A 230686-nucleotide genomic window follows, 5' to 3' on the forward strand; every position below is an offset into this window, starting at 1 on the left:
ACGCCTGGTGGGATCTGCGATAGCCTGAAATACATCTCTGCGTTTTTCCATTAGGTAGTCATTTGGCTACGAAAATACGAAATGTCGGGATATGGCTACGCATTTTGAGATTATTTTTTTTCCTGTTCCCTTTTACGGGGCAATTGCCTGACTTTCCGCTTTCACTTGATTTGATTTGTGACCTGGCCCGCACCCCTGTTGATATGAAACGATCCCTGCCTTTGCTCATCCTTATTACATGCGCCTGCAAGCACTTGCACGCCCTGCTGGACTCCCGTGAAGATGCACTTCAATACGCCATACTGCCGCCTGTTTCCGAAATGCTTTCAATAAAAGATTTTTCAACGATGCTACAGGAATCTATGCAGATAACAGCCAGACATCGCAAATTTTGCCATTGTATTTGGGCATTGCGCCGGAAAACAAAAGAGAGCTTGTATTACAATAACTGATCGATAATATCAAAAAGCCGAAAGGACACCTGAGTACAGGGTTTGTCGGTTATTTGTATATGTTATATGGATTGACGGAACCCGGCCATGCCGGGCTGGTATGGGAATCCTGAACAGGCATCTCTCACAATTTTTCCTCGCTCTGTGGCATCGGCAACTGGTTCTTCCAGACACTGGCAGGGATCAATCCCGGTCAGGAGTTGTCAGGTTTCTGGAATATCCTGGAAAAACAAAAATGGAAAACTCAACCGAAAGATAATTTTACAGCTGGAATCCGGGCAGTACATATTTTCATCGCAACGGTGACCAACATACGAATATAAGGTGAGCCCTGGCTCAATGGAGTTCTGACAGTTTTCGGATCTTTTCCTTGATCCCCTGCTGTTCGGGAATAGTTTTGGCCAGCGCCAGGGCTTTTTTGAAATACAGCTGCGCCTGCTCATTATCGATGCCTGACTGTAATTCACCCAGCAATAACCAGTAGAAATGATGCTGCGTCAAATCCAGTTCCTGTGCAGCTTTGATCGCTTCTTCCCTGCCCTTCGCCTTGTACAATGCATATATCCTGTTAAGTGCCACCCCGGGAGAAAAATTGATCTCCAGTAATTGATCGTACAACTGCAGGATCTGTTGCCATTTTTGAGGACTGTCTTCTTTTATACAATGCCAGGAAGCGATCCGCGCTTCGATATGCCAGGTACTGATCCTGTCCCCGCGGGCAGACAATTCCAGGAAATGAATGCCCTGCCGGATAAGCCCCTGGTCCCACTTCGATTCATCCTGTTGTTCATAGAGGATCAGTTCATCATCCGGTGTGATACGCGCTTCGAACCGTGAAGCATGAAAGCACATCAATGCAAGCAGTGCATTGGTTTCCGCACGGTTGGTCTTTTCATATTCCGTCAGCATCAGGCAGAGCCTGATGGCTTCCACGCAAAGTTCCTGCTGAAGTACACGGTTTTGTGTTTTTGAATAATAGCCTTCATTGAACAACAGGTAAATGATGCGCAGCACATTTTCCAGTCTTGCCGGCAGATCCGCATCGGGAGGGAATTCCAGGCTTATTTTTTCCTCGCGCAATTTTTCTTTGGCGCGGAACAGTCGCTTATTGATAGTTTCCTTGTTTGAAAAAAAAGCCTCTGCAATTTCATCGATACCAAAACCACAAAGTATGCGCAGGGCCAGACCAATCTGCGCTTCGGCAGCAATAGCCGGGTTGCAGATGGCAAATAGCATCTGCAACTGGCTATCACGGATATGTTGTGGGGAAAAATCAGGTTCTGTTGTATCCATTTCCGGTTGTGCATTACGGATAACAGGCATCACTTTCTGATCGTACAGTTTTTTCCTTCTGAAATGGTAAAGTGTTTTCTGTTTGGCCACGGCGTATAACCAGGCAGTGGGATTGGCAGGCATTCCCTTCATTCCCCAGCTTTCAGATGCGGTGAGAAAAGTGTCGCTTACAATATCCTCCGCTGTTTCGATATGTTCCAGGCCGTACAGTTTGCTGATCACAGCCACCATCTTCGCAAATTCCTGCTGGAACAACTGTTTCAATGAATCTCCGCTTTGCTGCATCACTTAATATTCAAATAATGGACGGATCTCTACACTACCTCCTGCATCCAGGGCAGGACAACCATGTGCCAGCGTAGTGGCTTCTTCCAGGTCCGCAGCCCGCACAATGATAAAGCTGCCGAGTCTTTCCCTGATCTCTACGAAAGGACCATCTGTGATCACACCACCAGCACGCAGCACCTTACCTTCATTGGCCAGGCGGGTTCCATTATTCACCATCTTTTCACCGGATTGAAGCTGACCGATCCAATCCTGCCACTTGCGCGTGATGACTTCAAAATCTTTGGGTGATACATTACTGTAGTCATAATCCGGTTGTCTGAATAATAGCGCGAACTCTTTCATTTTTTACAGGAATTGAAAAGTGAAATTATTTGTTTTTGACGGATTAATGCGCATTGGCAAACTGGCCGGGTTGATAATCTCCTGCCGGTGTCTGGAACGCCACATTGAGCCGGTTGTAGCTGTTGATAGCGATCACACAGATAGTGAGCTCGGCCATTTCCTGTTCCGTGAAATGAGCTGCTGTTTCAGCATATATTGCGTCGGATACAGGGCCTTTGGCGACAAGTGTTACCGCTTCAGCCCAGGCCAGTGCTGCGCGTTCCTTTGGTGTATAAAGCCTGTAAGCATCGTGCCAGGCGCCCAGCATCAGCATCCGTTGTTCAGTTTCGCCCATTACGCGGAGATCCTTTGTGTGCATGTCCAGGCAGAAAGCACATCCGTTGATCTGCGAAACACGGATATAGATCAGGTGCTGCAGTTTGGAATCGATGGTTGATTTGGAGAGATAGGAATGAAAACCATTCAGCGCTCTCAATACATTACCGCTCTTTGCGAATAAATTCATTCTTTCCATAATACTGTGTTTTTATTGTTTTATACTTCAGTAATGCGCGGGAAAGAAAAAACTGGACAAGTGGACGAAAATATTTTCTATTTTTTCTGGATCGGGCTGTCCATACCCGGACAAAAACTGTACGGAAATGAACAGGCGGGATTTGACCTTGGTTAGTAAAATCCTTATTTTCAATCTTTTGCCAACTGGCACGCTGCTTGGTCTCTAACCAGCACAAAACCCGCTTATGTTCCGCAACTATTTCAAGACCGCCTGGAGAAACCTGCTCAAGAACAAGGCTTACAGCGCCATCAATGTGTTCGGCCTGGCCGCTGGCATGACCGTTACACTGTTGATTGGCCTTTGGGTTTTCTACCAGTATTCCTATAATGAATTCCTTCCGGACCATGGAAGATTGTACCGTGTTCAAAGGAATTTCAACAGCAATGGAGACACACTCACTTTCCGCACCAGTTCACTCCGGCTGGCAGATGCCCTTCGTGACGGCTATGATGAAATAGAAGCAGTAGCTGAAACTGATTGGATGGGTCCGCATGGCCTCATGGTAGGTGATAAAAAGATCTACCAGCGCGGCGGTATGGTGGGAACCGAATTCCTGAAAATGTTCGGTTTTCCATTATTGAAGGGAAATGCCGGATCGGTTTTGAATGATCCCTACTCAATCGTGCTAACGGAATCCACTGCAAAAGCATTATTCGGCAATGAGGATCCCCTGAACAAAATGGTGCGCATCGATAATAAGAATGACCTGAAAGTAACCGGCATCTTAAAGGATATCCCTGGCAACTCTACTCTTCAGTTCAAATACCTGGTGCCCTTCAGTTATAAAGAATTGTCAAGCCCCAGGGGAAAGCTCGATCATTCGAGATTCGACAATAATGGCTTCCAGGTTTTTGTAAAACTGAAAAAAAATATTCCCTATTCCCAGCTGGCGCCGAAGATCAGGATGATCACCCATACACAGGAATCAATGAATGCAAAGAACTCCTATGTTACCTTGCAGCAGATGGATCGCTGGCATCTTTACTCGAATTATGTAAATGGAAAAGATACGGAGGGTTTTCTTGAATATGTGAGGATCTTTACCCTGGTAGGATTGCTGGTGCTCCTGATCGCCTGTATCAATTTCGTGAATCTGACTACTGCCCGTTCTGAAAAACGCGCCAGGGAAGTGGGTGTCAGAAAGGCGATCGGCTCTGCAAAAAAACAACTGGTGTTTCAATTCCTGCTGGAATCATTCCTGCTCATCCTGATTGCATTTAGTTTCGCGCTGCTGCTGGTACAGTTGCTGTTGCCGGCGTTCAATATATTGACAGAGGCCAGTCTGCAAATTCCTTACAGCAGTCTTACATTTTGGAGCCTCATGGCAGCATTGGTTTTGATTACAACGCTGGTAGCAGGCAGCAGACCTGCATTCTATCTTTCTTCTTTTCAACCGGTGAAAGTATTGAAAGGCAGTCTGAGTCAGGGACGCAGCCACTCCCTTTTTCGTAAGACCCTGGTAGTGGTCCAGTTCAGTTGCTCCGTGGCCCTGATCATCGGCACTATCGTGATCTACCGGCAGATCAATTATGCAAAGGACAGACCGAACGGCTATGAGCTGGCACGCCTTATGGAACTGGACATGAACCCAGACCTGCTCAGAAATTACAACGCATTTAAAAATGAAGCCATACAGTCTGGTATCGTTTCCTCTATGACAACTGCTTCAAGTCCTGCCACCGATATTTACTGGCATTCCGATATTGAGCACTGGCCTGGAAAAAAAGACAATGAGACCATCGAGATGGGCGTGATCATCACTACGCCTGATTATTTCAAAACGATGGGAATGGAATTAATAGCCGGTCGTGATTTCAGAAATGAATTCGATTCTGTCAGCGTGATCTTCAATGAGGCTGCCATCAATAAAATGCGCATAAAGGACCCCGTTAATCAGGTGGTCCGTTGGCAGGATGGCACTTATGTAATAGCAGGAGTAGCTAAAGATGCACTGATGCTCTCCCCTTTCGGATCAGCTGATCCCACGATGTTCCTGATAGATACCAAAACTGCAAGCTCACTGCTGTTCAGGATCGCACCAGGCGTAAGTACACAGGGAGCCATCAGTAAACTCAACACTATTTTCAATAAATACAGTCCGGCTTTCTCCTTCGAATATTCTTTCGCAGATGAAACCCATGCTGCCAAATTCAAAATGGAAATGCTGATCGGCAAGCTGGCGGCTATTTTCGCAATGCTGGCCATTTTCATCAGTTGCCTGGGATTGTTCGGACTGGCAGCGTACATCGCCGAGCAACGCACCAGGGAGATCGGGATCCGGAAAGTGCTGGGCGCCTCAATGACACAATTGTTACTGTTGCTGACAAAGGACTTTCTTCTACTGGTATTGATCAGCTGCGTTATCGCCTCTCCCCTGGCGCTCTGGTTCCTGGAAGGCTGGTTGAAACAATACAGTTACCGCATCAATATCGGCGCCATGGTATTTATCTGGGCAGCACTGATCGCACTGGTGATTGCCGTGGTGGTGATCAGTTTCCAGACACTGAAAGCTGCCATGATGAGCCCGGTTAAATCTTTAAAAAGCGAATAACTATTCCTGTTCGGAAAGATGTTTCAATGCCCTGTTGAGGCTTCGCAGGGTGATGCCCAGGTAAGCGGCCATATCTTCTTTGGAAAAATCGAGCTGCTGCCTGGTTTGCAGTTCCAGCAAACGTTTTACAGCATGATCAACAGTATACAATTGTTGCAGGGAGGAACGCTGGCTGGTATTGATCACCCGTCCTGCCAGTGCATGCAGCAACAGCTGATTCAGCATAAGGTCTTTCTGTAAAAGTGTACGGAAATAATCGATATTGATCGAGTATACCTGTACGTCTGTAAGCGCTTCCACATTGCAGAGGCAAACATTGTTGCGGATGGCTTCCAGGTCGCCAAGGATCTCGCCTTCGCTCAGGAATTCAATAATGAAATCCTTGCCATTCTCCTCACTGAAATAACATTTGGTGATCCCTTCCCTGATCACGGATACCCGCACTGCGGCTGTTCCCTGTTTTAACAACAAGCTGCCTTTGGGCCAGGTCCGGAGGGCAAAAGCTTCATGATGCTGATTGGAGACAAACAGGTTTTGAATAAATTGCAGAAATGTAGGATTGGTCCTGAGCATATTTTCGGATTAGGACAAATGTCCTTCAAAAACCTGAAACCTTCACTCAAATTTGCGACACAAAAATTAAACTAATGTACGATCAGATAAAAGTGATTGCCTTCGATGCGGACGATACCATGTGGGTGAACGAACCTTACTTCCAGGAGCTGGAAAAGAAATTCTGCGGACTGCTGGAAGACTATCTCCCGCATCATTCTGTATCAAAGGAATTGTATAAAACAGAACTGCAGCGTCTTCCGCTTTATGGTTTCGGCATCAAGACCGTACTGTTATGCATGATCGAAACCATTTCGCGGGTCACTGAAGGAAGGGCTTCCATCAAAATGGTAGACGAAGTGATCAGGCTCGGTGATGAGCTCCTGCAAAAAGATATTGAAATGCTCGATGGCGTTCAGGAAGTATTGCAACACCTGAAAGGGAAATACAGGCTGGTAGTGGCCACCAAGGGCGATCTGCTGGACCAGGAAAGGAAATTGAAGAAATCAGGACTAATGGACTATTTCCATCATATCGAGATCATGAGCGACAAGAAAGTACCTGACTATCAAAAACTGCTGAAGCACCTTGACTGCGCTCCTGAACATTTCCTGATGCTCGGTAATTCCATCAAGTCGGATGTATTGCCTGTGCTGGAACTGAATGGTCATGCAGTGCATATTCCCTATCATACCACCTGGGTGCATGAAGTATATGACCAGGATGTGGTGCATCCGAATTTCAGGCAGGTGGAGAAGATCAGTGATATCCTGGAGTTCCTGCCTTAGTGGAAAGTGATTTCACTCCCCCATCAACAACTTCACCACATGACGATAATTCTTTCCGAGGGGCAATTCTTTTCCGTTCCTCAACCTGATCAGGTTTCCATCGATATAATTCACAAACCGCTTATTCAGGATAAATGATTTGTGAATGCGTACAAAATGCTCTGAAGGCAATTGTTCTTCAAAACCGGACAGGGTCCTCGGCGTCAGGATGTATTTCTGTTCGTTCCAGACCTTCACATAATTACCAAGGCTTTCCAGGTACCAGATCTCGTTGAGGTTGAGCTGAACCAGTTTTTTGTCTGACTTGATATAGATACTGCCAGACTCCTGCTGAGCAGCCGGCATGACCGGGATTGCGGCTATGGATTGCTGTTGCTTTAATGTAAAAATGGACAAAGCGCGGTTGGCCGCTTTCAGGAAACGGTCGAAGCGGAAAGGTTTGAGCAGGTAATCGCATACTTCGAGGTCGAAACTTTCGAGTGCGTGCTCTTCGTAAGCGGAAGTGATGATCACCAGCGGGCGGTGATCCAGCGTACGGAGGAAGTCGAGCCCGCTGAGCTTCGGCATCCGGATATCGAGGAAGATGAGGTCTACCTGGTGTGATCGGAGAAAAGACAATGCCTCTGTGGCAAGGTAACACTGTCCCTCCGTTTGCAGGAAGGGAACATCCTCTATATATTTCAGGATCACATCATGAGCCAAAGGCTCATCGTCCACAATTAAACAACGCATATTCATGAGAGGTCCAGTTCCAGTTCAGCTTTAAAAATATGATTTTCCTTTCCTGTTTTCAAGAGATGTTTGCCGGGATAAAGGAGCACCAGCCTTCTCCGGAGATTTTCCAGGCCGATACCGCTCCCTTCCAACGATTCTTCAAACGAGTTGATGCAGGTGAAATGCAGACTGTTCTGAGTGGTTACCAGTTGCAGTTCCAAAAATGAGTTTGACTCTGCCGGTTCGATACCGTGCTTAAAGGCATTTTCCACCAGTACTATCAGAAGCAGCGGGGCTACAGGAGGCGTATCGGGTACCACCTCTTTGCTGAATTGAATGTTGGGATGGCGTTTCAGCCTGATCTGTTGCAACCGGATATAGTCTTCGATGTACTTCACTTCGTCCCGGATATTTACATTATTATCCTTTGCCTTGTAGATCACATACCGCATCAGTTCAGATAACTGCAAAATGCTTTCCGGAGTTTGTTTGGATTGCGCCAGGCTGAGCGCATAGAGATTATTGAGTGTATTGAAAAAGAAATGAGGGTTCAGTTGCTGTTTGAGCAGGTCCAGTTCTGTTTCCGCTTTTTCTTTTTCCAGCGCCATGATGCGGTTGTTCTGTCTGGACCATTGCAGTGCCAATATAACTGGCAGGCTCAGCAGCAGGATCAGGATGGCGCCGAATGCATTCTCCAGTTGAAAAGGATTGGCAGGGAATATGGAGCCCAGTTTATCATTGAAGGGAAGCCTGTTCAACAGGAAACCGATCAAAGGATAACTGAGACTAACCGTTGCCAATGCAGTGAGCGTATAGATCAAAGCGCCATGTAGCCTGAGCACCATCGGCACAAGCAGTTTGCTGTTGAGAATGAAATAACCATAGCCGCAACAATACATGAAGAGGAATTGCAGGAGGAATGCGAGAAAACTGCCGAACTCACCAATGATCCTGCCAGGTTTGAATTCGAAGCCGATCAATAGCTGTCCGTTTGAATCATACGCCGGATTGCCTATGCTGGAAGTTGCCATTAAAGACAGCAAAAGAGCAATGATACCGATGCTGATAAGTACTGCTTTCTCAAGGCTGATGGCGCGGAACCATTGCCATTGACCTGCGCGCTGCCGGTACCAGCTGTTCAGGACCAGTAGTAATTCCAGCAACCAGGTGAATATCGATGCCATGAAAACCAGCTGCCGCCAGGAATTCGGTAATTCTTCGTTAGCTCCGGTTACCAGCAGCAACAAGGGAATATAACCTGCAAAACAGCACCACCAGGCGATATTGTACTTTTTCCGCGACCATCCATTTTTCCATTTTTCTCTTTGCCAGGTGAAAAACAATACAGGCAGCATACTCACCAGCAGTACAGCCATCGTTTCAAAAAAGAGCTGCCAGTGCCTGCCGCCGGATGAGGGAGCCAGAATATGAAATACCGCCATCCAGGAATACAATCCTGCAAACAGGAAGCTGTCCGGTTTTCTAAATATGATATTCACTGATTGGTTCCGGATCATACTTGTAAAATGATGCGTAAAAGAACATGCTTCAAAGCTTCCCTGCAAATAATAATGATGAACGTACCGCATTTGATGATGTAGGTAAAAGAATACGGTCATCAGCGTAATCCTTCCGCTCGCCATCAAACTACAATCCTTGCCCATCATTAGTTTCAGAGCCCGAAAGGCGCTGCTACATTGCAGTGAACCTAAACAGAATCATATGCATCGATTGATCATCAAAGGTCTTTCCAAAACATATCCCAATGGCGTGCAGGCATTGAATGATATTTCACTTTCCATCGGCAATGGGATGTTCGGACTGCTCGGCCCGAACGGCGCAGGCAAATCATCCCTGATGCGCACCCTGGCTACATTACAGCCTCCCGATAATGGCCAGGTATTTTTCGATACACAGGATATTTACCAGTCTCCTTCCCTGCTCCGCAGTCAGCTTGGCTACCTGCCGCAGGACTTTGGCGTATATCCTAAATTCTCTGCCATGGAACTGCTTCATCATATGGCATTGTTGAAAGGCATCGTCAGTAAAGCAGACCGGAAAGAACAGGTGCTGGCGCTGCTTAACCAAACCAATCTTTATGCTGTTCGCAAACAATCCGTCAGCACGTTCTCCGGCGGCATGCGGCAGCGTTTCGGTATTGCACAGGCATTGCTGGGCAATCCGCAGCTACTGATTGTGGACGAGCCAACTGCAGGACTGGACCCGATGGAACGCAACCGTTTTTACGAACTGCTGGCAGGAATCGGAGAGAATATAGTGGTGCTGCTGAGCACGCATATCGTGGAAGATGTGCATGATCTCTGTCCGGATATGGCTGTGATGGCCAATGGCAGGATCATCCTCAGGGGAAAGCCGTCCGGGCTTACCAGGGAGCTGGATGGCCGTATCTGGCGAAAGACGATTTCACGCAGTGCGTTGAGCGTTTATCAGCAGACCATGGAAGTGATCGCCACACGCATGAATGGTGGAAGACTACAGGTGCATGTACTTTCAGAATCCTCTCCCGGAGAAGGTTTCGAGCCATTCACCCCTACACTGGAAGATGTTTATTTCACGTCACTGACAGGAGCCAAAAGCTCCGGAAAGGAGTTGGTATGCTGATCAATCTCCTGCGCTTCGAACTGAAATATCATTTCAGACAGCTGACATTCATCACGGCCGCCATCATTTTTATGGCATTGGGATTCCTCATGTCGAAAGGAAATTTCGGAGGACCGGAACTGCAAAGGAATGCGCCATATGTGATCAATTATATCGTGAACCTGCTTTCCTTGATGTCCATTTTTACAGCAACCGTTTTCTGCGCCAATGTTGTGCTGCGCGATGAACAATCCGGTATGGATTCCCTGGTGCATAGCAGTGGTATCAAAAAGTGGCAATGGTATCTTGTTCGGTTATCCGGGCTGGTGATAGCCGTTTCCCTTGTGCTGATCATGGCGATGCCGGGCTGCTGGCTGGGCTGGATGATGGTACACCCGGTGCAGTTGGGGCCTTCTTCCCTTTTGCACTATGCATGGCCGTTACTGGTATTTGGTCTGCCTGATATTTTATTCTGCTGCAGCCTGGTATTCTGTGCTGCTGTGCTGGGAAAGAACGCACGCAGCGTATATACGGCCGGATTGTTGTTGTTTGTACTTTATTTCACCGGATCAGTTCTGGGTAACTCACCGTTGATGGCGGGATCAGTGCTGAAAACAGAAGAAGTTTCGATAGTACCTTACCTGCTGGACCCATTCGGTATCATGTCTTACTTTGGTGAAACCCGTAACTGGACAGTGATCCGCCGGAATGAAGACCTGTTCCCGCTGTCAGGCATCTTCCTGCTGAACCGTCTTATCTGGATATTGTTGTCGTTGGGATTACTACTGATCAGTTTCCGTTTTTCCAGTTTTCGCGTAAAGACAATTTCGAAAGAAAGAAAACAGGAAATCGAAAAAAAGCAACCTGATCTGCCAGCGCTCAGACCGTTGGTAGTGAATCCGGCCGGCAGACACTACAAGAAAAAAGTATTTGCAGCACAACTACGGCTGGAAACGGGCGCTATATTCCGTCACCTTCCCTTTCTTTTCCTGTTGCTCTTATGGATCTTTCTCTTTGCCATTGACCTGAAGGAAGAAGCCCTGGAAGGCCCCTATGGCATCCGTTATTATGCAACTACAGGTTTCCTTGTTGAAAAACTACGCTCCATCCATCCTGCACTTTTCCTGCTGGTCTTCTATGCAGGAGAAATACTGCACCGCGAAAGAACTGTCCGTATTCATGGACTTATTTTCAGCACACCAGCGCCAGGCTGGATCCTGTGGCTGGCCAAAGCCGCTACCCTGCTTGTGTTGGTGCTAATGCTCGTAACAGCCAATATTGCAACAGGTATCGGGATACAACTGTACGCCGGCGCCGTTCCTGAAATCCCAGGGTACCTGGAACTATATTACCTGAGCGCCTGGCCTGTATTCCTGTTCGCCATACTCATCCTCTTTGTGCAGGCGCTTATCAGGAATAAATTCCTGGGCATGATGATCAGCCTCCTGGTTTGTAGCGTTTTCGTTTTTTCAAATCTATTGGGCATCCGTTCCATGTTGCTGCGATATGCAACACTTCCCAATCTCCGGTATTCGGAGCTCAATGGGTTCGGTCATTACACAACAGCCGTGAACTGGTATATGCTTTACTGGACGTTGCTGGCTGTGTTGCTGGCCTGGATCGCCGCCGGGCGATGGCAACGGCATATTGCAGCCTGGGTGCCCGGCAAAAACGGCCGGAACAGAAGCATACCATTCACATTGAGCATTTGTGTCATCGCATTTTTGGGAACGGGAGCCTTTATCTACAGTCAATCGGATAATGCCAGTTCCTCCCGGAACAGTAAAGCATCCGATCAATGGAAACACGATTATGAGATAACTTACGGAAAAGAAAAAGATACAGAACAACCAGTGATCATTGCCGTTAGCACAAGGGTGGATCTCTATCCAAATGAGCAACGCTATGAAGTAAGAGGTTCCTACCGGCTGAAGAATATAACGGACCATCAGATATCGAAAATATGGTTAGGTGTAAACCCTGATGTGGACAGTATTTCATGGAACCTGCCTGCATCGCAGCTGGTTCGTTCCGATGCCCGCTTCAAACAGTATTGGTTTGCATTGCCAGGTCCACTGCAACCAGGCGCAGAAACCAGTGTCCATTTTTCCATGTTTGTAAATCGTGGAAGTTTCAAACTGTTCAACAGCGAACATTCGGTAGTGGAAAACGGTACTTATGTAGAACTGGAAAAATATGTGCCCTGGCTAGGGTATAATCCCGGGCTGGAGATCGACGACCCTGCACAGCGGGCAGAAAAAAAACTGCCGCCTCAACAACCACCCACCGGAACCGACAGCAATTATTATTTCATCGATTATGAAACTATCATATCCACCAATGCTGACCAGCATGCAGTTACCGTAGGCAAATTGATCAGGAACTGGAAAGAAGGTGATCGCAGCTATTTCCACTATCTGTCTGAAAATAAGATCCCTTTCATGTTTGCGCTGAGCTCTGCCCGTTACGCCATCAAAATGGAAAAATGGAATGGAACGGATTATTCCATCTTTTATCAACCAGGTCAGGAACAAAATCTTCCTGTAATGATGCAGGCAATGAAAGATGCCATTACGTATGGCAGTCAGCATTTTTGTAATTATCCTTCATCCTCCATTTCCCTGGCCGTAGTGCCGCATTATCCCGGGGCCGCCACGGCTTATCCCGGCGTAATGTTCTGTGCTGAAAAGATCAATTTCAAAAGCGATTTCAGTGATACTACAAAATTCAATGCTGTTTATACTGTAACAGCCCACGAAACTGCGCATCAATGGTGGGCCGATATTTTGTCGCCAAGCCCAGTTCCAGGCAGCGCCATGCTCACGGAATCACTTGCAAAATACACGGAGTATATGGTGACGGAAAAAAAATATGGGCCCGGCAAACTCTGGGAATATCTGCAAAAGGACCACCAGCTTTATTTCAACCTGCGCAATATGAACAGTGAAAAGGAATTGCCCCTGCTTCAAAGCGATCAGTCTTTCGTTTATTATCAGAAAGGAGGGCTGGCATTGTATGCCATCAAAAATGAAATCGGCGAAGCGCAGATGAATGCGGCCTTGAAGCGCATGCTGCTACAATACGGACCGGACAAACACAGGCCCATGCCGGCGGATCTGCTCACGGAACTATTAAAAAACACAACCGCTTCCCAGCAGCAATACATCAAAGACCGTCTGCAATCGGTGATCCATTATGATGCCGGTATACGCCTCCGCTCCTGCCATCAGCTGCCGGACGGCGCCTGGGAACTGGAGCTCCAACTCAAAGTGAAAAAATGGGATCATACTAACGGGAAACCGGTACAAATCACCCCGGATGAAGCTATTGAAATAGCAATATCCAACCAGGGATCTGCACCCGGCATAAAACCCATTGCAATCAAACGTATACCGGTTTCCAGTGAAGCTCCTGTGATCAAACTTATCCTGCAACACAAGCCAGTCAAGGTTTTGCTGGATCCCAACTTCAGCTTGCCGGATGAAAACAGGGATGACAATGAACTCAGGATCCTCTGATGATCGTATATTTGAGCATGAGTCATTTTATCCTTACTCTGCTGCTCTGGCTGAATTGTTCTGAGTCCGCAGCATTGAAAACGAATGGAAATGAAGACAGCTACTGCAATGCGCGTTTCGGGTATTGCATCGGATATCCTGCAGGTGTATTAACACCACAGGAAGAATCTGCCAATGGTGACGGGAAAAAATTCACCAATCAAAAAGGTGAAGTGATATTGACAGTTTTCGGAAGACTGAACCTCGACAGTGAGGGTGAAGTGATCTCTCTTTCCAAACAATATAGTAATGATCTGGCAAGACTGCAGAAGCATGCCACCATCTCCTACAAAGCTTCAGGCAAGGATTTCTACGTGATCTCAGGACAATATAAAAATGGAAAAACATTCTATCACAAGATGATCCTGAAACACGATGCTTTCTGCTTTGCATTGCTGGAATACGGGACTGATCAGAAAACTGTTTTCGATAAATATGCAACTGTGGTTTTCAGAACATTCAAATAATCCTTCCAAATATTTTAGAATTGCCGCAACAATGGTTGCGGCATTTTTTTTTGCATCAGCTGTCACAAACAAAAAAGCTACCTTGTCTCATGTTAAAAAGCAGTCATGAGCGGTAAAACAGACATATTCCTGGAATACAGATCGCTCCTCTTTTCCATCGCCTACAATATGCTGGGAAGTGTGGATGCAGCGGAGGACCTGGTGCAGGACAGTTACCTGAAATGGATGGCTTCCGAAGAAACGGATATCCGTTTCGTGAAGTCGTACCTGGTGAAAACAGTTACCAATCTTTGCATCAATTATCTCAACAGCGCACGGATACGCCGCGAATCCTATGTGGGCATCTGGCTGCCCGAACCCCTGCATCAATCCGATAAACGCTCCGCCAGTGCAGGCATTGAATCCTGGCATGCACTTTCCATTGGCATTCTCGTTCTACTGGAAAAGCTTACGCCTCAGGAAAGGGCTATCTTCCTGTTGAAGGAGATCTTTGCTTACGATTATTTTGAACTGGCGCAGATATTCGATAAAACAGAACAGAACTGCCGGCAGATCTTCAAACGGGCCAAAGATCATTTAGGTAACGATACCCGTCGATTTGACGTGGACCTGAAAGTGCATGAGAAAGTACTGAATAATTTCCTGCAAGCACTCACAGATGGACAAATGGATGAACTGATCCATCTCCTCAAAGAAGATATCATACTCTATGCCGATGGTGGGGGATCCGTACTAAATGCCAATGGAAGACGGTTCACAGCCGCACTCAAACCGGTGTATGGTAAAGAGCATGTAAGCAGACTGCTGGTATCAGTAGTGCTTAAAATGCGGCAATACGTTCCTGCATTTTCGCAGCAACTGATCATGGCGAATGGCCTTCCTTCGATCCTCACCAATTCAGGAGATGAACCGCTGAGCCTGATCAGCATCGAGCCGGAAGGCGATCGTATCCGCAATATCTATCTGCAGACCAATCCAGAGAAACTGCATTCCTTCAGAAAAATCTAAACTGAAACATATGTCAATCAACAGCAACAAAGAAGTGGTAGCCCGCTTCAACAGGGAAGTTATTGCCGGTAAGAACCTGCAATCATTCGATGCACTGATGGCGCCGGATTTTGTTAACCATTCTGCGCCTCCCGGCGTTTCTCCGGCCGCAGACGGCATGATCGCATTCCTTCAGAACGTACTCTGGAAAGCATTTTCAGACATCCGCATCGATATCCTGGACCAGGTAGGCGAAGGCGAAAAAATAAGCACACGCAAAAACGTAAGCGGTGTTCATGTGGGGGAATTCTTCGGTATACCGGCCACCAACAAACGAATAAATATCGAGATGCTGGAAATTGTTACCGTACAGAACGGACAATACCTTGAACATTGGAGTATCTGGAATTATCTGAAAGTGATGGCACAGGTGAGGTCCTGATCATAACGATCATGAACTTACAGCGGCGATGAATTGTTTCATCTCCGCTGCTGTCCCCACTGTGATCCTTGTCCACTCCCCCGCTTTTTCATACACATAGGTGCCTTGTATCCGGGATCTCTTCAGCTGTTCGAAATAAGTTTTATGCTTTTCTGTGGAGAAATAAATGAAATTGGAGAATGATGGGATGCAGGCGAAATTCAATTGTTGCAACTGTCTCATGGTGTCTGTTCGCACCTGTTCATTAAGCTCCCTGCATTTCTTTGTGAAGGCTGTATCCTGTAAAGCTGCCATCGCTGCTGCTCGTGAAGCCACACTGATATCCCCATTGGCCCAGGTTTTGGTGGAGCTGATTTTTTCTGTGAGCTCTTCATGCATCAGTGCATAACCAATCCTTGCACCCGCCAGCCCGTATATTTTTGAAAAAGTTTTGACAATGATGAGGTTCTTGTTGTTGGGCACCAGCCTGGCGGCAGAAGATTGTTCTGTATAATCGAGATAGGCCTCATCGATCACGACCGTCACTTTTTTGGTGGCTTCCGTGATGAAGCTGACAAGCTCCCGGTCAGGAATAAGCGTACCGGTGGGGTTGTTCGGATTGCAGAGATACAGCATATTGGTATCGGTCCGGATGGCAGACAGCATGGAGGCCAGGTCCTGCTTCTTTTCCGCATTCAGCGGAACAGTGATCTTTTTGTATCCTGCATTTTCCGCAATACTCGACCAGTTGCTGTAAGTGGTTTCGCTGATCACGAAACTTCCTTTGGCTTCACCGAAATAACGCGCCTGCAAATCTAAAATTTCAGTACTGCCTGCACTGATCATTATATTTCCCGGATCCAGTTGATGCTTTTTTGCAATAGTGGCCATCAGATCGGAACTATACTGCCAGTTGTACCGGTTACTGAGGCTCAGGGCAGCCGTCATAGCGGCGATGACCGCAGGAGAAGGGCCATAAGGATTTTCGTTGGAGCTCAGACGAATGCTATCGTCCTGCGGAAACAACGCCTCATGCGGACCGCTTTCCGTTACGGCAAAGGATTGCAATGGCGCTATGCCAAGGCCCGCCATGCCCCAACCTATTTGTTTCAACCATGTTCTTCTGTTTGCCGGCATCTGAGTTTATTATTTTGTTCCTGAAAATATCCAATAGCGAGAAGATATTGCCGGTCAGTTACATGAACGGTCGATTGTCGGTTTTGTTCTATGGGAGGGCCTGCCCTGCTGCTAATTTTGGTTAAAAATAAGCAGCAATGAATACGAATCACTCCAATACCACAGCCATCGCAGCTCCCATCCTCGTGATCGGAGGAAACGGAAGGACCGGAAAAAGGATCGTGCAAAGACTGAAAGAATTGCGCATACCTGTACGCGTTGGATCGAGAAGCGGTGATCCTTCGTTCGACTGGACCAACCGCAGTACCTGGGCGCCTGCATTGGAAGGGATGAAAGCAGTGTATATCTCTTACCAGCCCGATCTGGCCGTTGAAGGCGCTACGGACGATATTCAATTCCTGGCAGAGCTGGCAGCCAAAGCCGGCGTTCAGAAACTAGTCTTGTTATCCGGCCGCGGCGAGCCTGAAGCACTGGCCTGTGAAGAGATCATTCAGCGATCGGGCATCGATCATACCATCCTCCGTTGCAGCTGGTTCTTCCAGAATTTCAGTGAAAGCGTTTTCCAGGAACCATTACAGGCAGGTCTGCTGGCACTTCCCGCAGGTGATATGAAGGAGCCTTTCGTGGATGCGGATGATATTGCGGAAGTGGCTGTAGCCGCCTTTACAGACGCGAAGCATGCCAACCGCCTGTATGAGCTCACCGGTCCCCGCCTGATGACCTTTAAAGAGATCACAGCTGAGATCGCCAAAGCAACAGGAAGGGACATACGCTTTCAGGATGTTTCCATCGAAGAATACAGCAAAACACTGGAAGGATTTGGACTGCCACCAGACTATGTACAGTTCATCAGTTATCTTTTCGCAGAAGTGTTTGACGGCCGTAATGCATCCCTCACCAATGGTGTGCAGCAGGCGTTGAACAGGGAAGCTTCCGATTTTTCTTCCTTCGTTCAAAAAAACATTCCTTCAGGCATCTGGAGCTGATCCTACAGTCTTTTCAATTTCAATAAACGCACCTCCGCAGGTGCGTTCTTTTTTTCCCAGGGCCTGCGCAGTGTGAATGTGAGCGTCTCTTCCCGGAAACCCGCAGGGGCTTTGAAGGTGAACACTTCCACGATGGTGCCGCCCGGCATGTTCTCTTCTGTAGATGGGATATTGGCCGTTGAACGGCTGACCAGTTTGCTCTGCACACTCAATGCATCAAACTCCCATGAATTGCCGGTACCGCTTTGCAGCGGTATCTCCACGGCAAAGTTGGCGTTGGATTTGACGAGGAGACTGTCTTCCTTTTCTTTCAATGTTACATGCGTGATCCCTTTCTTTGAGGCACCACAATACACGAACATACATGCAGTAAGAACCAGTAGAGTGTTCTTCATGTTAAGCAGTTTAATGAAATTTTAAGCGGAGCCGGAATCCTTTTATGGCAGGGAAATGAGGAGTAATGAGGATAAGTGTTGACAGGGAAGACAGTAATAAAGGTAATTTTTTTTGTTTATTATTGCACAAAGTGGCTTATTCAAGTCCTGCAAGCCGTTACTGTCCTACATTTCCTGTCACCTTAAATTCCGTATTTATGCCTCAGAAAGGATTATTATACCGCACGATGAAACTGGCTTTACCCTTATGGTCCGTTATTTGTCCATTGATAGGGCTGGTATTTATTTTGACGGTGAGTGCAGAACATTCCGGCTGGATGGATATCGTTTTGGGAGCAGTGTTGATCAGTGTGGTATTGTCTGCTGTGCATCATGCGGAAGTAGTGGCGCACAAGGTTGGCGAGCCCTTCGGTACACTGATCCTGGCCCTGGCCATCACCGTTATTGAAGTGTCCCTGATCGTTACCATCATGCTTTCCAAAGGTGGCGAAGAAAGCTCCACGCTGGCGCGCGATACGGTGTTTGCAGCCATCATGCTAATTCTTACCGGTATTATCGGGCTATGCCTGCTGATAGGTGGTTACCGTTACAAGGAACAGGTTTTTGTGAAGCAGGGCGTGAGTGCTGCATTGGTGACCCTTACGGCCATCACGGTCCTCACGCTTGTATTGCCTAATTATACCACCAGTGCATCCGGTCCTGTTTATTCCACCAGCCAGTTGATCTTTGTGGCCATCGTGAGCCTCGTGCTTTACCTGGGGTTTGTGATGGTACAGGCTGTGCGTCACCGTGACTATTTCCTTCCCGAAGACGCCTCCCCGGAGGACGAGAACGCGCATGCCGCACCGCCCTCCAATTTCACCGCCATTACCAGTTTATTATTGCTGGTACTTGCCCTGGCCGTAGTTGTGATCCTCAGTAAGAAATTATCTCCCGCCATTGAAGGAATTGTTGCGGACCTTGGCGCTCCCAAAAGCCTGGTAGGTATCATCATTGCCGCTGTGATCCTGCTTCCTGAAGGACTGGCCGCACTCAGGGCCGCGAGAAAGAACAGGTTACAGACCAGTCTCAACCTGGCCCTGGGTTCTGCACTCGCTTCTATCGGTCTTACCATCCCGGCAGTTGCCATCGTAGGTTACTTCACCGGTTTTACCATCACACTGGGCATCGATACCAAATCCACCCTGCTGCTGATATTATCACTTTTCACCATCAGTATATCTTTCGGTGCCGGTAGAACGAATATCCTGCAAGGCATCGTACTATTGGTGATACTGGCCACCTATCTTTTCACTACAATCGTTCCCTGAAGGGCATTTCAGCCCTGGCATGATTTTTATAGCAGAAAAACCTCCCCGCGCTGGGTATAACAATCTACACCGATGATATTGTTGCCTGCAATATTTTTGGCGTAATCTATCAGTTGTTATGTTATTATGATACTCATTGTTGACGACAGGCCGGAAAATATTTTCTCTCTGAAGAAACTCCTGGAACTAAACCAATTTACCGTAGACTCAGCCTCTTCCGGTGAAGATGCTCTGCGCAAGATCCTGAAGAATACTTATTTCCTGATCATCCTCGATGTGCAGATGCCGGGCATGGATGGTTTCGAAGTAGCGGAAGCAGTTACAGGTTATAGCAAATCCCGCGATATTCCCATCATCTTCCTCTCTGCAGTGAATACAGAAAAACGATTCATCGCAAGGGGCTATTCTTCCGGCGCCATCGATTATGTGACCAAGCCTTTCGACCCTGATATCCTCCTGCTGAAAGTGAAGAATTTTTACAGGCTGCATCAACAGACCAGAGAGCTCAACGAAATTCAGAAAACGCTGCGCGATGAGATTGAAGTGAGAAAGCAGGCGCAGGCCCAATTACATGAGAGCGTGGAAGAAATGCGTTCCACCCTTGAATCAATTCCGCAGATCGCTTTCACTTCAGATGCAAATGGGAATATCGAATTCGTGAACCGATACTGGTACCAGTTCTCTTTTGGAATGGATATGTTCCCGCAAACGCCTCCCGGTACTCCCACCATCGCCGATTACATTCAACGCGCTGTCAGCTCCGGCATTCAAAGCATCACCGAGATCCAGATCAGGCCATTGAAATCCGAAGAATACCGCGTCCATTTGTTTACTATGACACCTGTGAAAAAAGACGACAGGATCACGAAATGGGTAGGCATCTGCACCGATATCCATGAACAGAAAATGGTGAACCAGGTATTGGAACAACGCGTGCAGGAGAGAACACAGGAACTGATGCTCTCCAACCAGGAACTGGAAGCCAGCAATCATGAATTGCAACAGTTTGCTTATGTAGCATCCCACGACCTCAAGGAACCGCTCCGGAAGATCCAGGTGTTCAGTCACCTCGTGAAACAAAAATTCCTCGCCGATAATCCGGACGCCATCAATTATATGGATCGCCTGATCAATTCATCAGACAGGATGATCATGCTGATCACCGATGTGCTGAAGTATTCCAAGCTCAGCATCTCCGCTGACTTTGTGCCCACCGATATCAATGAAATATTACTCGAGATCATTGAAGACAGTGAACTGCTGATCCAGGAAAAACAGGCGGACATTGAAGTGGATCCCATTCCTGCATTGGAAGTGATCCCCGCGCAGATCAGGCAGGTGTTCCAGAACATCATCAGCAATGCCCTGAAATTTTCGAGCAAAACTGCACAACCAACCATTCGCATCTCTGCAGAACCGGTGAAAGGAAGAGATGCCGGCAGCCCCGCCGATCCTGCCGGAAACTATTGCCGGATCACAGTTACAGACAATGGCATTGGCTTCAATGAGATCTTTGCAGACAAGATCTTTGCCATCTTCCAGCGACTTCATTCGCGCGAAGAATATGAAGGCACCGGCATCGGTCTCGCCATCGTGAAAAAGATCATCGAAACACATAACGGCATCGTCACTGCCAAAAGTGAAGAAGGGAAAGGCAGTTCCTTCATAGTGGTATTACCTGTTAAACAAACCTTCTCCGACAATAAAGTACAAAACAACGGTCAATGAATTCCTCTTTCAAACGTAACCTCATCATAGGATTCGGATTTTCCCTCCTGCTGCTCGTGATCAGCTCCGTGGCCAGTTATATGAGCATACGCAACCTGCTGAAAAGTGCAGAACAGGTGGAACATACCAACCAGGTGATCCGCGGGCTGGATAAAGTGGTTACACAACTGATCAATGCGGAAACCGGTCAGCGTGGTTACCTGCTCACAGGTGAAGATAATTTCCTGCAACCTTACCAGGGCGCTATCGATGATGCCAAAACAGCCATTGCGGATGTAAGGAAACTGACGATGGACCATAATGCACAACAACTCAGCCTGAACCAGCTGCAGGAAATTGTAGTGCTTCGACTGAGCATGCTGCAGAAGCTCATCATGAAAAAACAGCGGGGCCAACAGGCAACCGCAGAAGAACTGCAGGAAGGTAAACAGTATATGGACCAGGCCAGGGCTATCATTGCTGCAATGGTTGACAGGGAAAACCAGTTATTGCTGGAGCGCACAACCCAGATGAACAGGTTTGCAGGCTACACACCTACCCTGATCGTGATCGCTGCATTGCTCAGCATCATCCTCACCGTGATATCCTTTGCCCGTGTGAGCAGTGACTTTGAAAGAACAACACAATTGCAACTGGCTTTGCAGGAAAAAGACCAGCAGATCAGCCGCCGCATCAACCTGATCCAGGAAGTGGCAGGAAAAGTTTCCACAGGCGATTACTCTGTGCGTGTGCAGGAAACAGACCAGCAGGATACGCTTGGCAACCTTGCCGTGTCTCTCAACCAGATGGCGCATTCGCTGGAGACTTCTTTCAATTCCCTGGCAGATAAAGAATGGTTGCAGGCTGGCATCGCCAGTCTTAATGAACAAATGCTTGGCGAATACGAATTGCCTGTATTGACCCGCAATATCATTGAATACGTTGCAGATTACACCGGCAGCCAGGTAGGTGCTTTCTATGTTTCCGATGCAGATGCTACCTTGAAATTCACCAAAGGATTTGCATACGATGAAAGCCAGGGTAAAACCAGTTTCAATATCGGCGAAGGTCTGGTGGGCCAGGCCGCTTCCGGAAGAAAACTGATGCGGATCAGCAATGTTCAACCTGACCAGATGCTGGTGTCTCACGCTACTGGTCAAATACTTCCAAAGAATATCGTAGCCATTCCACTTTTACATGAAAGAAAAGTGATGGGTGTGATGGAGCTCGCTTCCATCAGGGAATACAATACCAACGAAATGGCTTTCCTCGAAAATATTTCACATATCATCGGCACAGTACTCAACAGTGTGGAAAACAGGAAAAGGCTACAGGAGCTCCTGGAGGAAACACAAAGCCAGTCCGAAGAATTACAGGCGCAACATAACGAGCTGGAAAATATCAACAGCGAACTGGAAGCACAAACTGAAAAGCTCCAGGCTTCCGAAGAAGAACTGAAAGTGCAGCAGGAAGAATTACTGGAAGCAAATGAGGAACTTGAAGAGCGTGCACGATTGCTGGAAGAAAAGAACCAGCTGGTATTCGAGCGCAATATCGAGATACAGCGCAAGGCCGAAGAGCTGGAACAAAGCACCCGCTACAAATCTGAATTCCTCGCCAATATGAGCCATGAGCTGCGTACGCCGCTCAACTCAATCCTGCTGCTGAGCAGGCTGATGTCAGAGAACAACGAGAATAATCTGAACAGCGAACAGATCGAATATGCGCGCGTGATCCAGGGATCGGGACAGGGACTTCTGGCATTGATAGACGAGATCCTGGACCTGAGCAAGATCGAAGCTGGAAAAATGGAATTGCTTTATTCTGATGTTCCCGTGAAAGATGTTCTGGAAGATATGTCGGCACTCTTCACTCCCATCGCAAAAGAGAAAGGCATCGAATTCAGGACCAGCATCGGTGAGCACGCGCAGCGCATTATCGAAACAGACAGGCTGCGGCTGGAACAGATCATCAAGAACCTCATCGCCAATGCCCTCAAGTTCACCTCACAGGGATTTGTTGAATTACAGGTGAGCATGACCGCCAGAAACAGCAATCATATCTCCATCTCTGTGCATGATACCGGAATCGGCATTGCGCCGGAGAAACAACAACTCATTTTTGACGCCTTCCGCCAGGCGGATGGTTCCACCCGCCGAAAATATGGTGGCACCGGGCTTGGCCTCAGCATCAGCCGCGAACTGGCGCGATTGCTGGGCGGCGAGATCATGCTGCAGAGCGAGCCTGGCAAAGGCAGCATCTTCACCATCGACATACCCGTATCAAAGGCTGCAGCTGCTATCCACAGTGCCACCGAAGAAGAACTGCATGCCGGGGAACAACTGACAACACCTACCCTGAAGCCGCTGATACCAGAGAAAGAGATCCGCCAGCGCTATATCAGCGATGTGATTCCTGATCCCGTTCCGGACGACAGGAACGATATCCTCACCGATGATCGTGTGATCCTCATCGTGGAAGATGATACCAATTTCGCAGAGAGTCTGCTCAAATTCACCCGCCGCAAAGGATACAAGGGCGTAGTGGCCGTCCGCGGCGATGAAGCCCTGGACCTCGCTGTGAAATTCAGACCTGCAGGTATCCTGCTGGATATCCAGCTGCCCGTCAAAGATGGCTGGGAAGTGATGGAAGAACTGAAGAACAATACCGATACCCGTCATATCCCCGTGCACATGATGAGCGCTTACGATGGCAAATACAAGAGCCTGTCCAAAGGAGCTGTGGACTTCATCAACAAGCCTGTGGCCTACGAACAGATGCAGGATATTTTCGAGCGGATCGAATTCATGCTCAACAACAACCCGCGCAAGGTGCTGATTGTGGAAGAGAACCTGAAACACGCGAAAGCATTAGCTTTCTACCTGGAGAATTATGCCGTGAACACCGAGATCCGCAATACCGTGAACAGCTCTGTGGAAGCATTGCAGAAACAGGAAGTGAATTGCGTGATCCTGGACATGGGCGTTCCCAACCAGCGCAGCTATGATACACTGGAACAGGTGAAGAAACAACCAGGGCTTGAAAATATTCCTATCATCATTTTCACCGGACGCAATCTCAGCAAAGCCGAAGAAGTGAAGATCAAGCAGTATGCAGACAGTATCGTTATCAAAACCGCACATTCCTATCAGCGCATACTCGATGAGGTGAGCCTCTTCCTGCACCTGGTGGAAGAAAAGAACAATACAACCAAACCCTCCAATAACCTGGGGGTCTTGCAGGAAGTATTGAAGAACAAAACAGTACTGATTGCGGACGATGATATCCGTAATATCTATTCGCTGACCAAGGCGCTGGAGACCTACCAGATGAAAGTGGTGTCGGCCACTGATGGCAAGGAAGCGTTGCAGCAGTTGCAGGAACATCCTGAAACCGATATCGTGCTGATGGATATGATGATGCCGGAAATGGACGGATACGAATCCACCCGAAGGATCAAGAGCAACCCGAAATTCAAAAGGGTGCCCGTGATTGCCGTAACAGCCAAGGCGATGATCGGCGACAGGGAAAAATGTATCGAAGCAGGCGCTTCTGACTATATCAGCAAACCCGTGGATATCGATCAGTTATTATCTTTACTGCGTGTATGGTTATACGATTCGGCAAAATAAACGGCGAACCATTTGGAATATAAATTACATGACGCGGAAATAGACCTGCTGATGCAGGATGTGCTGGAGAAGTACGGGTACGATTTTACCAGCTACTCCAAAGCATCGCTGAAGCGCAGGGTGAACCGGCTGTATGCGTTGGACAAGTTCAACCACTTTGCCGATTTCCGCCAGCATGTATTGATCGATGCCACTTATTTCCGCCGGTTCGTGGAAGAGATCACCGTGAACGTTACCGAAATGTTCCGCGATCCATCTTTCTACAAATCCATTCGCGAAGAAGTATTACCCGTGCTGGCCACACATCCTTTCATCCGTATCTGGCACGCGGGCTGCTCTACCGGTGAGGAAGTGTATTCCATGGCCATCATGCTGGAAGAGGCCAATCTCCTGCACAAGAGCCTGCTCTACGCAACCGATCTCAATCCCGGCGTGCTGGAGAAACTGCGCAAAGGCATCTTCCCGCTCCGCTACATGAAACAATATTCCGAAAACTATATCCAGAGCGGCGGCAAACAGGATTTCAGTCAGTACTACACAGCGCGGTACGACTGGGCCCGGTTCGATGAAAAGCTGGCTGCAAGAATGGTTGTGGCGCCGCATAACCTGGTATCCGATCATTCCTTCAATGAATTTCAACTGATCTTCTGCCGTAATGTGCTGATCTATTTCGACCGGTCATTGCAAAACAGGGCGCTCAATCTGTTTGATGAAAGTCTTGATATGCTTGGCTTCCTGGCGCTCGGCGGAAAAGAGAACCTGAAATATTCCGGGATCTACCGTAAATACCGTCAACTGGAAAACAGGGAAAGAATATGGAGAAAGATCTCTTAAACAGAACATTCAACCTGATCATCATCGGCGGATCTGCCGGCAGCCTGCAGGTGATACTGAAGCTATTGCCCGAACTTCGTTTGCAGTTGCCTGTTACCATCGTGATTGTTTTACATCGTAAACCATCACACGATGAAACATTGGTTGAATTACTGTCTGCCAAAAGCCGCTGGCCCGTCCGGGAAGTGGAAGAGAAAGAACCTATCCTCCCCAATCATATTTACATCGCTCCTGCCGATTACCATCTGCTGGTGGAGTCCGATTTCACTTTTTCACTTGATGTTTCAGAAAAAGTGAACTACAGCAGGCCCAGTATCGATATCGCTTTCGAGTCTGCAGCAGAAGTGTATGGTCCTTCAGTGCTGGCTATCCTTCTATCCGGCGCCAATGCAGATGGACAGGAAGGAATGCAGAACATCAAATCTGCCGGAGGCGCCTGTATTGTGCAGGATCCCGATACTGCTGAAGTAGCGTATATGCCATTGCAGGCCATCACCCATGTAGAGATCGATAACGTTTTGCACGCCGAAGAAATGGCGCCCTTCCTCAATGTATTGTTTGAACAACGTTGATGATTATCAACTCAAATCAGAACCCCGGGGTCTATTCCAGCGCATCCCCTCTTTATTATTTTTGCAATATGATCCAAGCCGGTTAAGGCTGATCAATGATTTGTGAACAGGTCCGGAGAGCGGTGCTGGAATCGTTGGAGTGGCAGCTTCAATGTGATGTTTCAGGAACATTTTCAAGTACGGTTGACAGTGGTCCGGGAGCTTATCTAATTCTGGTTGGCACTGAAGCTCCGGATTTGTTCTTTTTTCACTTTTCTACTTCAGTAAATGCTGGTTCTGCATCACCCATTTCAATAATGCATTATTCCCTTCTTCCAGGTCGAGTTTTCTGCAGATATTATGGCGATGGTTCTTGATGGTGTAAGGACTCAGATGCAATGCTTTCGCAATTTCCTTGGTGGTCTTCTGATTGCGGATCTCGCGGAGGATCATGAACTCTGTATTGTTGAGCTGCTCGATGGCCTGGCTGGCTTTTTCTTTTGTAGCGGGTTGTTGCAGCCCGATCTTCGTCATCACCAGTTGGATGCCTGCAAAGAGCTGGGCTTCATCCACAGGCTTGATGATATAATTGGCAGGATTGGTGGCGGATGCCTGTTCGATGATATTCTTATTCTGATACGAAGTGATGAAAATGGTTTCAAAGCTGTAGCTGTTCTTCAGTTCAGCCACCAGTGCAATGCCGGTGATCTCATCACAGAGATTGATATCGCAGAGCAGCAGGTGCGGCTGCATATCAGGCATTGCTTCCCTGGCTTCTTTCGGGGAAATGGCCACACGGGTTTCGCAATCGAAATTATTCAGCAATTGCAGTTCGATGAACCTGGCAATAATGATCTCATCTTCTACTATCAGTACACGTATCATATAAGTTTTACACGGGGATTATGAATTCATACCTGAGCCCATTCTGATTGCTTACCTGCAATTTACCGTTCATCTGCCGGGCAAGATCATGAACCAGTGAAACGCCCATGGATATGCGCTCAAGCGGCTTGTTCAATTCCATTCCTGCTCCGTTATCTGCATACAAAAAACGGATCTCATTGTTCATCGTTTCCACCCGGATGCTGATCTGCGGATTATCGTGATCGGCAAATGCATATTTGAACGAGTTGGTCAGCAGCTCGGAAAGTATCAGGCCGAAAGATAGTGTGATCTTGCCATGCAGCATCACTCCTTTTTCCACTTCCTGGATAATACGGATCCTGCTCTTGCTATCGTAGATCTTTTTCAGGTGCGCCGTCAGCTCCTGAGTGAAATCCTCCACGTTCACGGAAGAACCCTCATCAAAACGGAACAGTTTCTGGTTCACCAGCATCATGGCTTTGATCTTGCCAAGATTGCCTTTGAGGATCTCGCGACTGGCATTATCCGGAATACTCGGCACCTGGAGGCTGATAAGACTGTACAGCAATTGCAGGTTGTTCTTTACACGGTGATTGATCTCGTTGATCAGCGTTTCGATCTTCGTATTACGGTCTGCCAGCAGCGCAGTTTGCTCTGTGAGGCGACTGTTGGAGATCTTGAGTTGAGAGGTACGGTCTTCTACTTCCTGCTCCAGCATTGCTTTCTGGTGCTGCTGCAATTCATTGAGCGCACCGAGCGCCGCGTTCTTATCGATCTCATGCTGGCGCAGTTCCTCTTTCAGTCCAGTTGCGAAAAGCAAAAACACGGCCAGGGTAGTGAAATTGGAAATATAAGGCGCCATAATAATGCTCTTCTCATGCAGAATAGCGGAAGTGGCCACAGTATAAGCAGCGGCGAGGAAGAAAAGCAACAATCCATAGCCGAGATATTTCTGAGGACGCGTAAGTCTTTTCCAGCAAATCCATAACGACGCACACATGAAGGCCAGCGGCAACGGGAAACTGCAAAGGTTGATGGTATTCACCAGGTTGAAATTGCCGGAGACCGCATTTACTGTAAAACCGAAACAGGTGAGCAGGGTCACTTCAATGATCAGCATAATGCCCAGCCTGTAAAGGATGGGATTGTATTTTTTCATTTGCCAGAAATCCAGCAGCAGCATGTAGATGCCGAAACTGCCGAGATGCGCCGATGGCGTATTGAACAGCCAGCCGGAAGGTGCATCATTGGGAAAGAACCATTCGATAAAATATCCCGCAGAGCAGGCGCCGTATAAGCCGATGCCCACAATGAAGCACATGAGCCAGAGATAGGGCCTGAAGCGGCTGACGATAAAAGATAATAATGCATAAATGAAAAACAGGATTACAGCACCGAGTGAAAAAGAGTCGATGATCTCTTTACGGTGGGCCTGCTCCGTGTATGCATCTTTCGGTTGGAGATAGAAGTTGAAAACGGGTTTATACCGTTTGGAGTGATGCACTTTGAGAATGAGCCGGTAGGTCTGCAACGGCTCTAATTTGAGCTGCACGCTCAGCCTGGTATCTCCTTGACTGATCAGCCTATGTTCCCGGAAATGGCCGGTGATGCCATGCTGGATACATTGTCCGTTACGGTAAAGGTATACGTCTACGTAAGTGAGGCTGGAGAAGGCAAGGGCCAGGTCCTGCCGGGCAGTAGTTGCATTCTTCAGGTCCATACTCAGCCAGTAGAAGCTGGTCCGGCTCTGGGGCTGCAGCTCATCGAGCGGCCGGAAAGAATTGGAACGCTGTAAGAGATTGGTAGTGTCCGGCCGGTTCTGAGGATCTTCCCAGGCTTTGAAATAAGGGAGGAGCAGGATATGACTTCCGTTGAGCTGCGGTGTGCTGATCATGAGCGTATCTGCCTTTGCCGCCATAGAAAACAGCAGCAATATGCAGCAGCATAGCAGGTTCAGAGGACGGAGCGGGGTCATGCGCACAAAGGTGCATTATTTTGGGGCATCCACAGATAAAAAATGAGAGTAAAATCAGAACCCCAGGGTCTATATTTTAGCTCATTCCAGCGATTATTTTTGCATCAGACTATTGTTTCAAGATTTACATAGGAACCACACGATCAGGTATGGTTAGTAGTCCTCGTTCCCGGGGACTTTTCCCTTTTTACAATAGCTGATACCTTCCCCGCCCCAATACAGAATACCCAAACACCGCAGCCATTAAACTATTTCCGGCATGTACAACATGGCCGTACACAAACAGTTCTTACATTTTTTCGATTGCAGGATCGAATGGTTCACACAGCTTTTGCATCCTTCCCAGAATGCAGCATCCTTTGTGATCTCATTGAAAGTGACCGGCTCAAAACCCAGCCTGGCATTCATTTTCATGATCGCCAGTCCGGTAGTGATGCTGAATATTTTCGCCTGAGGATACAGTGCGCGACTCAATTGGAAAATCCTTTCTTTGATTGCCGCCGCCACACCGGTTCTGCGGAATGCCGGAGCAACTATCAATCCGGAATTGGAAACGAATTCACCATTACTCCATACTTCGATATAGGAAAATCCAGCCCACTCTCCTGCTTCAGTAACCGCTATTACGGCTTTGCCCTCACGCATTTTCTGAATGATGCAGGAAGCAGGTCTTTTTGAAATACCTGATCCTCTTTCTATGGCTGATCTTTCTGTTTCGGCTGAAATGGCTGCTGCATATTGCTCGTCCATCTGGCCGGCTATTCTGATTATGAAACCTTCAGGGTCCATCTTTTTGTTTTTTTATTTTACAGATCAACAACCTGAAGCAGATACCTGCTTAACGTACAGATTGTATAAAGAAGCGGGGATCATGGATTCCACGATCAGCATTTCATGTCTGTCTTTCGGCATGAATAAACTGAATGAATACACGAAACAATTTTCGATAAGGAGTTTCACCAGGCTATCACCTTCCCTGTACAGTTTTTCTGCGAGGGTAAAACATCGCTTTGCGAGATTCATATTATGGTCTTCCACAGCATGGCGGGTAAGATCAGTAAAGGAATTCATGGCCACATAAATTTCCAGGGAAGCTTTTGCAGGCATACAGGTTTGTTGCAAGTCGGGTATTGTTGCTTTCAGCAATACCGGCACTTCATAACGGGTGATCATAGTTGTAAGTTATGCGGGGTATATGCCAAAAAGCGGGCCTGCGGGAGATGGATCGGATGGAACAAAGGAGGGACGGGCATTTTCATGACTGTATTGAAAACGCCCGCCCTCTGTAAGTATGTCGATTCGATAAAAAGTTTTTCATTTTGGAAGGGTCATTCTGAGCGAAGGCCTTCAACCGGGTCACTACCGGCTGCCGCCCATGTTTGTGGAATGATGGTGAACAAGCCCGCTCCCAACAGGAAAAGGAAACAGAACACGACGTTCAGAAATCCAAAATTGACCCTTTCTGCAAAATTGAAGAGGAACATATAACCCAGCATATATCCCAGCGGCATGGCTATCAATCCTGCAATGAACAATAATCTTACAAAGCCCGATGATAAGATGCTGATCAGTTGTTTCCGGTCTGCCCCGATGATCTTCCTGATCGTGATTTCCTTTTTTCTCGTTTCGATGGTATGGATCACAATGCCCAGCAATCCCAAAGTGGCAATCACAACAGCAATGAAACAGAGATAGGCCAGTAAGGAAATGGTTGCTCCCTGCGAATAGTTGCGTGTATATTCTTCATCCAGCCAATTGATCCGGAATGGTTGCGATGCAACGCCTGTCTTTTTCCAAACTGCCTCCACCGCGGCTTTCAACTGTTGCCTGTTGGTTTTGGGCGAAGCAACGGCGAACAATGTATTGGCAGATCCGGGATTGAATCGCAATGCCAGTGGTGTAACGGCTCTGCCGGTACCTTCGAAATAAAAGTCTTTGATCACGCCGCAAACATTCAGCCGGAGACTATCGTTGACATGTAATGGTTGGCCGATGGCGGCATCGGGATCCTGAAATCCCATGGCTTTTGCTGCCTGCTCATTAATGACGACAACAGTTTCAATATCGTTTCCGGCAGATGGTGTAAAATTCTTTCCTGCCAGTATTTTCAATTGCATCAGTGGAATAAAATCCGCATCTGCATAAATATATTTCAGGGTGAAAGAAGATTGTTTTTCATGATGCCAGGCATTGCCTGCTGCTCCCCGGAATTGCGCACCCGGATTGGCTGTACTCAGGGATACTGCTGTGATGCCACTCAGTGAGCTGATCTCTTTCTGAAGCACAAGGTTATTATTGCCCGAAGTGGAAATGGATACAACATCCTTTAGTCTGAAACCGGGATCCAGTTTGGCCATATGATCGAACTGTCTGTAGAAAGTAACCAGGAAAATGATCATCACCAGTGAAAGGCTGTACTGGAATACGATCAGCGTTTTCTGCAGCCCTGCCTTTCCTATGATTTTCAGCGATGCAAAGTTACGCAACACTTTCAGCGGCGTAAAAGAGCTAAGCAGCCATGCGGGTGAAGCTCCTGCCAGCAGACCGGTAAAGATGGCAAACGCCAATGAGCACACGATGATCACTGAATTATAGCTGAACGAGGATGGGATGAATTCATAGCCATCGTTAAATGGCGCATACCTTACCAAAAAGCTTACGATCAACCAGGCAAACAATAAAGCCAATAAAGAGAGCAACATCGCTTCCGCAATACATTGGAGAAACACCTGAGCGCGGCTGGCGCCGATGATCTTCCTTATGCCGATCTCTTTCGCTTTTTTCAAAGCTCTTGCAATTGTAAGGTTGGTATAGTTGAAACAGGCCGCCAGCAAGATCAGCAGAGCAACGCCGCATTCGGTCAGCATCTTGGACCAGGAACTGGCTCCTCCCATTTCATTCAATAACCGGTCCTGCGATGGAGTGATATCATTGAATGATTGCAGATGAAATGCAACATGCATGCCCGGTTGCTGACGGTTCAGCATAGCCGCAGTACTATTCAGGTGTTGGCGGAATGAGGCGGCAGCAGATGCATCTTTCAATAAAACATAATTATAGCTGGATTGAAATGCGAACCAGTTCGATAGCTCAATGGGATTGGTAGCGCTGAGACTGCTCATGGACGCATAGGCTTCGAAGGGAAAATGCGTTTTGCCAGGCGGTTCCTTCAATACTGCGGTAACCGTAAAGGTTTGTCCCGATACCGTACTGATCAGCTTGCCCAGCGGCTCTGCATTGCCAAAGAGCTTTTCCGCAGTGGACCGCGTGAGCACGATGGAATTTGGTTGCTGAAGTGCCGTAGTGATATTCCCTTTTTCCGGTTCAAATCCAAAAACAGTAAAAAAGGACGGATCGGTATAGGCGCCGTTGATATTGAATTCCCTGCCATCTGATTGGATCAGTCCATTGAGTACCGGATAGATATTAACGGCGGCTTTAATTTGTGATGAGTGTTGCGTAATATCCGCATGAAGCGGTATGGGTGAGCTGGCCATCTGATAGACCGTACCATCTGCTTTTTTTACTTCGGTGGTGATACGATAGATCAGTTGTGAGTTGGGATGGAATTGATCCCAGGACAGATCATCCTGCAACCTGATCATGATCATCAGGCCCACCGTCATGGCCAGTCCAAGTCCAAATACATGGATAAAGGAACTTAATTTGTTCCTGGTGATGGTCCTTAAGGCCGATCTGAAGTAGCTTTTGATCATAATGCTGTTGTTGTAACAATGGATAAAAGTATAAAGAGCTAACCTGGTGCCAGAATTCTAAACAATTCAGACGCAATAAACTAAACTTTACAGTAAAATAATTACTGTTCGATCCTGATACAATCCCTATCCGTTTTTAATGCACCGATATTTGCAGATATTGGCTGAAAGCCCCGTTGTTGCTCATGAAAAAAATAATGAAGATTTATGAGCGTAATTATTTTATCCTATATTTAGACCCGTATTAAGCCAGCCCAGCTTAACCCTAAACCTTAGTAAATGAAAAAAACTTCACTCGCCTAACGCTCAGCAATACCCTACGCTGAGATGATTCCCACCTGTTATACATCCCTTGTGCAAAGTAGATCCGGATCATGTTCGGGATTTACCAGGTGCATATAGATCAAATCATTCAATTAACGGACAACGCCGAAATCCATAAAAGTCAGGCGGAGTGTGCTGAAAATCCTGAAGAGTAAGCATAAGCATTAACCCCAAACCAAGATTTGCATGAAACGAGTAAAGAATGCATCGTTACTGATGTTATCTGCTTTGTGCATTGTTTTGCTGACAGCCGCCATTCCTGTTGGTAAATCAGAACCCGTTAAGCCCGAAAACCTGCAGAAGGCCATGGCTTCACTGAAAGTGGCTTCCGCTGATGGTAACATTTCCTACAAGGAACTGAAAACGATCGCTACTGAAGCAAAAGGCGCGAAACTGACCCTGAAAGAAAGGATCGGCCTGAAACTTTTTGGTAAGAAGATCACTTCCAAAACCGATGCTCCATTCACTGGCGCCAATGCTGCCGGAAAATCGCAACTGATTGCGCTGATCCTTTGCTTCTTCCTCGGCGGTCTGGGTATCCACAGGTTCTACCTGGGTTACACCTGGCAAGGCGTTGTACAGCTGCTTACACTGGGTGGCTGCGGTATCTGGGCGCTGATCGACTTCATCCGCATCATTACCGGAGACCTGCAACCGAAATACGAAGATTACGAAACTACTTTGTAATCCGGTTGCGCCCTAAGGGCTATCGAATTTAATCGGGGAGCAGTCGCTCGCAACTGGCGAGTGCCTTTATTTCGTCGCCTCCGGCGACACAGTGCTCGCCTCAGGCGAGCAAATATCCGTCACTCGCGGGGACGCGAGCGACTGCTCCCCGATTTTCAAAGAATCCCCTCAACATGAAATTCCGTTATTATTATACTATCGTCAAGCTGGCCATCATTGTACTGGTGCCCATTACACTGATCCTCCTTCCTGCAGATTTCTTTGATCATGGAGAAAGCATCTGCGCCAGCCAGCTCTTCTTTGGCATCGAATGCCCTGCCTGCGGCCTCACCCGCGGATGTATGCACCTCCTGCATTTTGAAGCAGAGGAAGCATTTGCATACAATATGTGGTCATTCGTGGCCCTGCCTGCTATTTCCATTTTCTGGCTTGTATGGGGGATCAAAGAGCTGAAACGCTTCCAGAAAATGCGCCGCCAGATGCAGGCGAGCCCCGGATTGTAGATTATTGCGGTTTCTCCTTATTTTTAAGCAATGAGCGGAGCCGCTATCCTGCGATTTTTTTCCCTTTTTCTACTTTTTTGTGCGAACCAGCTGTTCGCGCAGCCACTCAGTTTCCGTCATCTTACCACTGCACAGGGATTGCTGAGCGATCAACGGATCCACCTGGCAGAAGACAGGATCGGCCGCATCTGGATCGCTTCCGATGAAGGCGTGAATGTTTTTGATGGACAGGAACTCATCAGCTACAGTTATCCGGATAATTCAGGATTACTGCACAATAACGTCACCAGTATTTTCTGCGATAGCAAGGGCACCATCTGGATCAGCCATAATATGGGGGTTCAGTATCTGCTGGAAGGTGAACAATCTTTTCATTCGGTGACCATGCCCGGACCGGTAAATAACGAAGGACTGATCTTTGCAGAGATCCCGGGAGGGATACTGATTGTGTCGAGGTCCGGCAGTTTCCTCATCAACAATAACTACCGGTGCAGTGTAGCTGAAGGTCTCACCGCTTTGATACAACAATTCAAAGTGCCTACCTGCATGGAACAGATCAGTGGTGATGAGTGGCTCTGGGGTTGCGTTGACAGTCTTCGTGTAGTAAACGTACGCACGCAAAAAGCAATTCGCTCCTATCCTTTCCCCAATTCCTGGGCGCTATGCCGCGTGACCGGTGATCAATGGATGGTGGGCAGTTTCTCACGCGACGATCTCGCTTTGCTCTCGCTCAGCACCGGGGAGCTTTCGTATATCAATCACTGGAAAACAAACGACAATAAACCCATCGGCGCATATGCTGGCGCCATCCAGCGAATAGACGATCATCGTTTCGCCCTTGCCAGCAGGTATTTCGGCGTATATATCATCGATATAAAAAATCAATCCGCCGAGCATCTGATGCATGATGGTGGCGATGCCAGTTCTATTCTTACAGATTATTGCCGCAGTTTGTTTATCTCCCGCGACGGCACATTGTTTGTGCATAGCCGCGGGCTCAGCTACTCTCCCATCAAGGCTTCCAGGCTGCGCGCTGTTTCACAGCTCAGGGATAAAAATGGATTTCGATACAGCGCTGTGGTGAATTGTTTCTTTCAGGATCATCAGCAGCGATTATGGATCGGCACCAATGCAGGATTGTATCAGCAGGATAAAAATGGAAATCCTGGTAATACTATCCGTTTCCTGGTGGAGGAAGATGGGGAGCAGCGCGCCAAGACCATCCGCCATATTGCGATGGATGCAAAGCAAAGGATCTGGGCCGGCACATTCGGCGCAGGTTTGGGAAAACTGGAAACCTCTACATTCATTCCGGCATTCAACAGGGCTGCTCCCGATGCTCCTAAACCTTATCCATCGGATATCTATGCTATCATTCCCTATGAAAATAAATTCCTGCTCTGCGCTAATTATGGATTCACATCTTTCGATCCCCTAACCGGAAAAACAGAATCATATGTTGATCACCCTGCATTAAGGGCAATTGCCAGGCATCGTACTTTCTATGCATTGATAGATTCACGCGGCAACTGGTGGCTGGCCCAGCGGGAAGGATTATTTCACTACAATACCTATACACGCCAGCTTACCACTGTGCCGGTACCCGGACAACAGGGCGATCAAAGCATCCAGACCGTAGCGGAAGATAGTCTGGGTAACGTGTACGCCGGCGGCTTTACCGGCTTGTATATTTACCGCAGCGGTTATTTCAAAGACCCGCTGATCATCCGCAAGAATGATGGACTGAGCAGCAGCAATATCACCGGCCTGATCTGTGATAAGAAAGGCGATATGTGGATCATTGGCAATCGTGGACTGGCGAGGTATCGTCCGGTTACCCGCGAACTGCAAAGCTTTGATGAGAAAGATGGATTACTAGCCGGTAATCATAAATTCTCATCTTATTATTTATCGCCAGACGGAACGGTGTATCTGGGGTCTGAAGATGGTTATAATTATTTTCATCCCGATTCACTGGGCGCAACTGCACCGCCATTGAAAGTCTATATCACTGAGCTTGTATTGCAGGATACATTGATCAATACGATGGCGATGCAGGAGCTGCATCTCCCCTGGCATCAGAATAATTTACAGTTCGGGTATTTATCGGTTGATCACAAAACAGGTCCGTATTTGCAATACCGTTATAAGCTAACCGGGCTCGATAGCAGTTTTGTATACGCAGGCCGACAAAGAACTGTCCGATATACCAATCTGAAACCCGGCGATTACACTTTCAATGTGGAAGTGTCTGCCAATGGAAAAGACTGGTTTGCGGCAAAGCCGCTGGAATTGCATATCGCGATCGCCTTCTGGAATACGATCTGGTTTCGGGTACTGGTCCTCGTTGGATTGTTGTTGCTTGCGTATACCTGGTATAGTTTCAGGATCCGGCAGGTGCGAAATCAGGCGCAAATGAAGGCCGATTACGAGATCAGGTTGAATGATCTTGAGAACAGCGCACTAAGGGCGCAGATGAACCCGCATTTTATTTTCAATTGTCTGAATACGATCAATGCGTTTGTGAGCAGGAACGAGAAAACACTGGCGAATCAGTATATCAGCAGGTTCAGTAAGCTGATCAGGATGATCCTGGATCACTCGCGGCAAAGAAAAATCTCATTGGAGGAAGAGTTGGAGGCATTGGAATTGTATTTGCAGATCGAGCAGGTGAGATTTGAGGGAAGATTCAATTATTCTATTATTGTTGATGATTCGATTGATACGGGGAATACCGCTATTCCGGGTTTGCTGATCCAGCCTTTTGCCGAGAACGCGATATTGCATGGGTTGTTACCGGCTAAGCAACCGGGCTTGTTGAAAATCTCTATTTCTAAAACAGACAATCTCATTTTGATTGCAGTTGAGGATAATGGTGTGGGAAGGGCTGCTGCAGCAGCATCTCGCGCGGATCATCAGGCTTTACAGAAATCACATGGAACGGATATTACGTGGAAACGCGTTGCGTTATTCAATAAGGAGCATGGCGTGGAGATTGAGCCTGTGGTGGTTGATTTGTTTGATGAAGATGGGATAGCATTAGGTACGCGGGTAGAGATCATGCTTTTTGAAGAGTCAGAATTATAAAATCTGGATTTCTTCGTGATTAGAGGGAAGACATTTAATAATACGAGGCTTCCTTTTTCTAGCAGTATGTAATTCATAAGATACGGATGGTCACAGACAGTAACATTGAATTTTCAATCATAGTTCAAATCCGCACAAACATTCTGTTTCTGCCTTTCATTTACACATTTCCTTATAATAAATAGTTAAGATGAATAGATGCAGTTAGAACTCTGATTTTCCTTGTAGATTTTCATTCTTCGCTTTCAAGGCCTAATTTAATCATACCTTTTTTTCGCAGTGAAATAAAACATCACAATTAATAGAATGAACATTATTATTCCAATGCATGTTACCCAATATAGTTCATTCCTAATTATTGAAACCTTCTCCGGATTTTTTATACTTATTAACAAAGCAACAGTATCACCTATTTTGTATTCTTTCTTTTCATTCACTCCAAGAACTTGAATAGTCTTTTTAGCAATACCTTTATACTCATATTGAATAATGCACTCATAGCTATCACCTTCAAATGTGGCATTCAATTTAGAATCGATTATGCTGCCTTTTATGTGATCCACAGGTAATAATTCAAAATATATAAAATCAGATATAGAATCTGATGAAGTTAATAGAAGCAAAATTATAAAGCCAAAAATCCCAATAAAAATTGATCTAGACCTATTTCTTTTCATATTCTGATTCTAAAGAGGATGATTTAGACCACTTTTGCTGGTAGTTATTGTCTTCTTTCTAGCAGTAGTCTTAAATTCGATTCCAGGTTTAGTTGATGCTCCAATTTTCAAATCAAATTTACCGTTGTCAGGGTTCACAGAGTATTGCAATTTAAAAGCACCCAATCTGAAATTCGTTACTGATTCATTAGCAGTTGTCCCAGCAACAGGAGCAGCCCCTGAACTCATAAATGACACATACCCAAACAATTCACCGTCAGGCCCAACACTTAAACCGGGGATATTTTTTCCTTTTTTGAATCCCCCGCTTAATTCGGATGATCCACTGATGGAAGCATTAACATAATTATTATTATTTTCATCACCAATGTATCTTAGTGAGAATGTAGCTTTTGCTTCAGCAGATAATTCGTTAGTATTTCCTCCTACAGGAACTGTGGTGCTCATTTTACCGATAGTGGCAGATGCATCTATACCAAAAGCAGCGGCCTTAACTCCAAAGTCTGCTAATTTAATGTTTTGGGGACTCCATTTTGAAGTCATTATAGTTCTCATAATTCCATTTGTATAGTGGTCATAGGATATCTTTTTCGCTCCTTTAACATCCTCCTCCTTATAAGTATAATTATTAAAATTAGGATTAAGCCAAGCGGAAAAGGTATGCTGTGTAATATAAAGTGTACCCACTCCAGATTTCATTCCTGTAAACTCTGGGGGAACGCTTTTTAAATAAGTATTGAATTCCGCGTCCTTACTAGTATACACTTTAACCTCTCCGTTTTGTTCGTTATTCTTTAAAGGACTAACTACTATCTTTTCTTCTTCCCCATCTAAATCAACAGCAATAATAGGCTTGTTCCCAGCAAACTGATATGGAGTATACCAGGGAAAATCCTTTATTAATGGATCAACACTTAAAAATTTCCCCAACCTCGCGTCATACACCCTCATTCCATAATCTTGCTGCAGTCCATCTCCCTCCTTCACCTCATTATCATTCTCCTTTCCATTAAACCCAAATCTATAATTACCCAGCGACCATTTCCTACCCGGCATTTGCATACCAAAAGCATAATAATCCGTTACTGAAAGTAACTCTGCTCTAAAATAGTCATTTATCCCATTATTGTCTTGATCTACTGCAATCTTCCTATCATTAATTGTAGCTAGGACATTTCCCAAGTGATTGGTCAATTCATATACGCGTTTCCCTTCAATAAATGAATTAGGTCCGTTCTGCTGGTATTGCCAGTCCTGAGTTACTGTGATTTCGGGTGTCAATAAACCCAACCGGTTACTTCCATACAAATGTTGTTCTGCCCAGCTCAATATTCCTCCTTGACCACCATTTCCGGATAGAGCATCATAATTATAAACTGCAAGTACATTCCCCTGAGGGTCACGAACGTAGTAGGTTCTTTTTTCAGAATTGTTTGAGCTTTTCCAGACTCTGTTTCCCGTTGCATCATATTCATATTGAATTACATTATTAGCCTTCTGAATACTATTAATCTTACCATACGGAGTCCATTTAATTTTTTCAAGTCCTTCAGCAACATCACTGATCAGGTTTCCAATTTTATCATACTCATGATTATCAACTGACTGATCATCGATATCAACATCAAAGGCCGAAGCTGAAATTTCATCGTCTACATGCCTGAGTTTATTATTCAATAAATTCCCCTTCGCATCTATGTTATATTGATAGGCCAGATCATCCATTTGAGTTGCAGCAGAAGCATTACGAAGGAAAGTGAGGATATTCCCATTGGCATCGTAGGTGATTGACTCCTTGTAATCATCCGTTTCACTTGTCTTATTCCATATTGAGCCATGTCCTGTCGGCAATCCCGTATGCTGACGCATTGTCAATAACCTGTTCAATTGATCATATCGATAAGTATATCCTTTGGCAGCACCTAAAATTTCTGGCGCCATATGCACAGTTGAATTACTGATATTACCATTGTATAATGGCGCTCCGGTTCCTGCATAAGGTGTTTGAGCAGGGAAAACTTCAGGCTCAAACTTTCTGGAAATTGCATTCGCATTGGATCCCCCTATTGGAGCATAATCTCCATTGAAATATCCCAGCGTAAACGCCAGCTCATCACGACTGAAGTTTTTTGCTGCGGAGAAAGTAGTACCATCACCTCCCATATCTTCTCCCGGAATCAGATCCTTTCCATTAATGGCTTTCAACCACCCACTCAATGTATAGGCATAATCGATACCCTGCACTTCATTTTTACCCAACTCTACTCTGGCAAGTGGTCCGTGCAAATAATATGAATACCTGGCTTCGAGATTCCAGGTGCCGCCATCCCTGCTCGTCAATGCCGATTTAATCCTATTATCTGCATCATATTCATATTTATAAAAGAACTGATCTCCCTTATCTTTCTGATAAGTAAGCATATTCACCTTGCCGCTTACCAGATCGAAATCATATTCAAGTTTTTTGATTCCAGTTGTATTATCGAGGGCTTTCAACTCACCAATTTCCTGGTAGACAGTTTTAGCGTTGCCGGAAATATCATAAGAAATATAGGTTGCATTGATTTTCTGCGCAGATCTGGTTTCCCTGAAAATGCTGGCAGACACTCTATGCCGGAGGTTTTCTAATATGGCACCTGCAGGAGCCTCAACAGGGTTAGCATCATATACTGTTTGAGTAAGAGACTTGTCTGTACCCTGAGCATACCAGTTATAAAGTTCTGTTTGATTGGAAAGATTGATAGTTGTAATGTCAATTCCGGCAGTCTTCTCTCCTACCTCCCTGATCCTGCCCAAAGCATCATACTTTGTGAAAGAATATCTGTTAGTTGGATCTGCAGGATCAGTCGGCACCTTTTGCTCACTATTTTGAGAAGCAACCAACCTGCTCAATTTATCATACCAAAACTCAGTAGTACCACCATCAGGAGAAACCTGTTTGATCACCTTATTAAAACTATTGAATACATAGTTGCTCGGTAGACCGTGTTGCGGCACAATAAACCTGTTCACAAATTCATTCGTACTGCCAGCTCCTGTTGTTGTTTCCGATCCCGGTGCCGGAATATTAAACCTTGCCCACAGATCCATGGGAGTACCTGCTGGTAATCCCACAGGAGATAAACAGGAATTCCGATAATTTGCAGCAACCTCACCATCGCTAAGTGACCTATTGTACAACCTTACATGCTTCAATACAGCCAGATCATCATCCGGAACCGTAGGCCCGGGAGCTATTTCCCAGGAGAAAGGATAGGTAGGAGCATTTGCAGGATTGCTCAACGTAAGTTTCTTACCATCGAGATACAAAGTCCATTCAGCAGTTGTAAAATCAGTTGATTGAGCCACCAGATGACTCCAGGTCTGAAGTGGAATATGACTCACATCAGCCACCGCCTGATTGGTCAACGTAATATTCAGAGCTGCTCCGTCAACTTCCAAAGTATACAGCTCAACCCATAATTTCTGATCATGGATCGCAGCCTGGAACATGTATTGACCATTGGCTGTTACCCACCGTACTTGCCTGTCTGTACTATTTTCTCCGGAATACAACCACATTTCAAGCGACTTACTCGTCTGTGCGTTCCAGAGATTTCCGATACTGGTAAGAGTAGCCAATTTATCAGTTGTTGTTGGTATACCAGTTCCATCGCAGTTTGCAACAGGAAAATTACGGAACTCATCTACCTGCTCACATTCTGCATCGGTCAGGAATCTTACACCTTCCGGTGGTATTGTTTTAACCAGGTTTCCGCTCTGATCATAATAATAAAGCGTATAATGATATTCTCTCAAAGTTCCATTTATACTTGCAGAAGCCTCATTGGACAAACAAGTAGAAATATATTTATTCCTGAATTTCTTTCTTTCCTGGGTGATATAATAGTCATACTCCTGCCCTGCTCTTTCATAGGCACGTCTGAGAATGTCTTTAACGCAGACCATGTCATATTCCATGAGCAATGGAGATGCCGGCTTATTATACAATACAGCGGTACCCGGACATTTACCATCAAAGGAAACATATTCGCTAAAAGACAATGCATATCCCAATCCCTGGTTAAGGAAACTGGTATAAAGCAACGTATACAAAGGATGGCTAAGTGTCATTTCAGAATTGAAGAAGGTTCCAAAAGACGTTTTCAAGCCACTTACTCTGGAACAATCAACAAACAGATCATCCTGATTTGTAACCACCCTGGTAAATACCGCTGGTAATATAAGCGGCGCATTCATGTAGCGACAAATCGGAGTAACACTACACCTGCTTTCAATGTCCAGCAATTCCAGCTCCGTAAGATGATAATCATCCTCAAGTTCCTGCTGCAGATATTGGTGGAAAGTTCCGCTAAATCCTGATCCCTGATATCTTGTTTTTAGCGTTGCAATATTCGAGCATATAGTAGTACTTAAATCACCTGAATTCTGGTTTTGCCAAACAGGGTATTTATCGTACGGATAAACGCCTTCCAGCAAATAATGTGAGAATCCTTTCTTCACTAGTGTACTACCAATGATCTCATTGAACGCCTGTTCAAAGCTACTATGATTGAAAGATGACAATACCGATGGAGGCAATGTATTCACAATCCGCAGCGCCTCCGGATCATTAGTTATTGAATTGAGATAAGCAACAGCTACAGCTTTAAGTGCATTCACCAGGTTATTTATGAGTACATCATCAATTCCACTGAATGCAGGTACTTCATTCCGGATGTCGATAAGTTTGATCCTCCACGCAGGCACCCAATCGGAATCAATTTCTTCCAAAAGCTTCAGTCTCAGGGTGGCAACAACTTCAGAAGGTGTAGGGCTTGTAGCAGGAGCAACCTGTGTTACGCATGATAGAAAACTTTCCATATTTACGTACTCGTAGAAAACTCTTTGTACACTAGCATAGTCAGCCCGCCTCGGATCTGATGCACATAGAGAAGGAGGAGTACACACCAATGGCTCTGCAATTATCGAGTAAACACCACCCGGTCTCGCCGTGCATACGGGGCCACCAGAAACACATGACCTGCCAGCGAGCCTTGCTACTTCCGTACCTATTTCTTTTTCCGTTTCTCCTGGCTCAAAAACAAAAGTTATTATTTCGTCGGCGACTCCACTTTGCGTTCGCTTTACCCTGACCGCAACACGTTTCGTCACGGCCCGGGTATGTATCTTATTTTATAATGATGACGTTGATACATACAATCTCCTTCGCATTTGGCCTGATCGGAAGTACCGGTGATTTGGAAATCACTAGAAGAAGGACATGGTCCTGCCGGAGCACAACCACCAAATTGCGACAATTCAAGCCCATCGGTACCAATAAAACAATTTGTACAATTGGGCTTTGCCAGCGCCTTTACAAAAGCTACATGCTGTGATTTCAATTGCAGATAGAAGTTCCGGTACATTTCCCATTCCATCTGTGTAGAACGACAGGTGTTTGCCGGGAGATTACATGTCCAGGAGGCAATAAAGTCGGAATGTGTTGCAGTTGTAGCTCCAGGCTTGCAATAAAGCACCCAATCTACCATTCCGATAATACTCTTATCGGTCATGTAAACATTGGAAGCATTTTTCATCCGCATGTTCATGGCCTTGCTGTATGCAGCCAGGTCATTCGACATCAGCTGAAACCTTGATGCACCAGCACCACCATTTGCAAAGAAAGGGTCCATTGACAATAGCTTATTAGGTGTACGGTTGTAATACCCTTTATCTATTGCTTCCTGTCCGCTTGTTATGTATTCTTTGATCGTTCTGTCAAAATTGTAACTGCTCTCATTGCTCATACACCATTCGTAGCTGCAATACTCCACATGATGCTTAACCAGATCATCAGCCCATTCAGGGTGAACAATGTACTCCCTGATCAAATCCGAGATAGATAAACTTTTCCGTGAAACCTGAGTACCTGCAGCAGAAATAAACTGTAAATCCGGAGTATTGGTCTCGTAAAACTTAGGAATAAGATTGATGTTCGGCATTACAAGGCTATACACACCCTCATTGGTGACATCATATTGCGCATACTGTCCTCCTGCTTTTACATGCTCCTTCATCTGCAACAAGTATACCTCGCAGGAATTGGTAGCTTCACAGGAAATCGCATCGCAATTGGCTTTCAGTTCAACATACATTGCGTTGATCCGTGCTTCAAGCGCAGCACCGGCCGTACCAGTTAAGTCAATCCCCTCAAATGGGTCCTTTCCTAAAATCTCTTTCACTTTTGATCTGAACACTTCCTGAGTACCCAATGTTTTACAGGATTCACAACTGGAATAGCAGCCTTTCAGATCCAGCTTGTTTAGTTCCTGTTGAAAAAAATACTGCAGTTTCAGCAAATCAGAGTTATTCTGAATATAGTAATCAGTATGGTACTTGATTTGTTGCTCGCTTAGTTGTAATGTGTATGTAACAGTGTATTCACCGATTTTTTTCACATTCAAGTTGAACGAACCTGCAATCCTGGGTGGCTCCGTTTTGCAGGTAACATCATTCAGGGTAAAGGGAGGAGCAGTATGCGTCTCAACCACTTCTCCGCAGTCATTTTTCACCTCAACTAGGATCTCATAATAACAATTGCTGCAGAACTGCTGCTCTGGCGTACCATGTTTGGTAACAACAGACAGCGGATCCACATTATAATAGACAGTGAAATCACCATTGGTAGTTGCGAGATAAACAGATGAAGCCTGCATCTTCAATTCAGAAGCGTTACGCTGAAAATCACTATTAGCAATGATCCTTTGCGTTAAAGTCGATTGCGCATCGGGTTTGGTGCTGGATGGCAATGCCTCCAAATTTAGTGGCGCAGCACCAGCCAATGCAGTAGCAATAGTCTTACCCTGCGCGTTGACGTAGGTGACACTGATCTGCCCATTGGGATCCACCACCATGTTTTTCAAATAATGGGATGCAATTCCAACCTCAGAGCCAAAAAGCCTGTCAAGCTCTTTTTGAGATGGCTTTCCATAATAATAATCGGTACTATGACCTTTTGAAGTTTCCGAAGGCTGAAACTGATCTCCTACACCCCAGCTGCGCTTCACTCTTCCGGAATTATCTGCTGTGTACTGTGTTAATGAATATGGTTTCTTACCTGCATCAGGAACATATTTGGTGAAAGGATAGTCCGCATCATTGAGGAATTCATTATTGCTGGAATAATATCTTGAAGCTCCGCTTCCTACGCCCATCATAGCTGCTCCCGGGCCGCAGATCTCACTTGTTGAAGACGTCAGTATGATATCCTTATGACTATATGCGGAGCCATTATTATTCTGATTAAAATCAGTGTAGAATCCAAGGCTGCTATTCTTTGTTGGCGCAGGTAAGACCTGCATTGTTGGCCTTCCCAATACATCGTATATGGTTTCTGCAACAGTTGCTGTAGGAGTTAACGGTCCATTTTCAGTTTTTTTAGTACCATCGCTGTTCATCAGCGTCACAGCCTGCCGCTCTTTTTGTGTACCATCAAAATAAGTAATGATTTCTTTCTTCTTTCCTTCTTCGGCAAATGCGGCAGTATATTGATAATTAAGATCGGCTTCATGAGGAGTTTGTATCTTATAGCAGACTGTCTTATTACTTCCATTCCTGTAGACCCAGTTGGTAGTTACACGCATGGCCGGATCAATCTGCTGGTGAGCACCGCGAATCCTTACAAGCAGATAGCCTTCAGCATACGGAAGACTAATAGTGTATTCACTCGCCAACTCTGTTGTAATTGTTACCCTTGTACTGTTATTGCGCATCAATTTTTCAACTACAGCATCCGGAATATCAAAGTCTCCCTGAGGTGAAGTGTAATCCACTCTGATTTTTTCCGCGTCGAAAGTTTCTTTATCGATATAAGTCCATTCGAGATCCAATTCTGTGGATCCGGGAAAATCTGCCTGGGCCCATGTGATACTTAATTTTCTGTCAGCTATTGGTGTGCTGCCGATTGAGAAAGTGGAGATATTCCCGGATGGGTTATCGGTCACTTCATTTATTTCCAAAGCGCCTGTAACCACCGGGGAAAACGGATATTTTCTGTCTACCGTTATCTGATTCTTCACCCTGAAGATGGCGGGGATGTTTTCACCCCATTCAGGAGACGTAATGGAGTTGATCACTACTACCACCTTGAATGCATCTTTGAACTTGTATTGAGCAATGGTTGGATAGGAAGATCCTTTTGCTGTATCATATTTCACAACAAGGTCCACATTACTGATTTCTTCGGGAGTATTCTGGTCCCTGCTCGTATAGTACTTGATGGTCACGTTCAATGAGCAGGTAAAGGAACGGTTGTAATAGTAAATAGATGTATCGTGCCTCAGCTCAAAGCTTACCAGATTATTTACCGAAAGATGAGTCAATTGATTCCACTCATTCAATGGTAGATTCCTGAATTTATCATCGATTACAACACAGGAGTCATTTTGCTTCAGCTTTCCGCTCAGGGTCTGCAAATAGGATTCATTTGCATTCGCTGTAGCAATAAAAAGCAACTGGCAAAGAAGGATAAGTATAAAGGATAATCTGGTTGCACGTAACATAGGTAATGCTTACTTCTTGATTGAAATAAATTTTCGTCTGCGATCTCTAATTGTTGATCACTTCCAATGAATAATCCTGCTCCCGGCCTATAAGCGAGATCTGTCCATTCTCCACAGCAATGATCTTTTTGATCTCTTCTTCCATTTTGAGCTCCACGGCTGGCAAATGAGCGTATTCAATTTTAGTGACCCAGAAATTATCTGGTTTCCTATCATTGAACTGGCTTTTCCACCATTCTATTTCTACACCTTTCATATTGTAGGTAGCGGGGTCGTAAACAATCGTGTATTTTTTTATTTCCGGGTTCAATTCACTTTGCATAGTGAGCCTTCTTTCGCGATCATCACCTTCCACCTGTCCGGCAATTCCCAACTTCTTTTTATCAGGCGAAAACGATTCATCGATATGCGGAAATACCTGCGGACCATAGTTTCCCTTGACGGCTTTGGAAAGAATGGCCATCTTATTGATATGATCAACCTGCAGCATCATTGTTCCGTCGCAATAATATCGCACATCAGAAACGGAATAATAGAACTGATTCCCTTTGTTTTGAATAACAGTTGTACTCTGCTCTTTTATCTTGTCAGGATTTTCTCCTTCATAAAGTTTTATTGTGCCCTGAAGGTTCAGGCCGGTTGTTTGTTGCAAATGCTGGTAGCGCTGAACAAGCTTTTCCCATTCGGAATTGGCGTCAGGCAATTCTATTTTTGCCATTTTTTCTTTACCCAACCATCCTTTCCCGATCACCACGGAGCCTGTTCCTATAAGCAGAACAGCCAATACTGCTATCGATATTTTATGTTTCAGTTTCATTTGGCCAATGTTTAAAGATTATTGATCAGTTCTTTTTTTGAGGAACTGACGGTTTTCTTTGATGGTCATGATCCCTCTGTCTGTTTCCTTTTTGATCCTGATGGGAGTACCCTCGCTATCGTATTCGAAGAATGTGGCGAAATTGTTTTCATCCAGTTGCGCCATCAGCCTGTAGGTTTGTTCGTCGTAGGCGTAGGAGTTCATTTTTGCGTCGGCAGGATGAATTCGGATATCGTCGATGAAAATATTGGCAGCCTTGGCTTCGAAACTCAATACGAATTGTTGTCCGGCAGTAAATTCCACTTCAAACCTTTTCCAGCCTTCCACCACTGGAACCTTGATAGTATTAGGGAAATACAGACCTCCGTTAATACTGAGATTAAAGTTTTGAATGATATTGGTATTAGGTTGGTTGTCGTTTACCCAGCAACTGAAGACATATTTTTTCCCAGGTATTGGCGCAAACCCTGCCCCCAGCTCATTGTCTGTGATCTTCACTCCCTCCAGCTGCTTAGACAGGAAAGAGGTTGCTGGCATGGATTTGCCGGCTTTTTTGCCGATTGTAACAGGACTAAAAGGAGTTATCAATCTTAGAGAATACTTTCCAGTATGGGATTTGTCCGACGACACACAAATATTACCGGAGCACGCAACATTATTGGCACTAGTAATTCCGAAATCCAGGTGTCTGAAAACCGGACATTTCACACCCTGTGGCCTTGCTATGGCATAATCTTCAAAACCGTCGAAGGCGATTTCATTTCTTCTTGCATTTACTGCTCTTGATTGCATGATCTCTTCGTTAAAGCCATATAAAGCAGATGAATAAACCCTGTCGGGATCGCTTGCAACAACAGGTTCGCCGTTTGTTATGCGATGGGCTGCAGCTTCTATCCCATTTGATCTCTTGTCAAAATAAATAGCCTGATCTCCCCAAATCCATTTTTGAGCAGGGGCATTGATATTTCCAGGAATACTTGTAGTCAGCTTCTGATTGTTAAAAAGCCAGAAAGGATCATAAGTTTTGTAGTACCCACTATTCCGGATATCTGTACTTCCCTGGAGATATGGCAGACCTTTAGTCTGAACACGTTCAGTGGAATATGCGTAGTTATGAAGAGGGCGCCAATTACCAGATATTCCTTCATAGTAAGGATTTATGTAAAAGTCGCTGGCTGGAGAACATACTTCGACGTCCATCAATAGATCATTTTCCGCTTCTAAGTGAAACGTGAGTAATTTATCTGTGTAGCAACCTATAGGCTTATAAAAATCATCCCAGTCGTCAGGATTTTCCCTTATACAATCAATCTTTCGTGATAACAACACATAAGGACCAGGTGCCCATGGAAGATTCAGTTTTACATTACTTACTGCTTCCTCCCGGACAACTATATATTCATAGCCATCACCAGCCCCATTATAATTGTAAAGCTTGTATTGCATCTGATCCTGGGTAATGGTTTGATTTATCATTGCCACAAACCCGGCTGAAATCTCATCGAATACAATTTTAAATTGTCCAATCGTAGCTTTATCACCTGGTAAAATTGTCTTTAGTCCATTTTCATCAGTCCTTGATTGGTGAAGATGATAAAATGTAGTGTTAAGATCAGTTGGAATGTTATTTGTGTAATTTTTGTTGTCAGCACACAAGGGTTTAAAATCTTCAGGATCGTTACCCGCGATAAGTATATCCCTGGCAATAACATTACTTGTATTGAGAATTGCTCTCGGCCCGGTACCTACTTTCTGACTAATTAAACCAAAAATAAGAGGCTCAATACATAAAATTTGGTTAATGGGTTTTACTACTTTTTTGATTTCAAAACTGTCAGATAGTGGCATCGGCCACTCATCTTTATACACGGTTGCCTTCGCATCCAGTATCCGTTTATCTTCTGTGATCACAATTCTGGTATCTACTCCATTGAATACTCTAGGATCTTTCATCATTGTAACTGTGCCAGCGCTTGCTCCTGTAAGATTTCTTTTCCCAGATCTGAAAACCTGGAACAACCCGTTAGGTTTCAAGAAAGCCCCTGCCTTATCCATAAGCATCAGATAGGAGCCATATTTGTATATCCAGCCGTGGAGATCACCGTTTACGCTCACTAATTCGTCACCAGGATTTAATGCATTAAGATAGCTTTGATTGGCAGGAATGGGAGTAGACAATATACCCGAAGTTGCATCGCTGGTCAATTCTATGCATGCTCCCAGGTTCTTATAGGCCCCTTGCATTCCCTCATTTCCTTCTGCCCAATATGCCGGATAATTAAAAGAGTAAATCTTATCATTAAACTCATTCTGTGAACTCGACAACAATACATTCCCCGTTTCCGCATCCCAAACCAGATTCTCAGCCTCCAACACAGATCCATCTTTCATCGTCCTGACTTTCTTCACCAACCCATACCGGTTGACTACTTTAACTGCAGAAACAGCATTGTAATTCTCGATTGAAATACTTGGAGCAGAATTCAATGCCCCATAAGGAATTGGTATCGGACCAAATGGTGTTGGTATTGTGAAGAAACCCAGATATGTACCAATCCCTGTTCCAATAGCCTGACTATAACTCTGACGGACATCCGTAGTAAAATCGATATCAGTGGCCAGCAGGGATTCTTCAATTTTCCCATCGGGTCCAACCACCTGCACATTATTGTTTAATTCTTTTACCGCAGCCTTTTCATCCACGGTATTATAATAATACTCAGTATAACCAATCTTATCACCGCCTTTGTTGAAGATGTTCACTGCTTTTTGTTTACCATGCATATCGTTCAATTCCACTTTAAAGCCCTGGGAATTGGCTACCCTTGTTATGGCTGTACAGGTGAACAGGCGTGCGATCATATTATTTTCATACTTCTGATAGTCCAGCGGGAGATTATCAACGATTGTCGGAAACTCCTTTGCGGTATAGAATTCATTCTCGATGTATCCTGTATGCAAGGAAGCATTGCTCCTGTTCCTGAGCCAATCGTCTCCAACAGCAGTAACTCTCACCTTACTGTATCCAACTACAGGCGCAGGGAAGAAAGTTTCCCCGAATGGTTTCTCGATATAATGATAACGACTGGTTCCCCAATGCACTTTCTCAGTAAAATTAACAGGCTCCCGGAAGGGATTTTCTTCGTTACCTATTTGTGGTTCATACGCTGCAACTCCTGATGAAACGGTTTTCCCCCCACTGGTAGTTGTATAACTGTAAAGAGTACCTGTAACAGTTTTTTCTGCAGTACCGCGCCCCATAAGGTTCCATTCATCGCTGATGGTCACCTGTTTTACCCTGGTTCCTCCACCGGTCTTCGGTTGTTCAGGATGGCAATACAAACGAACGAAACTCTTGTGCAGATTGATCTTATTTGCACATTCCCTGTTTTTGGCTGTTGTTTCAAATGATTGAAACAATTCCCTCATGGTTGTAGCTGATTTTACAATGGCTCTGATAGCTGCCTTAAAGTCCTGTTCGAAATTTTTTGAATCAGAATTATCATACCCGCTGAATGCATATTGAGGCAGGTCTGATTTTAAGGTCTGCCAGGCACCATATGACATTGGGCTTGCGCCTCCTACAGGCAATAAGGGAATCACTACTTTGGAGGCTGAGAGCCACAGGTAATTATTGGGGTTGGGATCGATGGCCGCATGTCCCTGAACATATTCGAAATGTCCAACATTGTCTATGTCTGTAAGTACTCTGTAAAAAACTTTATCAATAAATTCTCCATCCGCGCCTTTCAGGTAATTGTCCCTGAACTCCGCAACAGAGCTTACATTTTTAGGCAGCTCTACAACCAGACCGGTAGCACCGATCATGCCAGCGGCCACTTCCACGTTTTCAATAATCCCCTGGGGTGTTTTTATACCTACCACATTGAACATGCGCATGGCGCGCCTGTCCTGTACATGCGCATAATCATCGGCTTCATATTCCACATTGATGATCGCTCCTGACGGCGTTTCAATCTTATTCAATTGCCAGTGTGAAGCAAACCAGTCGGTCAGTTTCCGCACATCGTATCCTGCCTGGTCATCAGCCTGCAACGTGTATGGATATTCGGAGTTGTTCAGCTTCCTGCTTGTTCCGCCTTGTTTCTGTCTGTTGAAAAAACTCTTTTTGTATGTTCCCCAGCGATCAACCTGTCTGAGATTATAATTATCTGTATATTCTTCATCATTGGATGGAATTGCAGGCAACCCTGGAATTCCCATTTCCGACAATGGGCGGTTATCATAATGGAAAACATATGGATGAGATTTTCCCCTTCTGTTCTCCCCGAAAGTAAAATACACTTTCTTCAGGGTTAGTTTTCCTTTATGAAAATTTATATTCCTGGTAGCTGAAGTGATGTCATTACAATCAGGGGCAGCGGTATTATTTAATTGTACACAGGCGCCGGTATTGTTGGGCATGTTCGGGTTAAGTGAATAATCATATTCAAAATGTGCTACTTTGATGGGTATCCTGTCTGCTTCGTCTTTCTTCATTTCAACATCAGTGTACAACCTGATACTGTCCAGTTTGAGTAATTTGAGCACTTCGTCCTTGCCACCATTGTGTCCCGCCACTCCCAGGCCATCCTGTCTCGGAGAAGTATAGAAAACAGCGGTCATTTTATTTCCCACTACCCTGGTGAGATACCACACTTCTTTTTCTCCGAATGTATAGCTGGCCTTATCGTCCTTAACATCCGACAGGAAACCTTCATTGTAATTGGCAGTATTGGCTGCATAAGGAGCGCGCCATTTATAATCAGTAGCATGTTGTTTGTACTGGAATTTTATGGCAGTGCCATAATCATCATCAGTGATACCATCATTCGTACGATCTATATAGTCGGGAGACAGGATCCCTGTAAGCAACCAGGAGGTAGCATAGGATGGTACTCTTTCTCTTGAAAAAAGCTTTTCCCTTCCTTTATCATTTGCGAGTGTATTATCCAATCCCTGGTATGCGATCTGGCCGGTCCGGCGTGCTTTCTCCATAGCTGATGCATTGGAGGGGCCTGCTACAGAAAAAGAAACCTCTTGCTGAAAATTGTTATATACCGGGATGCCATAAACGATTCTTTTCCCTTCATTATCTGTAACCGTCATTTCAGAAATATGATGCTGTTCTCTGAGGTTCAGAGCCACCCTTTCTATGTCTACATTCTGCCCCGTATGACTGGTATTCTTTATTTTTTTATCAAGCCCATACTTGCTGGCGTCAATTGCGTTAAGAAAAGACATCGTAGTAGTTCTTACTTCTCTATCCACTTTCCTGATATCGCTCACAGCACTTTCGATTCCCCCTCTGGCAACCAGTTTCTGGGTTGTACCAATTGTTCTGCCATTATTCACTCTCGCCAGCCCAACCCGCTGCGTGGTGGTGTTATGAAACTTCCCAAAAAACTTTTTATCCGATACCGAAAGCTCACCGCTTTGCTTGAAATACATTTTTTCCTCGTTGGGATTGTCAGTGAATGGCGTTTCTGCAGCTCCCAGATATCCGTTATGATTGCTCCATTTTCCGGTCTCTGCTGAAGAAGCAGTAATATCCCAACGTCCTCCGGCTTTCTTGATCCAGCCGGCTCCGAAAGTGATACCTACCCTGTTGTCGAGCGTAGTCTGACCATGCGGCTTATCATACACAACATAATTTCCACCATAATGCGGGCGGAACTGCCTCGAACCCGCCTGACTGGAAGCCATGAAGAAATCCTGTGTAGCAACAGGTATTGCTATTGATGGAGCGCCTGGCAGAAAGGTTCCGTCTTTTTCCCTGTTGAAGTCGAGTAGTCCATGTGGATTCTTTTTGCCATCCAGATAATTGAGATATCCATATGCCGGTGTGAAGGATACTTTCTCTTTTATTTTTTCGGTGTTCATATACCCTTCACCACCCAATCCTCCATATACTCCCCAGCCGGTGATACCTCCGTCGAAGCTCAGGGCTTCATTGTGAGAAAAAGTATTGTGTTTGATCTCCGGCGTATAGCTCTGCCCAAAATAATGTGTGGCCGATAGTTCAGTTTTAGGGACCTTGCCCTGGATCTTGAATGGAGAAAAAGAAGTACCGAGAGAAACCTGTTTCAAACCACCACGCGTATTGTAGGCAAAAGATCCGGAGATACTCCCCAGCTCAGCCTCTTCACGGTCTGCACGCTGTACGCTGAGTGATAAGGATGGTCGCAGGTTCACTCCGGTTCTGCTATCGGAAGTAAAATCTAATCCTGCCGTCATAGCGCTCCTTCCACCGATAGCCTGGCTGAAACCCAGACTGGCGCCTATGTCTGCACCAATTCCGTAATAATTATCTTTATAAACACCTATTTTGAAAGATGCCACTTTTCCTATCTCCCATCCGAAAATGGTAGGCTTCACCACTATCTTACCACCGATCTTCTTGAACTCTTTCCTTGTATATTCCTTCACAATCTGGTCACCTTTGAAATCATCAGGCAACCCACGCATATTCCGCGTAACAGCTCCCGGGTTCAATGTCCATCCTGCTCCTACCCAGCTGGCTTCATCATCGATGCCTGTGCCGGATGAATAGGAAAGATTGAGCGGATAACCACCAACATCCATCAGTGGAATATTATACTTCATATCACCTGTGAAAAGGTCTACCAGTTCCGATGCTCCAACGGGTTCAAACTTCGACATTTCAGGTTGTGAGGGTCCTTCAGTGATCGCCCAGGCCATAGATGGCCACAGGGTTTGAATAGAAAGAGTGATCAGAAAGAACCAGGCGGTAATTTTACGGCTTCTTTTAGTCTTCATCCTGCGAGCTTATTGAATTAGTTTGTGTTGTTTCAGTGAAATGATCATGTTCTCCCAACCATCACCAGCATTCCTGTACACCAATGTATCCGGTCTTGTTCCCTCCGGTAGCTGGAATACGATAACGCCTGCGTTTACTTTATTGTCCGCATTGGGAACAGGCTGATAGAAAACAGGCAACAGGGAATCTCCATTCACAATTGCTCTCCAATTATTCGACATATTGAACTGGTAGTAGACCTGCCTTTCTTCGGCTTTCTTTGGCTGCTGAGGATCCGGAGCCCAGGCACTATCATGAAATCCAACCAGGTAAGAAGCATACAGTTTATCTTCCTCTGCATCCTTTATCTGCATCACTTGTTTGTTCTTCACCTGGTCCAGGTAAAAGAATGATCCTGGCCAGAATATTTCCAGTTCATGTTTTTTACGGGCAGGGGTTGTTTCCTTACAAGCTGCTGCCAGTATCAACAGCAACAGGGCGCCCACGCAATTATTCTTCATCTTTATCTTCATACACAAATCTTACAGAAACAGGGTTCTCGTTATAGGGATATACCTTTAAGTAATAATGTTTGCCTGGTTCCAGTTCCAGATCCGTCAGATCCAGGTCTATTTTATTCAGACCGATCACTAATTTTACAACAGGGATATGCTTCACAGGCTTCATGCCATTGCTTACATCGAGGATAGTGTAGTTGAGCTTTTCGATATTGTAAGCGTTCTGCATAGAGAATTTCAGCACACGGTTTGCGATATAGTAATTTGCTTTCTCCAGCGATCTCAGCTCCCTGTAACTATCGTTCGGTAAGGATTTGGCCGGTTCATTACACTGCACGGTAAACTCCCAGATCTCAGACCTGGAAACCAAAACTCCCTGCTGAAAAGCGATCACCTGCCAGCAATAGGTTTTACCTTCTTTCAATTCCGGCCTGGAGGCAGGATAATTGATAGTGGTCCCTGAAATATTGTCGAGCAGCAGTAAAGGGGTATTCATCATCAAACTCTCTACAGGACTACCGTTCACTTTTTCGGTCAGCAATAACCGAAATCTCATAGACGGATGAAATGGTAATGGTGGCTGCCAGGTGAGCACCGGACGCTTCTGACAGATCTGGTCCTTATCGGACGGACTGATTAGCGTGATAGGTACCAGCGGCAATATTTCAGCATCGTAACAGTTTTCATACTCTTCATTCTTATCTGCACTGATGAACTGGAAGCAGTAATAATAATTACCCGGAGGAAAACTGCGCGTCTGATTGACAATGGCAGCATAATTGTTAGTAGCGAAATTGAACCTGCTGCCTTTGTAGACAGTTACAGGTAGACTATTATTTCCTGCACTCAGATTGATCTCCGGCGTTTCAATGCTCAGGATCTTTTGCCGGGTAGTTGTTTCCGATACAGTGATCACCACAAAACCCCGTTTAGCCGTACCTGTAAGGTTTTGCAGTTTGAGGTTACCAAGACCATCGATCGATCTGCCGGCCACTTCAGGAATGAAAAGAAAGTTCACCTGGCTGAAAGCGCTGCACAAACAACCCAGCAAAACGAAATGTATTATCAGAATTTTTTTCATAAAGCCCACTTTTTTAGAAATTCATGCGCATACCTGCTGTGATAAAAAGTTGATCAGCCATTTCTTCCCGGATCACTTTCACTGCTTTTTTGTAAGACAGCTCCAGATCGATGTCCAGCCTGTTCATCAGCGTTCCCGATATCTGCTGGCGGCATCCGAGCTGCCTGTTCCATCCTGTATTTGAATAATATCCTATCCCGCTCCCCAACCGGACCAGGGAAGAAACATTGTATGAATAGTTCGACTCCACTGAGAACATGGAAGTATTGAACAGATAGTCTTTGTTATCAGATTTATTGAGCAGTAAAGTCAAACTGAGAGGCGACTGCTTCAACAAGGTGGTAGCCGTATAAGAGACCAGTGTATTATTGCTTTTATAGCTGCTGTCTTCGAGCATTGGCATATCGAAATGTTGTCTGCTCACCAGCAGGTTGTTCATCAGTTTTCTTGATCCAAGTCTGAGGGTATAGGCACCGTCTGCCTGCCATCTGCTATTCGCACCAGTGGCTGAGCCGTCTCCAAAAAGTTTGGAATTGAAATCGCTTCTCTGGTATAACAAGCCAACCCTGTTGTTGCCTTTTATTTTGTATCCCACCTGCAATTTGTTGGAGAATGCCTGGTGCACATATCTTTTTGCCGGATCGAAAACCTGCTGCTTGAAATCGGTAGCATATTTCAGGTTTATCCTGTTACGAAGGACCTTTTTACCGAACCCAATCCCTACCTGGGTTTCGCCTCTTCTGAGCAGATAGTTGCCCGGGTTGTTGTATCCTAAGCCAACTTTCTTCACAAAAACCCTCAAATCACTGTTTAGCACTTCGCCATCAAAACTTATTAATCCGGCGTAATTGGAGTTGCCCTGGTTGCTGAATACTTTGGAGTATGCGTCGGATTTTTGGGATTCATTGATACCATTGCCCTGCCCTGTAGCGCCGAAGGATTTGGAAAGATCCAGATTCCATTGATTGGACCCGGTTTTCAGTCCGGTATGCAATGTGATCACAGCATCCCTTCTTGCAAAAGACGGGTTCCAAGCAGGCCTCATGGCAACATCCTCCAAATCCTGTCCATATGAGTTTTTGTAGTCATAAAAATTTACAGAAACCGATTGATCTATCGGGCTGCCAGATCCGGTACCCAGCTTAAAACCAGTAACCGTGGAATATTCATTGGAAACTCCATTCATGAGTCCGCCCTGCAGGAAATTATTGGGCGTGTTATTTTTCCCGTATATGAATCCGAAGGATGCTTTTTTGTTTTTGAATTCAGTGTTGATGCCTGAGTTCACGAATTGTTGCATTCCGAAATCTCCGGACTCCACTGCATTCTGTCCGATATCAAGTTTAGTGATGCTCATGAAAATTCTTTGGAGTGAACTCAATTCAGCATGCTCGCCTACAACTTTATCGAGATTCGCAGGATCTTTCAGGTAATCCTTAAATTTATCAGGAGTAAAAGGAAGATGGCTTTGAAGTTGTTTAACTATCTTATTATTGGTAAACTTCTCTTTGTACTGTATTACCTTTTCGTACATTTTTTTCAAAGTCTCCATCTTATTCACTTCAGCTTCATCCCCGATCGTAGAAGAGTCAGAGCCCGCTTCACCTTTCAATGCATGCTGCTGTAGCCTGAGTACACTTTGCTCGTAAGCAGTTTTGTCTGCCTGCGCAAACATGGTGCTCTTCAGTTTTTGCAGATCCGATGTATTGAGATCAGTTACGCCATTGGGTATTTCCAGGGCTAATTTGTATTGCTTTTGATAAGACTGCTGCATTTCCTGCAGTTCTTGTTTGAGCTGTTGCTCATATCTTTCCCTGATAGCTTTGATCCTTTCCGTAGTGGCTGCCAGTACTGCATCTGGATTTACTTTATCTGCCACCTGCTTCCTGATCTTCTCCAGGTAAGCCTTGTGATCGAAATTGAATTTGATCAGTTGTTCCGGTGAAGGATTATTAAAGGAATAGACATCATTATAACCACTGAATGCGAAATTGAAAGGCAATTGCATGAAGGAAACCCCGGCCTGGACATCGTAATTGAACACATGGTTAAGTCCTGCATATACACCAGTATCCGATCCTGATGCATCTTTCAGGTATGCATAACCGGTTTTTAGGGAAGGAAGCTGAGATTTGAAAGACATTCCTTTCTGGAATAACTGGGTCTTGGGCAGCAGTTGTGCGCTGACCCCGTATTTAATATCATTCCAGCCTGACTTCAGGGTACTGCCCGGAATGCCCGATAAGGACACAACTTCCTTTTTAGCATCGGAAATTGCGGAATTGCCTTTTGACTTCATGGCGCTGCCAAGCGAATCAAGCTTTCGCCTGATCTGAGAACTGTCAGATTGCTGGGCAGACGCATACATAATGGAAAGCAGGGCCGGCACAATGGCGGCTGCTCGTTTTATTAGTAGCATCCGGTAGAATTAATAATCTGGAATCAATAAGTACAATACGATGATAACGCAGGGCTGGCGGTCATTACATCAATACGAAGACGGGAAGTTTTAATGCTTTCGCTGGCTGAAGACGAAAAGTTTTCTGCTTGTAATTTGTCCGTCAGTATAAGGTTTATTGATATTCATTTCGATTAGGGATTGGTTTATAAGAAGCCAAATTTGCACTTCTTATTCCACCTGACAAAAAAAAATGGCTTGTGTTTTTAACAATTTTCAAACAGCAATAGAATCTTTTGAGTGTCTCTAAGTATTTCTGCTTAGCAATGTGAAGACCTTAAAAAGATGGGGCCATGCCACACAAATGCTTTCATGCCTCCTGGCTACCTGGATAACCATTGATATTATCATCTAAGGAAATCTGCTCAGAATTCTGACAAGAACATCTCAGCAAAACACTGTAAAAGAAACCACAAAAACCTTGCTACTACTGCATTTTAATAGAATCCACCAATTCATTCATTCCAAATTATTCGTAGCTTACATTTCATTTTCATAACATTCAAACCATTGTTCTATGGCAATCCAATCTGGTAAGATCCGCTTCACCGGCAGACTCCATATGCCAGAACCTGGCAACAAAAAAGGATTGCATCCGCGACCCTTTTTCCATTTTTATACTATCCTATAAACTCATGCTCCCATCAGCTCCTTCAGCTTCGCATCAAGTTCTTCTTTTGACGGATTGTGCAGTATGATCTTTCCTTCTTTATCCAATAAAATATAACAAGGCAGGTAGGGTGTCATATACATTGTCCCTACCCTTGATGGCATGAATTTCTCTGGAAACTCATCAGCCACCTGCAGCCAGGGCATTTTCTCCTCATCGAGGGCTTTGAACCAATCAGACCAGCGGCTGTCATTAGTGATGCCTACAATCTCGAAACCTTTCGGCTGATATTTCGCATATGCTTCCTTCCAATGTGGAATGGCTTTGCGGCAGGGCACACACCAGCTTGCCCAGAAATCGAGCATTACATATTTACCACGTAATGATGATAAAGTGAATTGAGAACTGTCTCTTTTCAGCAAAGTAAAATCAGGCGCGGGTTTACCGGGCAATAAGCCTTTCTTCTTTTCCAGATTCTTCAACAGGCTTTTGAAATAAACAGTGGACTGTGCAGGGCCGCTATATTTTGAGATCGCTGATTCCAGATCGGCAGCAGTCATTGCTTCGTTGAACCTGTAATAATCGTACAACAGGTAAACACTTGCTGCAGTCGCCGGACTGGCAACTGCAAAGCTATCGATGATCCTCTTTCTGGCAGCCATGGACAGATCGCCAATGGAATCCAGTTGCTCTTTGATCTTGTAGCCTTCTTCTTTATTAGGTGCATTCTGATATGCTTTTCCCAACTCAGCCTGGATGGTCTCATATTGTTTCAGACCGGGATTGTTTTGGAAAGCCATCAATTGATCCTGATTGGCGGAGCCGGTTATAGTGAAATCTTTCAGCACGGCACCTTTAGCACCGCCATATGCAACGTAATCATAGTGTTCAGCGCCGGTGGTATCTGCTTTGATTGTAATGTTACTGTTTTCGAGAAAAAAGGAAAGTCCCCAATTACCTTCCCCTATTGTTATGGAAGCCATCTCTGGGCCCGGGATCGTTCCTTTTATGTGGAATACGCCGTTGGTTAGAGGCACACTGTCCAGCACCTTACTGGTTCGTGTTTCGTCATCATAGGAAGTCAGTTTGACCAAACCGGTATCAACGCCTTTTATGTTCCCTTCGATGCTGTATCCCTGGGATTGTTTTGTTTCGCCGCAACTGGCAGCCAGCGTTGCCAGACAGAAAAGATAAAGCTGAGTTTTCATACTGCTGATTGTTTCGTTTTTTGTAGCAATTACTTTTATTTGTTTCCCTCCGGTAAGGATGTACAACGCGCTTATCCAACCGGATTCAATATTAGTAACCGCTCGCCGGGAAAAGGACTATCCGGCTTTCAAGAAGTGATGAATTTTCATTTATATTAACAACTCCTGAGAAGAAATCATCCTGACAATTTTGAAAGGCCAACCCTGTTTACTAATATTTTTAGTAAATTGAACTTGAATTATGGGCGTAGAATTAGAAGAAATCGCGCTGTTTGGCTTCTTCAAGCTGAATAACCGGACAATACTGATCCAGGAAAATGATCTTGTGAATATTCAAACACTCACCAATGACCTCAGCCCTATTCCCATTGACTCGCAAAAACTACAACGGCTGGGTTTTCTCAGGCACCCGAATGGCATCTATTTCCGGCAACAGGGTTCAGTAGAATTCCTGCTTCGCCCTTTGAAAAATGGACAATGGGAGTTTTGTATCGATGAGAGCAAAAGGATCAGGATACTCAGTTATATCCACCAGTTACAAAGATTGTGGTTTGCATTGTTTGATGATCATCTTTTTATTCCACCGCAAGAGAAAGCGGCAAAGGAAAAGAAAAAAAGTGGACAGTCCGGAAGCCGGCAAAAAAAGGCGGGGATCAGACGATGAATCCGCGCCGGGGAAGGATTTGGATCATTTTCGTGATATCACGAAAATGATCCCCTATACTCTATCAATCCGTATCCACTTCATTCCAGCTGCTTCCGCAGCTTTTATTCCTGCATCCCCATCTTCAAAAACCAAACATTTATCAGGTTGAACATTCAACAACTTTGCCGCCTCCAAAAATGGATCAGCAAAAGGTTTCCCATGTGGCGTTTCGCCAGCGCAGACCATCACTTCCACTAAGCTTTCAATGCCTAATATCTGCATTGTTTTCACAACAGCGTTTCGCTCGCTGCCAGACACCACGCCTATGCGAAATTTGCCGGCATGCGCCTTCAAATGTTCAACTACAAATTCAACCGGACGAGTCTCGTTGATAAACGATTCCTCAAACTGTGCATTCTTTTGCTGAGTAAAAACAGCTGGATCAAAATCGGTTTTGTATCGTTTTCTTATTTCTTCAGACACTGCAGGAATTGGCCAGCCTGCCAGTTCATCTATGATCGAAACATCCAAATCGATACCATAGTTTGCTGCTACAGCCTTATATGAGGCTTTGTGAGCGCCCATATTATCTGCCAGCGTACCATCGCAGTCGTATAAAAATGCTTCAAAGTCTCCTTCACTCAGCTTTGTAAGAATAGCCAGCTTGTCTTCGATCAATGTTGAAATACTCATCAGGAACTTTTAGAGTAAATAAAATGATGCATGCAAAATCCCAAAAAACAAGGGCTGCCTTCTCAGGCAGCCCCGTTCCTATAAAAACAAATTCATCTTAGTTGATAAACTCTTTCAGTTTCTTACCTAACTCTTCACCTCTCAGGTCTCTCGCTACGATCTTTCCATTAGGATCGATCAGCAGATTCGTGGGCACTGCACGAACACCATACTGAACAGCAACAGCATTTTGCCAGAACTTCAGATCAGAAACATGGCTCCAGGTCAGTTGATCGTCATCGATCGCTTTCAGCCAGTTTTCTTTTTTGCTATCCAGGCTAACACCGAGGACAGTGAAATTTTTGTCTTTGAACTCATTGTAAGTTTTCACTACGTTGGGGTTCTCAGCGCGGCAGGGGCCGCACCAGCTAGCCCAGAAATCAACCAGTACATATTTACCACGGAAATCAGACAGCTTCACGGGTTTGTCGTTCTGATCATTCTGAGTGAAATCAGGAGCAACAACGCCTACTGCAGTTTTCTTGGCGATATCGATACGCTCAGCGAATTCCTTACCAGCTTTGGAAGCTTTCAGGTCAGCAGAGAGCGCATTGAATTGAGGTTCGATCTCAGCAGGATCGAAATTAGCGCCAGCCAGTTCATTTATTGCAGCAAGACTGAAGAAAGAACCAGGGTTCTTTTTGATATACTCAGCCTGCAGTTTTTTCTTTTCTTCCTGCGCAGGTGTTTGTTTCGCGATCAGGCCATTTACAAAAGCAGTGTCTTGTTGTTTTTCGCGGGGAGCGCCATAATATTCTTTGTTCACAGCTTCCAGAACGGCGTCAGGACCAGAAAGGAATTTCTTGTATCCCAGGAAAGCCTCGTGAACGGGAGAACCTTTCACGGTTGCATTCTTAACAGAATCTTTTGCATCCACTGTTACATTTCCTTTCTCAACATATACAGTGATCATGTCCATCACTCTTTTCATACCCTCACCGGTATGATCAACAATGAGCCTTGCGCCTGTAGGGCCGCCAAGTGTTCCTTTGAATTCGAAAGCGCCTCCTTTGAATACAACGGAGTCGAGAACGTTATTGCCATTTTCCCTGTAGTTCAGATAGATCTTGGCCGGAGCTTCCAGTTTGCCCACTTTACCCTTGATGGTAAAGGCGGGGTCCTGTTGAGCGAAAACTGCGGCGGGTGCAGCCAGCAGTAATGCGGAAATGATTGTTTTCATTCTGTAGTTTTTTTAAAAATTCAGGACTGCCAATTTAAGGCCAAAGACGGTTTATTTGCGGCAGAATAGTACGAACGGTCAATAGTTAACCACCGGAAGCCTTTCCGGCTACACAAAAGCATTGTTAAAGCCATACCGTTCTCATAATTATGGGATATACATCTTTTTTTATCCTTAATTTCGGCGTTGACCCAATCCGTACAAGAAAAGTTTGCAGGAAAACAATACAAATAGAGACTTTGAGCTGTTTGCCCTCATTGCCGAAGGCGACGAGTCTGCTTTCGAACAACTCTACAACCTCTACCTGCCTGAGCTTTACCCCGTTATTTTCAATATCGTGAAGTCCGAACTGCTGGTGAAAGACATCATCCAGGAACTTTTCCTCTACCTCTGGATGGACCGCGAAAAACTCAATGGCGTTGATCAGCCCCGCAACTGGATCTTCAAGATCGCTTATAACCGCTCCTATTCCTGGCTTAAAAAACAGATCATTCGCGAACGCGCCGCGCAGCAAATGAGCACACAGGAAGCAGAAAATGCCACTGAAGAAGCTGTTCATTTTTCAGAAGCTTCCCGGCTGGTGCTCGCTGCCATCAATGAGCTTCCTCCAAAATCTCAGCAGATCTATCGTCTTAGTCGTGAAGCCGGCCTGAAACCGGCTGTCATCGCAGATCAGCTGGGCATGGATGTGCAGGCCGTCAAGAATTCATTATACCGCTCCGGAAAAGCGCTCAAGGCTGCCCTTGCCAGCAAGGGTATCATAGTGCCCATCGCCCTCCTGCTTACCCGTCTATAATTTTTTTTCACACTGATGATTACTTTTTGAAAGCACAGCGTACGTACGTAGGTGCAGGCTCCATTCTTTATCCTACCGGAGCACATTAAACCATCCTCATTATTAAATACCATTTTGTGGAAACGTCAAACAGGCTTGAATACTTATTAACCCGAATGGAGCAGCATACTGCTTCGGAAGAAGAATGCCAGGAACTCATAAACCTTATCAACAGCGATGAAACAGGAACAGTGATCGAAAGCATCAATGCTTTCCATTCAGCCAGGCCCGTACTGGAACCCAGGCCAGACCTGCAAAGCAGCCCCTGGAAAGAAGGCATCCAAGAGGTGCTGCAAGCATACAAAACCCGTGAAAACACAATACCGGATGCGGCGCCCAGAGGCCGGCTCCGTTCGCTGAAAAGGATCAGTTGGGCCGCAGCGGCCGTGATTGTACTTACAGCAGGTGCTTATTTTTTCCTTACCATTAACAAGGAAACACCAATTACCGTTGAGCCGGAAGCGATGGCTGCAAAGCCCATCCTTCCCGGCACTAACGGTGCCACACTAACGCTGGCAGACGGAACAGAGGTATCGCTGGACAGTGCCCGCGATGGCGTGATTGCTTCCCAGCAGGGAGCCAATGCCGTACTTGCAAACGGACAACTGAGCTATGCCGGCGGCAAGGCCCCGGCAGAACTGGTGTACAACACACTCAGCACCCCCAAGGGCCGTCAGTTCCATATGACGATGGCCGATGGCTCTAAGATCTGGCTCAATGCAGGCAGCTCCGTTCGATTCCCTGCCGTGTTCGGCAGCAACGAAAGAAAAGTGTACATCACAGGAGAAGTATATTTTGAAGTGGCGCGCAACCAGGCAAGCCCGTTCATTGTGATCGTGAATAACCGCGCTGGCATTGAAGTACTGGGCACCAGTTTCAACGTGAATTCCTACGAGAACGAAGAACAGATGAATACAACACTGGTGGATGGCAGCGTGAAAATCTCTGCCGGTGCAACCAATCAGGCAAATGGCTCAACTGTAGTATTGAAACCAGGTCAGCAGGCCCGTATCAGCAACAGCGGAAACGCAGCATCAGCCGGCATTTCAGTGATCAATGATGTGGATCTGGATAAAGCCGTGGCCTGGAAGAATGGTTATTTCAATTTCGGAAAAGCCAGCCTGAGAGAAGTGATGCGTCAGCTGGAAAGATGGTACGATATAGAAGTGGTGTATGAAAAAGATGTGCCCAATCCGCAATTCATCGGAAAGATGACAAGGAATATCAGCTTACAGGATCTTTTCCAGATCCTCGAAAGCTCGGAAGTGAATTTCAGGATTGAAGGAAAAAAAGTAATTGTAACTAAATAAACTTTTAGATCTGTAAGGTCACTAAAAAGCCGCCTTAGTCTGGTCCACTAAAGCGGCGGAGTCTGGTGATCTGTATTTCGGCTTTCACGAATTAAATAACCAAACAATGCAATGTAAGGAAAAAGCACTAAACCCCTGCCCGGTGCTGGCAGGCGGGTCTGGTCCCCGCTGCCGGGCATTTCAGGTAAACCCTGGAAAAAAAATCTGGTTAATGATGAAATTGACGATGTTTTTCATGCTGGCAGCTGCACTCACTGTGTCTGCCACTACAAAATCACAGACAGTTTCCTTGTCGGGGAAGAACCTTCCCCTGCTCTCGGTTTTCAATACCGTGGAAAAGCAAACAGGCTATGTACTGTTCGCCAACCAGAGCGTATTTGAGAACTCGCGCACTGTAACACTGGATGTGAAGAACATGCCCCTGGATGCATTCCTGAAGCAGGTGCTGAAAGATCAGCCCATCGATTTCTTCATCAAAGACAAAACCATTGTTCTGAAGAAGAAACAGGTCACTGCTGCTCCGGAAACTATCAACTTCCCGGCTCCCGCCCGCGACCCTATTACCGGTAAATTAACCGATTCAACCGGCGCCCCCCTTGCCGGTGCCACAGTAAGCATTCGCGGAAAGGAAACCAAAGTGATGACGGACAACAACGGTCAGTTCACCATCAATGCAGAAGATGGCGATGTACTGCAGATCACGTATGTGGGTTATGAAAATCTCACGTACCGTCTGAAAGCAGGCACCCGTTCCGTATCATTGATGATGGCGCCCAAAGTGACCGATGAAACAGAAGTGGTGGTTACCGCATTCTCTACCGGTTATCAGAACGTGCCCAAAGAAAGAGCTACCGGCTCATTCGAACAGATCGATAATCGCCTCCTGAACAGGACCACCGGTGCGAATATCCTTTCCCGTTTGGAAGGTATTGCAAACGGTGTGCAGTTCCTCACTCCCGGCTCAAATGATCCGGCCAATGTGCGTGTACGCGGCCTCTCTACCATTGAAGCCAACTCCCGCCCACTCATCGTTATCGATAACTTCCCGTACGAAGGTAATTATACAGACTATTCCCGCCTTTCCTCCAGCAACCAGGTTGACCTGAGCTTCATCAACCCGAATGATATTGAAAGCATCACGATCCTGAAAGACGCTGCTGCCGCATCAATCTGGGGTGCGCGCGCTGCTAACGGTGTGATCGTTATCAATACCAAGAAAGGAAAATTCAATCAGAAAGCAAAGGTCAGCTTCAGCCAAACCACTACCATCGGCGATATCCCTGACCTGATGTACGACAGAAACAGGCTGCCTGCCGAAACAATGATGGAGATCGAAAAATTCAGGTACAAGAACTCTTCAGCATATGATACGGCCAGCTCAGACAGAAGAGTGATCCCGGAATATGCTTACCTGATGAGACTCCTCGAAACCGGCCAGATCGATCCGGCCACTTTCGAAAAAGAAGAACAAAGACTGAAGAATACAGAAGTAAGGAATGATATCGAAAAATACCTCATGCAACGTTCCGTACTGCAACAGTATGCACTGAACGTCAGAGGTGGCGGACAAAACTACAACTACTTCCTCTCTGCAGGCTATGATCGCAATCGTAATACGAATATTGGTGACCGTGATGATCGATTCAACATCAGCATGAACAACAGCTTCATGCCGGTGAAGAACCTCACCATGCAGGCAGGTATCGCCTATACAAATACAAAGCGTTACAATAACGGCATTACCACGGGTGATCTCAGCGGAGCAAACAATATCGGCCTCTCGCCTTACATGCGACTGGTGGACGAAAACGGCAATCCCGCTTCCATAGTGAAAGATCTCAGCCAGCATTATAAAGACTGGCAGATGGCAGGTGGCATGATGGACTGGAACTACCGTCCGCTTGAAGAAAGAAACCAACGCAAGATCACTGCAAACGGACAGGAACTCAGAATCAATGCATCAGTGAACTATCGTTTCCTGAACCGCTTCGACCTGAGCGTTCAATACCAGAAAACAACCGGCTCCAACAACAGCAGCTCCCACTATTACAAAGAGAGCTACTATGTAAGGAACTTAGTGAACAAATTCACTACACTCGGTGGCGTACAGCAAATTCCTTATGGAGATATCTTCATCGAAGGCACTCCCTACAAAACCAATTCCAACACTTTCAGAGGCCAGCTCAATTACAATGAGAAATTCGGAAGCGATCACGCTATTTCCGCACTGGTAGGTACTGAAGTAAGAGAGATGGTTCGCGAGAGCTCTCCCGGTTACTATCTCTACGGATATGATCCCATGACCCTGAGCGGAAAATTGTCTGAACTGGACGTAACTGTGCAGAAGCCTGTAAGGCCCGGCGGCAACCAGTTCATCCCAAGCCAGTTCCCGCTCTCCAATACACTTACAAAATATACTGACCGCTTCCTCAGCTACTATACCAACGCCAGCTACACTTATAAAGGCAGGTATACCATCAGCGGCTCCGCTCGTTACGACGGTTCCAACCTCTTTGGTGTTAAGACCAACCAGAAATGGCAACCTCTCTGGTCTGTTGGTGGTAAATGGGATATCGACAGGGAGAATTTCTATCATAGCGACTGGGTTCCCGGACTTACGCTACGCGCCACTTATGGTATCGCGGGTAACGTAACCAACCTGCTGAGCAGGTACCCTGCCGGTACGCTTCAAACCGATGCCAACAGCCGTCTGCCTTTCATCAAGCTGGGCACCGTGGGTAATCCATCCCTCCGCTGGGAGCAGATCAACACACTCAACCTGGCAGTTGATTTCACGTTGAAGAATAACCGAATCAGCGGTAGTATTGAATACTACGCCAAGAAATCGAGCGACCTGATCGGTGATGATTATCTTCCCCCTTCTTCCGGCGTGATCAGCCAAACATGGGGCACTGCGCAGAACAGTAAGAAAGTGAACTATGCAAATATGAAAACGCATGGTTTTGATTTCAGGATCAATACCAAGAACCTTACCGGACCTCTGAGCTGGAACAGCACCATCCTGTTGAGTACAGTGAAGAATGAAGTCACCAACGTTTTCGTGAATCCCGGAAGAAGAACACAGGAATACTTTGGCGGTTCCGCCGCCGTACCTCCTGTAACAGGTGTAAGCAGGGATATGATCTATGCCGTTCCCTGGCTCGGCCTGGACCATGAAACGGGTCTGCCCATCATGTACCTCAATGGTGAGAAGTCCACCAACTACACAGCTTACATCAACAACATGAAGAAGGAAGACCTGGTGAATGCAGGTGTGGCTGTTCCTACCATGTTCGGTTCACTTAGAAATGACCTGAGCTATAAAAATTTCAGCCTCTCTTTCCTCATTACCTGGAAAACAGGTCATGTGTTCCGCAGGAATTCAATTTCTTCCGGAGCTGAGTATTCCGGTGTTTACCATATGGACTATTTCAAGAGATGGCAAAAACCCGGCGATGAGCTCCACACTTATGTGCCTGCTTATTCCGCAACAGCTATTGCAGCTCTTCCCACTTTCTACAATTTCAGTGAAGTGCTGATCACAAAAGGTGATGTGGTGCGTCTGCAGGATATCAGCCTCTCCTATGCACTTACTAAATTCAATATTCCACGCCTGCCGGTGGAACGCGTGAACATCATTGCCAACGTGAGAAATGTGGGCATGCTCTGGAAAGCCAATGACTTTGGCATCGATCCGGACTTCGCCAATGCGGCTTATGTAACACCCCGCACTTTTGCGCTGGGCATTCAATTAGACTTTTAAAACTGTTACAATGAGATTCAAATCATATAGCATACTCATAGCAGCGTCCCTGGCAATCAGCAGTTGCGGAAAGAATTTCCTGGACGAAAAAAGGGATTCGAAAGAAGTGATCGTACGCACCATCGCGGATTACCAGGCGGTGATGGACAATGCCGCCGTAGTGAACAACAACGCATCACTTATCTTCAACATGGTATCAGCAGCCGAATACTACCTTGCCGATAAGGATGTGAACACCTGGAAAATAAATATGCCTCCGGAGATCAACGCCTATCTCTGGGAAAAAGAAATATACGAAACACGCGAGTCTTTCGACTGGAACAATTCCTACCATCGTATCATGGTTGCCAACCTGGCCCTGGACGTAGAGAAGCTGAGTCCTGTCAACGCTGCAGAAAAAACCGTTGCCGATAACACCAAAGGACATGCGCGTTTCGTTCGCGCCTACGCTTTCTACCAACTGGCGCAACTTTTCTGCAAACCCTACGATGCAGCAACAGCAGGTTCAGACCTGGGCGTTCCCATCAAACTGGACTACGATGTTACCGTGAGGATGCCTAACCGCTCCAATGTGGCAGCCGTGTACGCACAGATCATCAAAGACCTGGAAGAAGCCCTGCCACTGCTCCCCGAGAAACCACAGGTGGTTTTCCGCCCGGGCAAAACAGCAGTTTATACCCTGCTGGCAAAAGTGTACATGCAGATGGGCAACTGGGATAAAGTGCTGGAATACTCCAATGAAGCATTGAAGATCAAAAGCGATCTCAAAGACTTCAAGGATTTCAAAGCGCTGCCTTCCATGCCTACGGATTATGGCAAAACACTGAACGAAATGTTCTATTATGCCCAATCCGCCAAACCAAGCTCCACTTTCACCGGTATGATGGTAACACCTGAAGTGTTCGATCTCTATGAAGCGGATGATTACAGAAAGGACGCCTATTTCAATGCCACCACAAAAGCATTCAAAGGTTCCTTCGCAGGCCTGTATGCCAACTTCAGCGGCTACACTACTTCAGAAGTTTACCTGATGAGAGCAGAAGCCTGCGCGAGATTGAACCAGACAGACAAAGCGCTGGCAGATCTCAATGAACTGCGCAAATACAGGTTCCCCGATACAAAGCCTGCACTGGCTATCACTGATCAGACAGAACTGATCAAATTTGTGATCGATGAGCGCAGAAGGGAATTGTACCAGCGCGGAACAAGATGGGAAGACCTTCGCAGGTTGAATAAGGAACCGCAATTTGCCGTTACACTTACGCATACGTTCGAAGGAAGATCATACAGCCTTCCACCTAATGATATCCGTTATACCATGCCGTTACCGGACAACGAGATCCAGTTAAACAATTATCCCCAAAACCCAAGATAAGGTAATCGTGTGCCGCCGGCGCCTCAGACCGGCGGTACACGATAATAAAAGAGATTATGAGCGATAATATTGTAAGGATTGAGAACCTCAGTCACCGCTACTCGCGTGCCTGGGCCATCCAGGATATCAATTTGCAGATCGACAGGAAAGGTATTCTCGGACTGCTTGGTTCCAACGGAGCCGGTAAATCCACCACCATGAATATCCTTTGCGGCGTGCTCAACCAAACCCAGGGTAATGTGATCATTTGCGGCATCGATATGCGCAAGCATCCGAAGGAAGCAAAGAAGCAGATCGGTTTCCTGCCACAGCATCCCCCGCTCCACCTGGAGCTCACCATTCATGAATACCTCACCCATTGTGCGCACCTCCGCAGGATCCCGCGCAATATGGTGAAGCAGGCCGTGGAAGAAGTGAAAGTTAAATGCGGTGTTGCGCATTTCAGCGACCGCCTGCTGAAGAATCTCTCAGGAGGCTATCGCCAGCGCGTAGGCATTGCACAGGCCATCATTCACAAACCACAGCTGGTAGTATTGGACGAGCCCACCAATGGCCTCGATCCCAATCAGATCCTGGAAGTACGCAAGCTCATCCGCGAGATCGCTGAAGAACGCGCCGTGATCTTCTCTACACATATCCTCAGTGAAGTGCAGGTGCTCTGCCGGGATATCGTGATGATCGAAAAAGGAAAGATCGTTTTTGCCGATACCATGGAAGCTTTCAACAATTATATCGAGCCCAACGGCGTACAGGTATGGTTCAGCAATATGCCTTCAAAAGAAGCGCTGCTGCAGATCCCCGGCGTAAAGGATGCTGTGATCCAGTCAGCCAACAGCGCAAGACTGGTGATAGACAGAAACCCCGCCATCTGTGAAACCATCATAGAAGTGAGCGTGGAAAAGGGATGGAAGATGAGAGAGATCGGCCTCGAAAAAAGCTCTCTCGACGATATTTTTAAACAATTGTCTTCTTAGCGGGCAGCAAACCTCAACTTATTTATGCGTGTTTCATTAAGGTTAGCCAAACAGGAATTGGCATCACTCTTTTACTCACCCATCGCCTGGTTCATCCTCGTGATCTTCACCGTACAATTCGGTATTGCCTTCACCGGCAAAATGGAAATGTATGTGTCTTACAAGAACCTTGGGTACAATACTTTCAATCTTACCGATTATATTTTCACGAACGGACAAACACCCGGACTGCTCCTCACCGTGCAGAGCCAGCTCTATCTTTTCATTCCCCTCATCACGATGGGATTGATCAGTCGCGAGATCAGCAGCGGGTCTATCAAGCTGCTGCAATCCTCTCCCATCAGTGTGGCGGAGATCGTATTCGGAAAATACCTGGGCATCATGGCATATGCGCTGCTGCTCATTCTGCTGCTGCTGGCCTATGTGGTTACAGCATCTTTTTTCATTCCCAACTTTGAAATGAGCTGGATGCTTAGTGGTATCCTCGGCATATTCCTGTTGCTGAGCGCCTATGCAGCTATCGGTCTTTTTCTCTCCAGTCTTACTGCCTACCAGGTGGTGGCTGCATTGAGCACGCTGGCCGTGCTTACATTTTTACATTATATCGGCAGCCTCTGGCAGGATATCGATTTCGTTCGTCATATCACTTATTTCCTTTCCGTAAGTGGAAAAGCAGACAGCCTGATCTATGGACTGATCCGCAGCAAAGACATTGTTTATTTCCTGGTTGTGATCTCCCTTTTCCTGGGACTTACCATGCTGAAATTGCAATCAGGCAGGGAAAGCAGGTCCTTTGCCTTCCAGGCAAGCCGCTACCTGCTGCTGATCGCGGTTTGTATCGGTATCGGTTATATCAGCGCGTTACCTAAGTACACCGCTTACTGGGATACCACTTCACAACATATCCGCACACTGCATCCCATCAGCCAGGAAGTGATGAAGAACCTGAAAGAGCCGCTGGAGATCACTACTTACGTGAACCTGCTGGATAAGGATTACAATGTAGGCGCCAAAAAACAACGCAATAATGACCTCACCCGGTTCGAGCAATACCAGCGTTTTCATCCTGGGCTGAAGATGAACTATGTGTACTATTACGATACCACCGATAATAAATCGCTTTTCACCAATAAGATCAATAATGGCCTGGACCTGAAAGCTGTGGCTGAAAACGTTGCGGAATCCAATAAGCTCGATATCCGTGATTTCCTCACCCCACAGGAAATCCGTAAACAGATCAGCCTGAAAGAAGAAGGCAACCGATTTGTACGTGTTCTGAAAAGTGGTGAGAAGAAAACATGGCTCCGTCTTTACAATGATTTCTTCAAACACCCCGGTGAGCCTAACATCATAGTGGCTGTGAAGCTACTTGAAGAAGGGCCGTCCCGAATTGCATTCGTTTCAGGCAATGATCTCCGGAGCATTAAAGACAATAGCGATCGCGGCTACCGTGCAAGCACAAGTGAAAAAACGCAGAGGAATACTCTCGTGAACAACGGCTTCGAACCTGTAAGTGTTGATCTCAAACAGGCAGAGATCCCGAAGAATATAGACGCCCTCGTGATCGCAGATCCGCGCAATGCATTTTCTCCCGAAGAGCTGGCGAAGATCAAAGCGTATATAGACAATGGCGGTAACCTGCTTATAACAGCCGAAAGAGAATTCCAGGAATACCTGAAACCTTTTCTCGAACCGATGGGCATCCATTTTCTTAAAGGCACTGTTGCACAGATCAATGATGGCATGGCACCCAATATCGTGTACAGTTACTTCACCAATGATGCCAATCTCCTGGGAGCTGAATTCAGCAATAAGTCGAATGACTCCACCTTCAAAGTGGTAATGCATGGCGCTGGCGCGATGGAATACAGGACCACCGGTGATTTCAAGGCAACGCCATTACTGGAAACACATACGAACAAGAGCTTTCTGAAAGCGAAAAAGATAGAAACAGATTCTCTTCGCCTGGCCTTCAATGCTGCTGAAGGCGATCTGAATATTCCTGTGAATACGGCCTTCGCATTAACGCGTACGGTAAATGGAAAACAGCAAAAGATTGTGGTGACCTCCGATGCGGATTTCATCAGCAACCTGGAGCTGAGCACTTTCAGAAAAACAAATGGCAACAAGAATACTCAATTCTATAACGGACTGTTCAACTGGTTCAGCAACGGGAAATATCCTGTTGTGATCCCGGCGAAAGATCCGGTAGACAATGATATCACACTCACCACAAAGGGAGTGAACTGGCTAAAGGTGATCTACCTGTATGGCCTGCCCGCACTGATCCTTTTCGGAGGGGTCTTATTGTTATTCTTCAGAAGGAGGAAATAATAAGGTATTCACGGAGTGCTGGCAGTTGCTCGCCGGGATGGCGAGCAACTGCCAGCACTCTACCTTTTTTAAGCAAGTTCATTCTGTTCTCAGATGAATTTCATCTGCACCGCCATCTTCACCAGGGAAGCGATATTCCTGGCCTCAAATTTGGCAAGCAGGTTCTTACGGTGGGTATCTACGGTAGTAACGCTCACGAACAACTTCTGGGCGATCTCATTATTGGTCATGCCATCGGCAATCAGTTCCAGCACTTCTTTCTCCCTTCGCGTCAGCACAATTTTGATACTGTCGTCTTTTCGCATGGTTTGTGCAGCTTCCCGGCTGAAATAGGTTTTATTCTTCTGCACGGATTGAATGGCTTCTATCAGTTCTTCCTTTGTGGCATTTTTCAACACATAGCCTGAAGCGCCATTGTCCATCATTTTCTCTATCAGGCTGTACTGATTGAAGGTACTCAGTCCGATCACGAATACCGAAGGATGCTGCTCTTTCACGGCTTTGCAGAGGTCGATGCCATTTATGTCCGGCAGGTTGATATCCATCAGGATCACATCAGGTGTTTCCTTCTTCAGGAAAGCCAGGCAGGATGCGGCATTGGTGGCATGCCCCATCCATTCGATGCCCTGTGTGTCTTTCAGCAGCGAATGAATGCCTTCTATCACCATATAATGATCATCTACGATGAACAGTTTTGTAAGCATGACTCAGATATTTACTTCTATCATCACGGAACTTCCTTTGCCGGGAGACGATTGTATGTCTATTTTTCCTTTTAAGAAATCCACCCTGTTGCGGATATTCTGCCAGCCGATCCCTTCCGCCTTTTCAAGGTTTTCAGGGTCGAAGCCTTTGCCATCATCTTCAACGGTGAGGGTTAAACGGCCATCTGTTTTTGTCAGCTGCACGATGGCGCTGCTGGCTGCAGCGTGACGGATGCTGTTGTTCAGCAACTCCTGTGCAATGCGGTAAATAGCAATAGAAGTGGTTTGATCGATACTGGTATCATCAAGCCCTATCGATTGATAATTCACATCAAGTGCGCCACTCTTGTTGATATCGATGCAGAAGTCCCGTAAAGCTGTATCCAGTCCGTATTTGACCAGTACTTCCGGCATCATGTTATGCGCTACGCGGCGCATTTCCCGGATGGAACTGTCCAGCATATCGATACCACGTTCGAAGGCCTGCTGGTTATCCGGCGTCATCACCAGGTTGCCTTTCATGGTGAAGAAAGAATGGCGGATGCCACTGAGCATGCCTCCCAGCCCATCATGCAGGTCCTTGGCGAGCCGCGTCCGCTCCTGTTCTTCTCCTTTCAGAACGGCTTCTGTTGCGGTGAGCTGCTTTTCTGTTTCCAGTTCGGTTATACGTTGTTGTTGAAGCTTCTGTTTATTGTGATGGTTGAGGTAAAGCAGTATCAGGATGATCAGCAAAGCAATGGCGCTTCCGATGAGGATATAGTTGAGTTCTTCCTTTTGTTTGATCTTCAGTTCCTGGTTCTGTTTTTCCACCTGAAGGAGTTTGATCTCATTGTCTTTTCCTTTTACCTGGTAGCGTGTTTCCATCATCGTTACCTTGTTCTTCATGTCGGCAGTGGTGATACTGTCCTGCAATGCCGATCTTTTCACCAGCCAGTCGTTAGCCGTTTTGAAATCCCCTTTGGCCGTATACCAGCCGGCGATATTGGCATAGGCGCTGAGTTGCCCGAATGCCATTTGCCCATCGATGGATTTTTTCAGAAGGGTATCCAGCAGTCTTTTCGCCTCTGTGAGATTGCCGGCACTGGTGAGGACCCTGGTAAGTGGCCCAAGCATGGTGACTTCTTCATAGGGAGCATTGTTGTCACGCGCCAGTTCATATGCTTTGGTGAGATTTACGGTAGCGTGGGTATAATCTTTCCTGTTTTCCTGTACCACGCCAAGGCTCTGATGGTACATCAGCATTGAATAGAGGTCCTGCGTTTCCTTCACCATCGGCGCCACGATCTTCAGGAGGGAATCCGCTTCTTTGAAATGGGAAGCGCTCAAATGAGCTGTGATGATCCCCATCCTGCGCCTGGCTATAGTAGGTTTGTCGCCGTTTTTTTCTGCAACATCCAGAGCCTTATAATTGTACTCCATTGCTTTGGCCGGTTCTTTCATCTGCTCATATACTGTAGCAATACCATTGTATACGCTGCCTACAACGGATGACCTGTATTTTTCCAGTATTTCTGCCGCCCTGGTAAAATGATGTACAGCCTGCTCGAAGTCTCCCATCTTACTATAATCGCTGCCAACATTATGATGGAGATAAGCTTTGTTGATAACGGCGCGACGATTGGTATCACCCTTGAACGACTCGAATGCAGAATCCGCATAGATCATGGCTTTGGCCATATCACTCCGGTCGGAATAATAGATCTGCGCCGTTACATAACCTGTTTGTATACCCGCTTTGAAATTTTGTTCCCTGCTGATGCTGATCATTTCATTGAGCATTGGCAGCAGCAAAGTGGTGTTCTCATTCACGGCCGATCCCACATAATCCAGGATCAGCATAACGCGGCTGGTATCCCTGTTGGGATGAAGGTCGATGAGATTACGCAGGCTGTCGAGGGTCCTGTTCTGGGCCAGTGCACCCAGACTGAGCAATACTGAAAGAAGGAGCGATAATTTGAATTTGAACATGGCGCCTGTATTGACAAGATCAGTGATACAAAAAAAGAGAATAAAATCACTCCGGCCCCTCCTGCTTTTCCATGATCTTTTGATGAAAATCCCGCTTTTAAGGGATGGCAAAGCATGCACATAACACTGAATTTTACCTCCTGAAAGTAATGCTATTTCTTTCAATAACAAGCAACCAATGACCGGCCTTATAAAATCTGTTCTTTACTCGTTTCTGCCTGCCCGGGACTGGCTGAGTTCAGCCAGTCCTTAAAGCAGGCCCAGCGGCAGCAAAAAGATCTTTTACATTTTTCGATAACCATTAAACATACTCTCATGAAATCATTGTTTTTCGTTTTACTGTTTCCCGTTTTTGCATTTGGACAGCGTCAGGAATCTTTCGGAAAATTCAATTCGCCAGACGGAGCCAGTATCCGTGGTACTTCCACAGTGCGCGGCTATGAAAGGCAACTGGAGGTCAGCAGCCTGGTGGGCACGCCTGCCGGCAATAACACTACCATTCGTTTCCAGATCCCTACAGGAGAAGCCGTGGGTAGTTTCCGCAACCTGGTGAACACCAAACAGCGTTTACGCAATGGCGAGATAGCCATTACCCTTCCCGGAGAAAAAAGAATGGTTGACTACAAGATCGTGATGCAGGATATTGCCGTGGAGGCATGCGTGGATGCGGATGGACAAACCACCCTGCAATTGAAAGCAGGCCGCATCGGCTGGATCTATTACACAACAGACCGCCGCGGCAGAACCATGATCAGCAGCAAAGCCGGATGGGATGTGGAGAAGAATGATGTCTGGACTGAATTCTAAGGCTCGATGAAATAAGCTGCACGTTCCGATTTCTCAAACCTGCTACCGCCCGGCGTTAAACATATTACCTTTATTGAGAAGTAATATTTGCCGGGCTTTCCTTTTGCAATGAAGCCATGACGGACTACACCATTATCATCAGGGGCGCGAACAGGCCTACCATCCACAGTTAGCTGCAGCAGCCTGGTATTGAACGGGAAAGTGCTGATCTTGAGGGTGGCGGTATCACCATCGCGGATCGTTTCCCTGTCCACCATCGCCATGATCTCATCGGAGCTTACTTCATAAGAAGATCTTCCCCCCGCAGTGTTTATTTCGCAGTAAGTCAATAATCCATTCTCAGTCATCAGGAGGTCGTTCCTGATCTTGGCAAGCATGGAATAAAAAAACTGACTGGAGGATTTATTGAAATGGATATCGGTCCAATCTGCATACCATTTTTCAATTGCGTCTGTAGATGATGCCGGATCCAGTCCCTGTAAAAATGGGGTTTCCACTTTCAATTGCGCAATATGTTCTTCCACTTTTTTCCTGGCGCCTTCCGGGAGAAAACCGGGAATACTGTCCAGGGTTGCGAAGAGACTGGTTTTACATTGAAAAAGCTGGTTGAAAAAATCGCGGGTTTCCTTCCTGGTGGAAAGTAGTTTGGAAGCCGGTGTAACTACACTCAGGCTATCGATCGAATTCAGAACCGGAACGATGGCATGCCGGATGGAATTTATGACCGGGCTCCACATTGTGATCTTTTCTTTCGTAATCGGGTCCCAGAGCCTATTTTCAAGTTTCCAGCTGATCAGTTCATTACTGCCGGATAAATAATTGGTGGTTCTTCCCAATCCTTCCCTGATCACATCGAGTTGTTTTTTACTTTGGAGATTACCGCAGGCAGTAAACAAAAAGATCAGGGGGATAAGGAAAAGCTTACGCATATACAGCCATTTAAAAACGGTTAACGGCAAAGATGGTTATTTATTATTCCATTATATCCCAATCTATTCCTAAATCATTTATTTGATTTTACCGGCAAAGTGAGCCGCCACCAGGCAATCGACATGATACAAAGTACTGCTCCCAGCAAACACAGGCCCAACCAGCCGTAATGCGCATACACTGTAGTTCCGGCGATGGATCCTGATCCGCTTCCGATGGCATAAAAGATCATGTAAACGCCCACTACGCGGCTATGCGATTCTGCGCCAATATCAAAGATCATTCCCTGGTTGGTCACATGCAATGCCTGTGCGGCCAGATCCAGCAACAGCACTCCTGCCACCAGAGCCCACAGGCTTAGTTGCGTGAATGCGATCGGCAGCCACGACAGCAGGAGTAGCAGCAATGCAAGTCCTGTAGTCCACTCTCCTTTCCCCTGGTCCCACAAAGCGCCTGCCCTGCCCGCGCCCAGGATCCCTACCACACCAATCAGTCCAAAAGACCCGATCATGGTATGCGACAATTCATGTGGTGGCCCGCTGAGCGGCAGCACCATGGTTGTCCAGAATGCGCTGAACACAGCAAACATGAACATGGCCAGGATACTTCGTGTACGCAACACCGGTTCTCTTATAAACAAAGTGTACATAGACCGCAGCAAAGACCAGTACGATTGCTTCACAGCGGCCACAGGTGCATCCGGCAATCTTTTATACAGTACCAGGATCATCATACCGGCAAGTATAGCCGAAAGGATGTACACTGATCTCCATCCCCAAATATCTGCCAGCAATCCTGCCACCGTTCTTGCCAGCAACAGTCCCACCACCACGCCCCCCTGCGCGGCTCCCACCACCCGGCCTCTTTGCGATGGCCGGGCCAAAGTAGCAGCATAGGCAAGCAATCCCTGCGTCATGGCTGTTCCCAGCAAGCCTAGTGCCGCCATGCCTGTCAGCAATACTGGTTTTGTTTTCGCAGTGATCACCAGTACCAAAGCCAATACCAATGCAATCAGTTGTCCGATCAACAGCTTCCTGCGATTGAGCATATCACCCAGGGGCACCAATCCAATCAATGCCAGGGCGCATCCAATCTGAGTGGCAGTGATGATAATACCTGCAGATGCTTCTGTAATGTTGAATTGACGGCTCATGGCATCCAGCAGCGGTTGCGCATAGTAAACATTGGCTACGCTAATGCCACAGGCAATTGCAAACAGGAATATTGTACTACGGGGCAGAAGCTTCTCTTCGATCTTTTCCTTTTTGTCCTTGCCTGCCTCATTCATTCTTCTTTCTGCATCATTCCCCTGAAAGCTTATCAGTGACTGCTTTCCGGCTTCTGTTCCTGTTTTATCCAAGTTCATTTTTATTCTTTTTAGGATGGCGGATAATTGTATTCTCTATTTTGTACCGAATGGTACAAAATAGAGTAAAAAAAATTATTTCAGGATATTCAGTTGTGATTCGATGAGCTCAGACAGTATCTTGTTATCAGGATACAGTCTGCGTGTGATGCCCAGACCATTCCAGATGGTGATCAGTTGACGGGCCAGTAATTCCGGGTCTTGTTTCTTGCTGAGCGAACCTTTTTTTTGAGCAGTCAGGATGGCCTTGTAAAAGATCTTTTCCAACTGAAGCAACCAGTTGGAAGCTTTTTTCATGAGCAAAGGATCGGAGTTGGACAATTCCGCGATGGAATTGCCGAAAAGGCAACCATTCAGGTGAATGCTCTTACTGGTTGTGGCTATACTGCGGAACAGGCTTCGTATTCCTTCCAGCGGATCAGAATGCGCCAGCATTTCCTGTTCGAATGTTGTCATCTGTTGTTTGCGGTAACGGATCAGGGCTTTCTCGAACAATTCTTTCTTGCCTCCTTTGAAAGCGAGATAAAAACTACCCTTACCGATACCCATCGCTTCCAGCAATTCCTCTGTGGACGCGGCTTCATAGCCTTTGGCCCAGAATACGGGAACAGCTTTATCGAGGATCTCTTCGGAATCGAATGTTTTAGGTCTGCCTGCCATGAGGCGTCAAAGGTATATATTGTACCGGATAGTACAAAATATTCACCAGGTGCAAAGAAACAGTCTTTGGAAAAGATTAACTAACCCTGCTTTTCCGGAAATCGTATTTTGTATCTGCTATGCGGATGCTGTTCATTTTAGCGGTGATCCTTTTTGTTGCATGCCAGGGACGCGGCAAGCCTGCATCCCAGGCGGTAGCATACGATACCACTACCCTTCCGGAAACATTTACTGATCAGGCTGTGCCAGATTCAATGATATTGAACAGGTTCATGGACAGTTTTTTCAGCATCAAACCTGTAGCAGCTTTTGCAGGTAATCAGCTTGCCACCCCATTCCAAAAGATGGCTGCTGCTTTCATAGACACAAGCGGCATGGAAAGAATTCCGCTTCATTTTACCGATACACTGATTTACAAATACAACAAAGACCGGGAACCTGTTTTATCCAGAGAGATCAGCCGGAGCAAACGGTTCACCGTGGAAGTGCAAAGTTTGCCGGACTCCAGACTGGATGGGGAAAGAAAAATATTCGTCAATGGCCGGCAGCTGAGGGCAGGCATCGGGCTGGACACCAGCCTTGCAGGTTTTTTCTATTATTACAATTTTGAGCTGAACTCTGAAGAATCCTGCCTGCTGAGATTCGGAAAAAAGGAATACCTGTACCTGAAAGGCTTCAGCCATAACTGTACAGGAACAGCCTGCAGCGTGAGTTTTCATATCCTTTATGATCTGGCAACACACAAGGGGTTGATCAATGAGCAATACCGGATGGAACTGCCTATCGGCTACGACAGGCAAAACAATTGCCCGGTTTTTCTTGAATCGAAGCAGGAGGATATGTTTTACGATGCCTGGGAAAGTATCCTCTATTCAGGAAAACTGTACAAATGGACCCCGGAAAAAGGCGCGAGACCTGCACTGAACAGGAAAGGAGATACTATTCAATTTGAAGGATATGAAAGAACGGGCAGGGATTCACTTTTATTGATCAAAGCTGTATTTCCTGATCATTGAGCGGATACTATAATTTCAATAACCCAACTTTATGCAATGTGTTCACGGGCTTATTATCCCAGAACAATTCAAAATCTTCAAAACCGCTCTCTTTATAGCTGTCCATCACTTCCTGGAGCGTATATGTCTTAGGGTTAGACACAGATAATTTGTTCAGCATATCTGCCAGCCAGTTCCCCTGCTCACGATTAACGCTGATGCTGAATTTCCCTTTTTTATCCTGGAAGGAAAGTTCCGTCATTTCCCACTGATTACCTTTTTTGGATTTGGTGAAATGCTCTACAATGGGTGATCTGCCGAGCCAGACGATCTTTGAGCTGGGTTTGGCGGCAGCATACAGGTCCTGTGTAAGTACCTGTTGAATATGATCCGGGGCTACCCTGGTTTTCGGCACTTTAAAATCGAACCATTTCTGCAATGGTTCTTCCAGTCCGATCCCGTGCATGTAATTGAGCAGTGATTTTTTCAGTCCGTAACTGAATGCTTCATGGTCTGCACCGGTTTCATCGATATGTACGATATCGTTATTGGCGAAGGTGCCGGTTGTATCGTTTTCCTTTTTTACATTGAACTTTTCCGGTTGTAAACCAACAGGGCTATGGGCAGTCATGGTAAAGAGATGCCAGAACGCTGATTGCAGGATGCCTGCAGCAAACATTTGCCGTATCATTTCCAGGGAATCGATGGTTTCCTGCGCAGTTTGCGTGGGGAATCCATACATCAGGTAGGCATGCACCATGATGCCTGCTTCCGTGAAATTGCGGTTCACCTGCGCCACCTGTGCCACAGTGATCCCTTTCTGGATCAGTTCCAGGAGGCGGTCACTGGCCACTTCCAGTCCACCGGAAACAGCAATACAACCCGATCTTTTGAGCAACAGACAGAGATCGCGGGTGAAACTTTTCTCGAAGCGGATATTCGTCCACCAGCTCACCACCAGTTTTCGTTTGATGATCTCCAGTGCTAGAGCGCGCATGAGTGCAGGCGGGGCCGCTTCATCCACAAAGTGAAAACCATTCTGTCCTGTTTGCCCGATAAGTTCTTCCATCCTGTCAACCAGCAGGGAAGCCGCGATTGGTTCATAGAGCCTGATATAATCCAGAGAGATATCACAGAATGTACATTTACCCCAATAGCAACCATGCGCCATGGTGAGTTTGTTCCAGCGGCCATCGCTCCACATGCGGTGCATGGGGTTTACCACTTCGATGGCATTGATGTATTTGTCGAGGAGAAAATCACGGTAGTCCGGCGTGCCTACCTGTCCCTGTTTGTAATCAGAACAGGCTTTATTATTGAAATACGTCACTTCACCATTCACAAGTGTAAAAGTGCGCTTCAGTTCTTCCTTCGTTTTACTGCCTTCGATATGATGGATGAGGTTTTCGATGGGCGCTTCACCATCATCCAAAGTAATGTAATCATAGAATTCGAAAACACGGGGATCCGAGAGCGAGCGCAGCTCTGTATTGGCAAATCCGCCACCCATGGCCACTTTCACATCGGGATAATGTTTTTTGATCCATTGCCCGCATCGGAGTGAAGCATAAAGATTTCCTGGAAACGGAACAGAAATAGCTACCAGTTTGGGTTGCACAGTCTGCATATGCGATTGCAGGATATCGATCAAAAGATGGTCGATATAAGTGTATTCTTTCTTTAGTTCATTGTAGAGTTCATCGAAACTATTGGCAGAGCGGCCGAGTTTTTCTGCATATCTGCTGAAACCGAAATGTTCGTCTACACATTCCCGGATGAAGTCTGACAGATCCTCCAGGTACATGGTGGAGAGGTGTTTGCCTTTGTCCTGGGTTCCCATGGAGCCGAAGGCCCAGTCGAGGTCTTCCAGTTGAGCAAAGCGGCTGGCTTCCGGAAGAAAGTCCCTTTTACAGATCCTGTGCGCGAGCGTAGGGTTATGGCCTTGCAGGAAACTGATCACATCGTCGATGGTAGTGATATAATCCTCCTGCAGGGCGATGATGCGGGCAATATTTTCTGAAACCGTTTCCGGTTTATGGTTGTTGATATGATTGAACAGCGCTTGTAAACCTGCATTGCTGAACAAAGCCAGGGTAACTTCGATTCCCAGGTCGGCCTGAAAAGAAGAAATATTCCGGGTATTGAGGAATCCCTTCAAATAGGCCGTGGCCGGGTAAGGCGTATTCAATTGCGTAAAAGGCGGCGTCAGCAAAAATACAGTTGCGCTCAAATCGGGTAATTTCCGGCAAAATTAGGTGAAAATGGCCGGAGTTGTGGCTCTTGCCCTGCTGGTGCGATTATTGAAGCCGGATGTTTACTGCTGAGTGCAAGCCAGTCTCAACAAACTGAATGTAAAAAACGGTACATTAAAACACCTACCGGATACCTGATGGTTTTGCGGGAAGGCGATAATGTATTTACACAAATAGAGGAATTAGCGAAAAATGAAAAGATACCATCCGCCAATTTCATGGGAATGGGATTTGCGGGTAATGTTAGTTTTGGGTTCTATGATTTCGATAAAAAGAAATTAGATCCCAGGCTCCACGAAGATCACAGTGATTGTACATGATCAGAAGCTGGAGAGAAAAGTGAAACAACCGCTGAACGCGAATGTGCTGCAGTTACCTCCATGCGAGGAGAAATAAAAAGAGCGGGTTGATCGCCCGCTCCTGTTACATCTACTATGCAATTACTTCCGCCGGGTGTTTTACCAGTTGTACTTCGGCATTGATCTTCACTTCATCACTCAAAGCTACGCCACCTGTTTCCAGAACAGAATTGAAGCTGATGCCCCAGTCGCTGCGTTTGATCTTACCTGTTACCGTAAAACCGGCTCTTTCCCCACCCCATGGATCTTTGGTTACACCACTGTATTCAACATCCAGGCGTACGGGTTTGGAAACACCTTTCAATGTGAGTTCACCTACCAGTGTAAAATTTTCGTCTCCTTTGTCTTCAACTTTCGTTGACCTGAATTCCATTTGAGGGTGATTATCTGTATCGAAGAAATCACCATTACGGAGATGTGCGTCTCTTTGTTCATTATTGGTGGAGATGGAAGCAATATCTGCAGTGAGTCGAACCTGTGCTGTAGCGAAGTCTTCCTCTTTAGTGTCCATTTCGATATTGAAATTTTTGATCGAACCTGAAACGTTTGTGATCATCAGGTGTTTGATCTTGAAACCTAATTCGCTGTGTAAAGGGTCCAGCGTCCATTTTGTATTTGCCATAAGATTGTTTTTGAGATCTGATTTGAGATTTGACAAAACAAAATTACTTTGAGGTAGTGGCGGGAAGTGCAAACTATACAAAAGGTAAGTAGTAACCTGGAGGTTAGTGGGATGCAATGGGTTCCTTCATACCCATTTACAGGCAACGCCCTGGTGTTTTTTTTAGAACTGAGTAAAAAGTTTATTATATTGTCTGTCATAGTTTGACAATAATTAACCCTTAGAATTAACCCTTTTGCTATGCACAACCCTATTCTATTGTTCTCTATGCCCGGCGGTACCGAGTGGCTGCTATTGTTGATTGGACTTCCTCTTTATTTTCTGCCTACAATTATTGCTGCTACCAGACATCATCAAGCTACTATTGGTGTATTCTTCCTTAACCTTTTTTTGGGTTGGACTTTCCTTGGCTGGATCGCGGCATTGATATGGGCTTTTTCTTACGGATCGAGAGCAACGCAAACTGTTATAGTCAATAACTCCTCTCAGCCGTATTCGCAGGCCGATAATCCAAACTTCTCTTCACAACCCCAATCCGATAGTTCACAAAAGCAATCAGGCACCCAACAGGAAAAGATAGACCAACTGCGTCAATACAAGCAATTGTTAGATGAGGGTGTTATCACTAATGATGAATTTAATAAACAGAAAGAAATTATTTTGGGGCAATAGTATTACAGAGCTTTATCCCAATAGCTCCCTGTTCCTTAACAGCCCCGTTTCTGTTGAAATCGTAAAGCCAGTGACACCTGTACCAGATCTTCCAGCAACTCGTCTTTCACAAGTGCAATTACACTGCCTGACTTGTAAGTAATACCCCATTTTGTACGATCTATTGAGAGCGACGCCATAGCAACAAGATCCTCACCATCCCTGACGATCGTGGCCGGGAAATGGATTTCCTGAGTAATACCCCGCAAGGTCAGTTGACCGGTAATATTAAATGAAGAATCACCAGAGACTTTAATTGCGTTAATTAATTTGAACCTTCCCCTGGGATACTTCTTCACATCAAAGAAGTCAGGATCTTTCAGATGCGATATCAGTCCGTTATCGCTGCTTGTATCTTTTTTGTCGGTAGTGGTAATTGTATTCATATCCAGCTCAAAATAGCCACCTTCAACAGAGCCATTGGCATTGATTGTAAGCGTGCCTGTCAGGGGTTTGATATAGCCCTGATGTCCATTTCCTCCCATAACATTCATGCCTTTCCAATTGACAAAGCTTTCTGGTATAACAAGGGAATAACCTATTACATTTCCCACCCAGATGGAATCTGTCGGCAATTTGGCAGCAATTTTAGTTTCAGTGATAGCCGCCGCTGAACTATCGCGGCAGGCAACAGCACAGGTCAGTAAAAAAAGTGCGCAGACTAACAATAAGATTGACCGCATATAATGTTGATTTATGTGATGATAAAAGCAGAAAAATAGAACCCCGGGTTGATGATGCAAACCTAAACTGCCTTTAAGCAGGAGTGGTAAAAGCGTGGTAAAAACTTTGTAAACGAATGTAAAATCTGACAAGCGACACTGGAGCTCACAGGGAATGCTGTAATTTTAAGTATGAGTTGGAAAGCCATGGTGGCAATGGGCGCCGCCCTTATTGTTATCGTTTCCTGGACTGCCATCCGTGGCCGGGCTACCCTGCCGGCTACAGATATGGCAACTGAAAAGTTGGTGATCCGGCAGATCGGTCATCAGTTACTGTTACATGCCGGCGATTCCTCTTCCCGCATCCTGCCTGTGGAAGAGCGGGCGAACAGGGAATACCTGATCCGGTTTGCGGCCCCCTTTTCTTTTTTGCCGGATACATTGTTGGCAACTGTTCGCCGGGTAATAGCGGCCAACGGCCTGCCCTCCAGTTACCGCGTGGAAGTGATCCAATGTGATCCACCGGCTGAAGTGATCTACGGATTCCAGATATATAAAGACAGTGCACGGAATGTAATCCCTTGCCTGGGTCGCATACAGGAAAAAGCTTGCTACAATATACTGATCAGGTTTACTGAAACCGAAACCGCCGGTATCGACCCATTTTCCAGTGGCCTGTTGTCGGGCAGCCTGGTGGCTATTCTGGCAGCCTTATTACTCAGCACACTGTATTTGAAAAGAAGAAGAGCTGCTGACAAGGCAGGCAATATGCCAGCCCCTGGTTCCTCAACCGGGAAAACAATGGATGGTCAGGAGACACAGAACATTCAACCAGATCTGCCGCAGGAAGAACTCAAAGAGGAATTGCCTGAGTCATCCGGTATTACTATTGGTAACCTGCTTTTTTTGCCGGATAGTCAACAACTGGTAGCTGGTTCTTCCGTCATCACCCTCACAGCCAAAGAAGCCAAACTGTTGCATGTTTTTGCCCAAGCCCAACAGGAAGTGATAGACCGGGATCAGTTGATGAAAGAAGTGTGGGAAGATGAAGGTGTCATCGTTGGCCGCAGCCTGGATATGTTCGTATCGAAATTGCGGAAAAAGTTGCAGGCAGATAGGCGCATTAGCATCCTGAATGTACATGGAAAAGGGTATAAACTGGTGATTGGTCAAGAGGCCTGCTGAACTGTTTTCATAATTACCTTGTCGGAAAAACGAACAAGTGAAAGAAAATAGAACATAACAAGAACTGCTATGATAATGATCGACATTCTAAAAACAGGACATTCATGCGCCGGTATTTTCATAATAAAATTTCTGCGCCCCACCAGAGGAAGGAATTGATCTAAGTATTAAGAAAATAATTCTTTCTAAATGGGATTATTAAGTACCAGCAATGCTTTACAACTGCGCGAAAAATAGAATTTTGTGGATCAAGAACAGCCGATATGAATCGGGCTAAAACACAAAACCTGCGACTAGCGCGGGCTAAAATGCTGAGCGAACCGGATTGGAAGTTTTTCGAACCTTTTACAGGAAGACTTGAGAAATCTTCCTGGCTTCAGTAAGGCCAATATTGAGGCTGATGTCCGCCAGCGTAATTTTTAAAAGCCCTGCAGATTAAGATCGTCACTTTCCCGAATTTCTACTTTTTTTCCCATCTTTTTCTGGATAATGTCAAAATGATGCTGGTCATCAGGGCATATCAGCGAAACAGCCTTGCCCGAAATCCCCGCCCTGCCGGTACGGCCGATTCGATGAATATAATCTTTGGGAGAACGTGGCAGCTCGTAGTTAATGACTATAGGCAATTGCTGAATATCAATACCTCGCGAAGCAAGATCAGACGCTACCAGTACCCGCAGCTTGCCTGCTTTAAAACGTTGCAGCGTTTCAAGGCGAGCAGTTTGACTCAAGTGGCCGTGCAAAGAAGCTGCCTGTATTTTATTTTTGATAAGCTTGCCGGTAAGGTTATCTGCCGTTCTTACGGCAGAGGTAAATACCAGCACCTGCTGCATGCCTTCATTCTTGATCAGGTAACGTAAAAGCGGCCCTTTACGTGCTTCGGTTACATGATAGGCAAGCTGTTCAATCAGTTCTATACTCTGCTCTTCATCTACCACTTCAATCGTTACTGGCTGGCGTAACAGGTGACGCTGCATATCTTCAATATCTTCACTGGCAGTGGCAGAGAACAACAGGTTCTGGCGTTTGGCCGGTAGCAACTGAAACACATTATCCATCTCCTCTTTAAAGCCCAGGTTCAGCATTTTATCGGCTTCATCCAGCACCAGTATATCTACTTGTGACAAGTGCACAGTTTTATGGTGTATCAGATCAATCAATCGGCCCGGAGTAGCTATTAATATTTCAATGCCATGCAAGGCCATCATTTGTGGGTTGATGGAAACACCACCATACACCGCCATTGTTTTTATATCATTTGGCAGGTAAGCGCAGAAGGTTTTACAAACATCATTTACTTGTATAGCCAGTTCCCGTGTGGGCACTATTACCAGTACCCGCACGTGTCTGTCTTTCTTTTCTACCCGGCGCCGGCACAATTCCAATATAGGCAATACGTAACCGGCAGTTTTGCCAGAGCCGGTTTTAGATATGCCGAGTATATCCTTTCCCTGTAAGATAGCAGGAATAGACTGCTGCTGCACAGGCGTAGGTTGTGTAAATGACTGCTCGCCTATTGCCTTTAATAACGGTGCGGATAAACCCAATTCGGAAAATGCCATCTTCTTTTTTGCGCAAAGCTATTGTAAATACTGCGTTTTATGGCTTGTAAAGTAAGTGGAGCAAAATCGGCTAATCGAACGGCGGACAATGACGGCCCCCAACTTCAGCTTCATCAATCCTGGTTGTTATCCCCGATCTTTAGGTTCGAAACCTGATTTTGAAGGTATATTTTAGAACACAAAAAAGCCTTCAAATTCAATCGAATTTGAAGGCTTAATATTTTTGAGTGAACCGGATTGGAAGTTTTTCGAACCGGCTCAGACAGGAACTAACAACATTATCTGGCGCTTCAAGCAGGTAATTTACACAGCTCCTCAATAAGTGCCTTACGTGCTTTGAATTGAGTAGAAAGACTGGACGAAATTTTCTTAACCTTTTCTTTTCCTTCCTTCCACTGAAGTATTTTTTCCAAAATCCCTCTAACAAAGACATAGTGATTCCGGCCGGTATTTTCTTTCAAATATTGGGTAATAGCTTTATAATAAGCATCCACCAATTCAGATAGATAATTATTTGGCAGATATTGTGAAAAAGATTCCAGTAAATGTAACTGTGGATTCCTCTGAAGCAAGTTTACGAGCTGAGGCCAATATGATTCTTCAATGAAAATAGCCGCAATGTTTTCTGCATTAAGTGATCTGTCCAGATGAGCAAAGTTCTTGTTTGATGTTTCAAGATCATCTATTAATTTGAAAACAATCGCCGGCCATTCATCCGGAAGGTAAGTGCCTTTTAGCACACGATAGTATTTCATATCATGGCCCTCATACAGATCCAGGGAAATTGCCCGAACCTGATCAACATCTCCCTGGAGTTGAGCTATTTTCAATTGAAGTTCTTTGAATTGGTCTATTGTTCCGGCCAGCTTCTTTTTCTTTGCTATAGATATCCCGTCAACACAGAGCTTTTTAGCCTGATCAAAATCCTTTAAAGTGATGCATTCTTCAATAAGGCTAATTCTTAATTCTGTGTATTCAAGATGATGAAGTCTCAGTTTGGTAGCATCTTCGTGCGCACCCAAATTTTGCAGTAATCTGATCTTGTGTTTAAGTAACCGAACCATATCAAATTCGACGGACCATTCTTTTGAAATTATATTCAACCCAGATAAAAGTTTATCGACAAGAGCAAGTGCCTTATCCTGCTTGTATTTGTCATATGCAGCTTTTATCGCCAGCCCAAGCCACTCATCATCAAAACCTGCAAAGTCGTATTTCTTTTCCTGGGCCGCTTTCAATGCTCCCTCAAATATGCGGTTTCTAAGATCGCCGGGAATGGGCAGATCAAGTAATCTATTGAGTAAAGAAAAGCTTTCGCTAATACAGGTGCCAGCATATCCACTACTGTCGTCCATATTTTCAACCATGTCATGAACTTCTTCAATAACAGCAAATGCGATGTCCGTGCTGATGGAAAAATGCCTCTGATTCAATGCCTCCTCTGCGTTTTGGACAAGTTGCATGGCGGGCTCCAAAGCTTCCCTGGCGTGGTAATAATCAATAAAGCCACTCCGGTCTGCCGCAGCTCTTGCAGCATTTTTAAGTAACCTGGAATATGATTTTCCATTTTCCTCTCCAAAATATCCTGCGAAATGAGCGGAAAATAGATCTCTGAAGCCCTTATTTTTTTTTGCATATTTCTTTACAAAATCCTGAAGTTCCTTTATTGGGATTTGGTTTAATGCTTCATCAACAGAGGGTTTCTTTTTTTTCTTTATTTTGTCTTCTGTTGTCGCAGCTACTGGTCCGATATCCAGAAGCAAAATTACCTCCCTGATGTAAAACAATGCAGCGATCAAATGTTTGCAAAATTCTACATCATGCGGGCAGTCACAGGAACAATCCACAATTTTCTTTTTTACCAATGACACAAAAACGTTGTAATCATCAGACCCGGCCACAATTCCTTCCCATTTTCCAGGATCAATTTCTTCCATTTCGATAATACAGCCATCCTCGTAATAGGCTTTGCCTTTCAGAATAAGCCTGCCATCTATCTGTTTTTCAAAAGTTTCAATATTCATCTGGCTGAATTTCATAAATTATTTGAAGTGTCTCACAAGCACCGTTAGCTATTTTGTAGCAAAAAAACGTAATTTTAGCTAAATTAGATACCTCGCTACCTGAATTAAAGCAAATCTTACTTATTATGGCAGTTACTTCTTTAGGATTTCAATGGTTAAAAGAGCATTATTATTTGGATCATCACATCCTGACTCATTGCTCTTATTTAGGTAGCCGTGGATCCATAGAAATGACTTCCAAAGGAAATATTGAACAAATATATGGCAGTGGATACGCTACCAAAAACAACACTCCATTAGAACATCTTGAATTCGGAATCAAATACGATGATCTGAACCTTGATTTTCTGCAATCTGTTTTCCGCAAGATGCGAAAGGGGGAAGTGGAAGCATTTATCCGGCAATCTCCTTCCGGCAAGTACCACCGGAAGATTGGTTTTTTGTATGAACTGCTTACCGGAACTGATCTAATGACTGAGCTACAGGTAAATGCCAATTACATAGACCTACTTGATGAGGAAAAATACATTACAGGGACTATGGTTAAGAATAGTAAATGGAGAATCAATAACAATTTGTTAGGTGATCATCAGTTCTGTCCGATTGTTAGAAGAACACACCGATTGTCTGGTCTTTTGGAAATAAATATAGAGGATAGCATCGGAAAGATTCGCCGCGAATATCCGGAAGATATCTTCAGCCGAGTGATCAGGTACCTCTATAATAAAGAGACTAAGTCTTCCTATGAAATTGAAAAGGAGCAGCCGTCGCCAGACAGAATGGATAAATTCATCGCTTTATTGATGAAGGCTGGCAGCGAAGATCCGGCAACAATGTTGAGTAAGCAAGAGCTGATCGCCCTACAAAATGCAATTGTTGATCCTCGATACGCAGCAAAGGATTTCAGGGATTTTCAAAATTATGTCGGAGAGCTTTTGCCCAATTACCAGGAACTGATCCATTATATCTGCCCACCACCAACTTTAGTGAATTCCTTAATGGATGGGCTTCAGGAATGCTGGTTCAAAGCGAATACGGTTCCTGCCAGCCTCAAGGCAGCCATAATATCATTCGGCTTTGTATTTATTCATCCGTTTGAAGACGGAAACGGCAGGCTTCACCGGTTTCTTATTCATGATATCCTTGTACAAGGAGGAATGGTTCCTAAAGGCCAGATAGTGCCCGTTTCTGCGCATATGCTCAGTAATCTCAAAGACTATGACTATGTACTGGAAAAATACTCAGATCCGTTAATGCTTCGTGCTAAATATGAGAAAAACCAGGTTGGAGAAATCAGTATATCCAATCTTGAAAATGTTGAAGGATATTATCGCTACCCTGATTTGACAGATCAATGCGTTTACCTTCTGGAAACGATACATGCTACGATCAAGGAAGATATGCCTGCAGAATTTGCCTTTCTGCAACGGTATGACGAAGCCAAAAAGGCTTTGCAGAATATTGTTGATATGCCTGACAAGGATATTAATCTGATGCTTATTTTTTTACATCAGAATAAAGGAGAATTTCCGAAGCGCAGAAGACTACAGTTTTCAAAATTAACTGATGAGGAAATTTTCCAGATGGCTAAGGTGTATAAGGAAATTTATGAACTGCCGTAATGATGCAAGCAACGGGATAGGATTCGAACCGCAATGCAATTGGAAGATAGGTAGATTCGGAAAGGAACGGTCTATATGACTGAAGCAGAAATACAAAACCCGCGACTAGCGCGGGTTTGAAATCTTAAGTGAACCGGATTGGAAGTTTTTCGAACCTTTTAAGGAAGGAGTTATCTCAAATAAAACCATTAATCAGCTAACAATCAATAGTTTATGGGTTTTGGTAGTTATTAAGTAGAGGTGATTTTAAGTCGGTTTAGAAGCGACGCTCATAAACTTTAACTATAGTTGCCGCATTCAATTGTTACTAAGCTCTGGGTAATTATTCTTCACTAATATATTTAGGAACGCTTTCCTAAAATTCTTATCTTCGGTATAGTCATAAGCAAGTCTTTGTGCATCATTGCATTTCGCTTGCTCTAGGCTTTGCAGCTAATCAAACATTTTATTATGTCAAAGATTGTAAGTGACTCCCATGTTACGGGAATGAAAGGCACTAACCTGTTTGAGCGGTACTGTTTACATCATCAACCTGTGATTATTTTTAAAGAAACTCTAAAAAGTGACTTCGGAATTGACGCTGATTTGGAGATGATGGAGAAAAATGAAAACGGTAAAACTACACCTACAGGTGAGATTATTAAAGTACAGGTTAAAACAGACGGGACAGGTGGTGTGGGCAAGTCCTATATCCGAAACTCCACACAAAATGGCTTCGACTTTTATGCTTCAAAGGAAGATCTTGACTACTGGATAAAATATAAAACTCACGGGTATGAAGTGCTACTGGTTGTTGTCGATGCTGTCAATGAAAAAATATACTGCCGTAAAGTAATTGAAACCGATATTGGTACAGTTACTTTAGCTATTAAGAAGAAGAAAAGCTATCCAATTCAATTTGACAAGGAGGCTCATTTACTCGAGACGGGTAAAAGTGATTTCCGAGAAAGATTCTCGAATACCTTTCGCTCCAGGGTGAATTATAATGTTACTGAAACTATTGTTAGTAATCTGATGAAGTTTCAAAAACATCCGCGTTATATGTATGCTTACAAAAGCAAATACAAGGACAACAGGGCTGTCAGAAATCTAGTAACAAGCGAAGAATCGGAGCTAAGTTTTGGGGACTGTCCGTTTTACATTGCGTATGGGAGTATTGTTTATACTTTCCATAGATTAGGCAAAGAATACGCCTTATTCAAATCAAAGGTGCTGATTGACGACAATCCTATCACCTACAACTATTCAGCAATCTTAGAAAGTGTAGTATTGCGAAGACACTATGTAGAGCTTTTGAATGAATATTTTAGGGACGATTTACGCAAAAAACGCTTGTTTTATAGCCGACAATATAAACGCTTTTATTTTAGCTTTAATCCGGAAAAGGATGAAGCCCCACTCACTGTTAAAGCCAAAACAAAAATACGGGAAGCAGAAGTGGATAGAAAGGTGGTTACTTGGCATGAATACGGGCAGAGTTATAAATTTTATCGCCATCTGGCCTTTAGTCTACATTTCTTATTTATCGAAGATACTCTCTACGCTACCTTAGGCCACAAATATTTCTTCACAGAAGATGGTCGAAAGGCATTGCCGCCGTTGGAAATTACAAAGTTTACCAATTTTCTTACCGCTAGAGTGTACAATGATGCGTATTATGGTTGGCTTCGTTTTTGGTGGATTTATCTATCAAAAGATAGTGAACAATGGGACGTTTTTGACTATAACGGTGTTACAATAAAACTTCAGTCCTTTTATGCGGAAGATGTACCATTCGGCATTCCCATGGAAAATAAAGTAGAAAAAGTTAAAGTAAAAAGCCGCAAGAAATCTACTTCATATTCAAATGAAAACACACTATTTTAATTATGAAAATAGAGCTGTTAAAAGAACCTCAACTGGAATTCGGTAATGACTTTATTTGCGATGATCCTAAAGTAGGTATCTCCTTAGGTGGTTTTTTCTCTCTGACAAATAATACTCATCGATCAGAAATCCACTATGGAATAATAGGTACGGAAGCTAACATTGCAGAGGCAATTGACTGGATCGGTGCATTTGATGAATACATTGAGGCTAAGGGTAAGGAAGAAAAGGTCGATCAAATAGACGATGCTGTAATTGAGGATGGTGAAATCGTCGATATCAATGATGACCAGTTGTCGTTATCCAGCCTCCTTTTTTTAAAGACCGAAGATGAAATTCAGGAAGGTGAAACTCAAAGGCTTAACAACACAAAGAAAGTTAACAAAAAAAACAACCCTGATTTTATCGGCTTCAATCCTCATAGTAAGATCAGTTCATCCTTTATCAATGATGAATCTAACAATCGAGACATACCATTATCTAAGTTAATGAATATCCTGAGAGATAAGACGATTAATGCTTTCGATAAAGCAATCAGGGTATGCGACCTATACATACAAGCATATGATTTCATCCTTACCAAAAGTATATCAAAACCAGCTGTTTGTTTTATCGTAATTCCTTCTGAGGTATTTAAAAAACTTTCTTCTATCAGCTTTGGTGGAAAAGGTTATTTTAACCTTCGCCGACATTTGAAGGCACAACTGATTACGAGACCCCAGGCCATCCCGGTACAGATCATTTTGGAAGATACTATTACCCAGAAAAAAGGCTCGTTGCAAGATTTATCCATGCAAGCCTGGAATTTTTGTGTCGCTACCTATTATAAAAGTGGATCTATACCATGGACGCTTTCGATGAATGATAAACATACCTGTTTTATAGGTATTAGCTTTCATAAAGTACTAAATGGGGAGCAGAACGCGATTCGATCTAGCGTCGCCCAAGCCTTCAACTATGAAGGTAAAGGATTAATTTTTGTAGGAGAACATTTTGAATGGAATGAACACGAGATGGATACTCCTGCACCGCATCTTACCCATGACTATGCGTATAACCTTATCAAAAAAGTGATTAATGAGTATAAAGTATTCAATAAGAACATGCCGCCTCTACGTGTCGTGATTCATAAGACAACTTCATATTGGGATGCAGCCGTTAACGCAGATTATGCGGAGGTGGAAGGGTTAAAAAGTGGCATTCGAAGTGAATTGGGGGAAGATGTAAAAATTGACTTAGTCACCATTCGTTCTACTGACATAAAGCTGCTTCGAGAAACCGGCCAGTACCCTGTCATGAGAGGCACACTACTGCATGTTGACGACGCCACCGGAATATTATATACGACCGGCTACATACCTTACTTTGAAACTTTTCCGAGTATGGCAATACCAAGGCCACTTGAAATAAGTGTATATGAGCAAGAATCATCACTTAAGAAAATCTGCGAAGAGATACTAGCATTAACAAAATTAAACTTCAATAATTGCAACTACTACGACAGTTTGCCGATTACTATTCGGTTTGCACAGAAGGTTGGGGAGATAACACAATACATTGAAAAAGATATTACCCCTCCCGATAAATATTTTTTTTACATGTAGTAATTTCTTTGAATTATCTCTTTCTTTTTTTATAAATTTTCCAATAAATATTATTAAAATAACTATCGGCCTCAAGCATATTTTGCAGTCCTAATTCTTGACTAATTTCTTCTACCAAATCGCAATACTCCTCATAGTCATTTCCATTAAAAGATTCTGGACTTGCTTTGATAAATACATCCCCCTCATATCTCAAAACGGTAATGGGATTCTTATTTAGGTTTGCAAAACGACGAGGTTCATATGTCATCATTATTTCAGTAATATAATTGATGCTAGCGCCTTTTATCCCTGATACTATTTGTTTAGCCTGTGTAAACAATTGTGAAGGCGATAAATGGATATTGGTTCTAATAAATCGAACAAGTCGTTGAAATTCCTGAAAATACGGGTAAACATCTCTCCTTAATCGAAGCATACTTCCACTATGCCACCAGCCGTGCTCGCCAGCTTCCCCAACTAAGTCATCCAAGAGGATTGCGAATTCAACTTGTGTTAATTTCTTAGCATCTGCAATTGCATTTAAGACTTTCATCGCTTCTTCATAATGCCATTGCTTTTCCTTGAATTCTTGCTTTCGTCTTGTTGTATCAAATTTTTCAAAATGCGCTTTTAGATTCAGATAGTTGAATTCTTTTTGGCTTTTACTCCTGTCGGGGGTGGCTTTAGTTTTCTTATTGTGAGTTTTTTGTGCCTCATAAAATGTCTCATATCTTCTTATAGCCAATAACGTTGCGACCTCTGACATTTCAGCAGAAAGTAGATGATCAAAATATCCTTTTGCATCTCTCCAAATTAAATCACTTGTAGATCCGTGTAATAACAAAGAGCATTCAATATTAGATGTAAGCCCACCTTCCGTAATATTTGCAGAACCAGACAGTATCGAAAAATGTTCCCCTTTTCTAAATAAAAACAATTTTGGATGAAAAACTAGTGAACGTTTATGTGCGTGAGCTAAATGTAACTTGCAATTCTTTTTAGCAAGAAATAATTGCCTTAGTGAACGTAAAGCTTTAGGCTCTGTTAATGCAAAATGTTGCCCTGCTATGATGTGTACAATTTTATTGCTATGAGCACACTTTTTAAGAATAGGAAATATTTCTTTCAAACCAGATGACTTCAAAAAGGCCGTGGCTATATACGCTTCGTCTGATTGTTCAACTAGTGAGGCTATAGTCATATTATGTGACTGTGCCTGGTGGTTACAAATAAATTGCATATAGTTTTTATGAAGTAAGAGTGATTTTTCCCTAATTACGGATTACTTGGTGTAAGTATGAATGTTTATTTGGAGGGATTTCTACGCTGCAAGGAAACACCTTATTATGTTTTTGGTTGAAGTGCGATTGATTTTTTTAACCTAACTCATGCTCTCTCATCGTTAGAGTAAGTAATTTTGAAACTACTAATTGATCATTCTAATGTAGTGTCTTCTTCAACTCTAACTTTTGGAAGGTCTTCAAATTCTTTTTGAACATTTTTTTTGTTTAGAACTCTATTCTGAATAAACGAAACAATACCCATTAACACAGATTCATCTTTTTTGTATATCGGATGCTCCTCAAGAAGTTCAAGGCAGTCAATTAAGTCTTTCTCTATTAACCGCAGTTTTTTAATGGCAATTGCATAAAAAAATTCAACTATGGCTTCTGAATGTTCGTCATCCAAATGCAGTATCATATCCCCCAGAATCGATTTCATTTGTAGACTCAATTCTTCAGAAAGGTGATATTTCAATTCATCGTCCTTGGCAGCTCTTAATATACAGGCTTGAATGATACCGTCGTTATAACGAACAAAGTTACCAGGATCTATTAGATGCCGAACGTATTCTGTCTGCAGGAGCTCCCCTTTATTCCTAATATCGTTAAGGATGCTTGCAATAATGAAGTATACCTCAGATTGAGAGGCAGTTACTGCAAAATCTTTAGTTGGCGCAAATGCAAACCCATTATTAATTCTTAATGGTTTGTCATGGAAAGATGGATGGAAAAGTTCATTATCAAGCCCCTTTTGTGATCCTGAGTCATTTAGAACTCTGCTTCTTACTTGGCAATACATTAGTGTCTTGCCAAACCTTTGTCCTGCATCTTCATCACAAAAATCATAAAGAACTTTCATGAACTCTGTCTCTATATGCCAAGGTGTTGCTATCGATTCTTGTGTGCAATGAATTCTTTCTACATTGGTAATTTTATATGTGCCTGGTCCATTTTCACCTAAACCTAGATTGGATTCGAGAAACTCAAATGAATCTTGCTTAGTGGTTCTGTTCATAAATGTAAAAAACATACGTTGATAGTCGTTCTCAAATTGCCTCAATGCTCTACTTAGAAAAAGTAGGTTTCTTCCAGTAACCACAGATGCGCTCACTACCGCAATTACGCCTTTTTGACCTGCCTTGACTGACTGGACTAATTTGTCATCTGCAATTATGCATGACCTATCAATGGTGGCTCCGTTTTTAGAAAGTATATCAACAATTAATTCTGCTAACTTTTTAGAGGCTATATCAGATAATGTTACAATATACTTTAATGAAGAAGGAAAACTTTGAATGACTCTTTTTTCAAACTTCGTATACATGCTTCTATAAGCATCTTTAACGCTTGGATCGCCCGTCCAACTATCAATCAAAGCTTCTAAGTCAATAAAGAGCTCGTATTTTCGATTTTGATTTGAGTTTTCTTTATAAAATACTCTAAAAATAGCTGGCACATTAATATTGGGTCGATAGTATCCTGATAGGTTACGTATGTGAGTTGGAAGATCAGATTTTTTAATAAGGTAAGGGGAAACAGCAGGTTTTTCGAGAAGAAAGACATCACCTTCCACAGGAATTGGTACAGATTTATCTTCACAAAACTTGCAAATTTCTCCATTATTCCTGTTATAAGACTTAAATGAAGCCAAACCCTCTGGATTTGAATTAGGATCTTTTTTTAAGTCGCAAATCACTTGAGGAATAAAAGTGGACTCTACACCTAATCCATAAATTACTGCAATGTCATTTAATTCAATAGAATGTGCGTTTTCTCTAGTCATCCGCCTCAAAATACTACCAGAAGTGGAAGATGAAATCAAAAAAATACTATTACGAGGTGCTTTAAAAGCGCTTTTTTCAAAAAGGCTATATGAGCCAAAACTTTCGACATGTATAGAAGTATTGGAAGGATCACCCAGTTCCTTCCGAAGATTAATATAGGCATATGCCAATGAATTGATGGAAGAAGTATCACAGTAAATATGGTGCAAATCTCTCTGCTTAAAGCGTGTCAACAAGGCGGAAGCAATGAATGTTATTTGGGCTCCATGTAATAGTACATTGCCAGGTCGCAGGAACCGGTCGCTGTGTTTGCCCGATGGGAAAACAAAGTGGTGTGCTGATCTTGAAATAATGAGCCCGTTGTTCTCAACAAAAATATTCGTTAGACCTCGATTATAAATTTCCTTGATTTCCGCTTCTGTGATAGCGCCTAATGCCGTATGAAAAATCCCTGACAACCCGATTGAGATTATCACGATATTGTTTTCGCTTGGATTTTGTTGAAATTTTGGAATATACTCGTATATGTCTGAGGTAGCTTGAAATAGGTTAAGAACATCGTTCTTATTGAAGTCTAAACAAATAATAATCAGTTTATCAGGTAGTGTATTCGAGAAAAAATAACTTCTGAATTGAAATTGAATATTAGATTTATTCAATAAGACATCTTTATAAGCAAAGAACACCACAAGATGATTTTGCCTCTGTAAGCCTTTTTGAGGAACGTCGACTATTTTGTAATAGTCATACATAAAGCAAGTCTTCATATCATTTTGTTATGGGATAAGCCATCGTTATTTGAGTCCCTTCAAACCAGCATAAGTCTTGAAAGTCTTCACTACTAAGTGTATTACAATCATACAGCTTAATATCCTTTGTGTTTTGGCTTTCAACATATGGTGTTGCTGTCAGGTCTCTAAATAGGCTAACCCTGCCCGTTCGTATTTTTAGAAACCCTCTTTTTTGATCTAATAACTTCAATACATCATCGAGCCCATAACCTTTATTCATTCTTGCCGGACCTTTTACCGAACTTTCCCCACGGACTAGGCAAGTTTTGATGATATTGACATCTTCATAAACTTCTGCATCTTCCGCCCAGTCAGATCCTTTATAGCGTTTCACCATACCTGGACCACTATCAAATACAGATATTTCTAACACTAAATTATCCCCATCTATTAGGCTCTTGGCATAATATTCTAATAATGCAGGATCCTCCTTTGCATTTTTTTCAAAATTGGCTTTGCTACTTTGATGTAACTTTATGTATAATCCTCTGGTATTAGGAGACAGTGTTTTTTGATCCAAATGATCTTTTATCGCATGTTCATTGGTATTACCCATTAGCTCCCAGATAATTCGAGTGGTTGTATCTAAAAGATCTGAGACAGCATTTGTAATTCGTGAACGGTAAATTGAACTAATCTTTTCAAATATGCGATAAGTCGTATTATCCAATTCCGAAGGGACACTTGCAAAGGAGTAATTGTTGATGTAGAACCAATGAGAAAGTCCTTTATCGACTGGGTAGTGATCGAAGTTTGGAATTACTATTTCAAAATTGGGTAAGTCTTGGAGGAAATCAATTCGTTTCCGCATATTATTAGTATGCTCTCGAAGCAAAGGTTTGAGATCAGTACCATCTTTAGCAACAATCTTAGTGTCTTTCCATACAGTAATAACGATTACGTATCCATAGTTACTTTCTATAAAATCTGCAAGCCCTTGTTTGTTATTCGGATCAATGTCAATTATGAGTGTACCGCGACAAGTACGAATCCATGTAAAAACGAACAAGAACAATGAAGGTATAACACCAAACCCTCTGTAAAAAACCTCACTAGGTATCTGCAAATCTACAACACCTTCAAGGGCGGCTGTCATGCTGCTACCAAGTTTGTCTATAAGCCCTGCAGTTACCTCTTTAGGGATGGAAAGTCTAGTTTTATTGAGACCATTATTTCCACTTATACTCATCGGCGTGTCTACTCTTTAAGTCAATGAAATACTGTTTTACTAAGAAACCCAAAGGATTTTAATCTTATTAATCAAAATCAAGCTTAACTAAAATATACTTTCACTAATTGTAATTTATTGGGCAAACAAGTTATTTTGTTCTTCCAGATTTGAAATTGATTTATGAGCCCACTCTATTTTTGAAAGTAGATTAAAAGTTCTGGCGTGCGCTTGCTTAAGTACAGAGCTGTATCTTCTAGGAATAATTGAGGTATGACCCTCATACCCTGGGTCAGCAACATCCCCCTCGCTATCAATACTAGACCCCAACACATAACAAATGATTTTTGTACTCTTGTCTACATGTCCGGCTTTCCTTATTTCCCTTGCATAATTTTTTGCCTGGTCTTTTTCCTGATAACCCAACTTAAATCCTCCTCTTTTCAGCTCAACAATTACAACGCAATCAATTCCGGATACATTATGTTCATCATCATAGCCGTCTCTTGAATAGACTCCAATTGAACTATCTGGGACTACCACAAAATCTGGCCGTCTTCCAGGTGACTCTAAGGCAGCATTTCCGAAATATTTCTTTACGATTGTAGCTAAAGTCCTATTAGAAGTAAAGCTTAGTGATTCAAACTCGGGTCCAAATATCCAAAGGCCCCTTTCAAATAATGGTTGTAAGTCATGCAACTCATCTGCGTTACTATTATTTACCAAAGGCTCTAGCTTATTAATCAGGTCAAGTCTCCATTGTAGCTCGTTCATTATTTTCTTAATGTCACTTATGCTCCATTCGTCTAGAATTGCATTTAGGCTATCCAAATCATTAGCCTTAAGTTGTGCCAATTTTTCTAATAATGAATAACCAGATCTTGATTTTTCCATATTTGCCAAAACTTTGACAGTACTTTCAAGCTCATTAACTCCAAAAGTGGGGCAATCTTTTTGGAACTCATCAATTATTTCAGATATATCTTGTCTAATGTGAGCTGGCAAAGTTTTTATCAAGTCTTTGTTTGCTGAAAACGCATCGTTTTTCCTTTCTGTTCTACTTGCTGTTAAAAGAGTAATCAAATCTTCGTTTATATGATCGTATACTTTTTTTAAGACATTGTTTAGCTCAGGCGAAGCATGAAAACCAGACCAGTCAGCTTTTACAAATGGCTTTAGAATATCAGCTTCTACGATATATACATAACGTTTCGCAATTGCATTTCTTCCATCAATTAATCTCCCACTAACATTTTCCCAACTTGGAGTACCTACTAAACGCCTATTTACCCACCATGCCACACCTTGATGCTGAGTTGTCCTATTATTCTCACCTTCAAATCTTTTCACTTTTACAATCCCGACATTTTCAATGTTAATCTCAGTTATGTCACTTTCTTGCTCTAACTCCTCAAAATCTACTTTTATGCTATTAATAGATAAAACAAATTCAGGATCTGCAATAAATTTTGAACCAACTACCTTTAGTATTGTATTTTGTGATAGGCTTATGTTTTTATTAGCAACACCACTAATGGTAGTTCCATGCATAGTGGATGTTTTTGAAGTTTGATTTTCGAGTATTTCAACTGAATAAGGGAAATCTCCCTTGGGAGTTTTAATCACTCTTGCTCTGGTTTTTTGCCCATCCTTGTGCGTTTCGACAATATATTCATTGCAGAAGCAAAACATTGCATGTCTTCCAATCCCATTTTTTCCAAATGCAGTTCTTTGTCTACCGCTTCGTCCTTTTGGAAATTCTACATTCCTCCCTTGCAATGCGATTCGATTGTAGTTAAGTTTTCCCCATCGGAAGCTGAACTCTTCTTTTGTCATTCCTAATCCATCATCGTGGATAAGAATTGTATCTCCAATTTTATCAGGCCACTTTATTTCAACATTACCTGCTCCCGCATCCCAAGCATTTGCTACCAATTCAACAATAGCATAGCGAGGATCATCAATGATTTGTCCAGCATGATGTTCAAGAAAATTTTCACCGAATGATAAAGACAGTTGTTCAGAAGGCGTTGGTGTAGCCATTGCTAAAACGGTTAAAATGATTTTATTCGAAGTGTATTCGAATTATGATCAAAAGACATTAATGTAAGAAATAGAGAAACAGTAAAGACCATAAGAGTGAATGAAAGAAGACTTAGATCTAATAGAACTTTCTTCTACTTTCTCTTACTTTTTTTCTCCATCTTGTCAAAAATCAAGTTCGTCACAATTCTCGGATCTACTCCAATCAGATCAGCTAACCTTTTAATATGCTTGATGGCAAAGTCTTCAGGTTTTTTTACCCGTTTCAGGAATGTATCATAGTGGATACCGACAGTCGTTTTGAGCTTGGTTTTACCCACGATACTAACGATTTCGTCCATATCCTCGATACTACCGGATTCCAGTAGTCGCTTGAGAGTCTTATATGCGTCCTGGTCTGCCATTAAATAATGAAGTTTGGCAAAATATCAATAACCTCCTGAAATACAATGGAATATTTCGATACTGATACTATTGATTCATATTTGAAATAAATATTTCGATTTTGAAATTTTATTATAACTTTGATCACATCAAACGTTAACCTAAAAACGAATCTGTCATGAATTCATCATAGTATCGCTTATCTTGCGAACACATAACTTATTTCAAGCGTGTTTGCTTTATTCCTGGTTCTGAAAACTACGACCTTTCAAATGATCCCAGAGTAATAAGGTAAATCGCTCACGTCTTGGCGTGGGCGTTCTTATATGGGATCAGGGTGTCGTAGCCCTTCAGACCGATAGGAACTAACCCACGTCATTTTTTTGTCCCTTCGCATTCCCGTTTCATTCAAATCTCTCAACATGAATTTACCTACCAGCTTACGGCAGGAACTATTCCGTTCCACCTTATCTGATGATGAGATTACAGATCCCTTCCTTGTCATCAAATCCTTCTTTGATTCAGGTTCCCTTCAAGACAACCGCGACCAGTTCAATACTCTTTTGGAAGTAGTATACACTGAAAGCTTCGGCGAACTGGAAAGCGGCGATAAATGGTTATTGACAACGCACCTTAAAGGCATGGAAAGACTGATCGATGCCAGTTACCTGATCCATAAAAGCCGCGATAAAGAGCGCAGGCTTTTCCATATGCAGGATGTTGAAATAACCGCAGTTCGTGCAGATACCACTAAGACCATTTTCCAGAAAATAGTAGACCTCATCAGAATCATTAGTGATGCAGGCAAAATCTACACTATCAAGTCGTCTGAAGATTCAGCCAACCCACACAATTCCCGATATGATTTCCTTGTATTACTGGATCATCCTCAGTTTGGATTCTTAGAAATGGAAAAGAAGATAGAGCAGGCATGCCAGGAATTTGGCTCAGTGGTTCCAACTTTTCACCGTATTGGAGATCTGAGAAACGAACCGGAGGTTGGTTTAATCCTGCATTACACAACTTGCACTAAAGAGAATCTTGTATTTGAACGTAACGATCAAAAGCTATCGTTTCCTGACAAATCAATTTGCCTTGCTATCGCAGCCAAAGCGAGAAAGCGGTTTGGACTAGAAATGAAGAAGGCGTTAGGCTTTCTTTCTGGAGCTCAATTCTGTATCTCCCACACGTTAGATATGAATCTTGGTACTTATTTGCTCCATCAGGCAACTGAGCTTTCTTGCCGGGCCATCCTGGCCAGCTACCTGGATTATCAGATTCATGGCCATAATCTTCACTTACTTCTCAGGCATATTCATAGAATTTCCGAAGACCTGACTAATATCCTTTCCAAAGGCACGCCTGCGGAGAATGAATTGCTCAATTTATTGAACCAATCATACTCCTCAGCCAGGTATACCAATAGTTTCAGCATAACTACCAAGCAAACTAATGAACTATTGAAGCGAGTTACTGCATTTATGAACACGGTTGATCAGACATTTGAACAAAAGATGAAAGAATTTGAAGCGAAATTCAATAGGTAAATGAATTGAGCCTCAATTGTCCTTATTGATCCTTAATTATTCTCAATGATTCTTAATCAATCCTCAATTGTGATGGTGCAGTAATTGATGAATTTCCAATAAGAATTCTATTGTTTCAGGAGGTAAAAGCGATTACCGATAAATTGAACTATCGTTTAGCGTTTGGAAGCATCAATGCTTAATAAGAACGAGCATGTTTTTACGAAAAAGGAAATTCTGTGCATTTCTGTGCCTTTCAGCGCCCGAACAATACATTTCGTGCTTTTCAGGAACAAAAAGGTCCCAAACGCGACGAATCCGGAAAGTGCCTCTTTGAGTGGTTGTAACTTTGTATGATAATTAATCATCCAAATCTTATTCCATGAAACCAGAGTCTTCGCAGATCCTCGAAAAGCTGGAAGAAATCATCGTTCTTCTCAAGCAAATATCGCATGAGTCACAGCCCAGTTTGATTCAAGACAAAGAACCACCTATTTCAATTCATGATGCTGCTGAATATCTCCAGCTATCCAGATCCCACATTTATTCGCTGGTACATTCAGGAAAACTAAAACCATTGCAGAACCGGAAGCAAGGCAGGATGCTGTTTTCGGTTCTTGATCTGAGGACTTATCTCGATACCAGACACAGATCAAATAAGCAATAATCATTTGCAAAATATTCAATCACACAAATCAATTTTATGTCCAAGACAATCATTGAGAAAAAAGAGCTTGCCGTTCCGGTTGACATTATTCTGGAAGTATCAAACCTCCTTCTGGAGCATGATATCACGAACGATATCGTGGGTACCGATCTCAATAACGACGAACTATTGATAGATGTCCAGTACGAACGCGATGAGCGGGATGTGATCAACCAGATCGAATGCAAGATTTCAGACTACTATGTTCAGGAAGCATTGGATGCCGAGGATGATAATAACGATGATGATGAGTAACTAACTGCGATTAGTGGGAACAATCGCATAAATCCGTATTTCTATGAAACCTATCCACAGGCTTGAAAGCCTTCCTGTACGTGAGGGAGAGTCCGGTCAATCTTCGGCAACAACATTGCCGGTAGAGGAAGCCAGGAAGATTCTGAACGCAAATGGGATTGAGTACACAGAGGAAGAGCTGTCCATTATCCGGGGATTCATTCACAAGATGGCAGAGATTGCTGTAACTCAGTACCACCGCAGGAAGGCTGGACAAGCCTTCCTTATTCCTATTACTCAAATAGAGCATAATGAGACAAAGAGCATATCTATATGTCCGGGTGAGTACCGACGAACAGGCTGATAAAGGCTACAGCCAAAAACATCAGGACGAACAACTGCGCAAACATTGTGAAGCGCACCAGATCGATATTGCAGGCGTTTATTGGGAAGACTACTCAGGCAAAACCTTTAACCGGCCTGAATTCAATAAATTCCTGAATTATATCAAGCAACATAAACGATCAGCCAACCTGTTGTTGTTTTTGAAGTGGGATCGGTTTTCACGGAATGTTGCTGAATCATATTCCATGATCCATCAGTTAGGCAAACTAGGAATTGAACCGCAGGCCATCGAGCAGCCATTGGATATGAGTATCCCTGAAAGCAAGATCATGTTGGCCATCTACCTGGCTGCTCCTGAAGTTGAAAATGATCGGAGGGCATTGAACGTGATCGCAGGAATGCGCAAAGCCATGAAAGAGGGCAGGCATGTGAACATGGCACCGCGTGGATATCGTAATGTCCGGGATGAGCAGAACCGCCCAACCATTGAACCCAACAAAGATGCACCGATAATCCGGTGGGTATTTGAAGAGGCATCCAAAGGGCTTTGCCCAATCATTGAACTCTGGAGAATGGCCCGCAGAAAAGGATTGAAAATTGGGAAAAGCCAATTATGGAACTTGTTGCGAAATCCGTTTTATTATGGAGTACTGCTAGTGCCAGCATACAAGAAAGAACCTGCTATGTATGTGAAAGCAGTCCACGAGCCTTTGATCTCTGAAACCTTGTTCAAAGACGTTCAGGATGTATTGAATGGCCGAAAAAGAAAAATACGGTCACACACGCATGGCATGAAAGAGCAGTTTCCATTACGTGGCTTCGTGATCTGTTCATTGTGCGGAAAGATTCTTACTGCAAGTACATCGAAGGGAAATGGCGGGCATTACCACTATTATCATTGCACGAAAGGATGCCCGTCCAGGATCAAAGCAGATGACATAAACGATAAATTCATTCAGGAACTACAAAAAATCAAAACAAACCAGAATTCGCAGGAGTATCACGCGGCAGTTATCAGGAAGGCTCTGAGCATCGATGAGAAGGACCACTCAAAAAGGGTTACTGAACTTCAGGCGGAAATTGAAAAGCGAAAAGAAGCAATCAATAAAGCCCGTAAGAAAGTATTAGAAGGCATTTGGGAAGATGAAGATTTTATCGAAACGAAGAAACAATACCAGCCAGAGATTGAAAGAATGGAAAGGGAACTAGCCAATATAGGCGATACAGATTCCTCCTTAGAAGATGAGATTGCCTTCTGTACACAATTCATCGCCAATCTCCCTGAGTACTACCTGCAATCAGACCTCATTGCGCATCGCCAGATCATTGGTTCGATTTACCCCGAAAATTTCACTTTTTCAAAAAATGGAATTCGAACCAATCGCCTTCACGCAGCCATTGAGCTGATATACAGATCCGGCGCGGATTCTCATGACCCAGAAAATAAAAAAGCCTCCGAAAATGGAGGCTTTTCCAATGTGGTGAACCGGATTGGATTCGAACCAATGACCTGCTGCTTAGAAGGCAGCTGCTCTATCCAGCTGAGCTACCGGTCCTGCTGAGGGCTGCAAAAGTAATGAATCCTCAACAAGTTAACAACTCAAATTGAAAATTCCTGCCTAAATTTTAGGTGGTACTATTTTTGCAGTTCATTTGGTTAAATTCCTGGAAATGAAAGAAAACCTGAATTTCTTATTCGAGATCCCAGTGAAAATGATGGAAAGAGCTATAAAGTTCTATGAATCGGTTTTCAATATCAAATTATCCAGAAAAATGCTGGATTTCCCCACCGGATCTGTAGATATGGCCAGTTTCCCGGAGTCTGACGAGCAACCCGGCCTCAATGGAGCCCTGATCCACCAGCCAAAAACGATGGTCACTCCCGGAGATGCGATGGTTTATCTCAATTCCCGGCTAAATAATATTGACCAGGAACTTGCACGTGTAGTAAAGGAAGGTGGGGTGATTCTTACCCCAAAAACATTTGTTTCAAAAGTGATTGGTTATATGGCCACTTTTATCGACTCTGAGGGAAATAAAGTATCACTCCTATCTAAAAAATAAGTTATAACAAATATGTCAATAAAAAATCCCTGATTAAGTTCAGGGATTTTTTATTGCTCTTATCTCCCCTTTTATAATTTCACATCAACAACAAACTGATCATCGCCTCCTGTCCTCCCCGTTCCACTTTCACCTCATGAAGCTCTTTACAATCCGGCAATAATCTCTCAATAAATGGTTTCGCCATTAATCGCTGAGGAGTGGTTAACAATATTGTTGTACCCTGCTGAAAAAATTTCTGTAATACCTGGTAAAGCCGGTCAAACTGCCCGGGATCGTAATTGATATCGCTCAGCAACAAAACATCCGTTGAAAGCCCCTCCGGCAGCTGATTCCAATCAAGTAATCTGCAGGTAACATTAGATAACTGTAAATGCTTTGCCGATCTATCCATTGTGATCACCGCTTCTTCCAGATAATCTGAGCAACAAACGGATTTTGCATATGGTGCAGATACAAAACCTGGCAATCCCAATCCGGCTGCCAGTTCCAGCACATGCTTGTTTTCTACTATTGCAGAATGCTGATGAATGAAATCCGCCATCGCGAGTGATGAGGGCCATAACCTGGTCCAATGCGGGAAAGGGATATTATCCTGCGTTTTCTTTTGCTGAAAATAACTTTCCTGTACTTCCTGTGCATCGGGTACAAACAATTCAACCGAATAACCCGGTCTCACAATATGCTTTAATTGCAACGTAACTGACATGAAGGCTCAAAGTAAATAATTTTTGCCTTTTGAATACCTGGCAGAAATGTAATTATGGAATTCGATATCACCTGATGACTGTTTTCATTATTTTAGTATTGCTTATTCATAAAATATGAAACTGATCATAACCACTCTCCTGCTTTCATTGCTTTTGACTTCAAACATGATATCCGCTCAGCCCGGAAGTACAAGGGAAGAACGCGTGAAATGGTTTACAGACGCGCGCTTCGGGATGTTCATCCATTGGGGCCTGTACAGCGGGGCCGAAGGCATCTGGAAAGGAGAACGCCTGAGGAACGGTAATAACTATGCGGAATGGATCCGTTACCGCAACCGTATATCCAGGGAAGAATATGGAACGCTGACCAGCCGGTTCAACTGGAACAAAATCAACCCCGAAGAATGGGTCTTACTGGCAAAGAAGGCTGGCATGAAATACATCATCATCACTGCCAAACACCACGACGGCGTTGCCATCTGGAATTCAAAAATCAGTGATTACAATCTCAGCAAACTATGCAATACCGATCGGGATGTTATTAAAGAACTGTCAAGTGCCTGCAGGAAACATGGCATCAAACTGGCATTCTATTATTCGCATTGGCTGGACTGGGAACACCCCTATGGTTGGGATCATAACCAGGAAATCACAGGTAAAGTAACAGATGAACAATACAACCGGTACTGGCAGGAAAAAGTATTACCTCAGCTACGTGAACTACTGACCAATTACGGCGATATCGCCATGCTCTGGTTCGATATGTGGGTTGATCACAAAACCACCATCGTAAAAAAGGAACAACTGGAACAGGTGATCAAACTGATAAGAGAATTGCAGCCCAATTGCCTAATCAATTCCCGGCTGGGCCTCACAGTGAGTAATACCGATATCGATTTTGAAACGATGGGCGACAACCAGTTTGGCGCCTACTATCAAAACTACGCCTGGGAAACATCAGGCACTATCGCCCACAGCTGGGGTTACAATGCACTGGAAAACCAATGGAAATCCACCAGCCAATTATTACAATCCCTGATCGATAATGTAAGCCTCAACGGAGGATTCACACTGAATATCGGCCCGCGTGCTGACGGTTCTGTGCCCTATGAAGGGATCAGAAGGCTGAATGATATGGGGACCTGGCTTTCGAAACAGGGAGAATCGATCTATGGGAGTTCAGGATTACCATTACGTCCTGGTCAAAACGACTGGGGACGGATCACTACCAAAAAGATCGATGCCAGCAGGCAAAGCGTTTTCCTGCAGGTGTACAACTGGCCGCTCGATCATGTGTTGAGACTCACCGGCATTCTCTCCGCACCACAGCGCATTGAACTGATCACGCAAGCAGGAAAACTGCCGTTGAAGTTTAGCCAAAACGGCCCACTGACACATATTCAATTGCCGGATAATCCTGGCAATCCTTTTGTTTCAACTATCGTTGTTCACTATGCGCAGCCTCTTAATTTGGATGCACAGGTTGTGGCAGAATCCAGTTTCGGAGGCTTCTCATTAAATGGAAGAAACAACAGCGATAGCTCTTCAAAATATGAGCTCAAACCTTATGATGGCGTGCGCCCGGCGCATTTCGTGATCGATAAACCAGGACAACTAACCTGGAAGTTCTATGCTCCCGAAGCCGGAAAATACAAGTTTGATCTTTCCTTTCATAACGCAGCAAGGAACGATATTGAATGCACTGTAACCGTACTGGACCAAACCCTTCACCAGCAATTGAAACCCAGCGGCCAGGTTGTGGTAGAACCGCATGATTACAATACTGATGAGTTTGTGAATACAAGGATGGGCAATATCGATATTCCGAAAAAAGGATATTATGAGTTGACTATAAGATTCAATCCAAAAGCCCGCGAAACCTTGTTTTTTAATAGTATCTGGATCAACAAAGCAGAAAAGTGATTAAACCCATCGCTGATTATGGTAAATCCGGCGATCAGAACTTGATCTGCAATTTGTGTGAAACAAGCTTACTGTCTTTGTAGTATTCGTATAACCACTCTTCATTTTTCCTGAACACAACACCGCTGGTGGGTCCATCTACAGCAATGTAAAAATCCTGTACTGAAGTTTTGAAAAGCGATAATACTTTTTTGGGAGTAGTATCAATCAACTGATATCCATTGGGAGTAGCCTGCGCGTACAACACGCCGGTGGCTTCAGTTACAGAAGGCGTTGTTGGAACCGGAGCAGGCGCCTGCGCCGGAGCTGCAGGTGTGGTGGCAGGAATAACAGTCTGCTGTGGTTGAGCAAAAGTAGTTCCATCATATTTGTACTGAACATCATTGAACGATGTAAAAGCATCTCTCAAAGCCATTTCATAAGCAGGTTGAAATTCCTTTTCCCGGCTGTTCCCCTCTTTACTTTTGAAAAGGACATTTCCCTGGCAGTCTTTCAACGTGATGGTAAGCCTGGTTGCGAACAAACCTTTTCTTTCAGTCACTTCCGCATTGAGCGCGCTGCACTTGTTGGCAGCTACCTCTGCCGGCATGTTTTCATTTGCCACGAAAGCAGAAAAACCTTTCTCCTCCAATAACAATTTCGCCAGTGTATTTAAACCGTATTGGTTCTCTTCTTTGGAGAAACTGAACTTTGAAGGCACAATCACATATTTGTAATTGTTGAGGGAGTTCTGCGCGTAAGTAGTAACGGTAAAGAAAACTAAAATGAGTAGTGCGGATGCTTTCATAAAATTTCTTGCTTCAGGATTACAATTTATACCCGAGAAAGTTACGAAAATAAATGAATCCATTTTTCTATATTTAATAAATGGAAAAGATCACACCCGCTGACATTCGATATCCAGACCTTGCTTCTAAAAGATTCAATAAAAGATTCAGCGGAAAACCAGACCACATCTACCTTCCATCTTCAGTGGATGATGTATTGGAAGCCGTTCAGGATGCAGTGGACAACAAGCTGAGGCTGGTGGTTCGCAGTGGTGGCCATTGCCTGGAAGGGTTTGTATCGGATCCTGCAGTGCAGGTGATCATGGACATGTGTCTTATGACGAATATCTATTACGATGCAACAAAATCGGCCATTGCCGTGGAAGCCGGTGCAACCGTTGGCGAGATGTACCGCAGGCTGTTCCTTAAATGGGGGCTTTTTCTGCCAGCAGGAGAATATCCAGGTATCGGTATGGGTGGACATATCCCCGGCGGCGCATTCGGCTTTTTTTGCCGTGAATATGGTTTGGCAGCAGATCATCTGTATGGAATAGAACTGGTCACCGTTGATACATCAGGGAAAGCCAACTGCATTACTGCTACCAGGGAGGTAAACGATCCCAACCGCGAACTTTGGTGGGCGCATACCGGAGGCGGCGCAGGAAACTTTGGTGTAGTAACGAAGTTTTGGTTCAGATCCCCTGAAGCGGTGGGCGCTGACCCCGCTTCAGTTTTGCCAAAGGCTCCGGCTTCGGTTACCACCTTCCGCTTAGGCTGGGACTGGAAGCAGTTTGATGAAAAATCATTCTCATCGCTGGTGAAGAATTTCGGCAACTGGTGCCAGCAAAACAGTGATGTCAATTCGCCTTTTGCGAAATTGTTCAGTTTATTATTCCTGAATCACCGTCAACTGGGAAGGATAGAAATAAAAGGTGTCTGTACCGGCCCCAATGCGAAGGTGCTCATCAACCAACACCTGGCGGATATTGCCACTCCCCTTGACCTTGAGCATTCGATTAAAATCGATGAATGCTCCTGGCTTCAATTTGCGCTCAACCCTTTTCCTGAATTGTTCCAACCTGGATTCGAAAATGTAAAAGCAAAAGCTAAGGACGCTTTCCTTCGTCAGGCCTTTTCTGATGATCAGATCGCAACGGCCTGGAAATTTCTGACCACAGAAACATTTATCGGAGGCATGCTCGGCATGGCCACTTATGGTGGAAAAGTGAACACAATTGCGCCTGATGCCACAGCATCTTTTCAGCGGAACTGCATTCTCGACATTGCCTGTAATGCAGGCTGGGTCGATGCTGCAGGTGAAGCCGCTACCCTGCCCTGGGTTCGCGGTTTCTACCAGGAACTTTTTGCCGCTTCAGGTGGCGTTCCTGCTCCCAACGAAAAAAATGGCGGCTGTATGATCAATCATCCGGACACAGACCTGGCGGATCCTGAATTGAACAAGTCCGGCGTGCCCTGGCATACACTTTATTACCAGGACAATTATCCGCGATTACAAAATGTAAAAATGAAATGGGACCCGTTAAATATTTTCCATCATGCATTATCCATAGAGGCGAAAAAATAACAGCTATCCTTTATTCAAAGTTCTCAACGCTTTCCTGATTATCTTTTCTGTATTCTTGTCTGCAGATTCACTCTGCCATCTTTCGCAGAGATGTTCAACAAAATCAGGACTTGTTTTACTGGCATCATTCAACCAGTTTCCAACACTGCCCTGAACATATTTTGAGGGATCAGCTTTTAGCTTTTCCAATACCGGCAGGGCCAGTTCAGGTTCTGTTTTCAATCTTTCGATGTGTTTGCACCAAACTCCCCTTGGGCGTATGGACTCGGTTGTGAACCGCCTGATATTTTCATCCTTACTGGAAGTCCATCCACTCAGGATTTCAATAGCCTGTTCCAGGTTCAGGTCTATTTCAGGGCGCAATGCCATCCATACGATTTCGCGAACGCCAAAATGTTTATCTGCCACCAAAGCCTGCGCCTGATGGAGTTTCTGGCTTATCGAAAGCTGCTGGTCAAGCCCGGTCAGAAAAGGCGCATAACAACGTATACTGTCCGATGTATGATGGGTCAATATTTCCCTGGCGGTATCTAATTCTTTCTTCCCCTGCAGATAATCATACAGTGATGCGCCTACCAGTCTGATCGTGTTCATGGTGGTAGGTGCTTTTTGCTTTTTTATCTTTTCTATGAGTTGTGAAGAGACATTTTCTGGTATAACGATATGGGTCAGATTGTTGTTGATCAATTCCACATGATCAACCGCCAGCCACTCAGTCAGGTTCACTGTTTCGATCTTTCCATGGTTCAGCAGGTCCAGTACCTCGTCGGGAATATCCATCACTTTTCTTGCGCCTTTTCTGTTCAGAATTTCCTGTTTCATAATCATAAAGTTAAGGAATGCAACTGTTGATGCTATCGGATTTGAACCGATGACCTTGTGCGTATAAGGCACCTGCTCTAACCCACTGAGCTAAGCATCAATGGAGAGATCAACCTGTGGAAACGAAAGCAGCAATGAGAGCTAAAAAAGCAAAGCCCCCGTGCTGTTTTTGCTCCGGGGGCTAATCTCTTGTATAAACCATATGTTCATAGCAACTATGATCAATCACCCGAAAGCCGCAGGCTTCCTATGACATGAACAATTGCTATGTAGTTAAATAAATTCATTGTTGTTTGTGCAGCGAAGATACTAAGTTTTTGAGATATTATTCTTCATTGATCCTGGAAGTCTTCTTCGTATCCTTCATCCATAAATAAACCGTCAGCGAAATTGCAATACAACCGGTAATATACCAGTAGAAATAATTCTCATGTCCGGCTTTCTTCAACCAGAGTGCAATGTACTCTGCACTGCCACCAAAGATCGCTACGGTCAGTCCATAAGGCAGTCCCACTCCCAGGGCACGAACTTCAGCGGGAAAGAGCTCTGCCTTTACAATGGCGTTGATACTCGTATATCCACTAACAATCACCAGCGCAACCATGATCAGTAGAAAGGCCACTACACTGGAGTCCGTTCTGCTAAGCGCTTCCAGCAAGGGCACGGTGAAAAGTACGCCCAGTACGCCAAACCCGATCAGCAGCGGCTTACGGCCGATCCTGTCAGACAATCCTCCCAGAACCGGTTGCAATAATGCAAACAGTAAAAGTGTAATAAAAGAAATATTGGTGGATTGCTCCTTGGAAAGCTGCACCGTATTCACCAGGAATTTCTGCATATAGGTGGTATAAGTATAGAAGGCCAGTGTACCCCCAGCGTTAGTCCAACAACAGTTAGCACAGCGCGTGGATGCCTGAGCAGTTCACGGATGGATCCTTTCTTTGCAGTGCTGGTTTGTTTTTGCGATTCGAAGCTGGGTGTTTCATGGAGATTGGAACGCAGGTAGAGCGCCACTACAGACAGCACGGCGCCGATGGCGAAAGGGATCCTCCAGCCCCATTCATGAAGTTGCTTATCCGTGAGCAGGAATTTCTGTAAGATGATCTGAATACCCAGGGCTATCAGCTGTCCGCCAATCAGCGTCACATATTGAAAACTGGAATAAAAACCACGCCTGTTCCTGCTGGCCATCTCACTCAGATAGGTAGCCGAAACACCGTATTCACCGCCAACGCTCAATCCCTGGAGCAGCCTGGCCAGCAGCAGGATCACCGGTGCCATAATGCCGATCTGCGCATACGTTGGCGTAAAAGTGATCAGCAATGATCCGAATGACATTAATAGTACAGACCATGTCATTGAAACTTTACGGCCTTTTTTGTCTGCCAGCATACCGAATAGCCAACCACCGATCGGGCGCATCAGGAACCCCAATGCAAATACGCCGGCAGTGTTCAGCAATTGGGCCGTTGCATTGCCCGTAGGGAAAAAAGAAGATGAAAAATATAATGCAAAAGCGGAATAAGCATACCAGTCGTACCACTCCACCAGGTTGCCGATAGTGCCCCCGATGATGGCTTTCAACCTTGAGCCTGAAATTTTTTCCTGATGGGACATAATGTTTTCTTGATTGCGGGAAATCATTGTCTGCAGAGTCTTCTGATCAATGCTGCATGAGCAGGATATTTGCTGAGCAGTTCCTCCGCTTTTGCCAGCTCGAAATCTTCAAAATCGAATCCCGGCGAAACAGTACAACCCGTGAATGCAAATTCGCTACCCTCAGCCGGTTCACTGGCAAACCAGCAATTGGCGGGCACTACAAACTGGAACAATTCTCCTTCAGCAGCATTACTTCCCAGGGAAACGGTCTGTAATTCACCATTCAAATGCAGGATATGCACCAGCAGGGTTTGTCCTGCATAAAAATGCCAGCATTCATCACTCTTTATTTTGTGAAAGGCAGAAAAATTGCCACTCTCCAGCAGGAAATAAATAGCCGTGGAGAAAAACCTGTTACCGCCAAATCTTTCAGGCAATGCAGATGCAGGCGCTATTTCGCTGCTTCGATAGGTTTCCTTGTAGTAGCCTCCTTCCGGATGCGGAAGCAGCTGATACTGGCTGATCAATTGTGCTGCAGTGTTCATATTCTATTTGTTCAGTTTTCCACTATTCGGCTTCAATATAGCCAAATCCTGTATCTTACCATCATGAAACTGTTCCAGCAAACCATTTCACTGCCGCCGAAAAGAAGAGGTTTTCATCTCATCACGGCAGAGATCAGCAGGGCTATTCCGGAATTGTCAGAACTGAAGGCAGGCATGTGCCAGGTGTTCATTCAGCACACATCCGCTTCGCTCACCATCAACGAAAATGCAGATCCTACGGTGCGGGCAGATTTTGAAACCTTTTTCAACAAAGCTGTCCCGGAAAACGATCCGGATTTCCTTCACAACGATGAAGGCTCCGATGATATGCCTGCACACCTGAAAGCGGCGCTGCTGGGCAATCAGGTATTGATACCCGTACGTCATGGAAGACTGGCGCTCGGCATCTGGCAGGGAATCTATCTTTGCGAACACCGCAATCACGGCGGCAGCAGAACAGTAGTGATCACCGCCTGGGGACAGTAGGCAATGTTACAATTCCTTAACAATACTAATATCTCCTGCTACGGTTGTCTGGAACTGGTACCTTATTTTTGCTTTTCAAATCAGTCACACCCATGAAGAAACACGTTATGCAATTAAGCGGGGTATTGCTGTTGATGGCCGCCCCGGTTATGATGAAAGCTCAATCTGTTGAGCAGGTAGGAAATGCAGTGGAAAAGGTTGGCAATATTTTCAAAAAGAAGAAAAAAGAAAACCCGGAAGCTACAGCTACCAGCACCCCTCCCTCTGCTGCCAAAGAAAACAACCGGATCATCATTCACTCGAAGTATGATTTCGTGGCAGGCGACTCCCTCCTGTTTGCAGATAATTTCGAATCCACCGAAACCGGTAAATTCCCCACCCAATGGAAAACGGATGGCAGCGGCGAAGTGGTAACCCTGGAGGATTTCCCCGGCAAATGGCTTTCAATCGCCTCCAAAGGCATGTATATCCCTAAGATCAAAGGCGGGATTACCAAAGACTTCACAGTGGAATTCGATCTTATTATTGCGAATAACAGCAATAGTCATACGCTTTTTATCGATTTTGAGGATGCGCTCAACGGCAATTTCGATCTCTATCCCAGTAATCCTTTTCTCCAACTGAGGATCTATGAAGGCGGCTCTGCATGGGTAGACAGTAAAGCGAAAAATATATCCACCAATGTAAACAGCAGCACCTATAATGAAGGCGGAAAAAAGAACCATATCGCCATCCGTAAACAAGGTGAGCGCCTGCAGGTTTTCATCAACGAAGAAAAGACTTTCGATATCACCAACGCATTTGAATCAAAACGTACCTACAGCACTTTCAAGCTGGGAGCGCAGTTCAACAATCCTGCCGCTTTCCTGATCTCCAATGTGAAGGTCAACGGCTACAAGTGATCAAACATAGCACAATGAAAAACGGCTGCATGTTACTTCATGCAGCCGTTTCCATTTTTGCTGATTTCTATTATTCTTTTATTATCGGAAGGTCGATCTTATTGTCGCCGTTCGACTGTGGATCATTCCCTTTCAGATAGTCCGGAAGGTTCAGTCCGGCCATGTTGAACAGATCGTTCAGTGGTGGAACTGTCTTCATCATATTGGAAACGAAATTGGAGGTAGACGTTCCATTTGTTCCGTTTCCATTTGCAGAATCCCATACAGTGATCTTGTCGATCTTGATATTCTTCACGGCTTCCACCTGTGTGGCTACCAGCTCAGGCAGCTTCTCGATGAGCAGCAACTGGAAGGCCTTGTTGGCATCGCCGCCAGCCGCAGCAACAACCTGCTTGTAACCTTCCGCCTGTTTGGTGAGGATCTCATACAAACCATTCGCTTCAGCCTGCATTTTAGCGAAGATGGCATCCGCTTCACCTTTCGCATTTTCGCGGATAGTTTCTGCGGCGGCCTGCGCTTCAATGATGGCGCGCTGTTTGGCGATCTCGGCTGGTATCACGATATTGGCAACCTGAGTGGCGCGTTCTCTTTCTGAACGTGCATTTTCCGCTTTCTGTTCAGCTACATAAGATGCTTCGAGTGCTCTTGCCTGTTGTACTTTTTCAGCTGAAATGGCTACACGCAATGCTTCCGCTTCTTTCTCCCTTCTGGCCGCTTCGGAGTTCGCAATGGCGATCTTTGCTTCGTTCTCACCCTGGATAGCGATAGCATTGGCTTCGGCGGTTTTCACACGCGTATCCCTTGCAGCTTCGGCTTTACCGATGGTTTCATCCTTTACGGCAGTGGCAATGCTGATCTCTTTGTCTTTCTGCGTGATGGCGATCTTTACATCACGGTCCCTGTGGGTTTCAGCGATCTGTGTATCTTTTTCCCGGTCCGCGAGCGCCTTTCCGGTTTCACCGATCTTCTCCTGCTCAGCCACGCTGATCTTGGCCTCGTTGATGGCTTTGGCAGCAGCTTCCTTACCTAACGCTGCGATATAACCGCTTTCATCCTTGATATCGGTTACGTTCACGTTGATCAGTTTCAGGCCGATCTTCTTCAACTCACTGTCCACGTTCTTGGAGATATTTTCCAGGAATTTGTCGCGATCAGAGTTGATCTCCTCGATGGTCATCGTAGCGATCACCAGGCGGAGTTGCCCGAAGAGGATATCCTTTGCGAGTTCCTGGATCTGCTCTGCGCTGAGGCCCAGCAGCCTTTCAGCCGCAGTGTTCATATTGTCCGCTTCCGTGGAAATGGCGATGGTGAACCTACAGGGCACATCCACACGGATATTCTGCCGGCTCAGTGCATTGGTCAGATTGGCTTCGATGCTCAATGGTTTCAGGTCAAGAAAAGCATAGTCCTGGATCACCGGCCAGATGAAGGCGCCACCGCCGTGTATACATTTGGCTGATGTGCCGCCGGTGCGGCCATAGATCACCAAGATCTTATCACTCGGACATCGCTTGTACCTGGATACCAGTGCGAGAATGGTCACGAACAGCACTACTGCCCCGACCACAATAGTCATAATAGGAGATAACATATGGGGTTCTTAAATTTTTTCTACGATAAGGATATGTCCATTTTCCACTTTTACAATTTTCACAGTGGCTCCGGTAGGAATTCGTTCCTGTGTTGTCATGGCTTCAAGCTCGCGCATGGAACCACCAACACTGATCAGGATCTTCCCCCTTCCTTCCATGCCGCCGGGAATGGCGAGATATACTTCTGCAGTTTTATTGATCGTATCGTTGATGCGGAAAGAATTGTCTTCACCCAGTTTTACAATCTGTCGGATAATAAGAAAAAAGAGAAAAAGGAAACTTATGCCGATAATCAGCGCTACAATCACAAGCAGCGTTGGATTGGAAATAGTTCCGTAAAATGAGATACCTCCCCAACTGAAACCAAGCAGGAAATTGATGAGGTTGCGGAATGAAAAAAGCTGGAACGGGGTATCACCTCCGTGCAGGTTACTGTCGAAATCTGCATCCAGTCCATCGGTTGCATCTGCACCAACAAAGGTCATCACAGTTTGAATGAGAAAGATAACGCTGACGGGAATGGCGATGAACCAAAACATTTTCAGCAACGGTGTAAGGTTGTCGAGTAATTCCATACGCGATTGAGTTGGGGTTTACAAATCCTGGGCTGGTGAATGAAAGATAAGGATTTTTACCGTTAGTGCAGGAAATGGACCATTTGTTACAGATTATATAGCATTTTTTTAATCCATCAGTCCCAATCTTTTCAATCTCACGATGATAGCTCCTTTTGTTCTGCCGAAATGATCGGCCATATCGGCAATGGAATTGAAGTTCTCGTAAAGTATCGTCAGTTCTTCATCCTGGAAGGCGGACCAGGGCTTGCCTGATTCATTGGTAGTATCCTTTCTGCGGGAATTTTCGAATGCGCGGTTAACCGGCGCCGTTCGTAAGGGTTTCTGCGGATCTCCCGGTTTCTTTTTTGCTTTTTCTTCTTTTGTATCGGTACGGAAGATCACAGGGGAATTTCTGAATCCTTCTGGCATCAGCATATCGGGAATATGTAAATGATGTTTGGCGCGGGTGAGCGCAACATACAAAAGATTGATCTCTTCATTCAACCTGACCAGGTCAGGCTTCTCATTTTTGGAAGCAGCTTCTCCTTTCGCTTTTTTCAGTTTATTCTCGGAAATGAAATCGTTCACCAGATGTACGGTATCGTATTCCATTCCTTTGGCACGGTGTACGGTGGAAAAGATCATGTCTGCTTTTTCCCTGTCCTCATCCCCTATATGCAGTTTTTTCAGGGAACGCATGATATCATAGATCTCATCTCCGTATTCTTTCACTACTTCAACCATCATGGCAAGCTGCGGGTCTTCTGTTTTTTCGATATACTCTTCCAGCTCTTCCAGGTTACGCATGGAGCTGATAAGTTTGTCGCGGATCTTATCGGGCTTATTATTGGCGAGGTTCAGCACATCGTAGAGGGATGCGCCTTCATCGGCATAGGTGTAGCTGTTGAAATTACCTTCGAAATAGATGCCTTTGATCTTCCGGTTATTGGTTATATACTCGATGGCATTGAGCAGGAGTCCCAGGTTGGTGCGCGCAATGGTGGCATTGGTCTTCACTTTTACAGGCGCGCCTTTGCCGGTGATGGGCACAGGTTGATGATCCCCCAAATGTTCTTTCCAGTACAGCACTTCTGTTGCCAGATCGGCGATATCCTGCGGAAAGCGGAAGCTGGTACTGAGTTGCAAAGTTTTGAAGCCTGTCTTCTCCAGTGAATTAACGGCATGGCGCCAGCCATAGATCTGCTGATGGGTATCGCCCACGATCACTTTGATGGCTTTCTGTTTTACAAAAACATCCAGCATGGCGGCGGAAGCATCCTGCGCTTCATCGAAAAGGATATAATCGTAAGGAAGTTTCGGACAGAGCAGCTGGAATTTCTTCAGGTAGAAATCGTGCGGGATATCGATTTCTCTTTTTTCCATTTTTGCCAGTAGTTGACGGGTGCCCAGTTCAATCTCGGGATAATGTTTGCGTACGAATGTTTTTGCTGTTGGGTCGGTGATCAGGTCCAGATAATTCAGTTCCTGTACTTTCTTTTTGTTGCTATTGCAGAAAAAGGAAATGAATTTGCTGATATGGTTGGCGAGAATATACTCATTGTGCTTTTCTCCGCTGCTGCGCAGGCCGAGCAGTTCCACTATTTCGTGTGTGTTGAGATCTTTCTGCCTGATCTTGTAGCCAGATCCTCTTACCACATAATCGAAGGCAAGAGAGTGTGCCGTTTCCACTCTTACATTTTTCAGGCCGCGTGCTTCAAACTTTTTGGCAGCTTCCATTTTCACGGAGCGATTGAATGCGAGATAGAGGATAGAGCTGGAAGATGGCCTGCTCACTGCATATTCGATGATGGTAGTGGTTTTGCCGGAGCCAGCAACAGCATTGATAGCCACATCTCCCTTGCTACGGATCACGGCCAGTTGTTCTTCGGTCAGTTCCTTCTTTTTGTTCACACTGTTTTTGCTCGTACTCATAATTTACCTGCGGGCGGCAAATGTAAATCATTTTGACGGAGTGATCAGAGACCGAGCTCTTTCAGAAATGAATCTTTGTAATTACTGCCGATAGGTATCTCGATCCGATGGATGAATACGCGGTTGCCTTCGATATGCGAGATGGCGGATTTGTTGATGATGAAGGAGCGGTGCACCCGGATGAATTGCGCAGCGGGTAATTGTTGCTCAAATCCGGAGAAAGTGATGGCGGGCATATGCGTGTGTTGCGGTGTAACGATCCTGGTGTAATTGCCGCTGGCTTCTGCATACAGGATGTCTTTGAATGGCACACGAAAGATCTTGTTATCGGTGCGGATGAAGAGAGCGTCCTCTCCTTTTTCCGATTCCTGTTGTCCATTTACAGGATTCCTTTTTGCATATTTTCTATGGCTTTGTCAACGGCCATGATAAAACGCTCAAGGGAAAAAGGTTTGAGCAGGTAATCGCAGGCTGCGAGATCGAATGCATTTACGGCATATTCCTTGTAAGCCGTGGTGAAGATCACCTGTGGCGGCTCTTTCACAGTTTTCAGGAAGGCGATGCCATCCAGCACCGGCATATTGATATCGAGGAAAAGGATATCCACGGAATGTTCCTGCAATGCGGCTTTGGCTTCCAATGCATTGGAGCAGCTGGCTACTACCTGTAAAGCTGGAAGATGCCTGCAATAACCTTCGATGATCTCGCGGGCAATAGGCTCATCATCTGCGATCACACAATTGTACCTGGCCATTATTTTGCTTTTAGTTGTAACATCACGGAATAGGAATTGTCCTTGTCTTCGATACTGAGATCGTATTCTCCCGGATACAGCAGCGCCAGCCTTTTTCGTACACTTTCCAGGCCAAAGCCGCTATGAGAGTTCAGCATTGTACTTCCCTGATTGTTGCTGTTGGAATTCCAGACGGCAAACAAAATGGTGTCTTTCCAGGTTTTGAGTTGCATGCTGATCTGTATCTCCTGGTTGGTTGTATTTTTCGCATGTTTGAATGCGTTCTCGATGAACACGATCAGCAGCAGCGGTGCAATCCTAATCTCAGGATTGATATTCGGTTCGATCTCCACATACAGCAACAGTTTCTCTCCTACCCTGATCTTTTCAAATTCGATATAGTTCTGGATATAGTCCAGCTCATGTTTGAGTAGTACGAATTGTTCCTTTGCATCATACACGGAATAACGGAGCAGGTCTGAAAGTTTCAGCAAGAGCGGCGGCACTTTATCATGTCGTGTAAGACTGATGCCATAAATATTATTGAGGGTATTGAAAAGGAAATGCGGGCTGAGCTGGCTTTGCAGTAATTGTAATTCGCTCTGGCTTTGGGCAGCTGAGACTTTGGCTTCATTGAGCTGTCCTTTCACGGTAACACGGATCAGTTTGATCAGTATACCGGAGGTGATGCTCAGGATCAGCAGTGGCACTCCCATGAAGAGAAAGGCCATGAAATCCGAGCTCATCCGCAAAGTAGCGCCAGCCATGATGAATACGAGGATAATAGTAAAGAAAATGATCACACCCAGCCAGAAGAAGATCCGCCTGGGAATTTTATATTCCTTGCTGGCCCAGAGCAGAGACACATACCTGCCCATAAAAATGCCGAGAATGAAAAACACGGTGATCAGGAAGGCCGTTACTTCCTCATTGTTGTTCATCCGCTCTTTCGTATAGAAAAGAGCAGCCATGAAAATGGGGATTCCGGCTCCGATGGCCAGCCAGAGATAACCTGGATTGGTGGGCGCTTTTGGGTTGGCTGTATTTCCTTTGAGCTTCATAATGTTTTTTTCAGTGGTGGTAACACAAAACTGGACAGGCAAATCCAGACCACGAAAAGTTCCTGACGAATACTGACCGCACACTGATGGAACACCGTTATGGATGGACGAAAACCTTTGTCATGCCCGGCCGGGCTTCCGTCATGCCACAAGCCTTGTTCAACATGATTATTTCCTGACGCTGCAACCCTTCGCCAAATTTGCAGAAACCTTCATCTCTTTAACCGCTAACATCATGAGAACAATCTTACTATTCCTCTTTTTCATTATTACTGTTTCAGATCTGATGGCCCAGGGCAGGTTCCGGGCAACGGTCAGTGGTCAGATCAAAGATATACAAAACGAACCCGTTTCCGGAGCAACGGTAAACTTATTGATGGCCGGGGATTCCACTGTAGTGATACGCCTTACGTCGGGGAACAATGGCAGTTTCGAGTTAAAAGTCGGCAGCCCTGGTATCTACCTTCTGGCTGTATCAGCAATCAGTATGGAGCCTTTTATCAGTCTTCCATTCACTATCGACAGTGCAGGCAAAAAGCTGCAGTGGCCGGCCATCATTCTTCGTCCTCAGAAAAAGACCGCCCTGAAAGAAGTGGTGGTCACTGCCAAAAAACCTTTGCTTGAATATGATCTTGACAAAACCATCGTGAATGTGGAATCGATGATCGGCGCTGCTGCAGGCAGCTCCCTGGAAGTGCTGGAAAAAACACCGGGAGTAACGGTAGATAATAATGGGGAGATCACAATGAATGGTATGCAGAGCGTTACTGTACTGATAGACGGAAGACCAACCTATATGAGCGGCCGTGATCTTGCAGCCTACCTGCGCTCCCTGCCCGGAAGCCTGCTTGAAAAGATAGAGCTCATCACCAATCCTCCTGCAAAATATGATGCCAATGGCGGAGCCCTCATCAATATAAAACTGAAGAAGAAAAGAACGCAGGGCTATGCAGGCAGCGCCACCCACAATTCAAATATTGGAAAACGATACAGAACATACAATTCCATCAACCTTAATTACCTCAACAGGAAGATCAACTATTTCGGCAACTTCAGTTACAGCCGCTATACTGAGCGCAATCAAAGTACGGATGACAGGGCATTCTTTACGACCGGCGGACAACGAACTACCGCCACGAAAGTGGAAAACGATAACGATGCCCGCAGTGACGAGCTCTCTGCCAGACTGGGAATGGACTATAATCTCAACAAAAAAACAACCCTGGGCATTATCCTGAATGGCACAACCCGGAAAAGGAACGATGGATCGGAATACATCACGCAAATGTTCAGCACCAACGATTATCCGGATTCCACCGGCAGGGGCAACAACTCCACCCATGGCAGATGGGAACAACTGGGAGCCAATGCCAATATGCAGCACCGGTTCACAGAAAAAGGCGAAGAAATAACAGCAGACCTCAATTATATCCGATACAATAACAGAAGTACGCAGGACCTGAGCAATTACGTTGAAGACCAGTCAGGCCAGTTGGGCAATATCAGCAATTTCCTTTACCGGCTTCCCTACAGTACCGATGTATTCACTGCAAGAATGGATTATTCATTACCATTGAAAAACAAGGCAAGCTTCAGCACCGGCCTCAAATCAGGGCTGGTAAAGAACAATCACCAATCCGACTATTATTCCATTCCTGACAACAAGCCTGTTCCGGATTACAGTAAATCCAACCACTTCATCTATCGTGAATATATACACGCTTTGTATGTGAACGGGCGGAAAGACTGGAAACGATTCGGTCTGCAACTCGGCCTGAGATGGGAGTACACGCAAACCAAAGGCAACCAGCTGGGAAACGAGGCAGTGGCCCCATCGATGTTCAGACGTAACTACCATTCCTTTTTTCCATCTTTCTTCACTTCTTACAAACTGGACAGTGCGGGAAAAAACTCACTGGCATTCAGTTATGCCAGAAGGATCAACCGGCCGGGCTATCACCAGCTCAACCCATTCCTGTTCTTTATCGATCAGTACAGCTATACCACCGGTAACCCCATGCTGAATCCCACAATCGCCAATCGCATTGAACTGAACTGGCGATACAAACAATTACTGACCACCCGTCTCATGTACGAAAGGCAGGATGATGGCATTGCCAATGCTACGCAGATCGATAAGAACACGCAGATCAACAGGCCGGAAAATTTCGCAGCCCGCGATCTCCTTGCATTGATGGTGAACCTGAGTTTCAAACCCGCCAAATGGTGGAACATGAACTTTCATATTGCCGGCGCCAGATTCTCTACAAATGGAAAGCTGTACAACCAGTCGATCGACCTTCAACTCTATACCTGGAGAACGCAAATACAGAATCAATTCAGCATAAGCAAAACCTGGAGCGCAGAGCTGTATGCCACTTATCACGCGCCGAACATCAACTTCCAGACCTACGTGAAATCCAGGTATTGGATAAATACGGCCGTCCAAAAGAAAGTATTGAAGAACAAAGGCTCCATCAAGCTCAACCTGGAAGATATTTTCCATTCCATGGGAACCAGGGAGGAGAACAGGGGCCTGGTGAATGCATATTCTTTCCGCACCAATGATCCCGATACGCGACGTATAGCCATTTCCTTCAGCTACAATTTTGGTAAGGAAACATTCAGCCGTAAACGAAAATACAATGACGATGCTGCCGATGAATTAAAAGAGCGGGCACAGTAAAGGATTTTCCCGATCACAATCTTTTTGCTCCCGATCCCGAAAACAGGATGTACTCAGCATTGATGTAAAATTCTAATCAACCAGCATAAACGAAGCCGCTTGCTGCGATTTTGCAGCAGGCGGCTTTCTAATATAAAATATCATTACCTTCGCCCCCGCATTTGGTTCTTCAACCACTCCGGTGGAAGAGGATTAAAATGGGAACCCGGTGTAAATCCGGGACTATCCCCGTAGCTGTAAATTCCAGTAATGGTTTGTCTAACAAAGCCACTGTTCTCGCTCCCCGCAGAATGGGAAGGCAGGCAAACCGGAATAAGTCAGAAGACCTGCCAGATGCTCTAGTCGTAGCTTTCGGGTGAAAGGTTTCAGGACAACAGTGCGGACCCCGCATGTATTCCATCTATTCCTGCAAGGCTATTACTGATCTGAGAATGTTTTTTCATCAATTCAAAATTGATCTGTAATACCATCAGCTCATGAAAAATGTAATCAAAGTATCCGCACTCTGCATTGTAACCACTATGGCAGGGCTCACCGGATGTAAAAAAGATTCCGACGAGAAAATACCGGATGCCGTAACTATCAAAACACCTGCCGGAGGTTTCACAGCCGACAGGTTGAAAACACTGAAGCTTTCCACAGAAACCAATATTACCAACGGAACCCGGGAATGGAAAGTAGACGATCAGCTGGTGAGCACAGACAGTGTTTACTATTTCATCAGCGACAAGGAAGGTACTTACCAGGTATCCATCACAGTTAGTAACGGCAACAGGATTGCCACCAGCACAGCAACCATCCAGGTGAAGAATGAAACGGTTGCGTACAAACGTAATGCCATGAAAGTATTCGATTTTCAGCCGGCGCCAGGTCAATTCCTGAATGAACTGCCCATGTGGGAATCAGGCATTACCGAAGCACAGATGATCGCCAGGGCACAGGATGAGATCCTGGCCAACCGCATGGTGTCTCTCGGTACTTTTGGCGGCTATATCGTAATGGGCTTCGACCACGCCGTTATGAACGTTCCCGGACAGGCCAATTTCAGGGTGCTGGGCAATGGATTCGCTACCTGGTCTGAAGCCGGTATCATCGAAGTAGCCGTAGATGCCAATGGCAACGGATTGCCCGATGATGAATGGTTCGAGATCGCAGGATCGGAATACAACAAAGCCTCCACCATCAAAGATTATGAGATCACCTATTACAAGCCCAATGAAGAAAAAGAACCCGTGACCCACCCCAATTTCCCTTACGCATCGGATATGGAATATATCAAATGGACAGATAACAAAGGGGCACCGGATATGTGTATAAGAACTCTTTCCATAGTCAATCCTATTATCCCCAGTGGAAAGGGAATACCCTCACCTTCAAAGGCACTAAGATCGCGAATGATAAGATCGAGAACAGTTCAGAAGATCCGGAATTCCCGTATTGGACCAGTGGTGAATTCGATTTCGGTTATGCAGATAACTGGCCGAATAGCGATGAAAGATCCGCTATAAAGCTGGATTGGGCCGTGAGTAAAAAAACCGGACAACCCGTAAAACTTTCCGGCATTCACTTCGTGCGTGTATACACCGGCCTGCTCGCCGATATCGGCTGGCTCGGAGAGCTCTCTACTGAAGTTGGAGGAGCAGAAGACCTTAATATTCCAAAAAAATAATCGGACGATCAGGGCTTGCAAAGCCTTGCCATAACTAACTTTTATGGTCATGCGCTTTGCAGTCTGCTGGTTGAATTTTCCTGTTAATGAAGCATCCCTTTTCATACCTTCTCCTCTCCCTTCTTTGCTCAACCGCGGCGGTTCAAGGCTTCGCGCAGCAGCAGCACAGTTCCGGCGTTCGTCACCTGGATTCCGTTGTAGTAACTGGTGAAAGATCCCGCAGGGAGATCATTCCTGTGCAGGTACTTTCCGGAGCAGCGCTGAAAAAACTCAGCGTGTATTCCGTGGCAGATGCCATCCGCTATTTCTCCGGTGTACAGGTGAAAGATTATGGCGGTATCGGCGGACTGAAAACGGTGGATGTGCGCAGCCTGGGCAGCCATCATGTAAAAGTATTCTACGATGATATTGAATTCAGCAATGCCCAGAACGGCGTAGTGGACCTGGGCAGGTTTTCGCTTGACAATATGGAAGCCATCAGTCTCCACAATGGTCAGAAAAGCGCCATCCTGCAATCAGCCAAAGATTATGCATCTGCCAGTTCCGTTTACCTCACTGCCCGTATGCCGCAGGTAACAAAAGAGAAAAAAGATCTCTTCAAAGCCACCATCAAAGCAGGTTCCTTTGGCACCATCAACCCTTCAGGATTCTGGGAACACAGATGGTCAGACAAGATCAGTTCTGCGTTCAGTGCAGAATTCCTGAACACTAGCGGAGAATACAAATTCCGCTACGCGAAAAAAGACGGATACGATACAACAGAAAAAAGGAAAAATGGAAATGTGCAATTGTTCCGCCTGGAAGGAACAGTATTTGGCAAAGTATTGAATGGTGAATGGAAAGCCAGGCTGTACTGGTACAAATCAGAAAGAGGTTATCCCGGCGCAGCCGTTCGCGAACTGCCGGGATTGTTCCCGAACCAGGACAGGCAGTGGGACAATAACTTTTTTGCACAGGCATCTTTCCGGAAGAATATCAGCAAGTGGTATACCCTGCAGTTGAAAACAAAATTAGCACATGATTACCTGCATTATATTTCCGATCCACGGAAAGATGTCAGCACCATGTACATCAACAATACCTACAAACAGCAGGAAGTGTATGTATCCGCTGCCAATCTTTTCAATATCACTAACTGGTGGAGCCTGAATGCCGCTGCTGATCTCAGTTTCAATAAGCTGGATGCCAACCTGGTGAATTTCGCATATCCAAGGCGGTTAAGTACCCTGGCAGCCCTGTCTTCTTCCTTCACTTTCAATCGCGTGAAATTGCAGGGATCCCTCCTGGGCAGTTTTGTGAATGAAGAAGCGAGACTTGCCAACAGCTCCGCAGGTAACAAGCAGGAATATACGCCCAGTCTGATTTTCAACTGGCAGCCTTTTTACGCGAGGGAGCTTCATTTCCGTGCTTTCTACAAACGCATTTTCAGGATGCCAAGCCTGAATGATCTCTATTATACACAGATCGGCAACAAAGACCTGGCGCCTGAATACACCACACAGTATAATGCCGGTTTCACTTATACATTCTCCGGGAAAACAGGAATCCTGCGCAGACTGGAACCGCAGGTGGACCTATATTTCAACAAAGTGACCGATAAGATAGTGGCGATGCCCACTTCCAACCAGTTCCGCTGGACCATGATGAACCTCGGTCAGGTACAGATCAAAGGCATGGATATTTCAATACCTGCTTCCTGGCAACTCTTCGGGCAATTGCTACTGGATACAAGATTCAGTTACACCTACCAGAAAGCGCAATATTTTGTTGACAAAACTGATCCGTTTTACGGAGGCCAGATCCCTTACGCGCCCTGGCATAGCGGTTCCGCCATCATCAGCCCCGGGTGGAAAACATGGAGCCTCAATTACAGTTTCGTGTATACAGGCGAGCGATACAGTTCCGTGGCGAATATCCCCGAGAACTATGTGAAGCCCTGGTACACTCATGATCTCGGTTTGACCAAACTGATCAAAAAAGAGAAAAAAGAATGGCGGTTCTCAGCCGAAGTGAACAATATTTTCAACCAGCAATACGAAGTGGTGCAATGGTACCCAATGCCCGGCATCAACTACCGGCTCACTGCCAGCACACAACTGTGATCACTAATCGAAAAAATGTATAGCCATGAAAACCCTGTTGCCCATCTTACTGCTTGTTGTGCTGCTGAATGCCTGCCGTAAGGAAGATGCCATCATCCCTCCTACTCTCAACAAGGTAACAGAAGGCACCAATGGTATTGTGAAAGGCTTCTTCCTGCTGAATGAAGCCAATATGGGCAGCAATAAATCATCCCTGGATTATTTCGATTATGAAACAGGAGTGTACTGGAAGAATATCTTCGCCACCCGCAATCCCACTGTTACAAAGGAACTCGGTGATGTAGGAAACGATATCCAGATCTATGGCAACAAAATATATGCTGTGATCAATGTGAGTAACCTGGTGGAAGTGTTGGACCTGGGCACAGCCACACATATCGGTACTATTTCGGTTCCCAATTGCCGATATATTACTTTCCACGAAGGATACGCCTATGTGAGCTCTTATGCCGGCCCTGTCAAGATCGATCCCAATGCACGCCTGGGTTATGTGGCACGCATAGATACAGCCACACTCCAGGTGAAAGACACCTGTGTAGTGGGCTACCAGCCGGAAGAAATGGTGGTCCGCAACAACAAACTCTACGTGGCCAATTCAGGCGGTTACCGCGTTCCGAAATATGACAGCACTGTTTCCGTGATCGATCTAAATACTTTCAAAGAAATATCGAAGATCGAGGTGGCCATCAATCTCCACCGCATGAAAAAAGATAATCATGGAAATATCTATGTGACCAGCCGCGGTAACTATTTCAAAATACCTTCCCGTACCTTCATCATCAACGCATCCGATGAAGTTTCCGAACTACCGGAACTCCCTGCCAGCAATCTGACCATCCTCGGGGACACTGCCTATGTATACAGCACTGAATGGAATTATACCACCGGCAAGAATACTATCAGCTATGCTCAAGTGAATACTACCACCCATGAGATCGTATCCCGTAATTTCATCAAAGACGGTACTGAATCAAAGATCAAAATTCCCTACGGCATTGCCGTTAACCCGGAGACACGCGAGATCTATGTAACCGATGCAGGCAATTATGTTACCCCCGGCCGCATTTATTGCTTCTCGCCAGAGGGCATACGAAAATGGGATACCCAAACAGGCGATATCCCAGCCCACTTCGTGTTCACTTACAAACGTTTGAGCGGACTGTAGCACTATTAAGTTTGAGCAATTAGTCATTACTTTGTAACTGTGAAGCAGGTATTGCGACCAATGGTTTACCTAATGATGATATTACATGAGCTCAACATCAACGGTTTTATTTCATAAGCGCGTAACGGCAGCCGGCGTATTGATTGCTGCCGGCATTGTTTTTGGCGACATCGGCACATCGCCGCTTTATACACTGAATGCCGTCTTTCACGGCAGGGTGATCACGGAAGAAGTAGCGCTGGGCGCACTCTCCGCCATTTTCTGGACCCTCTTCTTTCAAACCACGCTCAAGTATGTGATCATCACCCTGCAGGCCGATAACAAGGGTGAAGGTGGTATCTTCTCGCTCTATGCATTGATCCGTCGTTACTGGGGCCACTGGCTGCTGATCCCTGCAATGGCAGGCGGCGCCTTTCTCATTGCAGACGGCATCATCACTCCTCCCATCTCTGTTGCTTCCGCAATAGAGGGTTTGCAGAAATTCAACCCGCATCTCAATACTGTTCCTATCATCATCGCCATACTGGTTGGGCTATTCCTGTTCCAGCAATTCGGAACAGAAAGGATCGGTAAGATCTTTGGTCCGGTGATGTCTGTCTGGTTCACATTTATCGGAGTGCTCGGCATCATGGCCATGACGCAATACCCCAGTGTTCTGAAAGCACTCAATCCTTATTATGCCTATGTAATGTTGCGTGAAGTGCCCGGCGGTTTCTGGCTGCTCGGCAGCATCTTCCTTTGTACAACCGGAGCCGAAGCGCTGTACAGCGATATGGGCCATGTAGGCCGCAACAATATCCGCATCAGCTGGATCTATATCAAGGTAATGCTGATCCTCGCTTATGCCGGACAAACAGCCTGGCTGCTGAACCATGTAGGTGAAACCACCGGAGAGGTCAGTCCATTTTTCCATATTGTTCCCGACTCCATTTACATACCAGCCGTGATCATCGCCACCATGGCTACCATTATTGCCAGCCAGGCGTTGATCAGTGGTTGCTTCACGTTGATCAATGAAGCCATACGCCTCGATATCTGGCCGCGGCATCGTGTATTGTTCCCCGGTAATATGAAAGGACAATTGTATATTCCTTTTATCAACTGGTTCCTCATGGCCGGTTGTATCGGCATGGTGCTGTACTTCAAGGAATCCACCAAAATGGAAGCTGCATTTGGGCTTAGCGTTACGCTCACCATGCTGATGAGTACCGTGCTGATCAATTTCTACCTGCACGCCAAACGAGTACCCTTTATCTGGGTGGTGCTGATCACCGGTATTTTCCTGGCCATCGAAACTGCCTTCCTCGTTGCCAATATGCAGAAGATCCACGAAGGCGGCTGGATCACCCTGATCATCGGCGCGGGACTATTCCTCATCATGTTCATCTGGCATCGCGGCCGCGCCATCAAACGCAAGCTGGTGAAACTGGTGCCCGTGGATGATTATGTAGACCTGCTCAAACGGCTTAGCACAGACGAACATATTCCCAAATACGCCACCAACCTGGTTTACCTTACTGCCAGCGGCAGTTCGAGAAAAATAGAAAAAACGGCCATCGACTCCATTCTGAGAAGAGCGCCCAAGCGGGCAGACGTTTACTGGTTCGTGCACATCAATGTGCTGGACGAACCCTATGCCATGCGCTATCATGTGCATACCATCGTGAAGAATGATGTTTACTTCGTGGAATTCAACCTCGGCTTCCGCATCGATCCCCGTATCGATTTCTATTTCAGGCAGGTGGTGGAAGACCTCGCAAAGAACAATGAGGTAGATGTATCAGAACGGTATGAAAAGAATTACCAGGACAGCCAGATCGGTGATTTCCGTTTCCTGGTGCTGGATTCCTTCCTGAGTTTCGAGAACGATATGCCTTTCTTCAAATCCTTTGTGATGAAGAGTTATTTTAACCTGAAACTGCTGAGCGTGAAAGAAGCCGTGAACTTCGGACTTGACCCAAGCAATGTAACAGTGGAGAAATATCCGGTGGTGGTTACACCGGTGCAGATGCCGAGACTGATCAGGGAGTAAATATTATTTTCTATTTTTACCCAAACTTACTTTCGCATGGATGTAAAAATCGATGAAAGCTGGAAGGTTGCACTGAAGAACGAGTTCACCAAGACCTATTTCCTGGAGATCGCTACTTTTCTGCGAACGGAAAAGATGACGGGTAAGACCATCTATCCTCCGGGCGGCCAGATCTTCAATGCTTTCAATCTGACTCATTTCGATAATGTGAAAGTGGTGATCCTGGGGCAGGACCCTTATCACGGTGCAGGACAAGCGCACGGACTTTGCTTTTCCGTTGCGCCGGGTATCAAGCCTCCTCCTTCCCTCGTGAATATTTTCAAGGAAATGCATTCAGACCTGGGTCTGCCCATTCCCAATCATGGCACGCTCACCAAATGGGCGGAGCAGGGCGTATTGCTGCTCAATGCCAGTCTCACAGTACGTGCAGGCGAACCGATGAGTCATGCCAAGATCGGCTGGGCGCAGTTCACCAATTCCGTGATCAAGAAAATATCGGATGAAAAAAAGAATGTCGTCTTCCTTCTCTGGGGTAAGTTTGCGCAGGAGAAGCAGGAATTGATTGATGTAACGCGTCATCATCTGATATTGAAAGCTGCGCATCCGTCGCCGTTTTCAGCAGATTCCGGTTTTTTCGGTTGTAAGCATTTTTCCAAAACCAACCAGTTCCTGGTGCAAAACGGTATCGACCCAATCGATTGGGCGCTTTGATCTATCTTTGCCCTTTTACTTATGCGTATTCTCAAAGCCATCATAGGAAGGATCATGGCCACCTGGGCCGCTTTGTTATTTGTAGCAACACTGCTGATCTTTATGGTCCCCTTTCTTTTATTCTGTTATTACCTTCCGGACCCAAAGAAAACCTATCGTTTTCTGCAGATGGCTCGTGTATGGATGCAGGTATTCCTTAACGGTATTGGTTGTCCGCTTCGCGTGACCGGCCGGCAGCATTTCAAAAAAGGCGAGAATTACGTAGTGGTCTGCAATCACAATTCTTTCATGGATGTGCCTATCAGTTCACCATTCATTCCCGGCGGCAATAAGACTATTGCGAAGGTCGAAATGAAGAAGATCCCTGTATTCGGTCTCATTTACCGGACCGGCAGTGTACTGGTAGACCGCAAGAGTGAGCAAAGCCGCAAGGGCAGCTATACAAAAATGAAGAATGTTTTAGCGATGGGGCTCCACATGTGTCTTTATCCCGAAGGCACCCGTAACAAAACTGAACAACCCATCAAAGCCTTCCACGACGGCGCTTTCAGGCTCAGCATTGAGACCGGCAAGGCTATCATCCCCGCTCTCATCTTCAATACCCGCAAAGTATTGCCCAGCTCTCCCACATTCTACCTGATGCCTCATCGTCTCTATTTCGATTTCCTGGCCCCCATGTCCCCTCTTCCCAATGAAACCACCGCCGAGTTCCGCGACCGCGTCCACAAAGTAATGGAAGCCCATTATGTGCAACACTACAAGAACAGATAATAAAATAGTGGAACTGTAAACAAATAAACCGCAGAAGCAAAAGCATTATCAGAAGCATTAGCACTTACAAACAATCCCCTACATAACAGCCTGCTGCAACATCCTGCACCCACTGTCCCCATTCACAAACACTGACGCACTCTCACCCCCTCTCCCCTCTCAGTGTGCTGTAGCAAAGGGATAGGTCATTGCCGGGCCTTCGAAACGTAAGCTCCACAGCCCATCCCTGTACCAAAGCCCCATCCAGGCAACAAAAAGTCCATCGAACTACAACCTGCGCGGTTCGTTTCACAGCCCGCAAAGACCTATCCCTTTGCTACTCCCAAAAAATATCGTAAAGTAATTTGCTACAGCACACCCCCTCCCCATTTATTGTCCGTAGAAAAAGCGGGTCCTGTTGATCTTCAAATCCCTCAGCAATCCGCTCTTCGGATTGATGGTGATATTGAAGGTCCTGTACAACCCCACCGGTGTAACGTTGATGGACATTTGCCAACAGTGCATTTCACGGCTAAGCGAGAGCGTTAGCGACTGAATGGAAGACGACTTGAAATCATAGTAACTGCTTGCGCCCATTTTCCATCGGGGCGTTAGGTTGAAGTCTCCGTTCACGTTGATACTGGCATTGGAAACCGTTTCCCAGCCTTTGTAATCCGGACGGAACTGTCGTGAGAAATTATAGGAGAATGAAAGATTGACTGACCAGGGAATATTGAAATCGGCAAACTCGGAAGGGTTGCGTCTTGCGTATTCGAGTTGTGCCTGTTGTTCTTCCAGGGTGAGTGGTGGCAGGCCCAGGTCTTTTTCCGCATCTTCCTGTTCCTTGGCTTTTTTCTCGTCTTTCGGCTTGCTCTGGAAAGTGGTGGAGATGGAGACGCTGCCACTGGTGATACGGCCGGGTTTGAAACCACCGCCACCGGACCACATATATTTGTCCATACGATAACCCGAGCTGTCTACCTGGTAAGGGTCAAGCACGGCGCCCGCTGTGATATTGATCTTCTCGAAAAGAGTGCTGCGCGCATAAAGACTGAATGGCGCCAGTTTGAAAGAATCGGCTACCAGGTTATAACTACTGTTGAAACCGAAACCATCAATCAGCCTGATCTTTTTGATACCGCCGTTGGCCGTATCTTTCTTACTGCGGATCTTGGCTTCGATATTATTATCGATACCGAAACCGATACCACCGAATACGCCTTCGGAGAAAGGCCCGTAGATGCTTCCTTCGTAATGGGATGCCCGAATGGTCCTTCCGGTACTGTCAACCACGAAATCATACCAATCCTTTGCAGCCAGGTCTGGCTTATAGCTCAGTGAAATGTTGGGACGCACCACGTGACGGATCGCTTCGAACTTGCTGTTCTTTCCGAACCTGTCGAATTTGCCAAACAAAGCGGTATTCATGCCTACGCTGAAAGAGATATCGCGGGCCTGGAAGAAACCATTCTGGGCCGTGAGCGTGTCCACCTTGTTCTTTCCTGGATTGAATGCTTTTACGATCTTTCTGGAATACCATTTTTCGGAATAGCTGATGCCCGGCGCGATCTGAATGGGTCCCAGCGGGGGTAATGACAATTGAATGGGAATATTATGCTGTGCGCCCCATTGCATCGTATCCAGGATCTTGCTCACATTGAAATCCCTTTCATACACACTGATCTGGTTGGCGAAGTTGGTATTGAGACCGATCCCCAGTTTCTGGTACCATTTAGGTGAGCCTATCATTTCTTTAGGCTGGAAAGGATAAAAAGTGTTTACCGTGAACGCAGCCGTGGGCAGGCTCATATTGATGAGCGTGGATACGTTGTTCTGACTATGGTTGGCGCTCAGGGTCAGGTTGAATTTATTGTCCCAGTTCTTCTGATAAGAAATAGATGAGCTCAGCTGGTTCTGAAAATTGAGTGTTGGGTTATTGGCCACATACTGGTTGTACTTGGTAGAACCTGCATTCACATTGGCGGAGAATGATGTTCCCGGTCTGGCCCTGCTGTCTACCGAATGGCTCCAGTTGATATTGAAGGTTTGTGAAGTGGTATACTCCTGCTTGGCCGTATTGCTGAGAATTCGTGTATTCTGGAACGATAGGTTCATGCTTCCGTTATAACGGTAACGCTTACGGTAAGTAGGAGATAAATACACATTGTATCCTCCGTAGGAATAGATATTGGTGCGGAGGGTAACGTCGAAATTATCATTGAGTACCTTATAATAACCCAGACCTTCGAGACCGATACCGAACTGTTCACTGGCCGCGAATTGTGGCGGGAGCAATCCGGAATGCCGGCCCTGTGAGATGGGAAAGAAACCGAATGGCAGGTAAATGGGCACAGGCACCCCTTCGAATTCCGGGTGAATGGGCCCGGACACTGCCAGTTTCTTGTTCACGAGTTTCATCTTCTTCGTTCGAAAGGCGAAGTGAGGTGTGTCCAGATTACAGGTTGTCATTTGTCCACGGAGTGCATAGTAATCCGTTTCATTGATCTTCTTGATGGTTTCTCCGTGCACGAACATTTCGCCCTGGGCGGTGGTGGTTGATTTGGTAAGGCCGCGCTGGGTCTTGAAATTGTAACGGATCAGATCAGACTCCATCTTGGTATCTGCCTGCACCATTTTTGGTCTGCCGATCATTTTACCGGTGGAATCCCTGCGGAATACGGCAATCACCATATTGCTGGGCTGGTCCAGCTCGATGCTGTCTGCCGTCAGTTCCATATCCTTTTGCTTCACCGAAGCCTTGCTGTAGAGGATGATCTTTTTAGTTTTCACCTCCATTACCATGGAATCGGATGCAGCATAATTCACGGGAGCATCCAGGGAATCCTTAGACATCCTGATACTGAAAGTATCCGTCTTTGTTATGAGCGAGTCCTTACGTTGGGGGATGGTATCGCTCTTCGGAACTTTGGATGTGTCCTGAAAAGCAGTTAATGAATTGTAAAAATAATAATCTGAATTGTAATTCGCGCGTAGATTGGACGTTATTAGCAAAAGTGATACGAATAAAATCCATGCTGAACTCTGTTTTAAGCTATTTTTGCGTCCGTTAGTCATAATGCAGTGGGAGCAAAAATAAACAGAAAAGCATTAAGATGTTGTGAAGGTTTCGTTTCCTGATAAATTGAACATGTAATGATTAAGAGAGTTTATTATGTATCGTTACTTCTCGTTTCGCTGATTGCCCTGGCCGCATTCACGGTTAATGACCCCGTTACACCGCAGCAGCAGAAGCCTGCGCTGAGTACTATTATTATCGATGCGGGTCATGGCGGCGTGGATCCCGGCGCATTGGGGCAGCATTCCACCGAAGCGGAAATCGCATTGAGTATTTCCCTCAAACTGGGAAAAGCCATCGAAAAAGAGATGCCCGGCGTGAAGGTGATCTACACCCGCACCACAGATGTGCTGGCTGGTGGCGGCACCAATATTCAGCAGAGCCTCCGTTACAGGGCCAATATGGCCAATGAAGCAAAGGGTGATCTTTTTGTGAGCATCCACTGTAATGCTGCCGGTGTAAAAGCCGGAGGCTGGTATGCAAAACGTGTGGTAGGTCATAAGACCCGGACTGTTTGGGTAGGAAAAGGAAAAAAGAGAAAAAAGAAAACAGTTCGTGATCCTATATATGAAAGTTACTATGTGAAGAACTGGCAGCATGGTACCGAGACCTATATATGGGCCGCCGACCGTGGCGGCTTCAAGGGCGAGGCTATCAACCAAAGTCAGGAAGAAGGCGGTGAGAATGTGGAGGACAGCACCAATATCCTGGACCTGAATTCACCCGAGGCCCGCATCCGTGCACAGTTGTATGAGAAGAAATATTTCGCCAAGAGTCTCACGCTGGCCACATTCGTGGAAGAGGAATTTGTGAAGGGCGGACGTGTAAGCCGCGGCGTGAAACAGAGAAATGAAAAAGGTATCTGGGTGCTGCAGGCTACGGGCATGCCCAGTGTGCTGATCGAAACGGGATTTGTAACACATACAGAAGAAGAACAATATATCATCAGCGAAAAAGGCCAGGAGGAGATTGTGAACAATATTCTCGCCTCGCTGGTACGATACAAGGCTTCCCTGGAAAGCAAACAACATCAGTCCACCGAGCAGAATGCTCCGGCTGAAGCTGAAAGCCAGGCACAGCAGCTGCCAACCAGGGACAGTCTGAAATAATTTTCCCCGTCTGTAAACCGATGAGTATAGCATGTTGAAAACAATCCTTCAAGGCCTTACCATTTGTGTTGTATTTACGGCACTTACATCATTCCGGCAGGCTCCTGAAAAAGATCAGAAGCCCTCTTTCAAAACCATTATCGTTGATCCCGGTCATGGAGGAAAGGCCATCGGTGCGCGTGGAAAAACTTCAACAGAAAAAGCAATTTGTCTTTCCATTGCCCTCAAACTGGGGAAACTCCTGAGCCAAATCCCGGGTGTGAAAGTGGTATATACCAGAACTACAGATGTGTATGTGGATAACCGTTACAGGGCGGAACTGGCCAATAAGCATAAAGGTGATCTTTATATTTCCATCCATGCCAATTCAGCCCCGCCCAAAGTGACCAAAAAGAAAGTGGGTACTCAAAAAGTAACTTACTACACCGGCAAAGGGAAGAACAGGAAGAAGCGGACGAAGATCGTTCCCAAATACAGGACCTACTCCACTCCCAACCCTGCACACGGAACGGAAACCTATATCTGGGCCGCGGACCGTACAGATGCAAAAGGAGAATTCGTAGGCGAACGGATCTCTTCCGATGAAGAATATACGCCGGATATCGACAGTCCCGAATTCAGGGTGAAATCGATGTTATGGACGAAAAAATACTTCGATAAAAGCCTTACACTGGCTACGATGGTGGAACAGGAATTCGTAAAAGGCGGCCGGAGCAGTCGCGGAGTGAAACAACGGAACAATGAAGGCATCTGGATCCTGCAGGCCACCGCAATGCCCAGTATCCTTGTTGAGACCGGTTTCATCTCCAACAGAAATGAGGAGATCTACCTGACAAGCGCCAAAGGTCAGGAAGCCATTGCCAAAAATATTTACCAGGCTGTAAAGCGTTACAAATCCTCGATGGATGCCAAATAGGCTCCGGCAGTTGTTCCAATTGTTTTATTTTTGCTGCGGCCATCAAAAAAACGCATCTTGCTGCCTGATTTGAAAGGATATAGCGCTAAAATTCACTAGCATGAAAATTTCTAATGAGACTAAGGTTGGATCGTTGACTGCAATCGCCATTGCTGTGCTGATCCTTGGATTTAACTTCCTGAAAGGAAAAGATTTCAATACCACCAAGCATAAATTATTCGCTGTATTCCCTGCTGTTGAAGGACTGATGGTGTCCAACCCTGTTACAGTAAATGGATTGCAGGTAGGAAAGGTTTCCACTATCGAGGCCAAAGACAAGAACATGACCGGCATCATCGTGGGCATTACCCTCACCCAGGAAGTGAATATCCCCAACAATTCTGTTGCTTCATTAAGCACAGACCTGCTGGGATCTTCCACCACCATGAAAATATTCCTCGGTAACTCCACTACCCTCATCAACGATGGAGATACACTGAGCACAAGGCCAATCAAAGGACTGACCGATAAGCTCCAGGCCAGCCTGGATCCCGCACTCGCCAGCGCCACACAAACGCTGCAATCGCTCGATACACTGGTCAACAACCTGAACAGCCTGCTCGATCCCAATACAAAAAACAACCTGGCTTCTATCATCGCCAATCTCACCCGCTCCACGCAAAACCTCAACAAACTGCTGGACGCGCAAACAGGTATGCTGGCAAAAAGCCTCTCCAATGTTGAATCTGTAACCGGTAATCTCGCCAAAAGCAATGAGAAGATCACGGCTACCGTAGACAACCTGGAAAAGACTTCTAACAGTCTCGCCAATGCGAAGATCAAAGAGACCATCGATAACCTGGAATCTGTTACCAGCAAACTCAGCTCTGCAGTGAGCAAAACCACTCAGAAAGATAATACGATGGGGCTGCTGTTAAATGATCGCAAATTGTACGACGAGCTTCGCGAGACCAACAGAAGTTTGACTACTTTGCTCGATGATTTCCGCCTTCACCCCAAACGCTATGTGAACATTTCCGTGTTTGGACGTAAAGACAAAAGCGGACCGATAAAGGCTCCTATCTATGACTCTGTTCCCAATAAAGGCAACTAAACACATGAAGCAATATTCAGCCCTGCTGGTATTGACGCTGCTTTTTTGCTTCAAAGGTTTGGCACAGTCCACCGATACTACCGGTAAAATGGTGGAATGGCTGAATTCCGAAAAATTCCGCTTTGAAAAGAAAGACTCCGTTACTGAACTCAATATCTGGGTAGGCAATGTTATCGTAAAACAGAACAACACTACTTTTTACTGTGACTCCGCCATCTTCAATAAAAGGACCAGAACACTGGAAGCCTTCGGCAATGTACATATCAATGATGCAGACAGTGTACATACCTATAGCCAATACCTGCTTTACTACATCGACACACGAATTGCCAACCTGAAGAAAAAAGTAAAGCTCACAGACGGAAAGATCACACTCCATACAGAAGAGCTTCGTTATGACGCCAATGAAAAGATCGGCGACTACTATAATGGTGGCCGCGTAGAAAATGGCAAGACCGTGCTCACCAGCAAGGAAGGCACTTACTACGGGGAAATGAAGGATGTGTATTTCAAGAAGGATGTAGTACTGAAAGATCCCGGCTCCACGCTCAGGTCTGACTCGCTCCTGTACAATACGGAAACAGAGATCGCCACCTTTATTACAAAGACCACCATCACTGATACTACAGATAAGAACATCGTCACACGGGAAGGCACATACGATGTAAAGAACAGGAAGGCATATTTTTCGGGTCGTCCCATCATCACAGACGCGAGGGCGCGCACCCGCATTGTAGCGAACCAGATCGACCGTAACGATGAAACCGGTATCAGCACCCTTACGGGTAATGCCGTGTATATCGATTCGGCGCAGGGCGTTTCCGTGCTGGCCAACTATATACGGGCAAACGGAAAAGAAGGAACATTCTTTGCCACCCGGCAACCACTCATGATCTTAAAGCAGGAATCCGACTCCATATATATTGCAGCAGATACTTTGTTCTCGGGAAGACTCAGTAAACTACAGCATGATCTGGACTCGATCGCGGCCGTGAATGCGCGGAGAGACAGTCTTCTCAAGCTGGAAGCTGCCCGTAAAAAAGCTGTGAGGGATTCCACTGCACTAACGCAGATCAATGTTCGAAAAGATACAGAAAAGGATTCTGTACTGGTACCTGCTCCCAATCTGATGGACAGTGCCGTGGCAGCTGTGACCGACAGTGCAACAAAAAGGATCCCGCTGAAAGATACTTCGGCAAATCAGGATACACATGTGCAGCGATTACGGGCCATGGCAGATTCCACCCTGGCTGCTGCAACAGCAGATACCGGAGTGAAGGCACCGCCTGACACAGCGCTGGCAGCACAAGCCACCAAGCCCCTCCTTCCGTAACAGCACCGACAAAAGAAGTTGCCGTTACCAAACCGCCAACAAAGAAACCAGCAAACCCCGTGGTGATCAACGATACCACCAATGCCAACGACAGCACCGACCGCTATTTCCAGGCATACCATAATGTGCGGATCTTCTCCGATTCACTGCAGGCTGTTTCAGATAGTCTTTTCTATTCCGGCAAGGATTCCATATTCCGTCTCTTTACAGATCCCATCGTTTGGTCCGGAGACAACCAATTGACCGGCGACACTATTTTCCTGTACACGAAAAACAAGAAAGCCGACAAACTTTTTGTGTGGGAAAATGCACTGGCCGTGAACAAGACCGGTATCGATATGTACAACCAGCTAAAGGGCAACCGCCTCACCGGTATGTTCATCGATGGAACCCTCGATTACATGCGCGCCAAAGGCAATGCAGAGAGTGTGTATTGGGTGAAGGATGAAGACAGTGCGCTGGTGGGCGTTAACAATGTGAACGGGGATATCATCGATCTGCGTTTCCTGAACAAGGAGCTTGACAAAGTGGTAGTGATCAGTGAACCGAAAGGTGTGATGCTGCCTGTTAGCCAGGCTTCCGAGCAGGAAAAATTCCTGCGTAATTTCAAATGGCGCGAAGCACGCAGGCCCAAAACAAAATTTGAGCTCTTCGGTAACTAAGCGCTTCACATTTTTTTCACTTTCCTTTGCATCAACTTTAACAGGGTGTATATCTGCACACTGGCATCATTTTCGTTTTTCCCATATAAACTGAAAATATGCAAAGGATCATTGTAACCCTGCTCCTGGCGGGAGCTTTTGTGATCAGCAGCCAGCATGCAAAAGCACAGGACTACCGGTTTGGGATCGGTCTTCGCCTGAGCAACTCCACTCCCACACTCAATAACTCTATCTCCGGCAAGTACAATGTAACAAACAAGAGCGCGGTAGAAGGAATGGTTTCCTTCGGATCACGTTTCGGACTGGGTGCATTGCTTGAACTGCATCAGAATTTCTCAACACCCGGATTGCGATGGTTCTATGGCGCCGGTTTCTTTGCAGGATGGCAGGACAAAGAAACCTATCTTGGTCCAACCGGTATTCTCGGTATCGAGTATACATTCCCGAAAGCTCCGATCAATATTTCCGCAGACTGGAAACCCGAGCTCGATCTCATCCCCGATATCAACTTTGTTCCCGATGCTTTTGCCATCACTGTGCGGTTTACCTTAAAATAAGTACCTTCAATCTGCAACAAACTGCAATCGTACCGGCAAAAAGACGGCCCATTCCCGAAAATACCTGCAATTACTTGCGGATGCAAAAAAAATAATGCCGATTTTGCCAATAATTTTAACATTTGATGCGGTTTTATGCAGGAATTTACTTTATTTTACTTGGTAACCATCTAACGCTATGCTCAAGAAAGAAAGACAGGCGTACATTTTACATCAGGTTAATCTCCATAACAAGGTGCTCTCATCGTCATTGAGCCAGGAGATCAGTGTATCTGAAGATACAATCCGCAGAGACTTGCAGGAACTGGCGGACGAAGGCAAGATCATAAAAGTACATGGCGGAGCGCTTTCCCATAGCTTCAGCCAGGTTTACTATCCTTCCAACAACGTTTATTCTCTCGATAACAAGAAGATCATTGCCCAGAAAGCGGCATCGCTGATCGAGGATGGCATGTTTGTGTTGACTACCGGTGGCACCACCATTATTGAACTGGCCAGAGCGCTGCCTCCACAGCTGAAAGCCACTTTCATTTCCGGTAGTATTCCCGTAGTGCTGGAATATATGCATCATCCTTCCATCGAAGTGATCCTGATTGGAGATAAAGTGAACAAGAACTCCAAGATCACGGTAGGCGCAGAAGCGATAGCCCAGATCAAAAGGATCCGTGCTGACCTCTGTTTCCTCGGCATCAATGCAATCGACATTAAGAACGGAATTACAGATAACGACTGGGATGTGGTCACTTTGAAGAAGGCGATGATTGAATCGGCACAGAAGGTAGTTTGCCTAACCATTGCCGAGAAGATCAATTCTCTGCAGCCGATTCATATTGACGACATCAGCAGGATCCACACGCTGATCACTGAGTTACCACCCGACGATCCTCTGCTTAAACCATACAAAGACGCAGGCATAGAAGTACTTTAGGTTCCATACATATTGCTGATACATTAACGACAAACTAACTCGCTATGAGAAAAAAACTCCGGCTGGTGGTAATGCTACTCGTATTGCCATTCAGTTCCCTTTTTGCCCAGGAAGGTACCATCAAGGGTACCGTAACTGACGCAAATAACGCTCCACTACCGGGTGTTACGGTTACAAACCAAACCACTCAGAAATCAACACTCACCAACCCCAATGGTAATTATCAGATAGCTGCACGCTCCGGGCAGGTTTTGTTATTTACCTATGTTGGCTTCACTCCACAAAAAGTAACTGTGGGGAGCAGTGGTGTGGTAAATGTAAATCTGGTTTCTTCAGACAAACACATGGGAGAAGTGATCGTAACAGCACACGGTATCTCCCGTCAGAAGAAAAGTCTCGGCTACTCCACTCCGGTAGTATCAGGTGATGAAGTAACGCAAACGCAGCGTGAAAGCTTTATCAACGGTCTCGCAGGCAGGGTGCCCGGATTGATGGTAAACCAGACCTCAGGTAACCCCGGCGCCTCTTCGCAGATCGTGCTGCGAGGTATCGTTTCGCTGGATGGAGACAACTCTCCATTGATCGTGATAGATGGTTTACCCATCGACAACTCGATCATGTCCGGCGCCAATCTCGTGGGCAACCGTAATAACCGCGACCAGGATTATTCCAATCGTGCGATCGATATCAACCCTGCTGATATTGAAACCTATACGATCCTCAAAGGCCCTGAAGCCACTGCATTGTATGGAAATCTCGGCGCATCGGGCGCTATCGTGATCACTACCAAAAAAGCAAAGGCAGGATTCGGTTCCATCACTTATAACAATGCTTTCAGGCTGGAAAAACAAATGAACTTTCCTGAAGTACAGAATGTATACAGCCAGGGAGTCAGCAACGGCATATATAGTGGAAGCACCCGCAGCTACTGGGGCCCCAAATATGCAGACAATGTGAAACGCTTCGATAATGTGGATCAATTCTTCCAGACCAGTTTCAGTCAGAAACACAACCTGGCGCTGGAAGGCGGCAGTGCTGGTTTGAGCTATCGCTGGGCTAATGAATATTCAGATAATACAGGTACCATTCCCAATACTTTGTACAGGAGATTTTCCTCCCGTTTGTCTGCAACTGCCACTATCAGCCCCCTCCTTTCTGTAACAACTTCTTTCAATTATATCAATTCATATAATAAGAAAGCGAACAAAGGAGACAGAGGTTACCTGATGGGCCTGCTTACATTCCCTTCCATCTATGACATCAACAATTGGGTAGATAATTTTGGTAACAGGGTGCTCAACACCAGCACTATTTTCGGCGAAACCGATAACCCGTTCTGGGATGTATACAAGAACCCGCAGGATGAAAGAGTGAATCGTTTGCTGGCAAATTCCACTGTTACTTTGAAGCCGGTAAAATGGCTGACCATTAACGGTACTTTCGGCGCAGACGTATCTACCACCAGCGGTATGATGGTGTATCACGGACAATCATACAAAGGCTCCGGTAGCGCCGGAACCCCAACAGGTGGCCGCATTGAGGCTTACCAGATCCAGGGAAGGATCCTGAACGGAGCCCTGACTGCCACTGCCACTCATAATTTCGGCAAATTCAACAACTCATATATCGTTGGTGCCAATTTCAACGATTACAATACTACCACTACAGCACAGTTCGGTGAAAAAATGTATGATCCGAACTTTTACAGTATGAACAATACTACGCCCACAACCCAGCGTACCAAAACAACACTGATGCGATACAGGGGTTTGGGAGTGTTTGCACAAGCGGTATTGGGATATGAGTCCTTATTGTATCTGACGCTTACGGGTCGCATGGATGCATCTTCCAGGTTAATGCCTAATACACCTTATTTCTACTATCCCGCCGCGAGCTTCGCCTTCAACTTCAGTGAGCTGTCGGCCGTCAAAGACCTGGGATGGCTTTCCTTCGGTAAGCTGAGAGCTTCTTATGCCTACACCGGTAAGGAGCCGAGGACCGCCTATATCACCAAGACTGCGCTGCTTCCTTCTTCCGGAACGAATGGCGGCTTTGCGCTGGATCCGGCCAAAGGCGGAAACGACAAGCTTAAAGTAGAGTTCTCAAAGAATTTCGAAACCGGATTTGAACTGCAATTCCTCAAAAACCGTCTGGGTATTGATTTCACCTGGTACAATATGCTCTCCGAGAACCAGATCATTTCCCCAAGGTTGAGCTATGGAACAGGTTTCATCATCAAGGCCCTGAATGGAGGTGAAGTAAGGAACAGAGGCATCGAAGTTCAACTCACAGGTACTCCATTGAAAAGGAAAGATCTGTCGTGGGATGTCACTGTGAACTTTACACGCAACAGGGGCAAAGTGATTGCAGTAGCAGAAGAGTTGCCTGAATACTATAACTCCGATACCTGGTTGCAGGACGGTGTACGTGGTTCAGTGTATCCCGGCGCCAGTACTGGTGCTATCGGAGGCTGGGTGAATCAGCGCAATGAAAGAGGTGATCTGCTGATCAGTCCTACCAATGGCCTGCCTCTGCTGACCAATGATGGCGTGTTCTATCCTATTGGCGACAGATCTCCTGATTTCCTGGTAGGGCTGGTGAATAAATTCACTTACAAATCCTGGTCATTGTCATTCCTCTTCGATCTGAGAAAAGGTGGCGATGTATATAACGCTACCCAATATACGCTTTATACAACCGGCCTGAGTATGAAAACCCTCGACAGGGAAACACCCCGTATCATCAAAGGTGTACTGAAAGATGGGCTCGAGAACTCTAAAACGCCAACGCAGAATACGATCGTAGTAACGCCATACAACAATACCGGCTTCTATACTTCCACAACCAATGGCATTTCACCGGAGAATTTTGTAGAAAAAGATATCGATGCGTTCCGTGTAAGGGATATTACCCTGAGTTATTATTTCCCGCAAAAATCACTTACAAAAGTTAAGTGGGTAAAAGATCTCAGCCTGTTTGTGACCGCAACGGATGTATTACTGATCACCAACTATTCCGGAATGGACCCTGACAGCAATGGTACAAACCCATCTACGGGTGGCCTTGGAGGTTATGGTATTGACTTTGGCAATATGGGCAGACCGCTGGGCGTGAATTTCGGAATGCGCGTAAAACTCTAATTCCTCAGTTTTAAAGTACTTTGTTATGAAAAGAATACATCTCATCATACTATCTGCAGCCGTTCTGCTTACAGCAGGCAGTTGTAAGAAATGGCTCGATATCAATACCGATCCGTCGAACCCGCAAATTGCAAAGGCAGAAATGTTGCTTTCTCCCATTCAGTGGCAGATATCGGCTACTACCGCCAATGATTACCGCTTCCTGTTCAAGACTATTCAGAATTGGAGCAGTGCAAATGCAGACAATAACTGGGAGGCTCACGGTTACGAACCCACGCTCGACAACGGTGGCGCTATCTGGAGGATGCTGTACATTACCAGCGGCCCCAATCTTGAACTCCTCATTAAGGAAGCAAGAGAAAATGGAAAGTGGACCTTTGCAGGTATCGGCTATGCGCTCAAGGCTTATGGTTTCCAACTTACCACAGACCTGCATGGTCCTATCATTCTGGATCAGGCTTTCGACACTACCCGTCTTTTCTTCAATTACCAGGATCAACCGGATGTGTATGCGCGTGTTCGTGAATGGACGGACTCTTCCCTGGCTTGCTTCTCCAGAACTGACTGGATGGATTACTCCAATGCATTGTCTACCGCAGATATCATTTACAAGGGTGACCGCGATAAATGGAAAAAGTTCGTGTATGCCATACTGGCTCAGCAATACAGCCACCTCGTAAAGAAAGCCAACTTCGCATCCCAGTATGCCGACAGTGTGATAAAATATGTAGACCTCTCATTCATCGGAGCGCAGGAGGATGCTACTATCCTGGCTGGCAATACCAATTCGAATGACGCCAATGTTTTTTCACCCAGCGCAGCCACCAACCTGGTGAACATCACTTCTACCGCTACCCAAACCTATACAGGAAGGATCAGTCAACCGATCCTCAGCATGCTTACCGGAGGAGTGAGGGGAACCCCCACTCCCAACCCCACAGGATCTACTGATCCAAGATTAAGAAGGATGATCGCTGCAGATCCGCTTGACGGCATCTACAAAGCGATTGTGCCCACCATGGGAGACGTAACGGCGAATAAAAGAGTGCCACTTGTTTGGGGTTATATTCCGTCAGGACAATCTACCTATACCGGCAAATATCTCTACTACGCCGCCAGCCGCTACCCGATCCTTTCTTATTCACAACTCCAGTTTGCAAAAGCCGAAGCCCTGTTCATCAAGAACGAACCCGGCCTCGCACACGATGCTTACAAAAATGGCATCAATGGTCACATGCAGTTCGTAAATCTTTACGGTTCACCTGTGGATCCAAAGATCAGCCAGACTGAGATCGATGCTTATATGAACAGTACTGAAGTGGCGCAGAACGGCGGAGAACTGAAACTCTCCGATATCATGACCCAGAAATACATTTCACAATGGGGCTGGGCCGGCATGGAAACATTCAACGACCTCCGCAAATACGATTACGATACAGCCGTATTCAAGAATCTTTATTTCTATCAGCCTGAAGACCTGTATGCCAGCAACCTGGGTAAACTCTGCTACCGCTACAGGCCACGCTACAATTCCGAATATGTATGGAACAAAACTGAACTGGCCAAATGGAAAGGAACAGATCCTAACTACAATACCCTTCCAACATGGGCAATGACACCCGACCAGTAACCCAAACTAACATTATCATGAAACATATCATCAAAATATCTTTCAGCGTGCTGGCCGGCGTTATGTTATTCAGCAGCTGCAAAAAGAACGAGATCAAATACGGTGAATTTGATTTGGTGGGCGCCAATCAGGCATTGTTCAAAGTGAACTTCCTGTCGCAATACAAATCCGCGCCCTCAGTTGTATTCATCATCGATGGCAAACGGGTGAACAACCCGATCACGGCGCGCACACCATTTCCTGGTGGCGGCCTGAATACCGGTGGTGGCTCCACTGCCAACTACATGGTGTTCAATTCAGGCAGCCATGAATTCAAAGTAGTGGTCCCATCCAAACTCACCAACCTGGATTCAATGGAATTGTACAAAACAAATATCTCCCTGGAGGCTGGCAAATATCAAACGCTGCATATCACCGATACTGCTGAGAACACTTACAGCACATTGGTGGTGGATGATCTTACAAGACCCGACTCCGGAAAAGTGCGTTATCGTTTCATTAACCTGATGCCCAATTCACCTGAATTGAATCTTTATTACGATTCCACGCTGATGGCTGAAAAGATTGCCTATAAAGGTTCTGCGGAGTTTTTCAAGCCTGCCGGTCTCACTGCAGCAACAAGAGGTTGGTGGGTACGTGACGCAAGCCTTGGTTCAGCCGCACCTGCACTGGTATCTTACACCACTGCTTCCGGCGTGAACAGTTCACAGCTCAACCAGCGCGTGTTTACGGTATTCACTTCAGGTTTTGCCGGCCTTCCATCATCAGACGGCAGAAGGTCATTCCTATCATTCGTATTCAATTTATAATGATACAGGTTCCTGGTTAGACACACTACATTCATCGGTAACATGAGAAAACGGGCCGCCTCCACTGAGGCGGCCTTCTACTTTCGAAGCGATCGACCCTTCAACTAACAGACAGCAATCCACGAAAACGCAATAAAAAAATCCCGGCTTTGCAGAAGCCGGGATGTATATGATCAATCGTGTAATTCAAATTTAACTCCAGGGCCAGTTATACGCCAGGAATATTGCCGTAATGATCCCTGCCAGATCCGCAATCAGCGAAGCCGGGATCGCATACCTCGTTTTCTTGATACCCACTGAACCGAAATACAAAGCAACAATATAGAATGTAGTATCGGCAGAGCCCTGGAATAAGCAGCTCAGTCTTCCGATGAATGAATCAGCGCCATGCACTGCCATCGCATCGATCATCATCGCCCTGGAGCCGCTGCCGCTGAATGGCCTCATCAATGCAGTTGGCATCGCTTCCACCCATTTTGAATCAAAGCCCATCGACTCCACAATGTACCTCAGCCCATCCACCATATAAGTGAACACACCGCAATTGCGCAGCACGCTGATAGCAACCAGCATACCCACCAGGTAAGGAATGATCTTCACAGCCACTTCAAAGCCCTGCTTGGCCCCTTCTATGAACGCATCGTACACATGTACTTTCTTCCAAACCCCGCCGAGGATCATGATGATAAAGAACAGCATGATCAATCCGTTGCTGATGATTTTCGAAAATGCAGTAGCCGATTCATTGCTGAGGTAATACCGCAGATAGAATCCCAGTCCTCCTAAAATTACCGCACCGATTGCACCCACAATGATGATGGTAGTCCATTGCTTGCGGTTGAACTTTTGCCAGATGGCTGTAACGCAGATGGCCACCATGGTAGCCGTGAACGTACAGATGATGGCGGGAATGAATATCTCTGTGGGATTATTCGATTTGAGGATGGCGCGCTGCGCGATGATAGCTACCGGAATAATGGTAAGTCCTGAAGCATGCAACACCATGAACATGATCTGCGAATTGCTGGCCGTATCCTTTTGCGGATTCACTTCCTGCAGGCTTTCCATCGATTTCAAACCAAATGGAGTGGCTGCATTATCAAGCCCCAGCAAATTAGCGGAGAAATTCATCATCATATGTCCCATCGCCGGGTGATTCTTCGGCAGTTCAGGGAACAATTTATTGAAGAAAGGTCCTACAATGCGGCTCAGGAAACGGATAGCGCCTGCCTTCTCCCCTACATTCATGAATCCCAGGAAGAGCGCCATGATACCGATCAGTCCGATGGAGATCTGAACACCGGTATTGGCAGACTCGAAAACGCCGTCCATCAGGTTCTTGAAAACTTCCGTGTCGCCCATGAATAACCGGATCAAAGCCACGATAAAAGCAATCAGGAAGAATGCGATCCAGAGAAAGTTTAATACCATTTGCCGGTGGTTTGTTGTTTACGGTTTGATTAAAGGAGCTGCCGGAACGGCCCTGAGTGCGGGTGACGGCTTATTCCGGAATTATTGCCTAAGATAGTAGAAACACCCGGATTACAGGCATTTAGACCCGGGAAAATGTAAAATCGATGCATTAGCTTATCTTTGCGCGGCCAAAAACAGCAAATCAATTATCATGGGCTTAAAAGCAGGTATCGTAGGATTGCCGAATGTAGGAAAATCAACTTTGTTCAACGCGGTGAGCACCAGCGCCAAAGCGCAGGCCAGCAATTACCGTTTCTGTACCATCGACCCCAACGTAGGACTGGTGGATGTACCCGATCATCGTCTCGCCAAACTGGCTGAACTGGTGATCCCGGACAGGATCGTTCCTACTCAGATCGAAATTGTAGACATTGCCGGACTGGTGCGTGGCGCCAGCAAAGGTGAAGGTCTTGGTAACAAATTCCTCGGCAATATCCGCGAAGTGGATGCCATCATCCATGTGATCCGTTGCTTCGAAGATGAGAATGTGCTGCGCGAAGAAGGCGCTATCAATCCGGTGAGCGACAAAGAGATCATCGATACAGAACTCCAGTTGAAAGACCTCGAGAGCGTGGAGAAAAAGATCAGCCGCACAGAAAAAATGGCGCGCACCGATCCAAAAATGAAAGCCGAACTGGATGTGCTCCTGCGCTGCAAGGCACACCTGGAACAAGGCAAAAGCATCCGCGGACTGGATCTCGCCAAAGAAGAACGCGCAGCCATTGCCGATCTCTTCCTGCTCACAGAGAAACCTGTTCTCTATGTTGCCAACGTAGACGAAGCCAGTATGCATACCGGCAATAAATATTCAGAGGCCCTCAAAGCTTCTGTGGCCAATGAAAATGCACAGGTGATAGTGATGAACAATTCCATCGAAGCACAGATCGCGGAAATGGAAGATCCCGGCGACCGCGCCCTGTTCATGGAAGAATATAAAATGACCGAACCAGCCCTCAACAGGCTCATCCGTTCCACTTATAAATTACTCAATCTCTATACCTACTTTACGGCAGGTGTGCAGGAAGTAAGGGCCTGGACAATTCATGAAGGCTGGAAAGCGCCGCAGGCAGCCAGTGTGATCCATACCGATTTTGAAAAAGGCTTTATCAAGGCCGAAGTGATCGGGTATGACGATTATATCCAGTACGGTTCCGAATCAGCTGCCCGCGATGCCGGCAAGCTGAGGATCGAAGGAAAAGAATACATCGTGAAAGATGGAGATGTGATGCATTTCCGCTTCAACGTATAAAAATAATTCCAACTATGTTCGCATACCCCGGCCCGTTGGCCGGGGTTTTGTTTTATCATCAAAACAAACTTTTCTATACCAGCGAACTTTCGCAATTTTGCGAACTATGAACTGGCCCCGGTATCCTGCAAATTCAGGTACCGCCATCATTTTATTAATTCCTAAACTACCATGAAAAGTAAACTGTTAATCCCGGCCCTGCTAGCCTATACTTTGATACAGGGTATCGCCTGTAACAAATCCGATTCCGTTTCCAATCCGGATCCGGTAACACCTCCTCCTTCTCCCTGGGAGAAAGTAGTGACCAGCGTTTCCGGAAGGATCTTCGATGAAGTTGGATTGCCGGTGAACGGCGCTGTTGTGACCGCGGGTACCAGTACTGCCACTACCGATATCAATGGTTCATTCAGCTTCAAGGATGCTTCTCTCTATAAATCGGGCGGATTCATCAGTGTGGAGAAAAGCGGTTACCTCGCCGGTAAAAGAACTTTCCAGGTAGAATCCAAAGACCAGCATTATGTGAGCATCCGTCTGATCAAAAAACAAGCGACACAAACTTTCAATGCAGGTTCAGGCGGAACCATAACAGCAGCCGATGGAACAACACTCAAATTCGAGCCTGGTTCCATTCTCAATGCCAGCAACAATTCCAACTATACCGGAACCGTAACTATCCTTTTTCAGATCATCGATCCCACCAATCCTGATTTTGCTGAAAACCAGCCCGGTTCAGTTTTAGCAAGGAGCAGGGCCGGTAACCTGTATGGCACCATGGCTCGCAACCTGATGTATGTGGAGCTTACTGGCAGCAACGGTGAGAAATTGAAATTGAACGAAGCAATGCCTGCTACTTTCACCTTACCCATTGCACCTGCAGAATTCGATGCAGCTCCTGCTACCCTGACCATCAGCAGTCTCAATGACTCCACTGGTGTTTGGCAGGAAGAAAGCATTGTGCTGAAACAACTGAATGGCTACCTCGGAAAAGTGAATCATTTTTCCTACTGGAATTTCCATACCAATTTCAATTATGCAGAAGTAACAGCCATTATCAAAACTCCCGGCAATATTTCTGTTCCGCATGCATTTGTTTCACTCGGCTATACTTTCGAGAACAGATCTGCAGCCTCCTACGGTTATTCAGATACTGCCGGTGTAGTAAAACTGATCATGCCCAGGAATGCTATCGGCGAATTAGAAGTAAAGAGCCGCTGTGGCGATCTGTTACATGAAGCCAATCTTGGAAAGATTGGTGTCAGCAAAACGCTTGACACTATCCGCATAGCCTATGCACCCGGCACCATTACCTTTACAGGCACTGCCGTGAATTGCAGCGCTAATCCTGTTGCTAACGGACAGGTATACATTACGGTAGACAATCAGACTTACACTGCAGCAGTGACCAATGGTAATTACAGTCTGCAGATCATCCGCTGCAGCGGAACCAGCACCAGCGCCAACATTAAAGTAGTGGATCTTTCCAATTCACAGTTCCGCGAAGTCAGCAAGACCGTTACAACCGGGAATGTTACGGTTGATCCCATTGAAGTTTGCGTTCCATAAAAAGAAAGCTCAATAACGTATATAGAAAAAGCCTCAGCATTACACTGAGGCTTTTTTTATTGGTTAAGGTACTCAGAAACTCATTTAGAAAACATTATACCCGAAGCTCAGGTAGTATACACCGCCGATCTCGGGATTGCCTAATGCACTTACGTAATATTTGTTCAAAAGGTTGGATGCGCCGAGTTTGATCATGCTGCGGATAGCAGGGAATTTATAACTAACCTGAGCATCCAGGGTGCTGAAAGCAGGGATCTGACTGGAAGCGAATGTTCCTTCCCAGTCAACCTTGCTCTGCCAGCGGAACAGTACATTGAAGCCCCAGTTGCCATTGTTGATACCATCGTTGCTGAAGCCGATATTATAGCGCACTTTGGGTGTATTGAAAAAAGTGACAAAGTTGGCAGGCACATCGTTGAGCTGATCGCCGGACACATTCGCCTTCAGGCTATATCTTTTTGGCAACAGGTAATCGAGTCCGAAGCCCCAGCCGATTGCTTTCACTTTCTGGAAAGAATTCTCGGGATAAGAGAAGTTCTCCGTGGTCAGCGGGTTGGCAATACCGTTAGGGATCATAGCGCGGCCCACAGCGCGGCGGCCGATGAAATCCTTGTACTCACAGTAATACACATACGCATCGATCAGCAGTTTCTTCACCGGCAGCCCACGATAACCGAATTCATATGAATTGGCAGTTTCAGGCTTGAGTGGCGCAAAAGGCGCTTTTTCCAGTGGCGGAGGTGTTTGACCAGCTGCCAGTGCAGCGCGGTAAGCGCCGATGCTTTCTGCTGTATACACCGGATTGGTATCGAAGTGGAAATATTCCTGGAAAGAAGGCAAGCCACCGATCAGTCTGGCGCCTGGTGTCTTCAGGTTGATATACTGGTCTTGCGTGGAAGGAAAACGATAAGCATTCTGATAAGACAAACGGAGGTTATTGTCTTTAGCTACCTGGATCAGGGCGGTAACCCTGGGAGTGAAGCGGCCATCGAAGTTCTTGCTCTTGTCGTAACGGCCGCTTGCAGTAAGTTTCAGCACATCGTTGAACATTTTCTTCGCTACCTGGATATAACCACCGTATTCATCAATTTTAATGGTGCCGGCTGTATCCACAAAGATGGTACCGTTGGAGTTGAGATGATAGGAACGATAATTGGCACCTACCATCAGTTCAAATACTTTGATATGCTCAGAGAAATTGTACTGTCCTTCCACATGATAGAGGGATGATTTATCTGCGAAGCGTGCGCCACCGGAATTGATATCGGTGGTGATGGCTTTATCGAAATATTCCTTGAAGGCATCGCTGCCGGGCAATGCCCTGTCCTGATCTGCTCTCGCGCGTGCAGTCACATGCGCCAGTGCATCTGGTGCGCCCTGCGCTCTGGCTGCGGCATAAGTGGCAGAATATGCTGCAAACCATTCGCCGTTGCTGAGCCATGCATTGTTCACGGCCAGTGCAGCAGTAGTGGCAGTATAGGAATCACCTGAATTTTCCTGGGTGGTATAACCTCTCACGAAGAAATTCCGTCCTCTTACTTCGGCTTTGTACTGGCCGAGTTTGAAATTCTTCAGTGCATAGCGGTCGGCTCCTGTGTATACGGTAGTACCGGTTCCCCAGTATGCCACCAGTGAAGCTTCGATATCGTTGGTGATCTTGTAATACAATCCGCCATTCAATCTTACGCTGTATGAATTGTAATCAACGATATCGCTTTCGTCATAACCGGTCCGGCTTACAAGTTGATTACCGTACAAACCATTCACGAGGCCCACGCCCATCATCTTGAAAGCATCGCGTGGACTGCCCTGCAAAGGGTATTGAGCAAAGTAGCCCACGATCTCCGGTGCAGTGGGCGCCCTGCCAAGTAAGCCAACCAGCTCCGTTACTGCTGTATTGAAATATGGATTGGAAGCAGGATTCAGGATGGCGAGTTGTGAAACGCCGGCCATGCTGGCGCTGGCTTCATCGCCATATACATTGATGCCATCATAATTATGATCGGAAGCTCGTGTGCCTTCTTTTACGGAGCTCAACACGTTATTGCGGTTGAGATTCCTTCTGTCCTGCGCCTGCCAGTCCTTGGCCTGGATGAACTGTCCGCCGATCTTGAAAGCGAATTTTTCAGACACTTTCTTTCCCCAGCGGAAGGCCCAGTCGTAATAAGGAGCAGCGCTGCGCTGTTTGCGATCCGTATGCATGATACCCTGTTTCACCTGGAAGCTGAGGCCCTGGTATTTGAATGGGTTCTTGCTGGTCATGAGCAGCGTGCCATTCATTCCACCGGGTCCGTAAAGTGCGGAGGATGCGCCTTGCAGCAATTCAACATTATCTACATCCAGTTCAGTTGGTCCGAGGATGATGCCCACGGCGAAGTTGAGGGCAGGCGCCTGGTTGTCCATTCCATCCACCAGTTGATTGAAGCGGAGGTTACCGCTACCATTGAAACCACGGGTGCTGATGGTATTGAAAGTGATGGACGATGTGGTCATGTCCACACCTTTGAGGTTGGCGATGCCCTGGTAGAAGTTGGGAGCAGCGGAAGTGCGCACATTGGCGGCGCTCATCCTTTCGATGGAAACAGGGGATTCGAGGATCCGTTCAGCCACGCGGCTGGCGGATACCACCACTTCCGCACCGAGCGAAGAAGCTGGTTCGAAACTCACCTGCAGCGGTGTGCTGGTACTGGTCACAATCACTTCCTGCGGTTCATAACCGATGGAAGAGAACACCAGGGTAAAAGGAGGCGCCTGGCTGCTGGTGATCCTGAAGTTCCCGCGTTCATCTGTGAAGGTCCCGATACTGGTTCCTTTGATGAGCACAGAAACGGCAGGAACAATGTCTTTACTCAGACTGTTTTTTACGGTTCCGTTTACTGTATAGGTTTGTTGGGCTGCAGCGGCAATAGAGATGGTCGTTAGAAGGGAAAGTGCCGCCAGAAAAAATAGCAATCTTCTCATAATGGCAGATTTTGTGAGCGTATAGTACCTGAAAATAACAATAGTATTTGTCAATCGAAAATTTTATTTATGGTATCAATGTTAATATCGTCAGTATATTCGCGCCATGAAAGCGTATGAATTCAAAGGTCAGACAAACTTTTACAAAGGTAAGGTCCGTGACGTATACACTATCGGCGATCAACTACTCGTGATGGTTGCATCAGACAGGATCTCTGCGTTTGATGTTATTCTTCCCAGGCCGATCCCTTATAAAGGACAGGTATTGAACCAGATCGCTGCGTGGATGTTGAATGCCACCAAAGATATATGTCCAAACTGGTTACTGGAAGTTCCTGCACCAAATGTTTCCATCGGTAAGAAATGTGTGCCATTCAAGATCGAGATGGTAGTGAGAGGTAACCTGACAGGACATGCATGGAGGACCTACAGTAGCGGCCAGCGCTCACTTTGCGGCGTTGAGATGCCTGACGGGCTGAAGGAGAACGACTACTTCCCTACCCCCATCATCACTCCATCCACCAAGGCTGAAGCAGGTCATGATGAAGATATTTCCAAAGAAGAGATCATTGCGCAGGGTATTGCTACAGAGAAAGAGTGGGAAATACTTTCCGGTTATGCCTTGCAGTTATTCGCAAGAGGAAAGGAAATTGCCGCAGAACGTGGATTGATCCTCGTGGATACCAAATATGAATTCGGAAAGATCGGCGATACCATCTATCTGATGGATGAGATCCATACGCCTGATTCTTCGCGCTATTTCTATGCAACAGGCTTTGAGGCCCGCCAGCAGACCGGCGAACGCCAGAAGCAGCTCAGCAAGGAATTTGTAAGGGAATGGCTGATCGCCAATAACTTCATGGGCAAGGAAGGACAGGAAGTGCCTAACATGTCCGACGAATGGATCAACACTATTTCCAAACGTTATATCGAATTATATGAGCAGGTGATCGGAGAAAAATTCATTCCCGGTAATCTCAGCGAGTCCGCCACTTTCGAAAAAACAGAAGAAGCGCTCAAAAAATACGAGTAAGTACAAAATGAAACAGTTTCGTTTGTAACTATTCTCTCACTCCTGCGCCTCTATTGAGGCGCCCCTCGACAAACGAAAACAAAATAACCGCGGGCATGGCTACCCGAAATGAAAATTTCGATCAGCCATGCCCGATTCTTTTATTGTTGAAAGTATTTACCCAGGATTACTATTTCCCCGCTTCAAATCTGGCATCAAGGAAGACATTTGATTTGCAGGACTGTGTTCGGAGTTTCTAAATATCGGCCACAAAACATATGAAGATTGTCTGCATGTTGCACCCGCGGGTTCTCCTTAGCGAAGGGGTAATGAAGGGCCGGTCTTCGAAACGTAAGCGCAGTAGCTCAATCATGTTCAACCGCCCCATCCCTCCAACAAAAAGCCCCAAAAAAGATCCTCCTGCGCCGGTTCGTTTCTTCAACCGTCCTTCATTATCCCGGAGCGCAATCCCCGGAGCGGCATTTTTTATGTATTTTACGGTTATGAAACACCTACTCACAACAGCACTGATCATGTCAACCACCATACAGGGATTTTCCCAGGCCAAACAATACCTTCTTATCGGAACCTATACTTCCGGCAAGAGCGAAGGCATCTACGTGTATAGTTTCGACAATGGCAAATGCGAGCCCGTGAGTAAACTGGCCACCAACAATCCTTCCTACCTGGCCGTATCTCCCGACAATAAATTTGTATATGCCGTGCATGAAGAAGGGAAAGACAAACCCAATGTGAGCTCCTATGCTTTCAATAATCAATCAGGTACATTACAGTTGCTGAATCAGCAGAACACCCAGGGTGACCATCCCTGTTATGTTTCGATAGATAAGTCAGGCAAGTGGGTGGCCGCAGGAAACTACTCCGGCGGCAATTTCTCCCTGTTCCCGGTGAAAGAAGATGGTGGGCTGCGTCCTGCATCACAAACCATTCAGCACGAAGGGAAAGGTATCGATCCCAAAAGGCAGACAAAACCCTATGTGCACTCAACTGTATTCTCCCCGGACAATAAACATCTTTTTGTACAGGACCTTGGGCTCGACAAAATCTTCAACTATAATTTCGATTCCAAAACCGGAGAATTGCACCCGGCAGCCGATCCCTTCACCACTACCAATCCCGGCGGAGGCCCCAGGCATCTCGACTTCCATCCAACCCAACCCTGGGCCTATCTGATGGAAGAAATGAGTGGAAATGTAGTGGCCTTGAAATACCATCACGGTATTCTGGATACTTTCCAGACCATTTCGGCTATTGCTAAAGGTTATACAGGAGATATCGGTAGTGCAGATATCCATGTTTCTCCCGATGGAAAATTCCTGTACGCTTCCAACCGCGGACAATCGGATGATATCGCCATCTTCAAAATAGATCAGCGCACAGGAAAGCTCACGCTGATCGATAATGCAAAACTGAATGGCAAAGGTCCCCGCAATTTCTCCATCGATCCAACTGGTCGCTTTCTTTTGGTGGCTTACCAGCGGTCAGATAAAGTGGAAGTGTACAACAGGAATGCAAGAACAGGACTGCTCACTCCAACCGGGAATGAGTTCAGTGTAGGAAATCCTGTTTGTCTGAAATGGATCAAATAGATTTAGTCTTCTTCTTTGTTGAGTTCGTTTAGGCGTGGCCGTAATCTTGAACGTGATTTGTTGAAAGTGTGAACAACTTTCTCCACACCGCGGCGGGCTGCCTTCTGCTCCTCTTCGGGAAGCTGGATCATATGATGACAGGCATCACTGCAGGTACCCTGGTATTTTTCAGCGCAGGCAGGGCATTGAATGAAGAGAAGATGACAACCATCATTGGCGCAGTTCACATGAACGTCTGCCGGTTGTCCGCACTGATGGCATTTCGCAATCACGTCTTCGGTGATGCGCTCTCCCATCCTGTTATCGAACACGAAATTCTTTCCGATGAATTTACTTTCCAGTCCTTTTTCCCTGATCTGTTTGGCATAATTGATAATGCCTCCTTCCAGGTGGAACACATTGTCGAATCCGTTGTGCAGCATGTAGGCGCTGGCTTTCTCGCATCGGATACCGCCGGTGCAGTACATCACGATATTCTTTTCGCGCTGGTCTTTCAGCATGTCCACTGCCATCGGTAATTGCTCACGGAAGGTGTCGCTGGGCACTTCCACAGCCGTTTCAAAATGGCCTACTTCAAATTCGTAGTGATTGCGCATGTCCACCACAATGGTATCGGGATCCTGCAGCAGCTCGTTCATCCGTTCTGCGGTTACATATTTCCCTTTATTGCGCATATCGAAAGAGGGATCTTCGATCCCGTCCGCCACGATCTTCGGGCGTACTTTGATCTTCAGTACCCAGAAAGATTTTCCGTCGTCATCCACGGCTATATTCAATCGAATGCCATCCAGGCAGGGAATCGAATAGAGATAGGCCTGTAATGCCCCGTAATTGCCCGAAGGCACGCTGATCTGCGCATTGATGCCTTCATTGGCCACATAGATCCTTCCAAACACTTTCAGTGTATGCAATCCCTTATACAGCTCATCCCTGAACGTTTGCGGGTCCTCAATGGGAAAATAATGATAAAAAGAAATGGTGGTGCGGGGATCAGTTTCCTGATACAATAATTCTTTCAACTCCTTCTGGGAGACGCGGTTGTGTAGTAATGCCATCTAATAAAATTTTGTGACCGTTTGCCTGACAGTCAAAATTTTGAAACAGGGCAAAGATACGAACTGTTATGAAAAGTTTTTTACTACATTCGTATCATCTGCCCCATTCCCCTTCTCCCCTGAATTGTTTTAACAGATCAAATCAACGCAACGGCAACACTACATGATGAGCTTCATTCACGGATGAATGATAAAATCTATTCACTATGAACATCCTGTCAATCACCAAAAGAATTGCAGGCAGGTTGCTGCGTATGGGAACTGATGACCTGCAGGACCAGGAAATGGTCAAACGCATTACCATCGTCAATACCCTTTGCATCACGTTCAGTGTGGTGCTGATTGTTATGATCTGTATCCTGGCCATCCCAGGCGGTTGGGAAAAAGGCTTGCTGATCCCATTGTTCATCGAGTTATTACTTAACAATCTTGTGCTGGTTGCCAGTTACTACCGTCAATACTCACTCGCTGCCATCTGGCTCTTTCTTTTGCAGTGCGGCGCCACCATGTATTTCGGTAACCTGCTGGGGAGCGAGGCGCAGCTTCAGTTTGCCATCATATACCAGATTGCCCTGGTATACCTTGTTTTTCCTACAAGGCTGGAACGCAGGTTTTGTATCGCCTGTACTTTCGTGGCGCTGATCTTTCTGGAACTGAATTACTACTACCAGGTACCCGGACTTATCAGCATGAATCCGCAGACCGGACTACTGGTACACTCTGTGGTGATCCTGGCCGTACTCAGCGTTGTTCTGGTAGCCTGCAGACCTTTTGTCCAGAACAATGATCTTCATACTGCGTTTGTGAAGGCCGATCATTACAAGAAAGTATATCTCTACCAGGTAACCCACGATCTCAAAACACCGTTGCATGTGATGACTGTTGCCGCCTCCCTGATCAAACAGGAATTAAGGAAACAACACCCCCCGCGAAAAGTGGAGGAACTGCTGGAACAGTTGCAGGCAGCAGGGATCAGCGCCAATACACTCGTGAATAACGTACTCACCATGGCAGAGATCGAAGCCGGAAAAATGGAAACACCTGAATCCGGCAGCTTCATCGTGCGCGATTTCTTCACCAATATCGTGCATGTGCATAAGGTGATTGCAGGCACGCGCAATATCAAACTGAAGCTCAGTATAGATCAAACGCTCCCGGAGTTCATCATCAGCGATTCCCTGAAGCTGAACCAGGTAACCACCAATATCCTTTCTAACGCCATACGCTATGCGTACAGGAACAGTACCGTGGAAATGGAAGTGTTTGAACAGGATGAACAACTGGTGATCAGGATCGGCAACCAGGGACAGGGCATTGCACCGGAACTGCTGCAACACCTTTTCAATCCTTTCGTTACCGGCAGCAGCAGGCACCGGAGCGGCACCGGGCTGGGGTTGTATATCGTGAAGACGAAAGTTATTTCGATGGGCGGCCATATCAGCGTGAACAGTGAAGCCGGAGGACTAACCAGTTTTACTGTGATGCTGCCATTGCAGCCTGGCGTTGCGGAAGAAGAAATAAAAACATTGGATTGCCATATACCTCCTGCTCATCATGCCCATGTATTGCTGGCCGGCCCATTGCAACAGCCACATGGATTACAGAGCCTGCCGGAAACGATGGGATGCCGCGTCAGTCGCGCTTCCGACGATAATGAAGTACTGGCCATCGTTTCCAATGACCTGCCTGATGTGATCATCATGGATGGTCAGCTGCCGGGCTTCAATGTAATGGAATTATTGAAACGGCTAAAACGAAATGCCTTGCTGAAAGCAATCCCAGTATTGGTAACTTCGGTGCCGGACAAATCATGCAAACAGAATAACCTGCTGGAGGCAGGTGCAGATGGCATTATCGGTAATCAGTTCAATTACCGGCAACTCTATAAACTGCTTTCGCCTTTTGTGCGGGCAACATAACGTTTCACTGCAATTCTGAATTACATTATTTCATTATTCCCCGACAGGCCTTTTACGGATATAGCTTCCCGTAAGTGCAGCAAAACCTGCCACCAGTCCACCTACCAGGGCTGTTACCAGTATGAGCAGGAAAGATGATCCGCCCAATGGAAAGATCTCAGCCAGTTTGGTGGACAGCACATGCTGGTTCTTTGCATCGATGCCTAACGCCAGTCCACCCCATAAAAGGAAGAGGGCAAGAAAACCAGTAAGCCAGGATCTGAATGGTGACTGATGGATGCATAAAGCCACTACCAGTGCGGCCGGTGCGATGGTCCACCAGGGCAGGAATAGCCCTGCCACAAAACTCAGCAATGCGGTGATCAGAATGGAGATAAAGAGTTTCATACGCTGAGTGAATTATTTTTGAAAAGTCATTTTGTGTTTAACCTGCTTGCTTTTGGCTTCTTCTGCAGTCATTATCCAGAGAGGCTGATAAGCGCCCTTTGCCCAATCGTCCACCATATTATCATAGTATTTACTACCGGGATTGCCGCTCTGTCCGCCGGGATAGATGCCATAGGCTTCTGTTTTCTCCCTGAGATGCACTACCATTCTCCAGCTCGGTCCATGGAACTGTTTGGTGGCGTTGATGATATCCGCGCCGCCGCCTGTTGTCAAATGGAAACGGCTCAGTGGTCCCAGGCGCAGCAGGTGCCTGATGCCTGAATCCTTGTATTTGCTCCATTCCAGTTTTCCATTTTTTTCAATTTTGGAGAGTTGTGGCACTGCTTTCTTGAAAGCGGCTGTTACTACATCGCGAATAGTTTCCACCTGCTGAGTGATAATATTATCGGCAAACGGGAAGGCCGTGTCTTTCAGCATGCCTTCCAGCATTGTATAACGCTCAGGAAAAATGTAAGGTTTGGGGACGGCGGCAAATTCATCGCTCCACACTTCTGCTTCCAGCAATTCCATCCAGTGATTGAAGATGGATGGAGCTTTTTCTTTTGGATCATTGCGCAGGTTCCAGTTACGTACCAGGTTGAGACAGGTCAGCTCCTCTCCGATCAGGCTTTCTTCGTCGATATTCTTCAGCAGCAGTGGCATGGCCATTTCAGCCATCACATTGTAATTCTCTGTTTGCAATTCTTTCATCTGGTCTACCGTAATGCCGCTCATTTCGCGGAGATAACGGTTGATCAGCAATCCGCGGTAGAGATTGTAACTGCCACCGAGATACCAGGGATAGGTGGAATCGGCAGGAAGCTGGTTGGCGCTGCTTACGAAGCCGCGTTCGGGCACCATCCCGGAGATCAGCATATGCGGGTTCTGGTCCTGCGGGATCATGGATTGCCAGCGATAAGTGCTGTCATCTCCCGGCATAACAAAGTCACCCTGGCGCTTCCATTTATCAGGAAATTCACCCTGCTGCCAGATAGCGATATCATTGTTCTTGGCAGCGAACACGAAGTTCTGGCCAGGACAGCTGAAGTTCTTGATGGCTGCGAGATATTCATCGTAGTTGGTAGCGCGGTTGAGCAGGCAGAATGTTTTGAGCTCATTGGAACCGTCGTGTGCTTTCCATCTTACAGCTAGATTCACTTCGCCTGATGTGCGATGTGCTCCGGTGAAGCTGGCATCATACTGCACAGGTCCCCAGGTGGTGTAAGCCAGGGTATCCCTGAAATCCGGTCCATCTTTCACTTTGAAAACTTCAACATCTATCAGGGAGCTTTTCCAGGTGCTGTCGAACCAGTATTGCTGTTTGGATGCGTCTCTGAATTGAACGGTATAATAATCTTTCACATCTCGGCTGCTGTTGGTAACGCCCCAGGCAATCTGGTCCGTGAAGCCGATGATGATAGCCGGTGCACCGGGGAAGCTCACGCCATAAGCATTGCTTTGTGGCGTATGCAATTGCATTTCAAACCAGAGCGAAGGCAGATTGAGGCCCAGGTGGGGATCGCTGCAGAGAATGGGAAAACCGCTGGCAGTCTTGCTGCCGTTGACTGCCCAGTTATTGCTGCCATTGTCTTTATCAGGTTTGTTCAGCGGCTGCACGGGTGCAGGCGCTTTCCAGTTGAAGTAAGCGGAATCTGCACCCAGAGGTTGAACAGAATGCACGAAAGGTGTTTGGAAATGCGTGCCTTTCGGAATGATGGGATCGAGCGAATCCGGTTGAACAGGATAAAGTTTATCGAAAATATTTTTCGGGAAAACAGATTTGGCGTTGGTGTATTCGATATCATTTTCATCTCCCGACAGATCGTAGCTCATGTATTTCAGGAAGAGGGCTGTTTTGAGATTGCTCCATTTTTCGGGAGTGTAGTTGAGCAGCCTGTATTCCAGTGGCAGTTCGGAGTAGGTGCAGTTTTCCACGAAAGCGTTCACACCAGCTGTATAGGCGTCCAGCACTTCTTTGGTGCTTTCGTCGCTTTCCATTTCCTTCAGGGAGTTCTTTGCACCGAAAACCATTCCGATACGGCGCATATTGCGATCATTGTTCAGGATAGCGGAATCCGGGCCAACGCCGAGGATCTCGCTGAGGCGGCCTGCAGCGGCATGTGTCTGGAATTCCATTTGCCAGAGACGGAATTTTGCATGCAGGTATCCCTGAACGAAATAGAGATCATGATCGTTCTGTGCAAACACATGGGGAACCATGCGATCGTCCAGATACACATTCACTTTTTCTTTCAGTGCAGGAAAATTCAGATCGATGGAAAAAGATTGATCGGCAGGTTCAGCATTTTGCCAGCAGCCGTGCTGGGGGCTGAGGAAACTTCCCAATGGCGGCACAGGGCCCCATGGTCTGTTCAATGCAACGATCAATCCTATCGTAATAACGCCGGATACCAGCAAGGGAACAAGTCGCATAAACTCGGAAGGGTTTAAAGAATCGGATAAAAGTAATCAATTTTTTGGTAGTTGTTCTCTCCATCATCACTATCCGAATTTTATACACATATTAAATATAATGTATTTGCGTGAGAATGCGACTATGGCACTCTGTTAATCAAAATGACTTATCAGTTTCTTTACTTCAGTCTCTGTATTGAAAGCATGCAGCACGATCCTCAGCCTTTCCCCGCCTTTGGGAACTGTGGGGTATAAGATCGGGCGGACATCCATACCCGCATCCTGGAGTTTGCCCGCAATGGATTTCACGGCTTCATTACCCGGGATCACCACTACCTGGATGGGAGTTGAAGACAACAGTTTCTCAAAAGGCAGTATTGCTTCCTGGAACATTTTGATCATGGATGCCAGCAGGATGCGTTCTTTTTTCATCTGGGGAAAAAGCGCATAAGCATCTCTGATAGCACGCACACTCGCCTGCGGCAGGGCTGTTGTATAAATGAACGAACGGGAAAAATTGATTAGATAATCGCGCAGCAAGCGGCTGCCCAGCACTACAGCGCCATGACAACCCACTGCCTTTCCGAAAGTGACCACCCTTGCAAAAATGCGTTGCTGCAATTGCAGGTGCTGCACCAGTCCTTCCCCCCGCTCTCCTATCACGCCGGTGGCATGGGCTTCATCAACGATCAGATGAGCATTGTATTTTTCGCAAAGGGTTGTCATTTCCTCCAGCGGCGCCTGGTCTCCATCCATCGAGAATACAGATTCCGTTACCACGAAAATATTGCCGGTAGCCGACTGTAATTTTTTTTCCAGTTCAGCCAGATCATTATGACGAAAAGAAAAAGACTGTGCGAAACTGAGCCGGATGCCATCGCGGATACTGGCATGGCTGAGGTAATCGTAAATGATGGTATCTCCGCGTTGCGGCACGGCACTCAGCAATCCCAGATTGGCATCGTAACCTGAATTGTAGAGCAGCGCTGCTTCAGACTGATGGAAGCCGGCCAGTTGCTGTTCCGTACTTTCCGTCAGTGCATCATTGCCGGCCAGCAGGCGGGAACCGCCGGAGCCGTGTTTCAGCCAGTGCGCTTCGGAAGTTTCCAGCAATCCGTAATGAATGATGCCGAGATAATCATTGGAGCAGAAATCCGTTTTGCCCGTGGGCAATTTCAATGTGCGGAAAGCCTGCTGGTCTCTCCGCTCCTGCAATTTTTTTTCGAGGAAGTTTTCCTGGCGCATGCAACAAAGGTATAGGGTGCAGGCAATCGGAAGCCTCCCGGCGAGTGATTTTTGTTTGGCCACTGCCAGTCTCTGCTGTTTCAACCATCTGTCCTACCTTTGCATCATGAGTACGCCGCTTACAGATACCAAGAATATCCTGGGCCTCCAGTTGCCCACCGATCCACGTTGGGTGGACCTGGCCGGTATGAGCCTGGAAGAGATCCTCACAGACCACGCCTGGTGCGAACAGAAAGCAGCCACCAGCTGCATTTCCCTGATCCAGCGTTACAGTGAAAAAGACAAACTCGTACGGGAATTGAGCCCGATCGTTACAGAAGAATGGGGACATTTCCGCCTGGTGATCGCAGAGCTCGATAAGCGCAAACTCCGCCTCGGCAAGCAACGAAAAGACGAATACGTGAACGCACTGATGGTGTTCCAGAATAAAGGAGGACACCAGGAAGATGTATTGCTCGACAGGCTCCTCATCTTCGCCCTCATCGAAGCCCGCAGTTGCGAGCGCTTCAAAAGACTGAGCGAAGGCCTGGACGATGAATACCTCCGCAATTTCTATCGCCGCTTCATGGAAAGCGAAGCCGGCCATTACCGCCTGTTCATTGAACTTGCAGATACTTACCTGAATAAAGATAAAGTGAGAAAACGCTGGGAAGAATGGCTGGCCTATGAAGCAGACCTGATGCAGCGTCTCGAAGTACGCGGCGACAGGATGCACTAATCAACTGTTACGGGAACATATTCTTCCAGTTTCTCCAGCAGCAATAACTGGTTCAGCGCCCGGTTCAGATTCTGTTCCGGGTAACTTATCTGGTAGTACACATCGTTATTGAGATGATCGGTAATGAATCGAAGGCTTTGCATGTACACCATCAGCAGCCCTGCTTTATGTAGATGTTTCAATTCTTCAGATGTCAGCTGGTCTCCCATCCCGCTGCTATAACCTTCCACGATGGCATCATAAAAATCCGGCCTGATGGCGATCGCTTCCCAGTCTGTACTGTTCTCGTCAACCGAGCAGGCCATGCTGCGGATCATATCGCCGAGATCGGAGAAGTAGAGGCCCGGCATCACTGTATCAAGGTCAACCGGACAAATGGCCTTGTGTGTGTTTACATCCAGGAGGATATTGCTGAGTTTGCAATCGTGGTGCATCACTCTTTGCAGGAAGAGGTCCGGCCTGCGCCCCACTTCATTATAGAATTCCACCAGGTGATGGCGTTGCCTTAGCTCTGCGATAACATGTGTGGCTGTGAGTAATCGCTGTTGCGTTGCCGTTAGTACAGCCCTTTCGAACTGCTCATAACGCATAGCCAGATCATGGAAACGCGGGATCACGGGACGGAGCAGGTTCAGTTCCACAGATGCCAGTGCGCTGGTGAAATTAGCGAAGCAGTTGGCGGTAAGCCTTGCTGCTGCAGCATCTTTGGGCACCAGCGCTGTATAGGAGCCCTCCACAAAATGTATGGCGCGCCAGAACTGATTATACTTATCGATCCAGTACAGTTTTCCATCTTTTGCTGGAATGATGGGAGGAATGGTGATGCCTTCCTTTCCATGCACCGCCTCGTACACGAGCTGGTAATTATGAATGATATCTTCCGGATGATGGAACATGGTCTGGTTGATGCATTGCAGCACCACCTGCTCTCCCTGTTCATCGTAAGAAGCCTTGTAGGTGTGGTGTATCAGACCGCCTTTCAAAACTTGTATCACAGGCTTGCCCTTGCCGAACTGAAGGGCAGCCTCCTTCGCCTGCATATTTTCCATCAGATCAATATTGGTCGGTCAAAGCAAAATCATTTTTCCTTAACATCCACTGGCCGCTGGTGAAGTCAGGGAACTCTACCGTTTGATTTCCCAGTTCGATACTGGTTTCGCTGAGCGGTGTGATAGCGCTCCAGGCTGCACCGTCGTATACATCCATCGGCGTGGCTGTTTTGCGTTTGATGGCTTCCACAAATGCATGCAGCACAAAGAAGTCCATTCCACCATGCCCTGCGCCTTCCGTGTCCTTGCTCCAGCGCGCCCACAGCGGGTGATCGTATTTGTCAAGGTAAGGCTGCGCAGCTTCCCAGGTATGTCCTTTCGGGCTGGTGCCTTCCAGGTAGATGCTATCGTTCACATCCATCCAGAGCCCTTTCGTTCCCTGCACACGGAAACCGAGCGAGTACGGGCGTGGCAGGTTGGTATCGTGCTGCAACAGGATGGTTTCGCCATTGGCACAGTTGATCATGGTGGTGACCACATCGCCCAGTTTGAATTTCACTTTTGCATTGGGATGTTGTTCACTGCTGTGATCAACAATATAATTGTGCAACCCTCTCGCTTTGGTGGAGAAAGATGATAGAGAGATGAAACGGTTACCGCGGTTGATATCGATCATTTCAGCAACAGGTCCGATGCCGTGCGTCGGATAGAGATCACCGTTACGATGGATGGAATGTGCCGTTCTCCAGCGTGCTTCGGAATATCCTTTCTCACCGAACTCCACACCAGTATTGTTGCTCTTGCCATCATTGAACTTGATGGCGCGCAGATCGTGCTGATAGCCGCCCTGCAGGTGCATGATCTCGCCGAACAATCCCTGTCGCACCATATTCAGTACTGCCAGCACATCCCGGCGGTAGCACACATTTTCCAGCATCATTACCTGACCCTTGTGATGCTCGGCGGCTTTCACCACATCCCAGTGGTCCTGCAGCGTAATACCCAGCATCACTTCAGTACCTACATATTTGATACCTGCTTCCAGGGATGCGATGATCATCTGTGTATGCCATTCCCAGGGTGTGGAAATGATCACGGCATCCAGCTCCTTCAGCTCCAGGAGCTTTTTCCAGGCATAGGGATCCGTTTTGAAGATCTTCGGTTCAGCCTTGCCCGCTTTTTTGATCATGTCCAGCGAGCGCTTCAGCATGTTGTCATCTATATCGCAGATCGCTGCCAATACCACATCCTTTCTGCGAAGAAGATTGGAAAGGTGATTCTGTCCTCTCAGGCCGACACCAATCATGCCTATCTTTACCGTTTGTTGCTGAGCAAAAAGTTGAGATGCGGGAAGTATGGCAAACCCTGCGGTAGCGATCCCGGTATTTCTGACAAATGACCTGCGATCCATGCTTTAAATTTTAGTAAAATTGTAGGAGGCAATAATAACCATAATTGAGGATACCAGCGTCATGACAGCAAAACTTACGCAATCGTATGCGATACTTGAATTCCTGAAAAATCTTCGTCCGGATTTCCATTTACCGGAAGGCGTGGCCATCATGAATCCCTTTACCGATAAGGATTCCAGGGCACTCGCCACTATATTCTACAATAAATTCTACAACGATCATCATCCCAGAAAATTTATTTTCGGTATCAATCCCGGCCGCTTCGGCGCCGGCGTTACCGGCGTTCCCTTCACGGATCCCATCCGCCTGCAGGAAGAATGCGGCATCCCCAACGATCTCCCCCAAAAAGCAGAGCTCAGCTCCATCTTCATATATGATGTGATCAAACGCTATGGCGGCCCGGCGGATTTCTATAAAGACTTCTTCATCACGGCCCTCTCCCCGCTCGGCTTCACAAAGAATGGTCTCAATCTCAATTACTACGACGACAAAGAGCTCCTGAAAGCCAGTGAGCCCTTTATCATCGATACCATTCTAAAAACAAAAAAAACGATACTAACGGACAGCAATAGCTGTTTCTGTCTCGGCGAAGGAACTAATTTCAAAATATTCCAGCAACTCAACAAAAAGCATCAGCTCTTCGATAAGATCATTCCTTTGCCGCATCCGAGATTCATCATGCAATACAAAAGAAAGCAGGTGGGTGAATTTGCAGATGAATATGTAAGGAGATTGAGAAGTATATGATTTATTGTTTTACAAAACTGAGCGTTTCCGAACTACCATCTTTTTTCACAATTTTCATTACATACGTTCCCGGTGGAAGCGTGCTGATATGATATTGGTTATTGAATGCAGCATTAAACAGTACCATTCTTTTTCCCTCCATACTCAAGATATCTACTGATGATACATCCTGGGGCTTAATATTCTTAAGCATGATGTTATGGTTTGCCGGGTTGGGATACAGCGATATTTTCACTGCCTGGCGCATATTTACAATGGCTATCTTGCTGTATTCAAAACCTCCATCAATATCTGTTTGTTTCAAACGATACAACAACCGGGTTGCCGGTACATTGCGATGTATAAAACTGTAATGATGTACACCACTGGTGTTTTTGGCAGGAATGCTGTGTATTCTTTCAAACGCTTCATTATCGGCCGATATTTCAATTTCAAACGTTGCTGTATTTACTTCATCGGTGGTTGTCCAGTTGAGCAGAACGTCCTTTCCGCTGCCTGCTGCCGTGAACGAAAGAAAATGCAGGGGAAGCGCCTGGCTTACCATGAACGGCGAATAATTGGTGATACTCCAGTCGTCCAAACTGCGGATGTAAAGAATATGCTGTCCTTCTGAAATAGATGCTGCAGGAATATCTATGCTGATATTGTTCAGATCCACTCCCGGTGTTATGGTAATTGGCGTACCATTGCCAAACCCAGGGTCCGTATCAATAAAATATTCCACGCGGGTTATATTGCCGGGAGCAGCCGGTGGTGCCGGATAAATCCAGTCATCATCAGATACAAACTGGCGCAAATTGGTGACGGCCCACCTACCTTCTGAATTGAGGGTACGCACATAAATATTATGTGCACCTGTTGCAAGACTGCTGGTATTGGCATTGAACGATATATTATTTAGATCTGTGCCCGGTGTTACAGGAATAGCCGTGGCATTTCCGATACCCGGATCTGTATCGATAAAATATTCCGCCGCTACTATATTCTGCGGTGCAGCCGGCGCTGTAGGGTATGCAGGATTGTAGTCTGCAACAAACTGGCGCATATTGGTAATAGACCATCTTCCTTCCGTACTTAGCGTGCGTAGGTAAATGGTATGCATACCTCCGCTGAGGCCACTGGTGTTGGCGTTGAATGAAATATTGCTGATATCTGCTCCCGGAGTAAGAGGGATAGTTGTTGCATTCCCAATTCCCGGATCTGTATCAATAAAATATTCTGCCGCAACAATATTTCCCGGAGTAGCCGGAGCTGTGGAGTATCCAGGATTGTAGTCTGCAACAAACTGCCGCACATGGGTAATGGCCCATCTGCCATCTGTATTGAGGGTGCGTACATACATGGTATGCGCGCCTTCGGAAAGGCTGCCGGTATTGGCATTGAAAGAAATATTGCTGATGTCCGTTCCGGGAGTAACAGGAATAGCTGTACCGTTGCCGACTCCGGGATCTGTATCAATAAAATATTCTGCCGCAACAATATTTCCCGGAGTAGCCGGAGCGGTGGGATAAGCCGGATCTGTTTGCGCCTGTACAACTGTGTTGTACGATAGCAACAACAGGAAGAACATTTTTTTCATAATCACTTTTGTTTGTGTTCATCCTAATTGTTATTCCTCGTACTCAATTGTACACTCATGGTAGCCTGTCCCTGCGGAATGCTGGTGGGCACAGTAAGGCTGTAAATAGTTGGTACTGCCGGTATGCCGGAAAGCCTGTAGGGATCGGGGCCGCCAAAGGCGCCGCAATCCGGTGTATACCCGCTGATAGTAACACCGGTGCCAATGGCAGGGCTGCCTGCGCGCAGCATAAAGCGATGATCTATACTGCCCACGGCGTTGACAAAGTCATCTATGAAAACACTATTGAAGTGTATGCCCAGTTGATTGCCCACGGCGGTGCCTGGCAGCGTTTGTACGGCGCTGGCGAAAATATTATTCTTTACCACGCTAACGGCAAACAGGTTTCCCATATCATTCAGAAAAGTAAAAATATTGTTGGCAACATAAAACCCGTATAGGATACCACCACGAAACCATCCGCAGGTATTGTTACGAAAGATATTGCCGCCGCTGCCAAATTCAGCAGAAGACAAATTGGCAAATATGTCCCCGTTGAAGATATTGTTTTCGATTACCAGGCCTGATACAGAGCCCGGACTGGCAGCAACTGCGTTGATAGAACAATTATGATTAAAAAAACATTTGCGAATAGTGATATTGCTATATACCACACCAGCATTGCTCATTATCACACCGCCGGAGAAGCGGCATTTTTCTATCCAGATATTGCCAGTACTGGCTCCTATATTAAAATTGCCGAAATAGATTCCCATAAAGCGGCTCCCTTCGGCGCCGGCAGCCAGTGTAATGTTGTCTATGTTGGCAGGCAGGGCAGTTGCCTGCAAGCCGGTATTGGCAGGCTCGAAGGCTATGCCGGATGCCAGAAAATAGCCGGGTCCTATCCATACCAATCGTTTGTTGCTGCTAAAGCCGCTGTAATTTGTGAGGCTTGGTTCTATATGAATAGTATCTCCATTAAGTACGGAGGCGCTGGCTACGGCATTGCCGGGTTGCGCAAAATCGCGCGCCACACCTGTATTATTGTTCACCCTCCATATTTTGGCGTGGACATTGCCGGTGGCGATAGTACACACCAAAAAAAGAATGAATGAGGCTAATTGGTTCATGGTAGTAAATTTTAGACCTCAAATATGCAATGGCTAAATGGCGCTGCCTATCCTGAAAAAAGGGGATTTTCCGCAGACCTGGAATCACGCAAAAAAGGGATAGAAAAACCCCGCGCCGGTCCGTTTCACAACCTGACCTGCCTATCACTTCACGGCCCCAAGTCCAAACTATCGGGAAAGTTTCACATTCCAACCCGGTCCGCTCTGCATACGATAATGTGCTGCAAAGTTGCCCATGTTGATGGCTACCGAGAATTGAAGGAGACTATTGAGATATGCCATAGGCTGACCTTCGGGAACATCGCCAAAGGTGTGGACGAATGGGATTCGCTGGTGGAAGACAGTGCTGTCATGGTGGAAGATGCGGACCAGCAGCGAGTCGCCGGGATGGATGGAGATGGCGTTGAGGAGACTGTCAGGGATATTCGTCCAGATATTGCCGTATTGCACGTCAAGGACGGGGATCATGCCGGAGAGCGTATCGGCATTTTTGATGGCTGGCTGAAATGGAATGCTTATAACGGAATCGGGCAACCGCTTTCCAACTTCGTCGAATCGGATGATGCCTGCTGCGAGACGCGCACCGGTGTAGGCGTACACATCGCGGCCATGGAATGTATAGGATTGACCGGATTGTTGACGGCGGTTAATGGCTTCGTCTATTTCACGGACTTCGCTGATGCCCAGGGATCTCGCAACAAGGGTGAGCGTGCCATTGTCGGGCGTTACGAAATAATGACCGCTCCGGGAACGCATCACCACTGATTTCCGGCTGGTGCCAACGCCGGGATCCACCACGGATACGAATACGGTGCCCGAAGGCCAGTAGTTCGCCGTTTGTTCGAGGCGGTAAGCCGCTTCCCAAATATTGTAGGCAGGGATCTCATGGGTGAGGTCGTACAGGCCGAGATCGGGCGATACACCGAGAGCCACTCCTTTCATGGCGCTGACCGCACCGTCTTTCAAACCGAAATCGGATTGGAATACAAGTGCCGGCCGCTTTTTTTGAGCGCAGGAACAAATAAGAACAACGATTACTCCGAGCAGGAAGGAATGATAGCTGGTCCGCATAGATCTGTTTGAGGCTTCAAATTAATCAAATAAGACCAGTTTCAGAACCGGGAGATACAACAGTATACCATCGAATTCATGCGGGAGTAATGAATAATCGCTGATATTTGTTTTTGTAATGCACAGTGCAGATCAACACAACCCGTGATGAAAAACCAACCTGGTCCCAGGTCCGAATTCCACAGAAATGACCATGCACTGCGGTTACCTGCGCGCGGGATGGAAAGGATTGATCGTTGCGGGCCTTTGTTTTATTGTTCCCGCTGTACTGATCACCGCTATTTTCGCTTATGCATACCAGCGATACGGTCAATTGCCGCAGGTGGAACCCTTCCTGTATGGTATCAAACCGGCCATCCTCGCTGTGGTGGTAGCCCTGATGATCTCGCTGGGGAAGAAATCTCTCAAAAACATGGAGCTTGGGATCATAGGATCGCTGGCAGCAATCCTTACACTGGCCGGCGCCAATGAGATCCTTGTACTTTACCTCTCAGGTATGGCAGGTATATTACTTCATCTCCTGAAAAAAAGAAAACAACAAATCCATAATTTCTTTCCGGTTGTATTGTTGCATGTGCAGGCAACTGCACATAACTGGCATTTGTTCTGGTCTTTCCTGAAGATCGGCTCCATCCTTTACGGTAGCGGATATGCGCTTTTTGCTTTTCTGGATGCCGAACTCGTTACACGCGGTCTGATCAGCAAACAGCAACTCACAGATGCGATTGCAGTTGGACAGTTCACCCCCGGTCCCGTTTTTTCATCGGCCACTTTTATCGGCTGGCAAATAAGCGGATGGAAAGGCGCAATAGCAGCAACTGCAGGCATCTTCCTCCCCTCCTTTATTTTTGTGGCTTTTCTCCATCCGTTGATCCCGGTCCTGAGAAGATCCGCCCTGATGTCTGCTTTCCTGGATACGGTGAATATCGTGTCTGTGGCCATCATCCTGGCCGTATGCGTTGAACTGGGGGAAAAGTTCAATAACGGAATGGAAAACGATCCTGATAGCCATTGCCGGTTTTGCCATCACCTGGCGTTTCAAGAAGCTCAATACAGCCTGGATCATACTGGGCGGGGCTGTCAGCGGTTATCTGCTGTACCGGGTCTGAGGCGGGAAGGTTATCTTCCTGTATAACTTTGGCCGCCGGCTTTCATCTTCCCATAATTTGTGTAATATTGCACCAGAAATCACAATTACAAATCGGGCGTACTTACCAACCACATCCCATATCCGCTCCCATATCCTCTCATCCAATAATTTATGATTTTGACCGTTATCCGGTAGCAAACCAGCGCAAAAACCAATAACGCCCCAAAGCACATGTCTTGAAACTGTTGAAATCATCCTTTTGGCTGCATTCCATCTTTTATACCCTGCTTCAGCGGTTTTCGCTGTTCTTTTTCGGTGCAGTAGCCTATATGGTGCTGGCCAGGGGACTTTCTGCCAACGGATCGATGGCCATCTGGGCATTGTACCTCACCATACTCTCGCTCTTCGAGACCGTTAAACAGGGGCTGCTGCGCAACCCTACCATCAAATTCCTGGGATTATCAGAATATGCCAACCGTAAAGCGGAAGTACAATCCTCTTCCATGGTGATCAATCTCCTCTTTTCAGCCCTCACCCTCATCGGACTGGTGGCCGGCAGCGGACTGATCAGCAACCTGCTCAAATCACCCGATCTCATTCCCCTGCTCCACTGGAGCGCGGCCTTTATCATATTGCTGGTGCCATTCAATCACTTCGAAATACTACTGCAGGCGCGTTATCATTTTCAGCAGATTTTCTGGGCATATTTCGTAAGACAGGGAAGTTTCTTCATCGGCATCCTCATTCTCTTCTTTTTTGCCAAAGAACATTTCACACTGATGAACCTGATGATCATGCAACTGGTATCGTTGCTGGCAGGCACCATCATGCTGTTCAATTCGGCAAAGCAGTTCATGATGAAAAAATTCCATTACGATAAAAGCATTATCGTAAGAATGTTCCACTTCGGGAAATACATTTTCGGCACCAATCTCTGCTCCAATGTTACCCGCAGCTTCGATCATTTCATCACGGCCAATACGCTGAGTCCGCTCAGCGGCAAACAATATGTGAGCTATTACAATACCGTGGCGCGTATCAACAATATGATCGATGTGCCTTCACTGGCCGCAGCTGATGTACTCTTTCCCAAGAACGTGGAAAGCCTGGAAGAACATGGCATCGGAAAAGTGAAATACTATTTCGAGAGAATGGTGGGCACCATCCTGGCTGTGATCATCCCTATCTGTATTTTCATTTTCCTGTTTCCGAAATTCATCATCTTCATCATTGCCGGCCCCAATTATTACGACGCCATTCCCATATTGCAGATCACAATTTTCATGAGCCTCGTAAAACCCATCGGCTACCAGTATGGATCAACGTTAGATGCCATCGGAAAACCTGTGGTGAACTTCTGGACAAGCGCCGTGATGATGGTGATAGCCCTGGTGACCACCTGGCTCTGCCTCCTGAAATGGGATGGCATCGGCGCCGCCTATGCCACCGTGCTCAACAGCATCATCGGCGGCAGTATCATGTACTTTGTATTGAAAAAACAAATTCAGCTCGAAGGCAGGAATATCATCCGCTACACTTTACAGAGCTATAAAGACATCTGGGCTTTCCGGAAAAAACTGATCAGACAACCAGTGGCATAAAGCCATTCAAATATTTATAACTTAGACGTATGAAGATCGCTTTTACAATCTGTTCCAACAACTACCTTTCCCTCGCCCGCGCGCTGGCCAAATCACTCGCCGCAACAGGCAACGATTATCATTTCATCATCGGACTGGTAGACAAAATGGATGACCGCCTGGCTGAATGGTACAAAGATGTTACCATCCTCCCCTGTGATCAGATCGGCATCCCGGACCTGGAAGAGATTGCCATCAAATACAGCATCGCGGAATTCAATACTGCACTCAAACCTTTCTATTTTCAGCATCTTTTCAAACAATACCCGGATGCGGAATACATCACATTCCTGGATCCGGACATGCTCATCTACCGCAAGCTCCAGGAACTGGAAGACGGCCACAAGGCTTATGAGATCCTGCTCACGCCACATATCCTCCATCCCATGGAACTGGATGGAAAACATCCAACGGAGATCTCTTATCTCTCCACCGGCACTTTCAATCTCGGCTTCCTCTCCCTGCGCCAGGGACCCAATACAACGGCATTCCTCGACTGGTGGGCGGAACGTTTGCGCCATTTCTGTTATTTCGATTTCCCCAGCGGATTGTTCGTAGACCAGAAATGGGTGAACCTGGTTCCCGTATTCTTTGAATCTGTTTTCGTGATCAAACATCCAGGCTATAATGTGGCTTACTGGAACCTCCAGGAAAGAACATTGAGCAAAAACAATAACAACTGGTTCATCAATCAGCAATACCCGCTCAGCATCTACCATTTCAGCAGTGTGGGCATCAAGCAGGGCCTGCTCTTCCATAAACAACAGAACAGGTATACCGATGCCGATCTTCCGCTGAACAAGGAGCTCTTCATGGCATACCGCCAGCTGGTACTGGATGAAGGTTATCTTCAAACCAATCCTTACAGCTGCTATTATGTGGAACTGCACAACAATCATGTAACACAGAAAATGAAAAGCAGCTTCAGCGGTCGTATGAAGCTCTGGCTCAAAGGTGTGATCCCAGCCAAACAACGCGCAAAACTTAAAAAGAAATTACTGGACTTCGCCAATAGTTAAAACTTTCCGTGGACCTGGAACAAAGCATACTGGCAGAACATTCCAAAGCCCAATGCATGCGCATTACCGCTTATATCGGCAATGACAGGGAACGCTTTGCCCGGCTCATGAAATTGTTCCTCAAAGGAGAATACCGCGTAACGCAAAGGGCTGCCTGGCCACTGAGCTGCTGCGTGGAGGCATACCCGGTACTGATAAAACCCTGGTATGCCCAACTCCTCCGTAAGCTTCAGGAGCCCGGCACGCATAATGCTGTTACGCGCAATATCGTTCGTACTTTGCAATACGTTACTATCCCCGAAAAATACCAGGGAACAGTGATGAACATATGTTTCGATTTCATTGCCGATCCCAATGCAGCGGCAGCGGTAAAAGCATTTTCACTCTCCATTCTTCAGAACCTCGTAAAGGATTACCCCGAGATCGCTCCGGAATTGATCACGATCATTGAAAACAGGTGGGATCAGGAAACCCCGGCCTTCCAATCGCGGGCCAGGAAGTTGCTGAAATCCCTAAAAAAATAAAAAAACAGTGATCCATGTCAATCCAGGGCTACTCTGTGTTGACCCCTCACATTTTTTTTATTATACTTGCGTAATTAACCCCTAAGCTCGCGGTCACCAGCCCTGACCCAAACACCTAAAAGACCATCTTATGAGATTTGTGCTTCCTATCTTGCTTCTTGCATTTGTCCCAAATGCAAAAGGTCAGACGAAGGTTCCTGAATTCGGGCAATTCCTGGCGGCTGAAAAAGCAATCACTGTTTGCGAATTCGATCCCGAAGCTGAAGCCGTGATCATTTTTGATAAAGCAGAATCCACTCACAACGAAGATCATAACCTGATCACCAAAAGAAGGATCAGGATGAAGATCCTGAAACCAAAAGGGATCCGGCACGCAGATGTGAGCATCTATTATTATTCCAAAGAAGCTTTTGAAAGTCTCTTCGATATCCGGGCAGTTGTGGTGAACGTAAATGCCAATGGCGGTGAAGAAAGAAAAGAACTGGCCAGCTCCGCGATATTCGATAGCAAAGTGAACGATAAATGGTCCGAAAAGAAATTCGCACTGCCCGGCGTTCGCGTGGGAAGTATCATCGAATACGAATACGGCAGGATCTCTAAAAATTATAATGGACTTCGCGACTGGTATTTCCAGACAGAATTACCCACCATGCTCAGCAGCTATGACCTGGTGATCCTTCCCAATTACGAGTTCGCTTATAAAGTGAGCAAGTCGCCTTCACTGCCCATCGTTGTCAAGAACGATAAAAGCAATGGTTCCACCTATTTTGAAATGAAGGATATCGCAGGGTTGCGGGATGAACCTTTCATGGATGCGAAAAATGATTACCTCCAGAAAGTGGAATTCCAGCTCTCGGGTTATGCCGGCAGTTTCGGTGGGCGTACCCGTTATATGACCACCTGGGCTGAATTGAGCAAAGAACTATTGAACAATCCAAGCTTTGGCGGACAACTCAACCGCAATGTGGGAGCAGATGATTTGCTGAACAAGGCCAAAACGTTTACAGATCCTTATGAAAAGATGTGCCTCATCTATCAATACGTTCATAAGAATATTTTCAGCAAAGGGGCCAGTACGCTTTATGTACAGGAAGGTGTGAAAGATGCCTGGAAGAATAAGGTGGGTAACAGCGCGGAAGTGAACCTCCTGCTCATCAACCTGCTGAAAGAAGCCGGCCTGGAAGTGTATCCCCTGCTGGTCAGCGAACGTGATCACGGCAAAGTAAGAGAAGGTTATCCATTCCTTGACCAGTTCAATAAAGTACTGGCCCGGGTGGTGATCAACGATAAAAAATATGTACTGGATGCAGCCGGCATCTATACTCCGCCGGATATGTATCCGCCGGATGTGGTGAATACAAAAGCCTATATCGTAGACAGGAAGAAAGGCGGCATTATAGATCTGGAAGAAACGCAAAAGAAAAACAGGAATAAGATCATATTGACCGCTTCCGTTTCTGAAGATGGAATGATCAATGGACAGGTTATAGCCAGGAGTTACGATTATGCGAGGCTTGCAAGAAAACAGGCACTGCAAAAAAGTAAAGACTTCCTGCTATCCGAATATTTCACCGATGAGCATCCCGGTATCAAAACAGACAGTTTCGAAGTCAGGAATACAGACAATGATTCCCTGGCGCTGGAACAGAGATTCAGTTACCAGCTCCCTATCAACGCCAGCGGCGAATACCGTTTGCTGAATCTCAACATGTTCTCCGGCCTGCATGCCAATCCTTTTATTTCAGATATCCGGTTCACAGATGTGAATTATGGGTACCTGCAGCATCAGGAGATATTGGAACTGGTGTCGCTGCCGGAAGGTTGGATACCTGAAAGCCTGCCAAAAGATACCAGGCTGATCACACCAGACAATAGCATCAGTTGCGCCAGATATATTACTTTTACGAATAACAAACTGAACGTATTGTTCAGGATAGAATTCAACAGAAGCGTATTCGATTCCGGCGAATACAGCACCCTGAAAGAATTCTTTAAGAAGATGACGAATATGCTGAATGAACAGGTCATCTTAAAAGAAAAAAACCAGTAATACCACTATGAAGAAAATGATTGCAGCAGCATTTCTATTTGTTGCCACTGCTACCGGAACATCCGCTCAAACACCCGCAGACCTGGTGCGTTATTCTGCGCTCACTATTCCTGATAGTCTCAAAAAAGGCGCAGACGCGGTTTTCCGTCTCGATGAAGAATCCATCGAGGTCTTTTCGCCTTCCCGTTACAATCTCACCAGCCACCAGATCATTACCCTGCTGAACAAGGATGCAGCAGGATTCCTGCATCAATCCTACTGGTTCGACAAGTTCAATAAGATCGACGATATCGAAGTAAAACTATTCAACTCGCTGGGCATGGAAATAAAGAAGTTCAAAAAGAAGGACTTCGAAACCAGTGCCTACAACGATTATATGAGCCTTCATACAGACGATAAAATGATGAGGCTCTATGTTCCTTCCGCTGATTATCCCTGTACTATCGAGGTTATCTATACGAAAAAGGTGACAGGCTATATAGGGCTACCTGCATCAGTGATACAGTCGCCCAACCGCTCAGTAGAAAATTATATTTACCAAATCAAGGTGCCGAAGGATCTCGACATACATTTCAAAACAGGCAATACCCAGCTTAAACCGGAAGTAACCAAAACTGCGGACGCCATCCTTTATCAATGGAAGGCGCAGAACCTTAAAGCCATTCGTTCAGAAAGAGGAAGCTGGAATTCCTATGTGAATTATCCCCATATCCAGATAGCCCCGGCGAAATTTGAGTATGATGGCACGAAAGGCAGCTCCAATACCTGGAAAGAGTTCGGGCAATGGGCATGGCCTTTATACGATGACCCCGCTCCTTTTACCGCAACACGCCTCAACGAGATCAAAAACCTGGTAGCTTCGGTTACTGATCCGCGTGAAAAGATCAAAATTCTTTACAGGCATTTGCAAAAGAACAACCGTTATGTGAGTATCCAGCTGGGTATCGGCGGCTTCAAGCCCTTTGCCGTATCCTTTGTGGACGACAAGAAGTATGGAGACTGCAAGGCCCTTACCAATTACATGCGCTACATGCTGAAAGCGGTGGACATCAATTCCTGGCCGGCCCTGATCAATGCCGAATACAATAATCCTCCGGTTGATCCAAACTTTACCGCCAACCGCTTCAATCACGTGATCCTCTGCGTACCCTTGCAGCAGGACACAGTCTGGCTCGAATGCACCAGCAATACACGGGATATGAATGACCTGGGCTCCTTCACTGAAAACCGTTACGCCCTGCTGCTCCTGCCGGAAGGTGGAAAATTGGTGGCCACTCCAAAAAGCAAAAGCAGCCAGAACAAACTCATCACCAGTTCTGAAATAAAAGTGAACAAGGAAGGTGAGGCAGAAATGACCGCCAATATCACCTGCTCCGGCAATTTCTATGAGCATTTCCATTATGCCCAGCAACTGGAAAGGGAAGAACTGAAAAGATTCCTGGTGCAGTATCTCGAATACAAATCGCCGGAAGATTTCAAATTCGAAGAACTGTCCGCAACAGGCAATAAGAATTTCAGGATCAATTTCACGTACGACCAGGTTTATGATTTCAAAGCCGGCAATAAGTTCTTCTTCCGCCCGCGCATGTACAATATCTGCGATGAAGACATCAAGCCGGACAGTAACCGCACCAAAGATTTCATCTTCGAGTTCCCCTACGAAAAAACCGATACCACTGTTTACCTGCTGCCGGACGGATTCACCGTTGAAGGATTGCCGCCCGTGAAAGAACTGGACACACAGTATGGTTACTATCGCAAAGAAGTGATCAGGAACGCCACTGGTAACGGCATCACCATCATCTCACAACTTAACCTGAAAAAACATATTATTCCTGCAAAGGAATACCGTGCACTGGCTGATTTCTTTCAGTCGGTAAACAAGACCGATGGCGCCAGACTGGTGATCATCGGTGAATAAGTGTACCAGCCCTGTACTCTTAAAACAAACAGAACCTCATGAAAAAGTTATTGCTTCTGGCTTTCGCCTGCTGGCCGGTATTGGTATTGCATGCGCAGAAAGACAAAGACCTCCCCGGTTTTGGAAAAATAGACAAAGCCGATCTGGAACTCAAAGCCTGCGAATTTGATAAAGATGCAGAAGCCATGATCATGCTGGAAACCGGCGAGATCGAATTCCAACGCGGCAGTCACTGGATCTTTGCCATGAAGATCGAGAAAAGGGTAAGGCTCAAGATCTTCAAAGACAAAGGCATCGACCGCGCCACCATCAAACTCCATTATTATTCGGACGACAACTATGAAAAACTGCTGGATGTGGATGCCGTCACTTACAACCTTGACCCAACCGGAAAGATCAGGGAAACAAAAGTGGACAAAAAATCAATGTACAGGGAAAAGGTAAACTCGAATGTTTCTGCACTCAAATTCACTTTCCCCGATGTAAAAGTGGGCGAGAGTATCCTCGAATACCGCTATACCATCATCCGCGAAAGCGTTACCAATATCGAGCCCTGGATCTTTCAGGACAGGATCCCCACAAAAGTGAGCGTCTACCGGGTTACTATACCCGAATATTTCAAATTCACCACTAATTCACATTTGAGCCATCCCGTTGAACAGAAAAGGGATGAGTTTCGCCAGAGCATCACATACGACAGGGAGAATATCCAGTATAATGCACATGAATATTTCTATAAAATGAAGAATGTGCCAGCCCTGAAAGATGAACCATATATGGGCGCAGTAAGGGATTATCTCCAGCGTGTGAACTTCCAGTTGTCTACCGTGCAGTTCCCCAACCAGCTTCCTCAAAACCTTACCAATACCTGGGCAGGCCTGACGAAGAACCTGATGGAACATCCATCATTTGGTCAGCAGATCAAAAAGAACCTGTTGAAAAATGACGCCATGAATGCCATCACAGCCAAAGCAAATACGCCTTTCGAGAAGATGAGCGCCATCTTCTATCATGTTCAAAAGAGCATGGCATGGGACGGACATAATGATTTCTATTGCACCAGCGTGAAAGAAAGCTATGCGAAGAAGGCGGGCTCTTCCGGAGATATCAATCTCATCCTGCTCAATCTCCTCCGAGATGCAGGCTTCGACGCCAAACCCGTACTGGCCAGCACCAGGGACCATGGACAGGTGAACGCCACCTACCCTTTCATGGAGCAGTTCAACAATGTGCTGGTACTGGTTTTCATCGGAGATAACAACTATGTGCTGGACGCCTCGGATAAAGCCAATACCCCCTATCTCATCCCCGAAGATGTGCTGGGAACGGAAGCCTATATGCTGGATGGCGAAAGCGGACAATTCATTCAGCTCTGGACAAGCAGGAACACTTTACGGCACTTCATTACCGTGAATGGCAAGATCGATGAAGAAGGTCTGCTCACCGGCGATTGCCAGGTTAGTTCTTTCGATTACGGACGCGTATCCAGGATGAGGACCTACAGGGAAGGAAAGGAAAAATTCACTGCAAAATTCTTCAGCGATGACCAGGTGAAAGTAACAGACCTCATTGTAGAGAACGATAAAGAGTCGGAAGATTCGCTGCCGCTGAACCAGCGCCTGAAGTTCTCATTGCCGGTAAATTCTTCCGGCGAATACAGGTTCTTCTCGCCCAATCTGTTCGCCGGGCTCAGCAAGAATCCATTCACGGCGGATACGCGCCAGACGAATATCGATTTCGGTTATAATCAGCATTATATTTTCACAGGGAATATAAGTATTCCGGAAGGCTACGAATTTGAAACGCCTCCTAAGAATATCGGTATGATCATGCCTGATACCAGCATCGTTTTCCGACGCTTCATAGAAGTGAAAGGAAATACCGCAGGATACAGGATCATACTCGAATTCAAGCGCCCTTACTATGACGTGCAGGAGTATCCGGAATTCAAAGAATTCTACAAGCTCCTCTTCGATAAACTGAGCGAGCAATTCGTATTCAAAAAGAAAGCATGATCAGCTGGTCAGGATTTGGCAACAGCCTCCTGACCATATACCTGGTCTTTGTATTTTAGAGATGGAGATGGAATGAATTTGCCGATGCCAAGTTCATTCCATTTTTTGTCTACAGCCGCGATGGTCTCGTCTGCCGCTACGATGATATTTGGCCAGTCGCGGTGGAAATCATCCAGCTCAGCGGTTTTCAGTGTACCGTCGAGGCCCATGCAGGCCCAGGTTGTACCGGGTTCTGCAATTGCCGGCTGTTCCGCGAGTACATGATCTCTTTTGGGATCGAGATTATTGCAGAATCGCCAGAGCGCTACAGGCAGATCATTCGCATCCACAGTATGTTCCACGTAGAGGATCATTTTGATATCCTGCAGGGATTTGTTGGCGCAGAGCTGTTGGTGCAGTTCCTTCACATGGCCCTTCCTGTTCTTCTTCACACTAACTATCAGGCAGGGAATATCGATCTTCAGCAGGCTGGTGTTCATGCCGGCGATCTCCGGGAATGAAGTTCTTATCTTATCAACGTCAACGTATATACGTTCAGTGGTGTAGGTATATTTCGTATCGATCTCTTCCTCGTATTTGTAAGTACCATCGATGCACATCTTGCCACCGAAGCCGAGTTTGCTGCAGCTATGATCCAGCACATCCATCGGTCCCTGCGTAAAGCTCAGGTCTGTGGCAGGGTTCAGCCTCAGGAATACATCCTGCGCAAGTTTCTTGTAATCGGTGATGGGAAAATCATTATTGGAAGTGAGCACCAGGATCTTGTTGAACATCATTTGTCCTGCCCCCCACATGGCATTCATCACTTTCTGTCCCTGTCCGGGATAATCCTTCTGGATCTTCGTGATCACCAGGTTATGGAAAACGCCTTCCACAGGCATGTCCATATCCACGATCTCAGGCACCATGGTCATTTTGATGGGTGCCAGGAAAATGCGTTCTGTCGCTTTTCCGAGCCATGCATCTTCCTGTGGCGGAATACCCACGATGGTAGCGGGATACACAGGGTTCTTCTTATGCGTGATGGCCGTGATATGGAATTTCGGATACCAGTCGGGCAGCGAATAATAACCGGTATGATCGCCGAAAGGTCCTTCCCAGATCAGTTCATCATTGGGATCAACATATCCTTCAATGATGAAGTCTGCATCAGCAGGCACTTCAATTTCCGGTTGGGTGATGCATTTCACCAGTTCCACTTTTTTCTTGCGAAGGAAACCGGCGAGCATGTATTCATCAACGTTATCAGGCAAAGGGGCAGTGGCAGAGTATGCATATGCGGGATCACCACCCAGCGCTACTGCCACAGGCATTTTCTTATTGAGCTTCTTGTATTCGTTGAAATGTCTTGCACTCACTTTATGGCGATGCCAGTGCATGCCGGTGAGCGTGGGTCCGAATACCTGCATGCGGTACATGCCTACATTGCGGATATTGGTATTGGGATCCCTGGTATGGATCACAGGAAGAGTTACAAATGGGCCGCCATCATTGGGCCAGCAGGTGATAACCGGTAGTTTGGAAATATCAGGCGTAGCCATCACCACTTCCTGGCAGGCGCCCCTGCCCTTTTTCACTTTGGGCATCCAGCTGGCAAATTCACTGAGTTTGGGAAGAAGACGGAGCTTGTCAAGCAGGCTTTCTTTAGGTCCTGTGAGGAGTTTGAAAAGATGTTCAATGTCTGCGGCGATATCGTCCAGCTTCTCCACTCCCAGCGCCAGGCACATGCGGCGTTCGCTTCCATAGGCATTCATCAGCACGGGAAAATCGTAGCCGGTATTTTCAAACAGAAGGGCCTTGCCGCCACCGGGCTCTTTGCTGATCCTGTCTGTGATCTCTGCTATCTCCAGTTTGGGGTCCACATAGGTTTTGATGCGGATCAGTTCCCCTGCCTTTTCCAGTTCGCTGATGAATTGCTGCTGATTGCTGAATGCCATGGTTCCAGATTATGGCCCGCAAGTTACTACAACTCTTCGATCCTGATGAGGCCGTTTTTCAGGGCGAATTTTATCACTCCCACCAGGTTGCGGGCCCCGATCCGTTTATTGATATTACTCCGGTACTGCTCCACGGTGCGCTCGGAGAGATAGACCTGGTCACTGATCTCCCTGGCCGTTTTCTGGTAGCAGATCAGCCGGATGATCTCCACTTCCTTGCTGGTGAACTCCATATCCTGGATCAGGTGCCGCGTATTATCGTCCTGGAAAGAGATCCGGTTGATGATATGGTTGCGGGCTTCGCGGCAATAATAATCCCTGCCCAGCATGATGGTTTCGATGGCTTTGAGGAATTCGCCTTCATCCTCGTTTTTGAGCACATAGCCATTTACGCCCACGGAGAACATCTTGTTCACTGCATTCTCGTCGAAGTTGAAACTATAGGCCAGTATACGGCTTTGCGGGCATTTGTATCTGACCTCTTTCACTACCATATTCCCTTCGATGTCCGGCAGGCGGAAATCCACGATCACCAGTTGTGGCTGGTGCTTCACTGCCTGTTCAACACCCGACTCGCCGGAATACGCTTCGTGGAATTGTTCGAAGAGATGTTCGATGGTTACCCTGATGCCGTTGATGATCATTTTGTGATCATCTATCACCAGTACTGATTGATAAGGTGGTTTCATGAAAATGGGATATTTATTTCGATAGTATAACCTTCCGGATAATTGTTGCGCAGGCTCAGTTCGCCTCTAAGCTTGTCTACCCGCTCCCGGATATTGGCCAGGCCGATACCGTTCTTTTGCTCATAGGCCGGCTCGAAGCCCTGTCCGTTATCCGTATACACGATCCTGATCCTGCGAGACAGCACCTGCAGCATGGCGTCAATACGGCTCCATTCTGCATGTTTCAATGTATTGTTCACCAGCTCCGAAAGAATATTGCGCAGGTGCTGGTATTGAAAATAATTCAGGGGTTTATCTTTCTTATTGAAATAGAACTGGTAACTGATACCAGTAAGCGCTTGCGTTTTTTCAAGCAGTCCGCGTACATCTTCATACAATTGCGTGGTGGATAGCTCCAGATCTGATTTGAGGTCGTGCGATAAGCCCCGCACAGTTTCCATTACTGTGCCGATTGCCCCTTCCATCTGCACCAGGTGCGGCGAAGCGGCCGCCACGCTTTCTTTTTCCTTTCTCGCCAGCAGTTTGATGTAGAGAAGCTGAGGTCCGATCTCATCATGGATATTGCGTGCCATCCGCAGTTTGGCATTCAGGAATTTGTTTCGTTGCCTTTGCCTGAGCCAGAAGAACAGCACTGTAAATAGAACCAGCTTGGAAATGATCAGCAGGATGAGATAGATATTCTTCTGTTCCGCTTTATCTCGGGCATCCTCCGCCTCGTTCAGTAAAGCGCGGCTGTATTCCATTTGCGTTTGTGCGTACACGTTGTTATCCCTGTCTGTGAGGGTTGCCTTGAGTACACTGTCTTTCAGAGACAGGGCCAGGCGGTTGTGCGCATAGGCTTCTGCGAGTTTTCCTTTGCTCCGCAGCAGCAGGGCCATCTGTTCGTGATAGAACTGTTGCTTGCGTGCGCGGATGATGGGCAGGTCCATCTGATCCAGCAGGGCCAGGTATTTTGAAGCGCTGTCTGTTCTTCCTGCTTCCATGAAATATTCGATCGCCGATTTGTAAGCATCATACTCGAAGAATGGCTTCATGGCTTTACTCATGGTGATGGAGGAACGTATCCAGTAAAGGGTCTTATTGAAGGCCGAGTCTGCCAGCCGTGAATCTTTCTGTCCATAGCGTGCTTTGGCAAAAGCCGCTTCAGTAGCGGAGATCCGTATCTTACTGAGGAAGGGCTCATATTTCTCAGGTGCACTGTTCACTGCTTCCATTACACGATGGAGCAGCGCTTCGGCTTCCGATGCCTGCGTGTATTTTTTTCGTTCATAAAAAAGACTGGTCATGGCGCCGAGAATGCCGCAGACATTCTCGATCATGATCCCTTTGGACTTTCCCAGGATAGCGGAGTCGGCCTGGGCTTTGAGCAGCGGGGCAATGGAATCAAAACGCTGGTAGCATTTTTCATAATCTTCGTTATCGATAAATATGGTGATGATGGCGCGGTTGGCGGCCAGTTCGCGCGGAGTGTTGTGCTGGGCTTTGGCCTCTTCGGCCATCTTGCCGAACCAGAAAATACTCTGCCCGGTACTATTGTTGTTAACACTATGAATTCCCCGGTATTGAAAATAGATGATCCGTCTTTCCCTGAATGCTGTGTCTTTGAAAACGATATGCCGGTATTGTTCCAGCAGTTGTGGAAAATCAGTTCTGTCGAAGCAATGGAAAACAGTTGAATCCATTTTTTTGATGTAGCTGGAATCCGGAAGTTTTTGTTGCTGGTTTTGAAGCAGTATACGGCGGAAGAATATTTGAAGACTGTCCTTATCGCTGGCGGAAGCTGAACCATGCAGGCAAAGCAATGCAGTTAGAAAAAGAGTCACAGGGAGCCATGATCTCATAGGTTCCTAATTGGTAAGTATGGTAAAAAAGGTTTAATGCCTATTACCAGAGCCTGGACCAGTACAGTAAGATGATGCGTATGGCAATTTAAGGAATTTGGGCCATACCTGAACATGTTCAATAATTAAGTTGAACCGGTAGCAACATGTGTTATCGATTTTACCCGGATACAATGAAATGACACAATTGACGACATATTATTTTTCTGATTACCAAAGTAATAGTAATTTCAATTCGGTATCCGTTTTTACATGGACCGTTTATTTTCAATGCATCATTTCCATTTCGAACCTTCTCCTTCTCATTGTCCCATTATTTAATTACTGATCCTTTTTTATCATCCACAGTTGATTGATCGCCATAAATGATCCGTACCCTATTTTAAAATTTCCGGGATCAACTAACCATTAATGTATGTTAACCATGATCAAAATCATGATTGCGGATGATCATGACCTTTATCGCGAAGTGCTGAGAGATTTCTTGAATCGAAACGGCTTTTCTGTGATCAACACTATCAGGATGGAAGACGGCTTTGAATCGGCTTTGAGTCATTCCGGCATTCCGGATATAGCCATCATCGCTTTTAAAAGCAGCCGCAACAGCAGCATGACTGTTCTCCGCTGGCTTCGTAACAATTTCCCTGCTGTAAAAATACTGGTGACCACTTTATTTGGCGAACGGGTTCCTTCCGATGAACTGAAGGAACTGGGCGTTGAAGGTATAATAGTAAAATCGCATGCAGATACCCGTGAGATCATCACAGCACTGCATGCGATACAAGATGGTTCAACGTATTATTGAGTTCAGTATTTCTTACTGGCGAACCCTGGGGCAACCAATTTGTGATCTTCTTCCATTCCAGCCGGAATAGGAATCGCCACCACCTTTGCCGCCCAGTCCGATAGAAAGGGTGATACCTGTGATATAATACCAGTCCTTTGCTTTTTCTCCTCCGCGAATGGTATTGAGTGCAGGATAATTGGGATTACCGCCTTTCACCTCTCCTCCCCTGTAAGACATTTCCACGGCTTTCAATCCTCGCTGTGAGGCCAGGATCAAAGGGTCCACATAACGTGTGCTCAGATCATCCAGATAATCCGTGAACAGTTTCCTGATACCCACTTCAAAACCCAGGGTTGCATTTTCAGACACGCGGAACTTCACACCACCACCGAAGGGAATTGCGAATTGAGTGAGCATGTATTCCTTTCGGTTGGGATATTGAGGAAGTCCCTGCCCTTCCGTGCTCAGGGGTTTCAGGAAGATCTTATTACCGAGCGTATCGTAGGTGTATGGATCGAAATGATAGATGGCTGCTCCCGCGAAAACATAGGGGGATATCCGTCTGTCTGACAGGTCGAACAGCGTGTATTGCAACAGCAGACTGCCTTCCATCAGCTTTGTATGGAAGTTGAGATTACGGGCGCGGAGCTGTCCTGTATTCTGTTTGTCGTCTGCTTCGAGACTGCCGTAATGAAAACCGATCCTGGCGGCAATATGAGGAGTAATATCATATTGCAGACCTGCGCCAACAGCGAGGTTGGCCTGGTTGAGCGTAAAATACTTTGTTTGAAGATCGCCCTGGTAATTGGAAAATCCGCCCAGGAGCGTAAGATGAAGTCTTTGCTGGGAGTAACCTGACAACGGTAAGAGTAAGCACCATAGCAATAGCTTGCGCATACAGAGATTTTTTGGTTTCAGTAAAGTGTAAGGCAGTTTTCCGATAAGGGATTGGACAGTTACGGTCAAAGGAGATTGGGGGAGTTCCGTTTCCGGATCCGGGCATATTACGCAATATTCGCGCCAATAATACCTGATTTTGCGGGGAATTGGCGGCAAGATACAACGCAGGTTCCAATGTTCATAGCGCCTGATCTCTGTTACTCATAACAGATTATCAACAGATACGTGGAAAGCAGCAAAAATAGTTGGGAGATAAAAAATAAACCGGTGGAGGAAAGAAGCAGAGCCTTAACCAAATGTTTTGCAGGGACCGGAAACCAGCATTACTGCGATCCATAAATCTACTGGATTTATAGGGAATCAACGAAAGAAAAACCCGTAAATATGCGGCTTTACGTTTAAGCATATACGAATAGCTACGTGTTACCACTTACATAAAATCTCCTCCTACACCACTGAGTGTCAATGGTATTTTTTACGAAAGTTTTTATCCCGAATTCATAAAGGCATTAGAAACTACAGAGGTAAATTTGAAATGAAGCGAATTTGAAAAGTGAGATGGAAACAACATTGTCATTTATGTCGATCACACTATAAGGCCCTTGAGAAGTAGCTGTAATAACCGGGTAGCTGGTAGTGCGTAACTATGCAACACGGGTGGATTCTTTGATTATGTTCAGGATGCAGAGGGTCAGCATAATCAAAAGTCTTTCCGGTGTTCATGGGCTATACATTGGAATGCCCTGTCGCTCCGGCAAACCAAATATGGGTGGATAAAATTGCCCTGCGCTACCGGCACCCGCGTTATATACAGACCGTTCCCGCCCCTTCCGCCTCCGGAACCAATATGCAATTAATTCAATGCTTAGCCCCTTCCTGGTTTTCACTCCGTGTACCGGAGTTGCCATCAATGGCTCACCGGCTACACGGTGTTTTTTTATTTATTCTTCTGCTCATTTTTCCATGATAATACTTCCTGCAGGTCTACCTGTTCCACTCTGATCCCACCCATATCCGATCCATCTGTGCTGTTGCTGATCTGCGCTTGTTGTCCGGGCTCCAGAACCACATCCACCCTGTCTCTGCTGTTCATACCCGAACCAAAATGCAAAACCTGTTTCCATACTCGCAGGCTGCCTGCTTCCAGCGTTGCTGCGGCCAGCTTGTCCTGCGGATATACATGCACGTTAAACCGTGCCGCCTGCGCTTCCATATTCATGCCTGAAGTATGTACAAAAAAGGGGATACGCGATCCGCCGGCACCTTGCTTCGATACATCAAAATAGAGCTCGCCGCTGGCTTCCACTGCACGGCCCTTCGCGCTGAACAATACAGGAAATCGCAGCAAAGAGGCATCATTCAATTTCACTTCCGTGCCATCGGGCAACCAAACGGTAAGTTTTTCCCCTGCAGAAGTGGTGATGGTGGTGAACAAAGCGCTGTCTGCAAAACTGCCGGCAGCAATTGTTTTGACCCGAACACCACCGGGCTCCCTGGTCAGCTTCAATTGACCGTGCTCCAGTACAGCGCCATGCGGCATGGTATCGGGATACAACAGCCTGCCATCTGCAAACCTGACCTGGCTGCGCGCCGGCGCCCCTGTTGTTTCGGGCTCTGCCTCCGTAATGCCGGCCTCTGCAGTGCTTACCATGCTTCCGGAAGAGGGCCGGTTGAACCAAAAGCACAGCAATCCGGCAATCAACAGCAAGATTGCTGCAGCTGCCCATTTCCACCAGGGAAAATCCAATAAACGATATTGTCGTTTGTCCCCTTCCGTTATCTCCCCTTCATCCTGCATTTCAGTTTCACTAAGCTGCAGTGCCGTCCAGATCCTGTGCCTCATCTCCTGTTTCACCAGGGTCAGTTCACGGAGCCGGTCAACAATGAAGTCTGGATTGGTGAGCCGGGTGAATGTTTCCTTGTTGGCGGGCGAATGATTGGCCCAGTCCAGCAGTTCATTCAACTCATCTTCTTCCAGTTCCTGCCTCCAGTATTTCAAAATGAGGCTGGCAATCTTTTTTACAGTTTCCGGCATAAGGTATCATTGAGATGGAATGCTCTCATATATAAAACCGGGAAATGGTCCATTTGTCCCGTTATTTCAAAAAGGAAAATTGGAAAAGTGGAAAACTATCATGCAACAAGGCTGAGTACCCAGTTCTTCAGCCAGTTCTTCAGCGGGATTGTCATGCGAAGATGCTGGCGTGCTTTATGTTTCTGGTTCCTCACGGTCTTTTCCACGATATTCAACTGCGAGGAAATTTCACTGTTGCTCTTTCCGCGCAGAAAAGCCAGTATGAAAATGGTCCTGCACTGATTGGGGAGCTTGTCTATTTCATCCAGCACTGCCTTCAGGGTTTCCTGTGTCACTTCTTCACTGAATTCAGCAGCTGCGTCTTCATCCCTTATTGCATGTAAGTCTGCCTTCATCTGTCCCATCTTCATTCTCTGATGGACCATATCTATGGCGGCATTTCGGGCAGTGGTGAGCAGGTAAGCAAGAATATTATTGAGCCGATCGAATATCTTCTTTCTTTTGAACAGTCTGATGAAGGTTTCTGTTGTAATATCCATCGCATCGTCTTTACCGATGCCCATCCGGAGTACATAGTGATATACTTTCAGACAGAATTTTTCGTATACGCCATTCAATCCCCGTTCCGTACCGTCATTGAACAACTGCAAAAGTTCATCATCAGAATAGACCATGAGAGAATCAGTTAGTTAATAAAATTCAACACGGATAAGGATTTCCGTTTATCGCTCAATGATGCGATGCATTTTGAATGAAGGGAAAATGAATGGCTGATTACAATGAAATAAAAGTAATCAAAGTTTGCTAATAACCTATGGAAGTGAAGAAGAATCCCATAAAATACTGTTATGCAATTACTGCCAGTTTAACTACGGAAATGAAGAAAAAAATTAACGAAATCAGGAAGTAAGTTTCTTACTTTTTGTATCTGGGCTTTTTTTCATTGCTGTTGTGGAGGAATTTTTCCAATGCATCCATTTTGTTATTCCAGAATGCCTGATAGGGTTTGAGCCAGTCGGCCACTTCCTTGAGTTTGTTGAGCTCTCCATAACAATATCTTTCCCTGCCCTGTTGTTTCACAGTCACCAGTCCGCATTCAGTGAGGATTCGGATATGTTTGGAGATGGCAGGCCTGCTCACATCAAAATGTTCGGTAACACCGTTGAGCGTCAGGTGTTGCCTGCTCAGCAGTTGAAGGATCTGTCTGCGGGTGGGGTCTGCGATGGCCTGAAAAACATCACGTCTCATGCTCCTGTATTTGTTGCAAAAATAAATGTAACCGATCGGATTCTTATTACTATTTCGCGTGCTGCACCAAACCAAGAGAGGGCGTGCCATACAACAGGCACACCCTCTTATGATTTGGAAAGGCAGCAGGATTATTCCTGACCTTCTTTCTTCTTCTTGGCGGTCTTTGGTGCAATGATCATCAGCATACGCTTGCCTTCCAGTTTGGGAAGCCCTTCGGGCTGACCAACTTCAGCGAGACGTTCTGCAAATTTCAGCAGTACCAGCTCACCTCTTTCCTTGAACATGATGGCGCGGCCTTTGAATTGAACATAGGCCTTTACTTTATTGCCTTCTTTCAGGAAGGATTCTGCGTGACGTGCTTTGAAATCGAAATCGTGATCATCGGTACCTGGTGTAAAACGGATCTCTTTAACCTCAGCCGTTTTACTCTTGGCCTTCATCTCTTTTTCCTTCTTCTTCTTTTCGTAGAGGAATTTATTGTAATCAATGATCTTACACACCGGGGGATCCGCCTGCGGGGAAATCTCTACCAGATCAAGTTGTTGTTCCTGCGCCATACGCAGTGCGTCCTGCGTGTTATAGACGCCAACCTCCACATTATCTCCTACTAACCGCACCTGCGGTACCCTGATCATGTGATTGGTACGATGTTCCTGTTGCTGTTCTTTTCTGAAACGCGGATTAAAGTTACCTCTCGGTGGTCTTGGTGGAAATGCCATTTACAATTTTTACGTTTACAATTTTAAAGTTTTAAAGTGGTCTTGGATCGCGGGCCACTTCTAATCTGATTTCCGCGTTTTGATCTCCTGCCTGAGCTGGTTGATCATGGTTTCAATATCCATCGCTCCCAGGTCACCTTTACCCTGTCTGCGCACGGATACTTTATTTTCGTTCATCTCTTTCTCTCCTACAACGAACATATACGGAACTTTCATCAACTCTGTATCGCGGATCTTCTTACCGATCTTTTCGTTGCGATCATCTACCTCTGCACGAATATCCGCATTTTTCAGAGATTCTAAAAGAGTATTTGCATAGGGCATGAACTTGTCGCTGATCGGCAGGATCTTCACCTGCAGCGGCGCCAGCCAGGTGGGGAACTTACCGGCATAATGTTCCAGCAGGAAGCCGATGAACCGTTCGTGGGTACCCAAAGGTGCACGGTGGATGATCAGCGGGGTACTGGGTGCATTGTCTGCTCCGGTGTACTCCAGGTTGAAGCGCCTTCCCTGGGCAAAATCCACCTGGTTGGTGGCCAGGGTGAACTCACGCCCGATAGCGCTCCAGATCTGTACATCAATCTTCGGGCCATAGAAAGCGCCTTCATCAGGAACTTCCACATAAGGAATATTGCTTTCCTTCAGTACAGAACGTACCATCTCTTCGGTTTCCAGCCAGAGCTCAGGCTCGTTGATGTATTTCTGACCGAGCCTGGAAGGCTCGTGCAGGCTGAGACGCATCACATATTTATCGATCCCGAAGATCTTGAAATATTTCATATACATATCGTTCACGGCGCGGAACTCAGTGGCGAACTGCTCGCGGCTGCAATAGATATGCGCATCGTTCATATGCAGGCAGCGTACGCGCATCAGTCCGAAAAGCTCACCGCTCTGCTCATAGCGGTAGCAGGTTCCGTATTCAGCGAGACGCAACGGCAAGTCCTTGTAGCTGCGTGGCTCCGCCGCAAAGATCTTGTGGTGGTGCGGACAGTTCATGGACTTCAGATAGTATTTGGTGCCGTCCAGCTCCATGGGCGGATACATGCTATCCTGGTAATAAGGCAGGTGACCGGAAGTCAGGTACATGCTTTCTTTCGCGATATGTGGCGTTACCACACGCTTGTAGCCTGCAGCCTGTTCGGTTTCCTTGGCCAGTTTTTCCAGCTCTTCAATAATAATGGTACCATTAGGCATCCAGAGCGGAAGACCAGGACCCACATCATCATCCATGGTGAAGATGCCGAGTTCCTTACCCAGTTTACGATGATCGCGCTTCTTCGCTTCTTCCAGCATTGTCAGGTGTTCATCCAGTTCTTTCTGGCTGGGGAAAGTGATCCCGTAGATGCGGGTGAGCATCTTATTGTTGGAATCATTTTTCCAGTAGGCGCCGGCAATATTGGTGAGCTTGATGGCCTTGATAGGGCCGGTGCTGGGAATATGCGGTCCACGGCAGAGATCGGTGAAATTGCCCTGGGTATAGAAAGTGATCTCGCCATCATTGAGATTGCTGATCAGATCGAGTTTGTACTCATCGCCTTTTTCTGTGAAATAAGAAACGGCTTCTGCTTTGGGCATGGCTTTGCGAACATAATTATTGTTCTGCTTCGCCAGTTCATTCATTTTCTTTTCCAGCTTTGCCAGGTCTTCTTCTGTAATGGAACGGCCTCCGAGATCGATATCGTAATAAAAACCTCCGTTATCGAGTGCGGGCCCCACCCAGAATTTGGCGCCGGGGAACATGCTTTCCACGGCTTCCGCCATCAGGTGAGCTGATGAATGCCAGAAGGTCGATTTTCCATCCTTATCATCCCAGGTGAGCAATTTGACCGTTGCATCTTCATTGATCGGCCTCGTGGCATCCCACACCTGGCCATTCACGCTGGCAGCCAATACTTTTCTGGCCAGCCCTTCACTGATTGATTTTGCTATTTCCAGTGCAGTAATTCCTTGTTGATACTCCCGTACTGCTCCATCGGGGAATGTAATCCTGATCATAATGTTTAACTCCGTGTATCTTTTTTTATGAGGCCGATCCCGCGGAATACTGTATCTTGGCGGCTTTGATTTTTCGTAGCCCACCCTTGAACTCTACCGGGGTCTGCAAATTTAACTAAGAATTTGCAGACTGCCACTTACGATATTTGTCGTAAACTAAGGTTTTAACTAATTTGCTACAGTGAGGGAACATTCATGAAGCGATTTATATTCTTTCTTCTGATTGGTATTGGCATTTCAGCATCTGCACAGGACCTGACAGGTATCTGGAGAGGTAATTTCAAAGGTGAGCAGGCCCGCTACCTGGAAGCGCTTGGACAGGAAAGCCGTTACAAGATCGAATTACAGGTAGATCAATCCGCCAAAGCATTTTCTGGTGTCACTTACTCTTACCTGACCACCGTCTTTTATGGTAAAGCTACCTGCCGCGGCACGGTCAATCCCTCCACCGGCAAAGTATTCCTCGAAGAATTGAAAATTGTGGAAGTCCGCATGAGCGGCCGGTCTGATGCCTGCATCATGACCTACTTCCTGCAATATTCCAAAATAGGCAATGAAGAATTCCTGGAAGGTTCCTACAGCAGCATGAACACTACCGATTCCACCAGTTGCGGACGTGGACGGGTTTTCCTGCGAAAAGTACAGACTTCGGACTTTTACAAGGAACCCTTTCTGTTGAAAAAAGAAGCGGAGAAAAAACCGCCAATAGCCAAAGCAGAACCTGCAAAACCTGCTCCCAAAACAAATCCGGAAACAAAGCCGAATACCGGAACTGCCAAGACCACCACTACAACCACTAAAACTCCAACCGGTACTAAAACTACCACCACTACTAAAACCACAACCACTGCAAAAAGTTCGGGTACCACAAAAAGTACTACCACTACCAGCAGCACAACTAAAAAGACAGAGCAGCCCGTGGTAAAGCCTGCTATCCCGCAACCTCTGACCAGCCTGCCTCCACAGCCGAAACTGGACACAATCAAAAAAGTGGATGTGAAGCCACGCCTTACGCTTCCCACTCCGAAAGTTATTTCCAGCAGGCAGAATGAACTGGTGCAAACCATCACTACGGACGCACGCAAACTGATCATCAGTATCTACGATAACGGCACCATCGATAATGATACGATTTCCGTTTACCACAATAAAAAACTCGTGCTTTCCAAAAAACGGTTGACAGATAAGCCACTCACCATCGAGATCGAACTGAGTGAAGAGGATGACCTGCATGAATTGGTGATGGTGGCCGAAAATCTTGGTGAATACCCGCCGAATACATCACTGATGGTGGTGAATGCCGGCAAAAAGTATTACGAAGTGCGTATTACATCCACGGAACAAAAGAATGCCGTGGTGGTATTCAAATACGAGAAACCGAAATAAGAGCAGAGTGCCCGACCTCGCTCGCCTTCGGCGAGCAAATTCAAGCCACTCGCGGGTGCGCGAACAACTGGCCACACGCTGATTACCGCTTACATAAATTTGATGGCGGATTTCAAAGAGATGTTGGATATTAATGGAAATACTCCTGATGCGGGCTGTTTTCTTTTTATCACTGGCACTCCTCGCCCAACTGGCAATGGCCCAGAACCTTACCGGCATCTGGCGCGGCAAACGTACACAGGGCGCACAGGGATGTTTCCCGGAATATGGCCTCGAACTGCATATCTACTACAGCAATGAGCAACTGATCATGGGCAATGCCTACAGTTATGTGAGCAGGGAACAATTCACCAAAACCATTTTCAAAGGCAGATACAATGCACAAACGAAAAGACTGGTGCTGATCGAAAGCAGTGTGCTCAGCTACAATGTACCGCCACAATGCATTCCCTGCATCAAGACCTATCAGCTGAGTTTTGCGAAACAGGGCGCAGAAGAACTGCTCACCGGGCAATGGAGCGGCCACGAAATGGGCAATAACAATGCCTGCGTGCCAGGCAATATCGATCTTCACCGTGAAGCACAACCGATCTTTCCGGTTACCATCCAGCAGAACGACAGCCTCGCCAGGCTGCAGCAACAACTCACACTGCAACAAAGGGAAAAAGAGCTGGTGCAAACACTCAAGGTAGATACATCTCTGATCCGCATCGATCTGTACGACAATGCAGAAATAGATGACGATACCGTTAGCATCTTCCTCAATGGCGCCTTGATATTACACAAGAAAAGATTGACCGACCGGCCGCTCACCCTGCACATCAATGCTATGCCCAATACGGATTACGAGCTGATGATGTATGCAGAAAACCTCGGCCGCATCCCTCCCAATACTTCACTGATGATCGTAACAGCAGGAAGAAGGAAATATGAGATAAGGATCTCATCCAGCGAAACCAAAAGTGCAGTGGTGAAGTTCAGGTATAACCTGTAACTCAGCAGGTATATGGAGAGAAAACAGTTCTTTCCAGGAAATAGTCTTCAAAACGTTCAATCGCTACTGCGATCCGGAAAAAAGAGGAGCGGTCTGCTTCCGTCAACTTATCTTCTCCCCTTCGCATCATTTCATTGATCGTTTCCAAAGCAGCATCATATTCGGCTTTCGATTGAATCACAAATTCCATAGGCAAGCGTTTACATACTATAGAAACAACAAGATGCAACGACTGTACTAGTGCCTTTTGAAAAAAATCAGAATTTGAAATTCCAGGTAACGGCGGGAATGATAGGAAACAGTGAGACCTGTTTGGGCTGGATGCTCAGCTCGCCACTGTAGGCGCTGCCTTCCTGGTCGAAATAAATGAAATAGGGATTGAGCCTGCTATACACATTATAGATACTGAATACCCAGTTCTGCTCCCATTTCTGTCCGGCTTTCTTTTTTGGGGTGAGCGTAGCCGAGAGATCGAGGCGATGATAGGCCGGCAACCTGTAAGTATTTAATTTTCCATATTCCTGGGTGAGCACACCACTCACTACATAAAATCTTTCCGGCAAAGTAGTGGCATTGCCGGTACCATAAACGAACACACCTGAAAGTTTCCACCTGGGATTCACCTGGTACATGCCCACCGCGGACAGATCATGCCTCCGATCGTATTTGGCGGGATATTTTTCTCCATCATTCAGACCGGGGAACTGCCGCCAGGTGTAACTGAGCGTATAACCCAGCCAACCGGTGAACCTGCCCCTCGTTTTGTTGAAAAAGAATTCCGATCCATAACTCCATCCCTTTCCGAAAACGAATTCACTTTCAGGATCTTTCAGGCTCGGCGTATATCCCTCACCGTATTCGATCTGGTTTTCCATTTTTTTATAATAGAGCTCCACGGAAGTCTCGAACATATTATTGTTGAAATTGCGGAACAATCCAACGGCATATTGCCAGCTGATCTGCGGCCGCACGCGATATGTGCTGGGCACCCAGAGATCGGTGGGCAGCGTTGAACCGGCATTGCTGACGAGATGTATATATTGAAGGTTCCTGCCGGCGGAAGCCTTGATACTTGTAGACTCATCGATGGTATATCGAAGGGTTAGCCGGGGCTCCGGGCCACCGTATGTTTTTACAGTTTTCCCTTTACCAAAAACAGTACTGTCGAGTTTGTTGCCATCCTCATCGGTTTCAAATATTTTGTAGGGCCCTGTTTGTGTGAAGCTGCTGAAACGCAGTCCGGCACTGGCCTGCAGGCGATCACTGATAGTCCAGTCGTCCTGTACATAAACGCCTGTTTCAATTGCGTATTTCGGGCTTTCGTTATTGGGTGCAAGTACAGTATCGCCCTGGTTGCCGGTGAGGATATTGGGTGTAAAGCGATGCCTGGTGTACATGAATCCCATCTTCATTTTGTGTGAAGGCGAAGGATAGAAATCGAGATCGAATTTGCCGGTGAGATCACGGATCCCGGAGCTCAGGTTCAGGGCGAAATCATTCTGTGTGGCGCCGAAGGCAAATTTGTAATCGTTGTACATGAGGGTTGTGTTGGCGAATAGTTTCCGGTTGAACACATGGTTCCATCGGAGTGTGGCAGTGGAATTACCCCAGGGAATATTGGCGCTGAACGCGCGTTGCGCGCTTTTGAAATCGAATACATCCCTTCCGAAATAACCGCTGAGATAAAGCCGATCCTTATCCGAAAACTTATAGTTTGCCTTCATGTTCAGGTCGTAGAAATAATATCCTGATCCATGATAGTTGCTGCTCTTTTTGATGAAGGGTTTCACCAGCATATCTACATAAGTCCGTCGGGCAGAGATGATGAAACTCGCTTTATCTTTTTTCAATGGTCCCTGCACGCTCAGCCTGGAAGCTATGGCGCCGATACCTCCTTCCACTTCCCATCTTTTCATGTTTCCTTCCTTCATCGCAATATCCAGTACGGAGCTGAGCCTGCCTCCGTATTGCGCAGGCATACCGCCTTTGATCAGCGAAATATTTTTGATGGCATCACTGTTGAAAATGGAAAAGAAACCGAAGAGATGACCTGTATTGTATACGATGGCATCATCCAGGAGAATGAGATTCTGATCAGGTCCGCCGCCGCGCACATACATGCCGGTATTTCCTTCACCTGCATTGCGTACGCCGGGTAGCAGTTGAAGTGTTTTGAGCAGGTCCACTTCGCCGAGCAGCACAGGCACTGCTTTCACCTGTTGCATGCTGAGATCGATCTTGCCCATCTGGGCATTCATCACATTCCCGTCTTTCTTTTTAGAACTGACGATCACTTCCTGCAATGTGCCGCGCGGCAACAGTTGAAAATGCTGACGGATATTTTTATCCAGCCTGATGTTCAGCTGCTGCAACTGGTAGCCTGCAAAAGAAACGAGTATCGAATAATTCCCTGCCGGTAGCGTGAGGGAATAAAATCCGTATTGATTACTGGAGACCGAGCCATCGTCCTGCACCTGAACAGTAGCTCCGATCAGGGATTCACCCGACAGGGAATCTCTCACAAATCCGCTCAACGTAAATTTTGTTTGCGTTGAAGCTGCCAGTGAGGTGATCAGAGCATATACCAGGAGCAGGGCTGATTTCACATATTATTGTTGGGTAAAGTCCAGCTGACCTTCCACAGTTCCGCAGGTGAGCATCTTGTCGCCGAAATAAGGATTGCGAACGGTGGAATCCTGGTTGATCCAGTAAGCGCCTGTATTGTTGAAAGCCATGGGGCAATGGATCCAGTAGATCTTTTGTTCATTGTAGCGAACGGTCTGGAAGAGCACATAGAGTGCATCTGTGATCATTTTGAATTCCTGGCGCTTGGCTTCGATGGTTTTCTCTCCTGCCAGTCCTTTTGCAGATCCGTTGATGGTGCCGGCATATTCCTCCGCCGTGAGTTTGAGTACACCCATCGTATCGGCCCTGATCTCATCGATCTTCAGACTGTCGGCAGCGGTTGCCAGTTCCAGTGCAGCCGCGGAAGCTTTGGCGGTATCGCTGGCCACCAGCGCATCTTTCAGCTTGAAATAGGTATTGAGCATCACACCGAAGGAGCTGTTGAAGGCGTCGGTATTTTCAGCCTTCGTAAGCGGCTTTTGCTTCTCTTCGGGCTTGTTTTCTTTCTTACCGCCCCAGATCATCCATCCGGCAATGCCGAGGATCACCAGAACCAGGATTAAGAGTACACCTTTTTTCATCAGAATAAAAATTTCTCAAAGGTAACATTTCTGAATGTTACGGCATGATTGTGTTACTTTTGCGGCGTAAAAAGCAACATCTTTATGCTGGCAGGACTGACGAACGTAACATTTGAATTTGGAGCAAGGATCCTTTTTGAAAATGCCACCTGGCATATTCAGCCCAATGAACGCATCGGGCTGGTGGGATTCAACGGTACCGGGAAGTCTACTTTGCTCAAACTGCTGGTTGGACAATACTCCCCTTCAGAAGGCACAGTGGAAAGAAGCCGAACCACTACCATCGGTTATCTGCACCAGGACCTCCTGAGCTTCGACACCAATGAAAGCATCCTCCAGGTGGCCCTTGGCGCCTTCGAGCGTGTGCTGCAACTGGAAAAGGAGATCGAAGAACTGGGGATCGAACTGGAAAAGACCGGAGACGAAAACACCCTCATCGCGTATACAGACAGGCTCCATGAAATGGATACCCTGGACGGCTACACCATTCACCACCGTACCGAAGAAGTATTGCAGGGCCTCGGCTTCGACAATGCCTCTCTTCAACGCCCCTACAAAGAATTCTCCGGTGGCTGGCGTATGCGTGTGCTCCTGGCCAAGATGATCCTCATGGCGCCGGACCTGCTGCTGCTGGATGAGCCTACCAACCACCTTGACCTTCCGTCTATCGAATGGCTGGAAAAATACCTCGTACATTACCAGGGCTCCGTAGTGATCGTGAGCCACGATAAATATTTCCTCAACCGGATGGTCACCAAGATCGTGGAAGTGTACCAGCGTCAACTGCATATTTACAACGGCAACTACGATTTCTTCCAGAAAGAAAAAGAGATCCGTACAGATTTGCAACAACGCGCATACGAGAACCAGCAGGATTATATCCGCCAGCAGGAAAGATTCATCGAGCGCTTCAAGGCCAAGGCTTCGAAAGCCGCACAGGCGCAGAGCATCGTGAAACGTCTCGACAGACTTGAGCGCGTGGAAGAAGTGATTGTGGAGCGACCCGATATCCGCATCAATTTCCAGGTAGACAAAGTGCCCGGCAAAGTGCTGGTGGAATTGAAAGATATCACCAAGAAGTTCGGCGACAATACCATCGTTGAACATACGTCCGCAGAGATAGACAGGGGCGATAAGATCGCGCTGATCGGCGCCAACGGAAAAGGGAAATCCACCCTGCTCCGTATCATCGCAGGCATCGAACAATTCGAAGGCGACCGCCGCTGGGGCCACAATGTGGAAGAAAGTTTTTACGCACAGCACCAGTTGGAATCGCTGGACCTCAATAACACAGTGCTTGATGAAATGAAAACCTGCGGCGCTCAGAAGACTGAACTGGAGCTGCGCACACTGCTCGGTTGTTTCCTCTTCAGCGGAGACGATGCAGATAAAAAGATCAAAGTACTCAGCGGTGGTGAGAAAGCCCGCGTGGCACTCGCCAAAACAATTGTGAGCAAGGCCAACTTCCTCATGCTGGATGAGCCTACCAACCACCTGGACATGCACTCGGTTGATCTGCTGATCGATTCACTGAACCGCTACCAGGGCACCATCATCATGGTGAGCCACGACAGGTATTTCATTTCCAAAGTAGCCAATAAGATCTGGGAGATAGACGATCACGCTATCAAAGTATTCGATGGTGGCTATGAAGAATGGGTGGAATGGAAAGAGAGGATGGCCCGCAATGCTGCTGGCAAAGGCCAGCCAGAAAAGAAACAGGAAAAAAAGGCCGAGCCTGCTCCTGCCCCCAAACCGGAGCCCGTTGCCGCAAAACCCGTGGTAAATGCACCCATCAATAAGGAACTGAAGAAGGAACTGCAGAAACAACAAAAGGCGCTCAGTGAACTGGAACAGAAGATCGATAGCCTCAATAAGCAGAAGGTTGAGAAAGAAGCCCTTTTGGCCGATCCATCAACATATGCAGATAAAAACAAATTCATAGAAACGGAAAGCAGTCTCAAAACCATCAATGCATCACTGAAGGACCTGAATGCGCAATATGAGACCGCATTTGAGAAAGTGATGGAACTGGAAGAACAGGCGAATAAATAACATAATTTTTTCGCCGTCCGTACATTGAAGGTTACCCATTCCTTCTTAAATTGGTGATATGCTGTGGAAACTCTTAGCCAGGAAATTCGTGCTGACGATAATCTGCGTGTGTTCGTTGTTGTTAGCCCAGTCCCAGACCCGCACCGGACGTCCGAAGATCGGCGTTACCCTCAGTGGTGGCGGCGCTAAAGGACTGGCGCATATCGGGATCCTCAAAGCCATCGACTCCGCCGGCATCAAAGTGGATTATATAACGGGTACCAGTATGGGCAGTATCATCGGCAGCCTCTACTCTATCGGATATTCTGCAGACAGCATCGAAAAGATCGCCAGGAGTATCGACTGGGACCTGCTCCTCAGCAACCAGAGCTCTCTCCGCAGTATCTTCATGGAAGAAAAAGACGAATACTCGAAATACATACTCGAGCTACCCTGGGTGAACCACCGTTTCCGCCTGCCCAGCGGGGTGCTGGAAGGACAGGAACTCTGGATCAAATTCTCCGAGCTCTTCTTCCCTGTTTACAATATCAAGAACTTCGATCACTTCAGCATTCCCTTCCGTTGCATCGGCACGGATGTAGGCAATGGAGAAGCAGTAGTAATGAAGGAAGGCGAAATTGTTTCGGCTATCCGTAGCAGTATGGCCATCCCTTCCGTGTTCACGGCCGTGGACTATAATGGGAAAAGACTGATCGATGGCGGCCTTATCCGCAACTTTCCCGTTCGCGATGTAAAGGAAATGGGCGCCGATTACGTGATCGGCAGCAATGTGGCCAGTGGCCTCCTGCCCTCCGATAAAGTTCGGAACGCTTTCCAGATCCTGATGCAGGTGGCTTTCTTTCGCGAAGCGGAAGACAATAAGAACGAAGTGCCCCAATGCGATATTTACATTCCCTTCAAGATGGACAAATTCAGCATGGGCAGTTTCTCCGATGCAGGCGCCATCATCAACCTGGGACTGGAAGAAGGAAGGGAGCTCTATCCCCGCCTCAAACAGCTGAAGGATTCGCTGGACGCGATCTACGGTGTTGAGCCTCCCAATCCCGGCCGTCTTCCACATGTGGACTATGTAAAGATCAGTTCTTATGAAGTGAGAGGAACAGAGAAAACGTCTCCTGATTTCTTCACGCATACCATGAACTTCGTCACCAATCAATATTATTCTGCCAAACGACTGGCCAATATGATCCGTCAGGCAGTAGGTACTCGCTACTACAAACGCGTTACCTATTCCCTGGAACCACAGCCCGATGGCACTGCCCGCATCATCTTCGATGTAACGGAAAACCCGCTCACTTTTGCTAAGCTTGGCCTGCATTATAACCGCTTCAGCGGCATCGGTGTGATCGCCAATCTCACAACAAGGAATTTCTTCTTCACCAACTCACGCAGCATGGTATCGCTCAACATCGGTGAGAGCATGCGCGTGAAGGGTGAGCACCTGCAATATTTCGGAAGACTGAAGAACTTCGCACTGATTGCCGATCTTCAGTTCGACCGTTTCGATGTAGCCACTTATACCTACGATAAATACAAACAGGACGGGCTGTACAAACAGAATCTCTTCCGCACAGGAGGCCGGTTCCAGTTCTCAGCCAAACGGACCTTTTCTATCGGTGTAGGATCGCGATGGGATTGGGTCAGATATACGCCCACCATCTCAACGGATTTCAATTTCAAGGGCAGCAACAGCTGGGTGACCAACTTCGCTTATGTAGCGCATAACTCGCTCGATAAAGCCGTATATCCCCGCAGAGGCGTAAGATTTGAAGCAGAAGCCGGATATATTGCCAGACAGAGCCCGCGCATCAAATTCATTGTAGGCGATCAAACCATTCCTGCTACGGAAGACATGATTTCCGGCGATTCCTATCCCAGGATCACAGCCAATTTCGACAGCTATATTCCTTTCAGCCGCAGAACCACAGGTTTGATTAATATCCAGGGCGGCGCCAATTTCGGATATGAACAGAATGTGTTGAACGAATTCATTGTTGGCGGCCTCACCAAAACATTCCGCAACCAGATCACTTTTGCAGGATTGCAGGAAGGAACTATTTACAGCCCCAGCCTGGTGGCGCTTCAGGGCGGAGCACGCGTGATGATGTTCAGCAATACCTATATCACCGCCAGGGCAAATGTGCTGTTCAATAATCTTTTCACCAAAAGCGAGTACTTCGATTACCCGGATTTCTTCTCCGGTTATGCAGTAACGTTTGCCTATAATTTTGCATTGGGGCCGCTCGAGATCTCTGCGATGTATTGTGATCAGACCAAGAGAGTGCAGAGTTATATTAATTTGGGGATTCCGTTCTGATGTAGAGGATATTACTGTTTTGGTTAACATAGAAAATTCATAAATTCGGTCTATCATAAATTTCAAAATGTATTTCGATAATCATACCAATTTCCCAAATGCAACACTGAATCCAAGATTGCTCTGGGAGTATAACTTTGAAGAGGTTGATTTTCTTAAAATGAGAAATATCATTATTCAGAGAGTCGTTGAGAGAGGTTGGCCTAACGACTGGTATTTTATATTAAATACATATGGTATGGAAGGGGTAAAATCTGCTATTCTTGAAATCCCCTATTTGAATGATAAAGACATGAATTTTGTCAGTATTCTTTTCAATATCCCTTTAACCTCAATGAAATGCTACGAAAAGAAACAGTCTCAGCCTCAACGCTGGACCTCCTAAGCTCATTGATGAAGGATGAGATGATCAAGGATTTCTATCTTGCAGGAGGAACAGCGCTTGCATTGCAAATTGGACATCGAATTAGCATGATCTGGATTTATTCACCATTGCACCATTTGATGAGAGTGCCCTACTTACACATCTAGAAAACACTTACAAATTTCAAGTAGACTTTCAAGCAAAAAACACCCTTAAGGGATTCATTGGAGAAACAAAAGTGGACTTTCTCGCCCATCAATACCCTTTAATCAAACCTTTACAAGTAATTGAAGGTACACGCCTGGCCAGCCCGGAAGATATTGCTGCCATGAAGCTTAATGCGATTGTGGGCAATGGTACAAGGCTTAAAGATTTTATTGATGTTGCCTATCTTTCGTCATCACTTACGCTCAATCAGATGGTCAACGCTTATGAAGAAAAGTATGTTACAAGGAACCCAACGATAGCTCTCAAATCATTAGCATATCAGAATGATATTGATTTTACAGAAGCAATTCAAATGCTGGACAGAGAGTATGACTGGAAGCATACCCATGAGCGTCTTAACCAAATATTGGCTTTCCCCGATAAACTGATTTTCACTTCTGATATGTAATCTCCCGCTCAGATCGGCTGATCAGTTTACGTTTACCGGTTTTCCTGTCAATGATATAGGCCGTTTTCTTTAACCAGTTTCCCTTATCATCATACTCGTATTCGTTCACATACTCCGCTCCCGTTCGGTTGTTCCTCCCCTTTAGTTTTTGATACGTCATATCCCCCTGTTCATTGAACAACTTTTTTTCATCCATGATGGAGCAGTATTTGTCCTGATCAATTCGCTGGGTATCCTGAACAAGCCTTTCATCATTCCAGTTCGCCTTGCGGGAAATCACATAGTAGTTGTCTTCAGGATGATATGCAGCTTTTTCCAGAGCAATTATTTCTCCCTGTCGATTGGTCACCTGCGCTTTGGCAGCCTGCCCCTCAGCATTGACTTTGAGATCGCTTGAACTATAATTACCATTGAAGCTGCATTGCATACGGGTAAGCGTTCCTGCTGTATCGTAAGTAAACCAGAAACTATCCCGGATAATTCCTTTCGGCTCATAATTGACATTCACCAGGTACAGCACTTTTTGCAGCGATGAATCCAGGTTCGTTTCATATTGATGGGTCAGCACTCCTTTTTTATCATAACGACTGTAACTGATCCTCCTTGCGGACCAGTCAAAACTGATTTCTTTCCTGCTAATAAATTTGGAGCCCTGTAAGCGCGAAGTATAAGTATCAATGATCCTCGCTGGCTTTCCGGATCTTACATGCTGTTCAGGTTTTGCAAAACTGTTTATCATCGTAATGTACTGTGCAGAGGCCGGCACAGCAATGATGAACAGCAACAAGAGGGTAAAAGAGTATTTCATACAACCCCAAAATACAAAAATTTAGGAATCCCGCATCATGTCTTCTCCCCCATTGCCCCTCTCTTTCTTGAAGAGGTTGAAATCGCTCTTACCGAATTTCCAGGTGAAGGTGATCCTGGCGGAACGCACATTCCTTCTCCTGAAAAAGTCCTGGTAGAAATTTTCGGTATCATAAATTGCGCCGAAGCGGTGCGAGTTGAGCACATCGTTCACGGCCACTGTTACGGAAGCTTTATTGTCTTTCAGGAAATCCTTGCGAAGCGCCACGTCTATACTGTAACGCTCTTTCCGCTTACCCTGCGGGATCACTTCCGGCGATTCATATTCACCTACCACCTGGAAGCCGAGCTTGTTCCATACGGGAGACGGACTGCTGATCTTGTAATTGGTTGTGAGCTTGGCTTCCCAGTTGAAACCTTCATTGCTGAGATCGGTCTCATCCACTTTTGCATTCACTTTGGTGTACTGCATATTCACGGTGGGCGTAATATCGAAGTTGCTGCCGAATTTCTGCTGAAGCGTGAACTCAGCCCCCCAGTTGTGCTCACTACTGGCATTGATGAAAGTGTTCAGGATCGCATTGGGATCAACCGCCGCATTGTTGAGCTGCTCAAACTGTGCAGTAGTGATGGTATCGCTGTATTGCGTGATCTCATCGGTAGAGAGACGATAATACAACACACCCAGGAAGTTACCACCGGTATAGGTCTTGTTGTAATTCAGCTCGAACGAATTGGTGAATTCCGGCGTGAGCGAAGGATTTCCCTGGCGCAGGTTCAATGGATCATTGATGTCTACAAAAGGATTCATCTGCCAGAAGTTCGGGCGACGGATCCTGCGTGTATAGTTCAGTTGCAGCTCATCATCATCACTCAGTTTCTTGTTCAGGAAGATGCTGGGAAAAAGAGCGTTGAAGAGATTGCCGAAATCTTTCGGATACTGATAACCGAATTTGAAGGCACTGTCCACCAGGTTGCCATCGAATTTGGAATACTCTGCACGCAAACCAAGCTGATAGCCAATGCTGCCGATCTTATCCGTATAGGTAATGTAAGCGGCATTGATCATTTCCTGGTACTTGTAATTATTGCTGAGCGGGAGTTTGATGGAGTTACCGTTGTTGATGCTCAATGCATCAAACACACTGCTGTAATTGTTGATGTAAGTGCGCAAACCCGTTTCCAGTTTAGCATTCTCTCCTCTCGGGTCTGTATAATCCACCTGGATGGTCACCTGGTCATTCTTGCTGTTACCGATATTGTGAACGAGATTATCGGGCGCAAACGGGCTGCCATCGGGGTTTTGATAGGTATTGAGGATACGGGTGAAATCATTGTTCTTGCTCCAGGCATAGTTCACATCAGCGTTCAGCTCTTTTCCTGGTTTGGCAAATTTGTGTTTGAAAAGGAACTGCGATTGATTGCGCTGGAAATCTGCATTGTTGTCTGATGTACGGTATCCCAAATGATCAGTCAGCTTTGCGGCTGTCAGATATACCTGGTCCTGCTTTTCATCGGTGGAGAACCTGCCGTCAGTGAAATTATGAGAGAACGTTAAAGTATTGCGGTTATCTAGAAAATAGTCCACACCAAAACGCGCAGAGGCAAAAGCCCTTGTTCTGTCAGCCCTTGAGAACTGGTTGAAGTAATTGCCGGGCTCGCCATTCTCTTTGTTGGTACGATAGGTTTCGCCTTTGGCGATGCCCCGTTCCTGTTGTAGTTACCGCTTACGAAGAAATTGAATTTGTTCTGGCGGAGGTTCAGGTTGAGCGATCCGTTCAGGATGCCCGGCGTACCTGCGCCAACGGAAGCCAGTCCGTTCAATCCGAGTTTACGGTTCTTTTTGAGAATGATATTGATCACGCCGCCGGTACTGCTTGCATCGAACTGCGCAGAAGGATTGGTGATCAGTTCCACTCTTTCGATATTGTCTGCAGGGATCTGTTCCAGTGTAAGAATGGTGGGGCGGCCATCAACGAAGATCTGTGGTGCACGGTTGCGCAGGGCCACATTACCATCAACGTCCACGCTGATACTGGGAATGTTTTTCATCACATCGATGGCTGTACCTCCGGTGGCCGTAAGACTTTTTTCAACGTCGAATATTTTACGGTCCACTCCCATTTGCAGGGCTGGTTTAGTGCCCACTACCGTAACTGTATTGAGCATCTGCGATTCGGCTTCGAGCTTGATATTCCCGAGATCCGTTTCAACAGGCCCCTCACCCTTGCCTTTTGCCGGGGGAAAAGAAACAGTTTGATTGACCTCTTTATAACCAATAGCTGTGATCTGGAGTTTATAAGATGCTTTTACCGGTAATTGATCGATAGAGAAATCGCCGTTCTGGCGGGAGAGCATGCCGCCCGCGAGACTGTCGCCGGTACCGGCAGCAAAGTAGAGGCGGATACTTGCAGCATCCACGCCCTTGCCGGTTTTGGGATCTATCACTTTTCCGTACAATCTGCCAGTACTTTTTTCACTATGTGTAACAGCCTGAGTAAAAGCCTGCCATACAAAAAATAAACAGGGAATGAGTAATAGTAGCTTCTTCATCTGGCTTATGACGTCGGATGAGTTAAAAAATATGCGCTATTGGGAAATATTGAGCTGGAATTAACGGATCAGCTATTACCTGTTCTGGTTTTGAACCAGGTTTGCATTACCAGGATGGCTTCGCTGAGGAAAAGATCTTTCTTCAGACTGTTGAGCCAGGCCTTGTTGCTGTCGTTACGGAATTGTTCTTTATGTTTCAGTTCTTCCTGCACATCGGCAGTATTGATCACGGGCAGACTGTCTGCAGTGACCAATTGTTTGCGAATGGTGGCGATGGTCTGTTGTAATTGTTTTTTCTCTGCACGGTATTTGTCCAGCTTCATGGAATGCAGGTTGCTCCTGTTCTCCAGCCAGTGGATATTCTTGCGAAGCGCGAGGAGCGATGAATCTTTTTCGATCCTTCCTCCGGCAGCAGCAATGGTCCTGCTTACTTCTTCGCTATGATTGCTCAGTGCAAATGGAGCGGCAGCAATGGTATCCCATTTCAGCGCAGTAGGATTATCTTTTTCCTGCATCTTGTAAGGCTCATAGATGCCGGGGAGTTTGATATCGGGAGAAACACCTTTGAGCTGTGTGGCTGCGCCGGTGATGCGATAATACTTTTGCAGGGTGATATGAATGGTGCCGAGGTCCAGGTTATCAGGACCGATCTGGTTCTTTGTTTCGCCCACACCGAATCCGCGTTGCACAGATCCTTTGCCATAAGTGGAGGCAGCGCCGATGACAATGCCGCGGTGATAATCCTGGATGGCGGCTGCAAAGATCTCGGCAGCAGATGCGCTCATTTCATTCACGAGTACAACCAGCGGACCATCATACAGAACTCCAGGATTATTGACTGTGCTCACGTAAGGAGTTCCGATAGAACTTTTCACCTGCACCACAGGTCCCTGTTTGATGAAGAGACCCACCATATTGATCACTTCGCCAAGGCTGCCACCAGTATTGTCGCGGATATCGATCACTACACCTTCCACATTTTCCGCTTTGAGTTTTTCCAGTTCCAGCGCCATATCTGTAGCACAGCTTCTGCCATTGGCATCTCCGAAGTTGGTATAGAATTTCGGGAAGGTGATATAGCCGATCTTCGCAGATGAATCATTGATGATGGCAGATTTCACGAAAGTATCTTCAAGCTGCAGGGCTTCACGCTGAATGGTTACGTCTTTGAGAGAGCCATCATTCTTGCGGAAGGTGATGGTAACAGTGGTGCCTTTCTGACCGCGTGTGAGCTTGATCACTTCGCTCATGGCCAGTCCTGCCAGATCCGTTTTTTCGGTGCTTCCACCCTGTTGTACTTTCACCAGCACATCTCCTTTTTCCACTTGTCCTGATTTCCATGCTGGCCCGCCGATCATCAGTTCAGCGATGCTCACTTTTCCATTTTGTTCCTGCAGCAAAGCGCCGATACCATAATAGATACCGCTCATGCCTTCCTGGAATTCGCGGCGGTCAACCGGAAGAAAGTAGCTGGAATGCGGATCGTAGAGGTTGATGATGGAATTGAGATAGAGATTGAATGCTTCCTCATCAGCAGTGAGCTTGAGGATATTTTCCATGCTTCTCTTCTCGATGCGGGCAACGGTTTCGCGTGCTTTTGTTTCCAGTTGCGCATCTGTGAAGTGATTGACAGTATCTTTTTTCCTCTGTTCCAGCAGATCGTCGTACTGCACCAGTACCTGGTATTTGAGGTAATTCTTCCAGCGTGTTTTCAGTTCATCGCTGTTTTTGCAGTAGAGGATATTTTTGGGAGAGTCGTTGAAATATTCGTCGTTGGTGAAACTGAAGGGTTGTGCCAGCAGGTCTTTGATGATCTGCTCCACTTCTTTCACGCGTTGTTTGTAAACGGTGTTCACTACTTTGTAGAACTGCACCATCTTGCCGCGCATTTCATCATCCAGTTGCCATTCGAATTCCCTGAAGCGTGTGATATCGCTTTTGAGGAAGAATCTTTTGCCGCCATCGAGTTGCTGAAGATATTCAGTGAACACCTGTCCGGAGAAATGGTCGTTCAGAGGTTGCGGCGCATAATGGATCTGCTGCAACATGCCGGTGGTGTTATGGAAAACGAGATCTACATTGTCCACCACTTTGCTTTTCTGCGCAATGGCGGGAATGGACAGCAGGCAAATAGCAGAACCTGCAAAGAATGTACGGTTAAAAAAAGAAGTACTCTTCATGCTCTACCCTCTTTAGGCGGTTATTGATGTTCGTTATAATGTAACCTGACCATATGCGCCGAACCAGGCAGCGCCCAGCAGGCCGGTCTGTTCATTTCTGATGATGCGGACAGGTACTGTTTGTAACAGATGTTGCATACGGTCGCTATCCATATAATGACTGTAAAAATTTTCGCGCTGCAACAGTCCACTGATCTTGGGTGGAATGCCTCCTCCGAGAAACAGTCCTCCGGTGGCTTTCATTTTCAGCACCAGGTTGGCTGCTTCATGGCCGAGATAACGCACATAGTGCTGCATGGTTTCCACGCAGATAGCAGCGCCGTTCTCTGCTGCTGTCTGGCTGATCCTCGCGCTGGGATGTGTTTCAGTGGGCCAGAGTTCGGTAAGCCATTGGGGCTCTTCCACTTTCTTCACATCACGCAGGAACTGGTAAATATCGTAAATACCTGGACCGGCCACAACCTTCTCCCAGCTAACAACGCCATATTGCGCGGAAAGGTATTGGCAAAGCTCAAAATCGAATGAGGTCCTGGGAGAAAAATCGCAATGCCCGCCTTCTGTGGGGAAAGGGGAATACGATTTGCCATTCCAGAAGAGCCCTGCTTCTCCGAGACCTGTACCGGGGGCCAGGATGGCCATGTTGCCGCGGGGCGACTGGCTTCCTTCGTGAATTGTGAAGAAATCATCAGGCTTCAATGCAGCGAGGCCATAAGCTGTTGCTTCCAGGTCATTGATGAGACGGACATCCTTTACTCCTGTTCTGTCCTGCAGATCTTCCACACTGAGCGTCCAGTTGAGATTGGTCAGCTCTACCACGCCGTCCAGGACGGGCCCAGCAACACCGAGACTGATCCTGTCAGGGATCAGTTCAGGTTTTACCTGCAGGAATTCTGCAATGATCTCATGGAGACTGGCATAGGCGGGTGACCTGAATTTCTGGTCATGCAGATGTTGCACATCTTCCGCGGTTGCGCGGAAAAGGGCCAGATGTGTTTTAGTGCCGCCAATATCTCCTGCGAGGATAGTGATGCCCTCTGCCGGGATATTGTCTTTTGCCGGTAAATGAAGCGGGATCGTCAGTGCCTTACTAGTTACATTCATCGTAATAAAGATAAGGCATTATTTTTTTTTGAATTCCTGAATATGGTTGAGCGGCTATTCATCGGAGACCACTCGACAGCCTCCGGCGAATGACTGGGTACACTCAGTGTTTTCCGGAAAAAAATTTCAGTTCATCTGCAAGATCGAGGAACGGGTATTGAGCCTGCAATTCCTGCGCCTTCAGTAATTGCGATTGCAAAAATTTCTGATGTGCTTCCGTATGAGGATGAAAAGGTTTATGCCTGCGGGAAACAGCCAGTTTCCTGAGTTCCGCTGCCAGTTGCTGTGAAGGCTCATCCACAAAATGGGTCATGAATTTTTCCAGCACAAACTGTGTGGCCGGATAATTCGGATGTGCCATATCGATATCATAGAAGCGGTAATCGCGGAGCACATCTATCACCAGTTCATAAGCGGGGAAATAATAAAGCCTGTCGAATTTGTTCACCAGGTGGTGTACTACTTCCAGCAGTCTTGCCTTGCTCCGGTTGTTATCGATCACTCCATCACGGAGATGCCTGACCGGAGATATGGTGAAGATGGTTTTGATCTTCGGATTGAAATAACGAACCTGGTGCAGGGCATTATCCAGTACAGATTTCGTTTCTTCGATGGTCATCATATGCTTCCTGAACCACTGCGAAGGCGCCCTGTGACAATTGGCTACAGCCCCTTCCGGGCCTGCATTGGCGCGTTGCTCTCCCGGAACAGTTTCTGTGGTCCGGTAGCTGAAGGAACTGCCGAGTGTGATCACCAGCCATTCTGCTTTTTTGAGGAAATCATGTGCCGCCTGTTGTGAGGCATTGATCATTTGCACCACTTCTGTCCTGTTCATACCTGAGAAGCGGCTATGATGCTGCCAGCTCTGCCAAACTTCGTTCAATAAAAAAAGATCTTCCTCCCTGTACTGTTTATTCTGTACATAAGAAACCAGGCTGGCAGCAACGCTTTGCGGATCGAAGAGGATGCCATTAGGATTTTGCATCACTTCGAATTTCATCTCCTGCAGGCTGTTACCGATATGTTCGGTGAAGCAGGAGCCCACCAGCATGATGGGTTGCTGGTATGCCACCGTCTGTGCCGGTGCTGGAATATTTATGTCTACCATGAAGTTCATAACAGTATCAGCTATGCGCAGTGGTAAATATCCGGTCTGCCAGTTGCAGGCTTTCTACCAATGCTTTTTTATCGAGAGCCGGCAATATGCCGAGTGATTCAAAATGTTCGATCATCAGTTCCGTATTCATATTTCCCACCAGTTCATCATTGGCCATGGGGCAGCCGCCGATGCCTTTTAGTGCGCCGTCGAAGCGAAGGCATCCTGCCTGCAAAGCCGCGTCTATCTTGGGTTTCCAGTTGAGGGCAGTGGAATGCAGGTGCACACCGATCTCAGTATCCGGTAATGATTTCACAAGGTACTCCGTAATGGTGCCTACCTGGTCCGGCGTTGCCAGCCCAACTGTATCGGCAACAGAAATGATGGTAACGCCCATCTCCACCAATTTTTCCGCCCATTGAAAAACGATCTGTTCAGACCAGGGATCGCCATAAGGGTTTCCGAATCCCATTGAGAGGTACACTACCAGTTTCTTTCGTTTGCGGATGCAGAGTTGTTGTATGCCGGCCACTGTTTCCAGTGATTGGGCGATGGAGCTGTTGGTATTTCGTTGCTGAAAGGTTTCGGAAACGGAGAAAGGGAATCCGAGATAGCGCACGGCTTCATATTCAACAGCATCCTGTGCGCCGCGGAGATTGGCAACGATGGCCAGCAGTTTGGTATCGGTATCGCGCCAGTCGAGCTGGGGGATCACAAACCTGGTATCGGCCATTTGCGGGATCGCTTTGGGGGAAACGAAACTGCCGAAGTCCAGTGTCTGAAAGCCTACACGCAGCAGGCTGTTCAGGTATTCGATCTTTTGTTCAACGGGAATGATCACGGGCCAGCCCTGCATGGCGTCGCGCGGGCATTCTACGAGGTGCACTGTTGACATGGATAATGATTTGTATTAACGAACTATTTGTTCAGCATACGTTGTTTCATTGCTTCATACAGGATCATGCCGGTGGCAACAGAAACGTTCAGGGATTCAAAATTCCCGGCCATGGGGATCTTGAAGATGCTGTCGCTGATCTTCAGCAATCCTGAAAAAACGCCTTTGTCTTCACTGCCGGCAATGATACAACAAGGATCACGGTATTCCAGTTCGAAAACAGTTTCATTGGCTGTCATTTCGGAAGCGTAGACCTTGATACCGTTGAGGTGGAGGGTGTCCACCGCTTTCATGAGGCTGTTGACGCGGCAGACATGGATCTTCTCCAGTGCACCTGCGGAGGATTTGATGGCTTCCTCATTGAGGGCTCCTACGCCTTTGTCCGGAATGATGAGGGCCTGCGCGCCGCAGCAGACGGCAGTCCTGGCAATGGCGCCGATATTGCGCACATCGGTAACGCCATCCAGCATCACCATCAGCGGTGTTTCGCCGGCGCTGACGATATGATCTATCACCTGCTGGAGGTCCAAATACTGAACCAATCCTGCAATGGCGATAGTGCCCTGGTGATTGGCTTTGGTGAGTCCATTCAGTTTTTCAGGAGGTACCTGCTGAATGGGAATATTGTTATCGCGGGCCAGGGTTCTGATCTTGCCGATGGCATCGCCGGTGACACCGCGTTGAAAGAAGATCTTATCGATAGCCCTTCCGGCTTCGATAGCTTCGATGATCGGCTGTCTGCCGATGATCAGTTGTGATTTTTTGATACCGGCGCCCTGTCTTCTATGAAATCCTTCCATCTGCGATCATGAGTTTTATTTTGAGGATGGCGGCAACAGACATGGAGTCTGTGATCCGTCCATCTTCCACCATTTTGAATACTTCTTCGAAAGGTAATCTGATTACCTGTAATTGCTCGGTCTCTTCCGGGCAGGCGGTTTGTTGGGTGAGGTTCCTTGCCAGGTAAATTACGGCATATTCATCAGTAACGGAGTTGGACAGGTGCATTTCCAGGATCTTTTCCATGGAATCCGCTACCAGCCCGGTTTCTTCCAGCAGTTCCCTGTGAGCGGAGAGAACGGGATCAGTGCCTTCCGGCGCTCCGCCTTCCGGGATCTCCCAACTGTACTGGTTGAGTGTAAAACGATACTGCCCTACCAGCCAGGTATTGAGCTCAGCATCCAGCGGCACTACGCCTACCGCCAGGTTCCTGAAACCTACTTTCCCGTAAATGCCATTGCCTCCGGATGGATTGATCACTTTGTATTCCGTGACCCTTATCCAGGGGTTGAGGTATTTTTCTTCCGAGGAAAGAATTTTCCAGGGATTTTCGGATTGATTCATGGCGCAAAAGTAGTGAAGATTGGGAAGCGATGGGCAAACAAAAAGCCCCTCCAAACAGAAGGGGCTTTTTGTTTTTTTGTGCCGACAAAAATTATTTGATGCCGAAAGCTTTCTTCACTTTACTCACATAGTCCAGTTTCTCCCAGGTGAAGAGCTCCACTTTTTTCTTGATCGTTTTTCCATCCGGCGTGCTGAAGGTTTTTTCTACCACTTCAGGTTTGCGGCCCATGTGTCCATAAGCTGCAGTTTCGCTGTAGATGGGGTTACGGAGCTTCAGACGCTGTTCGATGAAGTAAGGGCGCATGTCGAAGAGCTCGGAAACGATCTTCGCGATCTGTCCGTCTGTCTTCTTCACTTTTGAAGTTCCGTAGGTATTGATGTAAAGGCCCATCGGTTGTGCAACGCCGATAGCGTATGAAACCTGAACCAGTACTTCGTCGCAAACACCGGCAGCAACCAGGTTCTTGGCGATATGGCGTGTTGCATAAGCTGCTGAACGGTCCACTTTGGAAGGATCTTTGCCGCTGAATGCGCCACCGCCGTGTGCGCCTTTTCCACCGTAGGTGTCAACGATGATCTTACGGCCTGTGAGACCAGTGTCTCCGTGTGGTCCGCCGATCACGAATTTTCCTGTGGGGTTGATATGGTATTTGATCTTACCTGCAAAGAGGTGTGCGTATTTCTTGTATTTTTCTTTTACGCGTGGAACCAGGATATTGATCATATCCTTCTTGATCTTCTCCTGCATTTTGGCTTCAGTATCGAAGTCGTCATGCTGGGTAGAGATCACGATAGCGTCAATACGAACTGGTTTGTTGTTATCGTCGTATTCGAGCGTTACCTGGCTCTTGGCGTCAGGACGCAGATACTTGATCTGTTTTCCTTCGCGGCGGAGCACTGCCAGTTCCAGCAGGAGTTTATGTGCCAGGTCGAGTGCCAGCGGCATATAATCTTCTGTTTCGTTGGTAGCGTATCCGAACATCATGCCCTGGTCACCAGCGCCCTGTTCTTCTTTCTTCTTTTTATCTACACCCTGATTGATATCTGAAGACTGCTCATGGATAGCAGACAGCACACCGCAGGAATGCGCTTCGAACATATATTCGCTCTTGGTATAACCGATCTTGCGGATCACACCTCTGGCAATATCCTGAACATCCAGGTAAGCAGAAGATTTTACTTCACCTGCAAGCACCACCTGACCTGTTGTTACCAGTGTTTCGCAGGCAACTTTCGATTGGGGGTCGAATGCAAGAAAATTATCGATCAACGCATCGGAAATCTGGTCGGCAACCTTATCAGGATGACCTTCAGACACACTTTCGGAAGTAAATAAATAAGGCATGTTGAATTTTATTGTTAGTAGGCCGCAAATATAAGCGGCAGGCTTAAATTTTAGAATAAATAATTCTGACCCTCATTTTCTGGGTAGGATGGCTACCACCTCCGAGCACTACCCGGCCATAGCCAACGGGTGAGTTCACGTTGTAGGGCTGTACGCCAGGCGGGAGCGCAACAATTGTACCATTCGGTTGCTCCAGGTAGGGTTTTGTGTAGAATGGAGCATATACCTGCAGGGTTTTATAAAGCCTGTAGCCTTTTGATACCCCTGTTTGCATATAGCGGGTGAGATTGAAAACATACCTGTTGGTCTGGAACATTCCTCCGAAACCTGCAACGTCATAATTGTTGCTGCCATCTCCGGTATAGGTAAAATCACTGCGGATGGTGATGGAAGAGTCTCCCACTTCATTCACGGCGTTGAGGAACAGTAAGGGTACAGGCCCGTAAGTATCATTGGATGGTAAAGCTATTCTTTCCATTATCAGTTCAGCCCTGTGGATCACGCGGTTCTTTGCCTGGAAGGTATCCAGTCCTTTGATCTTGATAGAGGCGAAAGAACCGGGGGAACTTTGCAGATACACTTTATCGTCATCCGGATTTCCGTTGTTGAGATATGCCAGATAATTATTGGCTGGTGTTTTCTTTATGAGATTGGCGGTATACACAGGATTTGCCGGGAAATAAGGGGAGATTGTATCTACCTGGCCATTTACTGTAACCCTGCAATACACTGTCAAACGGGTGTTTTCCGCCTGAAGGTTGAAATAAGAGATGCCTGCTTTGGTGGGAGAGCCTGCACTCATTTTGATAGCCAGTCCTCTGAAATTGGAACGGAAACTACTATCGTTGATGTACATGTTGGTAGTATCACCGGTCACAAACTGATTGGCAAAAGCATTATCCAGTCTTATGCGGAGCTGGTTGTTCGACTTGATGGTATCCTTACCATTGTTCACGTACATCAGGGAATCGTTAAGGTCCTTGATGGCATAGGTCTTTGTGCCACGCACCCCGCCCATTTCAGGGAAAGGCGGATGGTTCAGCTTATAAGTAAAGGTGTCGTTGAAATTACCCGGCGTTGAATTGTCGATCTGCGATACTTCCACTGTCTGAACGGAATTGGTATCTCCGTAAGCTGTAACATATCCCAGTGATAACACTACAGAATCGATCACTACGGAATCCTTGTTGACGAAAGGATGAACTTTTTGCGATCCGTAAGTGAATGCCGTGTACATATTGGCGGAAGTGGCGCCAAATTCAGGATCATTACCGATCAGGCCAAGTGCATGGAGGTCTCCCCCATTGGTCCTGGTAGTATCGGGATACAGGAAATTATCTGTCACTACGTCCAGCACGGTTTCGAACGTATGTACATTATCTACCACGGGGATCAGATCATTGCCCAGGTCAGTAGAATCAACTTTTGTACAGGAACTATAGACGAAAATGCCGGTAAGAACCGTAATAGCTGAGGCAAAGATTTTCCGATTCACGCAGTGGTTAGTTATTTAAGTAAAGTAGGTTACAGAATTTCGGACGCTTACTTAGCAAGGTCGGAATACAATTGTAAATAGTCTGTTAAATCAGATTCAGCGTTATAGGTCAACACTTTCTTTCCCTTCACTTTACCAAATTCCTCCACCAGTTTTTTATCTACCTTGTCAGCGCCGAATGTGATGGCATCGGCATAGGTAGCTCCACCTCTGAACATTGCCAGGTTATTGGCTTCCTTGAAAGGCTCGAGGTCCTTTTCCTTGATGTTGGGATTGATATTGGCGATCTTGAGGAAATCAGCGCCCAGTTTTTCCTTGAAGGTGTTGTTGCCCATGGTATAGATCATTTTGCTATGGGCAAAAACTGGCTCCTTCTTGTATGCTGTCTTTTGGTAGAGCGGGATCAGGCCGGTCATCCAGCCACTGCAATGAATGATGTCCGGCGGCCAACCGAATTTTTTCACGGTTTCCAGTGCGCCTTTACAGAAGAAAACAGATCTCAGACCATTGTCGTCGAACCATTTTTCCTGCTCATCATTAAAGATATATTTGCGTTTGAAGAGGTCTTCATTGTCGAGGAAATAAACCTGCAAGCGGGCATTGGGGAGAGAAGCAACCTTGATCTGCAGCGGATAATCATCATTATCAACACTCACATTGATCCCTGATAAACGTACTACTTCGTGCAAACGATGTCTACGCTCATTGATCACACCAAACCGGGGCATAATGCAACGTACTTCATAACCATTCTCATTTGCTTTTATCGCCAAACGATTGACCGTTTCAGAAAATTCGGTCATTTCCAGGTAAGGAGACATTTCGTTGGCAATAAATAAAATTCTTTTCTTTGTCAGCATTATGATATTAATTGTTTAAGCCACCCTTGAAAAACAGGGTGCAAAGTTAAGGTTTTTTAATTAAACAAGGGTCCACCGCCGGACCGTAGCCCATAACACAAGAACGAATGATCATTATCAAGCAAGCAGTCCGCTTACAGGAATATTTGACACAACAAGCCGGCCGCGGCCTCATTTCAGGTTTCGTACCCACTATGGGAGCCCTCCACCAGGGCCATCTCAGCCTCATCGCGGAAAGCCGCAAACACGCTGGCATCACGGTTTGCAGCATCTTCGTAAATCCCACACAGTTCAACGACCCAAAGGATTTCGACAAATACCCCAAGACACTTGAACAAGACATCCTTTTGCTGGAAAAAGCAGGCACGGATATACTTTTTTTACCATCCGTTAACGAAATGTACCCGGAGGGTTTAACAAATCTTGAACACTACGATCTTGGATATTTAGAAACCATTTTGGATGGAAAATTTCGGCCGGGACATTTTCAGGGCGTCTGCCAGGTGATGTACCGCCTCCTGAAACTGGTGGACCCCGACCTTCTTTTCATGGGACAAAAAGATTACCAGCAATGCATGGTTGTGAAGCGCTTACTGGCTATCATGGAATCGAAAACGAAGCTGGTACCCTCTCCCACTGTACGCGAAAGCAGCGGACTGGCCATGAGCAGCCGCAATATGCGGCTCAGCGCGGACCAGCGCAGCGAAGCGGTGGACATTTCCAAAATACTGCAATTCATCAAAGAAAACCTTCGTAGCCAATCCCTCCCGGCTCTCAAAGCTGATGCAACGGAAAAACTGCAGCAGTCAGGCTTCAGGGTGGACTATGTGGAGATCTGCAACGCCGATACGCTCGAACCGCTAGAGTCATGGGATGGTAAAACGCCGCTGGTGGCCCTGGTTGCGGCTTTTCTTGGAGACATTCGATTAATAGACAATATGATCCTCACGGAAATTGGAGGATAATTGATCGTTCGTTAGTTTATATTCAACAAACTTTTTTAGCTTGCGGCCGTTTTATTATAGGCGGTTTTCAAAAATTGCCGCCAACACCTAACAACAAACAGACCGATCATGGATATTGAAGTGCTCAAATCTAAGGTTCACAGGGCAGTAATTACAGAAGCTAACCTCAATTATGTAGGCAGTCTAACACTGGATGAAAACCTGATGGAAGCAGCCAATATGATTGAGAATGAAAAAATACAGGTGGTGAACGTGAATAACGGTACCCGCATCGAAACTTATCTCATCAAAGGCAAAAGAGGCTCGGGCGTTTGCTGCCTCAACGGTCCGGCCGCCCGTCAGGGCGCCGTTGGCGATACAGTTATTATCATTTCCTATGCGAGAATGGATTTTGAAAAGGCAAAAACTTTCAAACCCTGGATCGTATTTCCGAAGGAAGGTAATATCTTGTAAAAAAAACACAGCAGGGTCTGCATCGTATGAACAAGAAGATCAAGAGCCTTATACAATACGCAATCATTCTGGCCCTGGTAGTTTTTCTCGTTTGGTGGTCACTGGCCAGTATCAAGCCGGACCAATGGCCATTGATCAAACATTCTCTCACCCACGCCAATTACTGGTTACTGGTTCCCGTGGTGGTGGCGCTGCTGGCCAGTCACCTGAGCCGCGCCATCCGCTGGAAGATCCTGATGGAGCCGTTGGGTTATAAACCCCGTCTCTCCAATACATATATGGCCGTACTCATCGGTTATATGGCCAACCTGGCCGTACCCCGGCTGGGTGAAGTGCTGAAATGCACTGTGCTTGCCCGTTATGAGAAGGTTCCTGCAGACAAGATGGTGGGCACCATCGTGGCGGAAAGGGCTTTCGACCTGGTCTGCCTGGTGATCGTAATGGTGATCACCATCATCACCCAAACCGATCTGATCGGTGATTTCCTTTATGGGATGATGACAGACACTTTCGGTTCCAAAACACAAAGTATTTCCATTTCCCGCATATTGATACTCGTTGGTATCCTCGCCGCACTCGCAGCAGGCGCCATTTTCATTTTCAAAAAATTCAGTCACGTTGGATTTATCCGGAAGATCCGCAAAGTGATCGATGGCATCTGGCAGGGCCTCACCAGTGTACGCCTGGTAAAGAAGAAAGGATGGTTTATCTTCCATAGTCTCTTCATCTGGGCTATGTATCTCATGAGCGTGCAGATAGGTATGTATGCTCTCACAGAAACAGCAGGCTTCGGCATCAAAGCCTCCATGGCCGTGCTTTTCAGTGGAAGTATCGCCATGATCATCACACCCAGCGGTATCGGTGCCTACCCCATCCTGGTATCGAAAACGATGAAGCTGTACGGACTGAATGAAGCATACGGACAAGCATTCGGATGGCTGCTCTGGACTGTACAATTCTTCCAGATGCTGCTCTGCGGTGTTGTTGCCCTCATACTCCTGCCCTGGCTGAACAAACAAAAAGACGATCATGAAATCACCTCAGGTAATAGACACCAGGATCATCAGCCTGGAAACAGCAAAGCGACAGATAGCCCAGTGGAGGCTGCTCAGTAAGACCGTTTCCTTCACCAACGGTTGTTTCGATATCCTCCATCGCGGACATATCTTCAGTTTGTCGCAAGCCGCCATGGAAGCGGATTTCCTGATCGTCGGCCTTAATTCCGACGCCAGTTGCAAACGCCTCAAGGGCCCCACAAGACCTGTGAACGATGAACATTCCCGCGCACTGGTACTGGCCTCACTGGTAATGGTAGACGCAGTTGTGATCTTTGAAGAAGATACTCCGCTTGAACTGATCAAAGCTTTGATGCCGGATGTGCTGGTGAAAGGCGGCGACTATACCGTTGAACAGATCGCCGGCGCCAAAGAGGTAATGGCCAATGGCGGCCGTGTAGTGATCAATCCCATCGTGGAAGGTTTCTCCACCACAGGCACTATCGAAAAATTAAAGTCAGGTAAATAATCAGAGGCGGTACATCCGCTCCATCTCCAGTACAATGGATTCCATTTCGCGCTCGTCGCCCTGGGCATTGTATGGTTGTTTGAGATTGCTGCTGAAGAAGAAAGCAACCGTCTGATAGCAACGGGCAGTGAACCCGCCTTTGTATTCCTTGATGATCTCGTAACAGTTATTACCTGTCTGCCGGTTGATAAGCTTCATCAACACTTTGCCCTGGTACACAGAGAGGTCGGACAATGGCTTGGTGAATTCTTTTTTCAATTCACCTTCACGGCTCTTGATGTACTTCTTTCTAGCTTCCTTATCGGTGATGTTTGCAAGTTTGGCGTTCATGTCATTCATGATAGCGCCTGCCCTCTTCGCATATGGATAGGTAACGTAGATCGCATTGCGGAGCCTGGTCCATTCCTGCCGCTTCCTCAGCTTTTCTTTCGGGTACGGCGCTTTTATCCAGCACCAATCCATAAACCCGGAAGGGACCAACTCATTGTTGATGATCATGGCATGTACCACGATGGTATCATTCGGACCCAGTTCGGGCTGCTTTACAGTGGGGGGAATTCCGGTTGTATCCGGCGTTTGTGCCAGGGCGGTAGTGCCCAGGAACAGCACAAATGCAGATACAGCCAGTTTATGTAATGATATGTTTCGCACGGGGTTCATTGCCGGTTACTAAAGTAAGACAATTCCCCCACAGCATATAGCTGCACGGGCCCGAAATGATAGTGGAAGACTGTAAAAGAATTGTGAAAATTCTATTTCAGCAACCGTATCCTCCAGAACATACTCATTACAAAACCGATCACCATGATCACGGTGCCGATCCATACGAGATTTATGAAAGGAAATTGTAATACTTTCAGCCCAACGAAAGGCACCATGCGGCTGGATTCCTTTACACCGATATTGAAATAACCTTCCTTGTCTGAGGGCCCCATAGCCACTGCCATTCCCTGCGCAAACACGGTGTCTATCACATAGCGCGGCTGGCTGTCTTCCAGGTAGAATACCGGGAAAGCTCCGAGCTTACGCTGGTCGCCGGTGATGAGCGTGAAGTTGGCCATCACAGCTGTATCATTTGAAGTGAACTTGTGCTTTTCGTTATTGGGGTTAACGGTAACGCTGTCGAATTTCATCAGACCGCCGGAATAGAAAATGGTATCGCCCACTTTCACGATATGGCTCTTGAACTGAGCTGTATCCGGACCTTCCACCATCTTATCGGCATAACTGATATAGCTGAATACGTCGCGATGCAGGTAATGTTTGGCATCGGGATTATTGGAATACTGCTCCTGTCCTTTCGTGTTCTTGATCAGGTCAGGTTTCAATGTGAATTTCTCTTTTCCATCTTTCGATTCAAAATCCACGAAGAAGAAGATCTTCTTGTCTTTGACGGTGGAAGAATCTTTCACATACGTGACCCAGTATTTACCCATGTCCATTTTCACGCCCTGGTAAAGGGTCATGTTCTCAACGCCTTTTTCTTTTGCTTCCGGTCCAAAGTTCAGCGGATTGAGGAAGTTATTGGAGAGAACCGATGTTTTGGAAGAAGAGATGAGCATGCCCGCCAGCATGAGACCGAAACCAATATGCGCCACGGAAGCGCCCGCTGCTTTCAGTTTGCCTTTGAGTCCGATGCGGATATAAGCGGCATTGGCCACTACTGCATAGGTGTTTGCGAAGATGGCAAGGTGAATGGCAATGAGGAAGCCCAATCCGTATTTATCGTAATCAACTCCGCCCCAGATGCTGATGGCAACACTTGCGAGCAGGGCCACTACGGTTGGGACCAGTATCTTTTTACCGAATTCCTTTTTTGCAGTGTTCTTGTATTTGAAATATTGTGTACAGGCTGTGAGGAGACCGAGTATCACGGCTACAAAAACCTGTATGCGGTTGTAGCTGAACTCCCTGTCTTCCCCTACCACGAAATTGGTCCCGAAGATCTTGTTGATCACCGGCAATGAAGTGGCCGTGATGATGAACATGCCGGACAGGAAGAGCACCAGTGAACCGATGAACATCCAGAATTCGCGTGAATAAGTACTTTCTTCCTTCCTGATACTCGGAATGAGCTTGTATCTCTTAATATATAGCAGGAGAGCCGGAATGGAGAAGGCTGCCACAAACAAACGCAGTTGCCAGTTCATACCTGAGCCGGTGAATGCGTGTACGGAAGTATCCTGCAGATCTCCGCTACGTGTGAGGTAGGTGGAATACAGGATAAGGATGAACGTTAGTATGAAAAAGAAATAGGTTGGTCTGAGCGAGTGGCCGGTGGAATTGTAAACGAGCTGTGTGTGGATGCCTGCCACCAGGATCAGCCAGGGCACCAGCGATGCATTCTCTACGGGGTCCCATGCCCAGTAGCCACCGAAGGTGAGTGATTCATAAGCCCATTTGGCGCCCATCATAATACCGAGGCCCAGAATGCCCGCGGAGAAAAGGTTCCAGGGAAGAGCATCTTTTATCCAGCCGCCGAAATCTTTTTTCCAGAGACCTGCAATGGCGTAGGCGAATGGAACGATAGTTGAGGCGAAACCGAGGAAGAGGATCGGCGGGTGGATCACCATCCAGTAATTCTGGAGCAATTGGTTGAGGCCACGGCCATCCTGCATACTCTGCAGGCTGAGGTAATCTGCACGCTGGAATATCGGTGCATCCTGGAATTGATCGCGTGTGAGCAGGAAAGGCGTGCTGCCGATCTTGAGATCGAAAATGTATACGCCCAGTACCATGGTGGCCAGGCAGAGCTGTGCAAAACTGATCACGGTCATTACCGGTGCTTCCCATTTTTTGGAAGTCTTCATCAATATCATACCGATCACGCCATGCCAAACGGTCCAGAGCATGAAGCTGCCCTCCTGTCCTTCCCAGATACTACTGATCAGGTATTTGGGCTCGAGCGAAACATCGGAGTGATTATATGCGTAATAATATTCGAACCAGTGATTCCAGATGATGAAGAAGATGAGTGCGAACACAACCACTACAGAAGCGAAATCAATGATGAAAGCGATACGTCCGATGCGCTTCCAGCTGGCGGCCTCATCGGGCACAACAGCCTGCGCACTTTTGAAATAAGCGATGGTAGCAATCAGGGACGCGATCAGAGAGAGCACAACCAGGAAATGACCAAGCTGCCCGGGAAACAGGTGTTCACCGATATAGTTCATGATGTCAGTTTACTTTTGTAGTGAGATTATTATAGGCAGCTTTGGGATCATCCTTGTATTTGGATGGGCATTTAATAAGGATACCGTCTTTGCGTGAGATCTCAAAAATATCGCCCTTCATCTTTCCTTTCAGCACAATGCGATCGCTTTTTTCCATATCGAAAGGTTTCTCGAAGTAATAGAGCACGGTGGCTTTGTTGCCGAGAGAGTCCATAACGTGGAAGCGTGTCAGGTTGGGGTTCTTTACAGCATCGTATTCGATGGGATTGGCAAAGGACCTGTCCAGTTGCGTGATCACGGTTACAGTTTTACCTTCTTTCTGGCGGGCTGAAGCGAGGGTTTCATAAGTAGACAGATCTCCCATAAAACTGAGAAGGATCATGATACCGGCTGCAATAGCCACCAGGATAACGATATGTGTTTTTTTCATAATGTGGAACAATTCCCGTGCAAAGTTAGCTCAAAAAAGACCTACTCGGGTGGTGATTTTAATCAGCCTTCCACTTTTTAACCTGAGGATAAATGGGGGTTTATAATCAGGCTTTTAGGTGACGAGGCGCGTTTCCGCTGCACTTAACAAGCCATGGATGATTTTGTTGTGGGGAAATGAAATATTTTTTTAGAAGGATATGAGGCAGACAGACATTTTATTAATTTACTAATCCGGACAATGGAACGAATATGATAAAAGTAAGAGAGGTCATAAATAAATTTCCCATTATCTCTTTTATAGTGCTCACATTTTTGGTCAGCCATATCGCTAATCCAATTGTGGTTGAATTGATCCATATTGTATTCCCCGGTTTTACATTCAGCTTTCCCGAAGCACAATTGAACGAAAGAAGCCTGATAGCGCAATATGGGCCAACCATCGCAGCCCTATTTCTCATTATTCGGTTAAATGGATTCCGCGGATTACAATCCATCATACATTTCAACCGGGTAACCAGTGCAACAGCCGGCTGGTTATTTGTAGCTCTGGCCTTGCCGTTAGTGATGATCGTTCTATCTTATCTGGCTGCAGGAGTAAGCTTTCCTGCTTTGTTGACCACGTTAAATGATCATTGGCAAGTTTACGTTATGATCATTGCAGGTTTCCTCATTTCTGCAGGGCTTGCTGAAGAATTCGGATGGCGCGGATTCCTGCTTCCTCGGCTACTGAAGACAAACTCCCCCTTGATGGCCACATTTATCGTTTTTGTTGTTGTGAGCCTATGGCACTTCCCTGCCCTGCTCGCAGGCTGGAAAACCGAACCGATATTGCCCTGGACCATTCTTTCGCTTGCCATCACAATAGTTCATTCATGGTTTTTTTTTAGATCCGGAGGCAATCTTGTTGTGGTGATACTCTTTCATGCTTCATTTGATGCGCAATACTCGTTCTATTCCCGCTTTATTCCCGGTATGAACATTGCCAACACACCCTTTCACCAGGGTTGGGCGTATATTCTATTTTATTGTCTACTGGCTTTGGTAATAATCGTATTAACAAAAGGAAATTTAGGATCCGATTGCCTGGCCTGGAATAAAAGGCAAAAGCCACCCTCCCATTCAACCAATCATGAATTTGAATGAGCGGTGGCTTTTCTGCCATCTGATTTTTCAAGGCTTTACTTTGGCAGTAAATAAAAATCCATAAAGGGTTTCTTTGTCAGGAATTCATTTGTTCCAGCTTTGATCCGGTCTTTACTCAACATGCCGATATATTTCTCAACGCTGTTCACTTCATTCAGATCATATCCATTCTGCAGGCTGGCAAATAGTACACTATGCCAGTAATCAGTAGTGCCCGACATCTTCGCGATACTGGCCCTGCTCTCCGCCACAAATTTACCCAGTTCATCATCAGTTGGCCCCTGCTGCGCCAATTGAGCCAGCACGGATCTCACTTCAGCCGTCAGCGCTTTCGCCCTTAACGGATCGCAGGTAAAAGAGATAACGAAACCATAGCGGGGAGAAGGATAATTCGATTTCTGCAAATTCACTGAAGGCGTATAAGTGGCGCTTTCTTTTGTACGCAAGGCTTCGGTTATACGGTATTGTAAGATGGTACGCAGGGCATTCAGCTGCACATTTTCCCAGGGCGTCCCTTTATAAGCACCAGGTATCACGATCTGTACAGTAGCTTTATTCTCCAGCTCCTGCTTCACCATGATGGTACGGCTCTGGTCAGCGAAATGTATGCCCATATCCACTATTGCTTCTTTCTTATTCAATGCAGGAAGACTACCAATGTATTGCTCCACCAATACTTTGATGGAATCAGGCTGATAACTGCCGGTGATGAGGAAAGTAAAATCAGCTGCATCGGCAAACCTTTCTTTGTAGATCTCCACTGCACGAGCAGGTTTCACTGCATCGAGCCTTTGAACGGTCATCGGTTGTTTGCGCCAGTGGCCGGCGGTCATGAAAGTATTTACACTGTCCATGAAAATATTCCCGGGCACCTGGTTCCTTTTCTCCAGTTCCAGCCTCGTATTGCGTAGCATGCCTGTAACAGCGCTTTCGTTGAGACCTGTTTTTGTGAAATAAAGATGGATCAGCTTCAGGCAGGTCTCGAAATCTTTCTTACTGCTGCCGGCGCTGAAACCTTCGGAATAATCAGAGATGAAAGGCTGGTATTGCACCATCTTTCCGGCAAGGAGTTGCGACAAAGCTTCGGGATCCAGTCCGGCCACACCGCCCTGCAAAGTAATGGGAACGGCCAGTGATGCAGCATCATAATCCTGTTGATTGTACAATGCAGTTCCACCAAAACTGAAAGCATTGATCAGGATCTTGTCTTCCTGGTTGCTGGTGGGTTTCAGGATCACCCTGGCGCCATTGCTGAGCGTCCACTCAGTAACGCCGATCTCATCAAGTTGCTTCGCTTCCACGATACTGCCTGGTTTTGCAGCAGGTGCAGGCAATCCGGAAGCAGCTTCAGGCTCCTTGTATTTTTCGATCTTACTGTCTTCTGTTGCCTCCATCCATTTTTTGATCTCCGCTTCGGCAGGCAATGCTTCTTTGCTGTCGGCCGGGGCAAGGATAATGATGTCCTGGTCGGGTGTGGTGAAAAATGTTTCGATCAGTTTATCTGCATCATCCAGCGTGATCAACCCCAGTTGTTCGCGGATCGATTTGTTGAGGAATTCCTCTGAAGGATAAGGCGTTTTTTGCATGAACGCTTGTGCATATTGGTTAGCATAGGCTTCGGAACTGATCTTTTCCCGGTTATTGTAACGGTTATTCTGTGCTTCGCCCAGGGCCACTTTGGCGCGCTTGAGTTCTTCATCAGTAAATCCGTGTTTCTTTATTCGGTAGAGCTCAGTCATCAATGCCTTGTAGCCGCGCTCGATGCCACCGGGGAGGAAACTGATCTGAACAGTAGGGCCGCCAAGTCCTTCAGTAACCGGACCGATCCCGGCGCTCGCCTGCAGGAAGGGAGGATCGCTTTGCCGTTGCAGGTGAACGATCCGCCTGGCGAGCATATCGTTGAAAAGCTGGATCGTCATGCCATTTCGTAGATCCTTATCCGTGAGCATTGGAGCAATCTTTTCTTTGCCATACCATTGCAGCGAAACGGTTTTGATCTCTTCATCACGCACTATATTGAATGTTTTCTTACCGGTAAGTGCAACGGGATATTCAGGCAAGGCCGGTGCATCAGCAGGCTTCACGAGATCTCCGAACAATTGTTTGATCTGTGCCTCAACCACATCAAGATCAAATTCACCTACCACTACAATGGCCTGGAGATCCGGACGATACCAGTTGTGATAGAATTTGCGTAATAAATCAGGATTGAATGTCTTCAGCACTTCTTCGGTTCCGATCGGAAGGCGTTGCACATGCCGCGAATTATTGAGGAGGATAGGTAACGTTTTTTCGCTGATCCGCTCCCCTGCCCCTTTGCGCTGTCGTTTCTCTTCGAGGATCACGCCTCTTTCAGATTCGATGTCTTCGTTCACCATTTCAACACCTCCTGCCCAGTCTCGCAGGATCTGCATGCCACGGTTAAGCGAAGCTGTATCGTTCACGGGAATGTCCAGCTTATATACAGTTTGATCGAATGCCGTATAGGCATTGAGATCGGCGCCAAAGCGAACGCCCA

At 46.2% G+C, this 230686-nt stretch carries 177 protein-coding genes, 2 tRNA genes, 1 pseudogene and 1 riboswitch (2 of these 181 only partly in view); of the genes and pseudogenes, 86 read left to right on the forward strand and 94 right to left on the reverse strand.

Going from position 1 to position 230686, the window contains the following annotated elements:
- Positions 1-51, reverse strand: partial view of an ArsR/SmtB family transcription factor gene (locus tag FSB84_RS24865; RefSeq protein WP_130540551.1) — the start only. Its footprint begins 321 nt before the window's first position; 51 of the gene's 372 nt are visible here — the first part of the coding sequence; its start codon is at positions 49-51; the stop codon falls past the left edge of the window.
- Positions 52-62: 11 nt separating this feature from the next.
- Between FSB84_RS24865 and FSB84_RS31820 the strand changes: the two genes are divergently transcribed.
- A complete protein-coding gene (locus tag FSB84_RS31820) occupies positions 63-452 on the forward strand; it encodes a hypothetical protein (RefSeq protein ID WP_130540552.1) in 390 nt (129 codons plus the stop codon).
- 336 nt (positions 453-788) lie between these two features.
- Here the strand turns inward: FSB84_RS31820 and FSB84_RS24875 are convergent, their stop codons facing one another.
- Genes FSB84_RS24875 through FSB84_RS24885 form a run of 3 tightly spaced genes read right to left on the reverse strand, consistent with a single transcriptional unit; the run spans position 789 to position 2889 of the window.
- A complete protein-coding gene (locus tag FSB84_RS24875; protein WP_130540553.1) occupies positions 789-2030 on the reverse strand; it encodes an RNA polymerase sigma factor in 1242 nt (413 codons plus the stop codon).
- Positions 2031-2033: 3 nt separating this feature from the next.
- Complete coding sequence (locus FSB84_RS24880) at positions 2034-2375, reverse strand: YciI family protein (RefSeq protein WP_130540554.1); 342 nt, start codon at positions 2373-2375, stop codon at positions 2034-2036.
- A 43-nt stretch (positions 2376-2418) separates the two neighbouring features.
- On the reverse strand, positions 2419-2889 hold the full coding sequence (locus FSB84_RS24885; RefSeq protein WP_130540555.1) for a carboxymuconolactone decarboxylase family protein: 471 nt from the start codon (positions 2887-2889) through the stop codon (positions 2419-2421).
- A gap of 226 nt (positions 2890-3115) precedes the next feature.
- Here FSB84_RS24885 and FSB84_RS24890 point away from each other — a divergent pair, with 226 nt between their 5' ends.
- Positions 3116-5482 (forward strand): ABC transporter permease, encoded by a 2367-nt coding sequence (locus FSB84_RS24890; protein WP_130540556.1) that lies wholly within the window; start codon positions 3116-3118, stop codon positions 5480-5482.
- Here FSB84_RS24890 and FSB84_RS24895 read toward each other — a convergent pair whose 3' ends face one another.
- On the reverse strand, positions 5483-6055 hold the full coding sequence (locus tag FSB84_RS24895; RefSeq protein WP_130540557.1) for a Crp/Fnr family transcriptional regulator: 573 nt from the start codon (positions 6053-6055) through the stop codon (positions 5483-5485).
- A 74-nt stretch (positions 6056-6129) separates the two neighbouring features.
- Here FSB84_RS24895 and FSB84_RS24900 point away from each other — a divergent pair, with 74 nt between their 5' ends.
- A complete protein-coding gene (locus tag FSB84_RS24900; RefSeq protein ID WP_130540558.1) occupies positions 6130-6822 on the forward strand; it encodes an HAD family hydrolase in 693 nt (230 codons plus the stop codon).
- Positions 6823-6834: 12 nt separating this feature from the next.
- On the opposite strand, the gene FSB84_RS24905 is transcribed toward FSB84_RS24900, so the two are convergent.
- On the reverse strand, positions 6835-7554 hold the full coding sequence (locus tag FSB84_RS24905) for a LytR/AlgR family response regulator transcription factor (protein ID WP_225979880.1): 720 nt from the start codon (positions 7552-7554) through the stop codon (positions 6835-6837).
- Positions 7555-7556: 2 nt separating this feature from the next.
- Positions 7557-9053, reverse strand: a complete 1497-nt coding sequence (locus FSB84_RS24910) for a sensor histidine kinase (RefSeq protein WP_158644109.1) — start codon at positions 9051-9053, stop codon at positions 7557-7559.
- 205 nt (positions 9054-9258) lie between these two features.
- On the opposite strand from FSB84_RS24910, the gene FSB84_RS24915 reads away from it, so the two are divergent.
- From FSB84_RS24915 to FSB84_RS24935, 5 genes are all read left to right on the forward strand, one after another.
- Positions 9259-10158 carry an ABC transporter ATP-binding protein gene (locus tag FSB84_RS24915; protein ID WP_130540561.1) on the forward strand — a complete coding sequence of 300 codons (900 nt, stop codon included), beginning with the start codon at positions 9259-9261 and terminating at the stop codon, positions 10156-10158.
- Complete coding sequence (locus FSB84_RS24920; protein ID WP_130540562.1) at positions 10152-13655, forward strand: M1 family aminopeptidase; 3504 nt, start codon at positions 10152-10154, stop codon at positions 13653-13655. The genes FSB84_RS24915 and FSB84_RS24920 overlap by 7 nt, the downstream gene beginning before the upstream one ends.
- A gap of 17 nt (positions 13656-13672) precedes the next feature.
- Positions 13673-14161 carry a hypothetical protein gene (locus tag FSB84_RS24925; RefSeq protein ID WP_130540563.1) on the forward strand — a complete coding sequence of 163 codons (489 nt, stop codon included), beginning with the start codon at positions 13673-13675 and terminating at the stop codon, positions 14159-14161.
- Positions 14162-14266: 105 nt separating this feature from the next.
- Positions 14267-15169, forward strand: a complete 903-nt coding sequence (locus FSB84_RS24930; protein ID WP_130540564.1) for a sigma-70 family RNA polymerase sigma factor — start codon at positions 14267-14269, stop codon at positions 15167-15169.
- Positions 15170-15179: 10 nt separating this feature from the next.
- Positions 15180-15590 (forward strand): ester cyclase, encoded by a 411-nt coding sequence (locus tag FSB84_RS24935; RefSeq protein ID WP_130540565.1) that lies wholly within the window; start codon positions 15180-15182, stop codon positions 15588-15590.
- 9 nt (positions 15591-15599) lie between these two features.
- On the opposite strand, the gene FSB84_RS24940 is transcribed toward FSB84_RS24935, so the two are convergent.
- On the reverse strand, positions 15600-16706 hold the full coding sequence (locus FSB84_RS24940) for a pyridoxal phosphate-dependent aminotransferase (protein WP_130540566.1): 1107 nt from the start codon (positions 16704-16706) through the stop codon (positions 15600-15602).
- 137 nt (positions 16707-16843) lie between these two features.
- Here FSB84_RS24940 and FSB84_RS24945 point away from each other — a divergent pair, with 137 nt between their 5' ends.
- Positions 16844-17692 (forward strand): NmrA family NAD(P)-binding protein, encoded by an 849-nt coding sequence (locus tag FSB84_RS24945; protein WP_130540567.1) that lies wholly within the window; start codon positions 16844-16846, stop codon positions 17690-17692.
- Between the two features lie 2 nt (positions 17693-17694).
- Here the strand turns inward: FSB84_RS24945 and FSB84_RS24950 are convergent, their stop codons facing one another.
- A complete protein-coding gene (locus FSB84_RS24950; protein WP_130540568.1) occupies positions 17695-18087 on the reverse strand; it encodes a protease inhibitor I42 family protein in 393 nt (130 codons plus the stop codon).
- 197 nt (positions 18088-18284) lie between these two features.
- On the opposite strand from FSB84_RS24950, the gene FSB84_RS24955 reads away from it, so the two are divergent.
- The 5 genes from FSB84_RS24955 (at position 18285) to FSB84_RS24975 (ending at position 26142) form a co-directional block, all read left to right on the forward strand.
- Positions 18285-19397: a calcium:proton antiporter gene (locus tag FSB84_RS24955; RefSeq protein ID WP_225979881.1), complete on the forward strand. Its 1113-nt coding sequence runs from the start codon at positions 18285-18287 to the stop codon at positions 19395-19397.
- Positions 19398-19523: 126 nt separating this feature from the next.
- Positions 19524-21125 (forward strand): hybrid sensor histidine kinase/response regulator, encoded by a 1602-nt coding sequence (locus FSB84_RS24960; protein ID WP_130540569.1) that lies wholly within the window; start codon positions 19524-19526, stop codon positions 21123-21125.
- Positions 21122-24736, forward strand: coding sequence for a response regulator (locus FSB84_RS24965; RefSeq protein WP_130540570.1), 3615 nt, complete (start codon positions 21122-21124; stop codon positions 24734-24736). Before FSB84_RS24960 ends, FSB84_RS24965 begins: the two co-directional genes overlap by 4 nt.
- 12 nt (positions 24737-24748) lie before the next feature.
- Entirely contained in the window at positions 24749-25570 is an 822-nt protein-coding gene (locus FSB84_RS24970; protein ID WP_225979882.1) for a CheR family methyltransferase, read from the forward strand.
- On the forward strand, positions 25552-26142 hold the full coding sequence (locus FSB84_RS24975) for a chemotaxis protein CheB (protein ID WP_130540571.1): 591 nt from the start codon (positions 25552-25554) through the stop codon (positions 26140-26142). Before FSB84_RS24970 ends, FSB84_RS24975 begins: the two co-directional genes overlap by 19 nt.
- A gap of 255 nt (positions 26143-26397) precedes the next feature.
- On the opposite strand, the gene FSB84_RS24980 is transcribed toward FSB84_RS24975, so the two are convergent.
- The 5 genes from FSB84_RS24980 to FSB84_RS25000 all read right to left on the reverse strand — a co-directional run bounded on the left by FSB84_RS24980 (position 26398) and on the right by FSB84_RS25000 (position 32679).
- Positions 26398-27006, reverse strand: coding sequence for a response regulator transcription factor (locus FSB84_RS24980; protein WP_207234224.1), 609 nt, complete (start codon positions 27004-27006; stop codon positions 26398-26400).
- Between the two features lie 7 nt (positions 27007-27013).
- A complete protein-coding gene (locus FSB84_RS24985; protein WP_130540572.1) occupies positions 27014-28963 on the reverse strand; it encodes a histidine kinase dimerization/phosphoacceptor domain -containing protein in 1950 nt (649 codons plus the stop codon).
- A 243-nt stretch (positions 28964-29206) separates the two neighbouring features.
- Positions 29207-29752 (reverse strand): GNAT family N-acetyltransferase, encoded by a 546-nt coding sequence (locus FSB84_RS24990; RefSeq protein ID WP_130540573.1) that lies wholly within the window; start codon positions 29750-29752, stop codon positions 29207-29209.
- Positions 29753-29776: 24 nt separating this feature from the next.
- Positions 29777-30136 (reverse strand): DUF7674 family protein, encoded by a 360-nt coding sequence (locus tag FSB84_RS24995; protein WP_130540574.1) that lies wholly within the window; start codon positions 30134-30136, stop codon positions 29777-29779.
- Between the two features lie 155 nt (positions 30137-30291).
- Positions 30292-32679, reverse strand: a complete 2388-nt coding sequence (locus FSB84_RS25000; RefSeq protein WP_130540575.1) for an ABC transporter permease — start codon at positions 32677-32679, stop codon at positions 30292-30294.
- 510 nt (positions 32680-33189) lie between these two features.
- Between FSB84_RS25000 and FSB84_RS25005 the strand changes: the two genes are divergently transcribed.
- The 3 genes from FSB84_RS25005 (at position 33190) to FSB84_RS25015 (ending at position 37280) form a co-directional block, all read left to right on the forward strand.
- Positions 33190-33690: a TM2 domain-containing protein gene (locus tag FSB84_RS25005; RefSeq protein ID WP_225979883.1), complete on the forward strand. Its 501-nt coding sequence runs from the start codon at positions 33190-33192 to the stop codon at positions 33688-33690.
- A gap of 173 nt (positions 33691-33863) precedes the next feature.
- Complete coding sequence (locus FSB84_RS25010) at positions 33864-34193, forward strand: DUF2752 domain-containing protein (RefSeq protein ID WP_130540576.1); 330 nt, start codon at positions 33864-33866, stop codon at positions 34191-34193.
- 30 nt (positions 34194-34223) lie between these two features.
- Complete coding sequence (locus tag FSB84_RS25015) at positions 34224-37280, forward strand: ligand-binding sensor domain-containing protein (protein WP_130540577.1); 3057 nt, start codon at positions 34224-34226, stop codon at positions 37278-37280.
- 257 nt (positions 37281-37537) lie between these two features.
- On the opposite strand, the gene FSB84_RS25020 is transcribed toward FSB84_RS25015, so the two are convergent.
- From FSB84_RS25020 to FSB84_RS25060, 9 genes are all read right to left on the reverse strand, one after another.
- Positions 37538-37957, reverse strand: coding sequence for a DUF3592 domain-containing protein (locus FSB84_RS25020; protein WP_130540578.1), 420 nt, complete (start codon positions 37955-37957; stop codon positions 37538-37540).
- Positions 37958-37966: 9 nt separating this feature from the next.
- Positions 37967-43111 (reverse strand): RHS repeat domain-containing protein, encoded by a 5145-nt coding sequence (locus tag FSB84_RS25025; RefSeq protein WP_147122355.1) that lies wholly within the window; start codon positions 43109-43111, stop codon positions 37967-37969.
- The gene (locus FSB84_RS25030; protein WP_147122357.1) at positions 43108-46500 is read right to left on the reverse strand and encodes a hypothetical protein; all 3393 of its coding nucleotides are present in this window, start codon (positions 46498-46500) and stop codon (positions 43108-43110) included. Before FSB84_RS25030 ends, FSB84_RS25025 begins: the two co-directional genes overlap by 4 nt.
- A gap of 46 nt (positions 46501-46546) precedes the next feature.
- Complete coding sequence (locus FSB84_RS25035; protein WP_130540580.1) at positions 46547-47317, reverse strand: hypothetical protein; 771 nt, start codon at positions 47315-47317, stop codon at positions 46547-46549.
- Positions 47318-47335: 18 nt separating this feature from the next.
- The gene (locus tag FSB84_RS25040) at positions 47336-54097 is read right to left on the reverse strand and encodes a hypothetical protein (RefSeq protein ID WP_130540581.1); all 6762 of its coding nucleotides are present in this window, start codon (positions 54095-54097) and stop codon (positions 47336-47338) included.
- Positions 54098-54106: 9 nt separating this feature from the next.
- On the reverse strand, positions 54107-54610 hold the full coding sequence (locus FSB84_RS25045) for a hypothetical protein (protein WP_130540582.1): 504 nt from the start codon (positions 54608-54610) through the stop codon (positions 54107-54109).
- Complete coding sequence (locus tag FSB84_RS25050; RefSeq protein ID WP_130540583.1) at positions 54588-55676, reverse strand: hypothetical protein; 1089 nt, start codon at positions 55674-55676, stop codon at positions 54588-54590. Before FSB84_RS25050 ends, FSB84_RS25045 begins: the two co-directional genes overlap by 23 nt.
- Before the next feature lie 13 nt (positions 55677-55689).
- Positions 55690-58095, reverse strand: coding sequence for a hypothetical protein (locus tag FSB84_RS25055; protein WP_130540584.1), 2406 nt, complete (start codon positions 58093-58095; stop codon positions 55690-55692).
- 672 nt (positions 58096-58767) lie between these two features.
- The gene (locus FSB84_RS25060) at positions 58768-59952 is read right to left on the reverse strand and encodes a TlpA disulfide reductase family protein (RefSeq protein WP_130540585.1); all 1185 of its coding nucleotides are present in this window, start codon (positions 59950-59952) and stop codon (positions 58768-58770) included.
- Positions 59953-60193: 241 nt separating this feature from the next.
- Between FSB84_RS25060 and FSB84_RS25065 the strand changes: the two genes are divergently transcribed.
- Positions 60194-60616: a hypothetical protein gene (locus FSB84_RS25065; RefSeq protein WP_130540586.1), complete on the forward strand. Its 423-nt coding sequence runs from the start codon at positions 60194-60196 to the stop codon at positions 60614-60616.
- Between the two features lie 54 nt (positions 60617-60670).
- Here FSB84_RS25065 and FSB84_RS25070 read toward each other — a convergent pair whose 3' ends face one another.
- Entirely contained in the window at positions 60671-61291 is a 621-nt protein-coding gene (locus tag FSB84_RS25070) for an HAD family hydrolase (protein ID WP_192909888.1), read from the reverse strand.
- Positions 61292-61388: 97 nt separating this feature from the next.
- The gene (locus FSB84_RS25075) at positions 61389-62510 is read right to left on the reverse strand and encodes a TlpA disulfide reductase family protein (protein ID WP_130540587.1); all 1122 of its coding nucleotides are present in this window, start codon (positions 62508-62510) and stop codon (positions 61389-61391) included.
- Between the two features lie 211 nt (positions 62511-62721).
- Here FSB84_RS25075 and FSB84_RS25080 point away from each other — a divergent pair, with 211 nt between their 5' ends.
- From FSB84_RS25080 to FSB84_RS25105, 6 genes are all read left to right on the forward strand, one after another.
- Positions 62722-63306, forward strand: coding sequence for an RNA polymerase sigma factor (locus FSB84_RS25080; RefSeq protein ID WP_130540588.1), 585 nt, complete (start codon positions 62722-62724; stop codon positions 63304-63306).
- 155 nt (positions 63307-63461) lie between these two features.
- Positions 63462-64655 carry a FecR family protein gene (locus tag FSB84_RS25085; RefSeq protein ID WP_130540589.1) on the forward strand — a complete coding sequence of 398 codons (1194 nt, stop codon included), beginning with the start codon at positions 63462-63464 and terminating at the stop codon, positions 64653-64655.
- A gap of 211 nt (positions 64656-64866) precedes the next feature.
- The gene (locus FSB84_RS25090; protein WP_158644110.1) at positions 64867-68418 is read left to right on the forward strand and encodes a SusC/RagA family TonB-linked outer membrane protein; all 3552 of its coding nucleotides are present in this window, start codon (positions 64867-64869) and stop codon (positions 68416-68418) included.
- Between the two features lie 10 nt (positions 68419-68428).
- Entirely contained in the window at positions 68429-69793 is a 1365-nt protein-coding gene (locus FSB84_RS25095; RefSeq protein ID WP_130540591.1) for a RagB/SusD family nutrient uptake outer membrane protein, read from the forward strand.
- A gap of 56 nt (positions 69794-69849) precedes the next feature.
- Complete coding sequence (locus FSB84_RS25100; protein ID WP_130540592.1) at positions 69850-70767, forward strand: ABC transporter ATP-binding protein; 918 nt, start codon at positions 69850-69852, stop codon at positions 70765-70767.
- A gap of 24 nt (positions 70768-70791) precedes the next feature.
- Positions 70792-73101: a Gldg family protein gene (locus FSB84_RS25105; RefSeq protein WP_130540593.1), complete on the forward strand. Its 2310-nt coding sequence runs from the start codon at positions 70792-70794 to the stop codon at positions 73099-73101.
- 89 nt (positions 73102-73190) lie between these two features.
- Here FSB84_RS25105 and FSB84_RS25110 read toward each other — a convergent pair whose 3' ends face one another.
- Together FSB84_RS25110 and FSB84_RS25115 are read right to left on the reverse strand one after the other, a co-directional pair.
- Complete coding sequence (locus FSB84_RS25110) at positions 73191-73805, reverse strand: response regulator (RefSeq protein ID WP_130540594.1); 615 nt, start codon at positions 73803-73805, stop codon at positions 73191-73193.
- A 3-nt stretch (positions 73806-73808) separates the two neighbouring features.
- Positions 73809-75773: a tetratricopeptide repeat-containing sensor histidine kinase gene (locus FSB84_RS25115; protein ID WP_130540595.1), complete on the reverse strand. Its 1965-nt coding sequence runs from the start codon at positions 75771-75773 to the stop codon at positions 73809-73811.
- Positions 75774-76088: 315 nt separating this feature from the next.
- On the opposite strand from FSB84_RS25115, the gene FSB84_RS25120 reads away from it, so the two are divergent.
- On the forward strand, positions 76089-76580 hold the full coding sequence (locus tag FSB84_RS25120) for an Hcp family type VI secretion system effector (protein WP_130540596.1): 492 nt from the start codon (positions 76089-76091) through the stop codon (positions 76578-76580).
- Here the strand turns inward: FSB84_RS25120 and FSB84_RS25125 are convergent.
- From FSB84_RS25125 to FSB84_RS25135, 3 genes are all read right to left on the reverse strand, one after another.
- The gene (locus FSB84_RS25125; RefSeq protein ID WP_130540597.1) at positions 76577-77509 is read right to left on the reverse strand and encodes a hypothetical protein; all 933 of its coding nucleotides are present in this window, start codon (positions 77507-77509) and stop codon (positions 76577-76579) included. The genes FSB84_RS25120 and FSB84_RS25125 overlap by 4 nt on opposite strands.
- Positions 77510-77583: 74 nt before the next feature.
- Complete coding sequence (locus FSB84_RS25130; RefSeq protein ID WP_207234225.1) at positions 77584-78876, reverse strand: MFS transporter; 1293 nt, start codon at positions 78874-78876, stop codon at positions 77584-77586.
- Positions 78877-78951: 75 nt separating this feature from the next.
- Positions 78952-79536, reverse strand: a complete 585-nt coding sequence (locus FSB84_RS25135; protein ID WP_130540598.1) for a TetR/AcrR family transcriptional regulator — start codon at positions 79534-79536, stop codon at positions 78952-78954.
- Positions 79537-79661: 125 nt separating this feature from the next.
- On the opposite strand from FSB84_RS25135, the gene FSB84_RS25140 reads away from it, so the two are divergent.
- The gene (locus FSB84_RS25140) at positions 79662-80552 is read left to right on the forward strand and encodes a hypothetical protein (RefSeq protein ID WP_130540599.1); all 891 of its coding nucleotides are present in this window, start codon (positions 79662-79664) and stop codon (positions 80550-80552) included.
- A 7-nt stretch (positions 80553-80559) separates the two neighbouring features.
- Here the strand turns inward: FSB84_RS25140 and FSB84_RS25145 are convergent, their stop codons facing one another.
- On the reverse strand, positions 80560-82761 hold the full coding sequence (locus tag FSB84_RS25145; RefSeq protein WP_130540600.1) for a B12-binding domain-containing radical SAM protein: 2202 nt from the start codon (positions 82759-82761) through the stop codon (positions 80560-80562).
- Positions 82762-82920: 159 nt separating this feature from the next.
- On the opposite strand from FSB84_RS25145, the gene FSB84_RS31240 reads away from it, so the two are divergent.
- On the forward strand, positions 82921-83103 hold the full coding sequence (locus tag FSB84_RS31240; protein WP_225979884.1) for a PCC domain-containing protein: 183 nt from the start codon (positions 82921-82923) through the stop codon (positions 83101-83103).
- Between the two features lie 112 nt (positions 83104-83215).
- Here FSB84_RS31240 and FSB84_RS25155 read toward each other — a convergent pair whose 3' ends face one another.
- On the reverse strand, positions 83216-83764 hold the full coding sequence (locus tag FSB84_RS25155) for a YceI family protein (protein WP_130540601.1): 549 nt from the start codon (positions 83762-83764) through the stop codon (positions 83216-83218).
- 240 nt (positions 83765-84004) lie between these two features.
- Here FSB84_RS25155 and FSB84_RS25160 point away from each other — a divergent pair, with 240 nt between their 5' ends.
- On the forward strand, positions 84005-84436 hold the full coding sequence (locus FSB84_RS25160; RefSeq protein WP_207234251.1) for a superinfection immunity protein: 432 nt from the start codon (positions 84005-84007) through the stop codon (positions 84434-84436).
- A gap of 35 nt (positions 84437-84471) precedes the next feature.
- Here FSB84_RS25160 and FSB84_RS25165 read toward each other — a convergent pair whose 3' ends face one another.
- Positions 84472-85158 carry a YceI family protein gene (locus FSB84_RS25165; RefSeq protein WP_130540602.1) on the reverse strand — a complete coding sequence of 229 codons (687 nt, stop codon included), beginning with the start codon at positions 85156-85158 and terminating at the stop codon, positions 84472-84474.
- A 171-nt stretch (positions 85159-85329) separates the two neighbouring features.
- On the opposite strand from FSB84_RS25165, the gene FSB84_RS25170 reads away from it, so the two are divergent.
- Positions 85330-86322, forward strand: a complete 993-nt coding sequence (locus FSB84_RS25170) for a winged helix-turn-helix domain-containing protein (RefSeq protein WP_130540603.1) — start codon at positions 85330-85332, stop codon at positions 86320-86322.
- 419 nt (positions 86323-86741) lie between these two features.
- Here FSB84_RS25170 and FSB84_RS25175 read toward each other — a convergent pair whose 3' ends face one another.
- Complete coding sequence (locus FSB84_RS25175) at positions 86742-87884, reverse strand: DEAD/DEAH box helicase (protein WP_130540604.1); 1143 nt, start codon at positions 87882-87884, stop codon at positions 86742-86744.
- A gap of 290 nt (positions 87885-88174) precedes the next feature.
- Positions 88175-89908: an SWIM zinc finger family protein gene (locus tag FSB84_RS25180; RefSeq protein WP_158644111.1), complete on the reverse strand. Its 1734-nt coding sequence runs from the start codon at positions 89906-89908 to the stop codon at positions 88175-88177.
- 125 nt (positions 89909-90033) lie between these two features.
- On the opposite strand from FSB84_RS25180, the gene FSB84_RS25185 reads away from it, so the two are divergent.
- The 3 genes from FSB84_RS25185 to FSB84_RS25195 all read left to right on the forward strand — a co-directional run bounded on the left by FSB84_RS25185 (position 90034) and on the right by FSB84_RS25195 (position 95000).
- On the forward strand, positions 90034-91530 hold the full coding sequence (locus tag FSB84_RS25185; RefSeq protein WP_130540606.1) for a Fic family protein: 1497 nt from the start codon (positions 90034-90036) through the stop codon (positions 91528-91530).
- Between the two features lie 450 nt (positions 91531-91980).
- Positions 91981-93396, forward strand: a complete 1416-nt coding sequence (locus FSB84_RS25190) for a DUF4365 domain-containing protein (RefSeq protein ID WP_130540607.1) — start codon at positions 91981-91983, stop codon at positions 93394-93396.
- Between the two features lie 2 nt (positions 93397-93398).
- Positions 93399-95000: an argonaute/piwi family protein gene (locus tag FSB84_RS25195; protein ID WP_130540608.1), complete on the forward strand. Its 1602-nt coding sequence runs from the start codon at positions 93399-93401 to the stop codon at positions 94998-95000.
- 13 nt (positions 95001-95013) lie between these two features.
- On the opposite strand, the gene FSB84_RS25200 is transcribed toward FSB84_RS25195, so the two are convergent.
- The 5 genes from FSB84_RS25200 to FSB84_RS25220 form a co-directional block, all read right to left on the reverse strand.
- Positions 95014-96183, reverse strand: a complete 1170-nt coding sequence (locus tag FSB84_RS25200) for a phospholipase D-like domain-containing protein (protein ID WP_158644112.1) — start codon at positions 96181-96183, stop codon at positions 95014-95016.
- A gap of 233 nt (positions 96184-96416) precedes the next feature.
- Entirely contained in the window at positions 96417-98816 is a 2400-nt protein-coding gene (locus FSB84_RS25205) for a hypothetical protein (protein WP_130540610.1), read from the reverse strand.
- A 1-nt stretch (position 98817) separates the two neighbouring features.
- Positions 98818-100029, reverse strand: coding sequence for a hypothetical protein (locus FSB84_RS25210; RefSeq protein WP_130540611.1), 1212 nt, complete (start codon positions 100027-100029; stop codon positions 98818-98820).
- 114 nt (positions 100030-100143) lie between these two features.
- Entirely contained in the window at positions 100144-102051 is a 1908-nt protein-coding gene (locus FSB84_RS25215) for an ATP-binding protein (protein ID WP_130540612.1), read from the reverse strand.
- A 134-nt stretch (positions 102052-102185) separates the two neighbouring features.
- On the reverse strand, positions 102186-102455 hold the full coding sequence (locus tag FSB84_RS25220) for a hypothetical protein (RefSeq protein WP_130540613.1): 270 nt from the start codon (positions 102453-102455) through the stop codon (positions 102186-102188).
- Between the two features lie 402 nt (positions 102456-102857).
- Between FSB84_RS25220 and FSB84_RS25225 the strand changes: the two genes are divergently transcribed.
- From FSB84_RS25225 to FSB84_RS31760, 5 genes and pseudogenes are all read left to right on the forward strand, one after another.
- Positions 102858-103982, forward strand: coding sequence for a HEPN domain-containing protein (locus FSB84_RS25225; RefSeq protein WP_130540614.1), 1125 nt, complete (start codon positions 102858-102860; stop codon positions 103980-103982).
- 361 nt (positions 103983-104343) lie between these two features.
- A complete protein-coding gene (locus FSB84_RS25230; RefSeq protein ID WP_130540615.1) occupies positions 104344-104628 on the forward strand; it encodes a helix-turn-helix domain-containing protein in 285 nt (94 codons plus the stop codon).
- A 36-nt stretch (positions 104629-104664) separates the two neighbouring features.
- Positions 104665-104922 (forward strand): hypothetical protein, encoded by a 258-nt coding sequence (locus FSB84_RS25235; RefSeq protein ID WP_130540616.1) that lies wholly within the window; start codon positions 104665-104667, stop codon positions 104920-104922.
- Between the two features lie 43 nt (positions 104923-104965).
- Positions 104966-105265 carry a hypothetical protein gene (locus FSB84_RS25240; protein WP_130540617.1) on the forward strand — a complete coding sequence of 100 codons (300 nt, stop codon included), beginning with the start codon at positions 104966-104968 and terminating at the stop codon, positions 105263-105265.
- Positions 105213-106199, forward strand: a pseudogene (locus FSB84_RS31760) (recombinase family protein); the annotation flags it as partial. The gene FSB84_RS25240 and the pseudogene FSB84_RS31760, both read left to right, overlap by 53 nt.
- 526 nt (positions 106200-106725) lie before the next feature.
- Here the strand turns inward: FSB84_RS31760 and FSB84_RS25255 are convergent.
- A tRNA-Arg gene (locus tag FSB84_RS25255) sits at positions 106726-106802 on the reverse strand.
- Between the two features lie 115 nt (positions 106803-106917).
- Between FSB84_RS25255 and FSB84_RS25260 the strand changes: the two genes are divergently transcribed.
- Positions 106918-107310, forward strand: a complete 393-nt coding sequence (locus FSB84_RS25260) for a VOC family protein (RefSeq protein WP_130540618.1) — start codon at positions 106918-106920, stop codon at positions 107308-107310.
- A 79-nt stretch (positions 107311-107389) separates the two neighbouring features.
- On the opposite strand, the gene FSB84_RS25265 is transcribed toward FSB84_RS25260, so the two are convergent.
- Entirely contained in the window at positions 107390-108019 is a 630-nt protein-coding gene (locus FSB84_RS25265; RefSeq protein WP_130540619.1) for a class I SAM-dependent methyltransferase, read from the reverse strand.
- Between the two features lie 115 nt (positions 108020-108134).
- Here FSB84_RS25265 and FSB84_RS25270 point away from each other — a divergent pair, with 115 nt between their 5' ends.
- Positions 108135-109943, forward strand: coding sequence for an alpha-L-fucosidase (locus tag FSB84_RS25270; RefSeq protein WP_130540620.1), 1809 nt, complete (start codon positions 108135-108137; stop codon positions 109941-109943).
- Positions 109944-109977: 34 nt separating this feature from the next.
- Here FSB84_RS25270 and FSB84_RS25275 read toward each other — a convergent pair whose 3' ends face one another.
- Entirely contained in the window at positions 109978-110730 is a 753-nt protein-coding gene (locus FSB84_RS25275) for a hypothetical protein (protein WP_130540621.1), read from the reverse strand.
- A gap of 80 nt (positions 110731-110810) precedes the next feature.
- On the opposite strand from FSB84_RS25275, the gene FSB84_RS25280 reads away from it, so the two are divergent.
- Positions 110811-112295 (forward strand): FAD-dependent oxidoreductase, encoded by a 1485-nt coding sequence (locus tag FSB84_RS25280; RefSeq protein ID WP_130540622.1) that lies wholly within the window; start codon positions 110811-110813, stop codon positions 112293-112295.
- A 3-nt stretch (positions 112296-112298) separates the two neighbouring features.
- Here the strand turns inward: FSB84_RS25280 and FSB84_RS25285 are convergent, their stop codons facing one another.
- The 5 genes from FSB84_RS25285 to FSB84_RS25300 all read right to left on the reverse strand — a co-directional run bounded on the left by FSB84_RS25285 (position 112299) and on the right by FSB84_RS25300 (position 115261).
- Entirely contained in the window at positions 112299-113117 is an 819-nt protein-coding gene (locus FSB84_RS25285; RefSeq protein ID WP_130540623.1) for a DNA alkylation repair protein, read from the reverse strand.
- Between the two features lie 26 nt (positions 113118-113143).
- Positions 113144-113217: transfer RNA gene (locus FSB84_RS25290), tRNA-Ile, on the reverse strand.
- Between the two features lie 225 nt (positions 113218-113442).
- Positions 113443-113982, reverse strand: coding sequence for an MFS transporter (locus FSB84_RS31250; RefSeq protein ID WP_225980119.1), 540 nt, complete (start codon positions 113980-113982; stop codon positions 113443-113445).
- On the reverse strand, positions 113937-114734 hold the full coding sequence (locus tag FSB84_RS31255; RefSeq protein WP_225979885.1) for an MFS transporter: 798 nt from the start codon (positions 114732-114734) through the stop codon (positions 113937-113939). Before FSB84_RS31255 ends, FSB84_RS31250 begins: the two co-directional genes overlap by 46 nt.
- A gap of 23 nt (positions 114735-114757) precedes the next feature.
- A complete protein-coding gene (locus FSB84_RS25300) occupies positions 114758-115261 on the reverse strand; it encodes a cupin domain-containing protein (RefSeq protein ID WP_130540625.1) in 504 nt (167 codons plus the stop codon).
- A 63-nt stretch (positions 115262-115324) separates the two neighbouring features.
- Here FSB84_RS25300 and FSB84_RS25305 point away from each other — a divergent pair, with 63 nt between their 5' ends.
- Together FSB84_RS25305 and FSB84_RS25310 are read left to right on the forward strand one after the other, a co-directional pair.
- Positions 115325-115747 (forward strand): secondary thiamine-phosphate synthase enzyme YjbQ, encoded by a 423-nt coding sequence (locus FSB84_RS25305; protein ID WP_130540626.1) that lies wholly within the window; start codon positions 115325-115327, stop codon positions 115745-115747.
- Positions 115748-115839: 92 nt separating this feature from the next.
- Positions 115840-116649, forward strand: coding sequence for a hypothetical protein (locus FSB84_RS25310; RefSeq protein ID WP_130540627.1), 810 nt, complete (start codon positions 115840-115842; stop codon positions 116647-116649).
- Positions 116650-116719: 70 nt separating this feature from the next.
- Here the strand turns inward: FSB84_RS25310 and FSB84_RS25315 are convergent, their stop codons facing one another.
- The 6 genes from FSB84_RS25315 to FSB84_RS25335 all read right to left on the reverse strand — a co-directional run bounded on the left by FSB84_RS25315 (position 116720) and on the right by FSB84_RS25335 (position 122524).
- Positions 116720-118240 (reverse strand): flotillin family protein, encoded by a 1521-nt coding sequence (locus FSB84_RS25315; RefSeq protein ID WP_130540628.1) that lies wholly within the window; start codon positions 118238-118240, stop codon positions 116720-116722.
- 9 nt (positions 118241-118249) lie between these two features.
- A complete protein-coding gene (locus FSB84_RS25320) occupies positions 118250-118816 on the reverse strand; it encodes an NfeD family protein (protein WP_130540629.1) in 567 nt (188 codons plus the stop codon).
- Between the two features lie 108 nt (positions 118817-118924).
- Positions 118925-120730 (reverse strand): UvrD-helicase domain-containing protein, encoded by a 1806-nt coding sequence (locus FSB84_RS25325; protein WP_130540630.1) that lies wholly within the window; start codon positions 120728-120730, stop codon positions 118925-118927.
- A 44-nt stretch (positions 120731-120774) separates the two neighbouring features.
- Entirely contained in the window at positions 120775-121041 is a 267-nt protein-coding gene (locus tag FSB84_RS31260; RefSeq protein WP_225979886.1) for a LytR/AlgR family response regulator transcription factor, read from the reverse strand.
- Positions 121042-121109: 68 nt separating this feature from the next.
- Positions 121110-121484 (reverse strand): LytR/AlgR family response regulator transcription factor, encoded by a 375-nt coding sequence (locus tag FSB84_RS31265; RefSeq protein ID WP_225979887.1) that lies wholly within the window; start codon positions 121482-121484, stop codon positions 121110-121112.
- On the reverse strand, positions 121484-122524 hold the full coding sequence (locus FSB84_RS25335) for a sensor histidine kinase (protein ID WP_130540632.1): 1041 nt from the start codon (positions 122522-122524) through the stop codon (positions 121484-121486). Before FSB84_RS25335 ends, FSB84_RS31265 begins: the two co-directional genes overlap by 1 nt.
- A gap of 235 nt (positions 122525-122759) precedes the next feature.
- On the opposite strand from FSB84_RS25335, the gene FSB84_RS25340 reads away from it, so the two are divergent.
- The 8 genes from FSB84_RS25340 (at position 122760) to FSB84_RS25370 (ending at position 133660) form a co-directional block, all read left to right on the forward strand.
- Complete coding sequence (locus FSB84_RS25340) at positions 122760-125210, forward strand: outer membrane beta-barrel protein (protein WP_158644113.1); 2451 nt, start codon at positions 122760-122762, stop codon at positions 125208-125210.
- A gap of 145 nt (positions 125211-125355) precedes the next feature.
- Positions 125356-125558, forward strand: a riboswitch (cobalamin riboswitch).
- 128 nt (positions 125559-125686) lie between these two features.
- Positions 125687-126718 carry a PKD-like domain-containing protein gene (locus tag FSB84_RS25345; RefSeq protein WP_147122359.1) on the forward strand — a complete coding sequence of 344 codons (1032 nt, stop codon included), beginning with the start codon at positions 125687-125689 and terminating at the stop codon, positions 126716-126718.
- Between the two features lie 14 nt (positions 126719-126732).
- On the forward strand, positions 126733-126879 hold the full coding sequence (locus FSB84_RS30740) for a hypothetical protein (RefSeq protein ID WP_158644114.1): 147 nt from the start codon (positions 126733-126735) through the stop codon (positions 126877-126879).
- 86 nt (positions 126880-126965) lie between these two features.
- Complete coding sequence (locus FSB84_RS25350; RefSeq protein WP_130540635.1) at positions 126966-128981, forward strand: TonB-dependent receptor plug domain-containing protein; 2016 nt, start codon at positions 126966-126968, stop codon at positions 128979-128981.
- Between the two features lie 25 nt (positions 128982-129006).
- Positions 129007-130146, forward strand: a complete 1140-nt coding sequence (locus tag FSB84_RS25355) for a DUF5074 domain-containing protein (protein WP_130540636.1) — start codon at positions 129007-129009, stop codon at positions 130144-130146.
- Positions 130147-130231: 85 nt separating this feature from the next.
- Positions 130232-132178, forward strand: a complete 1947-nt coding sequence (locus FSB84_RS25360; RefSeq protein WP_130540637.1) for a KUP/HAK/KT family potassium transporter — start codon at positions 130232-130234, stop codon at positions 132176-132178.
- 36 nt (positions 132179-132214) lie between these two features.
- A complete protein-coding gene (gene ung / locus FSB84_RS25365; protein ID WP_130540638.1) occupies positions 132215-132889 on the forward strand; it encodes a uracil-DNA glycosylase in 675 nt (224 codons plus the stop codon).
- A 21-nt stretch (positions 132890-132910) separates the two neighbouring features.
- Positions 132911-133660, forward strand: a complete 750-nt coding sequence (locus FSB84_RS25370; protein ID WP_130540639.1) for a lysophospholipid acyltransferase family protein — start codon at positions 132911-132913, stop codon at positions 133658-133660.
- A 369-nt stretch (positions 133661-134029) separates the two neighbouring features.
- On the opposite strand, the gene FSB84_RS25375 is transcribed toward FSB84_RS25370, so the two are convergent.
- Positions 134030-136651, reverse strand: a complete 2622-nt coding sequence (locus FSB84_RS25375; RefSeq protein ID WP_225979888.1) for a putative LPS assembly protein LptD — start codon at positions 136649-136651, stop codon at positions 134030-134032.
- Between the two features lie 141 nt (positions 136652-136792).
- Between FSB84_RS25375 and FSB84_RS25380 the strand changes: the two genes are divergently transcribed.
- The 10 genes from FSB84_RS25380 (at position 136793) to FSB84_RS25425 (ending at position 148892) form a co-directional block, all read left to right on the forward strand.
- Positions 136793-137824 (forward strand): N-acetylmuramoyl-L-alanine amidase family protein, encoded by a 1032-nt coding sequence (locus FSB84_RS25380; protein WP_130540641.1) that lies wholly within the window; start codon positions 136793-136795, stop codon positions 137822-137824.
- A 31-nt stretch (positions 137825-137855) separates the two neighbouring features.
- Complete coding sequence (locus FSB84_RS25385) at positions 137856-138740, forward strand: N-acetylmuramoyl-L-alanine amidase family protein (RefSeq protein ID WP_130540642.1); 885 nt, start codon at positions 137856-137858, stop codon at positions 138738-138740.
- A 100-nt stretch (positions 138741-138840) separates the two neighbouring features.
- A complete protein-coding gene (locus tag FSB84_RS25390) occupies positions 138841-139833 on the forward strand; it encodes an MlaD family protein (protein ID WP_130540643.1) in 993 nt (330 codons plus the stop codon).
- Positions 139834-139837: 4 nt separating this feature from the next.
- Positions 139838-141166, forward strand: coding sequence for an OstA-like protein (locus FSB84_RS25395; RefSeq protein WP_158644115.1), 1329 nt, complete (start codon positions 139838-139840; stop codon positions 141164-141166).
- Positions 141167-141225: 59 nt separating this feature from the next.
- On the forward strand, positions 141226-141828 hold the full coding sequence (locus tag FSB84_RS25400; protein ID WP_147122363.1) for a hypothetical protein: 603 nt from the start codon (positions 141226-141228) through the stop codon (positions 141826-141828).
- Between the two features lie 98 nt (positions 141829-141926).
- A complete protein-coding gene (locus FSB84_RS25405; RefSeq protein ID WP_130540645.1) occupies positions 141927-142385 on the forward strand; it encodes a hypothetical protein in 459 nt (152 codons plus the stop codon).
- A gap of 178 nt (positions 142386-142563) precedes the next feature.
- Complete coding sequence (locus tag FSB84_RS25410; protein WP_130540646.1) at positions 142564-143313, forward strand: DeoR/GlpR family DNA-binding transcription regulator; 750 nt, start codon at positions 142564-142566, stop codon at positions 143311-143313.
- Between the two features lie 44 nt (positions 143314-143357).
- A complete protein-coding gene (locus FSB84_RS25415; RefSeq protein ID WP_130540647.1) occupies positions 143358-146453 on the forward strand; it encodes a SusC/RagA family TonB-linked outer membrane protein in 3096 nt (1031 codons plus the stop codon).
- 25 nt (positions 146454-146478) lie between these two features.
- Positions 146479-148083: a SusD/RagB family nutrient-binding outer membrane lipoprotein gene (locus tag FSB84_RS25420; RefSeq protein ID WP_130540648.1), complete on the forward strand. Its 1605-nt coding sequence runs from the start codon at positions 146479-146481 to the stop codon at positions 148081-148083.
- Positions 148084-148100: 17 nt separating this feature from the next.
- The gene (locus FSB84_RS25425) at positions 148101-148892 is read left to right on the forward strand and encodes a DUF4397 domain-containing protein (RefSeq protein ID WP_158644116.1); all 792 of its coding nucleotides are present in this window, start codon (positions 148101-148103) and stop codon (positions 148890-148892) included.
- Positions 148893-149084: 192 nt separating this feature from the next.
- On the opposite strand, the gene FSB84_RS25430 is transcribed toward FSB84_RS25425, so the two are convergent.
- The gene (locus FSB84_RS25430; RefSeq protein ID WP_130540650.1) at positions 149085-150323 is read right to left on the reverse strand and encodes a nucleoside recognition domain-containing protein; all 1239 of its coding nucleotides are present in this window, start codon (positions 150321-150323) and stop codon (positions 149085-149087) included.
- A 193-nt stretch (positions 150324-150516) separates the two neighbouring features.
- Between FSB84_RS25430 and ychF the strand changes: the two genes are divergently transcribed.
- Positions 150517-151614 (forward strand): redox-regulated ATPase YchF, encoded by a 1098-nt coding sequence (gene ychF / locus FSB84_RS25435; protein WP_130540651.1) that lies wholly within the window; start codon positions 150517-150519, stop codon positions 151612-151614.
- A gap of 171 nt (positions 151615-151785) precedes the next feature.
- Entirely contained in the window at positions 151786-153177 is a 1392-nt protein-coding gene (locus FSB84_RS25440) for a carboxypeptidase-like regulatory domain-containing protein (protein WP_130540652.1), read from the forward strand.
- An 84-nt stretch (positions 153178-153261) separates the two neighbouring features.
- Here the strand turns inward: FSB84_RS25440 and FSB84_RS25445 are convergent, their stop codons facing one another.
- On the reverse strand, positions 153262-156138 hold the full coding sequence (locus FSB84_RS25445; protein WP_130540653.1) for a TonB-dependent receptor: 2877 nt from the start codon (positions 156136-156138) through the stop codon (positions 153262-153264).
- A gap of 106 nt (positions 156139-156244) precedes the next feature.
- Between FSB84_RS25445 and FSB84_RS25450 the strand changes: the two genes are divergently transcribed.
- Positions 156245-157171, forward strand: coding sequence for a phosphoribosylaminoimidazolesuccinocarboxamide synthase (locus FSB84_RS25450; protein WP_130540654.1), 927 nt, complete (start codon positions 156245-156247; stop codon positions 157169-157171).
- Between the two features lie 482 nt (positions 157172-157653).
- Positions 157654-158760 carry a lactonase family protein gene (locus FSB84_RS25455; RefSeq protein WP_130540655.1) on the forward strand — a complete coding sequence of 369 codons (1107 nt, stop codon included), beginning with the start codon at positions 157654-157656 and terminating at the stop codon, positions 158758-158760.
- A 2-nt stretch (positions 158761-158762) separates the two neighbouring features.
- Here FSB84_RS25455 and trhO read toward each other — a convergent pair whose 3' ends face one another.
- Entirely contained in the window at positions 158763-159815 is a 1053-nt protein-coding gene (gene trhO / locus FSB84_RS25460) for an oxygen-dependent tRNA uridine(34) hydroxylase TrhO (protein ID WP_130540656.1), read from the reverse strand.
- 206 nt (positions 159816-160021) lie between these two features.
- Between trhO and FSB84_RS25465 the strand changes: the two genes are divergently transcribed.
- Positions 160022-161734: a hybrid sensor histidine kinase/response regulator gene (locus FSB84_RS25465; protein WP_130540657.1), complete on the forward strand. Its 1713-nt coding sequence runs from the start codon at positions 160022-160024 to the stop codon at positions 161732-161734.
- Positions 161735-161767: 33 nt separating this feature from the next.
- Here the strand turns inward: FSB84_RS25465 and FSB84_RS25470 are convergent, their stop codons facing one another.
- The 3 genes from FSB84_RS25470 to FSB84_RS25480 all read right to left on the reverse strand — a co-directional run bounded on the left by FSB84_RS25470 (position 161768) and on the right by FSB84_RS25480 (position 165820).
- The gene (locus FSB84_RS25470; protein ID WP_130540658.1) at positions 161768-162121 is read right to left on the reverse strand and encodes a hypothetical protein; all 354 of its coding nucleotides are present in this window, start codon (positions 162119-162121) and stop codon (positions 161768-161770) included.
- A 12-nt stretch (positions 162122-162133) separates the two neighbouring features.
- Complete coding sequence (locus FSB84_RS25475; protein ID WP_130540659.1) at positions 162134-164593, reverse strand: penicillin acylase family protein; 2460 nt, start codon at positions 164591-164593, stop codon at positions 162134-162136.
- A 135-nt stretch (positions 164594-164728) separates the two neighbouring features.
- A complete protein-coding gene (locus FSB84_RS25480; RefSeq protein WP_130540660.1) occupies positions 164729-165820 on the reverse strand; it encodes an aminotransferase class I/II-fold pyridoxal phosphate-dependent enzyme in 1092 nt (363 codons plus the stop codon).
- 106 nt (positions 165821-165926) lie between these two features.
- Between FSB84_RS25480 and miaE the strand changes: the two genes are divergently transcribed.
- Entirely contained in the window at positions 165927-166538 is a 612-nt protein-coding gene (miaE, locus tag FSB84_RS25485) for a tRNA-(ms[2]io[6]A)-hydroxylase (protein WP_130540661.1), read from the forward strand.
- On the opposite strand, the gene FSB84_RS25490 is transcribed toward miaE, so the two are convergent.
- On the reverse strand, positions 166535-167587 hold the full coding sequence (locus FSB84_RS25490; RefSeq protein WP_130540662.1) for a phosphotransferase enzyme family protein: 1053 nt from the start codon (positions 167585-167587) through the stop codon (positions 166535-166537). The genes miaE and FSB84_RS25490 overlap by 4 nt on opposite strands.
- Positions 167588-167591: 4 nt before the next feature.
- On the reverse strand, positions 167592-168938 hold the full coding sequence (locus FSB84_RS25495) for a Gfo/Idh/MocA family protein (RefSeq protein ID WP_130540663.1): 1347 nt from the start codon (positions 168936-168938) through the stop codon (positions 167592-167594).
- 61 nt (positions 168939-168999) lie between these two features.
- On the opposite strand from FSB84_RS25495, the gene FSB84_RS25500 reads away from it, so the two are divergent.
- Positions 169000-169686, forward strand: a complete 687-nt coding sequence (locus FSB84_RS25500) for a uracil-DNA glycosylase family protein (protein WP_130540664.1) — start codon at positions 169000-169002, stop codon at positions 169684-169686.
- Between the two features lies 1 nt (position 169687).
- Here FSB84_RS25500 and FSB84_RS25505 read toward each other — a convergent pair whose 3' ends face one another.
- The 3 genes from FSB84_RS25505 to FSB84_RS25515 all read right to left on the reverse strand — a co-directional run bounded on the left by FSB84_RS25505 (position 169688) and on the right by FSB84_RS25515 (position 173445).
- Positions 169688-171265 (reverse strand): T9SS type A sorting domain-containing protein, encoded by a 1578-nt coding sequence (locus FSB84_RS25505; RefSeq protein ID WP_130540665.1) that lies wholly within the window; start codon positions 171263-171265, stop codon positions 169688-169690.
- A gap of 23 nt (positions 171266-171288) precedes the next feature.
- Positions 171289-172374 (reverse strand): hypothetical protein, encoded by a 1086-nt coding sequence (locus tag FSB84_RS25510; protein WP_130540666.1) that lies wholly within the window; start codon positions 172372-172374, stop codon positions 171289-171291.
- A gap of 168 nt (positions 172375-172542) precedes the next feature.
- Positions 172543-173445 (reverse strand): SAM hydrolase/SAM-dependent halogenase family protein, encoded by a 903-nt coding sequence (locus FSB84_RS25515; RefSeq protein WP_130540667.1) that lies wholly within the window; start codon positions 173443-173445, stop codon positions 172543-172545.
- 160 nt (positions 173446-173605) lie between these two features.
- Between FSB84_RS25515 and chrA the strand changes: the two genes are divergently transcribed.
- The 7 genes from chrA (at position 173606) to FSB84_RS25550 (ending at position 183704) form a co-directional block, all read left to right on the forward strand.
- Positions 173606-174580 (forward strand): chromate efflux transporter, encoded by a 975-nt coding sequence (gene chrA, locus FSB84_RS25520; protein WP_225980120.1) that lies wholly within the window; start codon positions 173606-173608, stop codon positions 174578-174580.
- Between the two features lie 191 nt (positions 174581-174771).
- A complete protein-coding gene (locus FSB84_RS25525; protein WP_130540669.1) occupies positions 174772-176136 on the forward strand; it encodes an oligosaccharide flippase family protein in 1365 nt (454 codons plus the stop codon).
- 29 nt (positions 176137-176165) lie between these two features.
- Entirely contained in the window at positions 176166-177194 is a 1029-nt protein-coding gene (locus FSB84_RS25530) for a glycosyltransferase family protein (protein WP_130540670.1), read from the forward strand.
- Positions 177195-177202: 8 nt separating this feature from the next.
- Positions 177203-177718: a hypothetical protein gene (locus FSB84_RS25535; RefSeq protein ID WP_130540671.1), complete on the forward strand. Its 516-nt coding sequence runs from the start codon at positions 177203-177205 to the stop codon at positions 177716-177718.
- A gap of 130 nt (positions 177719-177848) precedes the next feature.
- Positions 177849-179768 carry a DUF3857 domain-containing protein gene (locus tag FSB84_RS25540; RefSeq protein WP_130540672.1) on the forward strand — a complete coding sequence of 640 codons (1920 nt, stop codon included), beginning with the start codon at positions 177849-177851 and terminating at the stop codon, positions 179766-179768.
- A 7-nt stretch (positions 179769-179775) separates the two neighbouring features.
- Entirely contained in the window at positions 179776-181689 is a 1914-nt protein-coding gene (locus FSB84_RS25545) for a DUF3857 domain-containing protein (protein WP_130540673.1), read from the forward strand.
- 38 nt (positions 181690-181727) lie between these two features.
- Positions 181728-183704 carry a DUF3857 domain-containing protein gene (locus FSB84_RS25550; RefSeq protein WP_130540674.1) on the forward strand — a complete coding sequence of 659 codons (1977 nt, stop codon included), beginning with the start codon at positions 181728-181730 and terminating at the stop codon, positions 183702-183704.
- Between the two features lie 8 nt (positions 183705-183712).
- Here FSB84_RS25550 and FSB84_RS25555 read toward each other — a convergent pair whose 3' ends face one another.
- Genes FSB84_RS25555 through FSB84_RS25565 form a run of 3 tightly spaced genes read right to left on the reverse strand, consistent with a single transcriptional unit; the run spans position 183713 to position 188171 of the window.
- A complete protein-coding gene (locus FSB84_RS25555; RefSeq protein ID WP_130540675.1) occupies positions 183713-185641 on the reverse strand; it encodes a menaquinone biosynthesis decarboxylase in 1929 nt (642 codons plus the stop codon).
- A 26-nt stretch (positions 185642-185667) separates the two neighbouring features.
- Positions 185668-186330 (reverse strand): response regulator, encoded by a 663-nt coding sequence (locus FSB84_RS25560; protein ID WP_130540676.1) that lies wholly within the window; start codon positions 186328-186330, stop codon positions 185668-185670.
- Positions 186327-188171 carry a sensor histidine kinase gene (locus FSB84_RS25565; RefSeq protein WP_130540677.1) on the reverse strand — a complete coding sequence of 615 codons (1845 nt, stop codon included), beginning with the start codon at positions 188169-188171 and terminating at the stop codon, positions 186327-186329. Before FSB84_RS25565 ends, FSB84_RS25560 begins: the two co-directional genes overlap by 4 nt.
- Before the next feature lie 415 nt (positions 188172-188586).
- Here FSB84_RS25565 and FSB84_RS25570 point away from each other — a divergent pair, with 415 nt between their 5' ends.
- On the forward strand, positions 188587-188976 hold the full coding sequence (locus FSB84_RS25570; protein WP_130540678.1) for a response regulator: 390 nt from the start codon (positions 188587-188589) through the stop codon (positions 188974-188976).
- 12 nt (positions 188977-188988) lie between these two features.
- On the opposite strand, the gene FSB84_RS25575 is transcribed toward FSB84_RS25570, so the two are convergent.
- The 6 genes from FSB84_RS25575 to thrS form a co-directional block, all read right to left on the reverse strand.
- Positions 188989-189855 (reverse strand): DUF6089 family protein, encoded by an 867-nt coding sequence (locus tag FSB84_RS25575; RefSeq protein ID WP_130540679.1) that lies wholly within the window; start codon positions 189853-189855, stop codon positions 188989-188991.
- 940 nt (positions 189856-190795) lie between these two features.
- On the reverse strand, positions 190796-191893 hold the full coding sequence (locus tag FSB84_RS25580) for a FecR family protein (protein WP_130540680.1): 1098 nt from the start codon (positions 191891-191893) through the stop codon (positions 190796-190798).
- 98 nt (positions 191894-191991) lie between these two features.
- The gene (locus FSB84_RS25585; RefSeq protein WP_130540681.1) at positions 191992-192567 is read right to left on the reverse strand and encodes an RNA polymerase sigma factor; all 576 of its coding nucleotides are present in this window, start codon (positions 192565-192567) and stop codon (positions 191992-191994) included.
- Positions 192568-192808: 241 nt separating this feature from the next.
- Positions 192809-193141, reverse strand: a complete 333-nt coding sequence (locus tag FSB84_RS25590; protein WP_130540682.1) for an ArsR/SmtB family transcription factor — start codon at positions 193139-193141, stop codon at positions 192809-192811.
- A gap of 131 nt (positions 193142-193272) precedes the next feature.
- Positions 193273-193863, reverse strand: coding sequence for a translation initiation factor IF-3 (infC, locus tag FSB84_RS25595; protein ID WP_127125545.1), 591 nt, complete (start codon positions 193861-193863; stop codon positions 193273-193275).
- 60 nt (positions 193864-193923) lie between these two features.
- Entirely contained in the window at positions 193924-195861 is a 1938-nt protein-coding gene (gene thrS, locus FSB84_RS25600) for a threonine--tRNA ligase (protein WP_130540683.1), read from the reverse strand.
- Positions 195862-196056: 195 nt separating this feature from the next.
- On the opposite strand from thrS, the gene FSB84_RS25605 reads away from it, so the two are divergent.
- Together FSB84_RS25605 and FSB84_RS25610 are read left to right on the forward strand one after the other, a co-directional pair.
- Complete coding sequence (locus FSB84_RS25605; RefSeq protein ID WP_130540684.1) at positions 196057-197247, forward strand: hypothetical protein; 1191 nt, start codon at positions 196057-196059, stop codon at positions 197245-197247.
- A gap of 133 nt (positions 197248-197380) precedes the next feature.
- Positions 197381-198241: a hypothetical protein gene (locus FSB84_RS25610; protein WP_130540685.1), complete on the forward strand. Its 861-nt coding sequence runs from the start codon at positions 197381-197383 to the stop codon at positions 198239-198241.
- 1 nt (position 198242) lies between these two features.
- Here the strand turns inward: FSB84_RS25610 and FSB84_RS25615 are convergent, their stop codons facing one another.
- The 3 genes from FSB84_RS25615 to FSB84_RS25625 form a co-directional block, all read right to left on the reverse strand.
- Positions 198243-198431, reverse strand: coding sequence for a hypothetical protein (locus FSB84_RS25615; RefSeq protein ID WP_130540686.1), 189 nt, complete (start codon positions 198429-198431; stop codon positions 198243-198245).
- A gap of 67 nt (positions 198432-198498) precedes the next feature.
- Entirely contained in the window at positions 198499-200847 is a 2349-nt protein-coding gene (locus tag FSB84_RS25620) for a TonB-dependent receptor (RefSeq protein ID WP_130540687.1), read from the reverse strand.
- A 3-nt stretch (positions 200848-200850) separates the two neighbouring features.
- Positions 200851-201447 (reverse strand): DUF3347 domain-containing protein, encoded by a 597-nt coding sequence (locus tag FSB84_RS25625; RefSeq protein WP_130540688.1) that lies wholly within the window; start codon positions 201445-201447, stop codon positions 200851-200853.
- 84 nt (positions 201448-201531) lie between these two features.
- Here FSB84_RS25625 and FSB84_RS25630 point away from each other — a divergent pair, with 84 nt between their 5' ends.
- The 4 genes from FSB84_RS25630 (at position 201532) to FSB84_RS25645 (ending at position 206799) form a co-directional block, all read left to right on the forward strand.
- Positions 201532-203502, forward strand: coding sequence for an ABC-F family ATP-binding cassette domain-containing protein (locus tag FSB84_RS25630; RefSeq protein ID WP_130540689.1), 1971 nt, complete (start codon positions 201532-201534; stop codon positions 203500-203502).
- A gap of 118 nt (positions 203503-203620) precedes the next feature.
- The gene (locus tag FSB84_RS25635; protein ID WP_158644117.1) at positions 203621-205819 is read left to right on the forward strand and encodes a patatin-like phospholipase family protein; all 2199 of its coding nucleotides are present in this window, start codon (positions 203621-203623) and stop codon (positions 205817-205819) included.
- Between the two features lie 67 nt (positions 205820-205886).
- Entirely contained in the window at positions 205887-206204 is a 318-nt protein-coding gene (locus FSB84_RS30850) for a DUF6922 domain-containing protein (RefSeq protein WP_165434870.1), read from the forward strand.
- A 217-nt stretch (positions 206205-206421) separates the two neighbouring features.
- On the forward strand, positions 206422-206799 hold the full coding sequence (locus FSB84_RS25645) for a nucleotidyl transferase AbiEii/AbiGii toxin family protein (protein ID WP_192909889.1): 378 nt from the start codon (positions 206422-206424) through the stop codon (positions 206797-206799).
- Here FSB84_RS25645 and FSB84_RS25650 read toward each other — a convergent pair.
- The 12 genes from FSB84_RS25650 to FSB84_RS25705 form a co-directional block, all read right to left on the reverse strand.
- A complete protein-coding gene (locus FSB84_RS25650; RefSeq protein WP_130540691.1) occupies positions 206783-207607 on the reverse strand; it encodes a hypothetical protein in 825 nt (274 codons plus the stop codon). The genes FSB84_RS25645 and FSB84_RS25650 overlap by 17 nt on opposite strands.
- A gap of 21 nt (positions 207608-207628) precedes the next feature.
- Complete coding sequence (locus FSB84_RS25655; RefSeq protein ID WP_158644118.1) at positions 207629-209194, reverse strand: outer membrane beta-barrel family protein; 1566 nt, start codon at positions 209192-209194, stop codon at positions 207629-207631.
- The gene (locus FSB84_RS25660) at positions 209179-210159 is read right to left on the reverse strand and encodes a TonB-dependent receptor (protein WP_147122367.1); all 981 of its coding nucleotides are present in this window, start codon (positions 210157-210159) and stop codon (positions 209179-209181) included. The genes FSB84_RS25655 and FSB84_RS25660 overlap by 16 nt, the downstream gene beginning before the upstream one ends.
- 68 nt (positions 210160-210227) lie before the next feature.
- Positions 210228-212339, reverse strand: a complete 2112-nt coding sequence (locus FSB84_RS25665) for a carboxy terminal-processing peptidase (protein ID WP_130540693.1) — start codon at positions 212337-212339, stop codon at positions 210228-210230.
- 33 nt (positions 212340-212372) lie between these two features.
- Positions 212373-213440 carry a glucokinase gene (gene glk / locus FSB84_RS25670; protein ID WP_130540694.1) on the reverse strand — a complete coding sequence of 356 codons (1068 nt, stop codon included), beginning with the start codon at positions 213438-213440 and terminating at the stop codon, positions 212373-212375.
- A gap of 103 nt (positions 213441-213543) precedes the next feature.
- Entirely contained in the window at positions 213544-214557 is a 1014-nt protein-coding gene (locus FSB84_RS25675) for a GSCFA domain-containing protein (protein ID WP_130540695.1), read from the reverse strand.
- 7 nt (positions 214558-214564) lie between these two features.
- Entirely contained in the window at positions 214565-215431 is an 867-nt protein-coding gene (locus FSB84_RS25680) for a hydroxymethylglutaryl-CoA lyase (RefSeq protein ID WP_130540696.1), read from the reverse strand.
- A gap of 23 nt (positions 215432-215454) precedes the next feature.
- On the reverse strand, positions 215455-216231 hold the full coding sequence (gene rlmB / locus FSB84_RS25685; protein ID WP_130540697.1) for a 23S rRNA (guanosine(2251)-2'-O)-methyltransferase RlmB: 777 nt from the start codon (positions 216229-216231) through the stop codon (positions 215455-215457).
- Positions 216215-216775 carry an NUDIX domain-containing protein gene (locus FSB84_RS25690; protein WP_130540698.1) on the reverse strand — a complete coding sequence of 187 codons (561 nt, stop codon included), beginning with the start codon at positions 216773-216775 and terminating at the stop codon, positions 216215-216217. The genes rlmB and FSB84_RS25690 overlap by 17 nt, the downstream gene beginning before the upstream one ends.
- Positions 216776-216866: 91 nt before the next feature.
- On the reverse strand, positions 216867-218120 hold the full coding sequence (gene metK / locus FSB84_RS25695; protein ID WP_130540699.1) for a methionine adenosyltransferase: 1254 nt from the start codon (positions 218118-218120) through the stop codon (positions 216867-216869).
- A 43-nt stretch (positions 218121-218163) separates the two neighbouring features.
- Entirely contained in the window at positions 218164-219615 is a 1452-nt protein-coding gene (locus tag FSB84_RS25700) for a DUF4270 family protein (protein WP_158644119.1), read from the reverse strand.
- 47 nt (positions 219616-219662) lie between these two features.
- Positions 219663-220475 carry a glycogen/starch synthase gene (locus FSB84_RS25705; protein ID WP_130540701.1) on the reverse strand — a complete coding sequence of 271 codons (813 nt, stop codon included), beginning with the start codon at positions 220473-220475 and terminating at the stop codon, positions 219663-219665.
- Between the two features lie 107 nt (positions 220476-220582).
- On the opposite strand from FSB84_RS25705, the gene panC reads away from it, so the two are divergent.
- From panC to rfaE2, 4 genes are all read left to right on the forward strand, one after another.
- A complete protein-coding gene (gene panC, locus FSB84_RS25710) occupies positions 220583-221440 on the forward strand; it encodes a pantoate--beta-alanine ligase (RefSeq protein WP_130540702.1) in 858 nt (285 codons plus the stop codon).
- 108 nt (positions 221441-221548) lie between these two features.
- Complete coding sequence (gene panD / locus FSB84_RS25715; protein WP_127125585.1) at positions 221549-221893, forward strand: aspartate 1-decarboxylase; 345 nt, start codon at positions 221549-221551, stop codon at positions 221891-221893.
- 26 nt (positions 221894-221919) lie between these two features.
- Positions 221920-223008 (forward strand): lysylphosphatidylglycerol synthase transmembrane domain-containing protein, encoded by a 1089-nt coding sequence (locus FSB84_RS25720; protein ID WP_130540703.1) that lies wholly within the window; start codon positions 221920-221922, stop codon positions 223006-223008.
- Entirely contained in the window at positions 222923-223417 is a 495-nt protein-coding gene (gene rfaE2, locus FSB84_RS25725; protein WP_130540704.1) for a D-glycero-beta-D-manno-heptose 1-phosphate adenylyltransferase, read from the forward strand. The genes FSB84_RS25720 and rfaE2 overlap by 86 nt, the downstream gene beginning before the upstream one ends.
- Here rfaE2 and FSB84_RS25730 read toward each other — a convergent pair whose 3' ends face one another.
- The 3 genes from FSB84_RS25730 to FSB84_RS25740 all read right to left on the reverse strand — a co-directional run bounded on the left by FSB84_RS25730 (position 223418) and on the right by FSB84_RS25740 (position 227023).
- Positions 223418-224077: a DUF4294 domain-containing protein gene (locus tag FSB84_RS25730; protein WP_130540705.1), complete on the reverse strand. Its 660-nt coding sequence runs from the start codon at positions 224075-224077 to the stop codon at positions 223418-223420. It abuts the gene before it with no gap.
- Positions 224078-224169: 92 nt separating this feature from the next.
- Positions 224170-226593 carry a cytochrome c biogenesis protein CcsA gene (ccsA, locus tag FSB84_RS25735; protein WP_130540706.1) on the reverse strand — a complete coding sequence of 808 codons (2424 nt, stop codon included), beginning with the start codon at positions 226591-226593 and terminating at the stop codon, positions 224170-224172.
- A gap of 4 nt (positions 226594-226597) precedes the next feature.
- Positions 226598-227023, reverse strand: a complete 426-nt coding sequence (locus FSB84_RS25740) for a cytochrome c maturation protein CcmE domain-containing protein (RefSeq protein WP_130540707.1) — start codon at positions 227021-227023, stop codon at positions 226598-226600.
- Positions 227024-227274: 251 nt separating this feature from the next.
- On the opposite strand from FSB84_RS25740, the gene FSB84_RS25745 reads away from it, so the two are divergent.
- Complete coding sequence (locus FSB84_RS25745; protein ID WP_130540708.1) at positions 227275-228168, forward strand: CPBP family intramembrane glutamic endopeptidase; 894 nt, start codon at positions 227275-227277, stop codon at positions 228166-228168.
- A gap of 35 nt (positions 228169-228203) precedes the next feature.
- Here FSB84_RS25745 and FSB84_RS25750 read toward each other — a convergent pair whose 3' ends face one another.
- Positions 228204-230686, reverse strand: partial view of a M16 family metallopeptidase gene (locus FSB84_RS25750; protein ID WP_130540709.1) — the 3' portion only. Its footprint extends 322 nt past the window's final position; the window shows 2483 of its 2805 coding nt (coding positions 323-2805); its start codon lies off the right edge, out of view; it ends in the stop codon at positions 228204-228206.

The sequence above is a fragment of the Pseudobacter ginsenosidimutans genome (assembly GCF_007970185.1).
Lineage (GTDB): Bacteria > Bacteroidota > Bacteroidia > Chitinophagales > Chitinophagaceae > Pseudobacter > Pseudobacter ginsenosidimutans.

Excerpts from the sequence above, each read along its gene's own strand:
- FSB84_RS25155 (WP_130540601.1), bottom strand. The coding sequence starts at position 83,764 with ATGGCAAATACAAAATGGACGCTGGACCCTTTACACAGCGAATTAGGT.
- FSB84_RS25495 (WP_130540663.1), bottom strand. The coding sequence starts at position 168,938 with ATGGATCGCAGGTCATTTGTCAGAAATACCGGGATCGCTACCGCAGGG.
- FSB84_RS25540 (WP_130540672.1), top strand. The coding sequence starts at position 177,849 with ATGAGATTTGTGCTTCCTATCTTGCTTCTTGCATTTGTCCCAAATGCA.
- panC (WP_130540702.1), top strand. The coding sequence starts at position 220,583 with ATGATCATTATCAAGCAAGCAGTCCGCTTACAGGAATATTTGACACAA.
- FSB84_RS25575 (WP_130540679.1), bottom strand. The coding sequence starts at position 189,855 with ATGCGCAAGCTATTGCTATGGTGCTTACTCTTACCGTTGTCAGGTTAC.
- FSB84_RS25350 (WP_130540635.1), top strand. The coding sequence starts at position 126,966 with ATGAAGCATCCCTTTTCATACCTTCTCCTCTCCCTTCTTTGCTCAACC.
- FSB84_RS25065 (WP_130540586.1), top strand. The coding sequence starts at position 60,194 with ATGGGCGTAGAATTAGAAGAAATCGCGCTGTTTGGCTTCTTCAAGCTG.
- FSB84_RS25185 (WP_130540606.1), top strand. The coding sequence starts at position 90,034 with ATGGCAGTTACTTCTTTAGGATTTCAATGGTTAAAAGAGCATTATTAT.
- FSB84_RS25220 (WP_130540613.1), bottom strand. The coding sequence starts at position 102,455 with ATGGCAGACCAGGACGCATATAAGACTCTCAAGCGACTACTGGAATCC.
- FSB84_RS25115 (WP_130540595.1), bottom strand. The coding sequence starts at position 75,773 with ATGTTCAAATTCAAATTATCGCTCCTTCTTTCAGTATTGCTCAGTCTG.
- FSB84_RS25395 (WP_158644115.1), top strand. The coding sequence starts at position 139,838 with ATGAAGCAATATTCAGCCCTGCTGGTATTGACGCTGCTTTTTTGCTTC.
- FSB84_RS25240 (WP_130540617.1), top strand. The coding sequence starts at position 104,966 with ATGAAACCTATCCACAGGCTTGAAAGCCTTCCTGTACGTGAGGGAGAG.
- FSB84_RS25045 (WP_130540582.1), bottom strand. The coding sequence starts at position 54,610 with ATGAAGATAAAGATGAAGAATAATTGCGTGGGCGCCCTGTTGCTGTTG.
- FSB84_RS25235 (WP_130540616.1), top strand. The coding sequence starts at position 104,665 with ATGTCCAAGACAATCATTGAGAAAAAAGAGCTTGCCGTTCCGGTTGAC.
- FSB84_RS24975 (WP_130540571.1), top strand. The coding sequence starts at position 25,552 with ATGGAGAAAGATCTCTTAAACAGAACATTCAACCTGATCATCATCGGC.
- FSB84_RS24885 (WP_130540555.1), bottom strand. The coding sequence starts at position 2,889 with ATGGAAAGAATGAATTTATTCGCAAAGAGCGGTAATGTATTGAGAGCG.
- FSB84_RS24965 (WP_130540570.1), top strand. The coding sequence starts at position 21,122 with ATGAATTCCTCTTTCAAACGTAACCTCATCATAGGATTCGGATTTTCC.
- FSB84_RS24915 (WP_130540561.1), top strand. The coding sequence starts at position 9,259 with ATGCATCGATTGATCATCAAAGGTCTTTCCAAAACATATCCCAATGGC.
- FSB84_RS24905 (WP_225979880.1), bottom strand. The coding sequence starts at position 7,554 with ATGCGTTGTTTAATTGTGGACGATGAGCCTTTGGCTCATGATGTGATC.
- FSB84_RS24920 (WP_130540562.1), top strand. The coding sequence starts at position 10,152 with ATGCTGATCAATCTCCTGCGCTTCGAACTGAAATATCATTTCAGACAG.
- FSB84_RS24900 (WP_130540558.1), top strand. The coding sequence starts at position 6,130 with ATGTACGATCAGATAAAAGTGATTGCCTTCGATGCGGACGATACCATG.
- FSB84_RS25320 (WP_130540629.1), bottom strand. The coding sequence starts at position 118,816 with ATGGAATTACTCGACAACCTTACACCGTTGCTGAAAATGTTTTGGTTC.
- FSB84_RS25610 (WP_130540685.1), top strand. The coding sequence starts at position 197,381 with ATGGAAATACTCCTGATGCGGGCTGTTTTCTTTTTATCACTGGCACTC.
- FSB84_RS25580 (WP_130540680.1), bottom strand. The coding sequence starts at position 191,893 with ATGCCGGAAACTGTAAAAAAGATTGCCAGCCTCATTTTGAAATACTGG.
- FSB84_RS24880 (WP_130540554.1), bottom strand. The coding sequence starts at position 2,375 with ATGAAAGAGTTCGCGCTATTATTCAGACAACCGGATTATGACTACAGT.
- FSB84_RS31255 (WP_225979885.1), bottom strand. The coding sequence starts at position 114,734 with ATGTCCCATCAGGAAAAAATTTCAGGCTCAAGGTTGAAAGCCATCATC.
- rlmB (WP_130540697.1), bottom strand. The coding sequence starts at position 216,231 with ATGGAAGGATTTCATAGAAGACAGGGCGCCGGTATCAAAAAATCACAA.
- FSB84_RS24935 (WP_130540565.1), top strand. The coding sequence starts at position 15,180 with ATGTCAATCAACAGCAACAAAGAAGTGGTAGCCCGCTTCAACAGGGAA.
- FSB84_RS25530 (WP_130540670.1), top strand. The coding sequence starts at position 176,166 with ATGAAGATCGCTTTTACAATCTGTTCCAACAACTACCTTTCCCTCGCC.
- glk (WP_130540694.1), bottom strand. The coding sequence starts at position 213,440 with ATGAATGTAACTAGTAAGGCACTGACGATCCCGCTTCATTTACCGGCA.
- FSB84_RS25100 (WP_130540592.1), top strand. The coding sequence starts at position 69,850 with ATGAGCGATAATATTGTAAGGATTGAGAACCTCAGTCACCGCTACTCG.
- FSB84_RS25590 (WP_130540682.1), bottom strand. The coding sequence starts at position 193,141 with ATGAGACGTGATGTTTTTCAGGCCATCGCAGACCCCACCCGCAGACAG.
- FSB84_RS25165 (WP_130540602.1), bottom strand. The coding sequence starts at position 85,158 with ATGCGGTCAATCTTATTGTTAGTCTGCGCACTTTTTTTACTGACCTGT.
- FSB84_RS25345 (WP_147122359.1), top strand. The coding sequence starts at position 125,687 with ATGAAAAATGTAATCAAAGTATCCGCACTCTGCATTGTAACCACTATG.
- FSB84_RS25355 (WP_130540636.1), top strand. The coding sequence starts at position 129,007 with ATGAAAACCCTGTTGCCCATCTTACTGCTTGTTGTGCTGCTGAATGCC.
- FSB84_RS25125 (WP_130540597.1), bottom strand. The coding sequence starts at position 77,509 with ATGCGTAAGCTTTTCCTTATCCCCCTGATCTTTTTGTTTACTGCCTGC.
- FSB84_RS25430 (WP_130540650.1), bottom strand. The coding sequence starts at position 150,323 with ATGGTATTAAACTTTCTCTGGATCGCATTCTTCCTGATTGCTTTTATC.
- FSB84_RS25325 (WP_130540630.1), bottom strand. The coding sequence starts at position 120,730 with ATGAGTACGAGCAAAAACAGTGTGAACAAAAAGAAGGAACTGACCGAA.
- FSB84_RS25275 (WP_130540621.1), bottom strand. The coding sequence starts at position 110,730 with ATGAAAGCATCCGCACTACTCATTTTAGTTTTCTTTACCGTTACTACT.
- FSB84_RS25090 (WP_158644110.1), top strand. The coding sequence starts at position 64,867 with ATGATGAAATTGACGATGTTTTTCATGCTGGCAGCTGCACTCACTGTG.
- FSB84_RS25455 (WP_130540655.1), top strand. The coding sequence starts at position 157,654 with ATGAAACACCTACTCACAACAGCACTGATCATGTCAACCACCATACAG.
- FSB84_RS25680 (WP_130540696.1), bottom strand. The coding sequence starts at position 215,431 with ATGTCAACAGTGCACCTCGTAGAATGCCCGCGCGACGCCATGCAGGGC.
- FSB84_RS25265 (WP_130540619.1), bottom strand. The coding sequence starts at position 108,019 with ATGTCAGTTACGTTGCAATTAAAGCATATTGTGAGACCGGGTTATTCG.
- FSB84_RS25730 (WP_130540705.1), bottom strand. The coding sequence starts at position 224,077 with ATGAACCCCGTGCGAAACATATCATTACATAAACTGGCTGTATCTGCA.
- FSB84_RS30850 (WP_165434870.1), top strand. The coding sequence starts at position 205,887 with ATGTATTTCGATAATCATACCAATTTCCCAAATGCAACACTGAATCCA.
- thrS (WP_130540683.1), bottom strand. The coding sequence starts at position 195,861 with ATGATCAGGATTACATTCCCCGATGGAGCAGTACGGGAGTATCAACAA.
- FSB84_RS25195 (WP_130540608.1), top strand. The coding sequence starts at position 93,399 with ATGAAAATAGAGCTGTTAAAAGAACCTCAACTGGAATTCGGTAATGAC.
- FSB84_RS25130 (WP_207234225.1), bottom strand. The coding sequence starts at position 78,876 with ATGAACTTGGATAAAACAGGAACAGAAGCCGGAAAGCAGTCACTGATA.
- FSB84_RS25450 (WP_130540654.1), top strand. The coding sequence starts at position 156,245 with ATGAAAGCGTATGAATTCAAAGGTCAGACAAACTTTTACAAAGGTAAG.
- FSB84_RS25135 (WP_130540598.1), bottom strand. The coding sequence starts at position 79,536 with ATGGCAGGCAGACCTAAAACATTCGATTCCGAAGAGATCCTCGATAAA.
- FSB84_RS25390 (WP_130540643.1), top strand. The coding sequence starts at position 138,841 with ATGAAAATTTCTAATGAGACTAAGGTTGGATCGTTGACTGCAATCGCC.
- FSB84_RS25085 (WP_130540589.1), top strand. The coding sequence starts at position 63,462 with ATGGAGCAGCATACTGCTTCGGAAGAAGAATGCCAGGAACTCATAAAC.
- FSB84_RS25040 (WP_130540581.1), bottom strand. The coding sequence starts at position 54,097 with ATGAAGACTAAAAGAAGCCGTAAAATTACCGCCTGGTTCTTTCTGATC.
- FSB84_RS25570 (WP_130540678.1), top strand. The coding sequence starts at position 188,587 with ATGTTAACCATGATCAAAATCATGATTGCGGATGATCATGACCTTTAT.
- FSB84_RS25335 (WP_130540632.1), bottom strand. The coding sequence starts at position 122,524 with ATGAAGCTCAAAGGAAATACAGCCAACCCAAAAGCGCCCACCAATCCA.
- FSB84_RS25705 (WP_130540701.1), bottom strand. The coding sequence starts at position 220,475 with ATGCTGACAAAGAAAAGAATTTTATTTATTGCCAACGAAATGTCTCCT.
- FSB84_RS24960 (WP_130540569.1), top strand. The coding sequence starts at position 19,524 with ATGATACTCATTGTTGACGACAGGCCGGAAAATATTTTCTCTCTGAAG.
- FSB84_RS25360 (WP_130540637.1), top strand. The coding sequence starts at position 130,232 with ATGAGCTCAACATCAACGGTTTTATTTCATAAGCGCGTAACGGCAGCC.
- FSB84_RS24930 (WP_130540564.1), top strand. The coding sequence starts at position 14,267 with ATGAGCGGTAAAACAGACATATTCCTGGAATACAGATCGCTCCTCTTT.
- FSB84_RS24990 (WP_130540573.1), bottom strand. The coding sequence starts at position 29,752 with ATGGACCCTGAAGGTTTCATAATCAGAATAGCCGGCCAGATGGACGAG.
- ccsA (WP_130540706.1), bottom strand. The coding sequence starts at position 226,593 with ATGAACTATATCGGTGAACACCTGTTTCCCGGGCAGCTTGGTCATTTC.
- FSB84_RS25070 (WP_192909888.1), bottom strand. The coding sequence starts at position 61,291 with ATGAGTATTTCAACATTGATCGAAGACAAGCTGGCTATTCTTACAAAG.
- FSB84_RS31265 (WP_225979887.1), bottom strand. The coding sequence starts at position 121,484 with ATGGCCAGGTACAATTGTGTGATCGCAGATGATGAGCCTATTGCCCGC.
- FSB84_RS24875 (WP_130540553.1), bottom strand. The coding sequence starts at position 2,030 with ATGCAGCAAAGCGGAGATTCATTGAAACAGTTGTTCCAGCAGGAATTT.
- FSB84_RS25630 (WP_130540689.1), top strand. The coding sequence starts at position 201,532 with ATGCTGGCAGGACTGACGAACGTAACATTTGAATTTGGAGCAAGGATC.
- FSB84_RS25585 (WP_130540681.1), bottom strand. The coding sequence starts at position 192,567 with ATGGTCTATTCTGATGATGAACTTTTGCAGTTGTTCAATGACGGTACG.
- FSB84_RS25280 (WP_130540622.1), top strand. The coding sequence starts at position 110,811 with ATGGAAAAGATCACACCCGCTGACATTCGATATCCAGACCTTGCTTCT.
- FSB84_RS25225 (WP_130540614.1), top strand. The coding sequence starts at position 102,858 with ATGAATTTACCTACCAGCTTACGGCAGGAACTATTCCGTTCCACCTTA.
- FSB84_RS25170 (WP_130540603.1), top strand. The coding sequence starts at position 85,330 with ATGAGTTGGAAAGCCATGGTGGCAATGGGCGCCGCCCTTATTGTTATC.
- FSB84_RS25095 (WP_130540591.1), top strand. The coding sequence starts at position 68,429 with ATGAGATTCAAATCATATAGCATACTCATAGCAGCGTCCCTGGCAATC.
- FSB84_RS25650 (WP_130540691.1), bottom strand. The coding sequence starts at position 207,607 with ATGAAATACTCTTTTACCCTCTTGTTGCTGTTCATCATTGCTGTGCCG.
- FSB84_RS25110 (WP_130540594.1), bottom strand. The coding sequence starts at position 73,805 with ATGCTTACAAAACTGTTCATCGTAGATGATCATTATATGGTGATAGAA.
- FSB84_RS25745 (WP_130540708.1), top strand. The coding sequence starts at position 227,275 with ATGATAAAAGTAAGAGAGGTCATAAATAAATTTCCCATTATCTCTTTT.
- FSB84_RS25035 (WP_130540580.1), bottom strand. The coding sequence starts at position 47,317 with ATGAAACTGAAACATAAAATATCGATAGCAGTATTGGCTGTTCTGCTT.
- FSB84_RS25415 (WP_130540647.1), top strand. The coding sequence starts at position 143,358 with ATGAGAAAAAAACTCCGGCTGGTGGTAATGCTACTCGTATTGCCATTC.
- FSB84_RS25175 (WP_130540604.1), bottom strand. The coding sequence starts at position 87,884 with ATGGCATTTTCCGAATTGGGTTTATCCGCACCGTTATTAAAGGCAATA.
- FSB84_RS25550 (WP_130540674.1), top strand. The coding sequence starts at position 181,728 with ATGAAAAAGTTATTGCTTCTGGCTTTCGCCTGCTGGCCGGTATTGGTA.
- FSB84_RS25060 (WP_130540585.1), bottom strand. The coding sequence starts at position 59,952 with ATGAAAACTCAGCTTTATCTTTTCTGTCTGGCAACGCTGGCTGCCAGT.
- FSB84_RS25690 (WP_130540698.1), bottom strand. The coding sequence starts at position 216,775 with ATGAATCAATCCGAAAATCCCTGGAAAATTCTTTCCTCGGAAGAAAAA.
- FSB84_RS25605 (WP_130540684.1), top strand. The coding sequence starts at position 196,057 with ATGAAGCGATTTATATTCTTTCTTCTGATTGGTATTGGCATTTCAGCA.
- FSB84_RS25470 (WP_130540658.1), bottom strand. The coding sequence starts at position 162,121 with ATGAAACTCTTTATCTCCATTCTGATCACCGCATTGCTGAGTTTTGTG.
- FSB84_RS24940 (WP_130540566.1), bottom strand. The coding sequence starts at position 16,706 with ATGCCGGCAAACAGAAGAACATGGTTGAAACAAATAGGTTGGGGCATG.
- FSB84_RS25660 (WP_147122367.1), bottom strand. The coding sequence starts at position 210,159 with ATGAAGAAGCTACTATTACTCATTCCCTGTTTATTTTTTGTATGGCAG.
- FSB84_RS25370 (WP_130540639.1), top strand. The coding sequence starts at position 132,911 with ATGCGTATTCTCAAAGCCATCATAGGAAGGATCATGGCCACCTGGGCC.
- FSB84_RS25720 (WP_130540703.1), top strand. The coding sequence starts at position 221,920 with ATGAACAAGAAGATCAAGAGCCTTATACAATACGCAATCATTCTGGCC.
- FSB84_RS24945 (WP_130540567.1), top strand. The coding sequence starts at position 16,844 with ATGAATACGAATCACTCCAATACCACAGCCATCGCAGCTCCCATCCTC.
- FSB84_RS25055 (WP_130540584.1), bottom strand. The coding sequence starts at position 58,095 with ATGCTACTAATAAAACGAGCAGCCGCCATTGTGCCGGCCCTGCTTTCC.
- FSB84_RS24980 (WP_207234224.1), bottom strand. The coding sequence starts at position 27,006 with ATGATACGTGTACTGATAGTAGAAGATGAGATCATTATTGCCAGGTTC.
- FSB84_RS25555 (WP_130540675.1), bottom strand. The coding sequence starts at position 185,641 with ATGGCATTCAGCAATCAGCAGCAATTCATCAGCGAACTGGAAAAGGCA.
- FSB84_RS25005 (WP_225979883.1), top strand. The coding sequence starts at position 33,190 with ATGAAACGAGTAAAGAATGCATCGTTACTGATGTTATCTGCTTTGTGC.
- FSB84_RS25120 (WP_130540596.1), top strand. The coding sequence starts at position 76,089 with ATGAAATCATTGTTTTTCGTTTTACTGTTTCCCGTTTTTGCATTTGGA.
- FSB84_RS24895 (WP_130540557.1), bottom strand. The coding sequence starts at position 6,055 with ATGCTCAGGACCAATCCTACATTTCTGCAATTTATTCAAAACCTGTTT.
- FSB84_RS24890 (WP_130540556.1), top strand. The coding sequence starts at position 3,116 with ATGTTCCGCAACTATTTCAAGACCGCCTGGAGAAACCTGCTCAAGAAC.
- FSB84_RS25380 (WP_130540641.1), top strand. The coding sequence starts at position 136,793 with ATGATTAAGAGAGTTTATTATGTATCGTTACTTCTCGTTTCGCTGATT.
- FSB84_RS25515 (WP_130540667.1), bottom strand. The coding sequence starts at position 173,445 with ATGCGGACCAGCTATCATTCCTTCCTGCTCGGAGTAATCGTTGTTCTT.
- FSB84_RS25625 (WP_130540688.1), bottom strand. The coding sequence starts at position 201,447 with ATGAAAAAAGGTGTACTCTTAATCCTGGTTCTGGTGATCCTCGGCATT.
- rfaE2 (WP_130540704.1), top strand. The coding sequence starts at position 222,923 with ATGAAATCACCTCAGGTAATAGACACCAGGATCATCAGCCTGGAAACA.
- FSB84_RS25050 (WP_130540583.1), bottom strand. The coding sequence starts at position 55,676 with ATGAAAAAAATTCTGATAATACATTTCGTTTTGCTGGGTTGTTTGTGC.
- FSB84_RS25305 (WP_130540626.1), top strand. The coding sequence starts at position 115,325 with ATGAAACTGTTCCAGCAAACCATTTCACTGCCGCCGAAAAGAAGAGGT.
- FSB84_RS25215 (WP_130540612.1), bottom strand. The coding sequence starts at position 102,051 with ATGGCTACACCAACGCCTTCTGAACAACTGTCTTTATCATTCGGTGAA.
- FSB84_RS25420 (WP_130540648.1), top strand. The coding sequence starts at position 146,479 with ATGAAAAGAATACATCTCATCATACTATCTGCAGCCGTTCTGCTTACA.
- FSB84_RS25315 (WP_130540628.1), bottom strand. The coding sequence starts at position 118,240 with ATGTTATCTCCTATTATGACTATTGTGGTCGGGGCAGTAGTGCTGTTC.
- FSB84_RS25500 (WP_130540664.1), top strand. The coding sequence starts at position 169,000 with ATGACAGCAAAACTTACGCAATCGTATGCGATACTTGAATTCCTGAAA.
- FSB84_RS24955 (WP_225979881.1), top strand. The coding sequence starts at position 18,285 with ATGCCTCAGAAAGGATTATTATACCGCACGATGAAACTGGCTTTACCC.
- FSB84_RS25230 (WP_130540615.1), top strand. The coding sequence starts at position 104,344 with ATGAAACCAGAGTCTTCGCAGATCCTCGAAAAGCTGGAAGAAATCATC.
- FSB84_RS25465 (WP_130540657.1), top strand. The coding sequence starts at position 160,022 with ATGAACATCCTGTCAATCACCAAAAGAATTGCAGGCAGGTTGCTGCGT.
- FSB84_RS25015 (WP_130540577.1), top strand. The coding sequence starts at position 34,224 with ATGAGCGGAGCCGCTATCCTGCGATTTTTTTCCCTTTTTCTACTTTTT.
- FSB84_RS25675 (WP_130540695.1), bottom strand. The coding sequence starts at position 214,557 with ATGAACTTCATGGTAGACATAAATATTCCAGCACCGGCACAGACGGTG.
- FSB84_RS31240 (WP_225979884.1), top strand. The coding sequence starts at position 82,921 with ATGGTTTTGCGGGAAGGCGATAATGTATTTACACAAATAGAGGAATTA.
- FSB84_RS25410 (WP_130540646.1), top strand. The coding sequence starts at position 142,564 with ATGCTCAAGAAAGAAAGACAGGCGTACATTTTACATCAGGTTAATCTC.
- ung (WP_130540638.1), top strand. The coding sequence starts at position 132,215 with ATGGATGTAAAAATCGATGAAAGCTGGAAGGTTGCACTGAAGAACGAG.
- FSB84_RS25200 (WP_158644112.1), bottom strand. The coding sequence starts at position 96,183 with ATGACTATAGCCTCACTAGTTGAACAATCAGACGAAGCGTATATAGCC.
- FSB84_RS25425 (WP_158644116.1), top strand. The coding sequence starts at position 148,101 with ATGAAACATATCATCAAAATATCTTTCAGCGTGCTGGCCGGCGTTATG.
- FSB84_RS25105 (WP_130540593.1), top strand. The coding sequence starts at position 70,792 with ATGCGTGTTTCATTAAGGTTAGCCAAACAGGAATTGGCATCACTCTTT.
- FSB84_RS25000 (WP_130540575.1), bottom strand. The coding sequence starts at position 32,679 with ATGATCAAAAGCTACTTCAGATCGGCCTTAAGGACCATCACCAGGAAC.
- FSB84_RS25160 (WP_207234251.1), top strand. The coding sequence starts at position 84,005 with ATGCACAACCCTATTCTATTGTTCTCTATGCCCGGCGGTACCGAGTGG.
- FSB84_RS25010 (WP_130540576.1), top strand. The coding sequence starts at position 33,864 with ATGAAATTCCGTTATTATTATACTATCGTCAAGCTGGCCATCATTGTA.
- FSB84_RS25270 (WP_130540620.1), top strand. The coding sequence starts at position 108,135 with ATGAAACTGATCATAACCACTCTCCTGCTTTCATTGCTTTTGACTTCA.
- FSB84_RS25545 (WP_130540673.1), top strand. The coding sequence starts at position 179,776 with ATGAAGAAAATGATTGCAGCAGCATTTCTATTTGTTGCCACTGCTACC.
- FSB84_RS25075 (WP_130540587.1), bottom strand. The coding sequence starts at position 62,510 with ATGAAAACAATCATTTCCGCATTACTGCTGGCTGCACCCGCCGCAGTT.
- metK (WP_130540699.1), bottom strand. The coding sequence starts at position 218,120 with ATGCCTTATTTATTTACTTCCGAAAGTGTGTCTGAAGGTCATCCTGAT.
- FSB84_RS25615 (WP_130540686.1), bottom strand. The coding sequence starts at position 198,431 with ATGGAATTTGTGATTCAATCGAAAGCCGAATATGATGCTGCTTTGGAA.
- FSB84_RS24910 (WP_158644109.1), bottom strand. The coding sequence starts at position 9,053 with ATGATCCGGAACCAATCAGTGAATATCATATTTAGAAAACCGGACAGC.
- FSB84_RS25140 (WP_130540599.1), top strand. The coding sequence starts at position 79,662 with ATGCTGTTCATTTTAGCGGTGATCCTTTTTGTTGCATGCCAGGGACGC.
- FSB84_RS25510 (WP_130540666.1), bottom strand. The coding sequence starts at position 172,374 with ATGAACCAATTAGCCTCATTCATTCTTTTTTTGGTGTGTACTATCGCC.
- FSB84_RS25560 (WP_130540676.1), bottom strand. The coding sequence starts at position 186,330 with ATGAAACCACCTTATCAATCAGTACTGGTGATAGATGATCACAAAATG.
- FSB84_RS24950 (WP_130540568.1), bottom strand. The coding sequence starts at position 18,087 with ATGAAGAACACTCTACTGGTTCTTACTGCATGTATGTTCGTGTATTGT.
- FSB84_RS25445 (WP_130540653.1), bottom strand. The coding sequence starts at position 156,138 with ATGAGAAGATTGCTATTTTTTCTGGCGGCACTTTCCCTTCTAACGACC.
- FSB84_RS24925 (WP_130540563.1), top strand. The coding sequence starts at position 13,673 with ATGAGTCATTTTATCCTTACTCTGCTGCTCTGGCTGAATTGTTCTGAG.
- FSB84_RS25440 (WP_130540652.1), top strand. The coding sequence starts at position 151,786 with ATGAAAAGTAAACTGTTAATCCCGGCCCTGCTAGCCTATACTTTGATA.
- FSB84_RS25490 (WP_130540662.1), bottom strand. The coding sequence starts at position 167,587 with ATGGAAAATATGCAGGCGAAGGAGGCTGCCCTTCAGTTCGGCAAGGGC.
- FSB84_RS24985 (WP_130540572.1), bottom strand. The coding sequence starts at position 28,963 with ATGACCCCGCTCCGTCCTCTGAACCTGCTATGCTGCTGCATATTGCTG.
- panD (WP_127125585.1), top strand. The coding sequence starts at position 221,549 with ATGGATATTGAAGTGCTCAAATCTAAGGTTCACAGGGCAGTAATTACA.
- FSB84_RS25565 (WP_130540677.1), bottom strand. The coding sequence starts at position 188,171 with ATGAGATCATGGCTCCCTGTGACTCTTTTTCTAACTGCATTGCTTTGC.
- FSB84_RS25190 (WP_130540607.1), top strand. The coding sequence starts at position 91,981 with ATGTCAAAGATTGTAAGTGACTCCCATGTTACGGGAATGAAAGGCACT.
- FSB84_RS25405 (WP_130540645.1), top strand. The coding sequence starts at position 141,927 with ATGCAAAGGATCATTGTAACCCTGCTCCTGGCGGGAGCTTTTGTGATC.
- FSB84_RS25480 (WP_130540660.1), bottom strand. The coding sequence starts at position 165,820 with ATGCGCCAGGAAAACTTCCTCGAAAAAAAATTGCAGGAGCGGAGAGAC.
- FSB84_RS25665 (WP_130540693.1), bottom strand. The coding sequence starts at position 212,339 with ATGAAGAGTACTTCTTTTTTTAACCGTACATTCTTTGCAGGTTCTGCT.
- FSB84_RS25210 (WP_130540611.1), bottom strand. The coding sequence starts at position 100,029 with ATGAGTATAAGTGGAAATAATGGTCTCAATAAAACTAGACTTTCCATC.
- FSB84_RS25205 (WP_130540610.1), bottom strand. The coding sequence starts at position 98,816 with ATGAAGACTTGCTTTATGTATGACTATTACAAAATAGTCGACGTTCCT.
- ychF (WP_130540651.1), top strand. The coding sequence starts at position 150,517 with ATGGGCTTAAAAGCAGGTATCGTAGGATTGCCGAATGTAGGAAAATCA.
- FSB84_RS24995 (WP_130540574.1), bottom strand. The coding sequence starts at position 30,136 with ATGATCACCCGTTATGAAGTGCCGGTATTGCTGAAAGCAACAATACCC.
- infC (WP_127125545.1), bottom strand. The coding sequence starts at position 193,863 with ATGGCATTTCCACCAAGACCACCGAGAGGTAACTTTAATCCGCGTTTC.
- FSB84_RS25310 (WP_130540627.1), top strand. The coding sequence starts at position 115,840 with ATGAAGAAACACGTTATGCAATTAAGCGGGGTATTGCTGTTGATGGCC.
- FSB84_RS25020 (WP_130540578.1), bottom strand. The coding sequence starts at position 37,957 with ATGAAAAGAAATAGGTCTAGATCAATTTTTATTGGGATTTTTGGCTTT.
- FSB84_RS25740 (WP_130540707.1), bottom strand. The coding sequence starts at position 227,023 with ATGAAAAAAACACATATCGTTATCCTGGTGGCTATTGCAGCCGGTATC.
- trhO (WP_130540656.1), bottom strand. The coding sequence starts at position 159,815 with ATGGCATTACTACACAACCGCGTCTCCCAGAAGGAGTTGAAAGAATTA.
- FSB84_RS25260 (WP_130540618.1), top strand. The coding sequence starts at position 106,918 with ATGAAAGAAAACCTGAATTTCTTATTCGAGATCCCAGTGAAAATGATG.
- FSB84_RS25300 (WP_130540625.1), bottom strand. The coding sequence starts at position 115,261 with ATGAACACTGCAGCACAATTGATCAGCCAGTATCAGCTGCTTCCGCAT.
- FSB84_RS25340 (WP_158644113.1), top strand. The coding sequence starts at position 122,760 with ATGAGAACAATCTTACTATTCCTCTTTTTCATTATTACTGTTTCAGAT.
- FSB84_RS25030 (WP_147122357.1), bottom strand. The coding sequence starts at position 46,500 with ATGTTACGTGCAACCAGATTATCCTTTATACTTATCCTTCTTTGCCAG.
- FSB84_RS25385 (WP_130540642.1), top strand. The coding sequence starts at position 137,856 with ATGTTGAAAACAATCCTTCAAGGCCTTACCATTTGTGTTGTATTTACG.
- FSB84_RS25285 (WP_130540623.1), bottom strand. The coding sequence starts at position 113,117 with ATGAAACAGGAAATTCTGAACAGAAAAGGCGCAAGAAAAGTGATGGAT.
- FSB84_RS25505 (WP_130540665.1), bottom strand. The coding sequence starts at position 171,265 with ATGAAAAAAATGTTCTTCCTGTTGTTGCTATCGTACAACACAGTTGTA.
- FSB84_RS25475 (WP_130540659.1), bottom strand. The coding sequence starts at position 164,593 with ATGCGACTTGTTCCCTTGCTGGTATCCGGCGTTATTACGATAGGATTG.
- FSB84_RS25180 (WP_158644111.1), bottom strand. The coding sequence starts at position 89,908 with ATGAATATTGAAACTTTTGAAAAACAGATAGATGGCAGGCTTATTCTG.
- miaE (WP_130540661.1), top strand. The coding sequence starts at position 165,927 with ATGAGTACGCCGCTTACAGATACCAAGAATATCCTGGGCCTCCAGTTG.